The organism is Saccharothrix lopnurensis (assembly GCF_042658445.1).
GTDB lineage: Bacteria > Actinomycetota > Actinomycetes > Mycobacteriales > Pseudonocardiaceae > Actinosynnema > Actinosynnema lopnurensis.
Genome location: NZ_JBHSQO010000001.1, coordinates 56,627 through 287,312, shown reverse-complemented (window position 1 = coordinate 287,312; position 230,686 = coordinate 56,627). Strand labels below are relative to the sequence as shown.

General features: G+C 74.3%; 189 protein-coding genes, 1 tRNA gene, 3 pseudogenes and 1 riboswitch (2 of these 194 cut by a window edge). Of the genes and pseudogenes, 84 read left to right on the top strand and 109 right to left on the bottom strand.

Annotation, left to right across the window (positions count from 1 at the left end; all coding sequences use genetic code 11):
* A protein-coding gene (gene trpA, locus ACFP3R_RS01255) for a tryptophan synthase subunit alpha (protein WP_380631887.1) crosses the window boundary here: on the top strand, positions 1-462 show its 3' portion. Its footprint begins 348 nt before the window's first position; the window shows 462 of its 810 coding nt (coding positions 349-810); the start codon falls outside the window, past its left edge; its stop codon occupies positions 460-462.
* Between the two features lies 1 nt (position 463).
* Positions 464-1,228, top strand: a complete 765-nt coding sequence (locus ACFP3R_RS01250; protein ID WP_380631885.1) for a GntR family transcriptional regulator — start codon at positions 464-466, stop codon at positions 1,226-1,228.
* Between the two features lie 141 nt (positions 1,229-1,369).
* On the opposite strand, the gene ACFP3R_RS01245 is transcribed toward ACFP3R_RS01250, so the two are convergent.
* The 7 genes from ACFP3R_RS01245 to ACFP3R_RS01215 all read right to left on the bottom strand — a co-directional run bounded on the left by ACFP3R_RS01245 (position 1,370) and on the right by ACFP3R_RS01215 (position 14,788).
* On the bottom strand, positions 1,370-1,792 hold the full coding sequence (locus ACFP3R_RS01245; RefSeq protein WP_380631884.1) for an Imm1 family immunity protein: 423 nt from the start codon (positions 1,790-1,792) through the stop codon (positions 1,370-1,372).
* Positions 1,780-2,568 (bottom strand): DddA-like double-stranded DNA deaminase toxin, encoded by a 789-nt coding sequence (locus tag ACFP3R_RS01240; RefSeq protein ID WP_380631882.1) that lies wholly within the window; start codon positions 2,566-2,568, stop codon positions 1,780-1,782. Before ACFP3R_RS01240 ends, ACFP3R_RS01245 begins: the two co-directional genes overlap by 13 nt.
* A gap of 126 nt (positions 2,569-2,694) precedes the next feature.
* Positions 2,695-4,569 (bottom strand): hypothetical protein, encoded by a 1,875-nt coding sequence (locus ACFP3R_RS01235; RefSeq protein WP_380631880.1) that lies wholly within the window; start codon positions 4,567-4,569, stop codon positions 2,695-2,697.
* Positions 4,566-7,979 (bottom strand): DUF5682 family protein, encoded by a 3,414-nt coding sequence (locus tag ACFP3R_RS01230; protein WP_380631878.1) that lies wholly within the window; start codon positions 7,977-7,979, stop codon positions 4,566-4,568. Before ACFP3R_RS01230 ends, ACFP3R_RS01235 begins: the two co-directional genes overlap by 4 nt.
* Positions 7,963-9,132, bottom strand: a complete 1,170-nt coding sequence (locus ACFP3R_RS01225) for an ATP-binding protein (RefSeq protein ID WP_380631876.1) — start codon at positions 9,130-9,132, stop codon at positions 7,963-7,965. Before ACFP3R_RS01225 ends, ACFP3R_RS01230 begins: the two co-directional genes overlap by 17 nt.
* Positions 9,129-13,940 (bottom strand): hypothetical protein, encoded by a 4,812-nt coding sequence (locus tag ACFP3R_RS01220; protein ID WP_380631874.1) that lies wholly within the window; start codon positions 13,938-13,940, stop codon positions 9,129-9,131. The genes ACFP3R_RS01225 and ACFP3R_RS01220 overlap by 4 nt, the downstream gene beginning before the upstream one ends.
* On the bottom strand, positions 13,940-14,788 hold the full coding sequence (locus tag ACFP3R_RS01215) for a DUF4132 domain-containing protein (RefSeq protein ID WP_380631872.1): 849 nt from the start codon (positions 14,786-14,788) through the stop codon (positions 13,940-13,942). The genes ACFP3R_RS01220 and ACFP3R_RS01215 overlap by 1 nt, the downstream gene beginning before the upstream one ends.
* A gap of 207 nt (positions 14,789-14,995) precedes the next feature.
* On the opposite strand from ACFP3R_RS01215, the gene ACFP3R_RS01210 reads away from it, so the two are divergent.
* A complete protein-coding gene (locus tag ACFP3R_RS01210; RefSeq protein WP_380631871.1) occupies positions 14,996-15,154 on the top strand; it encodes a hypothetical protein in 159 nt (52 codons plus the stop codon).
* A gap of 202 nt (positions 15,155-15,356) precedes the next feature.
* Here ACFP3R_RS01210 and ACFP3R_RS01205 read toward each other — a convergent pair whose 3' ends face one another.
* The 3 genes from ACFP3R_RS01205 to ACFP3R_RS01195 form a co-directional block, all read right to left on the bottom strand.
* Positions 15,357-17,621: an ATP-binding protein gene (locus ACFP3R_RS01205; RefSeq protein ID WP_380631869.1), complete on the bottom strand. Its 2,265-nt coding sequence runs from the start codon at positions 17,619-17,621 to the stop codon at positions 15,357-15,359.
* A gap of 92 nt (positions 17,622-17,713) precedes the next feature.
* The gene (locus tag ACFP3R_RS01200; RefSeq protein ID WP_380631867.1) at positions 17,714-18,919 is read right to left on the bottom strand and encodes a putative glycoside hydrolase family 15 protein; all 1,206 of its coding nucleotides are present in this window, start codon (positions 18,917-18,919) and stop codon (positions 17,714-17,716) included.
* A 533-nt stretch (positions 18,920-19,452) separates the two neighbouring features.
* Positions 19,453-19,526: transfer RNA gene (locus ACFP3R_RS01195), tRNA-Arg, on the bottom strand.
* A gap of 783 nt (positions 19,527-20,309) precedes the next feature.
* On the opposite strand from ACFP3R_RS01195, the gene ACFP3R_RS01190 reads away from it, so the two are divergent.
* The 5 genes from ACFP3R_RS01190 (at position 20,310) to ACFP3R_RS01170 (ending at position 25,656) form a co-directional block, all read left to right on the top strand.
* Positions 20,310-21,278, top strand: coding sequence for a thiamine pyrophosphate-dependent dehydrogenase E1 component subunit alpha (locus tag ACFP3R_RS01190; protein WP_380631865.1), 969 nt, complete (start codon positions 20,310-20,312; stop codon positions 21,276-21,278).
* A complete protein-coding gene (locus tag ACFP3R_RS01185; protein ID WP_380631864.1) occupies positions 21,278-22,252 on the top strand; it encodes a transketolase C-terminal domain-containing protein in 975 nt (324 codons plus the stop codon). The genes ACFP3R_RS01190 and ACFP3R_RS01185 overlap by 1 nt, the downstream gene beginning before the upstream one ends.
* The gene (locus ACFP3R_RS01180; RefSeq protein WP_380631862.1) at positions 22,253-23,014 is read left to right on the top strand and encodes a ferritin-like domain-containing protein; all 762 of its coding nucleotides are present in this window, start codon (positions 22,253-22,255) and stop codon (positions 23,012-23,014) included.
* Positions 23,015-23,185: 171 nt separating this feature from the next.
* Positions 23,186-25,027: a RiPP maturation radical SAM C-methyltransferase gene (locus ACFP3R_RS01175; RefSeq protein ID WP_380631860.1), complete on the top strand. Its 1,842-nt coding sequence runs from the start codon at positions 23,186-23,188 to the stop codon at positions 25,025-25,027.
* 5 nt (positions 25,028-25,032) lie between these two features.
* The gene (locus ACFP3R_RS01170) at positions 25,033-25,656 is read left to right on the top strand and encodes a DUF5825 family protein (protein WP_380631859.1); all 624 of its coding nucleotides are present in this window, start codon (positions 25,033-25,035) and stop codon (positions 25,654-25,656) included.
* A gap of 52 nt (positions 25,657-25,708) precedes the next feature.
* Here ACFP3R_RS01170 and ACFP3R_RS01165 read toward each other — a convergent pair whose 3' ends face one another.
* The 5 genes from ACFP3R_RS01165 to ACFP3R_RS01145 all read right to left on the bottom strand — a co-directional run bounded on the left by ACFP3R_RS01165 (position 25,709) and on the right by ACFP3R_RS01145 (position 32,233).
* The gene (locus ACFP3R_RS01165) at positions 25,709-26,929 is read right to left on the bottom strand and encodes an MFS transporter (RefSeq protein ID WP_380631857.1); all 1,221 of its coding nucleotides are present in this window, start codon (positions 26,927-26,929) and stop codon (positions 25,709-25,711) included.
* Positions 26,926-28,239, bottom strand: a complete 1,314-nt coding sequence (locus tag ACFP3R_RS01160) for an aminotransferase class III-fold pyridoxal phosphate-dependent enzyme (RefSeq protein ID WP_380631855.1) — start codon at positions 28,237-28,239, stop codon at positions 26,926-26,928. Before ACFP3R_RS01160 ends, ACFP3R_RS01165 begins: the two co-directional genes overlap by 4 nt.
* A 418-nt stretch (positions 28,240-28,657) precedes the next feature.
* Positions 28,658-30,085: an ATP-binding protein gene (locus ACFP3R_RS01155; protein WP_380631854.1), complete on the bottom strand. Its 1,428-nt coding sequence runs from the start codon at positions 30,083-30,085 to the stop codon at positions 28,658-28,660.
* A complete protein-coding gene (locus tag ACFP3R_RS01150; protein WP_380631852.1) occupies positions 30,082-31,761 on the bottom strand; it encodes an NAD(P)/FAD-dependent oxidoreductase in 1,680 nt (559 codons plus the stop codon). Before ACFP3R_RS01150 ends, ACFP3R_RS01155 begins: the two co-directional genes overlap by 4 nt.
* Before the next feature lie 118 nt (positions 31,762-31,879).
* Entirely contained in the window at positions 31,880-32,233 is a 354-nt protein-coding gene (locus ACFP3R_RS01145) for a PRC-barrel domain-containing protein (RefSeq protein WP_380631851.1), read from the bottom strand.
* A 77-nt stretch (positions 32,234-32,310) separates the two neighbouring features.
* Between ACFP3R_RS01145 and ACFP3R_RS01140 the strand changes: the two genes are divergently transcribed.
* On the top strand, positions 32,311-33,282 hold the full coding sequence (locus ACFP3R_RS01140) for a magnesium transporter CorA family protein (RefSeq protein WP_380631849.1): 972 nt from the start codon (positions 32,311-32,313) through the stop codon (positions 33,280-33,282).
* 10 nt (positions 33,283-33,292) lie between these two features.
* Here ACFP3R_RS01140 and ACFP3R_RS01135 read toward each other — a convergent pair whose 3' ends face one another.
* From ACFP3R_RS01135 to ACFP3R_RS01125, 3 genes are read right to left on the bottom strand one after another with little or no spacing between them, the layout of a single operon-like run.
* On the bottom strand, positions 33,293-34,510 hold the full coding sequence (locus ACFP3R_RS01135; protein ID WP_380631847.1) for an acyl-CoA dehydrogenase family protein: 1,218 nt from the start codon (positions 34,508-34,510) through the stop codon (positions 33,293-33,295).
* Positions 34,507-35,643, bottom strand: a complete 1,137-nt coding sequence (gene sfnG / locus ACFP3R_RS01130; protein ID WP_380631846.1) for a dimethylsulfone monooxygenase SfnG — start codon at positions 35,641-35,643, stop codon at positions 34,507-34,509. The genes ACFP3R_RS01135 and sfnG overlap by 4 nt, the downstream gene beginning before the upstream one ends.
* A gap of 56 nt (positions 35,644-35,699) precedes the next feature.
* On the bottom strand, positions 35,700-35,780 hold the full coding sequence (locus ACFP3R_RS01125) for a putative leader peptide (RefSeq protein ID WP_380632119.1): 81 nt from the start codon (positions 35,778-35,780) through the stop codon (positions 35,700-35,702).
* Positions 35,781-35,949: 169 nt separating this feature from the next.
* On the opposite strand from ACFP3R_RS01125, the gene ACFP3R_RS01120 reads away from it, so the two are divergent.
* Positions 35,950-36,186: a hypothetical protein gene (locus tag ACFP3R_RS01120; protein ID WP_380631844.1), complete on the top strand. Its 237-nt coding sequence runs from the start codon at positions 35,950-35,952 to the stop codon at positions 36,184-36,186.
* 99 nt (positions 36,187-36,285) lie between these two features.
* Here the strand turns inward: ACFP3R_RS01120 and ACFP3R_RS01115 are convergent, their stop codons facing one another.
* The 3 genes from ACFP3R_RS01115 to ACFP3R_RS01105 all read right to left on the bottom strand — a co-directional run bounded on the left by ACFP3R_RS01115 (position 36,286) and on the right by ACFP3R_RS01105 (position 38,921).
* Positions 36,286-36,678: a response regulator transcription factor gene (locus ACFP3R_RS01115; RefSeq protein ID WP_380631842.1), complete on the bottom strand. Its 393-nt coding sequence runs from the start codon at positions 36,676-36,678 to the stop codon at positions 36,286-36,288.
* A gap of 417 nt (positions 36,679-37,095) precedes the next feature.
* A complete protein-coding gene (locus ACFP3R_RS01110) occupies positions 37,096-38,238 on the bottom strand; it encodes a carboxylate-amine ligase (RefSeq protein ID WP_380631840.1) in 1,143 nt (380 codons plus the stop codon).
* Between the two features lie 23 nt (positions 38,239-38,261).
* Complete coding sequence (locus ACFP3R_RS01105; RefSeq protein ID WP_380631839.1) at positions 38,262-38,921, bottom strand: hypothetical protein; 660 nt, start codon at positions 38,919-38,921, stop codon at positions 38,262-38,264.
* Positions 38,922-39,309: 388 nt separating this feature from the next.
* Here ACFP3R_RS01105 and ACFP3R_RS01100 point away from each other — a divergent pair, with 388 nt between their 5' ends.
* The 4 genes from ACFP3R_RS01100 (at position 39,310) to ACFP3R_RS01085 (ending at position 47,111) form a co-directional block, all read left to right on the top strand.
* A complete protein-coding gene (locus ACFP3R_RS01100) occupies positions 39,310-41,052 on the top strand; it encodes a flavin monoamine oxidase family protein (RefSeq protein WP_380631837.1) in 1,743 nt (580 codons plus the stop codon).
* Positions 41,049-42,281 carry a metal-dependent hydrolase family protein gene (locus ACFP3R_RS01095; protein WP_380631836.1) on the top strand — a complete coding sequence of 411 codons (1,233 nt, stop codon included), beginning with the start codon at positions 41,049-41,051 and terminating at the stop codon, positions 42,279-42,281. Before ACFP3R_RS01100 ends, ACFP3R_RS01095 begins: the two co-directional genes overlap by 4 nt.
* Positions 42,282-42,333: 52 nt before the next feature.
* The gene (locus ACFP3R_RS01090) at positions 42,334-45,486 is read left to right on the top strand and encodes a BTAD domain-containing putative transcriptional regulator (RefSeq protein ID WP_380631834.1); all 3,153 of its coding nucleotides are present in this window, start codon (positions 42,334-42,336) and stop codon (positions 45,484-45,486) included.
* 95 nt (positions 45,487-45,581) lie between these two features.
* Entirely contained in the window at positions 45,582-47,111 is a 1,530-nt protein-coding gene (locus ACFP3R_RS01085) for a bifunctional 3-(3-hydroxy-phenyl)propionate/3-hydroxycinnamic acid hydroxylase (protein ID WP_380631832.1), read from the top strand.
* 53 nt (positions 47,112-47,164) lie between these two features.
* On the opposite strand, the gene ACFP3R_RS01080 is transcribed toward ACFP3R_RS01085, so the two are convergent.
* The 3 genes from ACFP3R_RS01080 to ACFP3R_RS01070 are packed head-to-tail and all read right to left on the bottom strand — an operon-like array spanning position 47,165 to position 49,634.
* On the bottom strand, positions 47,165-47,866 hold the full coding sequence (locus ACFP3R_RS01080; RefSeq protein WP_380631830.1) for a response regulator: 702 nt from the start codon (positions 47,864-47,866) through the stop codon (positions 47,165-47,167).
* Positions 47,863-49,062, bottom strand: a complete 1,200-nt coding sequence (locus tag ACFP3R_RS01075; protein ID WP_380631828.1) for a sensor histidine kinase — start codon at positions 49,060-49,062, stop codon at positions 47,863-47,865. Before ACFP3R_RS01075 ends, ACFP3R_RS01080 begins: the two co-directional genes overlap by 4 nt.
* Positions 49,059-49,634 (bottom strand): hypothetical protein, encoded by a 576-nt coding sequence (locus ACFP3R_RS01070; protein ID WP_380631827.1) that lies wholly within the window; start codon positions 49,632-49,634, stop codon positions 49,059-49,061. Before ACFP3R_RS01070 ends, ACFP3R_RS01075 begins: the two co-directional genes overlap by 4 nt.
* Positions 49,635-49,982: 348 nt before the next feature.
* On the opposite strand from ACFP3R_RS01070, the gene ACFP3R_RS01065 reads away from it, so the two are divergent.
* The 4 genes from ACFP3R_RS01065 (at position 49,983) to ACFP3R_RS01050 (ending at position 54,250) form a co-directional block, all read left to right on the top strand.
* Entirely contained in the window at positions 49,983-51,101 is a 1,119-nt protein-coding gene (locus tag ACFP3R_RS01065; protein WP_380631826.1) for a 3-deoxy-7-phosphoheptulonate synthase, read from the top strand.
* 28 nt (positions 51,102-51,129) lie between these two features.
* Positions 51,130-52,134 carry an FkbO/Hyg5 family chorismatase gene (locus ACFP3R_RS01060; RefSeq protein ID WP_380631824.1) on the top strand — a complete coding sequence of 335 codons (1,005 nt, stop codon included), beginning with the start codon at positions 51,130-51,132 and terminating at the stop codon, positions 52,132-52,134.
* Entirely contained in the window at positions 52,131-53,750 is a 1,620-nt protein-coding gene (locus ACFP3R_RS01055) for a hypothetical protein (RefSeq protein WP_380631822.1), read from the top strand. Before ACFP3R_RS01060 ends, ACFP3R_RS01055 begins: the two co-directional genes overlap by 4 nt.
* A 74-nt stretch (positions 53,751-53,824) precedes the next feature.
* Positions 53,825-54,250: a DoxX family membrane protein gene (locus ACFP3R_RS01050; protein WP_380631820.1), complete on the top strand. Its 426-nt coding sequence runs from the start codon at positions 53,825-53,827 to the stop codon at positions 54,248-54,250.
* On the opposite strand, the gene ACFP3R_RS01045 is transcribed toward ACFP3R_RS01050, so the two are convergent.
* Together ACFP3R_RS01045 and ACFP3R_RS01040 are read right to left on the bottom strand one after the other, a co-directional pair.
* Complete coding sequence (locus ACFP3R_RS01045; protein WP_380631818.1) at positions 54,216-55,061, bottom strand: Rossmann-fold NAD(P)-binding domain-containing protein; 846 nt, start codon at positions 55,059-55,061, stop codon at positions 54,216-54,218. The genes ACFP3R_RS01050 and ACFP3R_RS01045 overlap by 35 nt on opposite strands.
* The gene (locus ACFP3R_RS01040; protein WP_380631816.1) at positions 55,058-55,468 is read right to left on the bottom strand and encodes a nuclear transport factor 2 family protein; all 411 of its coding nucleotides are present in this window, start codon (positions 55,466-55,468) and stop codon (positions 55,058-55,060) included. Before ACFP3R_RS01040 ends, ACFP3R_RS01045 begins: the two co-directional genes overlap by 4 nt.
* 87 nt (positions 55,469-55,555) lie before the next feature.
* On the opposite strand from ACFP3R_RS01040, the gene ACFP3R_RS01035 reads away from it, so the two are divergent.
* The 3 genes from ACFP3R_RS01035 (at position 55,556) to ACFP3R_RS01025 (ending at position 58,227) form a co-directional block, all read left to right on the top strand.
* Positions 55,556-56,161: a TetR/AcrR family transcriptional regulator gene (locus ACFP3R_RS01035; RefSeq protein ID WP_380631815.1), complete on the top strand. Its 606-nt coding sequence runs from the start codon at positions 55,556-55,558 to the stop codon at positions 56,159-56,161.
* A 193-nt stretch (positions 56,162-56,354) separates the two neighbouring features.
* A complete protein-coding gene (locus ACFP3R_RS01030; protein WP_380631813.1) occupies positions 56,355-57,071 on the top strand; it encodes an SDR family oxidoreductase in 717 nt (238 codons plus the stop codon).
* A gap of 193 nt (positions 57,072-57,264) precedes the next feature.
* A complete protein-coding gene (locus ACFP3R_RS01025; protein ID WP_380631812.1) occupies positions 57,265-58,227 on the top strand; it encodes an RNA polymerase subunit sigma-70 in 963 nt (320 codons plus the stop codon).
* A 49-nt stretch (positions 58,228-58,276) separates the two neighbouring features.
* On the opposite strand, the gene ACFP3R_RS01020 is transcribed toward ACFP3R_RS01025, so the two are convergent.
* The 4 genes from ACFP3R_RS01020 to ACFP3R_RS01005 all read right to left on the bottom strand — a co-directional run bounded on the left by ACFP3R_RS01020 (position 58,277) and on the right by ACFP3R_RS01005 (position 64,438).
* Positions 58,277-58,645, bottom strand: coding sequence for an MmcQ/YjbR family DNA-binding protein (locus tag ACFP3R_RS01020; RefSeq protein WP_380631810.1), 369 nt, complete (start codon positions 58,643-58,645; stop codon positions 58,277-58,279).
* A 40-nt stretch (positions 58,646-58,685) separates the two neighbouring features.
* Positions 58,686-61,922: a GH92 family glycosyl hydrolase gene (locus ACFP3R_RS01015; protein ID WP_380631809.1), complete on the bottom strand. Its 3,237-nt coding sequence runs from the start codon at positions 61,920-61,922 to the stop codon at positions 58,686-58,688.
* A 275-nt stretch (positions 61,923-62,197) separates the two neighbouring features.
* Complete coding sequence (locus tag ACFP3R_RS01010) at positions 62,198-62,500, bottom strand: DUF1540 domain-containing protein (RefSeq protein ID WP_380631807.1); 303 nt, start codon at positions 62,498-62,500, stop codon at positions 62,198-62,200.
* A gap of 297 nt (positions 62,501-62,797) precedes the next feature.
* Positions 62,798-64,438 (bottom strand): cellulose binding domain-containing protein, encoded by a 1,641-nt coding sequence (locus tag ACFP3R_RS01005; RefSeq protein WP_380631805.1) that lies wholly within the window; start codon positions 64,436-64,438, stop codon positions 62,798-62,800.
* Positions 64,439-64,636: 198 nt separating this feature from the next.
* On the opposite strand from ACFP3R_RS01005, the gene ACFP3R_RS01000 reads away from it, so the two are divergent.
* The 7 genes from ACFP3R_RS01000 to ACFP3R_RS00970 all read left to right on the top strand — a co-directional run bounded on the left by ACFP3R_RS01000 (position 64,637) and on the right by ACFP3R_RS00970 (position 73,018).
* The gene (locus tag ACFP3R_RS01000; RefSeq protein ID WP_380631803.1) at positions 64,637-66,022 is read left to right on the top strand and encodes a glycosyl hydrolase family 18 protein; all 1,386 of its coding nucleotides are present in this window, start codon (positions 64,637-64,639) and stop codon (positions 66,020-66,022) included.
* 165 nt (positions 66,023-66,187) lie between these two features.
* A complete protein-coding gene (locus ACFP3R_RS00995) occupies positions 66,188-66,877 on the top strand; it encodes a Crp/Fnr family transcriptional regulator (protein ID WP_380631801.1) in 690 nt (229 codons plus the stop codon).
* 119 nt (positions 66,878-66,996) lie between these two features.
* On the top strand, positions 66,997-67,677 hold the full coding sequence (locus tag ACFP3R_RS00990) for a Crp/Fnr family transcriptional regulator (RefSeq protein WP_380631799.1): 681 nt from the start codon (positions 66,997-66,999) through the stop codon (positions 67,675-67,677).
* A 194-nt stretch (positions 67,678-67,871) separates the two neighbouring features.
* Complete coding sequence (locus ACFP3R_RS00985; protein ID WP_380631797.1) at positions 67,872-69,380, top strand: hypothetical protein; 1,509 nt, start codon at positions 67,872-67,874, stop codon at positions 69,378-69,380.
* 36 nt (positions 69,381-69,416) lie between these two features.
* Complete coding sequence (locus ACFP3R_RS00980; protein ID WP_380631796.1) at positions 69,417-71,468, top strand: hypothetical protein; 2,052 nt, start codon at positions 69,417-69,419, stop codon at positions 71,466-71,468.
* A gap of 21 nt (positions 71,469-71,489) precedes the next feature.
* Positions 71,490-71,756, top strand: coding sequence for a hypothetical protein (locus ACFP3R_RS00975; RefSeq protein ID WP_380631795.1), 267 nt, complete (start codon positions 71,490-71,492; stop codon positions 71,754-71,756).
* 5 nt (positions 71,757-71,761) lie between these two features.
* Positions 71,762-73,018, top strand: a complete 1,257-nt coding sequence (locus tag ACFP3R_RS00970; protein WP_380631793.1) for a CHAT domain-containing protein — start codon at positions 71,762-71,764, stop codon at positions 73,016-73,018.
* 5 nt (positions 73,019-73,023) lie between these two features.
* On the opposite strand, the gene ACFP3R_RS00965 is transcribed toward ACFP3R_RS00970, so the two are convergent.
* From ACFP3R_RS00965 to ACFP3R_RS00955, 3 genes are all read right to left on the bottom strand, one after another.
* The gene (locus ACFP3R_RS00965) at positions 73,024-74,013 is read right to left on the bottom strand and encodes a hypothetical protein (protein WP_380631791.1); all 990 of its coding nucleotides are present in this window, start codon (positions 74,011-74,013) and stop codon (positions 73,024-73,026) included.
* A 62-nt stretch (positions 74,014-74,075) separates the two neighbouring features.
* Entirely contained in the window at positions 74,076-74,723 is a 648-nt protein-coding gene (locus ACFP3R_RS00960; protein WP_380631789.1) for an SMODS-associated NUDIX domain-containing protein, read from the bottom strand.
* Between the two features lie 72 nt (positions 74,724-74,795).
* Entirely contained in the window at positions 74,796-75,170 is a 375-nt protein-coding gene (locus tag ACFP3R_RS00955) for a hypothetical protein (protein WP_380631787.1), read from the bottom strand.
* A gap of 28 nt (positions 75,171-75,198) precedes the next feature.
* On the opposite strand from ACFP3R_RS00955, the gene ACFP3R_RS00950 reads away from it, so the two are divergent.
* Entirely contained in the window at positions 75,199-79,488 is a 4,290-nt protein-coding gene (locus ACFP3R_RS00950; RefSeq protein WP_380631786.1) for a hypothetical protein, read from the top strand.
* Complete coding sequence (locus ACFP3R_RS00945; RefSeq protein WP_380631784.1) at positions 79,458-80,399, top strand: DNA polymerase domain-containing protein; 942 nt, start codon at positions 79,458-79,460, stop codon at positions 80,397-80,399. The genes ACFP3R_RS00950 and ACFP3R_RS00945 overlap by 31 nt, the downstream gene beginning before the upstream one ends.
* Before the next feature lie 401 nt (positions 80,400-80,800).
* Here ACFP3R_RS00945 and ACFP3R_RS00940 read toward each other — a convergent pair.
* Positions 80,801-81,502, bottom strand: a pseudogene (locus ACFP3R_RS00940) (MFS transporter); the annotation flags it as partial.
* Between the two features lie 454 nt (positions 81,503-81,956).
* Positions 81,957-82,352, bottom strand: a complete 396-nt coding sequence (locus ACFP3R_RS00935; protein WP_380631782.1) for a bacteriophage spanin2 family protein — start codon at positions 82,350-82,352, stop codon at positions 81,957-81,959.
* 137 nt (positions 82,353-82,489) lie between these two features.
* On the opposite strand from ACFP3R_RS00935, the gene ACFP3R_RS00930 reads away from it, so the two are divergent.
* From ACFP3R_RS00930 to ACFP3R_RS00900, 7 genes are all read left to right on the top strand, one after another.
* Positions 82,490-82,912 carry a hypothetical protein gene (locus tag ACFP3R_RS00930; RefSeq protein ID WP_380631781.1) on the top strand — a complete coding sequence of 141 codons (423 nt, stop codon included), beginning with the start codon at positions 82,490-82,492 and terminating at the stop codon, positions 82,910-82,912.
* 151 nt (positions 82,913-83,063) lie between these two features.
* Entirely contained in the window at positions 83,064-84,473 is a 1,410-nt protein-coding gene (locus ACFP3R_RS00925) for a hypothetical protein (protein WP_380631779.1), read from the top strand.
* A complete protein-coding gene (locus ACFP3R_RS00920) occupies positions 84,470-85,618 on the top strand; it encodes an ARPP-2 domain-containing protein (RefSeq protein ID WP_380631777.1) in 1,149 nt (382 codons plus the stop codon). The genes ACFP3R_RS00925 and ACFP3R_RS00920 overlap by 4 nt, the downstream gene beginning before the upstream one ends.
* A 296-nt stretch (positions 85,619-85,914) precedes the next feature.
* The gene (locus tag ACFP3R_RS00915; protein WP_380631776.1) at positions 85,915-87,000 is read left to right on the top strand and encodes an SGNH/GDSL hydrolase family protein; all 1,086 of its coding nucleotides are present in this window, start codon (positions 85,915-85,917) and stop codon (positions 86,998-87,000) included.
* A 104-nt stretch (positions 87,001-87,104) separates the two neighbouring features.
* A complete protein-coding gene (locus ACFP3R_RS00910) occupies positions 87,105-89,249 on the top strand; it encodes an iron-containing redox enzyme family protein (RefSeq protein ID WP_380631774.1) in 2,145 nt (714 codons plus the stop codon).
* Between the two features lie 14 nt (positions 89,250-89,263).
* Positions 89,264-91,090: a carbamoyltransferase family protein gene (locus ACFP3R_RS00905; protein ID WP_380631772.1), complete on the top strand. Its 1,827-nt coding sequence runs from the start codon at positions 89,264-89,266 to the stop codon at positions 91,088-91,090.
* A 25-nt stretch (positions 91,091-91,115) separates the two neighbouring features.
* A complete protein-coding gene (locus tag ACFP3R_RS00900; protein WP_380631771.1) occupies positions 91,116-91,274 on the top strand; it encodes a hypothetical protein in 159 nt (52 codons plus the stop codon).
* On the opposite strand, the gene ACFP3R_RS00895 is transcribed toward ACFP3R_RS00900, so the two are convergent.
* Entirely contained in the window at positions 91,253-91,693 is a 441-nt protein-coding gene (locus ACFP3R_RS00895; RefSeq protein ID WP_380631769.1) for a MauE/DoxX family redox-associated membrane protein, read from the bottom strand. The two genes, ACFP3R_RS00900 and ACFP3R_RS00895, sit on opposite strands and share 22 nt — an antisense overlap.
* A 173-nt stretch (positions 91,694-91,866) precedes the next feature.
* Here ACFP3R_RS00895 and ACFP3R_RS00890 point away from each other — a divergent pair, with 173 nt between their 5' ends.
* The 8 genes from ACFP3R_RS00890 (at position 91,867) to ACFP3R_RS00855 (ending at position 99,058) form a co-directional block, all read left to right on the top strand.
* The gene (locus ACFP3R_RS00890) at positions 91,867-92,502 is read left to right on the top strand and encodes a hypothetical protein (RefSeq protein ID WP_380631767.1); all 636 of its coding nucleotides are present in this window, start codon (positions 91,867-91,869) and stop codon (positions 92,500-92,502) included.
* Entirely contained in the window at positions 92,499-92,966 is a 468-nt protein-coding gene (locus ACFP3R_RS00885) for a hypothetical protein (RefSeq protein WP_380631765.1), read from the top strand. The genes ACFP3R_RS00890 and ACFP3R_RS00885 overlap by 4 nt, the downstream gene beginning before the upstream one ends.
* Complete coding sequence (locus ACFP3R_RS00880) at positions 92,941-93,477, top strand: hypothetical protein (protein ID WP_380631763.1); 537 nt, start codon at positions 92,941-92,943, stop codon at positions 93,475-93,477. Before ACFP3R_RS00885 ends, ACFP3R_RS00880 begins: the two co-directional genes overlap by 26 nt.
* Positions 93,477-93,629: a hypothetical protein gene (locus ACFP3R_RS00875; protein WP_380631762.1), complete on the top strand. Its 153-nt coding sequence runs from the start codon at positions 93,477-93,479 to the stop codon at positions 93,627-93,629. The genes ACFP3R_RS00880 and ACFP3R_RS00875 overlap by 1 nt, the downstream gene beginning before the upstream one ends.
* Positions 93,630-93,647: 18 nt before the next feature.
* Entirely contained in the window at positions 93,648-94,190 is a 543-nt protein-coding gene (locus ACFP3R_RS00870) for a hypothetical protein (protein ID WP_380631760.1), read from the top strand.
* 35 nt (positions 94,191-94,225) lie between these two features.
* On the top strand, positions 94,226-97,345 hold the full coding sequence (locus ACFP3R_RS00865) for a S8 family peptidase (protein WP_380631758.1): 3,120 nt from the start codon (positions 94,226-94,228) through the stop codon (positions 97,343-97,345).
* Positions 97,346-97,793: 448 nt separating this feature from the next.
* Complete coding sequence (locus tag ACFP3R_RS00860) at positions 97,794-98,744, top strand: sensor histidine kinase (protein ID WP_380631756.1); 951 nt, start codon at positions 97,794-97,796, stop codon at positions 98,742-98,744.
* Positions 98,717-99,058 (top strand): VOC family protein, encoded by a 342-nt coding sequence (locus tag ACFP3R_RS00855; RefSeq protein WP_380631754.1) that lies wholly within the window; start codon positions 98,717-98,719, stop codon positions 99,056-99,058. Before ACFP3R_RS00860 ends, ACFP3R_RS00855 begins: the two co-directional genes overlap by 28 nt.
* A gap of 145 nt (positions 99,059-99,203) precedes the next feature.
* Here ACFP3R_RS00855 and ACFP3R_RS00850 read toward each other — a convergent pair whose 3' ends face one another.
* Positions 99,204-99,893: an RICIN domain-containing protein gene (locus ACFP3R_RS00850; protein WP_380631751.1), complete on the bottom strand. Its 690-nt coding sequence runs from the start codon at positions 99,891-99,893 to the stop codon at positions 99,204-99,206.
* A gap of 652 nt (positions 99,894-100,545) precedes the next feature.
* A riboswitch (cobalamin riboswitch) is annotated at positions 100,546-100,624 on the top strand.
* A gap of 89 nt (positions 100,625-100,713) precedes the next feature.
* Here ACFP3R_RS00850 and ACFP3R_RS00845 point away from each other — a divergent pair.
* From ACFP3R_RS00845 to ACFP3R_RS00830, 4 genes are all read left to right on the top strand, one after another.
* Positions 100,714-101,724, top strand: coding sequence for an ABC transporter substrate-binding protein (locus ACFP3R_RS00845; RefSeq protein ID WP_380631745.1), 1,011 nt, complete (start codon positions 100,714-100,716; stop codon positions 101,722-101,724).
* A gap of 17 nt (positions 101,725-101,741) precedes the next feature.
* On the top strand, positions 101,742-102,761 hold the full coding sequence (locus tag ACFP3R_RS00840) for a FecCD family ABC transporter permease (protein ID WP_380631743.1): 1,020 nt from the start codon (positions 101,742-101,744) through the stop codon (positions 102,759-102,761).
* Complete coding sequence (locus ACFP3R_RS00835; protein ID WP_380631741.1) at positions 102,758-103,561, top strand: ABC transporter ATP-binding protein; 804 nt, start codon at positions 102,758-102,760, stop codon at positions 103,559-103,561. Before ACFP3R_RS00840 ends, ACFP3R_RS00835 begins: the two co-directional genes overlap by 4 nt.
* Positions 103,562-103,702: 141 nt before the next feature.
* Complete coding sequence (locus ACFP3R_RS00830) at positions 103,703-104,890, top strand: MFS transporter (RefSeq protein WP_380632117.1); 1,188 nt, start codon at positions 103,703-103,705, stop codon at positions 104,888-104,890.
* Positions 104,891-104,999: 109 nt separating this feature from the next.
* On the opposite strand, the gene ACFP3R_RS00825 is transcribed toward ACFP3R_RS00830, so the two are convergent.
* The gene (locus ACFP3R_RS00825) at positions 105,000-105,401 is read right to left on the bottom strand and encodes an SdpI family protein (RefSeq protein ID WP_380631739.1); all 402 of its coding nucleotides are present in this window, start codon (positions 105,399-105,401) and stop codon (positions 105,000-105,002) included.
* 295 nt (positions 105,402-105,696) lie between these two features.
* Here ACFP3R_RS00825 and ACFP3R_RS00820 point away from each other — a divergent pair, with 295 nt between their 5' ends.
* Positions 105,697-106,716, top strand: coding sequence for a carbohydrate-binding protein (locus ACFP3R_RS00820; protein ID WP_380631737.1), 1,020 nt, complete (start codon positions 105,697-105,699; stop codon positions 106,714-106,716).
* 51 nt (positions 106,717-106,767) lie between these two features.
* Here the strand turns inward: ACFP3R_RS00820 and ACFP3R_RS00815 are convergent, their stop codons facing one another.
* The 10 genes from ACFP3R_RS00815 to ACFP3R_RS00770 all read right to left on the bottom strand — a co-directional run bounded on the left by ACFP3R_RS00815 (position 106,768) and on the right by ACFP3R_RS00770 (position 118,433).
* A complete protein-coding gene (locus ACFP3R_RS00815; protein ID WP_380631735.1) occupies positions 106,768-107,826 on the bottom strand; it encodes an ABC transporter ATP-binding protein in 1,059 nt (352 codons plus the stop codon).
* On the bottom strand, positions 107,826-108,647 hold the full coding sequence (locus tag ACFP3R_RS00810; protein ID WP_380631733.1) for a carbohydrate ABC transporter permease: 822 nt from the start codon (positions 108,645-108,647) through the stop codon (positions 107,826-107,828). Before ACFP3R_RS00810 ends, ACFP3R_RS00815 begins: the two co-directional genes overlap by 1 nt.
* Positions 108,644-109,519, bottom strand: coding sequence for a carbohydrate ABC transporter permease (locus tag ACFP3R_RS00805; RefSeq protein ID WP_380631732.1), 876 nt, complete (start codon positions 109,517-109,519; stop codon positions 108,644-108,646). Before ACFP3R_RS00805 ends, ACFP3R_RS00810 begins: the two co-directional genes overlap by 4 nt.
* The gene (locus tag ACFP3R_RS00800; RefSeq protein WP_380631730.1) at positions 109,512-110,906 is read right to left on the bottom strand and encodes an extracellular solute-binding protein; all 1,395 of its coding nucleotides are present in this window, start codon (positions 110,904-110,906) and stop codon (positions 109,512-109,514) included. Before ACFP3R_RS00800 ends, ACFP3R_RS00805 begins: the two co-directional genes overlap by 8 nt.
* Positions 110,907-111,177: 271 nt before the next feature.
* The gene (locus tag ACFP3R_RS00795; RefSeq protein WP_380631728.1) at positions 111,178-112,224 is read right to left on the bottom strand and encodes a LacI family DNA-binding transcriptional regulator; all 1,047 of its coding nucleotides are present in this window, start codon (positions 112,222-112,224) and stop codon (positions 111,178-111,180) included.
* Positions 112,225-112,322: 98 nt separating this feature from the next.
* Positions 112,323-114,212 carry a glycoside hydrolase family 35 protein gene (locus tag ACFP3R_RS00790; RefSeq protein WP_380631727.1) on the bottom strand — a complete coding sequence of 630 codons (1,890 nt, stop codon included), beginning with the start codon at positions 114,210-114,212 and terminating at the stop codon, positions 112,323-112,325.
* A gap of 71 nt (positions 114,213-114,283) precedes the next feature.
* Positions 114,284-115,627 (bottom strand): ABC transporter substrate-binding protein, encoded by a 1,344-nt coding sequence (locus ACFP3R_RS00785; protein ID WP_380631725.1) that lies wholly within the window; start codon positions 115,625-115,627, stop codon positions 114,284-114,286.
* 31 nt (positions 115,628-115,658) lie between these two features.
* Positions 115,659-116,468 carry a carbohydrate ABC transporter permease gene (locus ACFP3R_RS00780; protein WP_380632116.1) on the bottom strand — a complete coding sequence of 270 codons (810 nt, stop codon included), beginning with the start codon at positions 116,466-116,468 and terminating at the stop codon, positions 115,659-115,661.
* A gap of 63 nt (positions 116,469-116,531) precedes the next feature.
* Positions 116,532-117,458: a carbohydrate ABC transporter permease gene (locus tag ACFP3R_RS00775; protein WP_380631724.1), complete on the bottom strand. Its 927-nt coding sequence runs from the start codon at positions 117,456-117,458 to the stop codon at positions 116,532-116,534.
* 135 nt (positions 117,459-117,593) lie between these two features.
* Positions 117,594-118,433: a PhzF family phenazine biosynthesis protein gene (locus ACFP3R_RS00770; protein WP_380631723.1), complete on the bottom strand. Its 840-nt coding sequence runs from the start codon at positions 118,431-118,433 to the stop codon at positions 117,594-117,596.
* Between the two features lie 60 nt (positions 118,434-118,493).
* On the opposite strand from ACFP3R_RS00770, the gene ACFP3R_RS00765 reads away from it, so the two are divergent.
* From ACFP3R_RS00765 to ACFP3R_RS00750, 4 genes are all read left to right on the top strand, one after another.
* Positions 118,494-119,039, top strand: a complete 546-nt coding sequence (locus ACFP3R_RS00765; RefSeq protein WP_380631721.1) for a PadR family transcriptional regulator — start codon at positions 118,494-118,496, stop codon at positions 119,037-119,039.
* The gene (locus ACFP3R_RS00760) at positions 119,036-121,042 is read left to right on the top strand and encodes an oxidoreductase (RefSeq protein ID WP_380631720.1); all 2,007 of its coding nucleotides are present in this window, start codon (positions 119,036-119,038) and stop codon (positions 121,040-121,042) included. Before ACFP3R_RS00765 ends, ACFP3R_RS00760 begins: the two co-directional genes overlap by 4 nt.
* Positions 121,043-121,292: 250 nt before the next feature.
* The gene (locus ACFP3R_RS00755) at positions 121,293-122,312 is read left to right on the top strand and encodes an NAD(P)/FAD-dependent oxidoreductase (RefSeq protein ID WP_380631719.1); all 1,020 of its coding nucleotides are present in this window, start codon (positions 121,293-121,295) and stop codon (positions 122,310-122,312) included.
* 41 nt (positions 122,313-122,353) lie between these two features.
* Positions 122,354-122,950, top strand: a complete 597-nt coding sequence (locus tag ACFP3R_RS00750; protein ID WP_380631717.1) for an HD domain-containing protein — start codon at positions 122,354-122,356, stop codon at positions 122,948-122,950.
* Between the two features lie 104 nt (positions 122,951-123,054).
* Here the strand turns inward: ACFP3R_RS00750 and ACFP3R_RS00745 are convergent, their stop codons facing one another.
* From ACFP3R_RS00745 to ACFP3R_RS00725, 5 genes and pseudogenes are all read right to left on the bottom strand, one after another.
* A complete protein-coding gene (locus ACFP3R_RS00745) occupies positions 123,055-123,915 on the bottom strand; it encodes an alpha/beta fold hydrolase (protein ID WP_380631715.1) in 861 nt (286 codons plus the stop codon).
* Between the two features lie 686 nt (positions 123,916-124,601).
* The gene (locus tag ACFP3R_RS00740; RefSeq protein ID WP_380631714.1) at positions 124,602-124,829 is read right to left on the bottom strand and encodes a hypothetical protein; all 228 of its coding nucleotides are present in this window, start codon (positions 124,827-124,829) and stop codon (positions 124,602-124,604) included.
* A gap of 17 nt (positions 124,830-124,846) precedes the next feature.
* The gene (locus ACFP3R_RS00735) at positions 124,847-125,215 is read right to left on the bottom strand and encodes a hypothetical protein (protein ID WP_380631712.1); all 369 of its coding nucleotides are present in this window, start codon (positions 125,213-125,215) and stop codon (positions 124,847-124,849) included.
* Between the two features lie 349 nt (positions 125,216-125,564).
* Positions 125,565-126,190, bottom strand: a pseudogene (locus ACFP3R_RS00730) (transposase family protein); the annotation flags it as partial.
* Between the two features lie 176 nt (positions 126,191-126,366).
* A complete protein-coding gene (locus tag ACFP3R_RS00725) occupies positions 126,367-126,729 on the bottom strand; it encodes a hypothetical protein (protein ID WP_380631710.1) in 363 nt (120 codons plus the stop codon).
* 701 nt (positions 126,730-127,430) lie between these two features.
* On the opposite strand from ACFP3R_RS00725, the gene ACFP3R_RS00720 reads away from it, so the two are divergent.
* Positions 127,431-128,057, top strand: a complete 627-nt coding sequence (locus ACFP3R_RS00720) for a transposase (protein ID WP_380631709.1) — start codon at positions 127,431-127,433, stop codon at positions 128,055-128,057.
* Here ACFP3R_RS00720 and ACFP3R_RS00715 read toward each other — a convergent pair.
* The 3 genes and pseudogenes from ACFP3R_RS00715 to ACFP3R_RS00705 all read right to left on the bottom strand — a co-directional run.
* A pseudogene (locus ACFP3R_RS00715) lies at positions 128,013-128,519 on the bottom strand (transposase); the annotation flags it as partial. The gene ACFP3R_RS00720 and the pseudogene ACFP3R_RS00715 sit on opposite strands and share 45 nt — an antisense overlap.
* A gap of 68 nt (positions 128,520-128,587) precedes the next feature.
* Entirely contained in the window at positions 128,588-128,794 is a 207-nt protein-coding gene (locus tag ACFP3R_RS00710) for a hypothetical protein (protein WP_380631707.1), read from the bottom strand.
* A 222-nt stretch (positions 128,795-129,016) separates the two neighbouring features.
* Positions 129,017-132,229 carry a S8 family serine peptidase gene (locus tag ACFP3R_RS00705; protein ID WP_380631705.1) on the bottom strand — a complete coding sequence of 1,071 codons (3,213 nt, stop codon included), beginning with the start codon at positions 132,227-132,229 and terminating at the stop codon, positions 129,017-129,019.
* A gap of 102 nt (positions 132,230-132,331) precedes the next feature.
* Here ACFP3R_RS00705 and ACFP3R_RS00700 point away from each other — a divergent pair, with 102 nt between their 5' ends.
* Positions 132,332-133,459 carry a hypothetical protein gene (locus tag ACFP3R_RS00700; RefSeq protein ID WP_380631704.1) on the top strand — a complete coding sequence of 376 codons (1,128 nt, stop codon included), beginning with the start codon at positions 132,332-132,334 and terminating at the stop codon, positions 133,457-133,459.
* A gap of 63 nt (positions 133,460-133,522) precedes the next feature.
* Positions 133,523-134,302 (top strand): zf-HC2 domain-containing protein, encoded by a 780-nt coding sequence (locus tag ACFP3R_RS00695; RefSeq protein ID WP_380631703.1) that lies wholly within the window; start codon positions 133,523-133,525, stop codon positions 134,300-134,302.
* A 10-nt stretch (positions 134,303-134,312) separates the two neighbouring features.
* Here the strand turns inward: ACFP3R_RS00695 and ACFP3R_RS00690 are convergent, their stop codons facing one another.
* Genes ACFP3R_RS00690 through kdpF form a run of 6 tightly spaced genes read right to left on the bottom strand, consistent with a single transcriptional unit; the run spans position 134,313 to position 141,751 of the window.
* On the bottom strand, positions 134,313-134,984 hold the full coding sequence (locus ACFP3R_RS00690) for a response regulator (RefSeq protein ID WP_380631701.1): 672 nt from the start codon (positions 134,982-134,984) through the stop codon (positions 134,313-134,315).
* Positions 134,981-137,542, bottom strand: coding sequence for a DUF4118 domain-containing protein (locus ACFP3R_RS00685; protein ID WP_380631700.1), 2,562 nt, complete (start codon positions 137,540-137,542; stop codon positions 134,981-134,983). Before ACFP3R_RS00685 ends, ACFP3R_RS00690 begins: the two co-directional genes overlap by 4 nt.
* 4 nt (positions 137,543-137,546) lie before the next feature.
* A complete protein-coding gene (locus tag ACFP3R_RS00680; protein ID WP_380631698.1) occupies positions 137,547-138,077 on the bottom strand; it encodes a potassium-transporting ATPase subunit C in 531 nt (176 codons plus the stop codon).
* A 4-nt stretch (positions 138,078-138,081) separates the two neighbouring features.
* Complete coding sequence (gene kdpB / locus ACFP3R_RS00675; RefSeq protein WP_380631696.1) at positions 138,082-140,037, bottom strand: potassium-transporting ATPase subunit KdpB; 1,956 nt, start codon at positions 140,035-140,037, stop codon at positions 138,082-138,084.
* On the bottom strand, positions 140,034-141,650 hold the full coding sequence (gene kdpA, locus ACFP3R_RS00670) for a potassium-transporting ATPase subunit KdpA (protein WP_380631694.1): 1,617 nt from the start codon (positions 141,648-141,650) through the stop codon (positions 140,034-140,036). The genes kdpB and kdpA overlap by 4 nt, the downstream gene beginning before the upstream one ends.
* Positions 141,650-141,751, bottom strand: a complete 102-nt coding sequence (kdpF, locus tag ACFP3R_RS00665; protein WP_380631693.1) for a K(+)-transporting ATPase subunit F — start codon at positions 141,749-141,751, stop codon at positions 141,650-141,652. The genes kdpA and kdpF overlap by 1 nt, the downstream gene beginning before the upstream one ends.
* 500 nt (positions 141,752-142,251) lie before the next feature.
* On the opposite strand from kdpF, the gene ACFP3R_RS00660 reads away from it, so the two are divergent.
* Positions 142,252-142,701 carry a hypothetical protein gene (locus tag ACFP3R_RS00660; protein WP_380631691.1) on the top strand — a complete coding sequence of 150 codons (450 nt, stop codon included), beginning with the start codon at positions 142,252-142,254 and terminating at the stop codon, positions 142,699-142,701.
* Between the two features lie 4 nt (positions 142,702-142,705).
* On the opposite strand, the gene ACFP3R_RS00655 is transcribed toward ACFP3R_RS00660, so the two are convergent.
* Positions 142,706-143,725, bottom strand: a complete 1,020-nt coding sequence (locus ACFP3R_RS00655; RefSeq protein ID WP_380631690.1) for a hypothetical protein — start codon at positions 143,723-143,725, stop codon at positions 142,706-142,708.
* 185 nt (positions 143,726-143,910) lie between these two features.
* On the bottom strand, positions 143,911-144,744 hold the full coding sequence (locus tag ACFP3R_RS00650; protein ID WP_380631689.1) for an alpha/beta fold hydrolase: 834 nt from the start codon (positions 144,742-144,744) through the stop codon (positions 143,911-143,913).
* 292 nt (positions 144,745-145,036) lie between these two features.
* Here ACFP3R_RS00650 and ACFP3R_RS00645 point away from each other — a divergent pair, with 292 nt between their 5' ends.
* Positions 145,037-145,495: a ricin-type beta-trefoil lectin domain protein gene (locus ACFP3R_RS00645; protein WP_380631688.1), complete on the top strand. Its 459-nt coding sequence runs from the start codon at positions 145,037-145,039 to the stop codon at positions 145,493-145,495.
* A 38-nt stretch (positions 145,496-145,533) separates the two neighbouring features.
* On the opposite strand, the gene ACFP3R_RS00640 is transcribed toward ACFP3R_RS00645, so the two are convergent.
* Together ACFP3R_RS00640 and ACFP3R_RS00635 are read right to left on the bottom strand one after the other, a co-directional pair.
* Positions 145,534-145,869, bottom strand: coding sequence for an STAS domain-containing protein (locus ACFP3R_RS00640; RefSeq protein WP_380631686.1), 336 nt, complete (start codon positions 145,867-145,869; stop codon positions 145,534-145,536).
* Positions 145,869-150,026, bottom strand: a complete 4,158-nt coding sequence (locus tag ACFP3R_RS00635) for a SpoIIE family protein phosphatase (RefSeq protein ID WP_380631684.1) — start codon at positions 150,024-150,026, stop codon at positions 145,869-145,871. Before ACFP3R_RS00635 ends, ACFP3R_RS00640 begins: the two co-directional genes overlap by 1 nt.
* 183 nt (positions 150,027-150,209) lie before the next feature.
* Between ACFP3R_RS00635 and ACFP3R_RS00630 the strand changes: the two genes are divergently transcribed.
* On the top strand, positions 150,210-150,566 hold the full coding sequence (locus ACFP3R_RS00630) for an STAS domain-containing protein (protein WP_380631682.1): 357 nt from the start codon (positions 150,210-150,212) through the stop codon (positions 150,564-150,566).
* 275 nt (positions 150,567-150,841) lie between these two features.
* On the opposite strand, the gene ACFP3R_RS00625 is transcribed toward ACFP3R_RS00630, so the two are convergent.
* Complete coding sequence (locus tag ACFP3R_RS00625) at positions 150,842-153,232, bottom strand: polysaccharide lyase 8 family protein (RefSeq protein ID WP_380631680.1); 2,391 nt, start codon at positions 153,230-153,232, stop codon at positions 150,842-150,844.
* 327 nt (positions 153,233-153,559) lie between these two features.
* Complete coding sequence (locus ACFP3R_RS00620) at positions 153,560-154,990, bottom strand: PepSY-associated TM helix domain-containing protein (protein WP_380631678.1); 1,431 nt, start codon at positions 154,988-154,990, stop codon at positions 153,560-153,562.
* A gap of 349 nt (positions 154,991-155,339) precedes the next feature.
* On the opposite strand from ACFP3R_RS00620, the gene ACFP3R_RS00615 reads away from it, so the two are divergent.
* The 12 genes from ACFP3R_RS00615 to ACFP3R_RS00560 all read left to right on the top strand — a co-directional run bounded on the left by ACFP3R_RS00615 (position 155,340) and on the right by ACFP3R_RS00560 (position 167,254).
* On the top strand, positions 155,340-156,347 hold the full coding sequence (locus ACFP3R_RS00615) for a nuclease-related domain-containing protein (protein ID WP_380631676.1): 1,008 nt from the start codon (positions 155,340-155,342) through the stop codon (positions 156,345-156,347).
* 101 nt (positions 156,348-156,448) lie between these two features.
* A complete protein-coding gene (locus ACFP3R_RS00610) occupies positions 156,449-157,132 on the top strand; it encodes a DUF998 domain-containing protein (protein ID WP_380631674.1) in 684 nt (227 codons plus the stop codon).
* Positions 157,133-157,591: 459 nt separating this feature from the next.
* Entirely contained in the window at positions 157,592-158,458 is an 867-nt protein-coding gene (locus ACFP3R_RS00605) for a transketolase (protein ID WP_380631672.1), read from the top strand.
* Positions 158,455-159,384: a transketolase family protein gene (locus ACFP3R_RS00600; protein ID WP_380631670.1), complete on the top strand. Its 930-nt coding sequence runs from the start codon at positions 158,455-158,457 to the stop codon at positions 159,382-159,384. Before ACFP3R_RS00605 ends, ACFP3R_RS00600 begins: the two co-directional genes overlap by 4 nt.
* Positions 159,385-159,394: 10 nt before the next feature.
* Entirely contained in the window at positions 159,395-160,198 is an 804-nt protein-coding gene (locus ACFP3R_RS00595; RefSeq protein ID WP_380631668.1) for a cupin domain-containing protein, read from the top strand.
* The gene (locus ACFP3R_RS00590; protein ID WP_380631666.1) at positions 160,195-160,833 is read left to right on the top strand and encodes a D-sedoheptulose-7-phosphate isomerase; all 639 of its coding nucleotides are present in this window, start codon (positions 160,195-160,197) and stop codon (positions 160,831-160,833) included. The genes ACFP3R_RS00595 and ACFP3R_RS00590 overlap by 4 nt, the downstream gene beginning before the upstream one ends.
* Before the next feature lie 50 nt (positions 160,834-160,883).
* Positions 160,884-161,966, top strand: a complete 1,083-nt coding sequence (locus ACFP3R_RS00585) for an MFS transporter (protein WP_380631664.1) — start codon at positions 160,884-160,886, stop codon at positions 161,964-161,966.
* A 39-nt stretch (positions 161,967-162,005) separates the two neighbouring features.
* Complete coding sequence (locus tag ACFP3R_RS00580) at positions 162,006-163,367, top strand: glycosyltransferase (protein ID WP_380631662.1); 1,362 nt, start codon at positions 162,006-162,008, stop codon at positions 163,365-163,367.
* Positions 163,364-164,212, top strand: a complete 849-nt coding sequence (locus tag ACFP3R_RS00575) for a phytanoyl-CoA dioxygenase family protein (RefSeq protein WP_380631660.1) — start codon at positions 163,364-163,366, stop codon at positions 164,210-164,212. Before ACFP3R_RS00580 ends, ACFP3R_RS00575 begins: the two co-directional genes overlap by 4 nt.
* A gap of 2 nt (positions 164,213-164,214) precedes the next feature.
* Complete coding sequence (locus ACFP3R_RS00570) at positions 164,215-164,853, top strand: HAD-IA family hydrolase (protein ID WP_380631659.1); 639 nt, start codon at positions 164,215-164,217, stop codon at positions 164,851-164,853.
* Positions 164,853-165,833 carry an aldo/keto reductase gene (locus tag ACFP3R_RS00565; protein ID WP_380631657.1) on the top strand — a complete coding sequence of 327 codons (981 nt, stop codon included), beginning with the start codon at positions 164,853-164,855 and terminating at the stop codon, positions 165,831-165,833. Before ACFP3R_RS00570 ends, ACFP3R_RS00565 begins: the two co-directional genes overlap by 1 nt.
* A gap of 398 nt (positions 165,834-166,231) precedes the next feature.
* On the top strand, positions 166,232-167,254 hold the full coding sequence (locus tag ACFP3R_RS00560; protein ID WP_380631655.1) for a LacI family DNA-binding transcriptional regulator: 1,023 nt from the start codon (positions 166,232-166,234) through the stop codon (positions 167,252-167,254).
* Positions 167,255-167,371: 117 nt separating this feature from the next.
* Here the strand turns inward: ACFP3R_RS00560 and ACFP3R_RS00555 are convergent, their stop codons facing one another.
* The 5 genes from ACFP3R_RS00555 to ACFP3R_RS00535 form a co-directional block, all read right to left on the bottom strand.
* On the bottom strand, positions 167,372-169,375 hold the full coding sequence (locus ACFP3R_RS00555) for a glycoside hydrolase family 127 protein (RefSeq protein WP_380631653.1): 2,004 nt from the start codon (positions 169,373-169,375) through the stop codon (positions 167,372-167,374).
* Positions 169,376-169,378: 3 nt separating this feature from the next.
* Complete coding sequence (locus tag ACFP3R_RS00550; RefSeq protein ID WP_380631651.1) at positions 169,379-170,248, bottom strand: carbohydrate ABC transporter permease; 870 nt, start codon at positions 170,246-170,248, stop codon at positions 169,379-169,381.
* On the bottom strand, positions 170,248-171,198 hold the full coding sequence (locus ACFP3R_RS00545; RefSeq protein WP_380631649.1) for a carbohydrate ABC transporter permease: 951 nt from the start codon (positions 171,196-171,198) through the stop codon (positions 170,248-170,250). Before ACFP3R_RS00545 ends, ACFP3R_RS00550 begins: the two co-directional genes overlap by 1 nt.
* Before the next feature lie 77 nt (positions 171,199-171,275).
* Positions 171,276-172,589: an ABC transporter substrate-binding protein gene (locus ACFP3R_RS00540; RefSeq protein ID WP_380631647.1), complete on the bottom strand. Its 1,314-nt coding sequence runs from the start codon at positions 172,587-172,589 to the stop codon at positions 171,276-171,278.
* A 50-nt stretch (positions 172,590-172,639) separates the two neighbouring features.
* Positions 172,640-172,786, bottom strand: coding sequence for a hypothetical protein (locus ACFP3R_RS00535; protein ID WP_380631645.1), 147 nt, complete (start codon positions 172,784-172,786; stop codon positions 172,640-172,642).
* 498 nt (positions 172,787-173,284) lie between these two features.
* On the opposite strand from ACFP3R_RS00535, the gene ACFP3R_RS00530 reads away from it, so the two are divergent.
* The gene (locus ACFP3R_RS00530) at positions 173,285-174,094 is read left to right on the top strand and encodes an NAD(P)H-dependent oxidoreductase (protein WP_380631643.1); all 810 of its coding nucleotides are present in this window, start codon (positions 173,285-173,287) and stop codon (positions 174,092-174,094) included.
* A 31-nt stretch (positions 174,095-174,125) separates the two neighbouring features.
* Here the strand turns inward: ACFP3R_RS00530 and ACFP3R_RS00525 are convergent, their stop codons facing one another.
* Positions 174,126-174,605, bottom strand: a complete 480-nt coding sequence (locus tag ACFP3R_RS00525) for a CGNR zinc finger domain-containing protein (RefSeq protein WP_380631641.1) — start codon at positions 174,603-174,605, stop codon at positions 174,126-174,128.
* Between the two features lie 100 nt (positions 174,606-174,705).
* Between ACFP3R_RS00525 and ACFP3R_RS00520 the strand changes: the two genes are divergently transcribed.
* The 4 genes from ACFP3R_RS00520 (at position 174,706) to ACFP3R_RS00505 (ending at position 179,874) form a co-directional block, all read left to right on the top strand.
* Entirely contained in the window at positions 174,706-175,572 is an 867-nt protein-coding gene (locus tag ACFP3R_RS00520) for an alpha/beta fold hydrolase (protein WP_380631639.1), read from the top strand.
* Positions 175,573-175,727: 155 nt separating this feature from the next.
* On the top strand, positions 175,728-176,897 hold the full coding sequence (locus tag ACFP3R_RS00515) for a cytochrome P450 (protein ID WP_380631637.1): 1,170 nt from the start codon (positions 175,728-175,730) through the stop codon (positions 176,895-176,897).
* Positions 176,898-177,421: 524 nt separating this feature from the next.
* Positions 177,422-178,651: a GGDEF domain-containing protein gene (locus tag ACFP3R_RS00510; RefSeq protein WP_380631635.1), complete on the top strand. Its 1,230-nt coding sequence runs from the start codon at positions 177,422-177,424 to the stop codon at positions 178,649-178,651.
* Positions 178,652-178,665: 14 nt separating this feature from the next.
* Positions 178,666-179,874, top strand: a complete 1,209-nt coding sequence (locus ACFP3R_RS00505; RefSeq protein ID WP_380631633.1) for an MFS transporter — start codon at positions 178,666-178,668, stop codon at positions 179,872-179,874.
* Positions 179,875-180,107: 233 nt separating this feature from the next.
* Here the strand turns inward: ACFP3R_RS00505 and ACFP3R_RS00500 are convergent, their stop codons facing one another.
* Complete coding sequence (locus ACFP3R_RS00500) at positions 180,108-180,980, bottom strand: helix-turn-helix transcriptional regulator (RefSeq protein WP_380631631.1); 873 nt, start codon at positions 180,978-180,980, stop codon at positions 180,108-180,110.
* A gap of 222 nt (positions 180,981-181,202) precedes the next feature.
* Between ACFP3R_RS00500 and ACFP3R_RS00495 the strand changes: the two genes are divergently transcribed.
* The gene (locus tag ACFP3R_RS00495) at positions 181,203-182,225 is read left to right on the top strand and encodes a zinc-dependent alcohol dehydrogenase family protein (RefSeq protein ID WP_380631629.1); all 1,023 of its coding nucleotides are present in this window, start codon (positions 181,203-181,205) and stop codon (positions 182,223-182,225) included.
* Positions 182,226-182,273: 48 nt separating this feature from the next.
* Here the strand turns inward: ACFP3R_RS00495 and ACFP3R_RS00490 are convergent, their stop codons facing one another.
* Positions 182,274-182,570, bottom strand: a complete 297-nt coding sequence (locus ACFP3R_RS00490) for a hypothetical protein (protein WP_380631627.1) — start codon at positions 182,568-182,570, stop codon at positions 182,274-182,276.
* 214 nt (positions 182,571-182,784) lie between these two features.
* On the opposite strand from ACFP3R_RS00490, the gene ACFP3R_RS00485 reads away from it, so the two are divergent.
* The gene (locus ACFP3R_RS00485) at positions 182,785-184,047 is read left to right on the top strand and encodes a PucR family transcriptional regulator (protein ID WP_465269973.1); all 1,263 of its coding nucleotides are present in this window, start codon (positions 182,785-182,787) and stop codon (positions 184,045-184,047) included.
* Positions 184,048-184,065: 18 nt separating this feature from the next.
* Here ACFP3R_RS00485 and ACFP3R_RS00480 read toward each other — a convergent pair whose 3' ends face one another.
* A complete protein-coding gene (locus tag ACFP3R_RS00480) occupies positions 184,066-184,893 on the bottom strand; it encodes an SGNH/GDSL hydrolase family protein (protein ID WP_380631623.1) in 828 nt (275 codons plus the stop codon).
* Positions 184,894-185,382: 489 nt separating this feature from the next.
* Between ACFP3R_RS00480 and ACFP3R_RS00475 the strand changes: the two genes are divergently transcribed.
* The gene (locus ACFP3R_RS00475; protein ID WP_380631621.1) at positions 185,383-186,837 is read left to right on the top strand and encodes a trypsin-like serine protease; all 1,455 of its coding nucleotides are present in this window, start codon (positions 185,383-185,385) and stop codon (positions 186,835-186,837) included.
* Positions 186,838-186,920: 83 nt separating this feature from the next.
* Here ACFP3R_RS00475 and ACFP3R_RS00470 read toward each other — a convergent pair whose 3' ends face one another.
* Positions 186,921-188,510, bottom strand: coding sequence for a S8 family serine peptidase (locus ACFP3R_RS00470; RefSeq protein ID WP_380631619.1), 1,590 nt, complete (start codon positions 188,508-188,510; stop codon positions 186,921-186,923).
* Positions 188,511-188,852: 342 nt separating this feature from the next.
* On the bottom strand, positions 188,853-190,949 hold the full coding sequence (locus tag ACFP3R_RS00465; protein ID WP_380631617.1) for a hypothetical protein: 2,097 nt from the start codon (positions 190,947-190,949) through the stop codon (positions 188,853-188,855).
* Positions 190,950-190,984: 35 nt separating this feature from the next.
* Here ACFP3R_RS00465 and ACFP3R_RS00460 point away from each other — a divergent pair, with 35 nt between their 5' ends.
* Positions 190,985-191,311 carry a hypothetical protein gene (locus ACFP3R_RS00460; protein WP_380631615.1) on the top strand — a complete coding sequence of 109 codons (327 nt, stop codon included), beginning with the start codon at positions 190,985-190,987 and terminating at the stop codon, positions 191,309-191,311.
* Between the two features lie 263 nt (positions 191,312-191,574).
* Here ACFP3R_RS00460 and ACFP3R_RS00455 read toward each other — a convergent pair whose 3' ends face one another.
* The 19 genes from ACFP3R_RS00455 to ACFP3R_RS00365 all read right to left on the bottom strand — a co-directional run bounded on the left by ACFP3R_RS00455 (position 191,575) and on the right by ACFP3R_RS00365 (position 214,865).
* Complete coding sequence (locus tag ACFP3R_RS00455; RefSeq protein ID WP_380631613.1) at positions 191,575-192,687, bottom strand: sensor histidine kinase; 1,113 nt, start codon at positions 192,685-192,687, stop codon at positions 191,575-191,577.
* A 94-nt stretch (positions 192,688-192,781) separates the two neighbouring features.
* Positions 192,782-193,486 (bottom strand): VanZ family protein, encoded by a 705-nt coding sequence (locus ACFP3R_RS00450; RefSeq protein ID WP_380631611.1) that lies wholly within the window; start codon positions 193,484-193,486, stop codon positions 192,782-192,784.
* A 200-nt stretch (positions 193,487-193,686) separates the two neighbouring features.
* The gene (locus ACFP3R_RS00445; protein WP_380631609.1) at positions 193,687-195,084 is read right to left on the bottom strand and encodes an aspartate aminotransferase family protein; all 1,398 of its coding nucleotides are present in this window, start codon (positions 195,082-195,084) and stop codon (positions 193,687-193,689) included.
* On the bottom strand, positions 195,081-196,439 hold the full coding sequence (locus tag ACFP3R_RS00440) for a methylaspartate mutase (protein WP_380631607.1): 1,359 nt from the start codon (positions 196,437-196,439) through the stop codon (positions 195,081-195,083). The genes ACFP3R_RS00445 and ACFP3R_RS00440 overlap by 4 nt, the downstream gene beginning before the upstream one ends.
* Positions 196,432-196,866: a cobalamin-dependent protein gene (locus tag ACFP3R_RS00435; protein WP_380631605.1), complete on the bottom strand. Its 435-nt coding sequence runs from the start codon at positions 196,864-196,866 to the stop codon at positions 196,432-196,434. Before ACFP3R_RS00435 ends, ACFP3R_RS00440 begins: the two co-directional genes overlap by 8 nt.
* A gap of 98 nt (positions 196,867-196,964) precedes the next feature.
* Complete coding sequence (locus ACFP3R_RS00430; protein WP_380631603.1) at positions 196,965-198,200, bottom strand: fatty acid desaturase; 1,236 nt, start codon at positions 198,198-198,200, stop codon at positions 196,965-196,967.
* On the bottom strand, positions 198,197-199,702 hold the full coding sequence (locus ACFP3R_RS00425; RefSeq protein WP_380631601.1) for a pyridoxal phosphate-dependent decarboxylase family protein: 1,506 nt from the start codon (positions 199,700-199,702) through the stop codon (positions 198,197-198,199). The genes ACFP3R_RS00430 and ACFP3R_RS00425 overlap by 4 nt, the downstream gene beginning before the upstream one ends.
* 19 nt (positions 199,703-199,721) lie before the next feature.
* The gene (locus tag ACFP3R_RS00420) at positions 199,722-200,984 is read right to left on the bottom strand and encodes an MFS transporter (RefSeq protein ID WP_380631599.1); all 1,263 of its coding nucleotides are present in this window, start codon (positions 200,982-200,984) and stop codon (positions 199,722-199,724) included.
* Between the two features lie 8 nt (positions 200,985-200,992).
* Positions 200,993-203,584 (bottom strand): ATP-grasp domain-containing protein, encoded by a 2,592-nt coding sequence (locus tag ACFP3R_RS00415; protein ID WP_380631597.1) that lies wholly within the window; start codon positions 203,582-203,584, stop codon positions 200,993-200,995.
* Complete coding sequence (locus tag ACFP3R_RS00410) at positions 203,581-204,870, bottom strand: ATP-grasp domain-containing protein (RefSeq protein ID WP_380631595.1); 1,290 nt, start codon at positions 204,868-204,870, stop codon at positions 203,581-203,583. The genes ACFP3R_RS00415 and ACFP3R_RS00410 overlap by 4 nt, the downstream gene beginning before the upstream one ends.
* Positions 204,867-207,290, bottom strand: coding sequence for a carbamoyltransferase HypF (gene hypF, locus ACFP3R_RS00405; RefSeq protein ID WP_380631593.1), 2,424 nt, complete (start codon positions 207,288-207,290; stop codon positions 204,867-204,869). Before hypF ends, ACFP3R_RS00410 begins: the two co-directional genes overlap by 4 nt.
* On the bottom strand, positions 207,284-208,303 hold the full coding sequence (hypE, locus tag ACFP3R_RS00400) for a hydrogenase expression/formation protein HypE (RefSeq protein WP_380631591.1): 1,020 nt from the start codon (positions 208,301-208,303) through the stop codon (positions 207,284-207,286). Before hypE ends, hypF begins: the two co-directional genes overlap by 7 nt.
* A gap of 74 nt (positions 208,304-208,377) precedes the next feature.
* Positions 208,378-208,968, bottom strand: coding sequence for a cysteine hydrolase family protein (locus ACFP3R_RS00395; RefSeq protein ID WP_380631589.1), 591 nt, complete (start codon positions 208,966-208,968; stop codon positions 208,378-208,380).
* 509 nt (positions 208,969-209,477) lie between these two features.
* Positions 209,478-209,837: a cytochrome P450 gene (locus tag ACFP3R_RS00390; protein ID WP_380631587.1), complete on the bottom strand. Its 360-nt coding sequence runs from the start codon at positions 209,835-209,837 to the stop codon at positions 209,478-209,480.
* A gap of 202 nt (positions 209,838-210,039) precedes the next feature.
* Positions 210,040-210,984, bottom strand: coding sequence for an SDR family oxidoreductase (locus tag ACFP3R_RS00385; RefSeq protein ID WP_380631585.1), 945 nt, complete (start codon positions 210,982-210,984; stop codon positions 210,040-210,042).
* 123 nt (positions 210,985-211,107) lie between these two features.
* Positions 211,108-212,247, bottom strand: a complete 1,140-nt coding sequence (locus tag ACFP3R_RS00380; protein ID WP_380631583.1) for a geranylgeranyl reductase family protein — start codon at positions 212,245-212,247, stop codon at positions 211,108-211,110.
* The gene (locus tag ACFP3R_RS00375) at positions 212,247-213,290 is read right to left on the bottom strand and encodes an NAD(P)/FAD-dependent oxidoreductase (protein ID WP_380631581.1); all 1,044 of its coding nucleotides are present in this window, start codon (positions 213,288-213,290) and stop codon (positions 212,247-212,249) included. Before ACFP3R_RS00375 ends, ACFP3R_RS00380 begins: the two co-directional genes overlap by 1 nt.
* A complete protein-coding gene (locus ACFP3R_RS00370) occupies positions 213,283-213,801 on the bottom strand; it encodes an isoprenylcysteine carboxyl methyltransferase family protein (protein ID WP_380631579.1) in 519 nt (172 codons plus the stop codon). The genes ACFP3R_RS00375 and ACFP3R_RS00370 overlap by 8 nt, the downstream gene beginning before the upstream one ends.
* Positions 213,798-214,865, bottom strand: coding sequence for a type III polyketide synthase (locus ACFP3R_RS00365; RefSeq protein ID WP_380631577.1), 1,068 nt, complete (start codon positions 214,863-214,865; stop codon positions 213,798-213,800). The genes ACFP3R_RS00370 and ACFP3R_RS00365 overlap by 4 nt, the downstream gene beginning before the upstream one ends.
* A 27-nt stretch (positions 214,866-214,892) precedes the next feature.
* On the opposite strand from ACFP3R_RS00365, the gene ACFP3R_RS00360 reads away from it, so the two are divergent.
* Entirely contained in the window at positions 214,893-215,756 is an 864-nt protein-coding gene (locus ACFP3R_RS00360; RefSeq protein ID WP_380631575.1) for a UbiA family prenyltransferase, read from the top strand.
* A 56-nt stretch (positions 215,757-215,812) separates the two neighbouring features.
* On the opposite strand, the gene ACFP3R_RS00355 is transcribed toward ACFP3R_RS00360, so the two are convergent.
* On the bottom strand, positions 215,813-218,065 hold the full coding sequence (locus tag ACFP3R_RS00355) for an RICIN domain-containing protein (protein WP_380631573.1): 2,253 nt from the start codon (positions 218,063-218,065) through the stop codon (positions 215,813-215,815).
* A 222-nt stretch (positions 218,066-218,287) separates the two neighbouring features.
* On the opposite strand from ACFP3R_RS00355, the gene ACFP3R_RS00350 reads away from it, so the two are divergent.
* Positions 218,288-219,982: a M14 family zinc carboxypeptidase gene (locus ACFP3R_RS00350; RefSeq protein WP_380631571.1), complete on the top strand. Its 1,695-nt coding sequence runs from the start codon at positions 218,288-218,290 to the stop codon at positions 219,980-219,982.
* Between the two features lie 24 nt (positions 219,983-220,006).
* On the opposite strand, the gene ACFP3R_RS00345 is transcribed toward ACFP3R_RS00350, so the two are convergent.
* From ACFP3R_RS00345 to queD, 6 genes are all read right to left on the bottom strand, one after another.
* Positions 220,007-220,366, bottom strand: coding sequence for a hypothetical protein (locus ACFP3R_RS00345; RefSeq protein WP_380631569.1), 360 nt, complete (start codon positions 220,364-220,366; stop codon positions 220,007-220,009).
* A gap of 171 nt (positions 220,367-220,537) precedes the next feature.
* Positions 220,538-220,810 (bottom strand): GlsB/YeaQ/YmgE family stress response membrane protein, encoded by a 273-nt coding sequence (locus tag ACFP3R_RS00340; protein WP_380631567.1) that lies wholly within the window; start codon positions 220,808-220,810, stop codon positions 220,538-220,540.
* 644 nt (positions 220,811-221,454) lie between these two features.
* Positions 221,455-222,621: a glycosyltransferase family 4 protein gene (locus ACFP3R_RS00335; RefSeq protein ID WP_380631565.1), complete on the bottom strand. Its 1,167-nt coding sequence runs from the start codon at positions 222,619-222,621 to the stop codon at positions 221,455-221,457.
* A gap of 126 nt (positions 222,622-222,747) precedes the next feature.
* Complete coding sequence (folE, locus tag ACFP3R_RS00330) at positions 222,748-223,320, bottom strand: GTP cyclohydrolase I (protein ID WP_380631563.1); 573 nt, start codon at positions 223,318-223,320, stop codon at positions 222,748-222,750.
* 2 nt (positions 223,321-223,322) lie between these two features.
* The gene (locus ACFP3R_RS00325; protein WP_380631561.1) at positions 223,323-223,991 is read right to left on the bottom strand and encodes a 7-carboxy-7-deazaguanine synthase QueE; all 669 of its coding nucleotides are present in this window, start codon (positions 223,989-223,991) and stop codon (positions 223,323-223,325) included.
* 90 nt (positions 223,992-224,081) lie between these two features.
* Positions 224,082-224,441, bottom strand: a complete 360-nt coding sequence (gene queD / locus ACFP3R_RS00320; RefSeq protein WP_380631559.1) for a 6-carboxytetrahydropterin synthase QueD — start codon at positions 224,439-224,441, stop codon at positions 224,082-224,084.
* A gap of 243 nt (positions 224,442-224,684) precedes the next feature.
* On the opposite strand from queD, the gene rfbB reads away from it, so the two are divergent.
* Entirely contained in the window at positions 224,685-225,701 is a 1,017-nt protein-coding gene (gene rfbB / locus ACFP3R_RS00315; protein WP_380631557.1) for a dTDP-glucose 4,6-dehydratase, read from the top strand.
* A 73-nt stretch (positions 225,702-225,774) separates the two neighbouring features.
* Here rfbB and ACFP3R_RS00310 read toward each other — a convergent pair whose 3' ends face one another.
* The 4 genes from ACFP3R_RS00310 to ACFP3R_RS00295 all read right to left on the bottom strand — a co-directional run.
* The gene (locus ACFP3R_RS00310) at positions 225,775-227,004 is read right to left on the bottom strand and encodes a glycosyltransferase (RefSeq protein ID WP_380631555.1); all 1,230 of its coding nucleotides are present in this window, start codon (positions 227,002-227,004) and stop codon (positions 225,775-225,777) included.
* A 14-nt stretch (positions 227,005-227,018) separates the two neighbouring features.
* The gene (locus tag ACFP3R_RS00305) at positions 227,019-227,780 is read right to left on the bottom strand and encodes an FkbM family methyltransferase (RefSeq protein WP_380631553.1); all 762 of its coding nucleotides are present in this window, start codon (positions 227,778-227,780) and stop codon (positions 227,019-227,021) included.
* 38 nt (positions 227,781-227,818) lie between these two features.
* Positions 227,819-228,535 (bottom strand): 7-cyano-7-deazaguanine synthase QueC, encoded by a 717-nt coding sequence (gene queC, locus ACFP3R_RS00300; protein ID WP_380631551.1) that lies wholly within the window; start codon positions 228,533-228,535, stop codon positions 227,819-227,821.
* Positions 228,536-228,628: 93 nt separating this feature from the next.
* On the bottom strand, positions 228,629-230,686 hold the 3' portion of the coding sequence (locus ACFP3R_RS00295; RefSeq protein ID WP_380631549.1) for an AAA family ATPase. 837 nt of this gene lie beyond the right edge of the window; the window shows 2,058 of its 2,895 coding nt (coding positions 838-2,895); its start codon lies off the right edge, out of view; its stop codon occupies positions 228,629-228,631.

The following is a 230,686-nucleotide window of genomic DNA, read 5'->3' as shown; positions in this document are numbered from 1 at the left end:
GCGGCGGTGGGCGTGCGGGGCGTGATCGTGCCGGACCTGCCGCTGGAGGAGTCCGCGGAGTACCGGTCGCGGGCGGCGGCGGTCGGGGTCGACGCGGTGCTGCTGGCGGCGCCCTCGTGCGACGACGACCGGTGCCGGGAGATCGCGCGGGCCTCGGCGGGGTTCGTCTACTGCATGAGTTCGATGCGCGTCACCGGCGAGCGGGACGACCTGGCCGCGAGCGCGGTGACCAACGCCCGCCGCCTCAGGGGGATGACCGACCTGCCGGTGATCACCGGGTTCGGCATCTCCACGCCCGCGCAGGCGGTCCGGGCGTGCGAGGACGCGGACGGCGTGGTGGTCGCCTCCGCGCTGGTGCGGCTGCTGGCCGACGGCGGGCCCGCCGGGGCGGTGGTCGAGGCCGTGGCCGGGTTCCGCGCCGCGCTATCCTCGGCGTCCCAGCGGAGTGAGGGAGCGCCCTGAGGTGAACGGCCGGCGGTCGGGCCTGGAGTCGCGGGTGCCCAAGTACCTCGCCATCTACCGGGTGCTGGCCGACCGGATCGCCGGAGGGCACTACCCGGCCGACGCGCCGCTGCCCGCGCAGCGGGAGCTGGTCGAGGAGTTCGACGTCTCGCTGATGACCGTCCGGCAGGCGATCCAGGCGCTGGAGGCCGACGGGCTGCTGGAGACGCGGCACGGGGTGGGCACGTTCGTCCGGGCGCCCGGCTTCTCCTACGGACTGACCGGGTTGCGGAGCCTGGCGCAGGAACTGGTGGAGCAGGGCATCGAACTGGAGACCGAGGTGCTCGGCGCGGACCTGGTCGACCCGCCCGCGGACGTGGGCGCGCGCCTGCGGGTCCCGCCGGGTGGTCGGGTGCTGGCCGTCGAGCGGTTGCGCGGCGCCGGGGGGTCGCCGCTGCTGCTCCAGACCTCGTACCTGGCGCCGGGGGTCGGGGGGCGGGTCGACGTCGAGCGGTTGCGCGAGCGGTCGCTCTACCTGGTGCTGGAGGAGCTGGGCACGCCGGTGCGGGAGGCGAGCGAGACGATCCGGGCGGTCGCGCTGACCCCGTCGCAGGCGGAGGTGCTCGGCCTGCCGGCCGGGTCGCCGGCCCTGCTCAGCTGCCGGCTCAGCCGCGGTGACGGCGGCGTCCCCCTGGTCGACGACCGCGCGCTGCTGGTCGGGGACACCGCGATCACCGCCGAGCGTGCGGCCTCGGGCACCGAGCTGTCCTACGGGCCGCCGTCCTGAACGTGCAACTCGGGGGTCCTGAACGTACGACACGGTGGGCCTGGACGTACGACTCGCGGGAGCGGCGTCACCGGCGCGGGCCGGTGCTCGAAGATGGTCTACGGCCTGTTCCGGGGTGTCTTCCGGTACGTGGTCGGTTGCTCACCACCACTCCGGAGCGGGTTTCCAGGTGGGCGCGGTCGGCCGTTGCCCCCCGGTGGTCATGTACTCGTGAGCGGCTCGGCGCACCACGTCCAGCGGGATTTCACAGTCACCTGGGAATTCGGTGCTGGCGTTCATGTAGTAGTAAAGAAGCCGTTCGACGGGATTTTCGCCCGGTCCCGACTGCCCGGCGCTGAACCACGCGTCCTGACTTTCGGCGTAGTAGAGCGCGCCATGCCCGGAGCGACCGTTGACCCCGACGTTGAGATTCGGCCGCTTCAGGTCACCGGCCACGAACAGGTCCACGATGATCCGGCCGTCCCACTCGGTCACGGCGTCCAAGACGGCGTCCAACTCGGCTGGGGTGCGAATGATCGCGGGGTCGTCGCGGTTCACGTCGTACCACGCCTCTAGGTCCACCACGGTTGCGCTCCTCCTGTGTAGCGGGTGCGAGTCCGCACCCCGGCTTCGGTGATGCCGTGCACCGTCAGTGTGGCCCCCTCTGGGAGGAGGACCGGCACGAGGGTGTCACAGCCCAAAGGACCCTTGCACGGCACATAATTTATCACCACGGTTGCATTTTTAATGCCATTCTCAGCCATGTCGGCCGCCACTTTTATCTCCACGTCTCCGGCTCGGGTTATCCTCCTGTGCAGACCCTTTTTGGCCAACTGCTGTTGCACGAGAGCGGAACGCTCGTCACGCTCGCTCACGACCTTCTGAGCCTGACCGTCCGGGCCGATCCACCACCCGTGCGTCTTCTGCCCGGTGTTGGACACCACGGGTGGTGGCAACTCCCGCCGTAGCTGTTCGATGCGTTCGGGTGGGATGGCGGGCGGGTCGTTGGGTTCAGACTCGTCGGTTGGAGGTGGCTGCGTCGGGGGCGGTGCGGGCCGTTGAGGGGTCGGGGTTGGGTCGGGGATGCCTGTCGCCAGGTGGTTCGCGTATCCCCGGGCGGCTTTCACGGCCTCGTTGAGCAGCGGCCAGTAGTGGCCCTTGCAGGCATCCGCCACCCCGGCCAAGGCTGACAGCACGCGTGCCCCGTCCGCTTCGAAGCGTCGCGCGCCCTCCCACGCGCGAGCGAGCATGTCGTGTGCCTCCTGGGCCAGGTCTTCCGCCTGTTCGAGCGCGGTCCGCGCCTGCTCGCCCTTCGCGCACGCGGCCCTGACCTGTGCCGCCACCTCTCGGGTTAACGCCACCGCCGCCCCCTTCCCCTGCCGCGCGAGCGTGGCACAGGGCACCGACAAGCCACCGACAAGCCGGGACCCGCCAAGGGGCCACGGGTACGGCGCGGTGGGTCTGGACGTACGACTCGCGCCGGGGCGTCAGGGGGTGGTGGCGTCCAGCCAGGCCCGGTGGGCGGCGGCTCGGGTGAACTCGCGGACGTGGAGGCCGGCTCTCAGCCAGGCCAGCGGGAAGGCGTCGCCCGCGTCGCGGACGACGCGGCCGAACGCGTCGCGCTCGCGGTCGCGCGAGGTGGCGGCGAGGTCGGCCAACAGGTCGGCGGTGGTGGTCAGGCCGTTGGCGGTCAGGGTGGTCACCTCGCGGGAGGTCGACGACACCGCGGCCACCGCTCGGCCACCCAGGGCGATGCGGTGCAGCACGTTCGCCAGGGGGCGCAGCGGGGGTGGGGTCCGGCTGGCGGGGGTCAGGGTGGGGTTGGCGTTCGGTGGGGGTGGGGTTGCCGGCTCGTGGGCGTGGCTGCCCAGGTGGGAGTGCTGGAGGCGGTCCAGGCCCAGGTCCACGTGGTGGCGCAGGTCGGTGGGCAGGTCCAGGTCGCCGGACACGGCCAGGGCGGTGGCGGTGCCGGGGCGGTCGGGCAGCAGGCGGGCCACGACCTTGAGGCGCAGGCCGGTCGCGGTCGACAGGACGCGCAGGTTGTCGTGGGCGCGGTCGCCCGCGCCGATCAGGTCCACCCGGGCGTCGCCCACGGCCACGCTCAGGGCCGGGCCCGTCGGACCCAGCACGGTGGCGTCGAGGAACAGCAGGTCGGCGGCTGCCGGGCGGTGGGTGTCGGGGTGGGTGCGGGCGTGGTGGGCGCGGTCCACCTGGTCGGTCAGGGGCCGGGTCCACAGGGTGGCCAGGGGTGGCTCGTCCCAGGCCGCGCCGGTGGCGGCCACCGCGCGGACCGCCTTGCCCGCGCCCAGCCGGTGGTCCGGTGACGCCGTGCCGCCGGACAGCAGGAGGCCCGCGCGGCCCAGCTGCCGGTGGGTCAGGCCGGATTCGCCGACGGCGACCGGTCCGCCGGCGGCGGCCGCGACGCGTTCGGGTCCGCCGGGGGTGATCGCGGGGACCGTCCACAGTCGACCGGTGTCGTCCACCAGGTGCGTGACCACGCCGCCGTAGCCGGAGGTCGCCACCACCGGTTCGGTGCACAGGCCGTGCAGGCGCAGGGCACCGATCGGGTGGTACTCGCGTCGCGCCGTGCCGCGCAGTTCGGCCGGATCGCCGGTGCCGCTGGCGGTGCCGGTGCCGGTGCCGGTGCGCAGGTCGTGGCACAGGAGCATCAGCTCGACCAGGTCGGCGGTGAGCACCTCGCGGTCGAAGGACGAGTCGCCGGTGCGGGCCGCGGCCAGGGACGAGGCGATGCGCAGGCCGGTGGTGGCGGCCCGGTGCAGGCCGGTCACGCGTCCGGTGTGGACGGCCCGCAGCAGTTCGGCCCGGACCACCGCGCCGCTGCCGGTCGCGCCGGAGCGCAGGATCGTGGCGCACGCCTGCCAGAGCGCGGTGGCCGCCTGCCGCTCGGCCTCGGTCACCGGGGAGGGGGACGGTGAGGAAGTGGAGGGCGGTGAGGGAGCGGGGGAAGGCGAGGAAGCAGTAGCGGGATCGGGGGCGGGATCGGGGGCGGTGGAGGTGGCTGGAGGTGTGGGGGCGGCGGGAGCCGGAGCCGGCGGCGGGGTGTCCGGTTCGGCGATGTCGGCCGCGGCCACCGCGATGCCGCGGTGCAGGCACTTCGGCGCGAGCAGGCAGGAGCAGACCAGGTCGGCCGCGGCGGTCAGGACGCCGTCGCGCAGGGTCCAGGTGAGGGTGGTCTCCGGGTCCAGTTCGGCGCGGGCGGTGTCCGGGGAGCCGGTCACCGTCCACGAGGCGGTCCTGTCCAGGGCCGCGTCCACGCGCTTGCGCAGGCGCGGCGGCAGCGCGTCGAGCACGTCCGCCACCACGACGGGCGCCACCGGCGGCAGGGTCGTTCCCGGGGTCATCCGCGCACCTTCTCCCCCACCCAGCGGGCCAGTTCCGCCGGGCTCAGCGCGGCCACCGGCATCCCGGCCGCCACGAGCGCGCCGGCCACGGACGCCGAGTACCGCGCGACGCCCGTGTCGTCCAGGCTCGCACACCCCAGCACGGTCACGCCGGAGGCCACCAGGTCCCGCACCTGCGCGACCAGCGGCGCGACCGGCCCGCCCTCCTCGAAGTCGCTGATCAGCACCACCATCGTCCGCTCCGGCACGGTCACCAGGGTCCGGGCGTGCCGCAGCGCGCCCGCGATGTGCGTGCCGCCGCCCACGCGCACCTCCAGCAGCAGGGACAGCGGGTCGGCCACCCGCTCGCTCAGGTCCACCACCTCGGTGGAGAAGGCCAGGAACCTCGTCGACAGCGCGGGCACCCCGGCGAACACCGACGCGGTCAGCGCCGCCCACACCGTGGACGCCTCCATCGACCCGGACACGTCCACCACGAGCACCAGCCGCCAGTCGGCCGACTTGCGGCCGCGCGTGCGGAACACCGGCCGCTCCGGCACCACCAGCACCCGTCCCGAGGCGTCCCGGCGCGCGGTGGCCAGGTTGGCGCGCACCGTGCGCGGCAGGTCGAGGCCGCCGCCCGGCCGGCGGGTCGGGGTGGGCAGCCGCAGGCCGGTCAACGCGGGCCGCACCCGGTTGGCCAGCTGCGCGGTCAGCTCCCGGACCAGCCGCGCCACCAGGGGCCGCAGCCGGGCCACGGCGCCCTCCGACAGGCCGCCCGCCAACGACAGCACGGTGCGCAGCAGCTCCACCGAGGGGCGCACCGACCCGGGGTCGATCTCCAGGGCCGCCTCCAGGCGACCGCCTTCCGCGGCCGCGGCCAGCACCTCCTCGCGGACGCCCTCGCCGAACAGCTCCCGCAGCTCCTCCGACCACTCCCGGACGTCCGGGAAGGGGGTCGAGCGGTCCGCGCCGAGGTCGCCGCCGAGCGCGCCCTCGCCCCGGTCCGCCCCGTACAGCTCGTCCAGCGCCGCCGCGTAGCGCGCCGCGCCCGCCGGCCGTTCGCCGCGCGCGCCGAGCACCAGCCGCCACCGCACCGCCACCGGCAGGCCGGTGGGATCGGCCACCGCGGCGGGCGGCCCGGCGACCGGTTCGTCCACAGCGGACCGCGGCGACCCCAGGCCGTGCGCCAGCAGGGCCCGCGCCCCGGCGCGCTCGGCCTCCAGCCAGGTCGCGAGCAGTTCGGGGTCGGGCGCGCCGAGCCGGTCGACCGCCGAGCCGGTCCGCTCCTCGACCACCGCGAGCACCCGGGCCCGCGCGGCGGGGCCGATCGAGGTGAACGCGCCGCGCAACGCGGGCAGCCGGTCCAGGAAGTCCTGGTCCGCCAACCGCTCCACCCGTTCCACCAGGCCCTCCAGCGCCTCGGGTGTCTCCAGCAGCGACCCGGCCGCCGCGAGGACGCCGGTCAACGCCCGCCGCAGCACGTCCCGCCGCTGCGGCGTGGTCGCACCGTCCACCCAGGACGCGATCCGCTCGCCCAGCGCGGCCGGCGGCAGCAGGCCCAGCAGGACCCGGGCCGCGCCCGCCGCGCCGGCGATGAGCGGCGCGCCCTCGTCGGCCAGCCGGCGCAGGCCCGCCGCGAGCCGCAGGCCGGCGCCGTGGGCGTCGTGCCGCTGCCCCAGTTCCACCAGCGCCCGCGCGTCCTCGGGGTCCTCGGACCCGGCCAGCCCGTCGAGCAGGCCGACCGCCGTGGTCTCCAGCTCCCGCGCCAGCAGCGGGTGCGCGTCGAGCACGTCGCCCGGGGTGCCGGGCAGGTGGCCCGCGCGCAGCCGGTCGAGCAGGTCCAGGGCCGCCAGCAGCTCCCGCAGGGTCGCCGCCGACGGCAGCGTGGTCGCCACGTCCGCGAGCAGGTCCCCGACCAGGTCGGGCAGGCCGCAGGCGGCCGCGTCGGACAGGTCCGCCAGCACGTCGGCGGGGGTGGGCCCGCCGCGCTGGTCGCGTTCGGCCCGGCGGGCGCGCAGCCGACCGCGCGCGGCCCGCTCCAGGGTCGCGCCCCACAGGCCGGCCACCGGCAGCGTCGCCGCCGTCGCCGGGGTCCACGTCGCCGTCCACCGCGTGGTCAGCGCGTCACCGCCGCCGACGCCGGTGGTCGCGGTCCCGGTCGCGTAGCTCACGCCCAGCACCGCGAGCCGCCGCAGCGCCACCTCGCGCCGGGCGTCCAGCGCCGAGCGCAGCGGGTCCAGCCGCAGCACGGCCGGCTCCCGCGAACCAGGACCGGGCAGCCGCAGGGACGACAGCAGGTCCTCGACCGCGGGCGCCAGGCCGGACCTGGGCGTGCCGGGGGCGAGCAGGCCGGTGCGGTGACCGACCAGCACGTCACCGGCCGCGCGCGCCACCACGCGCCCACGCCCCAGCGGTTCGGCGTGGGTGAGCACGGTCTGCACCGCCTCGACCACCTCGCCGCGACCGGGCGCGGGCAGCCCGCGCAGCCGGGCCAGGTCGGTCGCCAGCCGCAGGGCTTCGCGGGCCTCCCCCGGGCCGGCGGGGTGGCCCAGTTCCCGGGTGCGGGCGCAGATCCGCACGATCACCGCCGCCGCGGCCGCCTCCACCGCGGCCGGGTCGCCGGCCGCCTCCAGCACGGCCTGCTGCCACTCGGGGTCGCGGATGCCCGCCGGGTAGCCGGAGCGCTCGTCGAGCAGCGCGAAACCGTAGGGCACCAGGGAGGTGACCACCTCGGAGACCGGTGGTCCCGGCGTCTCGTCGAGGGGACCGCCCAGCAGGGCCGGGGCGTGGAAGGAGCCGATCACGGCGGCGCAGCGCCGGTCGCCCACCCCCGCCACCTCGCGCCGCATCCACGCCTCGCGGCGCAGGTCGAACGGGTCGACCCCGGTGGCCGCCGCGTCCTCGCGCAGCGCCCAGCCGACCAGCAGCGCGGCCCGCCGCACCGCCTCGGCGGTCTGGCCGGGCGCCGCCGTCTCGACCAGCCGGTCCCACAGGTCGTCGCCGTCGCGGCCGGTGGTGGCCCGGCGCAGCGCCTCGGTCAGCGGCGACGCGCCCCGCTCGCCGCGCCGGTGCCCGTCGCCGCGCAGCGCCAGCGGCAGGTCGCACGGCCGCACCTCGACGCCGTTGCGGAACGCCCACCGGATCGCGGCCAGCTCCGGGGAGAAGTCCGCGAACGGGTAGAACGCGAGGTCGCCGCCGTCGCGCGCGGCGCCGGACAGCGCGACCGGCGCCACCAGGTCGGGCGCAGCCAGGTGCGGCAGCCACTCCCCCAGCTCTGCGGGCAGCTCGACCAGCAGCACCTCCGGCGCGCACGCCTCCAGCAGGGCGGGCACCACCGCCGCCAGCGCGGGCGAGTGGTGCCGCACCCCGATCAGGAACGGCGCGCGGTGACCGGCCAGCCGGTCGACGACCTCAGGAGTCGAGGACATCGCGCAGTTCCCACAGCCGCCGCCAGGCGCGGGCCCCCGACTCGGCCCGCCGCCGCACCGCCCCGTCCCAGTAGCCGAGCAGGCGGGCCGCGTCGCCGGGGTCGTCCTTGCGCACCACGCCCAGCAGGTGCCCCGGCAGCAGCGACAGCGGGTCGCGGTCGCCGGGGAAGTACGCGTCGGCCAGGCCCAGCGAGGTCGCCACCGACACCGCCTCGGCCGTGCTCATCACGGTGGAGGGCCGCTCGACCGCCCAGCCCTCCTCCGACACGCCGTTGCGCAGGTCGCGGAAGGCGGTCACCAGCGCCTCCAGCACCACGTCGTCCACCGCGAACGGCGCGCCGACGCGCTCCAGCGCCGCCCCGGCCTGCCGGCGCACCAGCGCGGTCTCCGCGGCCAGGTCGCCGATGGGCCCGACCGCCTCGAAGTTGAACCGCCGCTTGAGCGCGGCCGACATCTCCGACACGCCCCGGTCCCGCAGGTTCGCGGTGGCGATCACGGTGAAGCCGGGCGCGGCGTCCACGGCCGAGGCGTCGGTGCCGGACAGCTCGGGCACCGCGATCCGCCGGTCGGACAGGATCGACACCAGCGCGTCCTGCACCTCGGGCAGGCAGCGGGTGATCTCCTCGACCCGCACCACGCCGCCGGTGCGCATCGCGGTGAGCACCGGCGAGGGCACCAGCGCCCGCGGGCTGGGCCCCTCGGCCAGCAGCAGCGCGTAGTTCCAGCCGTAGCGGAGCTGGTCCTCGGTGGTGCCCGCGGTGCCCTGCACGACGAGCCCGCTGTTCCCCGACACGGCGGCGGCCAGCAGCTCCGACAGCATCGACTTGGCCGTGCCGGGTTCGCCGACGAGCAGCAGGCCGCGCTCGCCGGCGAGGGTGACCACCGCCCGCTCCACCAGGGCGCGCTCGCCCACGAACTTGGGGCTGATCAGCAGGCGCGCGGGCAGCCCGGCCACCGGTCGCGGCAGCGCCAGCGCGCCGCCGCTGCCCATGACGAAGGTGACCGCGGCCCTGGGGGTGAGCCGCCAGCCCGGCGGTTTCGGGCCGTCGTCGAAGGCCGCCAGGAACGCCAGTTCCTCGCGGTGGGCGTCCTCGGCGGGTTCGACCTGCCTCGGTCCGGTCCTCGGGGACCCGCTCTGCTGGGTGGCGGTCACCGGCGTCCTCCGGTCTTGAGCTCTTCGTAGGCGGGCGCGTCGCCGTCGAGCACCCGGCGCCACGCGCGGGCGAACAGGTCGGCGATCGGTTCGCGGGGCGCGATGACGCCCGGCGGGGTGGCGGTGAAGCCGAACAGCGGGGCCTTCCACGCCTCCAGCGGCAGGTGGGGCGCGCCGAGCGCGAGCCACCCGCCGGGCAGGAACAGCGAGCGCCCGGCGCGGGCGCGCTTCGCGGTCAGCACCAGGTCGGTGGACGCCAGGGCGGCGCGGGCGGCGCGCAGCCGGGCGGGTTTCCACCCGGTCCAGCGGACCACGTTCGCGTCGGTCGGGTCGGGCAGCGCCAGCAGCTGGAGGTACAGCGCGGCGGCGTCCTCGGGCAGGTCGAACCTCGCCGCGACCTCCCCCACCAGCGTCGGCGCGGACACGGTCGGGTCCTGGAAGCAGGCGGCCGGGTCGACGTGGCCGGGCGCGGTCGCGGAGCAGGCCGCGGTGAGGCCGTCGTCGGCGAGCAGGTCCAGCGCCCACAGCACCTCCCGGTCCCCGGTGATCTCCACCAGGGCGGCCAGCACGTCGCGGTCCTGCGGCTGGAGCAGACCCGGGCGCACCACCAGCCGGCAGTGGTAGGAGCTGTGGCCGATCACGTCGAGCCAGTCGCGGTACCGGTGGGCCACCTTGTCCTCCGGCACGTCCATGCCCAGCAGGGCGCGCACGGCGTCGGTGGAGCTCCACGAGCTCAGGTTGACGGCGAAGCCCGGGTGGGCGACGCGCCGCCGGGTCAGCTCCAGGGCCTCGGGCAGCCGGGCGCGCAGCGGCGAGCCGACCGGGAGCCGCTGCGCGAGCCACAGCAGCACCTGCGGCACCGCGACCAGCGCCGGCTGGTGGAACCCGCCGCGGTCGTGGCCGACCAGCTCCCCGCCCTCCAGCCGCAGCTCGGCGTCGGTGGTCAGCCACGGGGTGCGGTCGGGGTTGACCACCCCGGTGACGTACTCGGCCACCTCGCGCACGCCCACCTGCTTGACCGCGTCCACCAGCACGTCGTCCGGCACGGGCGCGCGGTAGCCGTGCTCGTCGGTCCACACCCGCGCGACCGCGTCCACGTCCGGGCCGCGCGTCCACAGCTCGGCCGGGTCCGCGGGCACGGCGGCGGCCACCAGGCGGCGGCGGTAGGTGGTGTCCAGGCGGCCCAGCCGCGCCTTGGCGGCCTTCGCGCCGGCCGCGGACAGCTCCAGCAGCCGCCGGTGCCCGGCGTCCAGGTAGTTGGCCTCCCAGCCGGCGACGCCGGGCATCCCGGCCAGCAGCACGGTGGCCTCGGCGGTGCCCAGGCCGGTGCGCTCGACCAGCGCGGGCACGGCCTCCGGGAGCCACGGCGCGGGGCCGTGCTCGGCCAGCGCGTCGAGGGACCGGCGGAGCCGCTCGCCGCCGAACGGCGCGCGCACCTCGTCGGCGTGTTCGAGCTGCCAGCCGGCGGGCAGCTCGTAGCGGCCGGGGGTGCGGGTGAGCTGGAGGCCGGTGAAGCGGCTGCCCGGCTCGGAGCGCCACTGCGACTCCAGCGGGGCGATGAACCCGTCGCCGACCGGGACGACCCGGCGGTGGACGACCGCGTCGCCGGGCGGCACCACCACGTGGACCACGCGCCAGTGGCCGTCGGCCAGGCCGCTGTCGGCCAGGTGCCGCAGCACCAGCACGAGGGCGTCGCGGTGCTCGTCGGGGGTCAGCGGCGACGCGACGCGGTGGACCAGCGCGCCGAGGTCGGGCAGCGCGTGGAACCAGTCCGGGCTGTGCGCCTCGGGCAGCGAGCCGGCCGCCGGTCGGGCGGCGGCCTCCCCGAGGGCGGCGATCAGGGCGGGCAGCGTGGTCGGCACGGCCCCGCTCGACCGGTGGGAGCGGCGACCGCCGAACCAGTCGAGCGCGGCGTGCAGGTCCTGCTCGGTGACCTCCGGGCCGGTCGGCGCGGCCTCGGGCCGCACCGCGCGGGCGGCGGCGGCGATCTCGCCGTAGCCGCGGTAGGAGTCCAGGAGGTCCGCGGCCCGGCGCACCAGGTCCGCGATGCCCGTGACGAGCCCGGGGTGGGTGAGGCCGGGCAGCGCCTTGACGACCGCCGCGGACAGCTCGTCGCGCTCGCCCCGCACCAGGGCCGTCAACCGCTGGCGGATCGTGCGCTTGCCGGTCCCGCCCTCCACCGCCGCCGCGGCGAGCAGGTCGTCCACCGCCCGCCTGGTCACCGCGCGCAGCGCGGCGGACCCGGCCTCGTCGCGCGGCCTCAGCAGGTGCCACCAGTCCCGGGGCGGGACCAGCGGCGTGCCCGCCGCGAACCTCGGGTGGCAGCCGCCCGCGGACACCGTGCCGAGCACGGCGCCGTCCTCGGCCAGCAGCGAGACCGAGTCGCGGCCCCCGCTCAGCACCACGTCCGCGCCGGGCAGCCGGAGCAGGCCCGTCGGGCGAGTGGTGCCCGCGGGCAGCCGCGCGCGGCGGCCGTCCACGCCCTCGCCGGTCCACGACCGGTCGGCCTCCCGGCGCAGGCGCCAGCCGTGCAGGCCGTCGGCCGCGCCGAGCGGGCTGCCGGCGGTGGCGGGCGTCGCGGGGCGCAGGTCGCAGTCGGCCAGTTGGAGTTCGGCGCCGTCGGCGGCGAAGTCCTCCAGGAACCGGGGCAGGCTGACCCGGCCCAGCTCACCGGTCGCCGGGTCGACCTCGCGCCAGCGCCAGTCCCGGTCGTGGTGCTGGGTCCACACGCCGACGCCGTCGCCGTGGGCCTCCTGCGACGTCGGCAGCTGCGTGTCGCCGGGGCGCACGGCCCGGCGCCCGGCGAAGCGGGCGCCGCCGGCCAGGGCGATCGACGGCAGGGGCAGGTCGCGGCGGTGGTGGTAGTGGTAGCGGCCGTCGTCGTGCTTGATCACCCGGTCCGGCGCGTCGCTCCAGTAGGCCAGCTCGCCGTCGGGGCCCTGCCAGCGCACCAGCAGGACGCCGTCGAACCAGGACGCGGTCGGCTCGAACGACCACCGGTGGCGGGCGTCGGGCGGGATGCGCGCGACGTGCTCGGCCAGCACCCCGTCCGGGCCCACCACCACGAAGGTCTCGCCGGCGCGCAGCACGAGCGCCGGCCACCCCTCGCCGCAGGCGGTGAGCGCCTGGCCCTTCGGCACGGAGGGCTCCAGCCGGGCGACCGCCTCCTCCAGCGCGGGCCAGCCCAGCTCGTCGAACAGGCCGGCGCGCAGGGTCCGGTGCAGGGCGGCGGCGACGTCGGTGGCGGCGATCGACTCGGCCGCCTCGGGCACGTCCGCGAACGCCTCGGGCAGCCGCAGCACGGCCAGCCGGTCCAGGTGCCGTTCGAGGTCGGGCAGGTTGGTGGCGGAGACGGCCGCGGCGCGGGAGGTGAGCAGTTGGCGCAGCGCGGCGCGCAGGCCGGGCACGGCGGTGGCCGACCGCAGCACCTCCGGCCCGACCACGCTGGGCCGGGCGTGGTTGCGGGCGTGCTCGGCCAGGCCCTCGCCGAGGGCGGCGCCGAACCGGTCGGACGCGGCCAGCGCGGTCAGGTCCCGGCGACCGGGCTCCTGGTCGGCCAGCCACCCGGTCACGTCGAACCGCACCTCGTCGCGCTCGCCGTGCGCGACGGGCACGCCGCGGGAGACCAGCAGGTCCAGCAGGTCCAGCTCGCCCTGCCGCCAGTAGCGCAGCACCTTCACCGGCACGGCGTCGGCGACGAGCCGGTCGGCCATCCGCCCGACCAGGTCCAGCAGCCGCTGCGAGCGGCCGACCGCGCGCCAACCGCCCGACCGGACGCCGACCACCGACGACAGCCACCCGGCGGGGTCGGCGGGCACCTCGCCGGCGGGTCCGGTGAGCGCGGCGGTCGCGCCGCAGGCGTCGAGGACGTCGAACCAGGTGTCCAGCGCGGCGGTCGAGTCGGGCACGAACGCCAGCAGCCGGGCGCGCACCTCGGCGTCGCCCTTCGCGACGGCGACCAGGGAGTCCCGGTAGGACTTCCAGAACCCGGCGCCCGCGCGGTTGATCGCGGAGCTGTCCAGGACGGCGCGCAGCAGCCGCTCGTCCTCGGCGCGCGGGGTGCGCTTGGCGGCCTTGGCCAGCCGCCGGAGGTCCTCGGGCATACCGGTGTAGGGCGGGAGGCCGCCGCGCGTGCGCTCCACGCACAGGGTGAGGAACAGCTCGTAGGCGTCGTCGGGGTCGTGCTTGCGGGCCAGGCCCTTCGCGTGCGCGGACAGCGCCTTGGCGGTCAGCGCGCCGGCGAAGGCGAACTCCAGGAACACCTCGCGGATCCGCGCGGGGTCCACCGCGAGGTCGTGCACCTCCTCGGCCTCCCGCGCCTTGCCGAACATGCTCGCCGCGTAGGTGGGGTTGCCGTGCTGGAGGAAGATCCGGCCCGCCTGCTCGTAGAAGGTGGGCAGGAAGTGCGGCGCGGAGCGGCCGAGCATGTCGCCCAGCGCGGTGAAGCCGTCCTTGGCCGCGCCCGCGCGGGACTTCGCGGTGCGGGCCAGGCGCTCCACGTCCTTGACGAGGTTGAGCGCGTGGTGGGCGTTGGCCGGGTCGTGCACCAGGGCCCAGGCGGGGAAGCCGAGCGCGCTGCGCCGCCCGGTGCCCACGCCGGTGACGCGCCCCGGTTCCCCGAAACCGAGGTACTCGCAGGTCAGGTCCTCGGCCCGGCCCAGCACGGCCGGGGTCAGCCGGACCACCACGCGGTCGTCGAGCGCCGGGTGGGTGTAGTGGCGGGCGGTGACGGTGTCGCGGTCGTCGCCCGCGGTGTCGGCGCCGGGCAGCACGGCCCCGGCGTTGATCAGCGCCTTGTCGTCGGACATCACGCCACCGCCGCTTCCTCGACCACTCGCCCGGCGTGGATCGCCGAGGCCATGCGCATCCCCTCGGACCACGCGACCGGTCCGACGTCGGGCAGCGCCAGCGCGGTTCCGTCCTCCAGCGCCCAGCGCAGGTCGCCGGTCCAGGTCTCGCCCTCGGGGTAGTCCGAGCCGAGCCAGTAGCGGGCCTCCACCACGCGGCCGTCCTCGAACGCGGCGTAGACCGCGTCACCGCCGCGCACCGGGTAGCCGAGCGTGCGGCACCGGCCGAGTGCGTGGTTGAGCTGCTCGAACTTCCCGCCCGCGTAGTCGTCCACGGACCGCTTGCCGGCCAGGTCCGCCGGGCGGGCGAAGGTCTGCCGGAACAGCTGCTGCGCCTTCTGCTCCACGCCCAGCTCCGCGCCGAACTCGCGCAGCTCGTCGAGGTCGTCCAGCAGCACCGGGTGCGGGATGCGCACCGCCTCCGGTCGCGTGCGGACGGTGTCGCCGTCGAGGGTGACCAGGCCGAGGCCCCGGTCCGGGTCGGCGTCGCGCAGGAAGCCGACCTCGTCGTCCGCGGTGACCACGAGGTCGCGCAGCGCGCCCGCCCACGCGGTGTCCGCCCAGACCTCGGCGATGAGCGCGGTGGGCACGGGCAGCGACCGGACCATCCAGCCGTCCACAGCGGACAGGCACTCGGCCTCGTGGCGCGCCAGCCACTCGGCGAGCTGCCGCAGCTGGACCACCCGCGGGTCCTCCTTGAGCGAGGCCGGCACGGAGGAGAGCAGCTTGCCCTTGCCGTTGCGGCACTGGACGCGCCCGTTCTCCCCCAGCCTCACCTGGTACCCGGACGCGGCGTCGAGCCAGCCCACGGTGTCCTCCTGCGAAGTCGTCCTCGGTGTGTTGGCGGGGAGGCTAGCGACGGGGTCCGACAAAACGATCAGGAGGACGGGTTCGCAACCTCGTCGTGACCGGTCGGGGGCCGGTGGGGAGTCCGCCGTGTCGCGGGCCGGGTCCTTTACCTCAAGCCTTTCCCAAATCCACTACAGGTGTGACCTGCATCTCCCTATTCTGCTCGCATGAGACTGCTGTTCTGGATCGCGCTGACCAGCGCGTTGGCGGTCGAGGGGGCCATGGTCCTGCCGTTGCTGGGGGGCATGGTGATCGTCGGCTGCGCCGACGCGCGCTTCTGGCGCGGGGTGCGCTCGCTTCGTGCTCGGGATTTCCTCATCGGTTGACCACGGGGCGGGACCACTGTCGAATTGCCTGCCGCACAAGGCAAGAGGTGTGCCCGCGAGTAGCTCCGCGGTGACGCTCCGCGCCCGGTGCGGGTGTTGACCGGACGGTGCGTCGCCGGGGCGTGACGGGGCGGTTGTGTCGCCGGATCGGCGGGGTCCGGTGGCGCGGTGCGGGTCGTCGAATCCCGGCCGGTTCGGGGGATCAGCCCGGCCCGTCGAGGTCGTCGAGTTGGCGCTGTGTCCGGGCGGCGTCGTCGCGGCCCTGCTCTTGGTACAGCCGCAACGCTTCCCGCCACACCGCGCGAGCCCGCTCGTGGTCCCCCAGGGCGACCAGGGGGTGGCCGAGCCGGTCGAGGGTATCGGCGCACCGGTAGGTGTTGCCCAGTTCGCGGCGCAACGCCAAGGACTGCTCGTAGTGGTCGACGGCCCGGTCGTGGTGCCCGTCGCGGTGCTCGACGTAGCCGAGCGTGTCCAGGGTGGCCGCGGCTCCCGCCGGGTTGTCGTGGCGGCGGTGCAGGGCGAGTGCGGCCCGACCGCGGGCGCGGGCCTCTTCGTGCTCGCCGAGGCGGGCCTCGCACCAGGCCACCTGGTTGAGCGCGTTGGCCTCCCACACCGGTTGGCCGAGTGCCCGGAAGAGCTCCAGCGCGCGCAGGGCGTGCTCCAGGCCCCGCCGGTCGTCCCCCTGCCCGACCAGGGCCCACCCGAGTTCCCGGTGGGAGTGGGCTTGCTGGACCGCGTCGCCGTGGCTCTCGGCCACCGCGAGGCCCCGGCCCAGGTGCTCGATCCCCGCGTCGTGGAGCCCGAGGTCCGCGTGGGCGCGTCCCAGGTGCCGGTGGGCGCGCACGAGGGTCGCCGCGGGCAGGTGCCCGGCGACGTCCAGCACGACGCGCCACGCGGCGATGCGCTCGCGGAGGTGCCCCCGGCGGTCGTGGTAGCTCGCCAGCGACCACGCCAGGTCCGCGGCGGTGCGGTACGAGGCGCTGCCGGCGGCGGCGCGCTGGGTCTCCAGCAGGTTGACGTGCTCGACGTCGAACCAGGCCAGGGCCGCGGCGGCGTCGGGCAGGTCGAGGTGGTTCGCGGCCCCGGCGGACGGATCGGGCCGCAGGGGCTGCCGGTGGGGGTTGAGCAGGCGGTCGGCGGCGTGGGCCGTGCGGAGGTAGAAGTCGGACACCCGCCGCAGCGCCGCCCCTCGCGCTCCCGCGTCCACCTCACGGCCGGCCGTGACGGCGGCGTACTCGCGCACGAGGTCGTGCATGTGGTGACGGCCGCCGGGAGCGCGGTCCACCAGCGAAGCGTCGGTCAGCGCCCGCAGCACCGCGTACGTCTCCCCCACCGGCAGGTCGAGGAGGGCGGCGGTGGCGGGCAGCCCGGCGTGCGGTCCGGGGATGGTCCCCAGCAACGCGAACGCCAGGCGTTGCCGGTCGGTGAGCCGGCGCAGGGACCAGGACAGCACCGCGGGCAGGCTCGCGGCGGGGTCGGTGTCGTGGTCGAGCGCCTCAAGGCCCGCGCCGCGCAGTTCGGTGGTGAACTCCGCCAGCGGGGTGGTGGGGTGGGTGGCGGCGCGGCGAGTGGCGATGGTCAGGGCCAGGGGCTGGTGTCCGCACAACCCGATCAGCTCGTCGGCCGCGCCGGGCTCGGCGGCCACGCGTCCCGCGCCGAGGCGCGCGGTCACCACGGCTCGGGCCTCCTCGTGGGAGAGGACGCCCAGGCGCAGGCGGTGAGCGCCGTACCGGTCGATCAGCGAGGACGGCACGGCGCGGCTCGTGACCAGCACGGCGCACGACGCGGTGCCGGGCAGCAGCGGCACGACCTGATCGGCGGTGGCGGCGTTGTCCAGCATGACCAGCACGCGCTTGCCGGTCATCAGGCTGCGGTACAGCGCGGCCTGCGCGTCCAGGTCCGGGGGCAGGCCCTCGGGACCGGCGCCCAGGGCGTTCAGGAACCCGCGCACCGCCTCGCCGGGGTCGGCCGGCCGGCCGGTGGGGCTGAAACCGCGCAGGTCGACGAACAACTGCCCGTCGGGGAACCTGTCGAGGTTGCGGTGGGCCCAGGTCAGGGCGAGGCAGGTCTTGCCGATCCCACCCGCCCCGTCGACCACCGAGATCCCCAGCGCCTCGCCCGCCCGGTCGACGGTGACGCCGTCCGGTGCCGCGGTGCCGGGGCCGTCCGGCGGGGCGGTGGCCAGGACCCGGTCCAGTGCGGCCAGCTCGGCCACCCTGCCGGTGAACACCCGCGGCGCGGCGGGCAGTTGGCGCGGCACGACCCGCCGCACGGGCCCGTGCACCACCTGCCGCACCTCGACCACCGCATCGCGACCGGCCTGGACCGTCACCGCCGAGCCCGATGCGACCACGTGCTGACCGGTCCCGGCCGGCAACCCGCCGCTGCCACCGGCCACCTCGTCCGCCATGCCCACCTCGTCCCGGTCCCACCGGTCGACCACCGGCACGCACACCATCGAGCCCATCGGGCGCCGGCACACCGCAGGTCTGCGGACGAGAGGGGCGGAGCCGGCTCCCTCGCCGTGCCGGTTCCGCCCCGGGCCACCGGAAGCGGCGCTCAGCAGTGCTTGCGCAGGATCGACCCGGTGGTGCCCGGCAGCGACACCGACGTGACGGCCGCGCCGCGCTCGTCGGTGTGCGTGCCGGTGCCCAGCCGGACGGTGACCGGGCCCGAAGCGGTCCGGTTGGCGTTGACGACCACCGTGCCGCAGGCGAAGTCCCGCTGGAACACGTTGCTCGCCACCCGGCGGTACGGACCGGAGGGCTCGCCCAGGTCCCAGTCGTACTCGGCGCGCCACGGCGACGGGTCGTCGTAGCCGTCGGTCTCGTCGACGTCGGCGATCGCGGCCCGCTCGCCGGCGGCCATCAGGTAGCTGGCCAACGCGTAGCGGTAGGGCCGGTCCTGGCCGTGGGTGAAGTGCGGCTGCACCCAGGTGATCTTGCCGCGCGCCTCGTTCGAGGCGATCTGGGCGACCTGCCTGCTCCAGCCCTCGGGGTACTCCGACAGCAGGTTCGTGTCGTCGAAGGTCAGCCACCACTCGTCGAAACCGCCGTCGAGGTGCTCGGTGTAGGCGTCCCACGCGCCGGCGTGCAGGCGGGCGTTGGACAGGTTCGCGACGGTCTTCAAGCCGGCCGCGACGAAATCGTCCCGGGTGCCCGCCAGCATCGACAGGTAGGCGTCCTGCAACGCCGCGTCGGTCGGGTACTTCGCCGGGCACACGCCCTCGTGGTAGGCGTCGCACGGGAACAGCGCGTTGTCCATGAGCACGCCGTCGAACCCGGACGCGGTGCTGCTCTTGATCACGTTGGCCGCCCACGCCCGCTGGTAGGCGGTGTTGCCGACGTCCATCTGCCAGTGACCGGAATAGCCGCTGTACTCGAACCGGCGACCGTTCGGGTCGAGCAGGAACCACTCGGGGTGGTGGCGTTCCGCCTCGCAGTAACCGACACCGGTCGGCAGCTGCGCGTCGTCCACCCCGCTTCGGCACGCGTAGGAGCGGGTGGAGGTCAGGTCCTTGTAGACGAACACCTGGACGTCCGGGTTGGCCGCCTTGAGCTTGGGGACCAGCGCGCCTTCCCAGGCGTTGAGCACGATGTAGGCACGCCTGCGCGCCTCGGTGGCCAGGGTGGCGTCCGAGACCGGCGACCCGTTCCAGTGCAGCCAGAACGACTGGACCCGCCCACCTCCGCCCGTGTCCCCGGCCGCGCCGGCGCCCGCCGACCCGGCCGGTGCGACGAGTGCCGCCGCCGTCGTGATGCCCACCAGGACGAGGAGCAGTATGCGGATCCGGCCGCTTCGCGCACAGCGGTGGCGACCGCGTTCTTGCCGGTCGAGCAGGGACATGCCGAACTCCCGTTGCGGCAGGCGGCACCCACTGCTGATCACGCCGATCAGGTCGGCGGCAACAGGGAACAATGGGCGTGCCCGCCCTCGTATTGGCTGCGCGCCGATCTTCTACTGACTGGTAGGTGAACGCGCAGCGGCAGTAAAACCGTTGCTCGGCGGGGAGGTCAAGTAATCTGCGCCACACTACGCACGAAATTCGCCGTCTCCATTGGGCGCAACTTTTTCGGTCAACTGGCGAAAAGATCATGGCGATTCGGTGGACGATTGTTCGCACATCGTGTAAAGACCCCGGGCCGCGGGCCGGTATTCGTGGCCCACCCGGGCCGCGGCCACGGCCCGGGTGGCGGTCGGGTGCCCGCGAGTCGAACGCGGTGCTCCCTGATCCCAAATCAGGTGGGGTCGCCGTGCCCCTCGCACCCGGTGACCCGCCGACGATCGTCGGCGGGGAGTGCCCCTGCCGGGACTCGAACCCGGGACCTCCGCGTTCGTAGCGCGGCGCTCTGTCCGACTGAGCTACAGGGACTTCGGTGGAGCCGGTGTGCACCGGCTCGTCAAAAACCGCCCGGATCGGTTTCCCGATGGGCGGTTCCCGTACGCCTGATTCCGATCAGGGTGGGGAGACCGCGCGGTTCACCGGAATTTCGGGCCGGGCCGAGGTGACGTCGCGCCGGTTGCGGAACGGGCACGCGGCGAGGATCGCGGCGTGGCGCGGCGAGCGCTGCGGCCCTCGATTTCCCGTGATCGCCACAATCCCGACCTTTCGTTCCCGGTGTGCGCCGAGTATGGATCTCCGCCGCAGCGGGTCGCAACGGGTTTTCCGCCTTTGTCGACGCCCACCACGTCGGCCCGAGCCCGCACGTCACGCGAGATCGGCCACCGCGGCACCGCGCGGGGTGGTCGGCGGACGACCGCGCGGACGACCCGGGTGGGTGACCCGGGGGAAGAGCCGGGCGGCCGCCGACCCCCGCCGCCGGGTCACCGGAATCCCGGAGCGCGCCCACCGGGAACTGTCAACCGTTGAAGAATGACCGGACAATTACCGCGCCATTGCGATCTTCCGTTGCGCGACGACGGACGAAAGTTTTCCCCACCCGACTGCACCGAATATCCGGACACCCACGACCGTTCGGCTGAATACCCTCCCACGAACAGCGCATCGCTGCGTCCGTTCGTGTTCTTCCCCCTGTTTTTCCTGGTCACCGCCCCCGGACGATCTTAGTATCCCCTAGCGTGCAGTGCCGATCGACCCCACCCGACGAAAGCGACCGCGCAATCCACGAATAGTGATCATCGCCATGGGGGCCGCATGACCGAGGCGGAGTTGATCGCCGCGTACCGGGCGATGTGCCTGATCCGGGTCTTCGAGGAAGAGGTCCTGGGGATGACCGCGGCCGGGCTGGTCCCGGGTTTCGTGCACCCCTGCACCGGGCACGAGGCCGTCGCGGTCGGGGTGCTCGCCCACCGGACCCCCGAGGAGTGGGTGGTCAGCTACTACCGCTGCCACGGGCACGCGCTGGCCTGCGGTTCCGACCCGCTCGCCGTGATGCGCGAGATCCTCACCCGCCAGGGCGGCCTGTGCGGCGGCAAGGGCGGGTCGATGCACCTGGCGGACCGCGCCAACCGGTTCCTCGGCGCCAGCTCGATCGTGGCCGCGCAGCTGCCGATCTCGGCGGGCGTCGCCCTGAACGAGCAGCGCGCCGGCGACGGCCGCGCGGTGGTCGTGTTCTGCGGTGACGGCGCGCTGGGGGCCGGCGTCGCCTACGAGACGCTGACCACCGCGCGGCACCTCCGGCTGCCGCTGCTGGTGGTGTGCGAGGACAACGGGTGGCAGGACCACACGCCGAGCCACGAGGTGAGCTCGCTGTCCCCGGCCGAGCTCGTCGGCGGGCTCGGCGTCGGGCACCGCCTGGTCGACGGCAACGACGTCGTCGAGGTCGCCAGCGCGGCGGCGGAGCTGCTCGCCGAGTGCCGGGCCGGCGCCGGTCCCCGCGTCCTGGTGGCGCGGACCTACCTGCGGCACTTCCACGCGCAGTCCGGCCGCGACGTGCCGCCCGAGTACCGGCCGGCGGCCGAGGTCGACCACTGGCGCGGGCGCGACCCGCTGGAGGTGGCGGCCAACGGGCTGCTCGCCCTGGGCGTCGACCCGGCCCCGGTGCGCGCCTCGGCGGCCGAGGAGGTCGCCGGGGTGGTCGCGGACGCCCTGGCCACGCCGGAACCGGAGCCCGCGTCCGCGACGACGGCGGTGGCCGTCGCCGGCTGGGCCGGGCCCGCCTGATGGCCCGCCGCCACCCGGCGTCCGCCGCGCTGCGCGCCGCGCTGGAGGAGCAGCCGGACCTCGCCGTGCTGTGCACCCACCACCCGGCCGCCCACCGCGAGCTGTTCGGCGCCGACCGGATGGTCCAGCTGCCGATCGCCGAGAACGCCATGCTGGGCATGGCGACCGGCATGGCGCTGACCGGGCGGCGCGTGCTGGTGAACGTCGCGCGGGCCGCGTTCCTGTTCAGCGCGTTCGACCCGCTGGTGAACCAGGCGACCAAGTGGCGCTACCTGACCGACGGCCAGTTCCGGGTGCCGCTCGCGATCCGCGCGCTCACCAGGGGCGGCGAGCACCTGGGCGCCCAGCACGAGCACGCGCCGCACGCGATGCTGGCGCAGGTGCCGGGGCTGGTCGTGGCGGTGCCGGGCTCGCCCAACTCGGCCGCGGGGCTGCTCGCCGCCGCGCTGCGCCACCCCGACCCGGTGGTGGTGCTGGAGTCGCCCGCGCTGTTCGCGCCCGGCTGGGAGTCGCTGCCCGAACCGGAGCCGACCCCGGCGGCGCTGCCGTTCGGCGTGCCCAACCGGGTCACCGCGGGGCGGGACGTGACGCTGGTCGGCATCGGCAACACGGTGCGCACGGTGCTGGGCGCGGCGACCTCGCTCGCCGGGCACGGGCGCGCCGCCCAGGTCGTCGACCTGCGGACCGCCGCGCCGCTGGACGTCGCGCTGCTGTCCGAGCTGGTGGCGGCCACCAACGGCGCGGTGCTGGTGGACGAGGCGCCGCCGGCGTGCTCGCTCATGCACTCCCTGGCCTACCAGCTCGTCGCGGCCGGCGCGGTGGCGCCCGACCGGGTGCGGGTGGTCAGCGGCGCGGCCTGCCCGGCGCCCGTCAACCCCGGCTTGCAGGCCGTGCTCGCCCCCGACGTGCCCGCCGTGGTCGACGCCGCGCTGGCCGCGCTGGGGTCGTCGACACTCACGAAGGGATCGGTCTGAATGGGACTGCTGCGCCCCGAGGCCCTCGACGCCGACGAGCTGACCTACCGCATCTTCGGCCTGGGCCTGGACAGCACGCCGTGGCGGGTCGAGGACGTGATCGCGAGCGGTTCGTTCACCCGGGACGCGAAGCGGGCGGAGCTGGCCTGGAAGCTGGCCTCCCGCGGCTACTACGCCGAGCAGGCGGGACTGGTGGCCGCCGCGACCCTCGCCGTGCAGACCGAGGACACGGCGCTGCGGTTCAGCCTCGCCACCGCCGTCTCGGACGAGGCGCGGCACGCCGACGCCTTCTACCACTACGCCAGGGCGGTGGGCGGCGAGCCGGAGGAGTGCCAGGAGATGGTCGAGCCGCTCGACGAGGGCCTGACCGCGCTGCCGTACCTGGGCAAGGCGCTCGTGCACACGATGCTGGAGGGCTTCGCCGCCGACGAGTTCCTGCTGCTGCGCCAGGTGTTCGCGGACGACCCGCTCGGCAGGCTGTACCACCACATCCGGCACGACGAGGTCAGGCACATCGCGATCGGCATGAACTACCTCGTGCGCGAGTCCAGGACGCCCGAGGGGCGCGCGGCGTGGCACGAGCACGGCGAGGGGTGGATCGAGACCGGGCTGGGGCTGACCGGGCTCGCCGGCGTGGCGAGGTGGCTCGGCGGGCTGACCGGTCGCGAGCCCGCCGAGGTCCACGACTGGTTCCTGCACCGGCACCGGATCCGGTTGCGGGCGGTGGGGATCGAGACGGCGGGAGGAGGTGACGTGACATGAAGATCAAGAAGGTGGAGATCAAGACGACCGTGACTGGGGTGTGCAAGTACCTCCAGGGCGGTGACCTGGCGGCCAAGCGGAACACCGCGAAGTAGCAGTTCGGAACCGGGTGGGACCGGCGCGCCGGTCCCACCCGAGTCGGTCCGCCCCAACGCTTCCCCAGGAGGAGCCGTGCCCAGGTCGACGTGCCTCGCCGCCATGCCGTGGCAGGCCATCGAGTCGCCGTCGTTGCCGTTGGGCCTGCTGCGGGCCTGCTGCGCGGCCGAGGGTCTGCCCGTGCCGCGCGCCTACCACGGCGGGCTGCGGCTGACCGAGTTCCTGATGACCGCCACGGACGGCGAGCTCGGCGCCGCCGACTACACCGACGTCGCCGAGAACGGGCTGTTCCACGGCCTGGGCGACTGGGTGTTCACCGGCGTGCTGCACGACGACCCGGACTTCGGCGTCACCGCGCTGGACGACTACCTCACCAGGCACTCGGTCGACGTCGAGCGGGCGCGGAAGATCCGGCCCTACGCGGCGGAGTTCGTCGAGCTGGCCGCGGCCGAGATCCTCGACGGCGCGCCGGACACGGTCGGCTTCAGCACCACGTTCATGCAGAACGTGCCGAGCCTGGCGGTGGCGCGGCGGATCAAGCAGCTCGCGCCCGAGGTCGCGATCGTCTTCGGCGGTGGCAACTGCGACGGTGACATGGGCATCGCGCTGCACCGCAACTACCGGTTCGTGGATTACGTGGTGCGCGGCGAGGGCGAGGTGGCGTTCCCGGCGCTGCTGCGCGCGCTGGAGGGCGAGGTGCCGTTCGCCGACGTGCCCGGCCTGTGCTGGTGGGACGGCGACACCCGGCGGGTCAACGCCACCCAGCGCCACCCCGTGCCGCCCGGCCGGATCCCGGTGCCGGACTTCGACGACTGGTTCGCCCACCTCGACGCCTCGCCGGTGCGCAGCCACGTCGAGCCCAAGCTCGTGGTGGAGACCGCGCGCGGCTGCTGGTGGGGCGAGGCGCACCACTGCACGTTCTGCGGGCTGAACGGGACGCTCATGGAGTTCCGGTCCAAGTCGCCGGACCGGGTGCTCGACGAGCTGGCCCACCTGGTCTCCCGGCACCAGGTGCTGGACGTGATCACCGTGGACAACATCATCGACAACAACTACTTCCGCACCGTGCTGCCCCGGATCGCCGAGCTGGGCTGGGACCTGCGGGTGCACTACGAGCTGAAGTCCAACCTGAAGCCCGCCGAGATCGAGGTCCTGCGCCGGGCGGGCGTCGCCCACGTGCAGCCCGGCATCGAGTCCCTGGTCAGCCCGGTGCTCAAGATGATGGACAAGGGCGTGTCCGGGCTGCGGAACGTCCGCTCGCTGCGCGACTGCGAGTCCAACGGGCTGACCGTGTCGTGGAACTGGCTCTACGGGTTCCCGGGCGAGACCGCGGCCGAGTACGCCGACGTGGTGCGGCAGCTGCCCGCGCTGTGCCACCTGCAACCGCCCTCGGCGGCGGGCCGGATCCTGCTGGAGCGGTTCAGCCCGTACTACGACAACCCGGCGCTCGGCTTCCCGGAGCGCAGCAGCGCGGACCTCTACGCGCACGTCTACCGGCTCCCCGAGGCGGAGAAGGCCGACCTGGTGTACCTGTTCGACACGCCGGACCGGGGGCTGTCCGAGGCGGAGGCGGCCGAGCTGGTCGCGCTCGTGCACGCCTGGCACGACCTCTACCCGGACAGCTACCTGCGGCGGCTCGACGAGGACGGCGCGGTCGTGCTCCAGGACCGCCGGGTCGGCTGGCCGCACGAGGACGTCGTGATCGAGGACCCGGACCTCGTGGCCGCCTACCGGGAGCTGGAGCAGGGCAGGACGCTCCCGGCGCTGCTGCGCCGGCTCGGCGACGCGGGCCGGCACCCGGACCCGGACGACCTGCGGGCCTGGCTGGACGCATTGCTGAGCCGCGGGCTGGTGTTCGCGGAAGCGGACGGCTACCTCGCGCTGGCGACCACCGCCGCGCCGGTGAAGGTGGGGTGACGGGGATGACCCGGACGACGACGGGCGCCGGTCTGGTGACGCGGGAGCCGCGCGGGGAGGGCACCGGGCGCACGCTGGTCCTGGAGCGGTGGGGCACCGCCGCGCCGGCCGAGATCGCCGCGGCGGGCTACGAGCGGGTGCTCGTCGAGGAGCCGGTGATGGCCGGCGCCGACCTCGACGAGGACCTGCGGCTGCTGCGGTTCCTGAGCGGGTGCACCAGCCACACGCTGCGCCTGGACTGGGTGCTCGGCGGGTTACCGCTGGTCGGGCCGCGGGACCTGCACCACCTCGTGCCGCCGGCGCGGGGCGTCGGCGACGCGGTCGGGTGCGTGGCCGCGTGGCGCGACGCCTACCGGTACGGCGCCTACTACTACCGCGTCGGGCCCGGCTTCGTGACGGTGAAGGACGTCCGCCCCGACGGCGAGAGCGTCCACCTGACCATCGACGGCGAGAGCGCCGACCAGTTCCGCGCTCTCGCCGGGGCCACGTCGCCGGCCGACCTGGACGAGGCGGCCACCGAGGCCCTCGCCGACGCGGTGGAGTTCGGCCTGGCCCTGCGCGGCGCCGACACCGTGCTGGTGCTGCCGTTCCGGATGCGCCACTGGCCCGTTCCCTACGTCGCGGCGTAGCGGGGCCCTTCACCGGGCCGGTGTCACCGGGTCGACGTCACCTGACCGGGCGTCACCGCACCGGGTCCGGCGTCGGTTCGGTGCGCCAGCCCGGCAGCCAGTACGGGGTCAGGCTGAGCACGCCCACCACCAGGCCGACCGCGATCGCGCCCGGCGCCCCGAGGGGACCGGCCAGGACCGCGCCGAGGACCGCGCCCACCGGGGCGCCGAACATCGGCCCCAGCAGCACGGTGCTGAACACGCGGCCCTGGAGCACGTCCGGGGTGCGTTCCTGGCGCAGGGTCGCCACGCTCACCCGGAACACCGAGATCGAGAGGCCGAACAGGAACTCGTAGACGGCCAGCACCACCAGGGGTGAGAGCAGCGACGCGGACAGGATGAGGCCGAACGAGGCGACCGCGATCGTGTCGGACAGGGTGGCGGCCCTGGTCAGGCCGAGGCGCCGGACCACGCGGGGCGCCAGCGCGCTGCCGGCGAGCAGGCCGACGTTGCCGACCATGGCCGCGATGCCGAGGGCGATCGGCGAGAGCCCCAGGTCCTGGTAGGCGTACGGGAAGTACAGGCTGCCGATCAGGCCGCCGCTGACGTTGAACACCGTGGTGCCCACCAGGATGCGCCGCAGCAGGGGGTCCGCGAGCACCACCTGGACCCCGAGCCACGCGGCGCGGCGCGGCCGGTCCGACGCCCGGCGGTCCGGCGCGGGGTCGCGCAGGCGCACCAGCAGCAGCGCGGCGAGCAGCTGGCTCACGCCGTCGACCAGCAGCGCGAAGCCGGCGCCGATCCAGCCGACCACGATGCCGCCCGCGCCGGGGCCGACCATGGTGCCCAGCGAGCGGCCGAACGTCAGGCCCGCGTTGGCGGACAGCAGTTGCTGCCCGCCGACCAGTGCGGGGACGAGGGCCTGCGCGGCGACCTGGACGACGGTCGAGGTGACCCCGACGCCGACGGCCACCGCGAACAGCCAGCCGGTCGTCAGCAGGCCGCCGGCCGTCAGCGCGGGCACCGCGAGCACCACCAGCCCGCCCGCCAGCAGGCCGAACACGGCCGCGCGGGCGCGGTCGGCGCGGTCGACCCACACCCCGACCGGCAGGCTCACCAGCGCCTGCGAGGCCAGCGACGTCGCGTACAGCAGGGCGACCGTCGATGCCGAGGCGTCCAGCAGGGTCAGCGCGACCAGCGGCAGGGCGAACTCGGTGACGCTCGCGCCGAACGAGGTCACCCCGTTGGCCACGACCAGGTTCCGCACGGCGCCGAGGCGCCCACCAGGGCTCAAGCCGGCTTCCCGGGTCGGAAGTCGCGCAGCGCCTTGCCCAGCCGCGCCACCAGGTCCGCGACGTCGGGCGGGTCGATGACCAGCGTCGGCATGAGCGGCAGCACCCCGACGGAGAAGCTCGTCAGCAGGCCGTGGTCCCGGCACGCGAGCCGCAGCCGGTTGGTGTCGGTCAGCGACCACGGCGTGCCGTCCCGGTACGCCAGCTCGATGCCGATCATCATGCCCTCGCCGCCGACCGCGCGCACCGCGGGGACGTCGGAGAGCCCGTCGCGCAGCGCGTCGCGCAGGGCCGCGGCCCGGTCGCGCACGTCCTCGAAGAAGCCGGGCGCGGTGATCACGTCCAGCACCGCGGCGCCGGCGGCCATGCCGATCGGGTGACCGTCGGTCGTGGAGCCGTTGAGGAAGCCCACGCGGTGCTCGGTGCCGTGGAGCGCGTCGTAGATCGGGCGGGACACGGCGAGCGCGGCCAGCGGGAAGTAGCCGGCGCTCAGCCCCTTGCCCAGCACCACCATGTCCGGCACGTCGGCCAGCCGCTCGCTGACGGTCATGGCGCCCGCCCGGCCCGCGCCGGTGGTGATCTCGTCGGCGATCACGTGGATGCCGCGGGCGCGGCACTCGGCGATCAGCGCGTCGAGGTAGCGGTGCGGCACCGGTTGGACGAACGTGCCGAGCACCGGCTCCACCATGACGGCGGTGACCCGCTCCGCGCCGATCTCGTCGACCAGGTCGAGCACCGGGCGCACGGGGTCGTCGTCGCCGTCGGTGAAGTCCGGGGTCGGCGCGGTGCGGACGAACCGGTCGAGCGGCGCGGAGAACCGGTGGAACACCTCCTCGCCGGTCAGCGCGGTGGCCAGCGGACCGGTGCCGTGGTAGCTGCCCTTCACGGTGATGACGTGGGTGCGCTCGGGCTCGCCGGTCATCCGCCGGTGGAACCGCGACAGCATGGCGGCGGCCTCGGTCATCTGGCTGCCGGTGTTGCCGAACCTGATGTGGTCCAGCGGGCCGGGCAGCGCGGCGGCGAGCCGGGCCGCGTACTCGGCCGCGACGCGCGTCGGGTGCTCGTAGCGCATCACCGTGCCCGAGGGCAGCACGTCCAGCTGCGCGCGCATGGCGGCCTTCACCGGCTCGCAGGAGTAGCCGAGGGTGACGTTCCACATCGAGGAGCGGGCGTCGAGGTACTCGCGGCCGGCCGCGTCTCGCACCCTGCTGCCCGCGCCGCTGACCAGGAACATGTCCGGATCGGAATCGCGGAAGAAGTCCGCCATCGGCGCGTTGCCGTGCCAGAGGTGGTAGCTGTCCGAGTCGAACATGGTGCTCTTCCCTCCCCCGGCCGATCGGAAATCAACCCGGTAAAGGCGATAAACGCCGAACCCGTCGACCCGAATCGGGTCAGGACATTAGGTGCGCGGCGCGGGCAACATCAACTGCCGCATGAACAATCCACTCATTCGGCCTAACCGGGGTTTGTCGGTTCGACCCGTTCCGGTCGCGGGTCCGGGATGCCCCGGTCGGCTGTTCCGGTGAGCCCGGTGTGGGCCGATGGGCGGATTCCCGCTGCACCCGGCTCTTCCCGGCCGGCCGACGACCCGGATGATCACGACCACCCCGGCTGCCCCGGCGGAACGGAATACCTCGGTTTTCCCGATCCCCACCGGCCCGGAACCGCGATCGCGTGAATTCCGCCGCGGTCGGCCGGCGTATCCCGATCGCGGTGAACCCTTTCCCGCCTCACCCGGCGGTGGTGGCCGGCCCCGCCGACAGCGGCAGGCGGACCAGGAAGCGGGTGTCGCCGGGCCGGGACTCGACGCGGATGTCCCCGCCGTGGCGCTCCACCACGATGCGCCAGGTGATGTCCAGGCCCAGCCCGGTGCCCTCGCCGACGGCCTTGGTGGTGAAGAACGGCTCGAAGATGCGGCCCTCCACCTCCGGCGGGATGCCCGTGCCGGTGTCGCCGATCTCCACCAGCAGGTGGTCGCCGTCGCGGGCGGTGCGCACGGTGAGCGTGCCGTGGCCGCCCATCGCGGAGGCGGCGTTGTCCACCAGGTTGGTCCACACCTGGTTCAGCGCGGCGGCGTAGGCGGGCAGCGGCGGCAGCGCCCGGTCGTAGTCCCGGACCACCCGGACGCCGTCGCCCAGCTTGCCGCCGAGCATGACCAGGGTGGAGTCCAGCAGGTCGTGCACGTCGACCTCCCGGAACGGGGCGCGGTCCACCTGCGAGTACTGCTTGGCCGCCCCGACCAGCGAGGAGATCCGGCCGGCCGCGTCCTCGACCTCGTTCATCAGGGTCTCGGTCTCCACGGTGTAGGCCAGCCAGCGCACGGCCGCCTCGGTGGCCGTGGCGGGGCAGGTGCTCACCGCCCGCTCCAGCCAGTCGACGTCCAGGCCGCCCGCCACCAGCACGGGCGCGAGGTCCCAGCCGCCGTCCACGCCGTGCTCGGCCAGCCAGTCGGCCAGCTCGTCCTCCCGGTCGGCGGCCTCCATGGGCCGCAGCTCGGTCGCCTTGGCGACCTGCTCGACCGCGCTCTCCTGCAACCGCACGAGCGCCGGCAGCGCGGCCGGGTCGAGCGAGCCGCCCGCCAGCAGCGCCAGCTTGTGCCGCATCCCGGCCACCCGCTCCCGCAGCGCCGCCGTCGCCCGCACGGCCGCCGCCGCGGGGTTGTTCAGCTCGTGCGTCAGCCCCGCCGACAGCGCGCCCAGCGCGAGCAGCCGCTCCCGCTCCCCCACCACCCGCTGGGTGTTGCGCATCCCGAAGAACAGGCCCTCCAGCAGGTGCACGGCCATCGGGAACCACTCGCGGAACACCGCGCCGAAGTCGTCGGCGGGCAGCTGGTACAGCCGCACGTCGGTGATCGCGTCCGCGTTCATCTGGTAGCCCTTGGCGGCCAGCACGTCCGCGCCGACGTACGCCTGGGTGGCGCCGAAGTACGCGCCGCGGTGGTCGGTGCGGTTGGTCTCCACGCGGTGGCCGCCGATGGTGCGGCTGAGCGCCACGGTGCCGTCGAGCAGCACGAAGAAGCACGTCGCGGACTCGCCCTCGCGCAGCAGGCGCGTGCCGGCGGCGTGGGTCTCGACCCGGCCGTGGTCGACCAGCCAGGCCAGCTGCTCCTCGGACAGGTGCTCGAACAGGAACAGGCCGCGCAGGTCGTCGGGGTTCACGAGCGCTCCAGGTAGCGGTGGACCAGGGACACGGCCATCGCGCCGTCGCCGACGGCCGAGGCGACCCGCTTGACCGACTCCGCGCGGACGTCGCCCGCCACGAACACGCCGGGCAGGCTGGTCTCCAGGTGGTAGGGCGGCCGGGTCGGCTCCCACCCGGCGGGTGGGCGGCCGTCGACGACCAGGTCGGGCCCGGCGAGCACGAACCCGCGCTCGTCGCGGGCCACGGTGCCGTCGAGCCAGTCGGTGCGCGGCGCGGCCCCGATGAACGCGAACAGCCACGACGCGGGCACGGTGGTGGTCTCGCCGGTCCCGGTGTGCCGCAGGGTCAGCGACTCCAGGTGGTCCCCGCCCTCCCCGCCGACGACCTCGGTGCAGGTGCGGACCTCGATGGCGGGCACCCGCGCCAGCTGCTCGACCAGGTAGTGCGACATCGACCGCGCCAGGGAGTCGCCGCGCACGACGAGCACCACGCGGCGGGCGTGGGCGGCGAAGTACAGCGCCGCCTGGCCCGCCGAGTTCGCCCCGCCGACCAGGTAGACGTCCTGGCCGGCGCAGTGCGGGCCCTCGGTGGTGGCCGCGCCGTAGTACACGCCGCGGCCGGTCAGCCCGCCCAGGCCGGGCGCGTCGAGCATCCGGTAGGACACGCCGGTGGCGAGGATGACGGTGTGCGCGGCCAGCTCGGTGCCGTCGTCCAGCCGCACCACGCGGGCCGCGCCCCGGGCCTCCAGCGAGACCACGTCGCAGGCGGTCAGCACCTCCACGTCGAACTTCAGCGCCTGCCTGCGGGCGCGCTCGGTCAGCTGCTCGCCGGACACGCCGTCGGGGAAGCCCAGGTAGTTCTCGATGCGGCTGCTGGTGCCCGCCTGGCCGCCGGTGGCGCGGCGCTCGACCAGCACCGTGCGCAGGCCCTCCGAGCCGCCGTAGACCGCCGCGCCCAGGCCCGCGGGCCCGCCGCCGATCACGATCAGGTCGTAGAAGTCGGTGGAGGGCCGCGTGCTCAGGCCGACCTCGGTGGCCAGCTCGGCGTCGCCCGGCTCGACCAGGGCCCGGCCGGTGGCGGTGACGACCACGGGCAGCCGCGCGCCGTCCTCCCCGGCCGCGGCCAGCAACCGGGAGGTCTCGGGGTCGCCGTCGTCCACGGCGTGCCAGCGGAACGGCACCGAGTTGCGGGCCAGGAAGTCGCGCACCTCGTAGGACCGGGGCGACCAGCGGTGGCCGACCACGCGCACCTGCCGCACCTCGCGGCGGTCGTCGGCCGCCCACGCCCCGAGCAGGTCGTCCAGCACCGGGTACAGCTTCTCCTCGGGCGGGTCCCACGGTTTGAGCAGGTAGTGGTCGAGGTCCACCACGTTGATCGCGCGGATCGCCGCGTCGGTGTCGGCGTAGGCGGTGAGCAGCACCCGCCGCGCGGCCGGGAACAGGTCCATCGCGGCTTCCAGGAACTCGATGCCGCTCATCCCGGGCATCCGGTAGTCGGCCAGCAGCGCGGCGACCTCCTCGCCGCGCAGCTTGATCTCGCGCAGCGCCTCCAGGGCCTGCGCCCCGGACTCGGCGCGGACGACGCGGTACTCGCCGGCGTACCTGCGCCTCAGGTCGCGCGCCACCGCCCGGGAGACGTTGGGGTCGTCGTCCACGGTCAGGATCGAGGGGCGGGCGACCTGGGGTGTCGTCATGTCCGCAGTGAACCAGGGTCACCCGTCCGGGTCACCGCCGTGGGGGCGGGGTGTGACGGAGGTCCGGTGGCCGGGCCCGCCGCCTCGACCGGGGCGGCGGGACGGCGACGGGGACGGGTCAGCGGCGGGCGAGGCGGCGTTCACCGACCCCGAGGCCGTGCTCCAGGCCGTAGTGGGCGAAGACCTGCGGCTCGTCCTGCGCGTACAGCTCACCGTCGGTCTCGATCGACGGGGCGTCCTTGACCAGGTCCTTGGGGTAGCGCACGCGCACGGCCTTCGGCGTCACCGTGGCCCCGATCGCGGGCACGAACGCCAGCCTCCGGCGGCCCAGGAAGCCGACCTCGACGGTGAGGAAGCTGGGCTGGTCGGTGGCCGTGTCGACGTAGACCGCCTCCAGGTCGCCGATGGTCTTGCCGTCGGGGTCGATCACGGCGTGGCCGACCCAGTCGCGGAGGTTCTCTGCGGGGAACATGGACCCGGGTTACCCGTCCCGGCGGACTCGATGCACCGGGGCTGCCCGGGGTGGCCGGGTCCGACTACGCTCCGCTCGTGCCGCTCACCCGCCTGTACCGCGACGGTGTCCTGGAGGCCGAGGGCTTCGGGGTCGAGGAGGTCGCCGAACGCCTCGCGGAGGACGGCGTGGTGGTGTGGGTGGACCTGTGCGGTCCGTCCCGGTCGGACCTGGAGCTGCTGGCCGAGGAGCTGGGGCTGCACGAACTGGCGGTCGAGGACGCGGTGCAGGAGCACGAGCGCCCCAAGCTGGACCGGTACGACACGCACAGCTTCCTGACCGCCTACGCGGTGCGGCTCGACCACGCGACCGGGCGGCTGGGCACCGTCGAGGTGGACGCCTTCCTGACCTCGAAAGCGCTGGTCACCGTGCGCGCGGACGACCGGTTCGACATCGGTCGGGTGACGACCAGGTGGGACGAGTCGCCGCACCTGGCGGGCTGCGGCGTCGGCTTCCTGGTGCACGGGCTGCTCGACGTGGTCGTGGACAGCCACTTCGAGGCCGTGCAGGCGTTGGACGACCACGTCGAGGGCCTGGAGGACATGGTGTTCGACGAGCGGCCGAGCACCACCGAGGTGCAGCGCCGGTCGTTGGCGATGCGGCGGTCGCTGGTGACGCTGCGCCGGGTGGTGCTGCCGATGCGCGAGGTGGTGAACACCCTCATGCGCCGCGACGTGGGCCTGGTGGACGGGCCGATGACGCCGTACTTCCAGGACGTCTACGACCACGTGCTGCGCGCCTCGGAGTGGACCGAGTCGCTGCGCGACCTGGTGGCGACCATCCGCGACACGCAGCTCAACATCCAGGGCTACCGGCTGAACCTGATCATGAAGAAGGTCACCGGGTGGGCGGCGATCATCGCCCTGCCCACCGCGGTGACCGGTTTCTACGGCCAGAACGTCCCCTACCCGGGTTACGACCAGCCGTGGGGCTTCTGGGTGTCCACGGCGGTGATGGTGCTGCTGTCGCTCGGGCTCTACGCCTCCTTCAAGCGCCGCGACTGGCTGTGACGCCGGGCGGTCACGTGTACCAGGTGGGTTGGGGGATTTCGCCGAGCAACGCGTAGCGGCCGACCTCGGCGCGCTTGTGGGCGGTGGGGTCGTGGAGGCTGTGGGTGCGGATGTTGCGCCAGAAGATGTCCAGGCCGACGGTGTTGGCGGTGGCGCGGGCGCCGGTGACGTCGAAGACCCGGGTGCCGATCTCCAGGCCGGTGTCGATCGCGCGCTGCTTGGCGGCGGCGACGACCACGGCCGCCTCGCCGCGTTCCCGCTCGGTGACGGTGTCGGGGTGGGTGTTGATCGCCTCGATCAGCTCCGCGGCGCGCTCGGCCAGCGCCTCGGCCGCCCACAGCTTGGCTTGGAGGTCGCCGTAGGTCTCCAGGACGGGGAACTCCTCGACCGCGCTGCCCTTGACGTCGAGGGCGTAGGGCCAGGGCCGGGTGCGGTCGCGGGTGTAGGCGGCGGCCGTGGTGAGCGCGCCCTTGGCGATGCCGAGGTAGAGGTTGGCGAACACGAGCTGGATCAGCGGCACGTTGAGCGTGTTGTAGACCCTGGGCAGGAACTTCCCGTCGACGTAGCCGGCGGCCTGCGCCCACGGCACCCGCACGCCCCGGACCTCGACGCCGCCGCTCTCGGTGAGCCGCTGCCCGAGGTTGTCCCAGTCGTCGTCGAACACGATGGCCGTCTGGTGGGACGGGACGATGGCGAAGACGTGGTCGTCGGTGCCCTCCAGCACGCCCTCCAGCACGGTGACGTCGGAGACCTTGCCGCCGGTGGAGAAGGACTTGCGGCCGGTGAAGACGAGGTCGTCGCCCTCCCGGGTGATGACCAGGTCGTGGTCGCGCGGGTTGACCGCGCCACCGTAGAACCACCGCTCGCGGGTGGCCTGCTCCTCCACCGCCGCGATCTGCGCCGGGGTGGCGACCAGGCGCGCGGCCCAGGCCCACAGGTAGTGGTAGCCCAGCAGCTGGCCGATCGAGCCGTCACCCGCGGAGACCTCACGGATCACCCGGTAGGCGGTGGTCCAGTCCTGGCCGCCGCCGCCGTGCCCGACCGGGCCGAGCAGGGTCACCAGACCGGCGTCCTTGAGCAGCGCCACCTCCGCGTACGGCGTGGCGCCCGCCCGGTCGCGGGCCACGGCGTCGACGGCCAGCAGGGCCGCGACCTCGCGGGCGCGGTCGAGCCACTGGCCGGGGGTGGTCGGGGTGGTGGTCCAGGTGTGCTGCGCTGAGGTGGTCACGGGTTGGCTCCGATCGGTTCGGCGGTGGCGGCGGAGGCGTCGAGGGAGGCTTCGAGCTCGCGGACGATCGGCAGCACGTGGCGGCCGAAGTGGGCGACGTCCTCGTGGTAGTGCAGGAAACCGAGCAGCAGCAGGTCCACCCCGCGCTTCCGGTACTCGACGATGCGGTGGGCGACCTGCTCCGGCGTGCCGACCAGGCGGGTGCGGAAGCCGTCGTTGTACTGCACGAGGTCGTCGAAGGACGAGTCGGCCCACATGCCCCTGCCGTCGCCGGTGGAGCTGCCCGCCTGCTGGACGGCGTCGCGGAACCCCTGCACGGCCGGGACGTCGGCCTTGGCCACGATCTCGCGCAGCGTCTCGCGCGCCTCGGCCTCGGTGTCGCGGGCGATGAGGAAGCCGTTGAGCCCGAACCGCACGGTGCGGCCGTGCGAGGCGGCCGCGCGGCCGACCTCCTCGACCTGCTCGGTGACGCCGTCGAAGTCCTTGCCGTTGCTGAAGTACCAGTCGGACACCCGGCCGGCCATGGCGCGGGCGGCGGTGGAGTTGCCGCCCTGGAAGACCTCCGGGTGCGCCCGGCCGGGCACCTCCAGCGGCTTGGGCCTGAGGTCGTAGCCGCGCAGGCGGTAGAAGTCGCCCGCGAACTGCGCCGAGTCCTCGGTCCAGCTCGCCCGCAGCACGCGGATGAACTCCTCGGCGCGCCGGTAGCGCTCGTCGTGCTCCAGCCAGGGCTCGCCGAGGGCGGTGAACTCGCCCTTGAACCAGCCGCTGACCACGTTGACCGCGGCGCGACCGCCGGAGACGTGGTCGACGGTGGCGATGAACTTGGCCAGCACGGCCGGGTGCCACAGGCCGGGGTGGACGGCGGCGATCACCTTCAGCCGCTGGGTGGCCAGCAGCAGGGCGAGGCTGAAGCTGGTGGACTCGTGCTGGTGGGACGCGCCGTAGCCGGCCAGGTAGCGGACCTGGCTGAGGGCGTACTCGAACCCGTTCTCCTCGGCGAGCACGGCCAGCTCGCGGTTGTACTCGTAGGACCAGTCGGTGCGTTGTTCGATCTTGCTCACGACGAGGCCGCCGCTGACGTTGGGCACCCAGTAGGCGAACTTCAGCGGCCCCCGCTCCCGGTTCTCGGGCACGGTGGATCTCCAGTGCTGTTGTTTGTCCGAAGTGGACTGGTGAGGGGAAGTCGGGCCTAGCGACGGGAACAGCCCTGCGCGGCGACGCGGACGAGGTCCACGTGGCGGCGCCGGGTCAACGCGATCCGTTGCTGCACGGCTCCCACTCCAGCAGCGCGCCGCGACCGGGTCAACGCGCGGCGCGACCGGTCCACATGCTGAACGGGACTTGCGCGGTCCGAACCTCAAGCAATGCCCAGGTGACCTGCACCACAGTCCGGGCCTGCCGGAGACTCTCGGCACGGGGTTTCGGAAGGGGTGGTCGACATGCCTCCATGGGCGTGGTTCCTGGTGGTGGTCGGGGCGTTGTCGGCGCTGGGACTGGTGGTGGACCACAGGTCCCGCAGGATCAGGGAGGGGCTCGTGGTGCCCGCCGACCGGGTCGGCCGCGGTGACCGGTCCGACTCGGCGGCCCGGAACGGGCCGCACAGCGCGGGCGGGCTCGGCACGAGCGGGGGGACGCACGGCGGGTTCGGCGGCGGCGATGGCGGGGGCGGTACCTAGCGCCGGGTAGGGGGCAGGGCCGCGAGCCCTGCCGTCCGGGCGCGCGCGGTGGGGTGAAGCCTGGCCGCGCGCGGGTCGGGAGTTCGGGCCGCGCGCACATCAGCCCGGCCGGATGCCCGTGCCGTGGTACGCGGCCGAGCACCTCGGGCACAGCCAGCCGGGCGGGGGGCTGCCGTTCAGCCGCGCGACCGCCTCGCCGCGCGTGGCGACCCCCAACTTGGCGAAGATGCTGTGCAGGTGGGACTTGACGGTGCGCTCGGAGATGTGGAGCTGCCGGGCGATCGACCGGTTCGGCATACCCGTGCCCATCAGGGTGATCACCTGCGTCTCGCGCGGGGTCAGGTCGGCGGGCGGGGTCGTCGGTGTTCGCCGGACCTCGCGCGGTCGCGTGTCGAGGCTGTGGTGCACCTGGCTCCACGCCTCCGAGGCGAGCCGTTGCAGCTCCAGCGCCCTGCTCAGGGCTCGGTGGAAATCATCCTGCGACGGTGGCATCAGGACCGTCCCGTCATCGTGCGCGACTACACACCGTTATTGTAGCGATCGCCCCCGTTCGGTGAAATCCACTGAACGGGTTGTCGCCTGATCACTTCACAACAAAGTTTTTCGACACCGGGACAGGGGCGTCGCGCCGGGCGGTGGAGGAATTCGCCGCCCGACACGTCGAACAGGCCCGGGAGATCAGGCGGGAAATTCGTTCCCACCACCCCGAAGACCGTTTTGCGTGTTTTTCCGACGAGGAAACGGCCGGTTCCCGAGTTCATCGCGGACACGTCCGGCGGAACCACCCCGATCCCGACCGCGGAGGTGGCACGACCCGCGCGGACGGGCACCGCGGGAAATGCGGCACCCCGGTGGCAGGACCATTTCCGCGCGGGTTCCGGCGGTGCGCCGCCGAGCGCCGGACGGGGCTCACCCCGCCACCGCGCGATCCGCCAGCATGTCCACGACGTCCTCCAGCCGACCCCGGCGCCGGTGGGCCAGCCGCTGCCGGTGGGAGCCCGAACCACCCAGGCGCCGCTCGCGCAGGGCGTCGAGCACGAAACCCGTCTCACCGGCGGCGTCCAGCACCGGGCCGATGTGGTCGAGCAGGGCGGACACGCCCGTCGTCGACCACGTGCGGCCGTCGGCGGCCAATGCGGCGGCACCGGCGGCACCGGCGGCACCGGCGGCACCGGCGGCACCGTCGGCACCGTCCTCGGGGAGGCCGTAGCGGGATGCCCGCCAGCACGCCGCCCGCAACACCTGGTCGGCCACGTACGGCGCCCCGCGCCCCGCCCGCACCTCGGCGAGGGCGGTGGTGGCGAGGCCCTTCACCAACGCCGCGAGCAGCACGGCGTCGTCCACCGCCTGCGGCACGTCGGCCACCCTGACCTCGACCGTGGGCTGGTGGTGCGACGGGCGGACGTACCAGTAGAGCATCGCGTCGTCGAGGATCGCGCCGCTGCCCACCAGGTCCGCGACCACCTCCCGGTACTCGGCCGCGCCCGCCAGGCGCGGCGGCGGGCCCGCCGTCGGCCAGCGGCCCCACAGCTGGGTCCGCCAGCTGTGGTAGCCGGTGTCGCGCCCCTCCCAGTACGGCGAGTTGCCGGAGATCGCGAGCAGCACCGGCAGCCACGGGCGCAGGTGGTTGACCACCTGCACCGCCTCGTCGCGGTCGGCGATCCCGACGTGCACGTGGCACGAGCAGACGCACTGCTGGTCCACGAGCGGGCCGAAGCGCTCCACGATCCGGTGGTAGCGCGGCCGGTCGAGCACCGGCGGCGGGCCGGGGCTGCCCAGGACGACGGTGCCGCTGCCCACCAGGCGGCACCCGGCGCCCTCGGCGGCGCGGGCCGCCGCGCGACGCAGCCCCAGCAGCTCCGAGCGGAGTTCGGGGAGGTCGGCGCACACCCGGCTGACCGTCTCGACCTGGGTCTCGGACATCTCGGCGACGATCCCGCCACCGACCCGCGGGACCGTGGCGCGGAGCACGTCGGCCGATCGGCACACCGCCCGCCGGGTCGTCACGTCGGTGAGGAGGAACTCCTCTTCCACTCCTACCGTCAGCGCCAACGCCCACCCCTCCCGAACACCGGTCAGCCGGCCACGATGTAGTGCCAGTAGTCCGACAGCAGGTCGGGGACGTTCTCGGCGCTGCGGGTGACCCACCGCTCGGGCTCGCCCCGGGAGAGGCCGTGCTCGACCACCTCGGGCAGCCGCTGCCGCATCTCCTCGGGTTCGGCCGAGTAGTTCTCCAGGTAGGCGATCACCGGGTCCGGGACGTTGCCCAGCTCGCGCAACGCGGGCACCAGCTCGGCCGCCACCGGGCAGAACAGCTGGAAGTCGGCGTGCAGCTCCATCGCCGCCTCGGCCGGACCGGCGTGCGAGGCGACCCAGGCGACCGCGTGGTTGAGCTGGACGACCGCACCCGGCAGGTCCGCGCCGCGCAGCTCCTCGGGGTCGAGGCCCACGGCGGGGGCGGCGGCGTCGGACAGCAGTCGCCGCTGCGAGATGTAGACCGTGGCCACGTACGCGAAGAAGCCGTCCGGGACCTCGTGGCGGAACCGGTCGAGCATGACCCCGAACCGGGGTATCTCCGCCTGCTGGGTGAGGAACTCGCCCGCGACGAACCGCTGGAGGTGCTGCGGGTGGACCCGGCCCGCCCGCGCCGCCGCGAGCAGTTCGTTGCTCTCGACCTGCTGTTTGACCGGCAGCAGCGCCTGGTAGTTCCGGATGATTTCCGCGGCTTTCGCCATGACCGTCCTCCTGGCCGCGTTCCGGGTAACGCATCGCCTCCACCCTAGGCCGCCTTCTTCCGAAAAGACATGCAACCTATGGCCTAGGCCATCGAGTACGACTCCGAACAGGCCAACGAGCATCTTGAAAGGACGGTCGGACCAGGTTCGGTTACTGCACACGAGCGGTTTGTTTCCACGAATTCCCGGCGGCACTGGACCGGGCGCGGCCACCGCTGTTACTTTGCGGGGAAGGACTTGCGGCACCCGTTCGGGTAATGATCCGCGACCGCCGATCGAATTCCTTCCAGTTCCGCTCACGCACATCCGGTGGAGCGGTTCCCGCACGACACCGGGAACGGCCGGCGTGACCGCACGCGGTCGCCGCCACCCGAGGAGAGGACCGAGCGTGACCGAGCCGCGCGCCGCCGACCTCCAGGTCGACTTCCCGTTCGACTACGCCGAGCACGTGTCGGGGGGCCGGCGGATCGGCCGGCTGCCCGACCACGCGCTGGGCTCGCCGGTGGCCGTGATCGGCGCCGGCGGCAGCGGTCTGACCGCGGCCTACGAACTGCTGCGGATCGGCTGTCGCCCGATCGTCTACGAGGCGGAGACCGAACCCGGCGGGCCGGGCGGGCGCAGGCTCGGCGGGCGCATGTACTCCCGGAAGCTGTCGCCCGCGGACAGCGCCGTGGTCGAGATGGGGTGCATGCGCTTCCCCGACTCGGCCCACCTGCTGCTCCACTACACCGAGGAGTTCGGCCTGCGCAGGCGTCCCTTCCGCGACGAGTACGCCGCCGACGTCACGCCCCGGACCGTGGTCGACCTCAACGGGGAGACCCGCTCGGTCAGCGCCATGACGGACCTGTACGCCGAGCACCCCGGGTTCGGCCGGGCGCACCGGAGGTGGGAGGCGGCGCTGCGGCGCATCGGCGTGTTCGAGCTCCAGGAGGCCCTGGTGGCGCGCGACCGCGTGCGGGCGCGGCGGTTGTGGTCCGACCTGGCGCACCGCTTCGAGGAGTGGACCTTCCACCGGTTCCTGCGCGACCCCGGCGGCGTCGGCCTGAGCCGCTCGGACGCGCACCTGCTGGGGACCGCGGGCGTGGCCACCACGGTGTGGGACACCTTCTACCACCTGTCGTTCCTGGAGACGCTGCGGATGCTGCTGGCCACCGAGGGCTCGACGATGTACCTGCTGGAGGAGGGGATCAGCGCGCTCGCGGACGCGTTCTGGCACCGGCGGACCACCGGGCCGGACGGCACGGCCACCAGCCTCGCCGAGGTCAACCGCGGCGCGCCCCGGCCGGCGGTGACCGTGCTGGAGGTCGGCGCGGAGCCGGCCCAGGGGGTGGTCGTGCACTGCGAGGACGGCACCAGCCAGTGGTACCCGGCCGTGGTGTTCACGCCGCAGCTGCACATCCTGGAGACCGGGGTCGAGGTCCGCCCGCTGAACGGGGTCCAGCCGTTCGGGCCGCGCCTGCGCGAGGCGATCCGCAGGATCAGCTACTGGCAGTCGGCCAAGACGGTCCTGGTGACGCCGTCACCCTTCTGGGAGGGCACGAGCCTGGACGGCGTCACCATCACCGACCGCCTGCCCAGGGCGACCTACACGCTCGACTACGGCGAGCCGCCGGAACCCGGCGGCAGGCGCGGCGTGCTCGTGCTGAGCTTCACCTGGGCCCAGGACTCGATGAAGCTGGCCTCGTCCACCCTCGACGAGAGGGTCCGGGCGCTGGTCCGCGAACTGGCCGAGATCCACCCCGGGGTGGCCGACGAACTGCGCCGGCAGGCCGACACCGCCGAGGCGTGCACGATCTCCTGGGAGAACGAGCGGAACTTCCGCGGTTACTGCCGCTACGGCCGTCCCGGCGACTACACCTACCAGTGGGACCTGTTCGCGAACTTCCTCAAGGACTTCACCGGCTCACCGGCGGTGCCGGGCGAACCGGCGACACCGCTGTTCCTCGCGGGCGACGACGTCGCGTGGTCGCCGGGGTGGCTCGACCACGCGATGGCCTCCGGCCTCAACGCCGCCTGGGGCGTGCTGCGCTGCCTGGGCGGCCGCACCACCCCGGACAACCCCGGCCCCGGCGACCTGTGGGACGACGAGCACCACCGCCCGCTCGTCCTCCCGGACGGGGACGGGCGATGACCGCGGCGTCGGGCACCGACCGGGACGGCGACCTCGTGGTCGTCGCCGACCGGCTGTGGGACGGCGAGCGGTTCCTCCCGGACGGGCACGCCCGGGTCCTGGTGCGTCGCGGGCGCGTCGAGGCGGTGGGTCGGGACGTGGACACGGCGCGGGCGGCCACCACCGTGGCGCTGCCCGGCCACACCCTGCTGCCCGGCCTCATCGACTGCCACGTGCACGTGCTCGACGAGGCCCTGGTGAGCGAGCCCACCGGCATCCAGATCCTGTGGGCGCTGCCCGCGATGCGCGCGTTGCTGGACAACGGCTTCACCACCGTTCGCGACCTGGGCTGCGGCGACTACCCCGGCAACGTCGACCTGCGCCGCGCCCAGACCGAGGGGATCGTCACCGGGCCGCGCCTGGTCGCCGCGCCGAACATGCTGTCCGCGCGCGGCGGCCACGGCGAGAAGCGGCCGAGCCTGGCCACCCGGTACGGCCTCCAGGTCGGCACCCTGGGCGACGGGGTCGACGAGGTCGTCCGCCAGGTGCGCGAGCAGGCGCGGGCGGGCGCGGACTGGATCAAGTTCGCGGCCAGCGGCGGCTTCTCCTCCCCCGCCGACGACCCGGCGGCGGTGACCTACTCCCAGGCGGAGATGGACGCGCTCGTCGGTGCGGCGCACGACCTCGGCCTGCCGTGCGCGGTGCACGCGTTCAACGACGAGGCCGTGCGGCGCGCCGTGCGCGCGGGCGTGGACACGGTCGAGCACGCCAACATGGCGGGTGAGGAGACCTTCGCCCTGCTGGCCGAGCGCGGCGTGCCCCTGGTGCCCACGCTGCACTCCATGGCCCACTTCCTCGGCCACCTGGACGACGACGGGTTCTGGGCGAGCCAACCGCCGGTGGTGCGCGCCCAGTTCCGCACCCACGCCGACCGCATCCGCGCGTCCTCGCGACTGCTCGCCGGCAGCGGCGCCACCCTGGTCTTCGGGACCGACGCCAGCGTGTTCCCCCACGGGGACAACTGGCGCGAGTTCGTCGACATGACCGAGGTGGGCATCCCCCCGCACGTCGTGCTGCGCGCCGCCACCGCCGCAGCCGCCGACCTGCTGCGGCGCCCGGAACTGGGTCGCGTGCGCCCCGGCTGCGTCGCGGACCTGGTCGCGGTGCCCGGGGACCCGCTCACCTCGATGGACGTGATGGGACGGGTCGACTTCGTGGTGCAGGGGGGTGACATCCACACCCGCCCGTGAAGGCGACCGCGCCGAGGTAGGCTCGCCGCCTCTGCTGCCGGGGGGTTCGTGCGTGCGGTTCGGGGTCCTGGGGCCGTTGCGGGTGGAGCGCGACGGCGGGGTCGTCGCGGTCGGCGGGCCGAAGCAGCGGGACCTGCTGGCGCTGCTGGTGCTGCGGGCGAACCGGGTGCTCGGCGTCGACTGGCTGGTGGACGCGCTGTGGGACGGGCGGCCGCCGGGCCGCGCGGCCGTGACGCTGCGCGGTTACGTGGCCGGTCTGCGGCGGGCGCTGGAACCGGGACGCGGGTCGCGCGCGCCCGGTGAGGTGCTGCTCGGGCACACCGGCGGCTACGAGCTGCGCGTCCCGCCGGCCGCCGTGGACGCGGTGCGCTTCACCGACCTCGCGGAGGCGGGGGCGCGGTCCCTGGCGGGCGGCGATCCCGTGGCGGCCGAGCGGCACTGCGCCGAGGCGCTGGCGCTGTGGCGCGGGGACGTGCCGGCACCCGACCTGACGGCGGTGCGGCCCGACGTGGCGCTGCTGGTCGAGGCGCGGCTGACCACCGGGGAGTGCCGGTTCACCGCCGCCGTGGCCTCGGGCGGGCACCACGTGGTGCTGCCGGAGCTGCGCCGGTTCGTGGCCGCCCACCCGGACCGCGAGCACGCCCGCGCGCAGCTGATGCTCGCGCTCTACCGGGCGGGGCAGCAGGCGGAGGCGCTCGCGGTGTTCGACGAGGGCCGGCGGTTGTTGGTCGAGGAGTACGGCGTGGAGCCGGGTGAGCGGCTGCGCCTGCTGCACCGGCAGGTCCTGGACCACGCCGTGCCGCCCGTGGACGCGTGGGACGCGGTGGTGGGGCTGGCGGGGCGCGGGGTTGAGGTGCCGGACGCGCGCGGGTCGGGGCCGGCGGGGCAGGCGGCTGAGCCGGCGGGACGGGCGGCGGGGCCGGCGGGACGGGCGGCGGGGCCGGCAGGGCCGGCAGCCAAGCAGGCGGGACAGGCAGCAGGGCCGGTGGGGTTCGTGGGGCGAGCGAGCGGGCCGGCGGGTCTCGTGGCACGGGCGGGCGAGCAGGCGGGGCCGGCGGCCGAACCGCCGGGGCTCGTGGGGCGGTCGGCCGAGTTGGCGGTGCTGGACAGGGCGCTCGCGGCGGCGGTGCGGGACGGCGGGCGGTTCGTCGCGCTGGTCGGCGAGGCCGGGATCGGGAAGACCAGCCTGGCCCGCGCGCTGACCGGGCGGGCCGGCGTGCCCGTGGTGTGGGGGCGTTGCCCGGACCTCGGGCAGGCGCCGCCGTTCTGGCTGTGGTCGCAGGTGGTGCGGTCGCTGGCCCCGCGCGCGGAGGACCCGGCGCTCGCGGGGTTCGCCGCCGGGACCCCGGCCGGGCCGACCGACCCGGCGGCGCGGTTCCGGGCCTACGAGGCCGTGTCCGAGCTGATCCGCTCGGCCGCCGAGCCCGCCGGGCTGGTGCTGGTGCTGGACGACCTGCACGCGGCGGACGCCGACTCGCTGCTGCTGCTGAGGTACGTCGCGGCGGCGCTGCCCGGGTCGCGGGCGCTCGTGGTGGCCACGCTGCGCCCCTACGAGCACGACCCGGTGCTGGTCGCGGCGTTCGCGGACCTAGCCCGCTCACCCGGCTACCGCCAGGTGCGGCCCGCCGGGCTGGACGCGGGCGCGGTGGCCGAGCTGGTGCTCTCGCGGACCGGGGCCGCGCCCCCGGCCGACGTGGTGGACCGGCTGGTCACCCGGACCGGCGGCAACCCCTTCCTGATCACCGAGCTGCTGGCCTCGCCCGGTGACGAGCCGCCGGTCGGCGTGCGCGACGCGGTCCGCCTGCGGCTGCACGCGCTGGACGCGCCGAGCCGCGACCGCGTGGACCTGCTGGGCGTCGCGGGGCGCGAGCTGGACGTGGCGGTGCTCGGGGCGGACGCGGGGTGGCTCGCCGAGGTCGGGCACCTGGTGGTGGAGACCGGGCCCGGGGTGGTGCGGTTCCGGCACCCGCTGTTCGCCGAGGCCGTGTACGCGGAGCTGGGGCCGGGCCGCCGGGCCGAGCTGCACGCCCGACTGGCCGACGCCGGGCGCGGGTGGCTGTCGCCGGCCGAGTCGGCCCACCACTACGGCCGGGCGCGGGACCGGGGCGCGGACCACCTGCGCTGGACGCTGGCGGCGGCGGAGGACGCCACCCGGCGGCTGGCCTACGAGGACGCGCTGGCGCACCTGGACCGCGCCGCCGTGATGACCACGGGTGCGGCCGAGCTGGCGGTGCAGCTCAAGCGGACGTCGCTGCTCCAGATCGCGGTGGGGGTCGGCAGCGACGCGGTGGACCGGGCGGCGGCGCGGGCGCGGGAGCTGCTGGAGCGGGAACCGCCGGGCGACGGGCACCACCTCGCCCGGTGGACGCTGGGCGAGCTGGCCTGCAACCGCGCGGAGTTCGCCATCGCCCGGGACCTCGCGACCCGGCTCACCGAGGAGGGCGACAGGACCGGCACGGCGGGGTTGACCGGGGTGGCCGGCCGGTACCTGCTGGGCGTGGTCGCCTACTTCACCGGCCGCCTCGCCGACGCCGACGCCCTGCTGACCGGGGCCGTCGACCGGCTCGACGCCCGGCTGCTCGTCGGCCGCACCGGGCAGACGCCCGCGCTCGCCACCCACGACTTCCGCGCCCTGGTCCGCTCGCTGCGCGGCGACGCCGACGCCGCGCGGCGCGACCTGCGGGCCGCGCACGACCTGGCCGAGCGCGCCGACGACCCGTACGGCCGGGCCAACGCCGCGCTGTTCGCCGGGTGGACCGCCCTCCAGGAGCACGACGTGGTCGCCGGGGAGGCCGCGGCCCGCCGCTGCCGGGAGCTCGGCGCGCGGCAGCACATGCCGCACTTCGTGACCGTCGGCGACTTCTTCGCCGAGTGGGCCGCCGTGCGCGGGGGCGACGCGTCGCGCCTGGCCGCCGTGCGGACCGCCGCCGACGGCATCTACCGGCTCGGGCTGCGGTCCACCCGCACGATCACCACCGCCGCCGTGGCCGACGCGCACCTGGCCGTGGGCCGGTTCGACGAGGCCGCCGAGCTGGCGGAGGCGGGACTGGCCGCCGCCGGGGCCGTCGGGGAGCGGGTGCTGGCCGCGGAGCTGCACCGGATTCGGGGGCTGGCCCGCGGCGCGGCGGCGGACCTGGTCACCGGGGCGCGCATCGCGGCCGAGCAGGGCGCGCACCTGGTGGCCGCCCGGTTCCCCCGTCCCTGAAGGGTGCGGCGCGGGTCCGCACAGCACTCCCACACGATTCCCACAGCCCTCCGCTGGGATGGCCCGGCACGGTCGGGAGAACGGGGAGGAACAGGATGTTCGACGTGGTCGTGGTCGGGTGCGGGCCGGTCGGCGCGCTCACCGCCAACCTGCTCGGCGTGCGCGGCGCGCGCACGCTGGTCGTGGAGCGCTCCACCGAGCCGCACGGGCAGCCCCGCGCGTTCTCCTGCGACGACGAGGCGCTGCGGATCTACCAGCAGGCCGGGTTGCGCGACGAGGTGGCCGCGGACATGCACCAGCCCGCGGCGGCGGAGTACGTCAACGCCAGGGGGCGCGCGTTCGCCACCATCGCGCTGGACGAGGTCGACTTCGGGCTGGGCGCCGGGCCGCTGCACTTCTTCGACCAGCCCCGGCTGGAGGCGGCGCTGCGCGCGGGTCTGGGCCGGTTCCCCGACCACGTCACCCTGCGCACGGGGGTGGAGCTGCTGCGGCTCGGGCAGGACGGGGACGGCGTGGCGCTGGTGCTGCGGGACGTGCGCACGGGCGCGGAGAGCGAGGTCCGCGCCCGGTACGTGCTGGGGTGCGACGGCGCGCGCAGCACCACCCGGGTCGCCGCCGGCATCGACCTGACCGGCACGTCGTACGCCGAGCCGTGGCTGGCGGTGTCCGGGGACGTGGCCCCCGGCGGGGTGCGGGTGCCGACGACCCGGTTCGTGTGCGACTGGCGGCGCCCGGCGTTCGTCTCGCCCGGCGCGTTCGGCACCCACCGGCTGGAGTTCGTGCTGCGCGACGGCGAGGACCCGGAGGCGATGACGCGGCCGGGGACCATCGCCGGGCTGGTCTCGCCGTACGTGGACCCGGAGCGGTTCGCGGTGACGCGGGCGGTCGTCTACACCTTCCACCACCTGGTGGCCGAGCGCTGGCGCGCCGGGCGGGTGTTCCTGGTGGGCGACGCGGCGCACCAGATGCCGCCGTTCCTCGGGCAGGGGCTGTGCAGCGGGCTGCGGGACGCGGCGAACCTGACCTGGAAGCTCGCGCTGGTGCTGCGGGGCGAGGCGGACGACGCGCTGCTGGACACCTACGAGCGCGAGCGCCGCCCGCACGCCGAGGAGATGGCCCGCACGAGCGTCCGGCTCGGCCGGGTGTTCCTGGTTCGGGACCGGTTCGCCGCGTTCGCGCGGGACGTGCTGCTGCGGGCCGTGCAGCTGGTGCCCCGGGTGCGGCGGGCCGTGCGCCGGTTCGAGTTCAAGCCGCGGCCCGCGCTGCCCGGTCGGCGCGGCGCGGTCGGCACGATGTTCCCGCAGCCGGAGGTGCTGGTCGACGGCGCGCGGCGGCTGCTCGACGACGTGCTGGGGGCGGAGTTCGCGGTGGTCGGGCCGGGGGTGGATCTGGGCACGGCGACCGGGTGGCGCGGTCCGGCCGCGAGGTTCGTGCGGGTGGTGCCGCCGGGTGGGGCGACCGGTGGCGGGATCACCGAGGTGGTCGACGGGGACGGCGTGCTGACCGCGTGGTTCGCCCGGCACGGCACGGACGTGGTGGTGCTGCGCCCGGACCGGTTCGTCCACGCCACGGGGGTGGACGCGGCCGGGGTGGACGCGGCCGGGGTGGTGCCGGCGGTGCGGTGAGCGGTCGGGGACGGGGGTGGTGAGGGGGCCGGGGTAGTGAGGAGAACGGGGTTTCAGGCGGTCCGACCGGCCGGCGGTGGCGGCCGGCTACCGGGTTGGACCAGTCCGCTGTGGTAGGCGGCGGCGATGGCCTGGGCCCGGTCGCGCAGGCCGAGCTTCATCAGGATGCGGCCCAGGTGCGTCTTGACGGTCGCCTCGCCCACCACCAGGTGGGTGGCGATCTCCGGGTTCGACAGGCCGTGCGCGACGAGCACCAGCACCTCGCGCTCGCGCGTGGTCAGCTCGCCCAGCTCGGCCGAGGTCGGCGCGCTGCCCGCGGGCCGGCTGGCGAACTCGCGGATCAGTCCTTTCGCGACGGTCGGGTCCAGCCACGCCTCGCCGGAGGCGACCGTGCGCACCGCGTCGACCAGCTCGCGCGGCACGGCGTCCTTGAGCAGGAACCCCGACGCGCCGGCCCGCAGCGCCGCGTACACGGCCTCGTCCACGTGGTAGGTCGTCAGGATGATGATCTTGGTGGCGTGGTCCTCGACCTCCGGGTCGGCGTTGACGATCCGCCGGGTCGCCTCGACCCCGTCCACGCCGGGCATCCGCACGTCCATCAGCACCACGTCCGGGTGCAGCTCGGCGGCCAGCGCCACCGCGTCCGCGCCGTCGTCGGCCTCGGCGACCACCTCGATGCCGGGCTCCGCCTCCAGCAGCATGACCAGGCCGGCCCGCACCAGGGGCTGGTCGTCCACCAGCATCACCCGGATCATCCCGCCTCCTCGACGTGCTCGACGTGCTCGGGCGCCCGCTCCGGCTGCGGGGCGGGCGCGGGGAGCACGGCGGTGAGCAGGAACCCGCCCTCGGGGCGCGGGTCGGCGGCCAGCCGCCCGCCGACGATGGCCAGCCGCTCGCGCAGCCCGGTCAGGCCGTGGTGGGTGGACAGCGCGCGGTCGGGCAGCCGGCCCCGGCCGTCGTCGGCGACGGTCACGGTCAGCTCGCTGTCGCCCCAGCTCAACCGCACCTCGACGGTCGCGCCCGGTCCGACGTGCTTGGTCACGTTGGTCAGCGCCTCCTGGGCCACCCGGTAGGCGGCCAGGTCGACGCTGGCGGCCAGGCGGCGGGGACTGCCCTCCACCCGCGTGTGCACGCGCACGCCCGCCGAGGACACCGTGCGCACCAGGTGGTCCAGGTCGGCCAGGCCGGGCTGGGGCCGGCCGGCGAGGCCGTCGGGCGGGTGCCGGTCGTCGTGGTAGCTCAGCCGCAGCGCGGTCAGCATCCGGCGCAGCTCGCCCATGGCCTGCTCACCCGCCTCCTCGATGTGCCCGAGCGCCTGGTCCACCCGGGCCCGGTCGGTGGCGAGCACGCGTCGCGCGCCGGCCGCCTGGAGCACCATGACCGTGACCGCGTGGGCGACGATGTCGTGCAGCTCGCGCGCGATGCGGCTGCGCTCGGCCAGCACCGCCTCCCGCGCGGCGAGCTGCCTGCTGACCCGCGTCCACCGGCCGGCGGCCCAGACGCAGCCGTAGAGCAGCAGGGAGAACACCGTGGTGACCGGCATCGCCACGGCGCGGTCCCCCGGCGGGTTGGCCGCGGCCTCCTGCACCCCGGCCAGCAGCGCGAGCACCGAGCAGGTGACCACCGCGGCGGTCGACACCCGGCCGGGCCGGGTGAGGGCGACGGTGAACAGCGCGACGCCGGACACCGCGGTCAGGCGCACGTCGACACCGCTGACCGGTCCGGCGAGCACACCGGCCACCCACACGAACGCGAACACGGCCACCGGCCGGCGCCGGCGCAGCAGCAGGGCCGCCGCGCCGGCCGCGAGGAACGCGGCGGCCAGCCACCCGCGGGCGTCGCCCTCCCAGCGGTTGACCAGGGCGGAGAACACGTAGGCGTCCACCAGGCAGGCGGCCACCGCCAGGGCCAGGTCGACCGCCGGCTCCCGGGGGACCCGGGGCCGGGTCATCCCTTCTCCTCGCCGAAGCAGCCGCCGACGAGGCAGCACAGCGACGAGCAGGGGTCGGGGACGTCGTCCAGGTGGTGCTGGAACCTGATCCTGCGCTGGGCGTCCTCCACGGCGGGCACGGCGCGCAGCAGCTCGTCGGTGACGGCGTCGCGCAGCCCCTCCTCGACGACGCCGAGGGCCTCCAGGGCGGCCCACACGTCGTGGTCGTGCTCGGCCACGGACCGGTCGAGCGCCTCCCGGGTGACCCGCCGGCGCCGGGGCCGGTAGCGCGAGGCGTTGGCGGCGGAGATCCCGCCCGCCTCTCCCCCGCCGCCGGTGGGCACGAACCGCACCCGCACGCCCGCGAGCCGTTCCAGCCGCCGGTCGGTGTCCAGGCCGCCGGGGTCCGGGGCCAGGGGCAGCACCAGCAGGTCGATGCCCGCCGCGGCCCCGGTGAGCACGGCGGCGCCCGCCGGCACCAGCACCTCGTCCGGCGTGACGAGCACCCCGGTGACGAGGTGGCCCTCCCACGGCGCGGCCTCGAACCCCCGCGCCTGCACGGACACGACCAGTCGCACATCGGATCCGGCCATTGTTCCTCCCCGTTCTCCGCCTCGCCCCTTTGTCGTGGGACCCGGCCGGGCGCGCTCCGCGTCGAACGCGAGTCATTTCCCGGGCCGCTCCGACAATGGGACCACCCCCTGTCGGTCCGTATCGTCCCCCCGGCGGTTGACCTTGACCGTCCCCCCGCGGTCTTACCTCGATCGAGCGACGACGAGGGAGGAAGAGCAGGCCGGGAATCCACCCCAGGACAGATGAAACACCTCCCCCGGATTCGACACCATTGCTCTCGAAATCGAACAGCGAGCATCGCGGGGGAGGCGGCCTCGATGTCGATCGAAACCATTCCGAGTGCTTTCGGGTCGGGATTGTCGGAACGGGTGGGCGCGCGGCCGGCGGCCCAGCAGCCGCCGTGGTCCGAGCACCGGGCCCGGCGGTTCCGGGCCCGGCTGGCGGCGCTGCCCGGCCTGGTCACCTCCGAGGAGGTGGCGGCGCTGGGTTCGGCGCTGGCCGAGGTGGCGGCCGGGAGGCGGCTGGTGCTCCAGGCCGGTGACTGCGCCGAGCCGTTCGCCGAGTGCCGGCCCGAGCACGTGGCCCGCAAGGTGGCGCTGCTGGGCCGGCTGGCGCGGGGTCTGGGCCGGGGGCGCCCGGTGGCGCGGGTGGGCCGGATCGCGGGCCAGTTCGCCAAGCCGCGGTCCAGCCCGACCGAGGTGGTCGACGGCGTGGAGCTGCCGGTGTACCGGGGCGACCTGGTCAACGCGCCGCAGCCGGACGCACGCGCCCGGCGGGCCGACCCGGCTCGGCTGGTCGCGGGCTACCACGCGGCGCGCGCGGCGACGGAGTACCTGCGTGAGCACGGCCCGTGGACGTGGACCAGCCACGAGGCGCTGGTGCTGGACTACGAGCTGCCGCTGGTGCGGCGCGACGAGCGGGGCGCGCGGCTGCTCACCTCGACGCACTGGCCGTGGATCGGGGACCGCACCCGCGACCCGGGCGGCGCGCACGTCGAGCTGCTGGCGTCGGTGGCCAACCCGGTGGCGTGCAAGGTCGGGCCGGGCACGGGCCGGGACGAGCTGCTGGCGCTGTGCGAGCGGCTGGACCCCGACCGCACGCCGGGCAGGCTCACGCTGATCGCCCGGCTGGGCGCGGACCGCGTGTCGGCGCTGCTGCTGCCGCTGGTGACCGCGGTGCGCGCGGCGGGTCACCCGGTGATCTGGCTGTGCGACCCGATGCACGGCAACACCGTCGTCGACGCCGACGGCCACAAGACCCGGTTCGTCGACGCGGTGGTCCGCGAGGTGGCGGACTTCCGGGCGACCGCGCACGTGGCCGGCGCGGTGGCCGGCGGCCTGCACCTGGAGGCCACGCCCGACGAGGTGGCCGAGTGCCGGTGGAACGGCTCGGCGACGCGCTCGGGGCCGCGCCGCAGCCTGTGCGACCCCCGGCTCAACCCGGAGCAGGCGCTCGCCGTGGTCGCGGCGTGGCACGGGATCGACTGAGACAGCGGAAGACCTTGGGGAGGACGAAGTGTTGCGCACCAACGAGACCACACCGTCGCTGTGTTCGTTCCGGACGGCGGCGGAGTTCGAGGGCACGGCGGGCGCGGGCGTGCTGGGGGCGGTCCGCCACGGGGACCGGGCGGGCCCGGTCCGGTGGGAGCACGGCCGTCCGGTGCTGCCGCTGCACATGGTGCGGCCGGGGGTGCCGGAGGTCGTGGAGGTCTGGGAGGCCACCGGGCCGGTGACCACCGGCGAGCACCGGGGCCTGCACTACGCCCACGACGGCGAGGTGCTGTTCGGCGCGGTGGACCTCGGGCCCTCGGCCGGGTGCGGCGGGGCCGCGCGGGCGGCGTACCTGGCGGCGTTCGACCTGGTGGACCGGTTGGGCTACCCGCACCTGTTCCGGATGTGGAACGTGATCGAGGGGATCACCGCCCCGGACGCCGACGGCGCCGAGGTCTACACCGGGTTCTGCGTGGGCCGGGCGCGGGCGTTCGACGAGTCGCCGCGCCCCATGCCCGCCGCCACCGGCATCGGCGCGTTGGGCGGCGGGGCCGGGTTCTACTTCCTGGCGCACCGCTCGCGGCGCGCCGTGCACCTGGAGAACCCGTTGCAGGTGCCCGCGCACGAGTACCCGGAGCGGTACGGGCCGCGGTCGCCGAGCTTCGCCCGCGCGACGTGGCTGGAGCCGGAGCCGGGGCGCGACCGGGGCGTGCTCTACGTGTCCGGCACCGCGAGCATCCTCGACGACGCCACGGTGTGCCCCGGCGACGTGGTGCGGCAGTGCCAGGTGACGCTGGCCAACATCGCCGCGCTGATCGGCCCGGAGAACCTGGCCCGGCACGGGCTGCCGGGCGGGTGGGCCCTGTCGGACCTGCGCCGGGTCAAGGTCTACGTCAAGCGCCCCGGCGACGTGCCGGTGGTGACGCGGCTGTGCCGCGAGGAGTTCTCCCGCCGGGCGGAGGTCGCCGTGTTCGCGGTGGACGTCTGCCGGCCGGACCTGTTGGTGGAAGTGGAAGGGATCGCACCGTGAACGACAACCGAGCGGACACGTCCGTCCTCGCCGAGCCCCGGGTCATCCGGGTGTTGGTGGTGACCGACGGCGAGGCGAGCTTCGACCGGGCCGACTTCGGCCTGGCCACACTGGTGGACGTGCTGGAGGAACCGGTCCTGCCGTGGGCGCGGGTCGAGGTGACCAAGGCGCACCGCGAGCGCAACCTGCCCGCGCTGTCCGCCGAGATCACCCTGTTCCGCTTCGACGGGCACGACCTGTCGCGGTACGACCAGGTCTGGTTGTTCGGCGTGGCCCGGGGCAACCGGCCGTCGCTGGAGGAGGCCGAGCTGCGCGCGCTGGCGGAGTTCATGGACGGCGGTGGCGGCGTGTTCGCCACCGGCGACCACGAGGACCTGGGCGTGTCGCTGTGCGGCGGGGTGCCCCGGGTGCGCTCCATGCGCAAGTGGCACTGGCCGCAGCCGGGCCCGAACGGGGAACCGGTGGCGCCGTCGATCGACGGGCCGGCGCGGCACGACACCCTGTCGGAGGGGCACGACCCGCTGTTCCAGCTCAACGACCAGTCCGACGACGTCCCGCAGGTGGTCACGCCGCGCATGTACGCCACGTCGGACTCGCCGAGGTGGGCGCACCAGTCCTACCCGCACCCGCTGCTGTGCGGGCCGCGCGGGCCGATCCGGGTGCTGCCCGACCACCCGCACGAGGGCGAGTGCTACGTGCCGGAGGACCTGGGCGCGACGTTCTCCTTCGCCGGCTACGAGGTCACCGAGTACCCCGGCGGGATCGCGCCGGAGGTGGTGGCGTGGTCGACGATCCGCTCCCGGCCGGCGGAGCGGGACCCGCGCAAGGGCAGGCTCGACGCGCGGACCTTCGGCGCGGTCGGCGCCTACGACGGGCACCGGGCGGGGGTGGGCCGGGTGGCGGTGGACGCCACGTGGCACCACTTCTTCAACGTCAACCTGGTCGGTGACCCGACCGTGCCCCGGGACCCGGTCAAGAGCGTCGGGTTCGCCGCGTCCGACTCGGGGCGGGCGGCGTACGAGGAGATCAAGTCCTACTACCGCAACCTCGTGGTGTGGCTGGCCGGGCCCGGCGCGCAGGAGGACCTGTGGTGGCGGGCGGTGTGGGCGGCGCGCTGGCACCACCGGGTGTCGATGGACCTGCGGCCGGGCTCGCTCGGCTCGCCGGACCTGGCGGAGCTGCTGCGGATCGGCGCGGAGGTGCGGGAGGTGCTGGCCACCACCGTGACGCGGGCCGACGCGACGCAGTGGGCCGGGCGGTTCGGGGTCGGGGCGGTGGACGCGGCGCTGTGGGAGGCGCTGCGGCCGAGCCTGGACCCGTGGCTGCCGCGCTCGGGCGAGGAGCAGCCGGGGCACCTGCCGAACCTGGTGGCGTCGATGCTGCCGGAACTGGTGCTCGACGCGGTGCTGGGCGCGGTGGTGCACGCGGTGGCGGCCGAGTTCCCGGAGCCGACCGAGCAGGCCCGGGAGCGGGCCGGCGGCGTGGAGTGGCCGGGGGTCGTGGGACCGGCGGTCGCGCGGGCGCTGGAGGCGGTGTCCGGGCAGGTCGCGCGCACGGACGAGGTGCTGCGGTCGGTCGGTGTGACGCTCGCGACCGTGCGCGCGGCCGGCGGCTGACGGTTTTTCCGGGCACCGTGGGTGGTGGAAGTCGTTCCCGAGGGGGGTCTTGGGAACTTTCGTCAGGGGGGAACATGAGTCAGGAACTGTTGAGACCGCCGGAGACCCCGGCGCGGGAGGTCCCCGACCGGGGGTTCACGGCGCTGCGGGTCGCGCTGGGCGTGGTGTTCGTGTGGTTCGGGGCGTTGAAGGTCACCGGCGACTCGCCGGTGCACCAGTTGGTCGCGGACACCGTGCCGTTCCTGCCGGGGTCGTGGTTCGTGCCCGCCGTCGGGGTGTTCGAGGTGCTGGCGGGCGCGGCGCTGGTCCTGGGGGTCGCGGTGCGACCGGTGGCGGCGCTGGTGGCGCTGCACCTGCTGGGGACGTTCCTGGTGCTGCTGGTGCAGCCCGGGGTGGCGTTCGTGGGCGGCAACCCGCTGCTGCTGACGGTGGCGGGCGAGTTCGTGGTGAAGAACCTGGTGCTGGTCACCGCCGCCCTGGTGGTCGCGCGGCGGGGGTGAAGTCGTCGCGGTGAGCCGCGACGACCTCGCCGAAGGTCCGGGCGGGGCGGCCGGTGACGGAGGGCACGGTGTCGGTGACGCGGTCCTCGGCGCCGTGCCGGATCGCCTCGTCCAGGCCGGCGAGCACCCGGGCGAAGTCGAGGGGTACGCCCGAGTCCGCCAACCGGTCGGTCAGCGCTTCCTCGCTGACCGACCGGTGGCGCGCGGGCAGGCCGGCGATCCTGGTGACGACCTCGGCGGCGTCGGCGTAGGACAGGGCCTCGGGGCCGGTGATGACGTGGTCGGTGTCGTGGGGTTCGGGGTCGGTCAGGGCGCGGGCGGCGACCGCGGCGATGTCGCCGGCGTCGACGAACGCGACCCGCCCGTCCCCGGTGGCGGTGACGATCTCGCCGGTGGCGCGCAGGCCGCGGGCCAGCAGGTGGTCCCCGGTGAAGTTCTGCATGAACCAGGACGGGCGCAGCACGGTCCACTCCGGGACGGCGGAGCGCACCAGGCGGGGCAGGGCGCCCAGGCCGGTGTCGGACTCCTCGACGGCGGAGGAGCCGAGCAGCACCACGCGGCGCAGGCCCCCGAGGGCGAGGAACGGCGCCACGAGCGGCACGGGGTCGGTCGTGCCCGGTGGCGGCACCAGGTAGGCGCGGTCCACGCCGCGCAGCGCGGGCGCGTGGGTGGCCGGGTCGTGCCAGTCGAACCGGACGTGCTCGGCGGTGGTGGGGGTGCGGGTGGCCACGCGCAGGTCGGTGGTGCCGCGCAGCAGGTCGACGAGGCGGCGGCCGGTCGTGCCGGTGCCGCCGATGACGAGCGCGGTCACGCGGCCGCGCCTCCCCCGAAGCCGATCTCCCCCGCGGCCGCGGGGCTCCAGTAGTCGCGGTAGCGGGTGATCTCGCCGTCCCGGGCGGTGACCACGGCGATGTAGCCCATCCGGTAGTCCGCGCCGGTCGGGACGAGCCGGCCCGTGATCTCGAACTCCGCCACGACGACCTCGGGGTCGGTGGTCAGGTGCACGGTCAGCGCGGTGACCTCCTCGGGCGCGACGTGGTCGGTGTAGTCGCGCAGGTGGTCGCGGACGGCGTGGCGGCCGACCAGGCGGCGCTGCCGGTCGGGGGTGGCGAACGGGAACTCCAGCACGCCGTCCTCGGCCCACAGGTCGGCGAACCCGGCCATGTCGTGCGCCAGGACCAGCCTCAGCGCCTCGTCGACGATCTCGCGTGCGTTCACGGTGGGACCTCCAGTTGGACGGAACGGTACCGTCCCGTTCAACCTACGCCGGACGGTACCGTTCCGTCCACACCTATGCTGGTCCGCATGAGCCAGCACCCCCGGCGCACCCCGACCGGCGCCGCCGTCCTCCAGCCGCACAAGACCTCGGCCATCACGGAGGCGGTGCTGGACGAGCTGGCCGAGCACGGCTACGGGCGGCTGTCCATGGAGGCGGTGGCCAAGCGGGCGGGGGTGGGCAAGAGCGCGCTGTACCGGCGGTGGCCCGCGAAGCAGGACATGGTGGTCGCGGTGCTGTCGGAGTTCAGCGTGCCCCTGGCGGAGGTGCCCGACACCGGGTCGCTGCGCGGGGACCTGCGCGCGACGCTGCGGGGGCTGCACGGCTGGCTGACGCACCCGCGGTTCGCGCGGATCCTGCCGGACCTGGCGGCGGAGGCGGGGCGCAACCCGGCGTTGGCGCGGGAGGTGGAGCGGGCCGTCGGCGAGCCGCGCCGGGTCCGCGGCGCGCGGGTGCTGGCGCGGGCGGTGGAGCGCGGTGAGCTGCCCGCCGACCTGGACGTGGAACTGGCCCTGGACCTGGTGGCGGCCCCGCTGTACTGGCGGCTGTCGGTGCGCCGCGTCGAGGTCGGCGAGGGCCACCTGGACCGGTTGGCCGAGGTGCTGCTGCGGGCCCTGGGCGCGACGGACCGTTGACCGACTGTGACCGGGATCTCTCCCCCCGGTAGCGCTCGCGGCGACGGTTTTCGCTCCCCCGGGCGGTCTTGATCCGGACCGAACCCGACCACCGCCCCGGAGCACCCCGATGACCGACCCTTCCCGGACCGGATCCGCGCAGGCCGCACCCCCGCAGGCCGGATCCCCGCAACCCCTTCCCTTCCGGACCGCCGTGGTCACGGGCGCCGGCCGCGGCTTCGGGCGCGCGATCGCCGCCGCGCTCGTCGCCGCCGGAGCCGACGTCGTCGGCATCGCCCGCAGCGGGCCGGAGTTGGCCGCCGTGCGCGAGGAGCTCGGCCCGGCCTTCACCCCCGTCACCGCCGACGCCGCGGACGAGGCGTTGGCGCGGGACGTGATCCGCGCGCACCGCCCCGGCCTGCTGGTCCTCAACGCCGGGGCCACGCCGCACCTGGCGCCCCTGCCCGAGCAGACCTGGGAGACCTTCAGCCGCAACTGGCACGTCGACACCCGCCACGTCTTCGGCTGGACCGGGGCCGCGCTGCGGGCGCCGCTGGCGCCGGGCAGTACGGTCGTGGCGATGTCCAGCGGCGCGGCGCTGGGCGGGTCCCCGCTCACCGGCGGGTACGCCGCCGCCAAGGCCGCCGTCCGCCACCTGCGCGCGTACGCGGCCGACGAGTCGGAGCGGGCCGGGCTGGGCATCCGGTTCACCGCGCTGCTGCCCCAGCTCACCCCGACCGGGGGCGTCGGCGCGGCCGGGGTCACGGGGTACGCCGCCCGCCAGGGCCTCGACCGGGACGCCTTCGTCGACCGCCTGCGACCGGTCCTCACCCCGGAGCAGGTCGCCGACGCCGTGCTGGAGCTGGCCCTGCACCCCGACCGCGCGCCCGAGTACCGGGTGGCCGCCACGGGGATGAGCGCCGTCGCCTGAGCCGTGCCGCCCCAGCCCCGACCAGCCCCGACCAGCTCCAGCCCCGACCAGCTCCAGCCCTGACCAGCTCCAGCCCTGACCGCCCCGGCCCCGCCACCCGCCGCCCGAACCACCCCGGCCCCGATCGCCCAACCCGCCGCCCGCCGCCCGCCGCCCGAACCAGCCCACCGTGACACCCAGCGGAGGAACCACCATGCCCTCGGACGCCGAGTTCACCGCCCTGACCGAGCAGTTCCGGCCGGAGCTGCGCGCGCACTGCTACCGGATGCTCGGCTCGATCCACGACGCCGAGGACCTGGTGCAGGAGACCTACCTGCGGGCGTGGCGCGCGTTCGACCGGTTCGAGGGCCGCTCCTCGGTGCGGCGGTGGCTGTACCGGATCGCCACCACGGCCTGCCTGACGGCGCTGGAGACGCGGGCCCGGCGACCGCTGCCGTCGGGGCTGGGCGCGCCCGCGGAGGACCACCGGATCGCCGTGGCGCCCGGTGACCCGTCGGTGGCGTGGCTCCAGCCCGCGCCCGACGCGCTGGTGGGCGTCGACGACCCGGCGGCGATCGTGGCCGGTCGGACCGGGGTCCGGCTCGCGTTCATCGCCGCGCTCCAGTACCTGCCCGCCCGGCAGCGGGCGGTGCTGGCGCTGCGCGACGTGCTGGCGTTCCGGACGGCCGAGGTCGCCGAGATGCTGGACACCACGACCGCGGCCGTCGACAGCGCGCTGCGCCGCGCCCGCGCCCGGCTGGCCGAGGCCGGGCCCGTCGAGGACGACCTGGCCGAGCCGGACGCGGCGGCCCGGCGCGCCCTGCTCGACGACTACGTCGACGCGTTCACCCGCGCCGACCTCGACGCGCTGGTGGGGCTGCTGCGGGCCGACGTGGAGCTGGAGATGCCGCCGATCCCGACCTGGTTCACCGGCCGGTGGGCCGTGGTCGGGTTCCTGGCCGCCCGGGTGCTGAACGAGGGCCGGTGGCGGCTGGTGCCCACCACGGCCAACGGCCAGCCCGCCTTCGTGCTCTACGAACGCGTCGGCGCGGACCGGTACCAGGCGCGCGGCGTCGAGGTCCTGACCCTGGTCGGGACCCGGGTCGCCCGCATCACGGCGTTCCACGACCCGAGCCTGGTCCCGGTGTTCGGCTTCACCCCGGCGCTCGCCGGCTGAACCGGGAGGCGGGCACGGGACGGGCCCCGGCCTCGGCGGGGGTCGGGGCCTACCGGCGGGCGTGGGGCCTGGTCTCGGCCCAGTCGGGGACCCCGGCGACCAGGTCGTCCGGCGCGGACAGCCGCCACGCCTCGAAGACCAGTTCGGACAGCTCGTCGAGCTCGATGCCCGCCAGGTGCACCACCACCCAGCCGAAGCCGCCGGACGTGAACTGCTCCTCGAACACGTCCGGCCGCTCCGACACCAGGGCCCGCTGTTCGGACAGGGTCTGCTTCACCCCGACGGTACCGGTGCGCGGCCAGTGGTAGCCGAACCGCTTGCCCCGCACGCTGAACGAGCTGTACTGGTCGCCCCGCGCGCGTTCCACCTCGGCCAGCCCGTCCAGCAACCGGAAGAACTCGTCGTCGCCCACCGCCACCGCAACCCCCCGGAAGTCGTGGCCGGTGAGTATAGGTGCGTCAGGCGAGGGTGATCGCGTACACCTCCACCCTGGGGTCGTCGGGCAGCGTCACCGAGTGCACGGTCCTGGCCGGGTCGAGCGGCACGGACACGCCGAACAGCCGCACCGGCGGGCCGTCGACGCCCTGGCCCGCCCGGATGCGGTGCGGCATCTCCAGCACGGGCGCGGCGCCCGAACCCGCCCAGTCCGGCACGGTCACCGGCGCCTCGGCGGTGCTGCCGTCGGCGTAGCGCACGACCAGGCCGGTGGTCACCGGCCCGTTGTGGGAGGCCGCCACCAGCCGCAGCGCGCCGTGGGCGCCGGCGGGCAGCAGCAGCGCCTGGCCGCGGGCCTCGACGAAGTTGGCGGTGGTGCCCGACGGGTCCGGCGCGGCGTAGGTGGTGCCGTCGCGCACGACCCGGCCGGTGGGCAGCAGGGCCGCGTCGTAGCTCCAGCCCTGGCCGTCGAAATCGCCTTCCGCCGACCGCGCGACCGTGGCCGTGCCGTCGTGGTTCGCCTCGCGCGCCAGGTCGACGGCGCACTGCCCGCCGGCGGTGACCGCGCAGGTCGCCGGGTCGCGCACCTCGACCACCGCCTCCCGGACCACGGTCTCGGGGCCGCGGACGGTGACGCTCACCGGGTAGGACCCGACCGGGGTCCCGGCGGGCACGGTCACGGTCACCTTCGCGGTGCGCTGCACGGGCAGCCGGTTGGACCTGATCACCAGCACCCGGTCGACGGACGCCGACCACCCGGCGGGCACGGTCGGCGAGAGGCCCACCGGGACCGCGCCGGGCGCCTGGGCCAGCACGTCGAGCGACAGCACCGCGGTCCGGGCGATGTCGGCGGCGGCCACGACCACCGAGGACTCGCGCAGCGCCGCGTCCACGTGCCGGCGGTCGTCGGGCCGCTCGCGGTTCACCGACGGCGGCCGGTCGCCGGGTCGGGTGCCCCAGTCGGAGGGCGCGGTGCCGAGCCGGTGCGCCAGCGTGCCGCCGCGCAGCACGTCGTCCCAGCGCAGCCAGGTGTCGCGCACGTCGCGGCCGTCGAGCGCCACCCGCTGCACGTACCGGTTGGTGTCGCTCGCGCCCGGCGCGGTGATGGCCAGGGTGGTCCCGCGTCCGGTGTGGACGGTGGCGGACGGGAACTGCGGGCTGGACAGGGCGAGGAAGTCCGCGCCGCTCATCGTCGGGTACAGGCCCAGCGAGGAGAACACGTACCAGGCCGACATGGTGCCCAGGTCGTCGTTGCCGGTCATGCCGTCCGGGCCGGTGGTGAACAGGGTCATCGCCGCGCGCACCACGGTCGCGGTCTTCGCCGGCGCGCCGACCGACAGGTAGAAGTACGGCGCGTGCAGGTCGGGTTCGTTGTTGGGGTTGTAGGTGGGCTTGCCGTAGTAGTCGTAGGGCTGGGTGATCCAGTCGGTGCGGACCGTGCCGGCGGGGTCGGCCAGCAGCTTGTCGTGGGCGAAGAAGGCGTCCAGCCGGCGCTCGGTGGCCTGCCTGCCGCCCATCAGCTCCACCAGGCCGTCCGGGTCCTGCGGCACCAGCCACTGGTACTGGAACGCGCCGCCCTCGTGGAACTGGTGGCCCGCGTCGACCGGGTTGTAGGGCGACACCCAGGTGCCCTCGGTGGTGCGGGGCCGGAAGTGGCCCGTGCCGGAGTCCCAGAGGTTGCGGTACCACTGGCCGCGCCGGGCGAACAGGCCGGCGTCCTCCCGGTGGCCCAGGCCGCGCGCCATCAGCGCCAGCGCCGCGTCGGCCGCCGCGTACTCCAGCGTCGCCGAGGCCGGGTGCGCGCAGTCGTTGTCGCCGCCCTTGTGGGGGCAGTCCACGCCCAGCTCCAGGCCGGACGGGAGGTAGCCCCGCTCGGCGTAGTGCTCCACGCCGGAGCGGCCGTTGTAGGGCGAGTCGGCCGGCGGCAGGCTGGTGGCGTTGCGCCGCAGCAGCTCGTACGCCTCCTGCTCGTGCCCGGCGAGCAGGCCCTTGGACCACGCCTCCACCAGGAACGGGGTCACCGGGTCGCCGGTCATGATGTTGGTCTCGCTGTTGGCCAGCGCCCACCGGGGCAGCCACCCGCCGTCGCGGCCGGCGGCCACCACCGACAGCGCCACGTCGCGCGCCACCTCCGGGCGCAGCAGCTCCAGCAGCTGGTTCTGCGGGCGGTAGGTGTCCCACAGGGACAGGTTCTGGTACGGCGTGAAGTCCCGCGCCACGTGGGTCTCGCCGTCGAACCCGGTGTAGCGGCCGTCCACGTCGCCGGCCAGGTTCGGGTGCAGCAGCGAGTGGTACAGCGCGGTGTAGAAGGCGGTGCGCCGCTCGGGGGCGCCGCCGCCGATCTCGACCGAGCGCAGCGCGTCGGTCCACGACCGGTGCAGCGCGTCGCGGGTGGCGTCGAAGTCGTGGGAGTCGCCGGTCTCGGCGGCGAGGTTGCGCCGCGCGCCCTCGACCCCGGTGTAGGACAGGCCGACCTTGAGCACCACGTCCCGGTCGGCGGTGGCGTCGAAGGTCACCCACGCGCCGTTGCCGCCACCGCCCGCCGCGTCGGGCACGCCGGGGGCGGGCGTGGTGCCGCGCCAGGTGCCGAAGCCGGTGAACGGCCGGTCGAAGGTGGCGGTGAAGTAGACGGTGTGCTCGTCCTGGCCCGCGCAGAACCGGCCCGCGCGGACCCGGCCCTCGATGGTGCGGTCGCCGACCACGTGGACCTCGGAGTCGAGCACCTGCTGGTTGGCCTTGCCCGTGTTGAACAGGACGTTCGCCCGGGAGGTGGCCGGGAAGGAGTAGCGCTGCCAGCCGGTGCGCGGGGTCGCGGTCAGCTCGGCGTCGATGCCGTAGCGGGACAGGCCGACCCGGTAGTAGCCGGGGCGCGCCTCCTCGTCGTCGTGCGAGTACGCCGACCGGTAGCCGTTGGTGTCAACGTTGTCCACCGGGCCGGTGGTGGGCATGATCGGCAGCTCGCCGGCGACCGGGCAGCCCACGCCGGACAGGTGCGTCTGGCTGAAGCCGTGGATGTGGCCCTGGAGGTAGTCGTAACCGCCCTGGCCGCCGGTGTCCGGGCTGACCTGGACCATGCCGAACGGCGCGCTGGCGCCGGGAAAGGTGTTGCCGAAGTTCTGCGTGCCGATGAACGGGTTGACCAGCGCGGTGGGGTCCTCGGGTGCCGCGGCGGCGGTGGTCGGCGGGAGGCCGGTGACCAGGCCGGCGGCGAGCAGGGCCGCGAGCACGGGGGCGGCGGCGCGGGGTGACGGCAGAGGCATGGACAGGGGACCTCTCCTTTGACAACGTTGTCAACTCGTGGCGGCGGGGCCACGGCTTCGAACGCTGTCACGGGTCCGGCGCGGGTGTCAACGGCGCGGGTCCGGTACCACAGGACCGGTGCGAGGTCCGGCGCCACAGGACCCGGCGCGGGTGCGGACGCAACAGGACCCGGCACAGGCACACCGGCGCCACGGGTGTCGACACCCGTGGCGTCGACACCGAGCCGGGAGCGCCGCGCCCGTACCGGCGCGGCGCTCCCGGGACCCGGGGCCGCTCAGTCCCTGGTGTAGGTCAGGCAGTTGGCGTCGTGCCCACCCTCGCCGGGCGCGACGCGCACCCCGCCGGGCGCGGTGCACTCCAGCTCCCTGTTGTGGACGCAGTCGCCGCGCGAGCAGGCGCCCACCTGGGCGACGGCGCGCGGCAGGCCGCCCTTGCGCGCCAGGGGGATGAAGGTGGCGCAGTCGGCGGCGCCGTTCTCACCGCTGACGGTGATCGCGAAGGCGTGGCAGCCGTCGTGGTTGTAGGAACAACCGGTGACGGTGCACTCGTTGACGGCAGGCATTTCTGTGGTGGTCATGACCGCTCCTCCGGACCGTGGTGCTCGGTGTTCTCGAACGTTGCCACCGGATACCCATCCCCGCAACACGAAAACAATTAGGAGAGCCTTACCTAAAAGCGCCGAACGATTTTCACGTCTGCCGAGTCGGGCGGAAGCGCCAGGTCAGGACCGTCCGGTGAGGACTCCACCGGGCGGTCCCGACCCGACGCGCAATTCATCCTCCGGGCCACCCGGCATTACCGCCGACAACCCGGGACCGGCCTCTCCGACGACCCGACGGGACGTCGGCGAAGGAAATCGGGGCGGCCGGGAAGATCACGGCGTGACGGGGATGTTGGTCAGTCCGGTCACCGCGCGGGTGACGGTGTTGGAGGCGTGCACCACGTTGGGCAGGCCGGCGCACTTGGACGTCGAGGTGATGCGGATGGCGTAGGCGCCGACGCCGCCGAGGTCGGAGCGGTTGCCGCGCCAGGTGTTGCCGCAGCCGTTGGGGAACGCCGGCGTGGTGACCGGGTTGTGGGTCTCGTAGCCGTTGGCGAACGTGCCGGGCGCGGCGAACGAACCGGTGTTGTCCTCGACGAGGTAGCCGGAGCCCTTGACGTCGATCCAGGAGTCCGCCGAGTTCTGGCCGGAGATGCCGGTGCCGTCGAAGGTGTTGCCGCGCACGACGCCGCCGGCGGTGCCCTCCTTGACGTCGATCGGCTCGGCGGTGACGTGGGGCCCGATGTGGTTGCCCAGCACCAGCACCCGGTCGCTGCGGTCCGCTCCCCCGGTGTTGCCGTGGCAGTCCCAGTTGGAGTGGGCGGAGCCGAGGTAGACGCCCTCGCCGTAGCCGGGCCGCACCAGACCGGTGTGGCTGATGGTGGAGCCGCGCAGCACGCCGTCGGACGAGGAGCGGCGGAAGTGCACGCCCTCCTCGTCCACGTGGTGCACGCGCACCCGGTCGATCACGGTGTGGCGGGAGTCGTCGACCACGATGCCCTTCTTCGACTCGCGCACGGTGAACCCGACCAGGTTCCAGTGCGGCGCGCCGTGCAGCCACAACCCGTAGCCGGGGTCCCAGCCGGCGGTGGGCACGGGACAGGCCGGACCGCTGCCGGAGGGACCGTCGTTGACCAGCACCGCGTCCGCCGGACCGGTCAGGGTGATCGGCGCGGCGGCCGTGCCCGGCGAGGTCGCGGTGAACGAACCCCGGTAGACGCCGGGCGCCAGCCGGATGGTCACCCCCGGCGCGGCGGCCGCCAGCGCCGCCCGCAACTGCGCGGCGGTGGCCACGTCCACGGTGGACGCGGCGGGAGCGGTCGTGGCGGTGACGACCGGGCTGGGCGCGGAGGTGTTGCCCGCCGCGTCCCGCGCCCGGACGGTGAACGCGTGCGCGGTGCCGGGCAGCAGACCGGTCGCGGTCGCGGAGGTCGCGGAGGTCGTGGTGACCACCTCGGCGCCGGAGAGCACCTGGTAGTCGACCACCCCGGTGTCGTCGGCGGCCGCCCGCCAGCTCAGCGACACCGAACCGGCCGTCACCCCGGTCACCCGGGGCTCGGTCGGGGCGGTGGGCGGCGTGGTGTCGCGGGCGGGACCCCGGCACGGCACGCCGTCGACCACGCAGCCGGCCGGCAGGCCGCCGCCGGAGGCGGTGAAGCCGAAACCCACCGCGCCACCGGGCGGGGCGCGGCCGTTGTGGGCGGCGTTGGCGAACCGGTGGCGCTGCCCGTCGCGGGTGAGCACCGAACTCCAGGAGTTGGTCACCGAGGTGCCCGGCGGCAGGTCGAACTCGACCACCCAGCCGGTGCTCTCGGCGTCGCCGGTGTTGGTGAGCGTGATCCGCCCGCCGTAACCGGTGCCCCACACCGACTCCTGGGCGAACTCCGCGGTCACGCGCGCCGCCGCGGCGGAGGCGGGGACCGGGGCCAGGGCGCAGATCACCGCGACGATCAGCGCCGGGACAACTCTTCTCATGCCGTCGCACCTTCCGGTAGCGGGTCGGGCTCGGGGGCGTCGCGGCCCGCCCCTCGTGAACCCGCCCTTCATAGCAAGCCGCGGGGCGTCCGGTCACGGAGCCCACCTCCGCCCCCCACTTTTATCGTGACTTGAATCAAGCTCTCCAGTAAGGTTCCGCTCGGTCGCCGCCAGAACGACCTGGAAAAGGACACGCCCATGCGGTTCTCGGCAACACCCCGGCGGCCACGCCTGCGCGCCGCCCTGCTCGCCCTCGCCACCGCGGCAGCGGGCCTCACCGTCGCCACCACCGCGGCGCCCGCCGCCCACGCGGCCCTGCCCGCCGGCTTCAAGAGCGTCGGCTACCTGCCCTCCTGGGCCGGCAACGTCAACAGCGTCCAGTACACCAAGCTCACCCACATCAACTACTCGTTCGCGCTGCCCAACGCCAACGGCACCCTCCAGGGCATCCCCGACCCCGGCAAGCTCACCTCGCTGGTCAACCTCGCCCACGCCAACGGCGTCCGCGTCTCCCTCGCCATCGGCGGCTGGAACGACGGCAACGACTCCGCCTTCGAAGCCCTCGCCGCGAACGCGAGCTCCCGCACCACCTTCGTCAACAGCGTCGTCAGCGCCGTCAACCAGTACAACCTCGACGGCGTCGACATCGACTGGGAGTACCCCGACCCCGGCGCGTCGGCCACCAACTTCACCAACCTGATGAGCCAGCTCTCCAGCGCCATGCGCAGCCGCGGCAAGCTCCTCACCGCCGCCGTCGTCTCCGGCGGCGGCACCGCCGAAGGCGTCCAGACCGCCGTGTTCGGCCACGTCGACTGGCTCAACATCATGGCCTACGACGGCGGCAGCCCCCACGCCAACTACGACTGGTCCATCGCCAGCGCCAACTACTGGAAGGGCCGCGGCCTGCCCGCCGCCAAGACCGTCCTCGGCGTGCCCTTCTACAGCCGCCCCGGCTACTACACCTACGCCCAGCTCGTCGCCATGGACCCGGCCAACGCCAACCGCGACTGCGCCACCGTCAGCGGCGCCCAGCAGTGCTACAACGGCCTGCCCACCATCCGCCGCAAGACCCAGTGGGCGCTGGCCAACGCCGGCGGCATCATGAACTGGGAGCTCTCCCAGGACACCACCGGCAGCACCTCCCTGCTCAACGCCATCTACGAGACCGCGGGCGGCACCAACCCCAACCCGCCCGTCGGCCGCACCGGCCCCATCACCGGCATCGCCGGCAAGTGCGTCGACGTCGCGAGCGCCAACAGCGCCAACGGCACCGCCGTCCAGCTGTGGACCTGCAACGGCTCCAACGCCCAGACCTGGACCGTCGCCTCCGACAACACCCTGCGCGCCCTCGGCAAGTGCCTCGACATCACCAGCGCCGGCACCGCCAACGGCACCACCGCCCAGCTCTGGGACTGCAACGGCAGCGGCGCCCAGACCTGGCAGGCCCAGTCCAACGGCACCCTGCGCAACCCCGCCTCCGGCCGCTGCCTCGACGCCACCGGCCCCAGCTCCGCCGACGGCACCCGGCTCCAGATCTGGGACTGCTTCGCCGGCACCAACCAGGTCTGGCGCCTCCCCGCCTGACCCGCTCCGCGCCACCTGATCCCTGACCGCGCGGCCCTCATGACGGGGGCCGCGCGGCGTAGGTACGACATAAGGGTGAACCTCGTCCTCGGGCCCCACCCACCACCTGTCGGCGCGGCATGCTGGGACGTTGCGGACATGGTTCCCGGACGACTTGGTGTGCGGATGGGGATGACGGCGTGGCGGCACAACAGCCTGATGGCGGCGCTGCGGCCCGGTGACGCGGCAGCGTTGATCGCGGCCGGGACCCTGAAGCGGTACGCCGCCGGTTCTGTGCTGCTCCACGAGGGCGAGGCGTCGCGATACGTGCTCGTCGTGCTCAGCGGTTACGTCAAGATCACCGCGCACAACGCCGAGGGTGAGGTGTCGCTGCTGGCCATCCGCGGTGCGGGTGACCTGCTCGGCGAACTGGCGGCCCTGGACGGGCAGCCGAGGTCCGCCACCGCCACCGCGGCGGGGGTGGTGCACGCGGTGTGGGTGTCCGCGCAGGCGTTCCGGGCGTTCCGGGCCCGGCACCCCGAGGCCGCCGAGGAGGTGAGCCGCAGTGCCGCGGCGAAGCTGCGCTCGGCCACCGCTCGCCGGATCGACCTGACCGGGGTGTCGGTCAAGGTGCGGGTGGCGCGGGTGCTGGTGGAACTGGCCGCCTCCCACGGCCGGACCACCCGCCGTGGCACGTCGTTGGCGTTCCCGTTGGCGCAACCCGAACTGGCCGCCTTGGTGGGCGCGGCGGAGCGGAGCGCGCACAAGGCGCTGACAGAGTTGCGCGCGGTGGGGTGGGTCGCCACCGGGTACCGATCGGTGACGATCCTGGACTACATCTCGCTGAGCGAACTGGCGGGTTGGCAAGCCGGGTAGCGGCGAACCCGCAATCCTTCGGGGTGTTCCCCCGTCGCGTGCACCAGCATCCCGTACCGCCACAGTCGGTGGGAGGGAGCGGCGATGCAGGTGCACGGTCCCGGCTGTCGCGGTGACGAGTGCTGATCGGTGATCCGTGGCCGCGGAGCAGCCTGCTGGGCAAGATGCGCCGGCGTGACCGGGAGGCGCTGCTGAGCCTGGGCACCGAGGTCACTTACCGCGCGCGGCAGGTGATGATCAGGCAGGGCGAGGAGCACCGGCACGCGTTGCTGGTGCTCAGCGGCAGCGTCAAGGTCGTGGTCAACTCCGAGTACGGGCGGGACCTGCTCATGGCGGTGCGCGGTCCCGGCGACATGCTCGGGGAGATGGCGGCGCTGGAAGCCGAGCGGCGCTCGGCCAACGTGGTCGCCTGGGTGCCGACCACGGCCCGGGTCTTCCGCGGGCGGGAGTTCGCGGACTTCATGGAGCGCAACCCCGAGGCGTGCCTGGCCCTGGCGCGGATGTTGAGCGAACGGCTCCGGCGCGTGCACGTGCGGTGCGTGGACATGGTCGTGTGCCCCGCGCCCACCCGGGTGGTGAAGGTCCTGGTGGAGATCGCCCTGACCCACGGCAGGCGAACCGCCGATGGGTGGCGTCTCGGGGTGCCGCTGACCCAACCCGACCTCGCGTCGCTGGCGGGGGTGGCGCTGAGCACGGTGGAGAAGTCGCTGCGCGACCTGCGCTGCCAAAGGCTGCTGCACCCCGGCGGGCGACACATCGTCATCACCGACCTCGACGAGCTACGCCGGATCAGTGGGTGATCGGCTGAATCCCGTACTGGTACGGGGTCGGTGGTCGCGATGTGTCACAGAGTGATGCCCATTCACTCGACATCACCGAACGCACCGCCGTCAGGCCGAACTTCTCCCGGTTCCCGAACGCCGATCGGCCCAACGACGCGAACCCGAACACCGCTCACAACAGCTCGCGGACAACCGCGAGGAAAGGGTCTTCCATGCCGATTCCCCGCAGGATCGAGCAGGCGCGCGACGCCGGTGGCGCCAAGCTGCGTCAGGTGTTCAGCACCCGCCGCGGCGGCGGAGCACCTGGTGGAGCCGCTTTCGCCCGCGCTTCGGCCGACGAGGTCACGTTGACCGAGGAGTACCGCTACCACCAGGAGATTTCGAGCAACGACCGGAGGGAAACCGGTGACGTGCCGCCCTCGGGCACCATCCGGGTCACCGTTCCGTACGACGGCCACAAGTATTTCACCAGGGCCGCGGTGGCCGACGTGAGCGGCCACGACCCGCGACCGGCCGCAGCCGTGATCGGCCACCTGTCGTTCGCCGACCACCACAAGACCGACCTGTCCGAGGTGCTGGACCTGTCCGAGGGGTACGGGTCGATGGCCGTCGAGGTGCCGATCGCCGAGTTCGACGAGGCCGGCATGGTGACCGATGGCCGAACCTGCGTGATCGAGCACGAGTACCGCCCCGCGGAGAACGCGGTGCGCGTGCTCCCCGTGTCGGTCCTGGTCGACCTCGTCGACCCCGACGGTGCCAACCTGCACGAGGCCCTGAGGACGGCCCTCGACCCGGGCACCCAGGTCGAGCAGGTGGCCGACGAGTTGACCAAGTACGTGTCGTTCCGGTCCTACCTGCTGCTGAGCGTCCAGGTCGTGCTGCACCTGCCGAACCGCCGGTACATCCGCGGCCTGCACCCCAAGGTGTCGCTGGTGTCGCTGCGGTGGCCGACCATCACGTCGCTGAGCGAGGTGACCCTCCAAAACGGCAGGGGCGACCAGCTCACCCTCAAGTACAACCCTTCCTCGCGGAGCCTGGAGTGGTCGAACGTGCCGATGGCGCTCGTCGACGGGCACGGTGTCGGTGACACCGCCGAGTTCCGGAGCGAGAAGCGCTACCTGCTGATCCGCCAGCCAGGCGAGCTGTACCAGCAGGACGCGATCGACGGGACGGTGTGCGTCGAGGTCAACGGGTACCTGCTGTCGGGGTTGCGCGCTCGCCGGTTCGACGCCCTCGGGACGCAGGCCGAACAGCCCAAGTTGGTCAGCCGGATCACCACTGACCTGCACCTGGTCCTGGACGACGCGTTCGCCCGCCGGGAGATGCTGCCCTGTCAGCACCTGCACTTCGACGAGGTGATCCCCGACAACATGCGGATCGCCGACATCCGCGCGGTGCTGGAGACCAGGGGGTTCCAGGTCGAGGAGTGGCCTTCGCGTCAGGACGGCGGTGGGTGGCACCGACGCCTGCTCAGGGCCAGCCGACAGGCGGGGCCGGACACAATGTGGTTGTGGTTGCTGGTGGACGGGCGCCGGTTCGAGACGACGAGGGAGAAGCAGCAGCCGGGCGGGCAGACGTTCACCAGCACCTTCGAGAGCGGCGAGCTGAAGGTGTTCATGTGCGGCGCGCTGCCGGGCACGAGCCGCGACTTGACGCTGGTGATGAACGCGTTGCACCTGACCCTGCGCGAGCGCTTCGAGCGGCTCAAGGCACGACGTTGACGGCCGCGCACCGCAGCACGACACGAGGAAGAAGACATGACCACTCGCGTTGAACCTCGCGCGTCCACGGCACGCTGCTACAAGTGCGGCTCGCCGGAGATCGCCACCACCTGCCACCACTGCGGAAGGCTGATCTGCCGGGAGGACGGTCGGCCGACCGGGCCGGACGAGGCACCGGCCAAGATCAGCCAGGAGTTCGCCGGCCTGGGGATGGACACCCCGCAGGCCCACCACTGCGAGACCTGCGACCACGTGGTGCCGCGCCGCCTGGGCCGGGAGCAGGTGATCGCGGGCGCGGTCGCCGCACTCGGCGCGCTGCTGCTCCCGGTCCACGCGAGCACCGGTGTCGTGGTGCTGCTGATCGGCCTCGCCGGGCTCGCGACCTGCTATCTGGTGGACCGGCGCCGGGTCGCGGAGGCACAGCGCCACAAGCCGCGGCTACCGTTGCTGCCGAAGATCGACTCGGCGTCGGTGCGGGAAACAGTGCGGGGAAAGCTCGTGCTGGACGCCGGGGGCCACTACCGCATGTCGATCGAGCCGCCGCTGGGTGAACTGGGCATCTCGACGACGTTCGCGCGCACGGACCTGGACCGGCTCACGCTCTACCGCACGCGGTACCGCCTGCCCGCGGACTCCGCCGTCGACTACTGCGCGGGGTTCGCGGTGCTGAAAGGCAAGGCGGGGATGACGCTCACCAACTCGTCGTTGTCCGTGCCGGTGATCCCGCTGAGCGGTCGCACCGACGAGCACCAGTTCTTCTCCCCGGGTGCCGACGGGCGGTCCCCGGCCAAGTGGGAGTTGAAGTCCACCTACTCGGTGTCGCCCGACCGCGTGCCGGAGGAGTTGCCGTTGTGGCTGACGCCGTCGGTGATGCCGCGATCGGACCAACGGACGCTGGAGCTGACCGTGCAGTGGGAGCAGACCGGTCCCGCGGACAACCTGAAGATCGACAAGGTGGAGCCGGTGGTCCTGCACGTGCCCGTGGAGTGGGGCAAGGTCGAGCGCACCACCCACAGCCCGGTCGTCGGTCGGGTACCGGACCCCCGCGGCGGTGAGGGTGTGGTGCAACGCATCGAGTGGAACCGGGTCGCGCTCACGGAACAGGACCGCGAGGCGGGCCAGGTGAAGCTGATCGTGCGGTTCGAGGACAAGATCCAGATGAACGAGACGATCCACGGCAGCGTGCGGGCGTCCTTTCGCGGCACGCTGTCCGGCCTCACCGGGCTGCGGGTGCTGTCCCCGCTCGGCGAGGCCCGCAGCGGCGACACCGGGCGCAGCAGCGCGCGCACCGACGTGCAAGCCGAGTTCGAGCTGAGCCTGGCGGGGATCCGCTACCAGGACGTACGGGTCGTGCCCGACAACAACGAGTCGGACCGGCCCGAGGCGGTGGAGTTCGCCGGCGTGATCCCCGACCACGAGACGGTGTCGCGGCTGACCGGCGAGTTGAGCGAGGAGGGCTACTACATCAAGCGCGTCATCGAGCACCCGCCGCACGCGAGCGGCAAGGCGAACGTGATGAACCGGTACTGGGACATCGCCGGGCGGAGGTACGACGGGGTCTACCCGTTGGACTTCTCCCTCAGCCTGACCGGGGAGGAGTTGCACACCGGTGACATCCGGGCGCAGTCGGGCAGCAGCCGGATCCGGCTGTCGGTGCAGGCGGTGTTCGCCAACGAGCAGATGAAGAGAGCTGTCGAGGCGGAGTGGGACCGGCTCGACGACACGATCCGGCGCGTGCTCGGCTCGGCCTCGGACGTACCCCGGGCCTACAGCGGTGACCCGCGTGCGGCAGTCCCGAACGGTCACGGCGGACAGAACGGTCACGGCGGTTCGCACGGCGACGGCGTCCACCACCATGAGAGCGATGCCCGCCACGACCGGGGACCCGGTGTCCCGGGCGGTGGCACGACAGCCGGGTACCGCCACGGGGGATCGCTTCGGCGCGCGCCCGAGGAGGTCTCGCCGCGCCTGGCCGAGCTGCACCGGCAGCGGAACGACCTGATCCGGCGGTTCTCCCAGGGGAAGATCTCCGACGAGGGCTTCCGGCTGGCGATGGCGGCGATCGACGACCAACTCGACAACGACTGAGGAAGCAGCGGAGGGACGACGATGGCCTGGGAATGCGCCGAGTGCCAGTTGGGCGAGGGCACGCCGGTCCCCGGAGGCGCGCCGGGGGTAACTGTCGAGATCGACGTGGTGTGCCACCACTGCGGCAAACCGCTGTGCCGGAACGACCGCTTCGTGCTCGTCGACGACGCGTTCGACGCTTCGGCGGGCGAGGACGCGCCGCGCGCGGCGCACTGCAAGGAGTGCCGGCAGCGGTACCACCCGCGGGTGACCGTCCTGGAGCCGCTGTTCGACGGCAGGTCGCGATGATCGGCGTGCGGCTGAGTCCCGACCGGTTGGAGGTCGGGCGGGTGGCCGAGCTGACCGTGGAGCTGACCAATGACGGCGACGGACCGTGCTCGCACATCGTGGTCAAGCTGGCGCTGCCCCAGGGGGTGGTCCTGCTCGGCGGTGGCGTCCGGGTCGAGGTGCTCCGGCTGCTGCCGGGCGAAGGCGTCACCCGGGTGCTGAAGGTCCGGCCCACCGCGGAGGGGCTCCTGGAGGTCGGCAGCTCCAACTTCTCCTACCGGGACCGCTGGGGGACGCCGCACCGGGTCAGGGAGTTCCGCGCGTCCCTGGAGGTGGTCGCGGCCCGGACCGCCGGGCCGCCGCCGGAACCCCGGTTCGCGGTGTCCCTGCTGGACCACGAGCTGCCCGTCGGGCAGTGGTCGCAGTTGCGGGGACGGGTCACCAACACCGGGATCCCGGTGCTGGTCGGCACCTCGGTGCAGGTCTCGGGGGCGATGGAGGTGGACCCGCGCAGCGCACACCAGTCGCTGGGCACGCTGCCCCCGGCCGAGACCGCGGAGTTCGTCGTGCACGTGCGGCCGACCAGCTCCGGCAGCCACGTACCCGTGCACGTGGTGATCACCGTCGGCACCGACGGCGGCGCCGTCCGCCGAGAGCCGCACACGCTCGCGGTCCGGGTGACCGACGCGCCCGCGCGCGACGAGGTCGGCCAGGAGGTGGTGCGGATCCTGCACCTGTCGGCGGGCCCGGCGGACCTCGGGAGGATGCGGCTGGACGACAACGTGCGCGCGATCCGGGAGACCCTGCGGTTGGCCCTGGACCGCGATCGCTACCGGCTGGAGGCCCGGGGCGGGGTCCGCGCCCGAGACCTCACCCAGGCGCTGCTGGACGTCCGGCCGCACGTCGTGCACTTCTCCGGGCACGGCTTGGAGACCGGCGGCCTGGTGGTGCAGAACGAGGTCGGCATGTCGCGGCCGCTGACCGTGGCCGGGGTGGCCGCGTTGTTCAAGGAGGTGAACGACACGGTGCGCTGCGTCGTGCTGGACGCCTGCCACAGCGCGGTGCTCGCCGAGGCGGTCGTCGAGCACGTCGACTTCGTCGTGACCATGCGCCGAGAGGTGAGCGATCCGGCCGCGATCGCCTTCGGCATCGGCTTCTACCAGGCACTGGCCACGAACGCCCCGGTGGAGAAGGCGTTCAACCTGGGCTGTGTCGGGGTGCGGCTGGACGAGTTGACCAGCGGAGAGGCCGACACCCCGTTGCTGCTCAAGCGGAAGGGGTGAGCCGCTCACCCCTCTGGCAGGTACAGCCAGGCCGTCTCGGCGAACCGCTTCGCGGGCACCTCCGCGGTCACGGAGGCGAAGCGGTCCGGATCGAGGTTCGGATAGCCGTCGACGATCACGTCCCGGTACAGCACGTCGGACACCACCAGGGCGAAGTCCGCGGTGGGTGTTTCCCGCAACGCCCGCCGCAACACCTCCGAGTCCAGCAGGCGGTGCACGGTGGTGACGGCGCTGCCGATCCAGCCGTTGGCGGCGAGGGCGACGTGCCCGCGGTGCATCGCCACCCGCAGCCGCAGCCGGGCCCGCTCGCCGAGGCCGCGGTTGATCCGGACGAGGCCGGAGCGCAGCCCGTCCACCACACCGGGGATCACCACCGACTCGTCCACCCCGGGAGGCAGCACCGTGAACAGCCCGTCACCGCTCGGCTGAAGCCCGGTCTCGTCGTCGTCGACGCCGACGACGCGGCGGACATCGGTGAGCAGGTCGGCGAACCTCCGCTGGGCGCGCTCCGCCTCGGGCGCGCTGAACCTGCTGTACGCCTCGGTGTCGACGGCCAGGCACAGGCGCACCGCCGGCCGCCGTCCCGCCACCGGGTCCACCCGCCCGGCGGCGAACCGCACCTCGCGGTCGCCGCAGGCGTGCGCGGGGCGACCGCCCGCCAATCCCGGGCGCAGCGCCGAGCCGTGCACGCGCAGCGAGCCGGTCAGCTCGGCCGGCGGCGCGACGAGGATTTCGAACGCACCACTGCGAGGTATCGGTGACCGCCCCAGAGGAGTTCCGACCAAACACACCAGCGCGCCGTCCCGAGTGGTCCACACACCCGTGCGGACCACCGTCCCCGCCGCTGCGACCCGCGCATCACGCACCTCCACCGCCGGGTCGCGGAACCGCACGACCAGTGACAGGGCGGTCAGGTCCGGTCCCTCCTGGACGTAGTCGAACCGCACGACCGCACCGCCGGGATCCGGCAGCACGGCCGGTTCCCGCACACGCACCACACCGAGTCGACGCGGGGGTCCCGCCGTCCACAACTCGACCGAATCGGTCACCGGCAGCCTCACCTCACCGGCGGCAGGTCCGGCGCCAACCGGGTACCGCCCATCAGGAACGCGCTCTGCGGCGCGATGAGCATCCGCCCCTGCCTGCCGTGCCTGATGTCGTCCTGGCCGACGGAGATGACGTTGGGCTGATCGGGGTCGCGACCCGCGTCGACCAGATCGCGGGTGACGCGCAGCCCCGCCTTGTTGCCGGTCACCAGGTCGTAGACCTCGAACCGGCGCAGTTGCCGGAACGGCTTACCGGGCACCGGTGCCGGGCCCTCGACCACGGTGCGCACGTGGGCGAAGGACAGCTCGTCCGGGTACGCACCGAGGGAGCCCAAGCCGACCTCGCCGACCTCCTCCAGCAGTTCGCGGCGCAGGCAGTCGTCGGCGTGCTCGCGGAACGCGCCCGTGGCGAACCAGGCCAGGAAGCGGCGCACGGAACCCGGCGGAAGCACACCTCGCAGGTCCATGCCAGCCACCTCCACCTCCGGCGGCGTGCGCTCCCGCTGGAAGCCGAACTCGTCCAGCAGCTGCGTCGCGGGCGGGAGGTACTTGATGACACCACCGGGCGGCCCGCACACCCCGGGCCGGGTGCGGGAGTGGAACAGCACGTACCGGTCGTCGTCCTGCACCCGCAGCAAGGCGCTGAACGAGATCCTCACCGGCCTGCGAACCATGCCTGCCCTTCCGGGACGAGGTGTCGGCGCTCCGGGGCGGCCGCCCCGGAGGCCAGGTCAACCGAGCGGGTCGGTCATCGGGCGGTCGAGCAGCGCGCAGCGGGGCGCCGGGGCGCCGGGTGGCGCAACCGAACGGCGCCGGCACAGCCGCGTGGGACAGGCATGGGCGTCGTGGGCGGCGTCACGGGCCGAGGTCACCGGCCACTCACCGTCACGGCCGCCGAAGTCCAGCAGGTGACCGCGCAGCTCCGCCAGGTCCGCCAGCAGCGCGCGGGCATCGCGCACGTCGGCCGAGCCCCGCCTCGACGAGGCGACCACCCGGTCCCACCACGCGTCCCGGCCGTACCGACGGGCCTCCTGGGCCAGCGTCGCGAACCGCTCGCACATGCCGCTCCACAGCAGCGACTCGTCCCCTGCTCCGCGAAACTCCATCAGCGCTCCCGACAGCGAGGTCAACCGAGTGCCCGTCCCTGAGATTATCTTCACCGACCACCCCTCCGACGACCGCAAACGTGCGGAGATCAGGGCAGCGCTGCGGCGGGTGCCCGATCTCGGGCCAGGCGCGTGGCCCATCCCGGTCGACCTCGTCGAGGTCGGCCGCGTCCTGTCCGGCGGGGCCAGCGGCGCGCTGGTCGTGCAGGTGCGGTTGCACCGGGGCGACCACGACGTGGTGCACGTGGCCAAGTTCGACGCCCCCGCCACCCTGCGCCGCGAGTGGCACGCCTACGCCGAGCTGATCGCCCCGCTGCGCAGCGCCCTGTTCGCCCCTGTGCTCGCGGCCTCCCCGGAGGTCGTCGACCTCGCCGCGGACCACGGCACGCCCCTCGGGCTCGTGGTGTACGACCATGTCGGCCAGTACGCCGGCGCGCCCAATGCCGACCTGCGCACCCTCGAGGACGTCGCCCGCGCCGCGGTGGGCGGCGGCTCTGCCCTCGACGAGGCGGTGACGCTGATCGACACCCTGTTCACCGGCATGGGCCAGGTGCTGCACCGCCGCAGCACCGTCGTCCCCACACCCAGTTCGCTGCGCCCCCTCAACCCGGCCCTCGGCCCCAACCTCGAAGTGCGCGCGCACAGCACCGACCCCCGACCCGCTCGGGACCTCCTGTGGCCACCTGACGAGGTGCTCCGGACCAGCCTGACCGGAGATTCCGGCCTGCGGCCGGGCGACGCCATCGCACTGGCCGGCCTGCGCCGCCGGTCCTCCGACGACCACCGCAGCCTGGTGGGCGACGACGTGCTGATCCGCCTCGCCCCCGGCTCCGTCGACGTGCCCGACACCCCGGGCACCACCGTCGTCGGCACCGTCACCGCCGTCCGCGGACCGACCCACCGCGACCGGTTGCCTCGCCTGTCGGGCACCCCCGTCGACCCGTTCACCGCACTGCCCCGCGTGCTGCTCGACGCCGTGCCGGGCCGCGCGCGGGCCGTCTCGCACGGCGACCTCAACCCGCGCAACGTCGTCGTCGTCGGTGGACGCCCCCACCTGATCGACTACGCCCGGACCGCCGCGCACCGCCCGCAGCAGGAGGACCACTGCTGGCTGGAGATCGGGCTGGTCCGCGACGTGCTCGCCGAGGCGGGCGAACACGACCTGCTGGAGCTGCACCGCGTGCTCGCCCTGACCTCCCAGGCCCTCGACCGGGGAGTGGCGCCGCAGGTCGCCGCCGGCACCGCCCGCGCCATCCTGGCCGAACACCTCCACCCCGCCCACGACCTGCTGTGGGCCGTGCGCGTCCAAGCCCACCGCCACTACCCGCCCAGGGCAGACGAACCCTGGTGGCAGGCGTACAACCACCAACTGCTGCTCGCCGCGCACCGGACCTTCAAGTGGTCACCGCACCCCGACACCGCCGCCAAGCTCCTCGCCTCCACCGTCCTCTCCGCCGTCGCCACCGAGTGGATCACCGAACCCGACCCCTTCCGGCACTGGCCCCGGTCCCTCATCACCCGAACCGCGCACCGCGCCGCCGACCTGATGCCCGTCACCTCCGACCGCATGGTCGAGCTGTTCACCCGGCTCACCCGCTCCGCCCACCACACCGACCCGATCGTGACCGGCTACCGCGTCGTCCTCGTCCGCGAGCGGTGCGCCGCCGTCGCCGCCAAGCTCGCCACCGACCACGACGGTTACCTCGACCTCACCGGTGTGCTCGACCGCATCACCGACGCGCACGACGTCGAACTGCTGGGCGAACCCGGCACCGGCAAGACCGCCACCCTGCGTGAACTGGCCCGCCGCACCGCCGCCTCGGCCCGGGACGGCGGCGACCGCATGCCCCTGCTGCTCGACACCGAGGTCGACGACCCCATCGCCGAGGTTGCCGCGCTCGGCTTCGGGACCTGCGCCGAACAGGCCCTGGAACTGGGCGCGGTCCGCGTCCTGCTCGACCACCCGAGCGGCCACCGAACCGCCGCGTTGCGCGCCCGCTACCCCCGCGTACCCGTGACCACCCTGCGCCGCGGAACCGACGTCGCCGCCGTCACCGCCCGGCTCGACGAACTCGACGCGGCGAACGTGCGGGCCTTCCTGCACGCCCGTCTCACCGTCCTCGGGCACCACTCCTTCCGCGTCGACCGACTCACCGAAGCCGTCCTCGACGACCCCGCGTGGGCCCGTGTCGGCGGACACCGCCCCGCCCTGCTGACGCGTCTCGTGCACCACGTGCGCGACGACCTCGACCGGCTGCCCGCACCCCAGGAGATCGCCCTTGCCGACCTGCCCCACGACGACACCACCCTGCTGCACTGCGAACGCCTTGCCGTGCACCTCATCGAGGGCACACCCCGTCCCACCCACCCCCTCCCGACCGACCTCCTGGCCGGCGACCGATTCCGCGATCCCGTGCACCAGGACCACTTCGCCGCTCGGGCCCTGCTGCGCGAACCGGCGCTCACCGCGCACCGCCTGCGCCACGCCCGCTGGCGCTCCGCGGGCCTGTTCCTGGTCACCCTGCCCGAGGTCGACGAACACCACGTGCGCACGCTCGTGGACCAGCTCGCCCCGCACGACCCCTGCTACGCCGCCCAACTGCTCGCCACCGCGCGCTGCGACACCACGCACTTCGCCACCACGTGGCGCAACACCCTCCACGACCCCGAACGGGCCGTCGACTGGGCCGACGCCGCCGACGCGCTCACCGAGATCAACGCCGTCGCCGCGCTGCGCGACACCGTCACCCACGCCTCCCCCGACGCCGCCCTGCACGCCCTGCACGCCCTGGACCGCGCGCACCGACTCCCGCAGCCCCGCACCGCCGAACGCGCCGCAGGCCGTGAACTGCGCACCGCCCTGCTCTCCGCACTCCACTCCCCCTCCGACACCCTTCGAGCCGAAGCCCTCGACATCGTCGCCGACACCCGCCTACCAGGCTTCGAGCTGGTCATCGCCGATCTCACCCATCCCGAACACCTCTGGCTCGTGACGTCACGAGCCCAGCGCGCGCTGCGCTCGCTCGGCACCCACCTACCGGCCGAACACCTCGCCCGCCACCACCACGCCCGCTACCGCAGGCTCACCGACATCGAGGCGCGACTCCCCACCACCACGATCACCGCCACCGCGGCCGAACTGGAAGGCGAACGCGCCGAACACCTCCGCGAACTCGCACCCGGACAACCCACCGACTGGCTGCTGGACCGACGCTTCGCCCCCGGACTCGACGACCTCGTCGCCACCCTCCTTCCCCCCGCGGAACACCGCGCCGACCCCGAAGACCTGCTCCGACAGGCCACCAGCACCCAACCGCCCCGGGCCAACGCCGCCGCCCACGCCATCCTCACCACCTACCCCGAGCGGGCACGCGACCTCCTCGACCGCGTCAAGCACAGCCCTGCCGAACACCACCTGCTCATCGCCGCCGCCGCCGTCAAAACCACCCGTGCCACCGACGTGGCCGAAGAACTCGTCCACCACCTGCTGCGTCGACCGCCCCGACACCGCCACGCCCTCGCCGCCCTCGTACGCGCCGCCCACTCCGTCGACCCGCACACCGGCACGCGCCTCGCCTGGGCCACCGCCACCACCCTGGCCGACCACGACCGACCAGAACGGCTCACCTGGCCCTGGACCACAGCACTGGCCCACTGCCGCGGTGGACCCCGCGAACTCGACGCACTCCTGCTCGACCCCGCCACCACCAGCCACGCCGTCGAAGCCCTCGCCGCCCACGACTTCCACCGGGCTGCGGGACCCAGACCCGATTGGACCTTCAGCGAACCGGCACGCCGCGCCCTGCTGGCCCACCGCACCACCACCGCCGCCGACGCCGCCCGCTGGGTGCGCGCCGTCGCCACCGCCGGCCTCACCGACGCCTTGCCCGACGTCCTCCACGTCCTCACCACCCACGGCACGGCGATCGTGGCACGCGCCGGACGAACCCACCCCGTCCAGGCCGACGCCCTGCCCGCCATCGGCCTGCTCGCCAAGGACACCGACCAGGCCCACCACGTCCACCTGATCCTGTCTCGCTCCTCTTCCCCCCACCGCCTCGCCGGCCTGGCCTACCTGGGCGACTGGCCACCCGTCGTCACCGCCGCCCTCCGGGACCCCGCTCACCTCCGCACCGCCCACAACGCCCTGACCCGCTGGACACCCGGACCCCACTCACCCCCCACCGAACCCCAGGACTGGGCCGCCGACCTCGACACCCCACTGCCCCGCTCCCTCAGGCCCGCCTTCGGCTTGCCCACCCCGCCCCGACCGACCAGAGTTGGGGAATGGGTGACGAACGCGACGGCGTCGCGCTGACCAACCTCGACCAACCGCTGTTCGACGGCGCCGAGGCCACCAAGGGCGACCTCGTCGACTACCTCGACGCGGTCCACGACAAGATGATCCCCGTCCTCGCCGGCCGCCCCCTGTCCGTGGTGCGCGTGCGCCCCGGCCAGGAACCCTTCATGCAGAAGAACCTCCCCAAGTACACCCCCGCCTGGGTCGACAGCACCACGCTGTGGGCCGAGTCCTCCCGGCGCGAGATCCGCTACGCCCTCTGCGACGACCGCCGCACCCTGCTGTGGTTCGCCAACCAGCGCGCGGTCGAGTACCACGTCCCCCTGGGCACCGCCGCCGCCCCCGACCGGCCCGACCACCTGGTGCTCGACCTCGACCCGCCGGAGGGCGCCGGCTTCGGCGAGGTCGTCGCCGCCGCCCGGCTCGTCCACCGCGCCCTGACCGACTGCGGGCTGACCGGCCTGGTCAAGACCAGCGGCTCCAAGGGCGTCCACGTCTTCGTGCCCGTCGACGCCTCCGACGAGGACGCCGCCGCCGCCACCCGCGCCCTGGCCGTCCGCGCCGAGCGCCTGGACCCGGCGATCGCCACCACCGCGTTCATCAAGGACGACCGGGGCGGGCGCGTGTTCCTCGACTCCACCCGCGCCTTCGGCTCCACCGTGGCCGCCGCCTACAGCCCCCGCATCCGCCCCAACGCCACCGTGTCCTTCCCGCTGGAGTGGGACGACCTGGACTCCGTCACCCCGGCCGACTTCACCATCCGCACCGCGCCGGCCCTGCTCGACAAGGGCGACCCGTGGCACGAGCGGATGCCCGCGCCGCAGCGGCTGCCCGACGACCTGGTGGCCGAGGGCCACACGATCCCGGTGGCGCGCGTCCAGGCGATGCACGAGGGCAAGCGCCGGGCTCGGGCCCAGCGCGGCGGGTAGCCGGTCGTCGTCCCGGGTTGGCCGGGGCGCACGCCGGAAAAACGTTGCTTTCGAGCAACACTGAAGTTATCGAGACCACTGGTCCAGGAGGTGGCAACGTCGAAGAGGGCTCCCGAGCCGAGCGGTCCCGCCACCCTGGCCGCGGCCGCGGTGGACTGGGCCTGCCCCAGGCGCTCGCCGCGCGCCGCGGCCGGCCCGGCGCCGGCCACCGGGCTCGTCACCCCGGCGGTCAGGAACCCGTTGCCCGCCGACAGCACCAGCACCGCCGCGACGAACCCGACCGTGCCCGCGAACGGGCCGCGGCCGGCCCGGCGGCGGTGAGGAGCGCCCCGGCGACGGCCACGCGCGGTTCTCCCCACCAACGCACGGCGGGCCCGACCGGCGCGCCCCTGCACCACCACCAGGCACAGCCCCGCGCCGCACAGCAACCACCCGACGAACGCGGGTCCGGCGTCGAAGCGCCGCTGGGCGAGGAAGGCCGCGGTGGTCTCCATCCCCACGAACGCGGCCATGCCCGCGAACCCGGCGACGAGCAGGGGCCACGGCACGAGCAGCCGGCGCGCGCGGGCGCCGGACCGCGGCGGGGCGTCCCGCGGCTGGTCGGCGGGCAGCACGAGGTGGGCGGGCACCAGGTTGGCGGCGGCCAGGCCCGCGGCGGTCCACGCGACCGCGGCGAACCCCAGGGGCGCGGCGAGCGCGCCCAGCGCGGACCCGACGGTGAACGCGAGGCCCACCGAGGCGCCCACCAGGCCGACCGCCCGGGTCGGCCCGGCCGGTCCCGCCGCGTCGACGGCGAACGCCTGGGCCACCCCGATGCCGCCGCCGCGGGCCCCCGCGACCAGGCGCGCCAGGGCCGGCGACCACAGCGCGCCCGCCGCGCCCATGAGCGCGCGGGTGGCGACGGAGCCCAGCAGGCCCAGCAGGAGCAGCCGCCGTCGGCCGTACCGGTCGGCGAGCCGGCCCGGCACCGGGGCGGCGACGGCCTGCGCGAGCGAGTACGCGGTGAGCACCGCGCCGAGCCAGGCGCCCGTGCCGCCGAGCGCGCCGACGTGGAAGGGCCGCGACGGCAGGACGGCGGTGAAGCCGAGCAGGTCGACGAACACGGTGGCGCACAGCGCCAGGAGGACCCGCCTCGGCCGCTCGCTCCCCCGCCGGGCGGTTCGTCACGGGGCGTGCCCCTACCGCCCCCGGTGGCCGGACGCCCGGTGCTCCGGCTCCGCGCCGGGGTCGCGCGTCCCGGAGCGGCCGTCAGGCGCAGCACGCCCACCCGCGCGTGACGAGACCCGGCGGTCAGCGGCCGACCGCGCCCCGGCTCGGACACCTGAGCTGGCTCGGCTCGGCCACCCGCGCGACCCGGCCCCGCTGCCGCCGCACGTCCTGCCGGTGCGAGAGCCCCTCCGACACAGCGCCCTCCCCTGGCCCGCCACCGGGTAGATCACCCCGGTACCCCACCGGGCGGCGGCCCGTGCGCGCGTGGCACTCCGGTCCGATGTGGACGGTGCGCCGGCAGGAGCGGCCGCCCGGAACGCGGAGGTGTCCCGGGCGACCGGTCGCGCGTCAGCCGGCGCAGGCGGTCGTCAGGTTGGCCACCTGCGTGGCCCTGGTCTCCAGCCACTGGGCGGGACCGCTGACGAGGTCGTTCAGGGTCACCGCGGTCAGCGTGTCGGCCAGCGCGGTGATGGCCTGGCTGAGCGTGGTGTTGGCCGCGTCGGCCGCGAGGTCCGACAGCGTGGCCCCGGCCTCGTGCGCCCGGTCGAGCGCCTCCTCCGGGGCGGCGATGTCGACGTTGACCGCCGCCTGGGACAGGGCGTCCGTGCAGAGCTGGACCGTGTTGGCCGTGTTGGCGACCGCCGCCGCCGTGTCGGACGCCTCCTGGAGCGTCCCGCAGGCGCTCAGCGCCGCGACGGCGAACAGGCCGGTGATGGTGGTGGCGAGTCGGGTTGCGGTGCGCATGGGCTCGTCCTTCCCGGTCGGGAGCCGTCACTTGTCAAGACGCGCGGACCCCGTCGAGGTTGTTCCGCCGGGGTGGGCGGCGGGCACTTGTCCCGGGTACCGCCGCACTGGGATGGTTGGCGCGGGAGGTGCCCTTCATGTCGATCGGCGCGTTGACGGGGATCTGCATCGCTCTTTTCGTGGCCGCGGCGGCGTTCTTCCGGCTGCGCGGCCGCCCGACCACCGGGACGCCCGTCGGGCGGGTGCTGCGGTGGCTGGCCTTCGCGGGCACGGTCGGCACCACCGTCGCCGCGCTGCCCCTGGCGCTGTCCGACAGCGCGGTGGTCCTCCTCCTGCTGGCGGTGCCCCTGGTGCCGGCCGCGCTGGTGGTGGTCTCGGACGCGACCGGCAGGCTGGTCGGCACGACGACCGCCGCGGCGGCGCTGCTGATGCTGCTCTGGGGCGTGTTCCTGGCCTCCTTCCTCACCCCGTACTTCGTGTTCCCCGCGCTGCTGCTCGGCGCGGCGGCGCTCGCCTCGATCCGCCCGCGCGCCGCCGGCAGGCCGGCCGGGGCGGCGTAAACCCGGTCGCCCGCTCCCCTCGCCTTGTTACCCTCTGCGGACGCCGGGCGCGGGACTCCGGTGCGACTTCCGGAACCCGCCTTGGAAGCGATGCTTCGCAGTTCGCGCCCCCACTCCCCGCCCGGCGCCCACGACCAGGAACGGGTGCCGGATGGACCGCCTCGCCGCCGAGGACATGCTGCTGTTCGTCAACGCGGCGATCACCGCCACCGGGCAGCGCGAGTTCCGGGGCGACGCGGCCGGGCAGCGCCTGTCGCTGGACTTCCTGCACGAGTACATGGCGGTCAACTACCGCGACCTGTACGCCGCCGCGCTCGCCCTCGACGTCAACGACCACAACGCGGCGCTGATCGCGCTGCGCCTGCTGACCACCGCCGGCGACGCCTCCGACGGGCAGCGGCGCGTGGAGGGGCGGCTGATCGCGGCACGGTTGCGCGCGCTGCCCCCGCAGCGCGTCTACCGCCTGTTCCGCGACCTGCGCCGGGCCCGGGTGAACAACCGGCGCACGCGCGCCCTGATCCGGGACTGGCTCGCCGCGCGGCCCGACTCGGCGCTCGACGCGGTCAAGTACCGCGCCGGCGTGAAGGTGGCGCTGCGCCACGCCCACCTCGCGCCCGCGCGCGACGAGCTGGGGCCGTTCCTGTTCGCGCCGTTCAGCCGCCCGCGCTACGCGACGCCGCTGCTGGAGACCTGGCGGCGGGCGCACTACGAGAAGGCCGCCGTGTACGAGCTGCCCTACACCGTCGCCGAGGGGTTCGCGGCCCGGCACCGCATCGGCCGGACGGCGTTCCTGGAGCGGATCGCGCCTCGGCTGACGCGGCTGGAGCGGTTGCGGTTGCAGGGCGCGGCCCGGCGCGACGGGGTCGACGCGGTGGTCGCGGACCTGGGGGGAATGCCGCTGACCAGGCTGGCCGGGTACGTGCTGTCGCTGCCGGTCGCCGACCGCGCGGCACGGCGGGCGGAGCTGACCTCCGCCCTGCGCGCCGCCGCCCGCCGGGCCTGCGGACCGGACGCCGGCCGGTGGGGGCGCGTCGCCGCGGTGCTGGACGACAGCTTCTCGGCCTCGGGCTCGGCCCAGAAGCGCCGCCGCCCGCTGGCCGTCGCGCTGGCCTGCCACCACCTGCTGGAGGCGCTCGCCGGCGAGTACGTCGCGCTGTGGACCTCCGGGCGCACCGACGCCCTGCTGGTCCGCCCGTACGGGATGACGCCGCTGGGGGACCGCGTGCTCGACGCGCTGGAGCACGAGCCGCAGCGCCTGGTCGTCGTCTCCGACGGGTGGGACAACGCGCCGCCCGGCCTGGCCGCCGAGGTGCTGCGGGTGTGGCGGACCCGGCTGGACCCGGACCGGCGGGTCAGCGCGGTGCACCTCAACCCGGTGTACGACGCGGACGCCTTCACCGCCCGCCGCCTCGCACCCGAGGTGCCCACCGTCGGCGTGCGCCGGGCGGAGGACGTGCCCGCCCTGGTGCGCTTCGCCCGGCTCGCCGAGGGCACCACCGGGCTGGCCGAGCTGCGCGCTCACCTCGCCGGCCGCGTGGACCGGCTGCTGGAGGAGCGGTGAGCGCGCGCCTGGACCTGACCGGCCTGACCGCCGCACCCGGGCAGGTCCGGGGCGGCGTGCGGCTCGTGCCGCTGGTCCGCGACGAGCCCATCACCGACCTGCGGCTGCACGCCGAGCTGTACGACGACGGACCCGGGGTGGTGGAGGTGGACCGCCGGACCCGGTACTGGTCCTACATCCCCCACGGGTTCGTGGCCACGTGGTCCGGCGACACCGCGCCGACCGCCGCCTACGGCACCTCCCTGGGACGGGCGGGCGAGCACGGCGCGCCCACCCGCGCGCCGGTCCGCCCGCACCGCCGGATGGCCCGCCGCGTGGACGGCCGCCGGCTCCGCTTCCTGCCGCTGCACCTGGCCCTGGAGGGGTACCTGGCGCTGCACTTCGGCGGCCCGACCGTGGTCTGGGAGCAGTGGTCGCAGCGCGCCGTCCGGCACGGCCTGTCGCCGCGCGAGGAGCAGGCGTACGCGGGCGCCGAGGTGCGCGACCTGGCGGACGCGCTCAAGGTCTTCGAGATCCACCCCGGCCAGTGCGGCGTGGTGGTGCACGTCGCCGACGCGCTCGCCGCGGTGTTCGTCGTGCCGCACCCGGACGACTACCGCGCCCTGCACCCCACCCTCGTGGCGGACCTGTACGGCGAGCTGGTCCACCACTACGCCACCTACGCGGCCCCGGTGCCGGAGTTCCGCGCGCGCCTGTCCGACGAGCACGTGCGGTCGTTGGCCGACCTGCGCGCCGCGGCCCGGCGGCAGCGGGCGGACTGGGCCCGGTTCCACGACGGCACGATGGCGGCCGGCCTGCTCGACGCCTCGTACTCCGTGCGCCGCGTGCACCGCGTGGGCGACTACACGCTGTCCCGCTTCCTGCCCGGGTTCGGGCTCAAGCGGGAGAACCACATCGGCGAGCTGATCACCGACCACCGCGGCCGCACCGCCTACCTCAAGACGTTCCGGCTGTCCGAGGCGCAGTCGCGCCGGGGCCACCTCCTCGACCGCCTCGCCGGCCACGACTGGCACCTGCCCGGCGCCGCCGCGTCGCTGGGCCTGACCGAGGCGCAGCTCGGGCTGCGCCTGGACTCGGCCGGCCTGGGGCTCCTGCTGCGCGAGGACGTACTGGCCCGTTACCGCGCTTCGGCCGCCGGGGGGTGAGACCGGCACCGTCCACTACGGATGCGGCTGCGGTATGCCGAAGTTCCCGGTGGCGCGGCGGGCCGCCCGCCGGGTGAGCGGCGCTCACCCCGTCACCGGGTCCGGGGCAGGTCACGCGGGAGTTCGGGGCGTCCGACCGCCGCCCGGGGCACGCCCGGTCGCGGCGGCGCCGGGACCGTAGCGGGCTGCGGGCGAACCGGACACCCACCCCGAGCGGCGCGGTTAGTCTCCTGGCGGTCCGCACCGCGGCAGGGACGCGGCGCGGACGACGACCGACACCGTCGAAGGGGGACGCGGTGGACCAGCAGGCTGATCTCGCCCCGCAGATGAAGCAGTACGAGGACTTCGCGGGCGGCGACGTGCGGTGGCTGCCCTACCTGGTGTTCTTCAACCGCACCGACTACCGCTCGCCGGTGCTCAACACCGACGCGGGCGGGTTCCGGCTCGGCTCCGGCCCCGACGGGCCGTGCTCGCTGCTGGAGAACCACCCCGGCGGCGAGGTGAGCGTGCTGCTCGGCGGTTCGCCCGCGTTCGGCTTCGGCGCGTCCGCCGACGAGCGCACCATCACCTCGGTGCTGTCCCGGGGCGAGGGCGCCGCGACGTGGTTCAACCTCGGGGCGCCCGCGTACAACTCGACCCAGGAGCTGGTGCTGTTCCTGCTGCACCGGCACCAGCTGCCGAGGGTGCGCGACATCATCGTGTTCTCCGGGCTGAACGACCTCGTGGTCGCCGGCCTGCCCGACGCCCGCGCCGACTACGGCCAGTTCTTCTTCTCCGGCGAGTTCTTCACCCAGCTCGGCGTGCCCGAGGCGGGTGACCAGCTGCGCCAGCCGAAGTGGGCGCTGGGTCGGCTGGCCCAGCGGATCGGCCTGTCGGGCGGGGCCGCGAAGGACGACGAGCCGCGCGTGCCCGCGCCCGAGGAGCGGGTGGACACCGCGGTGGCCCAGTGCGCCCGCGACCTGGACCGCCTGCTCGAACTGGCCGCGCCCACCGGCGCCCGGGTGCACTTCGTGCTCCAGCCCACCGCGCTGTGGACGGGCAAGCGGCGCACGGCGGAGGAGCGGGCCCTGATCGACGACGCCGACCGGGAGCGGGCGGCGGTGTGGAACCTGTTCCGGCCGATCCTCGACCGGCAGGTGCACGAGCGGTACCGCGACCGGCTGGCGGCCGTGTGCGCCGAGCGGTCGGTGTCCTTCTTCGACGCCAACCCGGCGCTGTCGGGCGACGAGTGGTTGTTCGTCGACCTGGTCCACCTCAACGACGAGGGCAACCGGGTGGTCGCGGAGGCGATGCGGGACGCGCTCGGGCTCGACGGCGAACGACCCGGTGACCGGCGACCCGGTGGCGAACGACCCGACGGCGAGCTGGAGGAGGTCGGCTGATGTTCCGCAGGATCGTGCAGTTCTTCCGGCGGCGCAAGCGCAAGCGCCGCAACGACAACTCGATCTACCCGATGTTCTGACCGGTCCGGACCTGGGGGGCAGCCGTGTCGGACGCGGAGTACCGCACCACGTACCTGAGGGCGCTCGACCCCGAGTGCCCGACACCCCGGACCGACGAGCTGCCCCGACTCCGGGCGGCGCTCGCCGCGGTCGGGGAGCACGACGGGACGACGCCGGACCTCGCGGTCCTGGTGGAGGGGGCCCGGGGGTGGGCGGCCGAGGAGGGCCGCCGGTTCCGCGACGTCCTCGCCGGGGCGGGTGGCAGCTCGGCGCGCGCCCGCGTGCTGAACAACTGCGCGCCGCTGGCGCTGTCGGCGGGCGCGTGGCTCCAGTGGCTGTCCAGCGCGGGCAACGCGGAGACCGAGCGGGCGCTGCGCGTCCTGTCGCTCTACGCCCAGGACGTCGGCGTCGGCTACCCGCACGCCGACCGCGGCAGCGACTACCGCGCGGTCCTGCGCGCGCACCGGCTGCTCGACGAGGCGCCCGGCGTGCGGCTCGCGGGCAGCGACCAGGTCGAGAGCTCCAGCTTCCGGCTCCCCGGCCTGCTGCTGGCCATGAGCCGCCTGCCGGACCTGTTCCTGCCCGAGCTGGTGGGCGCGGACCTGCACCTGCGCGCGGTCGGCCTGCTGCCGCCGCTCGCCGGGCTCGACCCGGACGACCTGGGCGTGCCCGCGGCGACCCTGGACCTCGGCGCGCGACGGCGCGACGACCCGCGCACGGCCCTGGAGCTGTCCCGGTCCGCCGCCGAGGCGGTGCTGGAGGAGGGCGGGGGCGACCGCCTGCGGCACGGCTTCCGGTGGGCCGGCGAGGAGTTGCGGACCTGGTGCGCGGCGCTGCTGCGGGAAACCGGGCTGGCCACCCACGCCGACTACGACGTGTGGCGGCTGATCTGGGCCAGGGCCAGGCAGGCGGCCGTCTACCACGCCGACTTCCCGCTGGAGGGCAGACCGCTCGCGGAGTGGTTCGCCGACGTCGACGCCGGGCCCGGCGCGTTCCTGGACGCGCTGGCGCGCAGCACCCTGGTCCGACCGGGCAACCCCGACCGCAGCCCGCTGCTGCGCACCCTCATCGGCGAGAAGGGCCGGATGTTCCGCATCTTCACCGACGACGAGGTCGCGGTGCTGCGGCGGTGGATCGCCGGCCTGTCACCCGACGGGTCGACGCCGGGCGCCGCCGGGCACGAGCGGCTGCACCGCGCGCAGCGGTCGTGGCACCGCCCGGACACCCCGCTCCCGAACCCCGGCCCCGCCCTCCCCGACACCCCTCCCCCGGCCACCCGTCGGACGAGCGCAGGCGACGACTTCGGCCGGCCCTCCGCCCGCGAGGCGTACCGCGCGCTGCTCAGCCGCGACGACTCCCCCGGCCTGCGCCGGTACGCGCACGACTACGTGACCCGCTGGCTGACCCGCTCCGCCTACGGCCTCGACCGCGCCCCGCGACGGCTGCCGCCGCGCTGGGACCCGGAGACCGGGTTGCGCGGCTGGCTGGCCGCCGAGCACGACCGGCACGCCGCCGAGCACGACGCGGGCGCGCCCCGCCTGCCCACCCGGGAGCAGCTGGTCGACTCGACCCTCCAGCTGGCCCCGCTGATCATGATCGACGGCGGCTGGTTGCAGGGGTTCACCGACCACCAGCTGGCCTCCTCCCCCGCCGGCCGGTTCCTGTTCCAGACCTACTGGGACGAGCTGGGCAACGGCGTGCGGGAGCTGAACCACCCCGGGATCTACCGCGACCTGCTCCGCCAGATGGGCATCGACCTGCCGCCGACCGACTCGCCGGGGTTCAGCGCCTTCGCCGGCTTCCACGACGAGTCGTTCGAGCTGCCGGTCTACTGGCTGGCCGTCTCCCGGTTCCCGCGCACGTTCCAGCCCGAGATCCTGGGCCTGAACCTGGCCATGGAGCTGTCCGGGGTGGGCGGCAGCTACCGGGACGCCCGGGTGGGCCTGCTGCACCACGGGTTCAGCACCCAGTTCGTGGACCTGCACAACACCATCGACAACGTCTCCACCGGGCACTCCGCCTGGGCCGTCGACGCCATCGACAGCTACCTGGCCGACCAGCCCCGTGACGACGGCGAGGTGTGGCGGCGCGTCCGGGTGGGCTACCGCTCGCTCAACCCGCCCGAGGGCCTCGCGGCCTCCCTCTACAGCACCCTGACCTCCCGTACCGCACGGTACGCCCGGCGATGAAGGAGCCGATCCGCGTGGCCACCGCAGCACTCGGTATCTCCGCCTTCTACCACGACAGCGCGGCGGCGCTGGTCGACGCGGGCGGCGTCGTGGCCGCCGCGCAGCAGGAGCGGTTCAGCAGGCGCAGGCACGACCCCGCGTTCCCGGACCTGGCCGTCCGGTACTGCCTGGAGGAGGCGGGCGCGAAGCTGGACGACCTGGACGTGGTCGCCTACTACGAGGACCCGCGGCTGAAGTTCCGCCGCGTCCTGTCCACCTTCGTCGCCACCGCGCCCTCGGCGTGGCGGGCCTTCCGCGACGTCGTGCCGGGCTGGCTGGCGTGGAAGGCGCGGGCCGGGACCGAGGTCCGCGAGCGGCTGCGGGAGCTGGACCTCGGCGCGCCGCCGCCGGTCCGGTACTACCGCCACCACGAGTCGCACGCCGCGTCCGCGTTCCTGCCCAGCCCCTACGCGTCGGCGGCCGTGCTGTGCGTGGACGGGGTCGGCGAGTGGGCCACCACCACGATCTGGCACGGTCGCGGCAACCGCGTCGAGCCGGTGGCCGAGCTGCGCTTCCCGCACTCGCTGGGCCTGTTGTACTCGGCGTTCACCTACTTCTGCGGGTTCAAGGTGGATTCCGGCGAGTACAAGCTGATGGGACTGGCCCCCTACGGCCGACCCGTCTACGCGCCGCTGATCCGGGAGCGGTTGGTCGACGTCAAGGCCGACGGCTCGTTCCGGCTGGACACCGCGATGTTCGAGTTCCTGCGCGGTCGGGTGATGACCGGGCGGGCGTTCGAGGAGCTGTTCGGCGGGCCGCGCCGGGAGCCGGAGGGGCCGCTCACCGAGCGCGAGTTCGACCTCGCCGCCTCGGTGCAGCAGGTGACCGAGGAGATCATGCTCGGCCTGGCGCGGACCGCGCGGGAGCGCACCGGCGAGGCGACCCTGTGCCTGGCCGGCGGGGTCGCGCTGAACTGCGTCGCCAACGGCAGGATCGTCGAGCGGGAGCTGTTCGACGACGTCTGGGTGCAGCCCGCGGCGGGTGACGCGGGGGGCGCGCTGGGCGCGGCGCTGCTGGCCGTCGACCCGCCCCGCGAGCACGTCCGCGCGGGCCGGGACGCCATGCGCGGCGCCCGGCTGGGTCCCGCCTACGGCGACGAGGAGATCCGGTCCTACCTGGACGCGCACGGCCTGCCGCACCGGCGGCTGACCGGGACCGAGCTGTCCGACGAGGTCGCCGGGCTGCTCGCGGACGGCAAGGTGGTCGGCTGGTTCCAGGGCCGCATGGAGTTCGGGCCGCGCGCGCTGGGCTCGCGCTCGATCCTGGGCGACGCCCGCGACCCGCGGATGCAGTCGACGATGAACCTGAAGATCAAGTTCCGCGAGTCGTTCCGGCCGTTCGCGCCGGTCGTGCTCGCCGAGGACGTCACCGACTACTTCCGGCTGCGCGGGTCGAGCCCCTACATGCTGGTCGTCGCGCAGGTCGCCGAGGCCCAGCGGCTGCCGGTCCCGGACGACGCCGGGGCCGACGGGCTGGACCTGCTGCGCGTGGCGCGGTCGACGATCCCCGCGGTGACCCACGTCGACCACTCCGCGCGGGTGCAGACCGTCACCGCGGACACCGACCCGGCCCTGCACCGGCTGCTGACCGGCTTCAAGGCCAGGACCGGCTGCCCGGTGCTGGTGAACACCTCGTTCAACGTGCGCGGCGAGCCCATCGTGGCCACGCCGGAGGACGCCTACCGGTGCTTCATGCGCACCGACGTCGACGCGCTGGCCCTGGGCAACTCCCTGCTGCTCAAGTCCGAGCAGCCGGAGTGGCGCGAAGAGGGCGACTGGCGCCGCGACATCCCGCTGGACTGAAAAGAACCGAGCGCAGGAGGAGAACGTGGTGGTCGTGGTGCGCCGAGTCGTCGTCCCGGCGGTGCTGCTGGTGGTGTACCTGTTCGTGGTCACGCCGATCGCCGCGGTCGCCCGCCTGCTGGGCGACCCGCTGCGGCGGCGACCCGACCGCGCGGCCGACAGCTACTGGACCGACCTGCGGTAACGCCGGTTCGGTGTGCCGAACGGCCCGGGTTTACCGTCAGTAGAGCTCCCGGTCCCGACCGGTCGCAGGAGTTCCGGCAGCAGGTACCCGGCCATCGCCAGGACGAAGCCGCCGGACAGGGCGATCAGCGGTGGTACGGCGGGTTCCGCCGCCGCGCCCACCGCGAACACCACCGCCCGGCCGACCACCACCCGGGTCACCGGGCCCTCGCCGCGGAAGCACCCGCAGGGGGCGCCGGGGCGCTTCTTCCTCAGCCGTACCAGGTAGACCGTGAAAGCCGCGTACAGGGCGGCCACCGCGTACGGCGTCACCACCACCGATACCGCGACCGCCACCTCCAGCGCGGCCAGCGCCCGCCGGCCGCGCCGGTGGCCGAGCGCGGCGAACACCAGCAGCAGGGCACCCCCGACGGCGAACACGGGTTCAAACCTACTTGCGCCACACGGCTTCGGGGAGCCCACCAGGCGGACCAACCTGCTGGTGAGCGCCCTCCCGGTGTTCTAGCGTGCCCGCCGTGACCGCCGAACAACGCCTTGACCTCGTGGCCCCCGGAGGGGACCGCGTCGTCGTCACACTGCCCGGGACCGCCCCCGTGTCGAGCGTCGCGACCGCCGTGCGGTTCGCCGGCGGCTCGTACGGCACCGGCTTCCAGATCGGGCCGCGCGGCTACCACGACTTCGCGCGCACGCACGTCGCACCCGCCACCACCACCGACCGCTTCCTGGTGCACGGCCGCGAGGTCGTCGTGGCCGAGGCGCACGACGGGGAGTCCTCGTGGGCCACCCTGGTCGGCGCCTACCACGAGCTGATGACCGTGTACGCGGGTCCCGCGCCGCGCCGCGACCGCGTCTTCGCGCTGTTCAACTCGCTGCGCGTGGACGACCGCGTGGGCGGCATGGTGGTGCGGCCGCGGTCGGCGACGCTGTTGGAGAGCATGAGCGAGCACGTCGTGGTCGTGGTGCGCGACTTCGGGTCGGTGTCCGTGCCCGGCCCCCGGCAGGCCCGCGACCACGTCCCCGCGCACGCGGGCGCGCCCACCCGCCACGGCGAGGTGTGGAAGGTCGCCCTGCCCGGCGCGCGGGGCTCGACCGCCCTGTCCGACCACACGTTCGTGGTGGGCTGCGCGGCGGGCGTGGCCGAGGTGCACCTGTCCGGCACGCCGCACCGCACCGACCGGGAGCGGCTGGACTGGCTGGCGGGCATCGGCGTGGCCTGGGAGCCGGCGTGAACCCCGGCACCGCGTTCCTGGTCATCACCTGGGCGGCGATCGTCGTGCTGTTCCTGGGGCTGGCGGCGGTGCTGCGCGAGGTGCGGCTGCTGCGGGCCGCCGTGGCGCGCGACCCACAGGGCTTCTCCGCGGCGCAGCCGGACATCGTGCTGGGCGAGCGGTTCGCGGGCCGGGTCGTGCTGGCCGCCGACTCGGGGTGCCCGCTGTGCGTGGCGGTGGCGCGGCGGCTGACCGACGCCGTGCTGCTCACCCACGAGCCCCCGGGCGCGTGGGACACGCCGCTGGACGTGGTCAGCGACCGCGAGGCGTGGCGGTCGGTGTCGCACCTCGCGCCGCCGGTGCTGATGCGGGTCGACGCGACCGGGCGGGTGGCGCGGCTGGCGCTGCCGGTGCGCGAGGAGCAGGTGGACGAGGTGCTCGACGAGTGGGGGGTGCGCGGTGCTGGCGTTCGACTCGATTCCTGACCACGACCGGGGTGAGGGGCGCAGCGGCGCCCTGCGCGACCTGCGGGTGGGCCGCCGCCGGACCGTGCTCAAGGCCGCGGTGCTGGGCGCGCTGACCATCGGCGCGGCCGCGCTGACGCCGCCGCGCCGGGCCCGCGCCGAGACCGGCCCGAACGCGCTGACCGGGTGGGACCGCAACGACTGCCGCGACGCCTACCCCACCGGCTACGCCGAGGACGCCGACACCGGCGGCGAGTTCGTCAACACCTACGCGGCCTGCTGGGCGGGCGGGTGGCGCAGCAGCGAGTTCTGCGAGGCCGGCTGGCACAAGTTCGGCACGGTGGTCGTCGGGGACGTGCACGTCGACCACGCGCCCATCGCCACCATGTGCGGCACCACCACGACCAAGAACGCCTGGCGCTGGACCACCCCGGACGGGAAGGTGTACCGCTGCTCGGACGGGTTCAGCACCTACTGGGGCGGCGGGCAGAACGGGCTGACCTACCTGACCATCTGCCGGGCGCGGGTGTGATGCGCCGGCACCCGCTCCTGCTGGCCGCGGTGCTCGCGGCGGTGGCGTCGGTCGGCGCGGCCGGCGCGGCCGGCGGCCTGGCCGGAGCGGCGCTCGCGCCGTGGCTGCTGATCGGGGTGACGGCCGGGTTCGCCACGTCCGGCTCCACTTGAAGCCGGAACTCGGCCCACGTGCTGAGCTCGCCGGTCTGGCGAGGTCCACCCGCGCTGGCGTTCCGCGCCGGCCTGCTCCTCGGGGGCGCGCTGAGCGCCGCCGTGCTCCTGGTCGTCGGCTCGCTGCTGCGCGTGCCGCTGCCCTGGTGGGCGCGGTGGGCGCTGGTGGCGCTCGCCCTGCTCGCCGTGCTGCTGCGGGAGCTGCGCGTGCTGCGGTTCACGCTGCCGGAGAACCGGCGGCTGGTGCCGGAGAGCGTGTTCCGGCTGGGGCGCCTGCTCGGCCCGCTCCAGTTCGGCCTGGAGATGGGCACCGGGGCGCGGACGTACCTGCCCAGCGGCCTGCCCTACGCGGCGGCGGTGGCGGTGCTGCTGACCGCGTCGACCTCGGGCGCGCTGGCGGCGGGCGTCGGGTTCGGGCTGGGACGGGCGCTGATGACGACGGCCGCGCTGCGCCACCCGGGCGACTGGCACGCGCTGTGGGGGCGCTGGTCGGCGCGGCTGGCCGTGGTGCTCGGCTGCGCGTTCACCGTGTCGCTGGCGGGCGCGTTCCTCGCCGGCTGACCGTGTCTTGAGGTTTTCGCGAAGGGAGGGCGGACGTGCGTTCGCCGAAGCTGGTTCTGGTGGTCCTCTTGGCGGCCGGGGTGACGACCGCGCCCGCGGCGGTCGCGGTGGGCGCGCCCGCCGACGAAGCCGGGCAGGTGGTCACCCTCGTCACCGGTGACCGGCTGCGGGTCTCGCGCGGTGCGGGCGGGACGGCCGTGGAGGTGCGGCCGGTGGCCGGGCGGGAGCACGTCGGGTTCCTGCGCGACGGCGACCGCGTGGTGCCCTCGGACGCCCTGCCGCTGATCGACGCCGGGCGGCTGGACCCGCGCCTGTTCGACCTGGCGCGGCTGCCGCGCGACCGGCCGCCGGCGCTGATCGTCACCGACGCCGGCGGCGAGGTGCCCGCGACCGGCGTGCGGGCCCTGCCGAGCGTGCGCGGCGCGGCGCTGCGGCCCGCCGACGGCTTCTGGGACTGGTTCACCCGCTCCCGCGCCTCGGTGTGGCTGGACGGGGTGTCCAGGCCGACCCTGGACACGACCGCGCCGCTGATCGGCGCGCCCACCGCGTGGGACAGCGGGTTCACCGGGGCCGGCGTCGCGGTCGGCGTGCTGGACACCGGGGTGGACGCCGAGCACCCCGACCTGGCGGGCCGGGTCGTCGAGCAGGCCGACTTCACCGGCTCCGGCCCGGCCGACGAGGTCGGCCACGGCACGCACGTCGCCGGGATCATCGCGGGTGACGGCACGGCCTCGGGCGGCCGGTACCGGGGTGTCGCCCCGGACGCCACCCTGATCAGCGGCAAGGTGTGCACGACGTTCGGCTGCCCGGACTCCGCGGTGATCGCGGGCATGGAGTGGATCGCGCCCCGCGCGGCCGTGGTGAACATGAGCCTCGGCGGCGCGTCCAGCGACGGCAAGGACCCCGTCTCGCGCGCGCTCAACGACCTCACCGCCCGCCACGGCACCCTGTTCGTGGTGGCCGCGGGCAACGACCGCAGCCTGGACCAGATCGACCCGCTGGCCTCGGTCACCTCCCCCGCCGCGGCCGACGCCGCGCTGGCCGTGGGCAGCACCGACCGCGGCGGCGCCACCAGCCCGTTCTCCCCGCGCCAGCCGCGTCCGGGCGACCACGCCGTGAAGCCCGACATCGCCGCGCCCGGCGCGGACGTCGTCTCCGCCCGCGCCCCCGGCACCCCGGCGGGCGACACCGCGCCCGTGGACGAGCACTACGCGACCCTGTCCGGCACGTCCATGGCCGCCCCGCACGTGGCCGGCACCGCCGCCCTGCTGCGGCAGCGGCACCCCGGCTGGACCGCCGACCGGCTCAAGCCGCTGCTGGTCAGCACCGCCCACCCGACCGCCGACGTGTTCGAGCAGGGCGCGGGCCGGGTCGACGCGGCCCGCGCCGTCGCCCAGGACGTGAGCGCCTCCGGCGGCCTCGGGTTCGGCTTCCTGCGCTGGCCGCACGACGCCCCGCTGGACCGCACCGTGACCTACCGCAACGACGGCGCCGCGCCCGTGGCGCTGACCCTGTCCACCGACTCCCCGCGGTTCACCGCCTCCGCGCCGAGCGTCGTCGTCCCCGCGCACGGCACCGCGTCGGTGACCGTGCGCCTGGACCCGGCCGGGGCGTCGGGTCGGCTGGGCGCGCGGCTGACCGGGCAGGCGCCGGGCGTGGTCGTGCGGACCGCGCTGACCGCCGTGCTCGAACCGGAGTCCCACGAGGTGCGGGTGACGCTGCGCGGGCGCACCGGCACGTCCGCGTCGACCGTGGTGAAGGCCGTGGACAACGCGACCGGCGCGGCCTACGGCGTGCGCGTGGTGAACGGCGTCGGCACGGCCCGGCTGCCCGTGGGCCGCTACGACGTCACCGCCATCGAGGTGTCCGACGCCAACGACGTGACCCTGCTGGCCAGGACCGGCGTGACCGTGGACCGGGCGACGACCGTGGCCCTCGACGCGACCACCGGCACCCCGGTGACCACCACCGTCGACCGCGCCGGGGCACGGCTCGTGGTCGGCGAGCTGCTGCTGGTCTCCGGCACGGCCGAGCGGAACTCCAGCCTGGGCTGGTTCGCCCGGCCCGGCCAGCGCGTGCACCTGGTCGCCACCCCCGGAACCGTCACCGACCACGTGTTCTCGCTGTCCTACCGGGCGACGTTGACCGCCCCGGGCGCCGCCTACCACCTGGCGTTCCTGTCCCGGGGCGCCGTCCCGGGCGGGCGGTTCGCCGTGCGCGACCGCGACCTGGCCCGGGTGGACTCCCACTACCACGCCCAGGGCGCGCCGACCGAGGGCCTGCGCTCGGACTACGCGTTCCTCGACGACCCCGGCGCGAACAGCGGCATCTACGAGGCTTACCCGCACCCGATCCCGAGCCGCCGCACCGAGTTCTACACCGCGTCGCCCGGGGTCCGGTGGCAGCACCTGGCCGCCATGTTCCCGCCCGGCGCGGAGGACGTGGAGAACACGGTGTCCTACCGGACCTACCGGCCGGGCCGCCAGGAGACGCACTGGAACAGCGCGCCCCTGGGGCCGGCGTTCGGCGACGAGGGGCTGGGCTTCGGCATCCGGCGCGACGGCGGGCAGCTGTCCGTGGGCGTGACCCTGCTGTCCGGCGGCGCCCCCGACCACTTCACGCTGCCGCCCTACAGCGCGACCGGCACCACCGAGCTGTTCCGCGACGGCCGCTCGCTGGGCGTGAGCGACCTGCCCGGCACCGGCGTGTTCGAGGTGCCGGAGGAGCCCGGGACCTACGCGCTGCGGTCGACCGTGACGAGGTCCGTGCCGTGGTCGGTGATCGGCACGTCGGCGGACGTGACGTGGACCTTCCGCGACTCCGGCGGTCCGGCGCCGGTGCTGCTGGTGCGCGCCTCGGGGGACGTCGACGAGCAGGGCCGCGCCCCAGCCGGGCGGCTGTTCCCGCTGCGGCTGGTGGCGCGGCACCAGCCGGGGGCGACCGCGTCCCGGATCGTGTCGCTGCGGGTCGAGGCGTCCTCCGACGACGGGGCCACGTGGCGCGCCGCGCCGACCACGTTCACCTCGTCGGGCGTCGGCCTGGCGCTGGTGTCGCACCCGGCCGCGCCGGGCTTCACCTCGCTGCGGATCACCGCCCGTGACGCGGCCGGGAACTCGGTGGTGCAGGAGGTGGTCCGGGCCTACCAGACGCGGTGAGCGCGCCGGTGCCCCGGTTGGTCCACTGTGGACCGACCGGGGCGGAGGGGGAACGGGCACCGAGGGGGAAGCGCCGCACCCGCCGTCCCGGTCGGCACGAGGGGCATGGTCGACGAGGCGGTCACCCCGGAACCCACCCGCACCCGCATCGGGGCGTCCTCGCCGTCCGGTTGGCGTGGAGCCCCTGGTGACCGCGCCGGTTCGACTGTGGCCCCCTGGAGTGGGTCTGGCGCACGGTGACCTACTGGCGGTCGAGCCCGATCCGGGGGGCGGGTCACCGCGGTCGCACGAGCCTGAGGGGGCGCGGTGGCGGGGCGGTGGGGGCGCTGGCGCGGCTGGGCGGGGACACCCCGGCCGGCCGTGACGCGGTCGTGGCCGCGGTGCCCGTCGTGCTGGGCCTGCTGCGGCTGGCGCTGCTGGTCAACGGGGGCGCGTTCCCGCACCCCGGTTGGGTGATGGGCTGGGCGTCGGCGGCCTCCACCGCGGACCTGGCGACCCTGGCCCTGCGCCGCCGCGCACCGCGCTCGCCCTGGCCACCGCCGTGGTGCCGGCCGCGACCGCGTTGCCCGCCGTGCTCCTGCCCACCGGGGTCGGGGTGCTCGTCTGCGCCTTCTCCGCGGCCACCCTGCTGCCGCCGCGGTCGGCCGCGCTCGTGCACGCGGTGGGCGGCGTGCTGTCCGCCCGGCGGGGCGGCAACGTCCAGGCGGTGATCACCAACGACGGCACCGGCGTGGTGGACCTGGTGACGGCCTCCGCCGGCACGTTCGCCCTCCCCGGGCTGATCGGCCTGTACGCGCGGGTCAACCGCGCCTACGCGACCGAGCTGGCGGCCCGGGTCGACGACCTGGTGGCCTCCGCCCGGAACACCGGCATGGACGTCGCGCTGACCGTGCGCGGCGACGAACGGCCCCTGGAGCCGGTCGTCGACGTGGCCGCCTACCGCCTCGTGCAGGAGGCGCTGACCAACGCCCGGCAGCACGCCGGGGCCACCCCGGTCGCGGTGGAGGTCGAGTTCCGGGCCTCGGGGCTGCGGGTGGCGGTGCGCAACGCCGCCGGCCGGACCGGCTTCGGGCCGCGCGGCGGGCACGGCCTGGCCGGGATGGGCGAGCGGGTCCGGCCGCGGGCGGCAGGCTGGTGGTCGGGCCCACCGGGAACGGCGACTGGCTGGTGGAGGCGCGCTTCCCGGGGACGGGGACGCCGTGACGGGTCCGGGAGGCGGCGGCCGTCGCGCGTCGGGCGCGCCCCGACGTGGTGCTGGAGGTGGGCCGCGACCGGGTGCGGGCGGTGGTGCTCGCCTACGAACGCGGGGTGGTGCCGCCGGGTTCGCGACCCGGTGCGGGCGGGGGCCGGACGGGTCCGTAGCTTCTCGCCATGGATGTCGAACGCGTGGCGAGCGTGATCCCCGTGGAGGACCTGGCGACCGCGGTCGAGGTGTGGGCCCGGCTGCTCGGTGTGCCGCCCACGTTCGTCGACGGCGACCGGTGGGCGCAGTTCGACGTGGCCGGCGGGCGGATCGCCCTGGCCGGGGCCGACCGCGCGCACGACTCCCCCGGCCTGCTGGTGAAGGTCGCGGACGTGGACCGCGCGCGGGCCGACGCGCTCGCCGCCGGGCTCTACGTGGGTGAGGTGACCGACGGGCCGCACGAGCGCCGGTGCGTGGTGACCGCGCCGGACCGGTGCCCGGTCGTCTTCTACACGCCCACCGCGGGCTGAGCCGAAAACCCGCGACGGCGCGGAACCCTCAACGGCACGGCCCCACCGCGGCACGGCCCCACCACGGCGCGGAACCCCACCTCAACGCGGGAGGCCCCCGGCGATCGCCGGGGGCCTCCACCTCGCTCGACCGCGCCGAACCGGGTCAGATGATCCAGGCGTTGAAGCGCTGGGCGCCGACCACGTCGGAGTTGTCGTCGCGGGTCGTGGCGCACGCCCACTGCTGGATCTTCGCGCCGTTGGCCGACGAGCCGTCGCGGACGTCGAGGCACTTCGGGCGCAGCAGGTTGGTGTCCCAGCTGCGCCGCGGCACGAAGGCCGCGGAGTTGTCGCTCTGCTCGACCAGCATGAACTGCTGCGACGGCAGGTCCGCCGGGTTGCCGGTGCAGTCCCACTGCTGGAGCTGGGCGCCGTTGGCCAGGCTGCCGCCGCGCACGTCCAGGCACTTGCCGGAGTGCACGAACTGGAACTGCGACCACGCGTCGTCCGGGTTCAGCACGCGCAGGTGCTGCTGGCCGACCCCGACGCAGTTGTACTGCTGGACGTCGGCACCGTTGGCGGTGGAGCCGTTGACCACGTCGAAGCACTTGAGGCTGTTGACGTTCTCGATCCTGATGACGATCTCCTCGGCGTTGGCCGAGACGTCGCCCGAGCGCCGCTGCGCCGCGCCCGGCTCGGCCTTGCCGACCTCCGCCAGGACCTCCCTCACGGTGGTGCCCTTCGCGTCGGTCGTCGGCTCCGGCGCGCCGGCGGTGGCCGACGAGGAGAGCAGACCGGTGACGGCCGCGAAACCCACGGCGGCCACGAGGACCGAACGGGTGAATACCTTCTTCAACGAATATCCTTTCCCCCACTGACGAACGCCCGGCTACCGAACCGGGCTGAAGAACTTTCGCAGAAATCGAACCGGTCGTCAAGCAGAATTAAGCCGGTAACGGATCGACCGCCTCGGGCGATAGAAGCCTTCCACCCCAGGACGATCTTGGACACTATCCGGCGCAGCCCGTCCGAAGATCCCGGATGGCCAGCTCCGGGCACGTGCGGAGAAATAGAGTCGTGGTTGACGGGCAGGGTGGAATACATTGCACCGGCGGCTTTGGCCGAGCATTCCGGCGAGCGCCCCGACAAAGCGCCGAGGAATGCCGCTACGGCAGCACGGCATGTCCCGCCGGGCGGGACACCGCCACGCGGTTCGAACTGGCCCGAACACCCCGAGGACGGTGCACCACCCCCTGTGGTCGCCTCTCGCGCACAAGCTCACCCCGACCTCGAACACGCGTTCGACCTGGCCCGATCGGGGTCGGTGCCCCGAGGTGGTCCCGCGTGCTTCGGGGTCCGGTGAACCTTCGCCCGTGCCGGGCGGGGCCCGGGGGCGCTTCGCCCGACTTCACCCGAACGCCGCAGCGCGGCCTCGACGTCCCGACCCGGCCGCGCGCTGTGTTAGCTTTCCCCGGCCAGCCGAGCCCGCGTCCGCGCGGGTCCGGACGGGGGAATCCGGTGGAAAACCGGAACTGACGCGCAGCGGTGAGGAGCGCCCGGGAGGGCCTGCTCCGAGTCCGAACACCCACTGGCACCCCGCCGGGGCGTGACCGGGCGGGGCCACCGTACGAACGGGCTCCGCGTTCGGGCCCTCGACGCTTGAGGATGTGCGCTCCGTGCCACCCGCCCGTCTCCCCCTGCTGGTCATCGCCACCACCCTCACCCTCTCCGCCTGCGGCGGGCCGCCCGCCGGGGCGCCGGCCGAGCCCGGGACGGCGGTGGAGAACTGCGGTCGCACCGTGCGGGTGACCGAGCCGCTGCGGCGCGCGGTGGCGCTGAACCAGGGCAGCGCGGAGGTCATGCTGGCCCTGGGCCTGGCCGACCGGATGGTCGGCACCGCCACCTGGACCGACCCGGTGCTGCCGGAGTTGGCCGAGGCCAACGCGAAGGTCCCGCGCCTGGCGGAGAACAGGCCGTCGCTGGAGCGGGTGCTGGAGGCCGAGCCCGACTTCGTGGCCGCCTCCTTCGAATCGGTCCTGGGCACCGGCGGCGTCGCCACCCGCGACCGGTTCGAGGAGCTGGGCGTGGCCACCTACCTGTCCCCCACCGACTGCGGCGCCAAGGACAACAGCGGCGACGGCGACGGCGTCCGCACCACCGCGCTGAGCGTGGACGACGTCTACCGGGAGATCCGGGACCTGGCGCGGCTGTTCGCCGTGGAGGCCCGCGGCGAGGAGGTCGTGGCGGGACTGCAACGCCGCCTCGCCGCCGCCACCGAGGGGCTGGACGCGTCCGGGGCCACCGTCCTGTACTGGTTCGCCAACTCCGAGTCGCCCTACCTGGCCGGGTGCTGCGGCGCGCCCGGCGTGATCACGCGGGCGCTGGGCGCGCGCAACGTCTTCGACGACACCGGCGAGGAGTGGCCGCAGGTCAACTGGGAGACGGTGGTCGAGCGCGACCCCGCCGTGCTGGTGATCGGCGACCTCACCCGCCGCTCGCAGACCGCGGAGAGCGCGGCGGCGAAGATCGGGTTCCTGGAGTCCAACCCGGTGACCTCACGGATGCGGGCGGTGCGGGAGAAGCGGTACGTGCCCCTGAGCGGGCAGGCGCTGAACCCGACGATGCGCACCGTCGAGGGCGTCGAGCGCGTCGCCGAGGCGCTGCGGCGGTTCGGGCCGCTCGGGTGACGACCGCGGTGACACCGGTGGCGGCACCGGTCCGGACCGCGCCCTGGTACGCCGCCGGGTTCGGGCTGCTGGTGGTCTCGGTCGCGGTGGCCATCACCATCGGGCCCGCCTCGATCGGGGTCGGCGAGGTGTGGCGCACGGTCTGGGCGCACCTGCGCGGCGCCGAGCCGGTGCTGACGCCCATCCGCGACGGCATCATCTGGCACCTGCGGCTGCCGCGCACGCTGCTGGCGGCGGTCTGCGGGGCGGGGCTCGCGGTGTGCGGCGTGGTGCTCCAGTCGTTGCTGCGCAACCCGTTGGCCGACCCGTTCGTGCTCGGGGTGTCCTCCGGCGCGTCCACCGGCGCGGTCCTCGTGGTGGTGCTCGGCGTGGGCGGCGGGGCGCTGTCGCTGTCCGCGGGCGCGTTCGCCGGCGCGGTGGTGTCCTTCGCGCTGGTGCTGGCGCTGAGCCACCTGCTGGGCGGCCAGCTGGACCGGGTGGTGCTGTGCGGGGTGGCGGCGATGCAGCTGTTCTCCGCGCTGACCTCGTTCGTGGTCCTCACCGCCGCCGACGCGGAGACCACCAGAGGCGTGCTGTTCTGGCTGCTCGGCTCGCTGTCGAGCGCGTCGTGGGTGGAGGTCGCCTCCTGCGGGGCGGTGCTCGCGGCGACGCTGGCGGTGTGCCTGGGGCACAGCCGCACCCTCGACGCCTTCGCCTTCGGCGAGGACGCCGCCGCCGCGCTGGGCGTGCGGGTGGCCCGCACCCGGGTGGTGCTGCTGTGCGCGACCGCGCTGCTCACCGCCGTGCTGGTCAGCTCGACCGGCGCGATCGGCTTCGTCGGTCTGGTGCTGCCCCACGCCGCCCGCGCGCTGGTCGGGTCCGGGCACGTGCGGCTGCTGCCCGCCTCCGCGCTGGCGGGCGCGGTGTTCCTGGTCTGGGTCGACACCCTGGCCCGGACCGTGCTCGACCCGCAGGAGGTGCCGGTGGGGGTGCTCACCTCGCTGATCGGCGTGCCCGCGTTCGTGCTCGTCCTCTACCGCACCAGGAGGTCCCGGTGACGCTGGCCGCCGACCGCGTCAGCCGCACCGCGGGCGGCCACCTCGTGCTCGACGGCGTGGCGGTCGAGTGCGCGCCCGGCGCCACGCTGGGGTTGCTGGGGCCCAACGGCGCGGGCAAGTCCACGCTGCTGCGCGTGCTGGCGGGCGTCCTCGCGCCCACCACGGGCGTGGTCACCCTCGACGGCACGCCGCTGCGGGAGCTGTCGCGCCGCGCCGTCGCCCGCCGCGTCGCCGTGGTGGAGCAGCAGGCCGACACGCAGGTGGAGCTGACCGTGCTCGACGTGGTCCGCCTGGGCCGCATCCCGCACCGCCGCGCGTGGTCGGCGGGGACCGCGGAGGACGCGGAGGCGGTGCGGGAGGCGCTGGCGGCCACCGGGCTCACCGCGCGGGCCGGCCAGTCGTGGCACACCCTGTCGGGCGGGGAGCGCCAGCGGGTGCACCTGGCCCGCGCGCTCGCCCAGCGCCCCCGCGAACTGCTGCTCGACGAGCCGACCAACCACCTCGACATCGCCCACCAGCTCGACCTGCTCGGTCTCGTCGCGGCCCTGCCGGTGACCGGTGTCGTCGCCCTGCACGACCTGAACCTGGCGGCGATGTTCTGCGACCGCGTGGTGGTGCTGCGGGCCGGTCGGGTGGTCGCCGCCGGGTCGCCGGGCGAGGTGCTGACCGAGGAGCTGATCGCCGACGTGTACGGGGTGCGGGCCGAGGTCGCGGCCGACGCGGACGGGCGGCCGCACGTGAGGTTCCTCGGGGTGCTGCGGGGAGCCCGGGAGCGGTCGACGGGCGCCGAAGTCGGGTGACCCCGACCACCGGTCCCGCCCACCCCGGGCCGGTTACAGTTCGTGCCGACCGCCCGGTCTCACGACCACCACGTCCACGGTCCGGTGGAAGGGAGTCGCGTGGCGCACGACGTGGCAGGCGCGGGGCGGCGGCCGACGTCGGTGTTCCGCAGCGCGGCCTTCCTCCGCCTCTGGGCCGGCAGCACCGCCTCCGGCACCGCCACGTGGGCGCTGCCGTTCATCCTCGGCCTCGCCGTGCTCGAACGCTCCATCAGCGCGGTGGAGCTGGGCGTCGTGCTGGCCGCGCGCACCGCGGGCTTCCTCGCCGCCGTGCCGGTCGCCGGGGTCCTGGCCGACCGGTACCCGCGCCGCCGGGTCGTGCTGTGGGCCGGGCTGGTGGCGGGCTGCGCGTCCCCGGTGATCGCCCTGGGCGCCGGGCGCTCGGTGGTGCTGACGGCGGTCGCCGCCGCGGTGGTGGGGGCGGGGCAGGGCGCGTGCAGGCCGGCGTTCCAGGCGCTGACCGCCGAGGTCGTCACCGCCGAGCACCAGCGGCAGCAGGCGAACGCCGCGATGACGCTCTCGGTGCGGGTCACCACGCTGGTGGCCCCCGGTCTCACCGCGCTGCTCGCCGTGGTCGTCGACACCCCCGCCCTGCTGATCGCCACCGGCGTGCTGTGGCTGGTCGCGGCCCTGCTGCCGCCCGCCGGCGGCGCGGCGCCCGTCGCACCGGTCGGGAGGACCCGCTTCACCGCCGACTTCCTGGACGGGGTCCGGGAGGCGCGCCGGCACCCGTGGTTCCTCGCCGGCCTCGGCGCGCTCACCGCGGTGATCGCCACCGGCTACTCCGCCACGGGCGTGGTGCTGCCCCTGGTGAGCCGGGACCGGTACGGCACCGAGGCCGTGCTCGCCGCCGCCCTGACCGCCTACACGGTCGGCGCGCTCATCGGCGCGGTCCTGGTCTCCCGGTGGCGACCCCGCGCGCGGGGGTGGGCCGCGCTCGCGGGCCTGGGCTGCTACGGCTTCGCGCCGCTGGCCCTGCTGCTGCCCGTGCCCGCGGTGGTCGTGGTGGCCGCCTACGCGGTGGCGGGGCTGGGGATCGAGCTGTTCAACGTGCCGTGGTTCACCGCCGCGCAGCGGGAGGTGGAACCGCGGCTGCTGGCCAGGGTTTCCTCGCTGGACTTCCTGCTGTCCTACGGCCTCGCCCCGGTCGGCCTGGCGCTGATCGCGCCGGCGATCGGCCACTTCGGGGCGGGACCGGTGCTGGTCGGCTGCGCGGTGGCGTGCTTCGCCGCGCCGGCCGCCGCGGCGCTCGTGCCGTCCTCGCGCGGGTTCCGGGTGGAGCAGCGGTGAGCGGCAGGTCCAGCGGTGAGCGGTGAGCGGCGGGTCCAGCGGAGCGCGGTCGACCAGGCAGGAGTGCCCGACGGGCGGCCTCGGCCGCCCGGTGCTCCCCCGGGCCCGGTCAGCCCATGGGCAGGTCCCGGTGCCCGCGCGTCATCGCGAGCCCCACGAACACCACCACGACCACGTCGGTGATCAGCAGGGTCGCCAGGAACAGCGCCGCCCGGTCGGTGTTCAGCGTCAGCGCGCCCAGCCCGGCGACCCCCGCCGCCGCGGCGGCGTACGCGAACGGCGCGGCCGCGCGGTGCACGTGCCGCCAGGTCTCGTCGTCGGCGCGGGACCGGCCGGTGCGCAGGCCGAAGAAGGCGTTGCGGGGCAGCTTCTCGTTGGCCCCGAGGTAGGCCATCAGGAACAGGCACAGCGCGGCCGCGCCCTGACAGGCGAACAGCACGCCGACCGCCAACGCGGGCACCGGCTCCGGCTGCTGCTGCGCGGCGGTGCCGAGGACCTGGACGAGGCTCATGCCCACGACCCCCTCTCCCCCGGTGTTCCTCCCGACACCCATGGTAACCGAGCGCTCGGCCGGGAGGTGGGGGTTCCGGCAACCACCCCGCCCCGGGTGCCTTCGGGGGTCGAGGGCCCCGGGTGCGGGGAACCGCAGCCCCGGCGCACAGCAACCGATCGTCCCCTGGCTGATCTCCCCGACCACCCGGCAGGCTTCGGTTACCGCAGTGTCCTGGGGGGACACTCGAACGTGTCGCTGCGTCCTTCTTCCCCTGCGGTGCGCCAGTTCTCCGGTCGAGAGGAACACCGAGGCAATGCCGTTACCGAGTTCTCCGTCCCGCCCCCGCCGTTCACCGGCGCGGCTGCTCGCCGTCGCGCTGCTGGCCGGCGGCGCCCTGCTGGCACCCACCGCGCCCCTGTCCACCGCGTCCCCCGCGGGGGCGACACCGGACAAACCGGTCGAGGTGGCCGCCCCGACCCCGGATTCGCCGGTGAGCAACCGGCTCGTGCCCGCGGTGCGCGGCGAAGCGGCTCGTGCCGCCGCCGGCCCGGTGGTCAGCGAGGGGGTCCGCAAGCCCGGTGAGTCCCGCCCCACCGCCGGCAGCACCACCGCCGCCCGCTCGGCGGACACCACGACCATCACGCCGTGGAGCGGTTCCCTGCACGTCGTCTGGGGCGCGTTCCCGACCGTCTCGTCCATCGGGGCGCAGGCCACCCACACGGTCAACCCGGGCATCAGCATCCCGTCGGGCAACCCCGACGTGGTCTACGCCCCGACGCTGGTCCCGAGCGGCAAGACCTGCATCGAGGTGACCACGTTCTACTGGCAGGGCGGCAACGGCGTCGGCGCGTGGGACTGGTGCGCGGCCTCGCCCGGGTTCGCCGCGGTGGCCTGGATCGACTCCAGCTTCCTGAGCACCTACACCACCTCGTTCCAGGGGCTGCCCGCCTACGAGGTGCTGGACGTGCAGACCAACGCGGTGACCAACTCCTGGACCGCCTACCTGTACAACTACACCACCTCGACCTGGGACGCGCTGTTCACCAGCGCCGACACGGCCAAGCTCAGCGAGACGCACGGCGGCTGGAGCATGTTCGAGGTCTACACCGAGTACAACTCCGCCACCGGCGAGGGCTACTACTGCACCGAGACCTACGGCACGCAGTACCACGCCGCCAACCTCAAGATCAAGGTCGGCAGCACCTGGAGCTCGCTGACCACGAGCAACTCGACGGTGACGCCGCCCGGCAGCCTGAACAGCACCGACTTCGGGTGCTACGGCCTGTCGTTCACCCTGCAAACGGCGAACAGCCACTGGCAGGTCACGCACTGAGGCCCGACCGCGTCCGGTGCGGCGCCCGCGACAGCGGGCGCCGCACCACCCTCACCGCGTCCCGAGCAGGCGACCGTCCCCGGCGCCGTAGAACAGCAGCCGACCCGGCACGGCCCGCACGCTCAGGGACGCGCCGGCCGCCGGTTCGTCCTGCTCGGGCACGGTGAGGCCGACCAGCACGCCGTCCGCGCACTCCAGGGTCACCAGCGAGGTCACGCCCAGGTTCTCCACCGTCGACACGCGCCCGGTCAGGCCGTCCTCGGCGACCTCCAGGTACTCCGGCCGCACGCCGACCACCACGGGCGTGCCGGCCGGCAGACCGGGCGGGCCCGGCAGCCGCGCCCCCGCGCACTCGACACCGCCGTCCCTGGCCGTCCCGTCGAGCAGGTTCATCGGGGTCGAGCCGATGAAGTTGGCCACGAACGTGTCGGCGGGCCGCTGGAAGACCTCGCGCGGCGTGCCGAGCTGCCGCACCCGCCCCGCCTCCATGACCGCGATCCGGTCGGCCAGCGCCAGCGCCTCGGCCTGGTCGTGGGTGACGAACACGGTGGTCAGCGCCAGCTCGCGCTGCCAGCGCTTGAGGAAGGTCCGGGCCTCCAGCCGCAGCCGGGCGTCGAGGTTCGACAGCGGCTCGTCGAGCAGCAGCACGTCGGCCTCCACCGCGATCGCCCTGGCCAGCGCGGTGCGCTGCTGCTGGCCGCCGGACAGCTGGCCCGGCCGGCGGTCGAGCAGCCCGGACAGGCTCAGGCCGGCCGCGACCCGCTCGGCCTCCGCGCGCTGCCGCGCCTTGGGCGCGCGGCGCACCCGCAGCGGGTAGGCGATGTTCTCGGCCACGGTCATGTGCGGGAACAGGGCGTAGTCCTGGAACACCATCGCCACCCCGCGCGCGCCCGGCGGGACCCCGGTCAGCTCGCGCGAGCCGATCGCGACCGCGCCCGCGGCGACCGGCTCCAGGCCCGCGATGGCGCGCAGCAGCGTGGTCTTGCCGCAGCCGGACGGGCCGAGCAGCGCGAACAGCTCGCCGTCGGCCACGCGCAGGTCGAGCCCGTCCACGGCGCGCACCCCGTTCGGGTACTCCACGGCCAGCCCGGTGATGTCGATGCCCGCCATCAGCTCTTGATCCCCCCGTGGAACCGGAACCCGTAGCGCTTGTTCACCAGCAGGTACAGCACGACCACCGGGATCGAGTACAGCAGCGAGAACACCGGGATCACGGTCAGGTTGGCCGTGCCGCCCTCGTCCTGGAGGGTGCGCAGCAGCACCGCCGCCGGCTGCCGCCCCACGTCGCGCAGCAGCAGGAACGGCAGCAGGAAGTTGCCCCACGCGTTCACGAACGACCACACCACCACCGCGGCGACGCCCGGTCGGGCGATGGGCAGCACCACGTGCCCCAGCACCTGCGCCGGCGAGGCGCCGAACACCCGCGCGGACTCCTCGTAGGAGCGCGGCACCGAGTCCATGAAGTCCTTGAGGATGAAGATCGCGGCGGGCAGCATCCCGCCCGCGATCACCAGCGCGGTGCCGAACCGCGAGTCGATCAGGCCCAGCTGGAGCACCAGCACGAACACCGGCACCATCGCCGCGGTGCCGGTGACCACGCTGGAGAGCAGCAGCAACAGGTAGAGCAGCACGTCGCGGCCGGGGAGGCGGACCCGGGACAGCGAGTACGCGGCCAGCGCCGCCAGGGCCGCGGTCACCGCGGTCGCCACCACGCACAGCACCAGCGAGTTGAGCAGCGAGGTCAGCGCGTACGGGTGGGCCAGGGTGGCGCGCACGTTCGACAGCGTCCAGTCCGGCCACCGCACGCCCAGCCCCGGCCGCGCGTCGAACGGGGCGGAGGCCAGCCACAGCACCGGCACCGCGAAGAACGCCAGCACCACCGCGATCACCAGGTGGAAGCCAAGCCGGCGCACCACCTGCGCCGGGCTCACGCCCGCCTCCGCAGCAGCCGCAGGTACCCGAGCGCGACCAGCAGGTTGCCCACCAGCAGCAGCAGGGACAGGGCCGAGGCGTACCCGAGCCGACCGCCCTCCAGGGCCTGGCGGTAGATCAGCACGGGCAGCACCTCCGACTCGTGGTTCGGGCCGCCCGCGGTGAGCAGGAACGGCGTGAAGTCGTTGGCCGTCCACAGGCTGATGAGCAGCGTGTTGGTCAGCACGTGCCCCCTGATGTGCGGGAACACCACGTCGCGCACCACCCGGGGGCCGCTCGCGCCCAGCAGGCGCGCGGTCTCCAGGTGCGAGGGCGGCACGACGGCCAGCGCGGAGCTGTAGAGCAGCATGGAGAACGCCGTCCCGCGCCAGGTGTTGAACACGATCAGGCTCGCCATCGGGTACTCCACCAGCCACGCGGTGGCGGGCCGGTCCAGCAGCAGGCCCAGCGTGCCGCCGTCGCGGCTGAGCACGGCGAACCACAGGAGGGCGACCACCGGGCCGGGCAGGATCCAGGCCAGCAGCACGAACGCCTCGACCACGCGGCGGAGGCGCGGTCGCACCCCGCGCAGCAGCCAGGCCAGCCCGAAGCCGAGCACGTTCTGCCCGATCACGGCCGAGCCGAGCACGAACAGCGCGGTCAGCCCCAGCGAGTTGGCGAACAGCGGGTCGGCCAGCGCCCTGGTGAAGTTCTCCGCGCCCACCACGCTCGGCCGGGCCGCGGCGGGCCCGGTCAGCTGGTAGTCGGTGATCCCGATGTAGAGCGTCCACAGCGCCGGGAACACCAGGAACACCGCGATCAGCAGCAGGGCGGGCGCGACGAAGGCGATCGCCCGCGCCGCGCCCAGACCGGCGACGTCGCGGTCAACCACCCGCAACGGACGCCTCGCCGACCGCCCGGACCAGCGCGTCCCGGTAGTTCCCCGCGGCCTCACCCGGGCTCCGGCCGGCCACCACGTCGGCGGTCGCCTGCTGGAGCGCGGCCGACACCCTCGGGTAGTCGGCCAGACCGGGGCGGTAGCGCGTGATCGGCAGCACCCGCTCGGCGACGAAGGAGAGCACCGGGTCACCCGCCAGCACCTCGTCGTTCACGTCGGTGCGCTGGGTGAGCTGCGCGCCGCCGTCCAGGGAGGTCTTGACCGCCTCGAAGGAGTTGAGGAACCGCAGGAGCTCCCACGCCTGGCGCGGGAACTCCGTGTTCGGGTTGACCACCCGCACACCGCCCCCGGACATGCTCACGAAGTCCTGCCCGCCCACGCCGGCCCCGGGTTGCCGGGCGGGCACCAGGGCCCAGCCCACGGCGGTGTCGCGGTCGGCCATCCCGGCCGCGCCGTTGCGGGGCTCCACCACCGAGCGCCAGAAGTAGTCGCTCTCCAGCAGGATGCCGATCCGGTTCTCCGCGAACAGCGCGAACGACCGGTCGCGGCCGTTGGCCTCCTGCTGGAGCACCGGGTCGCCGAGCCCGCCGCCGTAGACGCGCCGGTACAGGTCGAGGGTCGCCTCCACGCCGTCGGTGGCGCCCTGCCACCTGCCGTTCTCGTACACCTGCTCGCCCGCGCCGGCCAGCACGGGCAGCACGCCCTGCATGGAGGTGGCCTCCCCCATGGCGGTGCCCGCGTTGAGCTGGATCGGCACCACGCCGGGCAGGGCCCGCAGCCTCTCCCCCGCCGCCAGGAGGTCGTCCCAGCTGCGCGGCTGCCAGTCGTCGGGCAGGCCGACCCGCGCGAAGAGCTTCCTGTTGAAGAACAGCACCCGGCCGTCGGTGCCCATCGGCACGCCGTAGCGCCTGCCGTCGAACTCCCCGAGGGCCCGCACGGCGGCGGGGATCTGCTCCCAGCCGTCCCACGCGTCCACCTCGGGGCCGCCGATCACCTCGTCGAGCGGTCGGACCTGGCCGGCCTGGGCGAACTCGCCCAGCCAGATCCCGTCGAGCTCGACGATGTCGCCACCGCCGCCGGTCTTGAAGTCCAGCGCCACCTTGGTCTTGAAGTCCTCGTCGCCCGCGCCGTTCTGCTCGAAGCGGACGGTCACGTCGACGCCCTTGGCCCGCTGCCGCTCGGTGAACCGGGGTATCACCCAGTCGTTGATCCAGGCCGCGCCGCGGGCGTTCTTCCCGCCCACCGCGGCGTTGGCCACGATCGTCAGCGTGACCTCCTTGGCGTCGGCGTTGCGCCCCGGGTCGGTCCCCTCGCTCCGGCCGAGGCACCCGGCCAGCAACCCGCCCACCGCCGCCAGGACGAACACCGTTGTCCGCCGCATGTGCGCCCTCCCGGTCCCGGGCCACGTCGGTCCGGGTTCCAACATGGCACCCGACCGGCCCCCACGGCAGCGCCCTAACGGGCGACCGAGGGGCCCGGGTCGGGTGGCAGTTCGTCGATCCGCCGCTGGACGCCCCCGCGCTCGCGGTGCCGGGCCGGGTACGGCGCGCGGTGCGGGACATCGCGGGCGGTTCGCCCGATCGGCCCGGCGGTCGCGGCAGGTGGGCAGGGTCGGGTGAGCGGGTCAGGCGGTCGCGGTCGGGTGAACCGGGTCAGGCGGTCGGGGGCGCGGTGCTCCCGCGCACGACCAGCCGGGTCGGGACGAGCGTGGTGCCCGGCTCGGTCCGCTTGTGCTGGACCTGGTGCAGGACGCTCTCCACGCAGCGCCGCCCGACCTCGGTGAAGTCCTGGTGCACGGTGGTCAGGGGCGGGATGAAGGAGGTGGCGTCGGGGATGTCGTCGAAGCCGACCACGCTGACGTCGCGCGGCACGACCCGGCCCCGCTCGTGGAAGGCGCGCAGCAGCCCCAGCGCCATCTGGTCGTTGGCGGCGAACACGGCCGTGCAGCCGGGCTCGCCGGCCAGCTCCAGGCCCGCCCGGTAGCCGGAGTCGGCCGACCAGTCGCCGCGCGCCATGGGCGGCACGGGCACGCCCGCCCCCTCCAGCGCGGCCCGCCACGCCGAGGCCCGGCCCTCGGCGGCGTAGGAGTCCTCGGGGCCGGCGACGTGCCAGACGGTGCGGTGACCCAGGTCGAGCAGGTGGCCCACGGCCCGCCGCGCGCCGTCGGCCTGGTCGGTGTCCACGACGGTGTAGCGGTCGCCGCCGTTGGAGTCGACCACCACGACCGGCACTCCGATGGGCAGGCTGACCGTCGCGGCGTCGAGGAGGTGGACCTCCATGATGACGATGACCGCGTCCACCGCCAGTTCGCCCAGTCGGGTGAACGCGCCGAGCACGCCGTCCTGGGTCGGCACCGCCACCGGGATGAGGGTGATGGCGTAGCCCTCGTGGGCGGCGTGGTCGACGATGGCCTCCAGGGTGCGGCTGTTGCCGACCGTGGAGAGGGTGAACAGGATGACGCCGATGGTGCGGAACTCGCCGTACTTCAGCGCCCGCGCCGCGCTGTTGGGGCGGTAGCCCAGCTGCCGCATGGCCTCCAGCACCTGCTCACGCGTGGTGCCCACGACGCTGGGGTGGCCGTTGGACACCCGGGACACCGTCTGGGCCGACACCCCGGCCAGGCGGGCGACGTCGGCCATCGACACGCGGCGCGCGGGCGGCCGCCCCGGGGTGCCCGGACCGGACCTGGTCGGACTCACGCTGCTGGGCTCCTTCCGCGCCGGGCCCGGCGACGCCGCGGTGCCGGATCACTATAAACCGGTGTTGTTTGCGCAAACATCCCGGTCCGCGCCGCGGGTCACGCCTCGGTGTGACCCAGCAGCGGTCCCGGCACGAACCGCGCGACGGGCTCGGTCAGCACGTCGAGTTCGAGCACGACCAGCTCGTTGTCGCCGGACCGCAGCGCCGGGCCGGGGACGTAGAGGGTGCGCTGCGGGCCCCGCGACCAGTAGCGGCCGAGCGGGAAGCCGTTGACCCACGCCACGCCCTTGCCCCAGCCGCGCGTGTCCAGGTGCAGGTCGACCGGGTGGTCCAGGGTGAAGCGGGCGCGGGCCAGGGCGGGTCCGGCCAGCGCGGCGCCGACCGGGGTGGGGTGGTCGGGCCGCACGTCGGGCGGTGCGGCGAGGTCGATCGGCACGACGTCCCAGCCGGTGAGCGGGTGGCCGTCGAGGGCCGCGCCGCCGATGAGGCCCTTGGGCTCACCGAGGCGGGGGCCGTAGTTGACCCGGCCCTGGTCCTCCACCAGGACGGCCAGCTCGCCGGCCGCGCGGCGCAGGCCCAGGGCCCGCTGGTGGTGCTCGCGCAGGAGCGTGCCGACCGGTTGGCCGTCCAGGAAGACCGCGGCGCGGTCGCGGACCTCGCCGAAGCTCAGGACCGCCGGGCCGGGCGCGTCGACCCGCGTGGTCAGCAGCGCGAGGCGGGGCGCGCCGATTGGTTCGCCGGGGCCGGGCTGGTCTGGGCCGGGCTGGTCTGGGCCGGGCTGGTCTGGGCCGGGCTGGTCTGGGCCGGGCTGGTCTGGGCCGGACTCGCCGGAGCCGGACTCACCAGGGCCGAACTGATCGGGTGCGAGCTCGTCGAGGGTCGGCAACCGGTCGTGGCGCCGCCGCCGACCCCACCGCTCCGGGGCGTCGAGGAGGTGCACCGGGTCGCACAGCGGCACCTCGAACCCGGGCGCGGGGACCGCGGCGGGCGGCGGCTCGTCCGGCACGTCGTGGTAGCGGGCGATCACCTCGCGCAGCGCGTGGTACTTGGCGGTGGGGTTGCCGGCCTCGTCCAGGGGCGCGTCGTAGTCGTAGGAGGTGATCGTGGGCTGGTAGACGCCCTTGTCGTTGGCCCCGCTGGTGAGCCCGAAGTTGGTGCCGCCGTGGAACATGTAGACGTTGACCGAGGCGCCCGCCGCGAGCAGGGCGTCCAGCTCGGCCGCGCTCTCGGCGGGCGAGGTGGTGTGGTGGTGGCCGCCCCAGTGGTCGAACCAGCCGTCCCAGAACTCGGCGCACATCAGCGGTCCGGTCGGCTGGTGGCGGCGCAGCACGGCCAGCCGGTCGGCGGCGCGCGAGCCGAACGACGCCGTCCGGTGCAGCCCGTCCAGGCCGCCCGCCGCCAGCATCTCGTCGGTGGCCTGGTCGACGGTGGTCAGCGGGACGGTGATCCCGGCGGCGCGGGCGTGCTCGGCCAGGGTCGCCAGGTAGGTCCGGTCCGAGCCGAACGCGCCGTACTCGTTCTCGACCTGCACCAGGATCACCGGTCCGCCGTGGCGCACCTGGAGCGGGACGACCACCTCGTAGACGCGGTCGAGGTAGTCGGTGACGGCGGCCAGGTAGCGGGGCTCCGCCCGGCGCACGCCCGTGGCCGGGTCGCGGAACAGCCACGCCGGCAGCCCGCCGTTGTCCCACTCCGCGCAGATGTAGGGGCCGGGCCGCACGACGGCGCGCATCCCCGCGTCGGCCACCAGCCGCAGGAACCGACCCAGGTCCAACCCGCCGGTCAGGTCGAAGACGCCCGGCGCCGGGGCGTGCGCGTTCCAGGCGACGTAGGTCTCCACGGTGTTCAGCCCCATGCGCCGGGCCTTGTCGATGCGGTCGGCCCACTGGTCGGGGTGCACGCGGAAGTAGTGCAGCGCGCCGGACAGGACCCGGAACGGGCGTCCGTCGAGCAGGAAGTCGTGCTCGCCGATGCTGAACTCTGGCACGGGGACGGGAATTCCTTCCTGGGGTTCCTCCCGGGTGGCGGGGCGACCGGTCCGGCCGCCCCGCCGCCGGGTCAGCCGGTGGTGACGGTGAAGCCCTGCTGGGTGCCGTAGTCGGCCAGCGCCCGCTGCCACGCGGCCAACCCGCCGTCCAGGCCGGAGCGGTCGGTGTAGGACCTGCCCGCGGTGTCGCCGAAGATGGTGTTGGCGTAGAGCTGGTAGGGCAGGTAGCTCCAGCCCGGCACGACCTGGCCGGCGGCCTCGGTGAGCACCTGGTTGACCTTCTGCCCGCCGAAGTAGGGCGATTCCGCGTCCTTGAACGCCGAGGACCCCAGGTCGGCGGTGGTGGCCGGGAACCCGCCGCTCTCCAGGAACGGCTTGATGCCGTTGCCGTTGTTGAGCCACCGGACGAACGCCGCCGCCAACGCCGGGTTGGCGCTCTGCTCCAGCACCGACTGCGTGCTGCCGCCGTTCTCCGCGGTGACCGGCGTGCCGTCGTAGGTGGGCACCGGCGCGACGGCCCACTTGCCCGCGCCGGCGGGCACCGACGCCTCCAGCACGCCCGGCATCCACGCGCCGACGACCAGCGACGCGATGGTGCCGTCACCCAGTCCCCGGTACCAGTCGTCCGTCCAGCCCCGGATGCCCGACACCAGCTCCTGCTCGACCAGCTCGTCCCACACCGAGGTCCACTTCCTGGCGCCCTCGTCCTGGAGGTCGATCGTCACCGACTGGCCCTCGGTGCGGAACGGCTTCCCGCCCGCCTGCCAGATCATGCTGGTGGCGAAGCCCGCGTCACCGGAGTCGGAGGTGATGTACTTGGTCGGGTCGGCGGCGTGGAGCGCCTTGGCCGCCTCCACGTACTCGGCCCAGGTCTTGGGCACGGCGATGCCGTGCTGGTCGAACAGCTGCTTGTTGTAGAACAGGGCCATGGGGCCGGAGTCCTGGGGCAGGCCGAACAGCCCGCCGCCGACCTTCACCGAGTTCCACGTGGACGGCGTGTAGTCGGACTCGAAATCGGCGAAGCCGTACCGGCCGAGGTCGACCAGCGAGCCGGTGAGCGCGAACTGCGGCAGCGCCTGGTACTCGACCTGGGCGACGTCCGGCGCGCCGGAGCCGGCCTTGACGGCGTTCTGGAGCCTGGTGTAGTGGTCGTTGCCGGTGCCCGCGTTGACGTACTCGACCTTGACGTTGGGGAACTCCCGCTGGAACGCCTCCACCTGGGCCTCGGCCGAGGGGGTCCAGCTCCAGTAGGTGATGGTGCCGCCCTCGCGCAGCGCCGCGTCGACCGCGTCCTGGGTGCCGGTGGCGCCGCCCGGCGCGGCGCCCTCGGGGCCCGACGAGCAGCCCGCCAGGGCGGTGACCAACGCGGCGGCCAGGGCGACGGCCGCCTTCCGGCGTCGTCCGGTGGGGAACATGGCACGGTCCTCTCGCGACGGTGGGTGGGGACTACTGCTTGACGCCGCCCGCGCTCAGGCCCGACTGCCAGAAGCGCTGGAGCAGCAGGAACGCCACGACGAGCGGGACGATGGTGATGACCGAGCCGGTGATCACCAGGTGGTAGATCGGCTGCGCGCCCACGCCGAACGCCTGCGCGCTCCACTGGTTGAGCCCCACGGTCAGCGGGTACCAGTCCGGGTCGCTGAGCATGATCAGCGGCAGGAAGTAGTTGTTCCAGGTGGACACCACCGCGAACAGGGCGACCGTGACGATGCCGGGCGCCAGCAGCCGCAGCGCGACGGTGAGGAAGATCCGCACCTCCCCCGCGCCGTCGAGGCGGGCGGCCTCCAGCAGCTCGTCCGGCACCGCCTCGGCGGCGTAGACCCACACCAGGTACAGGCCGAACGGGCTGACCAGCGACGGGATGATGATCGCCCACGGCGTGTTGGTCAGCCCGAGGTCGCTGAACAGCAGGAAGGTGGGCACGGCCAGCGCGGTGCCCGGGATGGCGATCGCGCCGAGCACCACCGCGAACACCGCGTTGCGGCCCCGGAACCGGTACTTGGCCAGGCCGTAGCCCGCCGCGGTGGCCAGGGCCGTCGCGCCGCCCGCGCCCAGCACGACGTAGAGCAGCGTGTTGCCCAGCCAGCGCAGGAAGATGCCGTTGTCGTGGGTGAAGGTCTGGACGATGTTGTCGAACAGCGCGAACGGGCCGCCGAAGGACAGCCCGGGGGTGGAGAGGAGCGCCTGCTGGGTCTTGGTCGCGCTGATCAGCAGCCAGGCCAGCGGGACCAGGGTGTAGGCCAGGTAGACCGCCATGACGGCGGTGAGCACCGGGGACTTGCGGGGGCGGAGCGGGGATCGGGTCGTGGCCACGGTGCCTCACGCACCCTTCCGCGTGCCGCGCAGCTGCACGACGTAGGCGATGATGGCGGTGATGACGCCCATGACGATCGCGACGGTGGCCGAGTAGTTGTACTGCTGGCCGCCGAAGGACAGGTTGTAGGCGTACATGTTGGGCGTGTAGTAGGTGCTGATCGCGTTGGGCACCAGCGTCCGGAGGATGTTGGGCTCGTTGAACAGCTGGAAGCTGCCGATGATCGAGAAGATCGTGGCGATCACCAGCGCGCCCCGGATCGCGGGCAGCTTGATGCCCAGGACCGTCCGGAACGCGCCCGCGCCGTCGATGGCCGCCGCCTCGTACAGCTCGCCCGGCACCACCTTCAGCGCCGAGTAGAGGATCAGCATGTTGTAGCCGACGAACTCCCAGGTGACGATGTTGCCGATGGACAGCAGGACCCAGTCGCCCGACAGCGGCCGGACGGCGTCGCGCCCGAGCAGGCCGTTGAGGTCGGCGGCCAGGCCGAAGGTGTCGCCGTAGACGAAGCCCCACATCAGCGTCGCCACCACGGCGGGCACCGCGTACGGCAGGAAGATCACGATCCGGAAGAAGCCGGCCGCGTGCAGCCGGGCGCTGTCGATGGCCAGCGCGGCGACCAGGGCCAGCAGGAGCATCACCGGCACCTGGACCACCAGGAACAGCGCCACCCTGCCGAAGGACTCCCAGAACCTCGGGTCGGTGAGCGCCAGGCGGTAGTTGTCCAGGCCGACGAAGGTCGTGCCGCCGAAGAACACCTGCTCGCGGAACAGGCTCAGCCCGATGGCGTAGGCGACCGGCACCAGGAAGACCAGGGCGAACACGACCAGGAACGGTGCGACGAACAGCCAACCCCGGCGGTCGACGCGCCGGCGGCGCACGCGTGGTCGCCTCGGGGTCGGGGGCGCGACCGGGACGGGGGTGGACGTCATCGTCTCTCCCTGCTGGCGCTCGGCGAAGCCGATGTTTACGCAAACATCGGCGGGGACGCTATCCCTTAGCCCACGACATGTCCAGGGTCGACCGGAGGGTGCCGCGGCACTGTCCCGCGCGGCCGGCGGCCGGGCTCAGAGCTCGACCGCGCCGGTGATCCCCTCCCGCACCGCGCCGCCCACCCACAGCCCCTCGTCGTCGAGGTCCACGTGCAGGCGGGCGGCCCGGCCGATCGCGGTCCCCTGGGCGGCCACGTAGGCGCGCGGCGCGACCCCGTCCTCGATCAGCCACCGCGCGAAGCCCGCGTTGAGGCTGCCCGTCGCCGGGTCCTCGACCAGCGACCCCTCGGTGCCGATGAGGGCCCGGACCTCGAAGTCGGCGTCCCCGCCGGCCGGGTGCGCCCCGATCACGCCCACGTCGAGCCCCGCCAGCCCGGCCGGGTCCGGGGTCAGCGCCAGCACCCGCGCCGCGTCGGCCAGCCGCACGCCGAGCCACTCCGGCCCGTTGACCAGCCACGAGCACCCGAGGACCTCCGCGCGCGCCACGCCCAGCGCCGCCGCGACCCTGGCCACCAGGGGCTCGGCCACCGGCTCGAACCGGGTCAGCGGCGGCGCGGCGAAGGCGAACCGGCCGTCGCGCACGCGGACCCGCACGAGGCCGGCGCCGCACTCCTGCACGACCACGCCGTCCCGCGCGGGCTCGCCGCCCCCGGCCAGCCACGCGTGCGCGGACCCCAGCGTGGGGTGGCCGGCGAACGGCAGCTCGACCCCCGGGGTGAAGATGCGCACCCGGTAGTCGGCGTCGGCGGTGGTGGGCCGGAGCAGGAACGTGGTCTCCGACAGGTTCGTCCAGCGCGCGAAGCGCCGCATGTCCTCGTCGCCCACGTCGTCGGCCGCCGCCACGACCGCGAGCGGGTTGCCGGCGTAGGCCGCCGAGCCGAAGACGTCGACCTGCCGGAACGGGTGCGGGACCATGCCCACACCGTACTATGCAACTAGTTGCACCGCACCCGGTTGCACAGTACGGTCGCCGCCATGGCGTTGGAGCACGCGATCCTGGTGTCGCTCGACGAGCGCGCGGGCACCGGCTACGAGCTGGCCCGCCGGTTCGACCGGTCCATCGGGTTCTTCTGGGCGGCCACCCACCAGCAGATCTACCGCACCCTCAAGCGGATGGTCGACCTCGGCTGGGTGACCTGCCACGAGGAGGCCGGGACCGGCCGACCGGACCGGAAGGTCTACGAACCGGCCGACGCGGGCCGCGCGGAGCTGACCCGGTGGCTGGCCGAACCCGGCGAGCCGGAGACGATCCGCCACGAGCTGGCCGTCAAGGTGCGCGGCGCCTCGCTGGGCGACGTGGCCGCGGTGGTCGCCGAGGTGGCCCGGCACCGCGGGCTGCACGCCGAACGGCTCGACGCGTACCGCGCCCTGGGGGCCAGGGACTTCCCCGACCCGTCCGGGCTCACCGGCCGGCGGCTGCACCAGCACCTCGTGCTGCGCGGCGGCGTGCGCGCCGAGCAGGCCCTGGTCGAGTGGTGCGACGAGGTGCTGGCCGCACTGCGGGAGGACACCCGGCGATGACCGCGTACCCGAACCTGTTCCAGCCCCTGGACCTGGGCTTCACCACCCTGCCCAACCGCGTCCTGATGGGCTCCATGCACACCGGCGACGAGGACCGCGCCGGGAACTTCGACCGGCTCGCCGCCTACTTCGCCGAACGCGCCCGCGGCGGGGTCGGGCTCATGGTCACCGGCGGCTTCTCCCCCAACCTCGTCGGGTCGCTCTACCCGTTCGCCTCCAAGCTCACCACGCGCCGCGAGGCGCGCGCGCACACCGGGATCACCCGGGCCGTGCACGACAACGGCGGCCGCATCGCCCTGCAACTGCTGCACGCCGGCCGCTACGCCCACCACCCGCTGAGCGTGTCCGCGTCCGGGCTCAAGGCGCCGATCGGCAGGTTCAGGCCGCGCGCGCTGTCCGACCGGGGCGTCCTCGCCCAGGTCGACGCCTTCGCCCGCGCCACCGCCCTGGCCCGGGAGGCCGGCTACGACGGTGTCGAGGTCATGGGGTCCGAGGGCTACCTCATCAACCAGTTCCTCGCGCCGCGCACCAACCGGCGCACCGACCGCTGGGGCGGCACCCCGGGAAACCGCCGCCGCCTGGCCACCGAGGTCGTCCGCCGCTGCCGCGAGGCCGCCGGGCCCGACTTCATCATCATCTACCGGCTCTCGCTGCTCGACCTGGTCGAGGACGGGCAGACCTGGGAGGAGGTCGTGCGGCTGGGCCAGGAGGTCGAGCAGGCCGGCGCGACCATCCTCACCACCGGGATCGGCTGGCACGAGGCGCGCGTGCCCACGATCGCCACCTCGGTGCCGCGCGCGGCGTTCGCCGGGGTCACCGCGCGGCTGCGCCCGCACGTGGGCGTGCCGGTGGTCGCCTCCAACCGCATCAACATGCCGCAGGTCGCCGAGGAGGTGCTGGCCCGCGGCGACGCCGACCTGGTGTCCCTGGCGCGGCCGTTCCTGGCCGACCCGGACTGGGTGCTCAAGGCCCGGACCGGCCGCGCGGACGAGATCAACACCTGCATCGCGTGCAACCAGGCGTGCCTGGACCACACGTTCTCGCTGAAGAAGGCCACCTGCGTGGTCAACCCGCGGGCGGGCAACGAGACCACGCTGGTCCTGCTCCCCACCCGCCGAGCCAAGCGGGTCGCGGTGGTCGGCGCCGGTCCGGCGGGGCTCGCGGCGGCGACCGCGCTGGCCGAGCGCGGGCACGCGGTCGAGCTGTTCGAGGCCGAGGACGACATCGGCGGCCAGTTCGCCATCGCCCGGCGCATCCCCGGCAAGGAGGAGTTCGCCGAGACGATCCGCTACTACCGGCGGCGGATCGAGGTGACCGGCGTGCGGCTGCACCTCGGCCGGCGGGCGGGCGTCGACGACCTGGCCGGGTTCGACGAGGTGGTCATCGCCACCGGCGTGGTCCCGCGCGTGCCCGCGATCCCCGGCGTCGAACGCGCGCTGTCCTACGTGGACGTCGTGCGGCACGGCGCGCCGGTGGGCGAGCGGGTCGCCGTGATCGGCGCGGGAGGCATCGGCGTCGACGTCAGCGAGTTCCTCACCCACCGGCCGCTCGACCTCGACGGGTGGCGCGCCGAGTGGGGCGTCACCGATCCCGCGCGGGTGCGCGGCGGCGTCACCGCGCCCACCCCGGCCGCGCCCGCGCGGCAGGTGTACCTGTTGCAGCGCAAGACCTCCCGCATCGGCCGCGACCTGGGCAAGACCACCGGGTGGGTGCACCGGGCGGCGCTGAGGGCCAAGGGCGTCGAGCAGCTGACCGGGGTCAACTACGAGCGCATCGACGAGGCGGGCGTGCACATCACCTTCGGCCCCCGGCACGAGCACCCGCGCCTGCTGGAGGTCGACGCGGTCGTGGTGTGCGCGGGTCAGGAGCCGGTGCGGGACCTGGTGGACGCGCTGGCCGGGCGCGGTGTCGTCGCCCACGTGATCGGCGGCGCGGACGTGGCGGCGGAGCTGGACGCCAAGCGCGCGATCGACCAGGGCACGCGCCTGGCCGCAGCGATCTGACCGCCCGCCGGCAACCCGCGCCACCGACCCGCGCCACCGACCCCCCGCCGCCACCGACCCGCCTGTCCCCCACGACCGACCCGAACCGCCACCAACCCCGCCCTCCGAAGTCCGACCGTCGCGGTCCCCCCGCGCCCCGCGCGTCCCACTGCCGAACCCGGGTGCCCGACGGCCACCTTGTTGCCGAATCGGCAAAACACTTTGCCGTATCCGCCGGTCCGGGCGCAGGGTTGTCGTGGAGGTGGTCACGATGACCGGGAACAAGAACGACAGCTGCGACGTGGTCGTGGTCGGCGGTGGCGCCGCCGGGTTGAACGGGGCGCTCGTGCTGGCCCGATCGCGGCGCTCCGTGGTGGTGGTCGACGCGGGTGAACCGCGCAACGCCCCCGCCGACGGCGTGCACGGGCTGCTGGCCCGCGAGGGCATCCCGCCGCGCGAGCTGCTGGAGCGCGGACGGGCCGAGGTGCGCGGCTACGGCGGTCGCGTGGAGACCGGGGAGGTCACCGCCGTGCGCCGCGACGGCGAGGGGTTCGCCGTGGCGCTCGCCGACGACCGGGTGATCCGCGCCCGCCGGGTGCTGGTCACCACCGGCCTGGTGGACCGGCTGCCGGACATCCCCGGGCTGCGCGAGCGGTGGGGCCGGGACGTGCTGCACTGCCCGTACTGCCACGGCTGGGAGGTGCGCGACCAGGCCGTCGGCGTGCTGCTCACCGGCCCGATGTCGGTGCACCAGGCGCTGATGTTCCGGCAGCTCAGCCCGGATGTCGCGCTGCTGACGCACACCGCGCCGCCGCCGGTCGGCGAGCAGGCCGAGCAGCTGGCCGCGCCCGGCATCCGCGTGGTGCCCGGCGAGATGGTGGCGCTGGAGGTCGCCGACGACCGCCTGGTGGGGGTGCGGCTGGCCGACGGCTCGGTGTTCGCCCGCCAGGCGCTGGTGGTCGGCCCCAGGATGGTGGCGCGCGCCGGCTTCCTGTCGGCGCTCGGGCTGCGGGCCGTGGAGCACCCGATGGGGATCGGCGAGCACGTCCCCGCCGACCCGACCGGCCGCACCGAGGTGCCCGGCGTGTGGGTCGCGGGCAACGTCACCGATCCCGTCGCCCAGGTCGGCGCGGCCGCGGCGGCGGGCGCGGCGGCCGGGGCCCAGATCAACGGCGACCTGGTCGCGGAGGAGACCCGCCTGGCCGTCGCCGCCCTGCGCGACCCGTTCTCGCACCGGTCCGAGGCGCGGCTGGCCGAACTGGTGACGGGCGACCGCCGCCACGGCCTGTGAAAACGGGCCCACCGGCGGTGACCTGATCTACGCTGCGGGGCGTGGACCTCTTTCCCGCACCCGATTCCCGGGCGGCCGCCGCGGCCCTGGAGGTGTGCCAGGAGTACGCCGAGCCCTGGCTGCTGAACCACTCGCTGCGCGCCCACGCCTGGGCGAAGGCGTACGCGGCGAAGGTGGACATCGCCCACGACGGCGAGCTGCTCTACGTCGCGGCCCTGCTGCACGACCTCGCGCTGACCCCACCGTTCGACAGCCACCGGCTGCCGTTCGAGGAGGCCGGCGGGCACCTGGCGCGGGTGTTCGCCGCGGGCGCCGGGTGGGGTCGGGCGCGGCGCGATCGGCTGTGCGACGTCATCGTGCTGCACATGCGCGCCGACGTGCCCGCCGACGAGGACCCGGAGAGCCACCTGTTGCAGGTCGCGGTGAGCGCGGACGTGTCCGGGACCCGGCTGGCGGAGTTCCCGCCGGAGCTGCGGACCCGGGTGGTGGACCGCTACCCGAGGCTGGGGTTCGTCGACGCGTTCCTGGACGGGTTCGCCGACCAGGCCGAGCGCAAACCCGGCTGCGCGGCGGCGGAGCTGGTGGGGTCGGACTGGCCGGACCGCGTGCGCGCCAACCCGCTGGACCTGCTCGGCTGACGCGCCGGTCAGGTCCGGCGGGACCCCGGTCGCTCACCCTCGCCGAGCACGGAGGACGTTTCCGACGGGCTGTCCGAGCTGACCGCCGCGTCAATCCGGTCCGTTCACCCTCCCGGAGCGCGGTGGGCGTTCTCCACGACCGCGTCGACGATCGTCGGCCACGCGCCGGGCGGGAGGTCGTGCCCCAGGCCCGGGACGAGCAGGAGCCGCGCACCGCCGATCGCGGCCGCCGTCGCCTCGCCGCCGGAGTGGTGGCACATGCGGTCCGCGGTCCCGTGGACGACGACCGCCGGAACCGTGATCCGCGCGAGCTGGTCGGTTCGATCACCCGCCGCGCGCACCGCCCGGTACTGCCGGCGACGCACCCCGCGGTGGTCGGGGTCGCGGCGGAACGACAGCGCGGTGACCCGCCTGATCTCGGCAACGTCCTGCTCGAAGCCGGGGGACCCGATGGCGCCGAACAGCCGCACGCGCCGCTCCACGGCCTGCTCCTCGGTGCGGGCGGGCCGGGCGAACAGGTGGCGGAGCAGCCAAGGGGACGTGCGCCCCCTGCCGCGTCGGCCGGTGGTGGACATGAGCGAGGCGAGGCTCAGCACCCGCGACGGGTGGAGCGCGGCCATGACCTGGGCGACCATCCCACCCATGGACGCCCCGACCACGTGGGCGCGTTCGACGCCGAGCGCGTCGAGCAACCCCACGGCGTCGGCCGCCAGGTCGGTCAACGCGTAGTCGGTCCCGGGCAGGTGCGTGGAGCGGCCGGCGTCGCGGTTGTCGAACCGGACGACGAAGAAGCCGCGTTCGGAGAGCCCCCGGCAGAACTCGTCGGGCCAGTGCACGAGTTGGAAGCCCAGACCCATGATCAGCAGCAGGGCGGGCCGGCTCGGGTCGCCGAAGGTGGTGAAGCACAGCCGGATGCCGTTGGCCGGCGCGATCCGCTCCGCGGTCCCGGTCGTGTGGTCTGGCACGGGTCTCTCCGCCGTTTCGGGGTGGGCGCGACAGCGGTGCCGGACAGCCGTCGACGAACCCGCCGGACACTATCCGGCCCGCTCCCGGGCCGACCACCGGATTTCTCCCCCCGGACCCGCGTCGGGTGCACGGCGGATCGCATTGAGCTTCCCCCGTAGCCCGGAGTCTTTCCGGGCATGGTCCGACAGGGCTTGGAGGGAGTCGTCCGGGGCACCGCCGAAGAAGTACCCCGACGAGTTGAGGTCCCCTGTGGCCAGGTCGTACCGGGAGTCGGAGCCCAAACCGGTGATCCGGCGCCTGCCCGAGCAGCTGGGCGTGCACCCGAAGACGTTGCGGAACTAGATCCGACAGGACGAGGCCGATCGCGGCGAGCGGGACGACAGGACCACCGCGGCCGAGTTGGAGGAGCTGTGCCGGCTGAGGCGGGAGAACAGAGTACCGCCTCGTCCACCTGCCACGGCCGGGTGGCTCGCCGAACCGTCCGCCGCGAGCACGAGAACCTCGACGCCTTCGCCCAGCTCGACGACCGCCACATCAACGCCGTGTACGTCCTGACGCACCCGTACGGGGTATGGAACAGGGCGGTGGCTGGTGAGACCCGGCAGGTGCCGCACCACAGCTCTTCACCCCGCTTGGAAGCTGTTCAGCCAGGCGGGCGTACGTGGTCAACGGGGGCGGGAAGTGGTCAGGGTTCCCAGATTTCGTAATCGATGACCAGTTCTCCGGTATCGGTCACCGAGTTGACGTGGACAGCCGCGATGTTGTTCTTGTCGGTCGACACGCAGAGCTGTGCTCCATCGCGCAGGTCCTCCAGGAGCACCGTGCCAATGCCGTCAGTCCGGCCACGGCACGATGCGTACGTGGCCAGGCCGTCCACCAGGGTGAGCGCGGGGTGGTCATCGGGCGTGTGCACCCCGTAAGTCTCGACGATCAGGTCGGCGAGTTCCCCGCACCGCTTGCGCCCCAGCGGGAGGGAGGTCGTTCCCACCCAGGGCAGCCGGTGTCGAGGTCGATCTTGTCGGTGTCGTTGGTCCGCACGTCCGAGGACGGTGTGAGCCGGTACCCCTTCTTCCTCAGGAGCGGCTCGGGCTCGCCGCCGGACATGTCCGGCGCGGGTTCCAGCGTCCCGGTGGACGAGTTGGCCCGGGACGGGGAGGGCTTGGCCACGAAGGCGCTCGTGCTCGCCGATGGTTGCGAGTCGGGCGGGGCGGCGTCGAGGACGCGGAACCAGCCTGTGATGGCGACGACTGTTCCTGCGGCGATCACGACCGCCGTGACCACTGCGACCACTGCGACCACGACCAATCGGGTCGACCGCGTCTTCGGCGTGCCGGGATGCACGTGGTGGGAGACCGTGTAGGACACGTCCCGGCCCGCCTGCAGGACCGTTCCGTCTTCGGACGCGCGCGCGTGTTGCCCGCCTGCCCGGCCATCGCCACGGGGACGCGGCGTCCCATCGGCGTCGGCCGGGTCTCCGTGCCCGGGATCATGAGGTGAGGCACCGTCCTTCACATCACAATACTGCCCGATTCTGGGGTGAATGCCGCGCGCGGCGTGCGGTGAAACCAGACGGAGACGCTTTGACCCCACATGAATTCCGCACAACTGCGGACAGTTCCACTGGTCTACCGAGTGGGGGACCGGCGAAGGCGGTGTCGCGCAGGGTGTGGGCGGCGCGGCGGTAGTCGCGCAGGATGGTCCGGTTCTTCATACGCGCCAGTGTGTGTTCGGCTCAGGCTCGGATCGAGGGGTGGATGGTGTTGAGGTCTTGCTGCCAGTCGGTGAGTTGGCTGCCGTCGCGGGGTTTGCGGCAGGGCATGATCACCTCCGGTTGCCCTGGTAGCCTCCGTCGGCCATGACGGGTCGACCGTCGAGTACGTGGGTGTCGGCGTCGATGGCGACCTGTGGGTTGGTCGAGTACCGGTAGTTCTTCGACCGTGCCGCGAGCCGGTGGTCGCGGGTGGGCACCAGGGTGCCGTCCACGATCGCGACCTGGTCGATCCGGCGGCGCCTCACCGGAGCCGGGGCGAGCAGCGGGCCGACGGTGTCGATGACCCGGTGCGACACGGCGTGCGACACGCCGAACAGCGGTCCGAGCTGCCGCATGGTCCGGTTGGTGCGCCAGTAGGTGGCCACCAGCAGCACCCGGTCGGCCAGGTCCAGGCGCCACTGCCTGCCGGGACGCCCGTCCGCGATCGCGTCTCCGCCTTGCTCGGCCACCACCCGCACCAGCTTGCGGAACTGCCCAGGCCGCAAACTGGTGAACGGTGCGATCCACTCCTACCGGGACGCCGAGATCACCTGCACCCGATCATGACCCCCGATTCGTCCGGACGACCCACCATCGAGTTACGTGACAGCCTTTAGTGCAGCAGGATGACCATGACACCGTTGATGTGCTGGCGGTGCCTCGGCCGGAGGCCGGCCGAGGCACCCGTGTCCGATCCCAATCAGGCCGCGTACCACCCGCTGTACACCCAACCACCCGCCGCCTTCCAGACGACGCGGAAGGCCGTGATCGGGTTGGACGACGTGCCCGGGTAGATGCCGCTGCACCCGGATGAGCTGCCGTTGGCGTCGTCCACGTAGCCGGTGGCACCGGAACGCAGTCGATACTCGGCACGGAAGCCCGCGTTGTCGGCGAACGTGTCACACGAGTACAACCGCGTGTGCGAGTTGGTCACCCCACCGTACCCGCAGCGCTGCTCGTTGTTGCTGCCGCAGACGTTGATCGACGCCGAGGTGTCGTGCGCCACGGCCACCTGCGCGGTGAGCAGCGGGACGCCTACGAGCGTGCCGATGCCGACTGCCACCGCAGCGAGCGTTCTCCTGATCCTCACAGTACCGCCTCCACTCAATACACTGTTCGGGCGACCTCCATGACCGCCCTTCTTCCACTCTCCGGCGGACTCCCCGCGAACCGCCGGAAAAGACACCGCCGGGAATCGCATCACAAAGCGACGAACCGGCCCGCACAGCCCCTGATCTCGGATCACGGTGACAACTTCGAGCAGGCCGAGAACCGGCCAGCACAAGACATGATTTCAACGCCCGGTTCGGGAATAAATTAACGAACCGAGCCCATCATCTCCGAACGCTCATCGACAGTGTCATGGTACTCCCGTTCGGACTTCCGGCATCTCGAATCCAGTGGCCCTGTCGACGAGTAAAGAAGATCCAGAACGGTCAGATCTACCACTCATGACAGATTCCATGCAATCCGGAAGTAGGAACTCTTACGCTGCCCACCCCCTGCCGAGGTCCGCATCCTTTCCACCGTGTGCAGACAAGAGTGAAACTCAAAAATATCAATCGAAGGGACCTGCCAGACCAGCATGAACGAGGACGAAACATCGAGAGGCAAAAACGCAGAGGGTTCACCCGGAAAGACTATCCGGAGCAGATTAGGTACTGAGCCAGTCGTTAAATCGCTCTTGTCAAGGCATCTCAATGGGCCGAACCGGTGACGCGACAACACTGTTGGACTATCGCTACACCTTCCTCCACCTGGAAGGTGTCCACCGACCCTGACTTCCTGGCGAAGATGCATCGCATCCTGAACCTTTACGATCACCCGCCCGACGACGAGCGGGCGATCTGCGTCGATCAGTTCAGACCGCTCAACTTCCAGCCCCACAACGACGAAGCCTGGCGACCCGCCAGATCACCGCGTCGATTACGGGCGACCTACAAGCGCCAGTACAGCGTGATGCACATGCTCGCCGCACTCCACCTGAGCGACGGAAAGATCCACTACCACATCCGGTGCCGCAAGCACTACGACGAGTTCCTCAAGCTGATCAAGAGCCTGCGTGCTCGCCGGCCGGGCCAGAAGCTCTACATCGTGGCCGACAACTTCTCGCTGCACCGGCACCCCTATGTCCAGGACCGGGCCGAGAGCAACGCCGTCGACCTGGTGTTCCTGCAGACCTACTCCAACTGGCCGAACTGGATCGAAGCCGAGCTCACCGTTCTGCGCTACTTCGCACGCAACGGCACCGACCACTACAGCCACACCGAGCAGAACGCCGCGATCGCGGCCTACATCCGCTGGCATAACGCCCGAGCCCAACCCAAAACCGGCTTCGTTACGGACTCACCCATCCGCACCTGGACCCAGTACCCAGCCGAGGTTGTCTGACGCAGCACTATCCGACCTGTCATGCCCGATAGCCCTCTGATGGCATTTAAGGCTGTTAAAATTGCCGGTCAGGCACTCTTCAAATCTTGAGCCTTTTAATCGTTGCTGGCGGTGAGTTTGGATGTGGTGCAGGACGAGGATGGCCGTGATGCTCGCGGTGGTCCGGTGTGGGCAGCAGCGCGGCTCAGCCAGGACTTTCCAGCTCTTGAGCAGTGACACGGTGCGTTCGCCGAGTCCGCGGATGCGCGCGTGTCCGGTTGACCGCCTTCTGCCCGCGTGACAGCCGAGGCCGGGTGGCGTGACGCTTGAACGGGGTGTGCACCGTGCCGCCCGCATCTTGATACGCCCTGTCGGCGAAGGTGGTGACATCGTGGACGGTGGCATGTCAGCCAGACCGTGGGTGCAGGCCGCACTCTGGTCGTGGACGGCGCCGGGCAGTGCCGCCGAGGTCCACACCAGCCAACCTACCGGGTCGGCGGGAACCTGGACGTTGACGCCGTGGCGATGGTACTCACCCGAGTGGTACGACTTTAGTTAATGACGCGGTGGATCGGGACCAGGGTGCCGTCGAGGATCGCGCAGGCCAGTCGGGCGGCGCGTTTACCGGCGGCGCGGAGGTCGTCGGCCAGGGCGGCGAGCAGGTCCACCGCTTCACGGGCCCGCTCCGCACGGATCATGTCACCCAGGCGGATGGGAGTGCGGTTGAACAGCGTAATCGCGGCAGGGTAAGTCAACATGACGAGGCTCCCGGTCGGAGCATTGGATCTTGGTCGACTGCTGTCTTACCGAGGGCGTCGCCCACCACGCTTCAGCCACTCAGCCCATGCCGTGACCTGCACCATTACGATGAAAAGGCTCAATATCAGCCGCTCGCCTTCTAAGGGAGCGGGGAATTTCCCAAATTCATTTTCGACCAACCTCCCCACCCTGCTCCCCGTCTCGTCTCGGGTCCGCCGGCCTCACCCCAGCGCGTAGGCCCGGATGATCGTCTGGTCGACCGAGTTGCCGGCCCCGTCGCGGGCCTGCGCCCGGAGCGAGGCGAACCGGGCCCCGGCCGGGTGCACGACCACCGCGACCCAGCGCCCGCCCAGCCCGATCAGCGGCACGGGCCGCCAGGTCCGCCCGTCGTCGTAGGAGACCTGCACGGCGGTGCGCACCCCGGACGTCCGGGTCGTGCCGTTGACCTGCACGTACACCGGGAACGTGAACGGTCGCCCGGCCCGCGCGCGGTTCCGGTCGTCCAGCGACGGGGCGAACCGCACCGCCGGCAGCGGCAGGGCCCGCCCCTCCCGGCCCTCGACGTGCCCCGTGGTGAACGTCCAGTCGGCCGAGATCCGGGTGGACAGCTCCGACAGGCCGGTCCGGTCGGCCGAGGTGTGCAGGCGGTAGGTGCCCTCCTCGGCTGGTAACTCGGCGCTGAGGTTGCCCTCGACCGCCTGCTCCGCGATCAGCTCGCCGTCCCGGTGCAGCCTGGTCCACCCCTCGTGGACCCGGGCGTAGCCGAAGTGGTCCGGGGCCTGGTCGGTGAACAGCGGCACGTCCACGGTGAGCCGGTCGCCGAACCGGCGGGCCCACTGGCCCGGGTCCGCCGTCCTCGGGAACGCCGGGCCGAACACGGCGGCGTTCCACTCCTCGGTGACCGGCCGCCCCCGCTGGAACCGGCGGGGCGAGGCGGTCAGCTGGTACGCCTCGAACGGGTACAGGTCGGGGTTCTCCCCCTGGATGAAGTTGCCCGACCAGTCGATGCCGGGCGAGTAGCGCTCGGTGACGCGCATCGGCAGCGGTCCGCCCGCCACCTGGTGGACGAACCCGGAGCCGCCCGCGACCGCCGCCGGGGCCTTCGAGGTGACCTCCACCAGGTCGCGGTCGGCGAAGGCGCGCTCCAGCCGCGCGGGCACGCCGCCGTCGTGCGCCCAGCCCACGTTGTACTGGTAGGGGCTGCCGGCGAAGTAGCCGGTGCCGTCGGGTTCGGCCAGCCGCGCCCACACCGCGAAGCCGGCCTGACCTGGTGCGGACGTCCTCGACGGGGCGTACCGGATCGCCTCGAAGTCCCTCGCGATCGTGCCGAAGGCGATCGGTCCGGCGGCGGTCTCGCGGTGGTAGGCCGTCTCGGCGAAGCCGACCCGCGCGCCGGGCCGGGCGACCCGCATCCCGATCCGCCTGCCCTCGCGCGCGTCGAGCACCAGCCTCACCGGGCCGGTCACCTCGACGTCGGGTTCCAGGAACTGCGTCAGCCCGAGGTCCGGGGAGTCCGGGACGTAGGCGTCGAAGTGGTAGGCGCCCCGGGGCAGCCGGACGGTGACCGTGCCGGACGGGTCGTGGCCGGAGTACGACTCGGGTCGGGCCACGTCGGCGAAGCGGAAGTCGTGGTCCCCGGTGGGCTCGCCGTCGCGGCCGAGGAAGGTCAGCGTGACGTCGTGGCTCTCGACCTCCTTGGTCAGGGCGATCGGCGTGCGCGCGGACGCGCCGCCGCCGGTGGCCACCACCGCTCCCCCGTACCGGCCGTCCGGGGAGTCCAGCGAGGTCGTCGTGGTGACGGTGACCGGGGCGGAACCACCCGGTGGGACGGTGACCGAGGAGGGCGAGGCGGTGACCAGGCCCGCCGGGGCGGGGTTGCCCGCCGGGTCGCGCACGTCGGTGGTCAGCTCCAGGGTCAGCGGGGTCGTGCCGCCGTTGTGGTAGGTCAGCCGCCGCTGGAGCGGGGCGTCGTCGTGGTGCGGCCACGACGCGGTGCCCAGGCTCAGCGACGCGGGCGTGACCGACAGCGACTGGGCGACGGCGCGCGCCACGTCCAGCCGGCCGGCGCCCTGCTCGTGGACCGACAGCGCCTCGTGGGGCCGGGCGCTGCCCGTGAGCGCGCCCTTGAGCTGCTCGGCCGTCCAGTCCGGGTGCCGCGCGGCGAGGATCGCCGCCGCGCCCGCCACGTGCGGCGCGGCCATCGACGTGCCCGACAGCGCCACGTGCGACTCCCCGACCGGCGTGCCGATGTAGCCGCCGCGCGCCCGCGCCGCCACGATCTCCACGCCCGGCGCGGTGATGTCGGGTTTGATCGCGCCGTCGCCCGCGCGCGGACCGCGCGAGGAGAACCGCGCGAGGCCGTCCTCGCGGTCCACCGCGCCGACGGTGAGCGCCGCGTCGGCGGCGGCCGGGCTGCCGATGGTGCCCGCCACGGGCCCGGTGTTGCCCGCCGCCACGACGAACAGCGCGCCGCTCCGCTCGGTGAGCCGCTCGACCGCGAGCGACATCGGGTCCGTGCCGTCGGTGGGCCAGGAGGTGCCCAGGCTCATGTTCACCACGTCGGCGCGCGCGGACGCGGCCCACTCCATGCCGGCGATGATGTCCGACTCGCGGCCCCCGCCGCCGTCGCCGAGCACCTTGCCGACCAGCAGCCGGGCGTCCGGGGCGACCCCCTGGTGGGTGCCCGAGCCGGTGATGGTGGCGGCGACGTGCGTGCCGTGGCCGTTGCGGTCGTCGGTGGTGTCGCTGCGGCTGAAGTTGCGCGCCTCGACCACCGCGCCGGCGAGGTCGGGGTGCCCGGCGTCGATCCCGGTGTCCAGCACCGCGACCGTCGCGCCCCGGCCGGTGTGCCCGGCCCGCCACGCCTCGGGCGCGCCGACCCGGGGCACGCTGCGGTCCAGCGAGGACCGCACCGGCCCGTCCAGCCACACCCGCGTCACCCCGGCCGCCCGCACCGCCGACCAGTGGGAGCCGTCCTTGGGCGCGTCCACGGCGTACCCGCCGATGCTCGGCAGCGGCTCCCCCGCGACGGCCGGGCCGTCGGTGGCGACGATCGGCGGCGTCACCCCGCCGGCCCGGTCGTCGTAGCCCTCCCGCAGGAGGCCGGCCACGTCGAACAGCCGCTCGTCCAGGACCCCGGACCGCACGCCGGCCGCCGCGTCGAGGGGCACCACGCTCAGGTCGCCGGGCCGGTCGCGGCGCTGGAGGAACGTCATCCGCTCGCGGCCCCGGCCCGGCCGCACCTCGACGCGCCCGGCCCGCACGGTGACCCGGTCACCGGTCAGCAGGGTCACCACGCCGCCGGGTAAGCCCGCCGCCGGGTTCCGCGCGGGCGATCCGGGGACCGGTGGTCCGGGCTCGGCGGCCGTGGCCCCGGTCGTCAGCAGCGCCGCCGCCACCCCCACCACCAGCACCGCCGCAGTCCTGCGGGACATGTGACCTCCCCCTCGATTCCGCTGTCCGGACGACGCCGTCCCGGTCGAACCGGGACTAGCGTGCGAATCGGTTCAGATGGACATCTCGCAACGGAGCGAACCATGCCCAGATCCCTCCTGGTACCCCTCGCCCTGGCCGTCGCCCTGCCGCTGGTGACCGCACCGGCCGCCGGGGCCGACGTGCTGATCACCGAACTGCCGGGCCTGCCCGGCTACCCCACCCACCGCACGGTCGGCGTCAACGACCTCGGCCAGGTGATCGGCGCCGCCTACGGCAACGGCCCGCCGCGCGGCGTGCACTGGACGCCCGGCGGCGCGGCCGTCGACCTCGGCACCGGCAACCCGCGGGCGATCAACCAGCGCGGCCAGGTGCTCGTCGTCGAGGCCAAGAGCAGTGTCGGCCCCTACGTCAACCAGCCGCGGATCTGGCAGGCGGGCGCGGTCGTCGACATCACCCCGCGCGGCTCGGGCTGGGTGGTCGCGGAGGCGATCAACGCCGCCGGCGAGGTGCCGATGACCTACTCCACCTCGTCCTCCGGCTACCACCAGGAGCGGGCCGCGGTGTGGCGCGGCGGGAGGCACGAGGCGCTGCCGCTGTCCGAGCCGCACCTGTTCGTCGACGCGGTCAACGACGCGGGCGTGGTGGTCGGGTCGAAGGTGCCGATGTTCGCCGGCGACCGCTACGCGTTCCGCTGCGCGGGCACCACGTGCACGCGGCTGGCCACGACGCCGGGCACGGACGCCTACCAGCTGTCGGCGATCAACGAGGCCGGGGTGGTCGTGGGCAACAAGGACGGCCAGGCCCTGCGCTGGGAGGGCGACGCGGTGACCGTGCTGTCGCCCGACGGCCGGGTGGCGAACGGGCCGCAGGCGCTCAACGAGCGCGGTGACGTGGTCGGCGTGACGACGGACGCGAGCGGGGTGCGGCGGGCGACGCTGTGGCCGGGCGGCGGCAAGCCGGTCCTGCTGGACGTGCCCGGACCGGCCGAGGCGGTGGCCGTCAACGACCGGGGCGACGTGCTGGGCTGGTCGTCGGCGGACGACCCGGACGCGCCGCGCGCGTTCCTGTGGCGGAACGGCAAGCGCACCTGGCTCGGGTCGCTGGGCGGCGCGCACAGCCTGCCGGTGGCGCTGAACAACCGGGGGGTGGCGGTCGGTGAGAGCACCACGGCCGGTGGCGTGCTCAAGGCCGTGAAGTGGACGGTGGCCGACGAGCGCCCCCTGCGCTGACGGGGTCCCGCGCTGATCCGCTCCTGCGCTGACCGGGTCGTCCCCCGGGACTACCGGCGCCGGGTGGCCGACAATGTCGGGGTGGACTGCGACACCTGCCGCGAGGCCCTGTCCGCCCGCCTGGACGGCGAGGGGGAACCGGTGCCCGCCGCCGAGACGGACGCGCATCTGGCCGGGTGCGCGGCGTGCCGGGCCTGGGAAGGGGGCGCGGCGGCCGTGACCAGGTCGCTGCGGCTGCGCCCGGCGACGCCGACGCCGGACCTGGCGACCGCCGTGCTGGACGCCGCGCCGCCGCCCGTGCGCACCGAGGGCTGGTACGCGCGCGGCGGGCTGGCGGCCGTGGCGGTCGCGCAGCTGACCCTGGGGTTGTCCCAGCTGCTGGGGGCGGGTGCGGCCGCGGCGCGGGCGGCCGGGCACGGCGCCCACGGACCCGGCCCGGACCACCTGTTCAACGAGGGCACGGCGTGGAACCTGGCGCTGGGGGTGGGCCTGCTGTGGGCGGCGCTGAAGCCGCGGGCGGCGGGCGGGCTGCTGCCGGTGGTGGCGGCGTTCGTGGTGGTGCTGGGCGCGTTCTCGGCGTGGGACCTGGTGACCGGGCAGGCGACGGTGACGCGCGTGACCTCCCACGCGATCCTGGTGCTGGCCCTGGTGGCGCTGGTGGTGGTCCGGCGCGGTCACCGCGGTCCCGGGGGTGGTGTGCGGGCGGACACCGGGTCCGGGGCCGGCCTCGACCCGGCCGACGAGCAGGCCGACGACCCGGAGCAGGCCGACGAGCGGGCCGACGGGACCCGCCCGGCGCGGCGCACGCGCCTGAGGCCGGTGAGCCGGCGCCGCGCGGCCTGACCGGCGCGGCTCACACCTGGAACCGGTAGCCCCGGCCGGGCCCGGTGAGCAGGTGGCGCGGCCGGGACGGCTCCGGTTCCAGCTTGCGCCGCAGCTGCGCCAGGTAGACGCGCAGGTAGTGGGTGGCCGAGGTGTAGGCGGGCCCCCAGACCCGCGCCATCAGGCTCTCCGGGTCGACCACCTCGCCGCCCGCCCGGACCAGGGTCTCCAGCAGGCCCCACTCGATCGGGGTCAGGCGCACCTCGCGGCCGTCGCGGACGATCTTCTTCGCGGTCAGGTCGACGGTGAACGACGCGGTGCGCACCGGCGGCTCCCCGGACGGCCGCCGGCCGGCGCGGCGCACCGCGGCCCGCAGCCTGGCCAGCAGCTCGTCCATGCCGAACGGCTTGGTGACGTAGTCGTCGGCGCCCGCGTCCAGCGCCCGCACCTTGTCCGCCGACCCCGGCCGCGCGGACAGCACGACGACCGGCACGGTGCTCGACCGGCGCAGCCGGGTGATCACCTCGACGCCGTCCACGTCGGGCAGCCCCAGGTCGAGCAGCACCAGGTCCACCCCGTCGGCCTCCCGCAGCGCCGAGGCCCCGTCGGCGGCGGTGCGCACCGCGTAGCCGCGGGCGGTCAGGTTGATCCGCAGCACCCTCAGGACCTGCGGGTCGTCGTCCACCACCAGGACCGTGGTCACGCCACCACCGCCCGCGCGACCGGCAGGGAGATCACCACGGTCAGGCCGCCGCCCGGGGTGTCCTCGGCGGTGATCGTGCCGCCCATGGCGTCCACGAAGCCCTTGGCCACGCTCAGCCCGAGGCCGACGCCGGGGGTGGCGTCGCGGTCGCCGAGCCGCTGGAACGGCTCGAACACCGCCTCGGCCGTGTTCTTGGGCAGGCCCTGCCCGTGGTCGACCACGCGCAGCTCCACCCGGTCGCCGTAGGCGCTGGCCCGCACCGCGACCTCCGGTTCGTCCACCGCGATGGTGCCGTCGCCGTCCACGTCGACCACGCGGCGCGGGCTCAGCCTGCCGTGGCGCAGGGCGTTGTCCACCACGTTGGCCACCACGCGCTCCAGCAGGCCCAGGTCGGCCAGCACGGGCGGCAGGTGCTCGGCGACGTCCAGGGACACCGCGGCGCGCTCGTCGACGCCCGCCAGCGCCCGCGCCACGGCCTCGTCGTAGGTCACCGCCCGCAGCCGGGGCGCGACCGCCCCGGTGGCCAGCCGGGAGGAGTCCAGCAGGTTGTCGATGAGCCCGGTGAGCCGGTCGGCCGACACCTCCACGGTCTCCAGCAGGTCCGCGGTGTCCTGCGCGGACAGCCGCAGGTCGGGATCGCGCAGGCTGCCGATCGCGGCCTTGATGGACGTCAGCGGCGTGCGCAGGTCGTGGCCGACGGCCGAGAGCAGGGCGGTGCGCAGCTCGGTGGTCTCGGCCCGCCGCTGCGCCTGCGCGGTCACGGCGGCCATCCGCTGCTGCCGCAGCGCCAGCAGCGCCTGACCCGCCGCGGCCTCCAGGGCGCGCTGGTCGCTCGCGGGCAGCGCCCGCCCGCGCAGCGCCAGGTGCACGTCCGCGGTCACCGGCACGTCCACGTCCGCCTCGTCGGGTTCGTCGCACGGCCCCGGCCCCACGCACGCCACCCGTGCCCACGTCCCGCCGCGCCGCTCCAGCAGCGCCACCGACTCCAGCCCGAAGTTCTCCCGCACCTGCTCCAGCAGCCGCACCACCGGGAACGGGCTGGTCAGCACGGTGCGCGCGTAGGAGGCGAGCAGGGCGGCCTCGGTGCGGGCCCGCGCGCCCTGCTCGACCAGCCGGGCGGCCCGGTCCACCACCAGCGCGACCAGCACCGCGACCACCAGCATGGCCGCCAGCGTGACCAGGTTCTCCGTCGTGGCCACGGCCAGGCTGTGGTACGGCGGGGTGAAGAAGAAGTTCAGCAGGCCCGCGCCGAACAGCGCCGCGACCACCGCCGGACCGAGCCCGCCGATCAGCGCGACCAGCACCGTGGCCAGGAAGAACCCGACCAGGTCGGTGGCGAAGGTCAGCGCGCGCCCGCCCAGCAGGCCCACGCCGGTCACCGTGAGCGGCAGCAGCACCGACAGCGCCCACCCCGCCAGCTGCCGGCGTCGGGACAGCGCCTTGCGGCCGGGCCGCCACCGCGGGCCGCGGCGCGCCTCCTCGTGGGTGACCATGTGCACGTCGATGGGCCCGGACTCCTGGATCACCGCCGAGCCGATGCCCTCCTCGAACACCCGCGCCAGCCGGGGCCGCCGGGACGTGCCCAGCACCAGCTGGGTCGCGTTGACGCCGCGCGCGAACTCCAGCAGGGCGGTCGGCACGTCGTCGCCGACCACGGTGTGGAAGGTCGCGCCCAGGTCCTCGGTGACCCGCCGGAACCCGGCCACCTGCCGCGGTGACGCGCCGGTCAGCCCGTCGCCGCGCAGGACGTGCACGACCAGCAGCTCCGCGCCGGCGCGCAGCGCGACGCGGCGGGCCCGGCGGATCAGCGTCTCGCTCTCCGGGCCGCCGCTGATCGCCGCCACGACCCGCTCGCGGGTCTCCCAGGTGTCGGTGATGCGCTGCTCCGAGCGGTACCGCTGGAGCGCCACGTCCACCTGGTCGGCCACCCACAGCAGGGCCAGCTCGCGCAGCGCGGTGAGGTTGGCCACCCGGAAGTAGTTGCCCAGCGCCGCGTCGATCCTGTGCGCGGCGTAGACGTTGCCGTGGGCGAGCCTGCGCCGCAGCGCCTCGGGGGTGAGGTCGACCAGCTCCACCTGCTCGGCGCGCCGCACCACCTCGTCGGGCACGGTCTCGCGCTGCGCCACGCCGGTGATGCGCTCGACCACGTCGTTGAGCGACTCCAGGTGCTGCACGTTGACCGTGGACAGCACGTCGATCCCGGCGTCGAGCAGCTCCTCGACGTCCTGCCAGCGCTTGGCGTTGCGCGAGCCCGGCGCGTTGGTGTGCGCGAGCTCGTCCACCACCGCGACCTCGGGCGCGCGGGCCAGCAGGGCGTCGAGGTCCAGCTCCGCCAGCTCCACGCCGCGGTGGCGCACGTGCGCGCGGGGCAGCTGCTCCAGGCCGTCGAGCAGCGCGGCGGTCCGCTCCCGGCCGTGCGTCTCGACCAGGCCGACGACCACGTCGGTGCCCCGGTCGCGGCGCCGGTGGGCCTCGCCGAGCACGGCGAAGGTCTTGCCCACACCGGGCGCCGCGCCGAGGTAGATCCGCAGCTCCCCGCGCTTGCGTTTGCCGTCCACCGGTTCAGTGTGCGCGTGCCCGTTCCACGGCGCGGTCGAGGGCCGGCACGTCCACCACGACCTCGGTGACCACCCCGCCCGCCGTGTGCTCGGCGACCAGGGCGCGCAGCCGGTCCTCGGCCAGGCCGGTCTCCCGGGCCACCCTCGGCACCTGGAGCTCGGCGTAGGCGGGGCTGATGTGCGGGTCCAGGCCGGAGGCCGACGCGGTGACCGCGTCCGGCGGCACCCGGTCCCCGGACACGCCCTCCCGGGCGGCGACCTCGGCGCGGCGCGCGACCACCACCGCGTCCTGCTCGGGGTTCAGCTCTCCCTTGTTCGAGCCGCCCGAGGCCGGGAGGGTCGCCGCGGACGGCCGGGTGCGGAACCAGCGGCCGCCCGTCCCGACCAGGGTGGTGTCGACGGCCTCGGCGTTGGCGCGCAGGCCGGGCACCCGGCTGACGCCCCACACCGCGGCCGGGTAGAGCACCCCGGCGAGCACCGTGAGCAGGAGCAGCACGCGCAGTCCCGCGAGCAGCTGTTTGGCGAACGCGTGCACGAGGTCACCCGATCCCGGGGATGTGTCGGACGAGGAGGTCGATCAGCCAGATCCCGGCGAACGGCGTGACGACGCCGCCGAGGCCGTAGACCAGCAGGTTGCGCCGCAGCAGCGCGGCGGCGCCGGCCGGGCGGTAGCGCACGCCGCGCAGGGCGAGCGGCACCAGCGCCACGATCACCAGGGCGTTGAACACCACCGCCGACAGGATCGCCGACTGGGGCGAGGCCAGGCGCATGACGTTGAGCGCGTCGAGCTGGGGGTGGACGGCGGCGAACATGGCGGGCAGCACGGCGAAGTACTTCGCCAGGTCGTTGGCCACGCTGAAGGTGGTCAGCGCGCCCCTGGTGATCAGCAGCTGCTTGCCGATCCCGACGATCTCGATCAGCTTGGTCGGGTCGGAGTCCAGGTCCACCAGGTTCCCGGCCTCCTTGGCCGCGGAGGTGCCGCTGTTCATCGCCACCCCGACGTCGGCCTGGGCCAGGGCGGGCGCGTCGTTGGTGCCGTCACCGGTCATCGCGACCAGCCGACCGCCCTCCTGCTCCCGCCGGACCAGTGCCAGCTTGTCCTCGGGCGTGGCCTCGGCCAGGAAGTCGTCCACCCCGGCCTCGGTCGCGATGGCCCTCGCGGTCAGCGGGTTGTCGCCGGTCACCATGACCGTGCGGATGCCCATGGCGCGCAGCTCGGCGAACCGCTCGCCCATGCCCGGCTTGACCACGTCGGTCAGCCGGACCACGCCCAGCACCCGGTCGTCCTCGGCCACCACCAGCGGGGTGCCGCCCAGCGCGCTGATCTCGTCGACCACGGCGCGCGTGGGCCCGTCGACCGCGAACGCGCTCGCCGCGCCCTTGCGCAGCCGGCGGCCGTCGAGGTCGACGCCGCTGGTGCGGGTCCGCGCGGAGAACGGCACGGGCTCGCCCGCCCGCTCCCGCTCGGTCGGCTCCCCGGCCAGGCCGTAGCGCTCGGCGCACAGCTCGACGACGCTGCGGCCCTCGGGCGTGCCGTCCGCCAGGCTGGCCAGGCGCGCCACCCGGGCCAGCTCGGTCCCGGCGACGCCGGCCGCCGGGAGCAGGTCGGTGGCGCGCCGGTTGCCCAGGGTGATGGTGCCGGTCTTGTCCAGCAGCAGGGTGTCCACGTCCCCGGCCGCCTCGACCGCACGCCCCGACGTGGCCAGCACGTTGCGCCGCACCAGCCGGTCCACGCCCGCGATGCCGATGGCCGACAGGAGCGCCCCGATCGTGGTCGGGATCAGGCACACCAGCAGCGCGGTCAGCACGACCACCGACTGCTCACCGCCGGAGTGCACCGCGAACGGCTGCAACGCCACCACCGCGAGCAGGAACACCACCGTCAACGCCGACAGCAGGGTGGACAGCGCGATCTCGTTGGGCGTCTTCTGCCGCCGGGCGCCCTCGACCAGCGCGATCACCCGGTCCACGAACGTCGCGCCGGGCTCGGTGGTGACGCGCACGACGATCCGGTCGGACAGCACGGTGGTGCCGCCGGTCACCGCCGACCGGTCGCCGCCGGACTCGCGCACCACCGGCGCGGACTCCCCGGTGACGGCCGACTCGTCGACCGAGGCGATGCCCTCGACCACGTCGCCGTCGCCGGGGACCACCTCGCCCGGCCCGACCACGACCAGGTCGCCGGGCCGCAGCTCGGAGCCGGGCACGGTGCGGCCGTCGAGCAGGCGCGCCGCGGTGTCCCGGCGCGTCCTGCGCAGCGCCTCGGCCCGCGCCTTGCCGCGTCCCTCGGCCACCGCCTCCGCGCCGTTGGCGAACAGGACCGTGAGCCACAGCCACACCGCCACCGAGGCGGTGAACACGTCCGGATCGGCCACCGCGAACACCGTGACCAGCGCGGAGCCGACCCACACCACGAACATGACGGGGTTGCGCGCCTGCCGGCGCGGGTGGAGCTTGCGCACCGCGTCGGGCAGCGCGCTCATCAGGGCGGTCATCGAAGGGCCTCCGCGACGGGACCGAGGGCGAGGGCGGGCACGAAGGTCAGCGCGGCGACCAGCACGACCGAGCCGCCGAGCAGGGTGGCGAACAGCGGGCCGGTGGTGGGCAGGGTGCCCGCCGTGACCGGGGTCCTGGGCTGCGCGGCCAGGGAGCCGGCCAGGGCCAGCACCGCGACGATCGGCGCGAACCGGCCGATCCCCATGCACACGCCCAGCGAAGCCTGGAACCAGTCGCCGGTCGCGGTGAGCCCGGCGAACGCGCTGCCGTTGTTGTTGGACGCCGAGGCGTAGGCGTAGAGGATCTCGGTCAGGCCGTGCTCGCCCGGGTTGCCCAACGCCGCCCTGGTGGAGGGCAGCACCGCGGCGACGCCCGCGCCGACCAGCAGCACCGAGGGCACCGCCAGCACCGACACCACCGCGGCGGCCACCTCCCGCCGGCCGAGCTTCTTGCCCAGGTACTCCGGCGTGCGGCCGACCATCAGGCCCGCCAGGAACAGGGCGATCACCGCCATCACCAGGATGCCGTAGAGCCCGGTGCCCACCCCGCCCGGCGTCATCTCGCCGAACAGCACGTTGAGCAGCAGCGCGCCGCCGCCGAGCCCGGTGAAGCTGTCGTGCATGGCGTTGACCGCGCCGGTGGACGTGGCGGTGGTGGTGTTGGCGAACAGGGCGCTGCCCGGGATGCCGAACCGGAGTTCCTTGCCCTCCAGCGGGCGCAGGCCGTGCGCCTCCGCGGCCCAGACCACGGCGAGCATCACCGTCCACAGCGCACCCATGACACCCAGCAGCACCCGGCCCTGCCGGCGGTCACCGACCAGCGTGCCGAAGGTGCGGGTCAGGGAAACGGGGATGAGCAGGATCAGGAAGACCTGCACCAGGTTCGACACCCAGGTCGGGTTCTCGAACGGGTGGGCGGAGTTGGCGTTGAGCACCCCGCCCCCGTTGGTGCCCAACAACTTGATCGCCTCCTGGCTCGCGACCGGCGCGGTGGCCACGTCCTGACCGTCCACCACGACCCCGGCCCGGAAGCTCATCACCACGCCCGTGGCGACGAGCACGACCGCGAACACGGACGCCACCGGCAGCAGGACCCGCACCACGCCCCGGGTCAGGTCCACCCAGAAGTTGCCCAACCGGTCGGAGCGGCTGCGGGTGAAGCCGCGCACCAGCGCGATCGCGACGGCCATCCCCGTCGCGGCGGACACGAAGTTCTGCACGGTCAGCCCGACCACCTGGACGGCGTGCCCCATGACCTGCTCCGGGACGTACGACTGCCAGTTGGTGTTGGTCACGAAGCTGATCGCGGTGTTGAACGCCGTGCCCGGCGGGACCGCGCCGCGGCCGAAGTCCCAGGGCAGGAGTTCCTGGGCGCGTTGCAGCACGTAGAGCAGGAGGGCGCCCGCGAACGAGAACCCGAGCACGGACAGCGCGTAGGTGCCCCAGCGCTGCTCGGAGGCGGGGTCGACCCGGGCGAGCCGGTAGACCACCCGCTCCGCTCCCAGGTGCTCGTCGCTCGTGTAGACCCGGGCCAGGTAGTCGCCGAACGGCCGGTGGACCGCCGCCAGCGCCACGACGAGGATGCCGACCTGGATCAGCCCGGCGGTGGGCATCAGAACCGCTCCGGGCGGACGAGCGCGACGAACAGGTAGACCAGCAGCCCCAGCGCGAGCACGCCCGCCACGGCGTTCGCGACCACCCCGGTCCCGTTCACAGCCGCTCCAGCGCGCGCACGCCCAGCACCAGGAGCGCGAAGACCCCCACCAGCAACAGCACGTAGGCCAGGTCGGCCATCGACGTCCCTTTCCTCCCCGACCGCCCGGTTGGTGGTCGTGACGGGGAGGAGCGTGCACGGGGACGAAGTGGACTTGAGGGTGCCTGACGGGTCCCTTACGTCCCCGAACGCGTCCTTTACGCGGTACTGACGCCGGGAGTGATCCCGCTGACGGCCCACCACCGCGGGCTCGTGCGGTCAGGGGCTCGTGCGGCCAGGGGGTCGTCGTCGCTCGCGCGGCGGTGAGGTGAGGCGCCGGGGGTCGGGGGGCGTGCCCCCGGCGCTGATCTCCTTATCGACGCACGCACCCGGCTTGAAACAAGCTCACGTCTCGTTCACCCGAACGAGTGAAGCCAGGCACGCGCACCCACCCCTTGCCCCTGAGGGAACTTGGAGATACCTTAAAGCTATCTGATGACCGAGCAGCGCCAGGAGCTGAGATGACCGTGAACTGGGTACCTTTCACCGCTACGGTGCCGGACTGGAGCATCCCGATGATGGCGAAGCACGCGGCCCACTACGCGGCCCGAGCCACCGCCGAGCGGGCTGGGGAGCCCACGTCCCCCGAAGCCGTCGTCGAGGCGTACAACGCGGGGAGCAGCGAGGACTGGCGGACGTTCCTGAGGGTGCTCGCCCACGAGTCGCTCGCCGCCAAGGGCGGCTGGGTGGGGTGGAAGCCGCTCTGCGACGCGATCGGCATCGACCGCAGGAAGGGCGCGGGCATGCTCGGCGCGGCGCAGAAGCGGCTCAACGGCCGGATGCCGTTCGAGCGCGAGCAGCTGGGCGACAACTACCGCTTCCGCATGTCCGGCGACGTGGCCGACACGATCATCGCGCTGGCGACCGGAAACAGCGGTGGCGGGTCGTCGGACAGCACCGAGCAGCCGTAGCCCCTCACTGCTGGTAGGGCAAATCCTCCAGCACGTTCCCCACGACGTCGAACGTCACCACGCGTTCGGTCACCGGTCCCCGTCGAAGTCGACCACGAAGGGCTCCTGCCCGGTCAGGTGCCACAGCAGCAGGTCGCGGTAGCGGCCCAGTTGGACGGACTCGGCGTCGTTTGAGCACGGCGTGCGCGCCGGGTGCCCAGCACTCCGGATCGACCACCGGACGCACGTCCACCCGAGCGAGCGCCGACGCCAGGCGACGCCCCGCCGGTGACTCCCGGTCCCCCGCCACCCCGGGGCGGTCGACCACCCCTCCGGCACGGACCGGCACGGGCACGACCGCGTTCTCCCCGTCGACGCGCAGCAGCACGCCCCGCTCGTCAACGGCGAAGGCGTTGGGCACGGTGAAGACCTCCTCGGACAGGATCGCCCCCTCCCGGGCGTACCGGCCGGACAACCGCTCCACCGACACGGACGTCGTCTTCGGCGGCACCACCCCGGCCAGCGTTCCGGTCACGGTGTGGAAGGCCGGCGCGGGCGCCTCGACGGCCACCGGCGGGGACAGCGTCGTGGTCGTGGGCGTCAGCTCGGCGAACACCGGACCGCGAGGGGTGGCGAACACGACCACGCGCACCCCCGCGTGCTGCCCGGTGAGCACGGGCCGCCAGGTCCGCGCGGGCGGGTGCGCGGCGGTCGCGACGCGCACGCACCGCGCCACGTCGTCGTCCTCGGCCCACCCGCGGTGCACGCGGTAGCGGTTGTCGACGGTCAGCGTGCCCTTGTCGGGCTCGGCGGCGAGGTCGTCCAGGTGCCGGCGCAGTCGCGGCCAGCTGGGAAAACCGTGGTGCCGGGCGACCGCCAGCTGGGCGGAGGCCAGGGTGAAGCCCTCGACGGGCGTGCCCGGGGCGTGCTCGGCCACCAGGGCCAACGCCCGGGGCTCACCCTCGCGGACCTGGCGCAGGAGGTCCTTGGCGCGCTTGCGCACCTGGTCGACATCCGGGTGCGCGGGCAGGGGGACGACAGGCATTCCAGCCTCCAGGCACCTGCGGTCCGCTGCCCAGGGCACGAGAGGAGGATGGCTTCGAGGTCGTGCACAGGCGAAAGCCGTGAGGTGGGCTCAGCCCTTCCCGCGGACCCGGAGGCGCTCCCCGGCACCCACCGGCCAGGGTACACCCGCCTCCGGGAACCTCCCGCGGTCCCGACGCCCCCTCCTCACCCCGTCCGGTTCACGACGAGCCACTCCATCGCCTCCCCGCACGCGCGGAGCACGGAGACGTGCCCGTCGTCGGGCCGGGACCACAGCTCCGCCCGAGGCAGCCGCCGGTGCAGCCAGTCCGCGTGCGAGGGCGGCACGACCCGGTCCTGCCCGCCCTGCACGAGCAGCACGGGCGCGGCGACCGAGGCCGGCTCGAACCCCCAGGGCGAGGTGAACGCCACGTCGTCGTCGACCAGCCCGCCACTCCCGGCCTGACCGGCCCGCTGGGCGTCCGCGCCCAGGCTTTCCCACTCCCCGCCCAGCGCGTCCCAGTCGGCGGGGGTGAAAGCGGCCGGGTCGAACTCGTCGACCTCCGCGAACCGCTCCCTCGCCGCACGCCCGTCCAGCGCCGCCCTCAACCCGCCGGGCGACACCATCCCCGCGAACCAGTCGAACTCGTCGGTCAACGGCGCGATCCCGGCCAGGCAGACCACCGAGTCGACCCGCTCGGGCAACACCGCGGCGCAGGCGATGGCGTGCGGCCCGCCCCCGGACGCCCCCATCACCGCGAACCGCTCGACCCCGAACGCGTCGGCGACCCGCCCGACGTCCACCCCCGCCGACGCCACGTCCCGCCCGGGAACCCGATCGGAACCGCCGTAACCGGGCCGCCCGTAGGACAACAACCGGATCCCCCGCTCGGCCGCCGCCACGAGCAACGGCTCCAGCAGCGCCCCGGTCTGCGGCGACCCGTGGTGCCAGACCACGGTCCCGACCGCGTCGCCGAGCCCGCTGTCGTAGGCCCGGAGCACCCGACCGTCGCCCGAGGACACGTCCTGACAGGAGATCATCCGCTCACGCTACCGCCGCGCAACGACAACCCGGTCCCGACGCCGGTGGCGGCGCACGCACATCCGCGCGCTCCCCGCGGCAGGCAGCACGCGGGCCACTTGTTCGGACGCAGTTGATCGGCACCCTGCGTGTTCTCCCGCTCCTCCGGTAGTGCAACGGGCTTCTCCCGTTCCGCACACGTGTCACGACCGTTGGCCGTCCCGGTTCTACCGGTTCTACTGGACGTGCCGAAGGATTCGGCGATCCGGGCCGGCGGGTCCGCCGCCCGGACGGGCGCGAGAGGTGAGGTCCATGGCACTGCGCAAGACGCTGGTCGCCCTGGTGGTGGCGGGTTCGACGGCGGTCTGGGCGCCCCCTGCCGGCGCGGACGAGACCACGACGGTGATCGAGAGCGCGAACGGGTCGGAGGACGTCTGGCTCCAGACGCTCTGGGACACCAAACCCGTCATCGCCGCGGACCACACCGGCAACAACCGGCAGCTCTGGACCCTCGGCAGCGGCGACAACCTGATCGTGAACGTCGGGACCGGCCTGTGCGCCGCCGCCATCGGCGGCCGGCTCAAGGGGCGCGAATGCGACCCCGACGACCCGGGACAGCTGTGGTGGCGCGAGGGCAGCGGCAGCTCACGGGCGATCGTGAACGACGAGTTCGGCACCTGTGTCACCTACGACGGGCACGAGGTCAGCCCGAACCTGGAGGAGTGCGACTTCAGCCGGAGCGACCAGCGCTGGTACATCAACGAGCAGTGAGGACGACGCGACGACCTCGTCCCCGGTGCCCGCCGGCGCTACGGGTGCGGCCCGCGCCCGACCGCGTCGCCCTCCAGCCCGCGGACCGTGATCACGGCGGTGAGCCCCGAGAAGGTCATGACCGGCGCCAGCAACGGCGAGGCGACCAGTTCGATGCGGCCGGCGTGGGCGAACAGGACGTTGATGCCGGCGCTGTCGAGGTACTCGCACCCGGTGAGGTCCACCACGAGCCGCCCGGGGACGTCGTCGAGGGCGGCGGACAGCGCGGCGGAGAAGGCGTCGGTGTTGCTCATGTCGATCTCGCCGACGGCCTTGAGGACCGCGGTGCCGTCGGGGTCCCGGCCTGGCGTGAGGGTGAGCGGGGTGGGAGTCATCAGGGAATCCTCAGGTGCATGTCGACGGTGGTGCCGACCGGGCCGGGGGTGATGGTGACCTGCTGCATCATCGCGCGCATCAGGGCGACCCCGCGCCCGCGGTGCGCGTTGAGCTCGGGCTGGGGCGTTTTCCAGTGGCCGGTGTCGATCACCGTCAGGTACAGGTCGCCGACCAGTGCGCGGGCCCGCAGCCGGACCACGTCGGGGACCGTGCCGCGGTACCCGTGCTCGATGGCGTTGGCGCAGGCTTCCCCGGCGGCCACCAGGACGCTCTGCATGGCCTGCGGGGGCAGCCCGCACTGCTCCAGCCAGCCGCGCAGGGTCTTGCGGACCGGTGCGAGCTGGGCGGATTCGGCGGGGAAGGTCAGCTCCAGCGGGGCGGGGTGGCGGTAGAGCAGCAGGGCCACGTCGTCGTCGTAGCCGCCCGTCGGGGCCAACCGGTCCATCACCCTGGTGGCGAGGTCGTCGAGGGCGGTGTCGCGGCCGTCCTGGACGGCTTCGCCCGCCTGGCCGATGCCCTCGGTCAGCGGGCGACGGCGGCGCTCGACGAGGCCGTCGGTGTACATCAGCAGCGTGGCGCGGGGCGGCAGGGTGCACTGCGCCTCGGGGCGCTGCGCGCCGGGCCGCACGGCGAGGGGGGTCGAGCCGGCCTGGTCCAGCAGGCGGGTGCTGCCGTCGGGGTGGGCCAGGATGGCGGGCGGGTGCCCGGCGCTGGAGTAGGTCAGGTGGCCGGTCTCCGGGTCGAGGACGCCGCAGAACACGGTGGTGCACAGCGCGCCGGGGAGGCTCGCGGCGAAGTGGTCCAGGGCCATGAGGGCCCGGGCCGGACTCGTCTGCTGGAGGAGCAGGGCGCGGCAGGCGCTGCGCAGCTGCCCCATGACGGCGGCGGCCTTCAGGCCGCGGCCGACGCAGTCGCCGACGACGATGCCGATGCGGCCGTCGGGCAGGGCGACGGTGTCGTACCAGTCGCCGCCGATCTCCAGCGGTCGCGCCGCGGGTTCGTAGCGGACGGCGAAGCCGTCGGGCAGCCGGGAGGGGCCGAGGACGGCGCGCTGGAGCGCCAGGGCGGTCTCGCGCTGCTGGTCGATCTGGTGCGCGCGGGTGAGGCCCTGGGCGAGGTGCCCGGCCAACAGCGACAGCAGCAGCTCGTCCTGGTCGGTGAAGGGGCGGCGCTCGTCGAGGTCCAGCCAGAGCACCATGAGGCCCTCGGGGTGCTCCAGGGTGACGCCGGTGCCCGCGATGCCGTGGGCGGTCGGGCTCAGCGCGGGGCGCTCGCGCAGCGCGGTGAGGTCCGCGCGCTCCCGGTCGGACAGGTCGTCCCAGGACAGGGCGGGGTCGGTGGTGGTCAACACCGGTTTGTCCCGGTCGGCGAAGACGGCGGCCATGACGCACCGGGCGCGCCACAGGTCCTTGAGCTCCAGCAGGGCCCCGGACAGGGCCTCCGGCAGGCTGGACGCCGCGGACAGGCGCATGCTCAGCACCGCCAGGGCGGTGTCGCGCTGGATGGCGTAGTGCTCCGCGGTGACGTCGCGGAAGGTGCCCACGACCACGGTGCGCCCGGTGTCGGGGTCCTGCGCCGGGTTGAACATGACGCTGACCCACAGCAGGTGACCGTCCCGGTGGGTCACGGGGATGGTGTAGCCGCCCCGGGTGTGGCCGAGCAGGCCGGAGAAGGCGTCGGCGACCTGCCGGTGGCCCTCGGGGTCGGCCTCGGCGTCGGGCCACCAGGGGTGGACGGGCCGGTAGGGCAGGCCGTCGGGGCCGTAGCCGAGGATGTCGGTGAACGCGGAGTTGATCTCCACGACGGCGCCGTCCTCGTCGCAGACGAAGAACGCCTCCTGGAGGGAGTCGATCAGCGCGGTGCGCCAGCGGGCGTGGTGGTTGCGCAGCCGGGACAGCTCCACGTTCGCCCGCACCCTGGCCAGCAGCTCGGCCGCCGCGAAGGGCTTGACCAGGTAGTCGTCGGCGCCGGCCTGGAGGCCCTCGATGGACGCCTCCTGCCCGGCGCGGGCGGACAGCAGCAGCACCGGCACCGCCGCGGTGCGCGGGTCGGTGCGCAGGGAGGCCACCAGCGCCAGGCCGTCCAGGCGGGGCATCATCACGTCGCTGACGACCATGTCCGGTGTCCGGGCGCGGGCCGCTTCCAGGGCTTCCACGCCGTCGGTGACGGTGTGGACCTCGTAGCCGGCGCCCCTCAGCAGCCGGGCGAGGTACTCGCGCATGTCGGCGTTGTCGTCGGCGACCAGCACCGTCGCGGGCACCGCGGGGCCGGTCGCGGCGTCCGGGTCCGAGGACTTGACGTCCGTGACCGCCGCGCCACCCCGGTCGGCGGGCAGCCAGCGCAGGGCCTCCTGCACGTAGGGGTCGGCCGTGACCGACACCGCGGTGGCGTTCGCGGCGGGCGCGACGGCGTCGGCGGGCAGGTGGGCGGAGCCGAACGGCAGGCTGATGGTGAAGCGGGTGCCCTCGCCCTCGGTGCTGTCGGCGGTGATGGTGCCGCCGTGCAGGCCCACCAGTTCCCGCACCAGCGCGAGACCGATGCCGCTGCCCTCGTTGGAGCGGGAGCGGGCGTTGTCGATGCGGTGGAAGCGCTCGAACAGCCGCGGCATCTCCTCGGCCGGCACGCCGATGCCGGTGTCGGCGACGGTGACGACCGCCTCGCCGTCGCCGGCCAGCACGGAGATCCGGATCGAGCCCTCGAAGGTGAACTTCAGGGCGTTGCTGAGCAGGTTGAGGACGACCTTCTCCCACATGCCCCGGTCGAGGAACACCGGTTCGGGCAGCGGCGGGCAGTCGACCTCGAAGACCAGGCCCGCCTTGTCGATCGCCGAGCGGAACACGCTGGCCAGCTCGGCGGTGGCGGCGGCCAGGTCGACGGGTTCGTAGCCGGCCCGCATCCGGCCGGCCTCGATGCGGGAGAAGTCCAGCAGGGTGTTGACCAGCTTGCCCAGCCGCAGCCCGTTGCGGTGCACGATCTCCAGTTCCCCGCTCGCACCCGGGTCGGTGCGCGCCAGCCGGTCCCGCAGCTCCGCCACCGGCCCCATGATGAGGGTGAGCGGGGTGCGGAACTCGTGGCTGATGTTGGAGAAGAACGCGGTCTTGGCGCGGTCCAGCTCGGCCAGCTCCTCGGCCCGCCGCTGCTGGGCCTGGTAGCTGCGCGCGCTCGCGATGCCCGCCGCGACGTGCCCGGCGGCCAGGTCGACGAACCCGCGGTAGCCCTCGTCCAGCGGCCGGTAGCGGTTCAGCCCGGCCACCACGAACCCGTAGGGCGCGCCGCCCTGCTGTTGCAGGGGCACCGCCAGCGCGCGGGTGGGCGCTTCCGGCCAGTCGCCGGTGGGCAGCCCCGCGAACGCGGGTCCGTCCAGCTCGACCAGCACGGACTCCCCGCAGGCCAGGGCCGCCACGGGCCACACCGCGCCCAGGTCCTCGGTGGACAGCGTCGCGGGGGCGGCCGGGGACGCCAGGTCGACGCCGGTCGCGCCCGCCGGCTCGGCGGAGCCGTCGTCGGCGAACAGGTAGGTCAGCGTGAAGGGCAGGTCGCGCCGGTTGCGGTCGAGCTGGCGGCGGGCGAAGGCGAGCGTCTCCTGCTCGGTGCGCACCACGCTGGGGTCCGAGCCGAGGTCGCGCAGCGTCGCCATCCGGCGCTCGCCGATGACCCGCTCGGTGTCCTCGCTGACCACGCACAACATGCCGACCACGGTGCCGGCCTCGTCGCGCAGCGGGCTGTAGGAGAACGTGTGGTAGCTCTCCTCCGGGTACCCGGAGCGCTCCAGGAACAGCAGCAGCGCCTCGTCCCAGGTCGCCCGCCCGGTGGCCAGCACCGTGTCGATGCGCGGGCCGATGTCGCCCCAGATCTCCGCCCAGACCTCACCGGCCGGGCGGCCCAGCGCCCACGGGTACTTGCGCCCCAGCGTGTCGCGCCGGTAGGCGTCGTTGCAGAAGAACGTCAGCTCGGGGCCCCACGCCATCCACATGGAGAACCGGGAGGACAGCAGGATGCTCACCGCCGTGCGCAGGCTCTGCGGCCAGCCCTCCGGCGGGCCCAGCGGGGTCCTCGTCCAGTCCACCGCGGCGAGGTCCGGCCCGACCTCGGCGTCGACGGCGAACACGTCGGCCACCGCCGTCGGCTCGCGCCGGGCGTCGTCGGAACGCGTCACCGCACACCCCTTCGTCCACGCCGACCACACCCGGAGCCGATGCCCTGGCACTCGTGGCCGCACAACTCCCACCACCACCGCAGCCCGGTGAGGTGGTCCGTAGGATAGGTCAGCCTCCCCTGGCCCGCGCACGCCCGTGCCGGACCGCGGGGCGCAGCCCGACCCCGCCGCACAGGAGCCCCGGTGACCGACCAGACCCTTACCGTCACCCTCGACCCCCGCCCGACGGCGCCCACCGTCCTGCGGATCGCCGGCGAACTCGACCACCACACCACCCCCCGGGTGCGCGAGGTGCTCGACACGGTCCCCCTCGCCCCCGACGCCGGTCTGGTCATCGACCTGACCGACCTCGCCTACTGCGACTCCACCGGCATCACCGTGCTCATCACCGCCTACCAGCGCGCCCAGGCCGCCGGCAGCCCCTTCGGCCTCGCCGGGCTCAGCCGCGAGCTGACGCGCGTCTTCCAGATCATCGGGTTGGACAAGGTCTTCCCGTTCCACCCCACCGTCGACGAGGCGATCGACGCCCAGCGGCCGTAACGCCCCGCCCGGGGTGCCGAAGACCGGCGGCGCGGGCGCCGGCCCCGGTGCCCATCGACCGCGTCACCGTCCAGGTCTGCCACACCGCCGTCACCCCGATCCCCGAACCAGGCCCCTCATCTGCGGCGACATCTCCACCTAACCTGATCTGAACCCACCACCGGAACGGGCGTGCGGGGGCCGGTGGTCCTCCTCGGGTCTCCCGCACGACCCGTTCTCCCGGTCGGCGCGCGCGGTCCTCGGCGTCCACCGGCCCGCCGAGCCGTCCCGGGTGTTCACAGGCGGACCCGGATGGTCTGGGTGGCGCCGGCGGTGCCGGTCAGGTCGCCGAAGTCGACCGCGAGGGTCTGGCCGGTGCGGGTCGCGGTGACCGTCGGCGGGGTGGACAGGACGGCGGTGACGGGGCGCTGCCAGGTGACGGTGAGGGAGCGGACGTCGCCGGTCGGGGCGGCGACGCAGAGGGTGGCGGTGCCGTCGGCGTGGGTGCGCGCGAGCACCGAGCAGGGGGCGGTGGTGGCCAGCGGCGCGGTGGTGCCGGCCGTCCAGAAGTTCACCGCGGTCACGCCGATCGCGGGCAGCGCGACGCCCTGGGCCTGCGGGGTGTTGGCCAGGACGGTCAGCCAGTCGGCCAGGGTCGCGGAGCGGGTGGTGGTGTGCGCGGCGGTGGCGCCGGGGAGCAGGACGTAGCGGTAGGCGCCCGCGGTCGGTGCGGTGCCGTGGTCGTACCAGAGGGTCTGGTAGCGGCGGGTCACCGGTTCGGTGGAGCCGCCGGTGTTGATGTCGCGCCAGCGGCCCGTGCGCTGCTCCCGCTGGGCGCGCACGGTCGGGAGGTCGGGGAACAGGTAGCCGGCGTGGCCGTCCAGGTGGATCCAGCGCGCGTCGGTCAGGCTCGCCGTCCACGGGAACCCGGCGGGTTGGGCGACGCCGTCGACGGTGAGGAGGGCGGCGCCCGACTGACCGAGGTTGCGGTTGTCGACCACGGTCCGCACGGTCGCGCCGTCCTGGCAGGCGATGCCCGCGCCGAGGCAGACGACCGCGTCGTCCGCGAAGAACCAGGACTTGCGGGCGGTCAGGGTGGAGGCCAGGCCACGCAGGTGCTGACCGACCGCGGCGAAGGTGCCGTCGGTGGTGCCGCCCACCCAGTCCGCGTCCGGGACCGGCAGACCGAAGTCGCCGCCCTCGCCGTCGGCCAGCGGTGTGGCGGAGGTGGTGGTGCCGGGCAGGCGGTAGGGGTCGACGGTGGGCCAGAACCCGTCGGAGTACTGGCCGCGGTCGCCCCACCAGGACAGCATCCCGGAGCCGGTGTGCCAGCCGCGGGGGTTCTCGCCGTTGCCGTACTCGTAGTGCGCGATCCCGCGCGAGGCCGTGCTCACCACCGCCGCCCACCCCGGGCGGCGGTGCACGGCCCGGTCGGTCCGCGGGAACAGCCGGTGCCCGACCGGTTCGGGCAGCGCGGTGACGAGCGGGTCGCCGGCGATGGCGTTGAGCCGGGTCAGGCTCGCGAAGTCCACGGCCCGGTCGGTCAGCACCGGCCGGCGGGTGTCGCGCTCGACCCAACCCTTCACCAGGCGGTGCCAGCGCTCGCGCTCGGCCTGGGGCGCCCCCTTCGCCAGCAGGGCGATCCCGGCGATCAGGGCGTGCCCGCGGGCGTGGTCGTCGTCCTGGGTGCCGCCCGGTCCCGCCCCCGCCCGCAGACCGCGGCTGATCGCGCGTCCCGACACGGCGTCGAACACCAGGCCGTCGTAGATCAGCGGCGCCCAGGTGCGCTCCACCGAGTCGAGCACCACCTGCCGGTTCGGGTGGGTGACCTGCCAGGTCGAGTCGGCCAGCAACGCGAACAGCATCCCCAGGCCGGTCAGGTAGTCCACGCCGTACGCGCCGGCGTAGGGCAGCCTCTCGTGCTGGATGAACGACCCGTCGCGGTAGATGCCGTCCCCGTTGGTCACGTACGCCATCGCCGCGGTGAGCGCGTCCCTGGCCAGCGCGACCTCGTCAGCCCTCTCGCCGAGCACCCCGCGCAGGGCCAGCACCCGGCAGTGGTTGACCCGGTTGGAGCCCAGGCTCGCCCCCGGGCGGTCCTCGACGACGCGGTCCGGCACGAAGTGGTCGACCGCGGCCAGGTAGCGCGCCAGGTCCGCGGCCGGGATGTGCCCGTGCAGCAGCACGCAGGTGTCCAGCAACGCCTGCGGGGCGCCGATCTGCCAGTGGAACCAGTTGCCGTAGGGCTCCTGGCCCTCGTGGTAGACCTCCTTCCCCAGGTGCACGAGCCCTTCGAGGGTGGCCTTCAGCAGGACGGGGTCGTGGGTGTGGCCGGTGTTGGGCTGGTTGTAGGCGAAGGCCATGGTGCGCAACCGCTCGTAGCTGTCGCGGACCTTCCCGGAGAACCCGATCGACCCGGGGTCGTCGTCCGGCTCCGGATCGGCGAACACCAGGTCCGGCCACAGCGACCCCGGCGCCGCCTCGATGTCCCCCAGGTACCGCTCGACGGTGCTCCCCAACCCCTCCAGCCGCGACCGGAACGGCTCCACCGTCGGGTTGAACCCCGTGCCCAGCAGCAGGTCCCGCCACCGCACCCGCAGACCCGCGAACCCACTGGCCGCCGCGGTCCCCGCCCCCGCGAGCAACCCCCCACCCACCGCCGCGGCCAGGAACAACCGCCTCGACACCGGACTCACCAGGACCCCGACCTTCGTTGGAGTGACGAGCGTGCACCGACCGTAACCGCTGGGAGCGGTTCGGAACACGCCGCGGTGCGGTCCGCCGCGGCCGGCGTCGGTGGACACCTCCACCCGCGCCCCCGGCTCGGCCGACGACGTGCCGGTCACCATCACCGTCGTACCGGCCGCGACGAGCAGTTGTGCGTCGGGGTCCGGATACCGCCACGGGATCGGCGGTCGACATCGGCGCCCGCGACACCGGACGCGGCGGCGGCGCCGGGCCCGGCGGGTGACCACTCGACGCGGTCACCCGCGACCTGTGCCGCCCTCCTCCGATCAGGCCGCGGCGCCGGCCCGGTCACGGGCACGGCGGCGGGCCAGGCCGATCAGCCCGTCGAGGACGAGGAACGCGAGCAGGCTCAGGCCCAGCAGCGGGACGGCCCAGCCGACGGCGATGAGCACGAGCGGGGCCGGGATGACGAACCACAGCGGGAGCTGCTGCCACGTGCCCCGTTTGGGCGCGGCGCCCAGGCGGGCCCGGCGGTCGGCGCGCGTGGGGCGGCGCTGCCACCACATGCGGTAGCCCAGCACGACCAACGTCAGGATGCCCGCGGCGAGCAGGAACAGCGCGAGCTGGTTGACCAGGCCGAACAGCACGCCCATGTGCGCCTGGATGCCCAACGTCGACAGCTTCGCCAACAACGGCCGGTCGGCGAAGTCCGCGCGGGCGGTCACCGTCGCGGTCCGGGGGTCGACCGCGACCTTGTCCAGGCGGACCGGCCAGGTGTTGTCGGTCTGCGCGGCCGTCCACGCGGTGCCGGGCGCGGCCGGCACCGCCAGCTCCAGCGGCCCGTCCAGCCCCGCGCCGCGGGCGGCGACGAGCACCCGGTCGAACGTCGCCGGGTCCACCTCGGCTCGCGGTGACCCGGTCCGGTGCTCGCCGTGCCCGTCGGAGCTCGTCGCGCCCTCGCCGCCGCCCAGGCCGGTGTCCAGGGCGGGCGCTTCCGCGTTCAACGCCGTCAAGGCCGCGCCGAAGTTCGCGCCGGCGTGGTTGGACCAGGTCAGGCCGGTGACCGACAGGAACAGCGCGCCGAGCAGGACCCAGACCCCGGTGCTCGCGTGCCACGACCGGGTCTTGCGCACGCCCTTGGCGCCCCTCTCCGGCGCGACGAGCGCCCGGACGCGGCGGCGGGCCGTGCGCTGCCTGGCGAGCCACAGCACCAGGCCGCCGAGCGCGACCACCCACAGCCAGCTCGCCGCCAGCTCCGAGTACAGCGCGCCCGTCTCACCGAGGTGCAGGTTCGCGTGCAGGTTGTCCAGCCACGCCGTGACCGGGGTGGACCCGAACCAGGTGGTCAGCTGCCCGTTGACCCGCGCGGTGTACGGGTCGACGTACACCGTCCAGGCGTGGTCCACCGCCAGGTCCGGCGACGAGAGCACCACGCGCGTCGTGGCGTCCAGGTCGCCCGAGAGCTGCACGCTCGTCACCACGCCGTCCGGCAGGGCGGCCCGCGCCGCCGCGACCTGCTCGGCCAGCGGGCGCGGCGCACCCGGAGCCGACGACACCTCCAGCAGGTCGCCGTAGAAGACGCGGTCGAACTGCGGCGCGAACGCGTAGAGCATGCCGGAGAGCGCCGCCACCAGCAGGAACGGCCCCACCAGCACACCGGCGTAGAAGTGCAACCGGCGGAGCAGCGGCACCACGGACACCCGGACCGGACCGGGGGCCTCCTCGGTTCGGACGGTGTCGACAGGGGGAGCGGACACGAAGCACCTCTGGTGGGGACGAAGGGAACACCTCCCCAGCAGTCGTGCGCGAGGGCCGTTCGGTTCCCGGCGAACCCGCACGAGGGCGAATTCGGGGTGCGGGAGGACCGCCGGCTCATCGCGGGAACCGGCGCCGGGTCCGGGACGACCACCTGTGCACGGGCCTTCCACGTTGAGCCCACGGCAGGACGGCGGCGGGGCCCGGCGGCGAGGAACCCGGTCCCCGCCGCTCCGCCCGGCAGCACCCGATCGCCGAAGTCGTCCCCGCCTCGATGTCGTACCCCCCTCGTAAGGTGTCACTCATCGTGGGTTCCCGTCACGCAGCGTGGGAACCGGGGAGGGGACGAGTGTGCTGGTCCGGGTGCAGAACGAGGCCGGGTTATCGGGTGCGGAGCGCCGGCTGGTCGAGTGGCTGGGTTCGTGGGTGGACCGCTACGCCCTGCCCGGGGTGGCGATGGTCAACTGCAACGTGCCGGGTCCCAACGGCGCGGCGCGGCAGGTCGACGCGGTGATCTGGTCCCCGCACGGCTGCGTGGTGGTGGAGGTCAAGGGCTTCACCCGCCGCCAGGACGGCGTGCTGCGCGTCCCGCTCAACGGCGAGTGGACCGTCGACGGCCAGCCGGCGGCCCTGCACACCTCGGGCGAGGCCAACCCGGTCGAGCAGTTGCGCACCAACCTCTACGCGGTCAAGAACGGCCTGGAGACCGCCGGGGTGGACCCCGGTTTCGTCTCCGGCCTGGTCGTGGTCCTGCCCGCCCGCGGCGCCCGCCTCGACCTGGCCGGCGCCGTGCTGCCCACCGGCATCGAGGTCGTGCTGGCGGATGGCCAGAAAACACTGCGCCGCTACTTCCACCAGCTGGCCAAGCACCGCGCGTTCTGGGCCGCCGACGACGTCGCCGCCGCGTTCACCGCCCTGGACCTGGGCGGGTTCCTGCCCGAGCGCGCCGAACTGCTCGCCCACGGCATCCCCGACCGGATCACCCGCGACCCGCAGCCCCGCGCCGCGGCCCCGGACGACCCGGGTGGGAAGAGGTTCCGGCGAACCTCCCCGACGCCGGTCACCCCACCGGGGTCCGCGCCGCCGAAGCCGCCGAAGACTCCGAAGCCGCCACAATCGCCGAGGTCGCCGAAGCTTTCTCGGAGCGCCACCGCGCGGCCCAGGTCCGGACGCGCGCGCCGCTCGCGTGCGACACCGCCGCGTCACCAGGGCACTCCCGCGTGGTCCGCCCGGCTGAAGTCCGATGCCGCGCGCACGGCGCTGATCACGCTGCTGGCCCTGGTCGCGCTCGCCGGGGCCGTGTGGCTGCTGCTGACCGTCCGCGCTACCTTCCACCCCGGTGCCCTGAACGCCTGGTGACACGCTCGGTGCCACCGAGCGAGGGGGTGGTCCACCGTGCGGACCGCCGAAGCCCTCCACCGCGACGGCGCCGCGAGCGATCGACACGGGAGGGAACCGGGATGGCGCTTCCCGACGTGCCGCGACGAGAGCCGCTGATCGCCGCCGCGGTGCTGTGGGCGCTGGGAGGTGCCTGGTACCTGACCTCGGAGGCGGTCGCGGCGTCCGCCTTCCCCGGCTACAGCTACGCGTACGACTACATCAGCGACCTCGGCGCGGTGGGGGACGAACCACCCGGCTCGCCCCTGGCCGCCGTCATGAACCTGGGCTTCCTGCACCAGGGGCTGCTGTTCCTGCTCGGCTCGATCTTCGCGGTCCGGGCCCTGCCGGCGAGCCGGGGGCGGTCCGCCTTCCTCGCCCTGGCGGTCGGGTACGCGGTCGGCACCGGCCTGGTGGGCGTCTTCCACAGCGGCCAGCACGGCACCCCCACCCTCCACGGCGTCGGAGCGGTCATGGCGATCCTCGGCGGCAACCTCGCCGTGGTCGCCGTGGGCCTCCGGTTCCGCGAGCACGCCACGACCCGCCCCACGGGGACGGCCGGCGTCGTGCTGGGGATCGCCGGCATCGCCTCGCTGCTCCTGCTCGGCCTCAACATCGTGCTCGGCACGCCGGTGCTGTTCGACGACGGCACCTGGGAACGCGGCTCGGTCTACACCATCACCGCCTGGCAGTTCGTCGCCGCGACCGCCCTCCTCCCCGCCCGGCGCTCCCCCACCGGGAACGAACCCGCTCGCGGGACCGCCTGAGCCGGCTCCCCCGCGACACCGCTCCGGAGGGCATCAGTCCCCCGAACTCGTGTCGCCGATCGGCATTCCCAACGGCGTGACCGACCTGCTCCCGCTCTGACCACAAGACGTGGAATACCAATACCCCTGACCACTGTCGGATAAGTTAAACACCACCTCGGTTAAAACTTCCAAAAAACTCATCAGTGCAGTTCACAGCCCCGCACAGGTCACACATGATGGTCCTTTTGGGTTGTTCGGTCCACTCGAGTTGATTCCGGCACCCGCCAGCCGGCACTGTCGTAACCAGTGGGGCCACGAGATGGATCAAATCCAACACTGGATCACGGTCGAGCCGTGGAACACGCTGCCGGGGCGACATCGACGGCGCCCTTCGCATTTACGACCGACAACCGGTAAAGCAATACGACAAATCGCGCAGACCGCACGCCGATCCCCCGTCGACGAGGAGTTGATTCGATGAAAGTTTCGCCGGATTCGTCCGTCCTCACCCGCGAGCGGCCGCGGGTCTCCGGCAACGCAGACCGCGAGCGGTTGCACACCCTCTCCCGAAAAATCCGGGCAACCGCACTGGAAATGATCCACATCGCCGGCTCCGGGCACATCGGTTCGTCGCTGTCCAGCGTGGACATCATGACGGTGCTCCGGTTCGGCCAGATGAGGTGGCGGTCGGCCGTCGACCGCGACGTCTTCGTGCTGTCCAAGGGCCACGCCGTGCCCGCGTGGTACGCCACGCTCATGGTCGCGGGCGATCTCGACCCGGCTCTGATCGGGACGTTGCGCACGCTCGACAGCCCGTTGCAGGGGCACCCGGACCGCACGCGTTGCGAGTACGTGGACGTCAGCACGGGCGCGCTGGGTCAGGGGTTGTCCGTCGCCCTCGGTCGCGCCGAGGCCAAAACCCTCAAGGGCGCGAGCGGCCACGTGTACTGCCTCGTCGGCGACGGCGAGTGCCAGGAGGGCCAGATCTGGGAAGCCGCGATGTACGCGGGGGCGCGCGGCGTCCCGAACCTCACGCTCATCGTGGACGGCAACGGCAGGCAGAGCGACGGCACCGTCCGGGCCACCATGGACCTGATGCCGCTGTCCGACAAGCTGCGCTCGTTCCGCTGGAGCGTGCGGGAGGTCGACGGGCACGCGCACCAGGCGCTCGAAAAGGCCCTCACACTGGCGCGCACGGACACCACCGGTCCGTCCGCGATCATCGCGCACACCCACAAGGGACACCTCGGGCCCGGTCGCACAGCGCTCGACGGGGCGCACAGCGGTCTGTTCGACGAGGTCGGGCTGCGCGACGCGCTGCGCTACCTGGAGTCGGGCCGGTGAAGGCCACCCGGGACTGGTTCGGCGAGACGCTCGTCGACATCGCGGGTGAGCACGACGAGGTGGTGGTGGTCAACTGCGACCTCGGGTCGGCCACGAAGGCACTGCGCTTCCGCCAGGAGTTCCCCGAGCGCTTCTTCGAGTGCGGCATCGCCGAGGCGAACTCCATCGGCCTGGCCAGCGGCCTCGCCCAGGAGGGCCTGCGGCCGTTCGTGTCGAGCTTCGGGCACTTCCTGACCGGCAAGTTCCTGGAGATCTTCCAGTCGGTCGGCCTCAACGACGCGGGCGTGGTCCTCGTCGGCACGCACGCGGGCCTGGCCATCGGCAAGGACGGCCCGACCCAGATGGGCCTGCGCGACCTGGCCCTCATGCGCACGCTGCCCAACGTCGAGATCATCCACCCGGCCGACGGGGTCGAGACGAGGCGGGCGCTGGAGCACATCGCGGCCCACCGCCGCCCCACGTACCTGAGGCTGTGCCGTCAGCCGCAGCGCGAGGTCCACGACGAGTCGCACCGCTTCGAGTTCGGCATGCCGGACGTGCTGTGCGAGGGCGAGGACCTGGCCGTGTTCACCATGGGCGGCATGGTCGAGGTGGTGCTCGACAGCCTGGAACCGCTCGCCGAGCACGGCGTGCGCCCCACCGTGGTCAACCAGTCGTCGCTGCCCGCGGACCGGGAGGCGGTGCGCGCGCTCGGCCGACGGCACGCCTCGGTGTTCGTGCTGGAGGACCACTTCGTGACCGGCGGCGTCGCCGACGAGATCGGTCGCATCCTGCTGGAGCTCGATCGACCGCCCCGCTTCGGCGTGTGGGGTGTGCCGGACTACGGCCAGGCCGCCGCACCCGCCGACCTCTACGCCCGCTACCGGCTCGACGTGCCGTCCGTCGTCGAGCACCTGCGGGCCTTCACCCACCGCACCCCCGCGTGAGAGGAGTTCCGTGTCCGCACCGACGACCCACCGCAGCAAGGACCTGGTCGGCGACGCCCCCGACCACCCGTACCTGTTCACCGAGCACGTCCTGCCCCCGGGCAGCGCGACCCCGTACCGCCGCCACGCCGAGGACCTGCGCAGCTTCGTCGTGACCGGGGGCGCGATCGACCTGGAGGAGCACGTCCCGGACGGGACCGCACCGGGCGTGCGCCACGACCGGCTCACCGGCTGGCACGCCCCCGCCGGCAGCGTGTACCGCCTCGTCAACCGCACCGACGCGGACGCGCTCGTCGTCGAGGCCGGCACGCGGGCGGGCGAGGTGGTGGAAGCCGAGGACGCCTCGGCGCTCGTCCCACCCGGGACGATCCCGACCGCCTGCGCCCCGACTTCCGGCTACACGGTGGACAAGCCGTGGGGCCACGAGATCTGGTACACGCAGAACATCGCCGACGCCCCCTACGCGCTCAAGCAGATCCACATGACGGCGGGGCACCAGTCGTCCCTCCAGTCGCACCGGCGCAAGTCCGAGACCAACTTCGTGGTCGACGGCGAGGCGACCGTCCTCAACGGGCTCGAAGCGCCGGAGGACCTGTCGGCCGTGATCGACGTCGGCCGCATCCCGGTCTCGGTGCACGGGCCGCGCACCGGCTGGTCGTCCGCACCGAACGTGCTGCACCGCGTGATCGCGCACAGCACCTACACCTCCGTCGAGGTGTCCACGAACGAACTGGACGACGTCATCCGCTGGCAGGACGACAGCGGACGCGGCAACGGTCGCATCGACACGGAGCACGAAAGGGGGGTGCGGTGAGTTCCGCCGAGCTGATCCGGCTCTACCTGGAGGAGCAGCGGGAGGTGATGGCGCGCTTCCCGGTGGACGACCTGGACCGGGCGGCGGAACTGCTGTTCGAGACGCACCGGGCCGGCGGCACCGTGTACGGCATGGCCAACGGCGGCAACGCCGGCACCGTCGACCACTTCCTGTGCGATTTCAAGCACCACCCGTTCGTCAGCGAGGACAAGACCCGGCCGCTGCCCGCGTCCGTGCCCAGGCTGAGGTTCGTCAACCTGTGCGGCTCGCCCGCCGAGCTGACCGGGCTGTCCAACGACCTCGGCCCGGAGGAGGTGTTCGCGGGCGCGCTCGCGCCGTTCGTCGGCCCGGACGACCTGGTCCTCGCGTTCTCCGGCAGCGGCAACTCTGCCAACGTGGTGCGAGCGCTCGAAGTCGCCCGCGCGGCCGGCGCGCGGACCGTGGCCATGACGAAGGGCGACGGCGGCAAGTGCCGGGCCCTGGCCGACGTGTGCGTCGTCGTGCCCGGCACGTCGACGTTCCCCGGGCAGACCGGCGGCAACGACAACAACTTCCACTTCGAGGACATGGTGCTGTCGATCAACCACATCCTCGTGGGCCTGCTCAAGGCACGCGTCGCGGGCTCGCTCGCCTGAGCCGAGTGGAACCGGCCCCGGGTGGGGCCGCGCCACCGAGAGGAGAACGGGTGGGAAGCACCGTCGCGGCACCGCCGAGCCGCCGACCGACCGGTCGGGCAGCAGCGTACTTCCTGTGCTTCGTGCTGGTCGGTGTGCTGTCGACGATGCTCGGGCCGTCACTGCTCACGCTGTCCGAGATGACCGGCAGCCCGTTGCGCAGCCTGGGACTGCTGTTCACCGTCGACTCGTTCGGCTCGGTGTGCGGCTCGCTGCTCGCCGGGTGGCTGCTCAACCGGTTCGCCACGCACCTCCAGGCCGTCGCCGGGCTCGTGGGCATCACCGCGCTGCTGGTGGTGCTGCCGCTGTTGACCGAGCCGGTGCTGCTGCTGCCCGCGTGGTGGGCGCTCGGCCTGTGCAAGACGTTCCTGATCGTCACCGTGAACACGCTGCTGATCTGGGAGCGGGCCGGGCGGGTGGGGCCGTCGATGAACGTCGCGGACTTCTTCCTCGGCTTCGGCTCACTGGTCATGCCCGTGCTGATCGCGCAGTCGCTCCAGGGCACCGGGCAACTGCGGTGGGCCTACTGGTCGGCGGCCGTGCTCTCGGTGACGCTGATCACCTGGATGCTGCGGATGCTGCCCGGCCCCACCGGCAGCAAGGAGGAGAAGCCGCGCGGCGGGAGCGGCGGCAAGCGGGTCGTGGCGGCCGTGGCGGCGATGCTCTTCCTGTACGTGGGCGCGGAACTCAGCTTCTCCGGTTGGCTGCCCGCCTACGTGCACGACCAGGGCGTGGCGGGGTCGGCGGCCGAGGCGGCGTACTTCGCGTCGCTGTTCTGGATCGCGGTCACGATCGGTCGGCTGTTGTGGCTGCCGCTCGCCGCCCGGTACCCGCCGCAGCGGCTGCTGCTGGCCGCGTTCGGCGGGTGCGTGCTGTCGCTGGCGCTCGTGCTGGCGGCCGGCGCGTCCACGCCCCTGGTGGTGGCGGGCACGGTCGGCTTCGGCCTGGCCATGGCGCCGGTCTTCCCGTCCGCGTTCACGCTGCTCGACCGCAAGGTGACGGTGACCGGCCGGGTCAGCGCGGTGTGCCTGTGCGCGGCCAGCGTCGGCGCCATGTTCTTCCCGCCCGTGATCGGCCAGTTCGTCGTCGGCTGATCCGTCCCGACACCGCCCAGTGAGGAGGGGTGCGCCACCATGCGCGTCATCGATCCCGTGCCGCTGCGCTCCGACGTGCTCGCCGCGTTCTTCGACCTGATCGGCCCGGACCGCGCCGCCGAGGTGCGCGCCGCCGCCGCGCGCATCGTCGAACGGCTCGACGGGGGCACGCTGTGGCACGTCAACTCGACCGCGCGCGGTGGTGGCGTCGCCGAGATGCTGCACCTGCTGGTGCCGCTGTACCGGGCGCTGGGCGTGTCCTGCCGCTGGGCGGTGGTGGACGGCGACGACCGGTTCTTCGACGTCACCAAGAAACTGGGCAACTCCGCCTACGGCAGCACGGACCCCGGGGACCGGCTCGACGCGGGCGCGGTGGACGGCTACCTGGCGCACCTGGACGACGAGGCCGGGTGGTTCGCCGAGCTCCTCGGGGCGAACGACGTCCTGCTGCCGCACGACCACCAGACTGCGGGACTGGTCCCTCCTCTGGCCGCGAAGGTTTCCGCGGTTCACTGGCGGTGCCACGTCGGCGTGGACGCGTCCACCGAGGGCTCCGAGGCGGCGTGGGCCGTGATGGCGCCGCTGCTGGACGACGCCGACGGCGTGGTGTTCTCCGTGGCGCACCACGTGCCGGCCGAACTGGCGGACCACCACTTCGCGGTGATCCCGCCGGTGATCTGGCCGTACGCGCCGAAGAACCGCCCGCTGGCCGACGACGCCGTGCGCGACCTGCTCGACCGCTGCGGCCTGGGGCCGGGCCCCGTGCCGCCGTACGTGGTGGCCGACGGCCCCCGCGACCCGGGCGTGCCGCTGGTGGCCCAGGTGTCCCGCTGGGACCGCCTCAAGGACATGCACGGCGTGCTGATGGGCATCGCCGGGTCCGCGTCCGACGCACATCTCGCGCTGGTGGGCCCGGACCCGGCCGCCATCCCGGACGACGTGGACCAGGCCCGCTGGTTCGCCACGTGCCTGGAGGCCCGGCGCGCGCTGCCCGCACCCGTGCGCCGGCGGATCAGCCTGGTGTGCCTGCCGATGGACGACCTGGACGACAACGCCCACCTGGTCAACGCGGTGCAGCGGACCGCGGACGTCGTCGTGCAGAAGAGCCTCGCCGAGGGGTTCGGCCTGACCGTGACCGAGGCGATGTGGAAGGCACGCCCCGTCGTGGGCAGCGCCGTGGGCGGGATCTCGGCGCAGATCGACCACGGCCGCAACGGCCTGCTCCTGTCCGACCCGCACGACCTGGCGGGCTTCGCCGACCTCGTCACCGGACTGACCGGTGACGCCGTCGACGGGGTCGCGTTGGGGACCCGGGCGCACGAGGACGTGCGCCGCCGATACCTGCCCGACGGTGACGTGTTGGCCATCGCCGGGCTGCTGGCCGAGGAGGACCGCACATGACCATCGCCACCAGCAGGAACCTGTCAGGGGAAGACCTGTCGTTCTACCGCGACAACGGGTACCTGACGCTGCCGGAGCTGTTGCCCCCGGCGAAGTACGACGCGCTGCGGGAGCACTTCGAGCACAAGCTCGCCGGGCTTCCCGGCGGGATGCGCCCGGAGGACATGGACGTCCCGCACTTCACCGACCCCGCGCTGTTCGAGTGGCTCATGGACCCCGGCGTGCTCGACCTGGTCGAGCAGCTCGTCGGCCCCGACATCGCGGTGTTCTCCGCGCACTTCTTCTGCAAGCCCGCCGGTGACGGCAAGAGCGTGCCGTGGCACGACGACGCCTACTACTGGCGGGAGACGATCATCCCGTCCACCGGGGCCGTCACGGTGTGGCTGGCGCTCGACGAGGTGGACGAGGGGAACGGCTGCATGAAGGTGATCCCGGGCAGCCACGTCCCGGGAGCGCGGCGGTACCGGCCCACGCGGGGCACGGACAGCGTGTTCGACGAGGAACTGGACCCGGAGGGCGTGGACGAGTCGCGCGCCGTGCCGATCCGGCTGCGGCACAACGAGTGCAGCATCCACAGCGCGACGCTCGTGCACGGCAGCGAGGCCAACCTCAGCGACCGCAGGCGCGCCGGTTTCACCATGCGCTACATCAGCACCGCGGTGCGCTTCAACCACGAGGAGGTCGGCGACCGCCACCAGATCTTCCTGGCGCGCGGCCGGGACCGGGCGGGCAACGTCTACGCCGACCCGACCGTGCCGCACCCCGAGCTGGTCGCCAACCGCGGCGCCGGGCAGAACTACGTCGGGAAGCGCCGTCCGGGCGGCGCGCGTCCGGGCAGCGGCTGACCGTGCCGGTCCTGGCGACACCGGCGTGGCGGCTGGAGTGCGCGGCCGTGCTGTTCGACATGGACGGCACGCTCGTGGACTCCAGCCGCTGCGTGGACCGCACCTGGCGGGCGTGGTGCGCGCGGCACGGGCTCGACGCCGAGGCGCTGTTCCGCGTCTCGCACGGCAGGCGCAACCACGAGACCGTCGCGCTGGTCGCGCCGCACCTCGACGTGGCCCGTGAAGTCGCGGACCTGGTGCGCGCCGAGGAGGCGTGCCTGGACGGCATCGTGCCCGTCCCCGGCGCGCCGGAGCTGCTGGCCGCCCTGCCGCGCGACCGCTGGGCCGTGGTCACCTCCGCGTGGCGACGGCTGGCCGGGCTGCGGCTGCGCGCCGCCGGGCTGCCAGAACCGGGCGTGCTGGTGACCGCCGACGACGTGGCCGCCGGCAAACCCGATCCCGAGGGCTACTTGAAGGCGGCGGCCGACCTGGGGGTGGAACCGGAGCGGTGCGTGGTCCTGGAGGACGCCCCGGCGGGCTTGGCCGCCGCCCGTGCCGCCGGGATGCGGGCCGTGGCGGTGCGCACCACGATGGGTGACGGGCGGCTTGCCGCGAGGTGGTCCGTCGACGACCTGGAGGCGCTGCGGTACGAGGAGGACTGATGGAATACGCCAAGCTCGGCCCCACCGGGCTGGACGTGTCGAGCCTGTGCCTGGGCTGCATGGGTTTCGGCGAGCCCGACCGCGGCGCCGACTCGTGGACGCTGGGCGAGGAGGACAGCCGCGAGGTGATCCGCGCCGCCGTGGAGGCGGGCATCAACTTCTTCGACACGGCCAACGTCTACTCCGACGGCGGCAGCGAGGAGATCGTGGGTCGGGCGCTGCGCGAGTACGCCAACCGCGACGAGGTGGTGATCGCGACCAAGGTGTTCGGCCCGCTGCGTCCCGGGCCCAACTCCGGCGGCCTGTCGCGCAAGACCATCCTCACCGAGGTCGAGCACAGCCTGCGGCGACTCGGCCTGGACCACGTGGACCTCTACCAGATCCACCGGTGGGACCCGGCCACGCCGATCGAGGAGACGCTCGCGGCCCTGGACTCCCTGGTGACGTCCGGGAAGGTGCGCTACCTCGGTGCGTCGTCCATGTACGCGTGGCAGTTCGCGAAGGCGCTGTCCACCGCCGACGCCCACGGCCTGACGCGGTTCGTCTCGATGCAGGACCACTACAACCTGCTCAACCGCGAGGAGGAGCGGGAGATGCTCCCCCTGTGCGCCGACCAGGGCATCGGGGTGATCCCGTGGAGCCCGCTGGCCAGGGGCCGTCTGGCACGCCCCGGCGACGCCACCACTTCCCGCTCGGGTGACGACGTGTTCGGCGACAGCCTGTACGAAGGCACCGAAGAAGCCGACCGGCGTGTGGTGGCGGCCGTGCGCGAGGTGGCCGAGGAGGTGGGCGTGCCGATGTCCGCCGTGTCACTGGCGTGGCTGCTGCGCAACCCGGTCGTGGTGGCGCCGATCGTGGGGGTGACGAAGCCCGGACACCTGCGGGACGCGCTCACCGCGCTGGACGTGCGGCTGACCGATGAGCAGGTGGAGCGGTTGGAGGCGCCGTACGTGCCGCACCGCGTGGCCGGCTTCGAGTAACTCCGGGCCCATCGGCCACCGCGTCCGGGTGGGTGTGGGGTCGACCGGCCGGACCGGGAACCCGGACCTGGTCCAGCACGGACCCGAACCGCGGGCCGTCCGCGGCCTGGTCGGGGGTGAGCACGAACGCCGGCGGCCCGGCGGTGTCGACCGCGGCGTGGACCTCGCTGCTCAGCCCACCTCGGGACCGGCCGAGCCCGGCCGCCCCAGCCCGCGCCCCGCGACGCCGCCGGAGGGCGGCACGGTCCCGACCGGCGCGACCTCGACCACCCCTCGGACCACAACAGTCGAAAACCTTTTCGGCAACGATGTGGACCGATCGAACGACGCACGTGCAAAGCAGCGTTGATCTGCGACTACAGTGGAGTTCCGGTTCAAGGGGCTTCGAAAGGGTTTCGATGGGCAGGCAGCGGTCGACCTCGCCGACCCTCAACGACGTGGCCAAGCTGGCCGGTGTGTCGATCTCCACCGCCTCGAAGGCGCTCAACGGCCGCGACGAGGTGGCACCCGCCACGCGGGCCCGCGTCCTCAACGCCGCCACCCGGCTGTCGTTCCAGCCGAACGCCCTGGCGCGCGGCCTGATCTCGGGCCGCACCCGCACCATCGGCCTGCTCACCGACGAACTCGGCGGCCGGTTCTCCATCCCGGTCCTGCTCGGCGTGGAGAACGCGTTGGCCAACGAGCAGATGTCGGTGCTGCTGTGCGACGCGCGCGGTGACGCCATCCGCCGCCGCCACTACATCGGCACCCTGCTCTCCCGCCAGGTGGACGGGTTCATCGTGCTGGGCGACGACAACGACCTGCGCCCCTCGCTCACCCGGGACATCCCGGTGCCCGTGGTCTACGTCTACGGCGAGTCCGAGGCCCCCGAGGACCTGTCGGTGCTGGCCGACGACGAGGGCGGCGCCCGGCTGGCCGTGGAGCACCTGGTGTCGCTGGGCCGGCGGCACATCGGCCACATCACCGGCCCGCAGACCTACCGGGCCGCCCGCGACCGCGTCACCGGGACGCGCCGGGTGCTGACCGAGCACGACCTGACCATGGCCGGCGGCGGGCCGCTGCACGGGCAGTGGACGCAGCGGTGGGGCCGGCACGCCGCCCGCGTGCTGCTGGCCACCGCGCCCGAGGTCGACGCCGTCTTCTGCGGCAACGACCAGATCGCGGTGGGCGTCGCCGACGCGCTGCACGACCTGCGCAAGCGCGTCCCCGAGGACGTGGCGATCGTCGGCTACGACAACTGGGAGGAGTTCGCCACCGACTGCCGACCGCCGCTGACCACGGTGGACCTCGACCTGGAGGATCTGGGCGCCGCGGCGGCCCGCCTGCTGCTCGAAGCCCTGGACGGGCCGCAGCCGAGCGGTGTGGTCCGGCACCCGTGCCGGCTGGTGGTGCGCGAGTCCACCTCGCCGGCCACCACGTGACGACGGTGGCGGGGCACCGGTCCACGCGCCTCCGGCCCACCGACGGCCGACCAGCCCGACCGCGGGGGCGCCGCCGCCGTCCGGGACGACGCTCGACACCGGCTCCCCCGCGACCGCTCAGACCGCGGGCAACCAGACGCGCATGGTCGACGGCCCCCGGTTCGCCCACGCGTGGTAGGGCACCAGCGGCACGTCCTCGAACCCGGGTGCCCCGACCGGCGCCGGGTCGTGCCGGTACGGCCAGCCGGGCTCCGGGAGGGCCACCCGCGCGCAGCGCACGACGACCCGCCCGCCGACCTCCCTCGGCGGCACCGCCGGGTCGACGCGCAGGTGGTCGACGGCGTCGAGGCCGGGCACGTCCACCGACTCCACCGCGAGCACCAGCGGCCCCCGCTCCACCGCCACGCACCCGCGCACCGCGTCGATCCTCGGGTCCGGGTGGGTGAACCGGGGCGCCATCGGCAGGCGCAGCACCACCTCGTCGCCGCGCCGCCACGACCGCCGCTCGGCGACCACGCCGGGACCGACCGGCCTGGTCGTCCCGCCGACGGTCAGCGTCGCGCCGTCGCGCGCCCAGCCGGGCACCCGCAGCGACAGGGTCCAGGGGCGCTCGTCGTCGCCGTCGACGCGCACCCGGACCTCGCCGTCCACGGGGTACCGCGTGGTCACGACCAGGCGGACGCCCCGGCCGCCGGGCAGTCCACCCTCGACGGTGCCCGCGGCGTACTGGTGCAGCTGGACGCCCTCGTCGTCCGACGTGGCCACGTAAGCGGCCAGCGAGGCCAGGGTGCGGGCGAGGTTGGTCGGGCAGCAGGACACCTCGAACCACGGGGCCCGCAGCGAGGACGAGGCCCGCGGGCTGGGCTCGTCCGCGGCGGGGACCGCGCCCAGCTCGCGGCGGTGCAGGGTGTTGGCGTAGAAGAACGCCCGCCCGTCGGCGGACGGCGAGGTCGAGACCACGTTGAACAGCGTCCGCTCGATGAGGTCGGCGTAGGCCGGGTCGCCCTCGGCCAGCAGCAGCCGCCACGCGAGCATCACCGAGCCGACGCCCGCGCACGTCTCGGAGTAGGCGCGGTCCGGCGGCAGCGCGAAGTCCTCGGCGAACGCCTCGTCCTGGTGCCGCGCCCCCATGCCGCCGGTGAGGTACGTGCGCGCGGCCACCGTCTGCCGCCACTGCCGGGCGACCGCGGCGAGCAGCGCCTCGTCACCGGTCTCGGCGGCCAGGTCCACCTGACCCGCGGCCAGGTAGACCGCCCGCACGGCGTGCCCGCGGAACACGCGCGCCTCGCGGGCCGGGACGTCGTCCTGGAAGTACTCGCGGCCGAACTCGACCTCGTCGAGCACGTGGTGGCCGCGACGCTCGACGAAGAGCCGGGCCTGCTCCAGGTACCGCCGCTCGCCGGTGACCCGGTACAGCTCCACCAGCGCGGGCTCGATCTCCGGGTGCCCGTCGACGGTGGCCCGCCCGTCCGGCCCGAACACCGCGCACACCAGGTCGGCGGCCCGGCGCGCGACCCGCACCAGCAGGTCGTCGGGGTGGCCGGTGCGGGCCCGCGCGACCGCGGCCTGGACCAGGTGCCCGACGCAGTACAGCTCGTGGCCCGTCTCCGGGTCCGACCACCGCGGCGCCTGGCCGGGCCTGCCGAACCTCGTGTTGAGGTAGCCGTCGGGTTCCTGGGCGGCGGCGACCCGGACCACGATCGCGTGGAACCGGTCCTCCAGCCCCTGGTCGGGCTCCCGGTCCAGCTCCCAGGCCATCGCCTCCAGGAGCTTGTAGACCTCGCTGTCGGAGAACTCCCGGCCGCGCCGGTCCGCGGGCAGCCGGCCCGTGCGGGCGGCGTCGAAGTTGCCCAGCCACCCGGTCCGCTCCACCCAGTGCTCGACGTGCGGCAGGACCGCCCGCCGGTTGCGCTCCTGGAACTCCCCCCAGTGCCCGCCGGTGAGCCGCACGTCCCGGGTGCCGAGCGGCCGCAGCCGCGCGCGGCTCGGTACCACCGGGCGACCCCCGGTCGGGGTGTCGTGCGCCTGGACCTCGTGCGCCGGGGCGCCGGGCGCCGAAGCCCCGTGCGCCGGGGTGCCGGGCGTGTGCGCCTCGTCGAGGCCGGCGGTTTCAGGAGTCATCATTCAGCCTTTGAGCGCGCCGGACATGAACCCGCGGACGTACTGCCGCTGGAGGACGAGGAAGAGGAAGACGCAGGGCACGGCCAGCACGACCACGCCCGCCTCGGTGGCGCCGTAGTCGATGACCCCCATGACCTGCTGGCGGAGGTTGGCGACCGCCAGCGGCAGCGGCACCTTGTCCGAGTCGCTGATCAGCACCAGCGGGGTGATGAAGTCGTTCCACGCCGCCAGGAAGGCGAACAGCCCGACCGTCACCAGTCCCGGTCGGACGGCGGGCAGCAGCACGCGGCGCAGGGCCGCGAAGGTGCCGCAGCCGTCGACGAACGCGGCCTCCTCCAGCTCCTTGGGCAGCGCCTCGAACGAGACGCGCATCATGAACGTGGCGAACGGCAGCTGGAACATCGTCAGCACCAGCGCCAGGCCGACCAGCGAGTTCTGCAGGCCCAGCTCGTTGAGCAGCACGTAGAGCGGGATGAGCAGGGTCGCGTAGGGGACCATGAGGATCGCCAGCGTCACCAGGAACAGCAGGTCCTTGCCGGGGAAGTCGAACCGGGCGAACGCGAAGCCGCCCAGCAGCGCGATCGTGAGCGTGAAGACCACCGTGAGCCCGGAGACGACCGCGCTGTTGAGCAGGTACCGCCAGATCCCCGCCTGGTGGTCCACGAGCGTGCCGTAGTTGGCGAAGCCCCAGCCCTCGGCCTGCGCCGTGCCCGCCTGCGGGGAGACCGACGCGACCGCCGCCCACACCATCGGGAACAGGAACAGCAGCGCCAGGCCGCCGGTCAGGACGTAGTAGGGCGTGCGCACGACGAAACCCGGCAGCGAGGTGCCCCGGCCGTCGCGCGCGGGCCGGGTGTCGGGCGTGGTGCCCATCAGGCGTCCTTCCCGCGCAGCCAGCGGAACTGCCCGAGGTTGAGGACCAGCAGCGCCACCAGCACGATGATCGACAGGGCGGCGGCCAGGCCGAGGTCGTTGCCGCCCTGGAACGCGGCGTTGTAGATGAGCTGGACGATGGTCATCGTGCCGTTGTCCGGTCCGCCCTTGGTGAGGATGTAGAACTGGTCGAACGCCAGCAGCGACCCGGTGACGCAGAGGATCGAGCACATCGCCAGCGAGGACCGCAGCAGCGGCAGCGTGATCCTGGTGAACCGCTGCCACCGGTTGCAGCCGTCCAGCTCGGCGGCCTCGTAGACGTCGGCGGAGATGCCCTGGAGCGCCACGAGCAGCAGGAGCGTGTAGAAACCCGCGAAGCGCCAGACGATCAGGCCGACCGTCGACCACAGCGCGGCGTCGGGGGTGCCCAGGAACGACACCGGGCCGTCGGCCAGCCCGACGTCGCGCAGCACCTCGCCGAACGGGCCGCTCTGCGGCGAGTAGAGCGCGTAGAACAGCAGCGACGCCGAGGCCAGGCCCAGCGCGCCGGGCACCAGCACGGCCGTGCGCAGGAACCCCGTCCACCGGGTGGACTCCTGCACCAGCAGCGCCAGGACCAGGGACAGGACGATCAGGATGGCGGTCGTGATCACCGTGTACTTCACGGTGAACCGGACCGCGGGCCAGAACAGCCGCAGGTCGACGGCGTCGGTGAAGTTGTCCGGGAAGTCGACCCCCCGGTTGCCCGCGAACAGGCCCCAGTCCGAGATCGACATCCGGCCGACGAGCAGGACGGGCACGACGAAGAACAGGGTGACGAACAGCGCGGTCGGCGCGGCGTAGGCCCAGCCGGTCAGGCTCCGGCGGGACCTGGCGGAACGGCGGCGCGGCGGCGCGGGAACGGCCTGCCCCGGTGGACGGGCGGGGGCGCGCTTGAGGGAGGTGGGCATGGCGTCCTCGACTCTGGAGACGGCCTCTGGGGGACGGCGGGAGGGGCGCCCGCCGGGTCGGGCGCCACGGGCGCGGCCTACGGGCTCAGGGCCTCCGAGACCGCGGCGTTGTCCGCCGCCAGGCTGTCCCCGCCCCCGAACACCTGGTTGCGCAGCAACGTCACCCAGGGGCTCCCGGCGGCGTTGAACGCCTGCTGGAAGTTCACCGCCACCGGCGTCCGGCTGTCCGGGGCCGCGGCGACCTCGTTGATCACCCGCAGGCGGGGGTCGTCGCGGACGTGCTCGTTGTCCGCGAGGTCGGCGCGGGCGACCGAGCTGTTGTTGGCCGCCAGGACGCCGACCTGCGCCTCCTCCGACATCAGCCAGGCCAGGAAGTTCCACGCCTGCGCGGCCTTCCTCGAGTCCTTCGAGATGCCGATCCCGTCACCGCCGACGAAGGTCGAGCCGCCGCCGTCGACGCCGGGGATGGGGGCCACGCCCACGTCGACCGTCTTGTCCGCCGTGGCCAGCAGGGTCGCCGGGTACGGCATGACGCCGATCTTGCCCCGCTGGAACGCCGCCACCCAGCTGGCGCCCGTCTCGTCCCGGCTGGCCGGGTCGACCGCGCCCGAGGTCCACAGGTCGCGCCAGGTGCCGTAGAGCTGCTTGGCCGAGGGGCTGTCCAGGCCGCTCTCGGCGCCGCCGGCGGGCAGCGGGTCGTCACCGGAGGCCCACATCGTGGGGAACCAGGTGAAGACGTTGCAGCCGCCGCAGTTGCCGCCGAAGGAGGTGCCGTAGACGCCCTCCCGGTCCAGCCCCTGCACGGCCTTGGCGTGCTCGGCGAACTCCGCGAGCGTCGAGGGTCCCTTCTCCGGGTCGAGCCCGGCCTCCCGGTAGAGCGCCTTGTTCCAGAACATCACCGACAGGTCGAGCACGAACGGCAGGACGTGCCGCCGGTCCGCGCGGGTGCCCGCGTCGAGGTGCCCCCGGTTGATCTCGTCGGCGTGCGGCAGCCGCTCGACCTGCTCGCCGATGTCGGTGAACAGCCCGGCCTCCGTCCAGTTCGGGACGTAGACGATGTCGGCCGCGAACAGGTCGGGGAGGTCCCCGCTGCCCGCGGCGGCGCCGACCCGGGAGACGTAGTCGTCGTTGGGGGTGATGGTCAGCTCGACCTCGTTCTCGTGCGTCCTGTTGTACGCCTCGACCAGCATGTTGGCCTGGAGCTCCAGCGGGGCCCGGGTCCACAGGGTCAGCGTGGTGCCGTCGTCGACCCCCTCGGCGCCGCCCGCCGCGACGTCGGTGGAGGAGCCGCCGCCCGAACCGCCGCAGGCGGTGAGCGCGGCCGTGGTGACGACGGCCGCCGCGACGGCGACGAGACGCCGGTGTCGGCCGCGCGTTCGCGTTCTGGTCATGGGTTGTTCTCCCGGTGTGTGGACTGTCCTCGGTGCTCCCGAAAGCGCTCTCACCCGACGGGGTCCCGGCCGTAGGCCGCCGTGTGCTCCCCCGTCACCGCCTGGCCGTCGACGACGCCCGTGGCGGTGGCGGTGCCGAGCACGGAGGCGTGGAGGAACAGGCGTCGGCTGAGCGGAACCCCGGCGGGCTCGGCCATCGGAAGCGTCCCTTCTCGCGGAGCGGGTGGTCCTTGCCCTGCGGCCGACCGCGCTGCTCAGCCGGCGGCTGCGGCTGCGGCTGCGACGCCGACTGCGACCGGGACTACGGCTGCGGCTGCGGTCACGGCACCGGCCGCGACCGCGGTGCCGGGTCGGGCCTGACGCGGCGGTGGACTGCGGAGCACCCGGCTGGCCAAGCGGCACCGCCCTTCAGGCGGAAGGCGTTCGAAATCCTTTTCGGGATCGTGGCAACATGTTCCACCGATGTCAATGATCCATTTTCGCCGGTGGTGGGGCTACGGCCGCACGTACGACCCCTCACCGGCACGCTCACCGGGCCGAAAAGTTTTCGACCCGGACGCGACCCGGCAGCACGACCCGCCCCGTTCCCGGACGCGCGAGTATCGATATGAGGGCTTCGACCATTCCTCGTCTCGTCGTTCGTTGCTTGACTCCAGGTGTGGCCGCACCGACCACCAACCCGGAGAGGTGACCGCATGACCATCGCTCATCCGCCGAAGCCCGGCACCGCGCTGTGGGTGTACGCGCACCCGCGCCGCGAATCGCTGAACGGCCGCCTGCTCCAGGCCGGGACCAAGGCGCTGTCCCAGCGCTGCGAGGTGACGGTCTCGGACCTCTACGGCCAGGGCTTCGACCCCGTGTTGTCGGAGCGCGACCTCGGGGAACCGCCGGGGCGCCCGGGGAACATCGCCGAGCTGGCCGGGGAAGCCCACGCCCGCGGGCAGCTGCCCGCCGAGGTCCGGGAGGAGCAGGCCAGGCTCGCGGCGGCGGAGCTGCTCGTCCTCCAGTTCCCGCTGTGGTGGTACGGGCCGCCGGCGATCCTCAAGGGGTGGTTCGACCGGGTGCTGACCAACGGTTTCGCCTACGGCGACCTCGACCCCGAACTGGGCGTGCCCCGCCGGTACGGCGATGGCGGGCTGGTCGGGCGCAGGGCGCTGGTCGTGGTCACCGCCGGCGAGGACGAGCGCTCCATCGGGCGGCGCGGGATCAGCGGCGACCTCGACTCCCTGCTGTTCCCGCTCACCCACGGCGTCCTGTGGTACGTCGGGATCGAGGTGCTGGATTTGCACGTGGTCCACGACGCCGACGGGCTCGGCCGCGAGGCCGTCGAACAGCAGGTCGAGCGCCTGGTCACCAGGCTCGACGGCCTCGCGACCGAACCCGCCCGGCGGTTCCGGCGCCTGCGCGACGGCGACTACCGGGGCACGCGCGCGCTGCGGGAGGACCTGGCACCGGGACGCACCGACCTGGGGATTCACCTGGCCGAGGACGACCGACCCCGGTGAGCCCACCCCGCCCGCGACGGTGCTCCACGGGTCAGCGGGTGCGTTCGTAGTGGCGGCGTGCTTTTTCGCGGTTGCCGCAGACCGCCATCGAGCACCAGCGGGCGCGGTTGGCGCGGCTGCGGTCGAGCAGGAACAGCCGGCACTCGTCGTTGGCGCAGGCGCGCAACCGGCCGGGGAACCGCTCCTCGGCGGCGGCCCAGGCAAGGACCGCCTCGACGGCCAGCCGGGCGCGCGGCGGGGTTTCGAGCGTCCACCGGAGACCGCCCGAGGTGAACCCCGGCACCCGGCGGACCCCTTCGAGCAGGGGACCCAGCGCCGCGGGCGGGCTCTCCCCGCGCACCACGTCCCCCAGGACGTCGCGCGCCCGGCGCAGCAGCGCCAGTTCCCCGGGGCTGCCGTCGCCACCGCGCTCCCGCGCCCAGCGCCCGCCCCCGGCCGGGTCACCGAGCGCGTCCCGCTCCTCGCCGTCGACCAGCGGCCTGCTGTTGAGCAGGTCCAGCAGCAGGTCCATCGGACCCTCCTCTAACCGGTTCGCCTCCTTTGACAGGTTAGCCCACCCCGTGCTTGCATGGCGACGGACTAACCGGACCAAGTGTTCGAAGGGGTTAGAAATGAACTCGGTGCACCACCGGACCGCGACCATCGACGGCCACGAGATCTTCTACCGCGAAGCCGGCCCCGCCGACGCCCCCGCGATCGTCCTGCTGCACGGCTACCCGACCAGCTCGTTCATGTTCCGCCACCTCATCCCGCTGCTGGCCGGCGATCACCACGTCATCGCGCCCGACCACCTCGGCTTCGGCCACTCCGACGCTCCCCCCGCCGGGGAGTTCGCCTACACCTTCGACGCCCTCGCCCGCCTCGTCTCCGGGTTGCTCGACCACCTGGGCCTGGACCGCTACGCCCTCTACGTCCAGGACTACGGCGCCCCCGTCGGGTGGCGCCTCGCCCTGGACCACCCCGAACGGATCTCCGCCGTCGTCACCCAGAACGGCAACGGCTACGAGGACGGCTTCGTCGAGTCGTTCTGGACCGACGTCTGGGCGTACGGGGCGAACCCCGGTCCCGACACCGAACCCGCCGTGCGGGCCGCGCTGGGCCTCGACGCCATCCGTTGGCAGTACCTGCACGGCGTGCCCGACCCGAGCCTGGTCAGCCCGGACACCTGGGAGCACGACTTCGCCCTCGTCTCGCGCGAGGGCAACGACGAGGTCCAGCTCGCGCTGTTCCGCGACTACCGGAACAACCGCCCGCTCTACCCGCGGCTGCACGAGTTCCTGCGCACCGGCGACGTCCCGGTGCTCGCCGTGTGGGGCCGCAACGACGAGATCTTCGGCCCGGAGGGCGCGCGGGCCTTCGCCCGCGACGCCGAGGACGCGGAGGTCCACCTGGTCGACGGCGGCCACTTCCTGCTGGAGAGCCACCTGGACGTCGTCGCGGGTCACCTGCGCACATTTTTGGGGCGGGTGTCCGGGTAGGTCGTGTGGCGCGCGGTAACGCCTCTCCGGTGTGCGCCACTCACAAGTGGACAGTCGTTGTGCCGACAGGTGAACGCGGTCGCGGATCGGTTGTCCCGCTCGTGCGGCTGTGCTGTGTTGGGAGGTGTTCGCCCGTCGAGCAGCGGGAGGTTTCGGTGATCGAGGCACCGGTCCGCGATCCGATCACGCGCCTGCTCACCCCGGAGGCGTTGCGGCACCCGGCCCTGGCGTGGGAGCCGTTCCACCGCCGCGAGGGCCTGTGGTGGAGCGACGTGCTCGACTCCTGGGTGGCGGCCTCGCTGGCGGACTGCTCGACCGTGCTCACCGACGTGGACCGGTTCTGCTCGGACTGGCGCCGGCTCGGGGAGGACACCCCCGTCGCCTCGCTCTCCGTCCAGGCCCTCGACCCGCCCGAGCACACCGCCGTGCGGGCGCTGCTGGTCCACGCGTTCCGCGCGCTGGACCGGGACGGCCTGCGCCGCGCTGTCGCCGACAACGTCGAGCGCCGGGTCGAGGAGCTGGCCGACCGCCCGTCGTTCGACTTCGTGACCGGGTTCGCCGCACCACTGGCCCTGGACACCATCACCGAGGTCCTGGGCGTCGACCCGCCCGACGGCCACCGGTTCCCCGCGATCTCGGCGGACATCGTGGACTCCATGGACCACGCGCTGCGCCCGGAGACGGTCGAGCCGGGACGTGCCGCGCGCGCCGCCCTCGCCGACCTGGCCGGCCGGTGGCTCGACGGGCCCGCGCGCGACCGCGGCGTGGTCGCCTACCTGGCCGCTCACCGCGTCCCCGACCGGGTGACCGACACGGTCCTGCGCAACTCGCTGCGCGTGGTCCTGCACTCGGGTTACGAGTCGACCGCCAGGCTGCTCGGCAACGCCCTGCTGGCCTGCCTGGACTCCCCCGGTTCGCTGGACGCCCTGGCCGGTGGCGTGACCGACACCGCGCTGCACGAACTCGTGCGGTGCGCCGGACCGGTCCAGGCCGAAGCCCGCGGGTGCGTCGAGGACACCGAGGTCAACGGGCACCCGGTCCGGCGCGGCGAGGTCGTCACCGTCCTGATCGCGGCGGCCGACCGGGACCCGCGCGCCTTCACCGACCCGGACGCCCTGCGCCTGGACCGCCACCCGAACCCGCACCTGGCCTTCGGGCGCGGCCCGCACGCCTGCCTGGGCGCTCCCCTCGCCCTGCTGGTGACCCGCCTGGCGCTCGGCGCCCTGGCCCGCCACCACCGGCGGCCCCGGCCGGTCGGCGAACCCGTGTTCCGCCGCAACGCCACACTGCGCGGCCTCGACCGGCTCGACCTGGCCTGGGGCTGACACGCGAGCCCGCGGTTCGGCGGAGGGAGGAGGACGTCATGCGTCACCTGCACTGAACCGACGCCGTACGGCGGTGCCCGTCGCGCAGTTCGGCAACGGGCACCGCGCCGTGCCCGGCGGCCGGTCCGCCGGTCGCGTCGCCGGACCCCCGTCGAACAGCCGGGCGTCGTCCGGTGGTCCCCCGGTGGCCGGCGCCGCACGTCCGGACCCCCACCGGCGGAGGACGCCTCGCCACCCGGTGCGGGGGCGGCGAGGCGTCCCGGTCCGGTCTCAGCCCCGCCACTCGCTGGGGCGACCGGTCCTTCGGGTCCACTCGCTGGGGCGGCCGGTGCGGGGGGACTTGAGGTTGTCGATCACGGTGATCTCCCTGGTGGGTGACGGATGTTCCCTGGTCGTGTCCCCCGACCAGCCCCTGACACTGCGTTACCGGTCAGTTACAGTCGACTGTCCTGTGGAGGGATCGGGGGTAGAGCGTGAGTCGGCTGGACCCACGCCGTTGGGCTCTATGGTCGCTGCCCGGCGGCGTGCTCGCGTACGTGGTCGCCGTTCAGGTGATCGCGTACGCCGTCCTGCTCGCCACCGCTGTGACTACCCCGGTCTCGACGCGGTCGTGGACGTGGTTGGGCGTGCTGGTGGTGGCCTCGGTCATCCACCTGGAGGCGGCCCAGGGCATCGAGCGGGTCCGGGAGCTCGCCGCGGAGGGCACCCCGTACACCCACCTGCAATCGGTGTGGTTCTTCGCCGGGGTGCTGCTGCTGCCCGTGCCGTTGCAGGCGGTGCTGATCGGCGCGTCGTTCGCCCACGAGTGGCTGCGGGTCTTCCGGCGCCGGGCGGTGCCCCACCGCAAGGTGTTCTCCGCGTGCACCGTGCTGCTGGCCACCGCGGGCGCGACCCTGGCGCTGGCCGCGTTCTACCCCGGCGTCGACCCCGGTCAACCGCTGGTCACGGCGCTGGACGGGCCGCGCGGTGTGGTCGCCCTGGTGCTGGCGGGGCTGATCTACCGGCTGGTGAACTACGCGCTGGTGGTCGGCGCGATCATCGCCACCAACCCCGACGAGCCCGCGCACCGGGCGCTCGGCCCGGCCTCGGACCAGCTGCTCATCGCCGCGGCCGTCGGGTTGGGCTACGCCGTGACGGTGGTCATGGTGCACCAGCCCTGGACCGCGCCGCTGCTGCTGGTCACCGTCCTCGCGCTGCACCTGGGCCTGCTGCTGCCGCAGTTCCGGGCGGCGGCCCGCACGGACGGCAAGACCGGGCTGGTCTCCGCGCAGTGGTGGCACGACCAGGCCGCCGCCGAGCTCGAACGCGCCCGCCGGCTGGGCGACCCGGTCGGCGTGCTGATGCTGGACCTCGACCGCTTCAAGCGCATCAACGACCGCTTCGGGCACCTGGCCGGGGACGAGGTGCTGCGCGCGGTGGCCGAGGCCGTCCGCCGCGAGGTGCGGGGCACCGACCTGGTCGGCCGCTGGGGCGGTGAGGAGTTCGCGGTGCTGCTGCCCGGCGTGGACGCCACGGGCGCGACGAGGACCGCCGAACGCATCCGGGCCGCCGTCTCCGTGCTCCACGTGACCGCCCGCGACCACACCGGCCAGGACGTCGTCATCACCGGGTTGAGCCTCTCGGTGGGCGCCGGGGCGTTCCCCACCACCGCCACGACGGTGACCGACCTGCTGCTGGCCGTCGACGCCGCCCTCTACGAGGCCAAGGACCACGGCCGCGACCAGGTCCGCGTCGCCGGCGCCGGCACGGCCTGAAGGACGCGCGCCACGTGACCGGGGAACGGCACGGCACGGCCGGGTACCGGGAGGTCTTCGCCCTGCGCGCGTTCCGGGCGCTGTTCACCGCCCACGTGGTCTCGGTGGTCGGCGACCAGCTCGCCCGCGTCGCGCTGGTCGTGCTCGTCTACGACCGCACCGGCTCGGCCGCCCTCTCCGCCCTGGCCTACGCGCTGACGTTCCTGCCCGCGCTGGTCGGCGGCCCGCTGCTCGCCGGGCTGGCCGACCGCTACCCGCGGCGCACCGTGATGATCACCGCCGACCTCGTCCGCGCCGCCGTCGTCGCGGCCATGGCCTGGCCCGGCCTGCCCTGGCAGGCGGTGTGCGCGCTGCTGGTCGTGGTGCAACTCGCGGGTGCTCCGGCCGTGCCCGCGCGCTCGGCGCTGCTGCCCGCGCTGATCCCCGACTCGGCCGTGATGCGCACCGGCATCGCCGCCCTGTCCACCGTCACCCAGCTCGGCCAGGTCCTGGGCTTCGCCGTCGGCGGCGTCCTGGTCGCCGCCCTCGGCCCCGGCGGCGCGCTGCTGCTCGACGCCGCCACCTTCGGCGTCTCCGCGCTGCTGGTCGCGGCGTTCGTGCCGCCGGTCGCCGTCACCGGCCCGCACGCCCTCGGGTGGTGGGAGCGGGTGCGGGCCGGAGCGGGCGTGGTGTGGCACGACCGGCGCCTGCTGGTCCTCGTCGGCTACGCCGCCCTCTCCGGCACCTACATCGTCGGCGAAGCCCTCGCCGCCCCCTACGCGGCCCACCTCGGCGGCGGCCCGGCCGTCGTCGGCGTCCTGTTCGCCGCCTACTCCGCCGGCTGCGCCGCGGCCTCGCTCGCCGTCGCCGCCCTGCCCGAGTCCGTCCAGCTCCGGCTGATGCCGCTGCTGGCCGTCGGCACCGGCGTGCCCCTGCTGGGTTGCCTGGCCGATCCCCCGCTCCCCGTGGTCGTGGGCCTGTTCGCGCTGTCCGGTGCCGCCTCCGGCTACCACGTCGTGGCGCAGCCCACCTTCGTGCTGCGCACACCCGACGCCCACCGGGGCCAGGCCGTCGGCTTCGCCATCACCGCCATGCAGACCGCCCAGGGCATCGGCATCACCCTCGGCGGCCTGGCCGCCGAACGCACCGCACCGCACCTCGTCACCGGTGCGGCCGGGGGCGTCGGCGTCGTGGCGGCCCTGGTCCTGGCGGCGCGGTGGCGTGCGGTTCAGCGCCGGGCGTGATCCCCGGGAACGGGTCCCGGCCCGTCAGCCCGGAGGGCCGGCACCCTGGTCGAGCTGCGGAACAGGAGCGGGTACCGCTGGGCAGCATCGGCCGATCCGACCGACGGGGCCTTCGCCGGGGGGGGTGAGGAGCCGCCGTGCCGCACCCACCTTCGCCGCCGCGGCGGAACGACCGCACCGGCGTCCCGACCCGTGATCCGGCGCCCGCTGCCCGACCACCGGCCGGGGTCGGGTCATCGCCGTTCGGACGTGTCGCCGGCGGGAGCGTTGGTGGCGGTCCAGCCGGCCAGGAGGCGGAGCTTGTCCTCGGCGTCGCTGCCGGGTTCGGTGCCGTAGGCGATGAGGGTGAGGCCGTCGGCCGACAGGTCCAGGGACTCGTAGGTGAGGTCCAGGGTGCCGATCAGGGGGTGCAGGAAGGGTTTGGCGCCCTGGTGGTGCTGACGGACGTCGTGGCGGGCCCAGCGGGTGCGGAAGTCCTCGCTGCGGGTGGACACCTCGCCGATGAGGTCGGTCAGGTTCTTGTCGAAGGGGTCCCGGCCGGCCTGGGCCTGGAGGAGGGCGACGGTCTCGTCCGCGGCGCGCTCCCAGTCGCCCCAGAAGTGGCGGGAGCGGGGGTCGAGGAAGATGAACCGGGCGTGGTTGGGGACCTCGCCGCGGGCGGCCTCGATCATCGGTGCGTAGAGGGCGCGGCCCAGCGCGTTGGTGGCCAGGACGTCACCGCGGGCGTTCATGACCAGGGCGGGGGCGTCCACGATGGAGTCCAGCAGCCGCCGCACCGAGGGACGGACCGCCGTGGGGGCGGGGCGGCGTCGGCGGCGCGGCGCGGGGCCGGCGGCGCGGGCGAGGTCCTCCAGGTGGGTGCGGTCGTCGTCGCCCAGCCGCAGGGCGCGGGCCAGGGAGTCCAGGACCTGGTCGGACACGCCGGACAGGTCGCCGCGTTCCAGGCGGGAGTAGTACTCCACGCTCATCCCGGCGAGCTGGGCGACCTCGGAGCGGCGCAGCCCGGGGACCCGGCGGGTGCCGTGGGAGGGCAGCCCGGCCTGCTGCGGGGTGATCCGGGCCCGGCGGGAGGTCAGGAACTCGCGGATCTGGCTGCGCTGGTCCACCTCCCCAGGCTAGGTGCTCCCGCCCGCGGCAGGGGTGCCCTGCCGGTACACCTCTCAGCAGGAACTCCCTCGTCGCGGACGCCGGTGGTGTGCTGGGCACCGGGGTGATCGGCCGTTCGTCGCCGCTCACCCCATCGGGGCAATTCCCGACGTGGGACGCCCCGACCCCGGTTCCGGCCGCACCAGGCGGGCACCCGAACGGAAAGAGTCGAGGAGAACCACATGCTCGGTGCTGTCCTGCACGCCCCCGGCGACGTCCGGGTCGAACAGCGCGAGGACCCGAGGATCGTCGACCCGACCGACGCGGTCATCCGGCTGTCCGCCACCTGCGTCTGCGGTTCCGACCTGTGGCCCTACCGCGGGATCGAGCGGGTCGACGGGCCGAGCCCGATGGGCCACGAGTACGTCGGCGTCGTGGAGGAGGTCGGCGACGAGGTGCGCGACGTCAGGCCCGGCCAGTTCGTGGTCGGCTCGTTCTTCGCCTCCGACAACACCTGCGAGGTCTGCCGCGCCGGCTACCAGTCCTCCTGCGTGCACCGGGTGCCGATGGGCGGTATCGGCGCGCAGGCGGAGCTGCTGCGCGTGCCGCTGGCGGACGGCACCCTGGTGGCCACCCCGGAGATGCCCTCCGACGACCTGGTCCCGTCCCTGCTGGCCGCCTCCGACGTGCTGGGCACCGGCTGGTTCGCCGCCGTGGCCGCCGAGGTCGGCCCCGGCAAGACCGTCGCGGTGGTCGGTGACGGCGCGGTCGGGCTGCTGGGCGTGCTCGCGGCCCGGGAACTCGGCGCGGAGCGCGTCATCGCGATGAGCCGCCACGAGTCGCGGCAGGAGCTCGCCCTGGACTTCGGCGCCACCGACGTCGTCACCGAGCGCGGCGACGAGGGCGTGGCGCGGGTCAGGGACCTGACCGACGGCCTGGGCGCGCACTCGGTCATCGAGGCCGTGGGCACCCAGGAGTCGATGATGCAGGCCATCCGCTCCACCCGCCCCGGCGGGCACGTCGGCTACGTCGGCGTCACCCACGACGTCGCGCTGCCCGGCATGGAGCTGTTCTTCTCCCACGTCCACCTGCACGGCGGCCCCGCCCCCGTGCGCCGCTTCCTGCCGGAGCTGATCGACCTCGTCCTGGAGCGGCGCATCGACCCCGGCAAGGTCTTCGACCTCACCCTCACCCTCGACCAGGCCGCCGAGGGCTACCGGGCGATGGACGAACGCCGCGCCGTCAAGACCCTGCTGCGCCCGTGACCCCCGGTGGTCCGCCGTCCGGCTCCGCGGAGCCGGACGGCGCGCGGGTCAGTGCTCGTCGTAGTGCTCGCCGTGCACGGCGTGGCGGTGGCCGTCGTGCAGGTAGTCGACGTGGTCGCCGTGCGGGACCGCGACGTGGCCGCAGCCCTCGCCGTGCCCGTGGTCGTGCTGGTCGTGGGCGCCGTGGCCGGCGGGCTCGCACTCGTCGAAGTGCCCGTCGTGCGCGCGGTGCAGGTGGCCGTCGTGCACGTAGTCGACGTGGTCCTCGTGCGGGAAGGCCACGTGGCCGCAGCCCTCGCCGTGGCCGTGGTCGTGGCCGGTGTGCTCCAGGTGCGCGGTGGTCATGGGCGATCCGCCTTTCGCTGTCACCGGGCCGCCGCGTGCACCCGGTTGCCTCAACGCTGTTGACCGAACGCAGCAACACATTAGGCCATGCGCATGCATGTCGCAGATCCCGACACGCCCGGAAGGCGTTGCCGGGGTGCCGGCCGGTCGGGACACGGCTCGCCTCACCCGTTGACGCCACGCGAACCCGCCACCGGTCGCGGATCATGGGTGCGTGGAGTCGACGACGGGAGCGCGGGAGCCGGCCACCGAGGTGACCCGACCACCGGTACTGGGCGGTCACCCGGTACACGAACGGCTGACATCCGAACTGCCGTCACTCGTCGAACGGGTGTTGGTCGAGCTCGTCACCCGCATACCGGACTACGACCGGCTCCCGCGCGAGGAGTTGACCGGCGACATCGCCCGCGTGGTCGAGCGGGCGCTGCGGTCGTTCACCACCTTCCTGCGCAGCGGCACCGCGCCCGGCCGGGCGGAGTTGGCGTTCCTGCGCGAGTCCGCGGCCCGCAGGGCCGAGGAAGGGGTACCCGCCGAGGTCGTGCTGACCGCCTACCACGTCGGCGTGCAGGTGGTCTGGGACTCGTTGGCCCCCGACGTCCGCCCCGGGGACATCGGGGCGGTCATGGCGGTCAACTCCCTGGCCCTGCGCTACCTGGGGCTGGTCACCCCGGCGGTGGCCGCCGGGTACGTGGACGAGCGGCAGGCGATCGCCGAGGACGAGCGGTCCGCCCAGCACACCGTGCTGTCCGCGCTGCTCTCCGGCGAGGGGGTCGACGCCGCGGTGGCGCAGTCCGGAACGCCCCTGCCGCCGTGCTACCTGGTGCTGGCGCTGGGGGTGGGGCCGCACCGGGACGAGGCGGTCGAGGGCGTGGACGCGGTGGTGGCGGGGCGGCGCAAGCTGCGGAGGCTCCGGGCGCGGCTGGACCGGCGCGGGCCGGTGCTGTCCGCGCTGACACCCGAGGGCGGGACGGCGCTGCTGCCCCGCAGGGTCGGGCCGGGGGTGCTGCCCGAGCGGACGTGGGCCGAGGTGGACGAGCTGGTGGGTGAGCTGGGTCGGGCGGCGGGGGCGGTGGTGACCGCGGGGGTGGTGGCGGCCGAGCCGGCCGAGGTGCCGGAGGCGGCGGTGACGGCCCGCGAGGTGCTGGACGTGGCGCTGCGGTTCGGCCGCTCCCCCGGCGCCTACCGGCTGGACGACGTGCTGCTGGAGTACCAGATGTCGCGCCCCAGCCGGGCGCTGGGCCGGCTGGCCACCCTCCTGTCCTCGTTGGAGGAGAACGACGAGCTGCTGCGCACGCTGGAGGTGTTCCTGCGCGCGGGCGGGCGGCGGCAGGCGGCGTCCGAGCTGCACGTCCACCCCAACACCGTGGACTACCGGCTGCGGCGGGTCCGGGAGCTGACCGGCTTGAACCCGGCCGAGCCCGGTGGTGCCGCCCTGGTCAGGGCCGCGCTCGTCGCACGGGCGGCGAGGCGGACCTGACCCGGGGGCGATGTGGCCTCAGCGGCGGGCCGCCGCCGCGACGGCCTCACCGAAGGCGGCCATCCCGGCGGCGTTGGGGTGCAGCGGGGCCGCGGGCCGCGTCGGGATCAGCCCTTCCAGGTAGCGGGCGGCCGGTGCGGCGCAGATGTCGTGGCCGACCGAGACCGCGGCCAGGTCCACGAACGCCGCGCCGTGCCGCCGCGCCTGGTCCCGCGCCGCCGCGTTGATCGCGTCCAGCAGCCCCTGGAGGTGGTCGGCGTCGCGCGCCCACACCGGCTGGGTCGGGAAGCACCCGCCGGGCCGGATGTAGGTGGCGTAGCCGGTGACCAGCACCCGCGCCCGCGGCGCGCGGCGGCGGATCTCCGCCAGCGCCGTGCCGAACTCCGCCTCCCAGGCCGTGACCGCTCCGCGCAGGTCGGGGCCGTGGTCGGCGCAGGAGCGCCCGTAGGGGTCGGGCAGGAGGTTGACGCAGCCCAGCGCCGCCTGGAACATGCCGACGTCGTTGGCGCCGATGGTGATCGACACCAGGTCGGTGTCCGGCCCGAGCGCCGTGAACTGCGGCGGCAGGAAGCCGAACCGCCGGCCGGCCAGGTCGTCGGTCGTGGCGCCCGAGCACGTGACGTCGACCAACCGCGCCCGCAACGCGCGGGCCGCGACCGCCGGGTAGTTCCGCTCGGACCTCAGGCACAGCAGGTTGACGTCCTGGACCGGCACCAGCGGACCGGCCGCCGCGGAATCGCCCAGGGCGACGTACTCCAGGGGCTCGGCCGCCTGACCGGTGGGCGCCACCAGCAGGCAGGACAGGAGTACCGCGGCGCCCGCCGCCCATCGTTCGCGTAGCCGCACCACTACCTCCGAATTCGCCGGACCACCGGCAGGTGGGGATCTCCCCCACATCCTGTCGGCGTTCCCGCCGGGAGGCAGTAGGGCCCCCGCCAGAAATACCCCGGCTGATTTGTGACACGTCACAAAGGCCGGACCTCAACCGGAGGAGCGCACCACGTTCCCGGACCCGGTTCCCCCGGGCCGGCCCCCGCGTGGTCCTGCGACGAGGCCGGGCGGGCGGTGGACGCCGATCACGCGATTAAATTGAGGGTCCCCAGCCAATTCGCCACGTCTGGCCAGGGGCCGGGCGCACCGGGATGGTGACCGCAGGCGGCCGCCGCCCGATCACCCTGTCCGCGGCCGCTCCGCTCCGCGGCGGTGCCCGCGGGGTGTGGTGAACGGAGCACACCGATGCGTTCGAGAGATCCAGGGCGCCTGCCCACCACCCGCGTCACGAGCGGACGACCCGCGCGGAGGGGAACACCCCCGCGGTCCAGGAGGATCACGACCGTGGCGCTGGGGGTGGTGCTCGGCGTGGTGCCGATGACCGCGGTGGCCACGGCCGCCGCGCCCGCCGCGGTGCCCGCCGCCGCGCCCGCCCACGACCCCGGCAACTCCTACGCGGACGACTCCGTGTCCACCTGGGACGGGGTCACCAGCCAGATCTACCGGGGACAGGACGCCACCGTGTCCGAGTTCCCCGCCGTCATCGCCAACCTGCGCGCGGGTGGCAGCCGACCCAAGGGCCAGTCCTGCACCGGCGCCGTCATCGGCCCGCGCCACGTCCTGACCGCCGCGCACTGCCACGACCTGGCCGGCGCCAAGACGTTCCTGCACGGCCTCGACGACCTCGCGGTGGGCACCGGCACGACCCTGACCACCAGGTCCTACGTCAAGCACCCCCGCTACACCAACTGGGACCAGGGCTACGACGTCGCGGTGGTCACGACGAACGAGGACATCCCGCTGCCGCCGGAGAAGTGGGCCCGCTACGCCACCTCCGCCGACGCCGGGATCTGGCAGGTCGGCGACACCGGCCGCAGCTACGGCTACGGGAAGAAGACCCACGACGACGTCCCGGCCGACGTCTCGCTGGACAAGCAGGACTTCCCGATCGTGGACGGGGCGAGCCGGTGCCAGGGCGTCGCCGCGGGCTTCAAGGCGGCCACCATGATCTGCGCCGGCCACCCCGACGGCCGCACCACCATCCTCCAGGGCGACAGCGGCGGACCGTTCGTGGTCGACGGGAAGATCGTCGGCCTGGCCTCGTGGAGCCGGTCCGACTTCCGCTGGTACGGCGTCTTCGCCCGGCTCGACAACGAGATGGGCGACTGGGTCCGGGAGCAGGTCGGTGACCCGCAGCCGGTGGAGTTCGGCGTGGCCGTCGACCCGTCGTCGTTGGGCGTGGCGGCCGGTGAGAGCGCGTCCGGGGCCGTCAGGACCACCGCGGGCGCGGCGCCCGAGGAGCTCTCCCTGTCGGCGGCGGACCTGCCGCCCGGGGCACAGGCGGTGTTCCAGCCCGCGTCGATCACCTCCGGCGGCGCCGCGAAGCTGACCGTCACCACCTCGTCGAGCACCCCCGCGGGGACCTACCCGGTCCGGGTCATCGGGACCTCGGGGTCGGTCAGCCGCGAGGCGACCCTCACCCTGACCGTCCGGGGCACCCAGCAGCCCGGCGGTCTGACCGTCGCGCTGTCGCCGTCGTCGGCGAGCACGTTCCGGGGTGGCTCGGCGTTCCCGTCGGTGGTGGTCACCGGCGCGTCGGGCCCCGTCGCGCTCGCCGCCGCCGACCTCCCGCCGGGTGTCTCGGTCCGGTTCCTGCCCGCGACGGTGAACCCCGGCGAGACGGCCCGCGCCCACGTCATGACGTCGTTCGCGACGCCGGCGGGGACCTACCGGATCAGGGTGACGGCCACCGGCGGCGGGAAGTCGGGCAGCGCGGACTTCACGCTCACGGTCACCTGACGGGTCCCGCGCGACCTCGTCGGTGAATGGCACTCGGGCCGCCCCGCGATCGCGGGGCGGCCCGAAGTGTCACCCGACCGGGGTCAGGTCGTCAGGCTCCAGCTCTCCAGCGTGCCGACGTCGAAGCGGTGGACGTCCCGCATGCGCAGCCTCCAGTCGCCGTTCCTCGGCTCGGCCGACAGGTCCACCGGGTACGCGGTGCGCACGTCGTCGGCGTGGTCGCCCGGAGCGGCCTCCTTGAGCCGGTAGGAGGTGCCGTCCGGGGCCACCAGCTCGATCACCAGGTCACCTCGGTACGGGTGGGCGATCGCCACCTCGACCCGCGCCGTCGACGAGCCGTTGCCGGTGCAGCCGGAGACGGGAATCGTGCTGGTCACGGCACTGCCCGCGTCCGGGACGGGCACGTCGGCGTCGTTGGTCCGCCGGGCGCAGGTCGGGTCGGGGTCGGGGCCGGGGCCGGGGCCGCCGGTGAGGCTCTTGGCGTTGAGCAGGCGGTTGGGCGTGCCCGAGCCGGCGTTGCCGACCTTGCCGGGGGTGGCCGAGTCGACGACGGCCCGGTTGACCTCCGCCTGGTCCGCGCCGGGGTGGCCCTGGAGGTACAGCGCCACCGCGCCGGTCACGTGCGGGGTGGCCATCGACGTGCCGGACATGCCCGCGGTGCCGGTGTTGCTCGCGTGCGACAGCGAGGTGATGTTGCCGCCGGGGGCGAACAGGTCCACGCAGGTGCCGGTGTTGGAGAAACCGGAGCGGCTGTCGTTGGACTCGGTCGACGCGACGGTGAGCACCTCGGGGACGCGAGCCGGGCTGTAGCCGCAGGCACTGGCGCCGTTGTTGTTGCCCGCGGCCACGACGTAGACGTAGCCGGCGCGGACGGACGCCTGGACCTGCTCGTCACCGAGGCCGGTCTCGTACTGGCCCAGGCTCATGTTGACCACCGAGGGCTTGACGCCGTTGGCGGTCACCCACTCGACCGCGTCCACGGTCACCGAGTCGGGCCCGGCGTTGGAGCAGTCGAACACCCGCAGGGACACCACCTTCGCCTTCTTGGCGACGCCGTAGGTCCTGCTCACGGCGGTGCCGGCGGTGTGGGTGCCGTGGCCGTGGCAGTCGGAGGCGTCGCCGTCCTGGTCGAGGAAGTCGTAGCCGTGGCTCGCCCGGCCCTCGAAGTCGGTGTGGGTGACGCGGACGCCGCTGTCGATGTTGTAGACGGTGACGCCCTCACCGGTGGCGTCGTACTCGTACCTGCGGTCCAGCGGCAGGTTCGCCTGGTCGACCCGGTCCAGGCCCCAGGTCGGGTTGTCCTGGACGGCGGCGCCGCGCCGCTTGCCGTCCTCGTGGACGCCGCGCACCCGGGGGTCGGCGGCCAGCCGCTTCGCGCCCCGCTCGCTCAACCCGCGCACCGAGAAGCCGTGCAGGGACACCTTGTAGGTCGAGCGCACGGTGCCGCCGTGCTCCCGGGTCAGCGACGCCGCCGCCGACTCGATGGCGGCCCCGTCGGCGGTCGCGGCCGTGCCGTCGCGCAGGACGACGATGTACTGGCCCTCGTAGTGCTCGCGCGCCTGCACGACCACGCCTTCCGGTGGCGCGGCCACGGCCTGCGGCGGCAGCAGGGCCGCCGATGTCGAGGCCACGGCCAGGGCCGCGAGCAGGGTGCGCGTTCTCGTTCGTCGCATGGGTTCGACTCCTCGTCCGGGCGGCGAGAGGGCAGGGTGGCGATCGGCTCGCCGCTCGTCCCACCTTGCGTCCACGGCGGAGTCGCGCGCATCGGCGCGGGCGATTGTCGGGAATACCCAATCATTGCGGGGGCCCGCCGGGTCACCTGCCGGGCGGGCGGCCCGACGGCAGCGGTTCCGCTTCGGGCGCCGACCCCCGGACCACCGGGGCCCTGAGCGAGGTCGGCTACGTCGGCGACCACCCCGACGACCGGGGTGCGCGTCCGCTGATCCGCACGCCGCGAGCGCGAAGCCGTGGTGGCCGGTCCGGAACACCGGATCGGCCACCACGGCTGAACGGGCTTACCTGCGCAAGGTCACGCGGGCCAGGGCCGCGTTGTTGCGGTAATCGGAGTCGAGCACCCTGGTGGACGCGCCGGCGGCGGCGATGTCCCGCGTGCCGGTGAGGGTGCGGTCCGAGGTGACGGTGAGGGTGTGGGTGATCTGCCCGCCGGAGTCGAGCGAGGACAGGCGGAAGGCGACGGCGCGGCCGTTGTCGGTGACGAGGCCGCCACCCGCATTGGTCACGCGCATCCCCTTGGGCAGGGTCAGGGCCGAGTAGATCGAGGTCGCGGTGGACGGCCCGTTGTTGCGGACGGTCAGGGTCGCGGTGAACGGCGAGCCGCTCCTGGCGCCGGTGGGCGCGGAGATGCTCACGGACACGTCGGCCCTGGCCGCGCCCTGGGGTGCGGTGACGGTCCCGGTGAAGGTGGCCGGGGTCGTCACGCCGCCGGCGGTGGCGGTGACGGTGACCGGGCCGGTGGTGGTGCCCGCGGTGAGGGTGGGCGCGGTCGCCCGCCCGTCGGCGTCGGTCCCCACCGTCGCGGTGGTGGCGCCGCCGGGGAAGGTGGCCGTGCCGCCGGTGACCGCGAAGGCCACCTCCGCGTCCGCCGAGGGGGTGTTCGCCGTGGAGGTGACGGTGGCGACCAGCGGTGCGGCGAAGGCCGTGCCCGGGGTGGCGGACTGGCCGCCGCCGGAGGTGGCCGCGATGGACGCCGGGACGGGGGCGGTGACGGTCGCGGTGAAGGTGGCCGGGGTCCGCACCCCGGCGGCGGTGGCGGTGACGGTGACCGCGCCGGTCGTCGTCCCGGCGGTCAGGGTGGGCGCGGTGGCCAGTCCGTCGGCACCGGTGCTCGCCGTGGCGCTCGTGGCGCCGCCGGGGAAGGCCGCCGGGCCCTCGACGGTGAAGGTGACCGGGGTGTCGGTCGAGGGCCGCGCGTCGGAACCGGTGACGGTCGCGGTCAGCGCGGTCGGGAAGGGGGTGCCCGCCGGGGTCGACTGGCCGTCGCCCGTCGTGGCGGCGATCGTCGTGGGGCCGTCCGGCGGCGTCGGGTCGGCGATCTCGGCGAAGATCTCCGCGAGCGCCGCGGCGAAGTCCGCCTCGCCGCCGTACGGGAGGTAGAAGTACTTCCCGCCCGTCTCCTCGGCGATGCGCTTGAGCACCACCTGGCTGGACACCTGCTCCGCCGCGGCCGCCAGGGCCGTGCCCCGGCTCGGTTGGCCCGCCACCGCGACCGCCGCGCCCTCGCCGCAGTCACCGGTCAGCAGGACGTTGACCTTCGCGCCCGTGGCGCGCGCGGAGGCGATGATCCCGTCCACGTCACCCGAGTGGGCGGACGCGTCGGTGGCCACGATCATCTGCCGGTCGATCTCCGGGTCGTCGCCCAGCGACGCCAGGCCCGAGGAGATGCCGCCGAGGGCGTCCTCCGGGCAGTCGTCACCACCGTCGGCGCTCAGCGCGTTGACCCAGCCCAGCGCCTGGGCACGGTCGTCGGTGGTGCCGACGTCGGAGGGGCTGTCCTTGAACGTGGTCAGGCTCCACCGGGTGTACTCGTCCTCGGGACGGGCGGAGATGTAGTTGGCGAGCGCGCTGGAGACGCTGCCGATCACCCCGCTCATGGACCCGGTGTCGTCGATGACCATCGACACCCGCTTCGGTTGGCAGTCGATCTCCCGAGGCGGCGAGTAGATCGGGCCGCCGAGCACGAAGCCGACCCCTCCGGTCACCTGGGCGGAGCGCTCCAGCCTGCCCCGGTAGACGCCGGGGACGCACGGCATGACCGCGAACAGCTCACCGCGCCGCCAGGTCTGCGGGGTGCCCTGGATGCTCTTGGTGATCGGCGCGCCCGCGGCGACCGTCTGCCAGATGCCCAGGAAACCCTGCCGCTCCAGCGTCATCGTGGCGGTGACGAAGATCGGGTCGGAGGAGGGCCGGCAGCTGCCCTGCGTGCTCGCCTTGATGTCGATCGCGTTGTTGTTCTTCAGGTTGTACGATGAGATGTGCGGGTATTCCGGCGTCAGCCACGTGCAGGTGACGAGGTCGATGGCCGACGCGGGCGGCGCGGTGACGACGCCGGCCAGCATCGTCAGCCCTAAGAGCGGTATCAGTCTCTTCCTCAAGACGACGTCTCCTGGTGACTTGGTGGAGGGAGCGGGTGAGCGTGGACCGGGACGAGATGGGACGGCGGCTGGTGGACAGCGCCGCCGCGTTGCGCGACGCCGGTGCGGCGATCGACGCCGTGCTGCGTGATGAGCAGCGGCTCGCCCACTTGGTCGACAACCAGGACTCCTCACCGGAGGCGGCGGCGACCGTCTCCGCGTTCGGGCGTTCCGTCGAGACCGCCCTCGCGGCCCTGGTCGACCTGGCCGCGCACGACAGTCCGGATCGGGACCACCCCGACCTGACGTGGTTCGAATTCCGTTGTGCGAACGCGGTTTTCGGCAAGCACACCGATGTGATCGGTGAAGAACCCGGGCGCTGATGGGTCAGTCGTGAGGTTGGTCGCGGGTGTTACACCCGCCGGCGGTCCAGCGCCGGGTGACCGCGACCCCGACGCGGACGCGCGAGCCGGGTACGAGTCGAGGCCGCCGTCATCGCCGTGCCCACCGTGGTGGCCGGCGTGTACGGCATGACCTTCGACCACATCCCCGGACTGCGTTGGAAGTACGGCTACCCGGTGGTGTTCGCGACGACGCGGGGGCCCGCCGGGTGGCGCGGCGGGTGCTGGGAACAACCGGCGGGGTCCTACGGCGTGCCGGGGAGCCGGACCGTGACGACCAGACCGCCGGTGGGGCCGGGGACCAGGTCGAGGGTCCCCTCGTGGGCGCGGACGACGCTGTGCACGATGGCCAGGCCGAGGCCGACGCCGGCGTGTTCGTCGGTGCGCACGCGTTCCGTTCCGCGCTGGAAGGGTTCGGTGAGGGTCGGCACCAGGTCCGGGGGGAGCCGGTGCCCCGTGTTCTCGACCTGCAACGTGCTGGTGCAGCCGTGCACCCCGGTGCGTACGGTGACGGTGCCGCCGGTGGGCAGGTTGTGGACGATGGCGTTCTGGACGAGGTTCGTCACCACCCGCGACAGCAGCTCGGTGGAGCCGCTGGTCCGGGCCTCCCCGCCGATGACGTCCAGGGTGGTCCGGCGCTGCTCGGCCAGCGGCAGCAGGGTTTCGGCGGCTTCTTCGGCGAGCAGGGAGAGGTCGACGTCCTCGCGGGTGAAGTTCCCGCGGTCGCCGCGGCTGAGCAGCAGCAGGGCCTCGGTGAGGTGGACGGCCCGCTCGTTGACGGCGTGCAGGCGTTCGACGAGTTCGCCGGGGTCGTGGGTCGGGTCGTTGCGGGCGACGTCGAGGAGGGTCCGCGAGATCGCCAGCGGGGTGCGCAGCTCGTGGGACGCGTTGGCGGCGAACCTCTGCTGCTCGGCGACGTTCGCTTCGAGCTGGGCCAGCATCGAGTCGAACGCGTCGGAGAGTTCGCGGAACTCGTCCTGGCCGCCCTCCAGGCGGATGCGGTGGGACAGGGACCCGCCCGCGGCCACGCGGGTGGCGTGGGTGACGCGGGTCAGCGGCGCGAGCATCCGGCCGGCCAGGACCCACCCGCCCAGCAGGCCGAACACCAGCAGGAGCGCCAGCACGACGGCGGCTCTCGGGGCGAAGGCGCGGAGCAGGTCGGAGCGGTTCGGCACGAAGCTCACGGGGATGCGGGAGCGGCCGGGTGCGGGCGGCTGGGGGTTGTTGATCACCTCGGGCACGTAGCGCAGCAGGAACACCCACACCGTGACGAAGAGCAGGCCACCCGCCACCACCGCGAACCCGGCGTAGCCGAGGGTCAGTTTGAGGCGGACGCTCAACCCTGGCTCCCTGTTCACGGTCCCCTCCCCCGCGCCCGGCGGTCGGGCGCTGTGCCGATGCGCGGGTGAGCCTCGTCCTCCACGATCGGCACCCGCGACCCGGGGCCGCGATTCACCCCGCCGGGGTCGGCGCCGGGCGGTGCGGGTCCGCCGGCTCCTCCGCCCCGGTGCGCCACCAGCGGCGCGACGCCAGCGCGGCCAGCACGGCGCCGGTGGCGTTGACCAGCACGTCGTCCACGGAGGACACCCGGTCCAGCCGCAGGACGTACTGCGCGACCTCGACCAGGGCCGAGCAGCCCGCCCCGAGCGCCAGGACCCGCGGCACGGACGCCAGGGCCGCGAACCTCATCGGGGCGAAGAACCCCAGCGCCGCGAAGATCACCAGGTTGCCGCCGATGCCGAGCGGTCCCATGGTGACCAGGTCCCGCAGCGGGACCAGGCTGAACCGGCCGGGGACGGTGCCGGCGCCCGGTCCCGGCATCATGGTCAGCCACACGAACGGGACCGTCCCGTAGACCACGCCCACCTCGGCCAGCGACAGCCGCCACGCCGAGGTGACGCCGGCGGCCCGGCGGCGGCGCGCCAGCGCCCACACCACCAGACCGGCCAGCGGCACCCCGACCAGCGCCATGAGCACCACACCGTTCTCGGTGTCGTAGCAGCCGCGCCACCGCCCGGCCAGGCACCTCGGGGCGGCCATCAGCAGCATTCGCCGCAGGGCGAACAGCACGCCCGCCAGACCGAGGACCACCAGGATGACGAGCACGATCCGGTGCGTGCGGTGGGGCGGTGCCGGCGGGGGCGGGCTCTGGGTCACGCCTCCATTGGAGACGGCGGGCCGTTGCGGTGGCGTATGCGGTTTTGGATACGCCCGCGATACGCGAACCCGGCGCCGTCCTCGGGCGCGTACCGGGCGCTGCCCCCGGGCTCCTCCCGGAAGCGGTGCCCCTCCCGGGTCCGCAGAGGCACGAAGGACGGGGGAGGCCGGCGAACGCGCCGGCCCCACCCGCCCTCGCGTCACACCACGTGCTTGTCCGCGTGGTTCAGCGCCTCGTCGAGGATCGCCAGGCCCTCCAGGGCCTCCTCCTCCGTGGTGTTGCACGGCGGGACCACGTGGATGCGGTTGTAGTTGTAGACGGGCCACATGCCGGCCGCCTTGCAGGCCGCGACCACCTCGTTGACCGGCTGGTTCTCGGCGCCCGAACCGGCGTAGGGCACCAGCATCTCCCGGGTGCCCCGGTCGCGGACCAGGTCCAGCGCCCAGAAGACGCCCAGGCCGCGGACCTCGCCCACGGACGGGTGGTGGGCGGCGATCTCGCGCAGGCGGGGGCCAATGACCGACTCGCCCAGCCACGCCGCGTGCTCGATCATGCGCTCGTCGCGCATCGCCTCGATGGTGGCGACGGCGGCGGCGCAGGCCAGGGGGTGGCCGGAGTAGGTGAGCCCGCCCTGGTAGACGCGGTCGCGGAAGGTGTCGTGGACGGCGTCGGAGATGAGGACGCCGCCCAGCGGGACGTAGCCGGAGTTGACGCCCTTGGCGAAGGTGATGAGGTCGGGCGCCACGTCCCAGTGGTCGACGGCGAACCAGGCGCCGGTGCGGCCGAAGCCGGACATCACCTCGTCCGCGATGTAGACGATGCCGTGGCGGTCGCACAGTTCGCGGACGCCGGCGAGGTAGCCGGGCGGGGGCACCAGGACGCCGGCGGTGCCCACGACGGACTCCAGGACGACGGCGGCGATGGTGCCGGGACCCTCGAACCGGATCACCTGGTCGAGGTGCGCCAGGGCGCGCTCGCACTCCTCGGCCTCGGTGGTGGCGTGGAAGTGCGAGCGGTAGAGGTAGGGGCCGAAGAAGTGGACGATGTTGGGTCCGCTGTGGGCGGCGGCGTCGTTGTCCCAGCGGCGGTGGTCGCCGGTCAGGCCGATCGCGGTGGCCGTGGCGCCGTGGTAGGAGCGGTAGGCCGACAGGACCTTGGGGCGGCCGGTGTGCAGGCGGGCCATGCGGACGGCGTGCTCGTTGGCCTCCGCGCCGCCGCTGGTGAAGAACACCCGGTCGAGGCCGGGGGGCGCCAGCCCGGCGATCAGCCGCGCCGCCTCGCCGCGCACGTCGTTGGCGAAGGTGGAGGCGATCATGCAGATGCGGTCGGCCTGCTCCTTGATCGCCGCGACCACCTTCGGGTGACCGTGGCCGATGTTGGAGTTGATGAACTGGGAGGCGAAGTCCAGGTAGCGCTTGCCGTCGTAGTCCCAGAAGTGGCGGCCCCGCGCCGCGGCCACCGGGATGGGCGACACCGCGTCCTGGGCCGCCCACGAGTGGAACAGGTGTGCCCGGTCCAGTTCCCGGACCCGGGCGCCCTCGTCGGGGTCCGGGGTGAACCCGTCCGGCAGCGCGGTGTTCGCCTCGCCGATGATCATCGTGGCACCATCCCTCGGTCTTGTTGGAAGTAGTGGATGTCGGCGCTGGTCGCGGCGAACACGCTGCGGTCGTCCCCGGGGCCCAGGAGCGCCGCGTTGCGGCGGCGGACGGGGTCGGAGAACGGGAGGCGGGCGCTGTCGCCGTAGCGGATGGCACCACTCGGGTCGCGGCGCGGCACCACCTCGGCGCGCGCGTGCCTGCTGGCGCTGAACGGCACGTCCAGCCGGCCCGCGGCGAACGCCGCCTCGATGCCCCGCGCCAGGTCCGGTCCCTGGAGCACGGGGTCGACCAGGTCGGCCACCTCGCGCTCGATCCAGTGCTGCTCCTCGGCCACGCGGTCCTCGTCCAGGCGGGCGAAGCCGAACAGGTCGGCCGCGCCGAGGGCGGCCAGCGCCAGGCCGTCGGCGTTGGCGCGCGCGTCGGGGATGCCCTCGGCCTCCTGCTCGGTCTTGGTGACGACCTTCGCCGCGCCGCCGAGCCGGGCGACGAGCCCGCCCTGCACGATGAGCGCCGAGGCCGCCGGGCGGCTCCTCGGGAAGGGCCCCATGTACTGGTGCAGCACCGCGTGGACCTCGACGCCGAGGTAGCGCCGCGCCAGCGAGCGGATGGCGCGCAGCGCCGCGACGTCCTGGTGGGTCTCGCCGCCCTGCGGGTAGGAGACGGACAGGCACCGCACGCCCGCCTCGACCGCGCCCACCGCCTCCAGCAGGGTCATCGCGATGCTGGTGGACGGCGGGACCAGGACCGCGGTGAGCGTGCCGAACAGCTCGCGGTCGACCACCACGCCGTGCTCGGCCAGCAGGCCGCACACCTGGTCCACCTCCCGCCACGCGCGCAGCGAGACCGCGAGCGGCACGTCCTTGGCGTAGGGCAGGTTGTAGCCGATCGGGCCGCCCTCGAAGGAGGTGATGCCGGCCGCGAGGGCGACGGCGAACAGGTCCCGGGGGTCGGGCGAGCCGTGCCGCACCTGGAGCGGGACGCCGACGGACGCCACCAGCTCCCGGCCGCGCCGCCACCCGTGGGCGACGAGCGGGTAGCCGTTGAGGTCGGCGGGGCTCCCGGCCGCCAGCCGGGCGGCGGTGGCGAAGTCGCGCAGGCGGGTGTGCGAGTCGATGGTGATGGTGAGGATGCCGGGGCCCGCGCGCTCCAGGGTGCGCAGGAGGTCGACCATGCCGTCGTGCGCGCCGATCCCGCAGCGCGGCTGGGTCACCGGGACGCCCGCGGCGCCGGCGTCGGCGAGCACGTCGGCGACGCGCCGCCGCCCCGGGGCGGCCAGCCGCTCCAGCACCTCCGACCACGGCGGCAGCGCCGCGGCGACCTCGTGAGCGAGCGACAGGCCGGGCACCTCAGCCATCGACGGCGCCCACCGGGGTCGCGGCGCGCAGCACGTCCAGCAGCAGGACCAGCTCGGTGGCGTCGGTGAGCACGTGGTCGACGCCGAGTTCGCGCAGCCGCTCCGCGGCGCGGCCGTCCTTGCGGCTGCCCACCGACAGGTTGCCGCCGACGACCACCGGCCGGTCGAGCAGGCCGGCGGCGCGCAGCCGCGGCAGGTCGGCCAGGTCGGTCACCGCGTGGCCGTTGACGCTGCCGATCAGCACCGCCTCGGCCTCCGGGTGCTCCAGCAGGGCGGCGGCGAACTCGGTCAGCGGCGTGCACACGCCGAGGTTGACCACGGTGAAGCCGTGCCCGGTCAGCTGCATGGCGATCAACCGGTTGGCGACGGCGTGCGCGTCGCTCGCGGCCACGCCGAGGATCACCGTCCGTCCGGTGGGTTCGTTCACGGGGGCTCCTTTGCCGTGCTGCGGGATTCCGTCCTGCGACATCATGTCCTGGGGATTCCGCGCCGCGGATCGCGTGCTGCGGGATCCCGTGCCGCGGGTCAGTCGTCGAACGCGGCGAACAGCTCGCGGCTGGAGACGTCGGCCAGCCGGTCCGGGTCGTACTCGGCCGGGTCGGCGACGCGCAGCGAGTCGAAGACCGCGTCGATGGCGGGGACCAGGCCCCAGACGTGCCGGTAGGGCGGCCAGCCCGGCGTGCCCGCCGCGGCGTCGGCCTCGCGGGCGAAGATGTAGTCCGCCCACTGCCGGCTCATCGGGAAGCGGTGGTGGAAGTCGTGGCAGACGGTGTCCCCGGTGAGCACGAGGTAGCGCGCCGGGAAGTGCACCACCAGCAGCCGCGCCCACCACCGGGTCCACGCCGCGGCGGCGCGCGGCCCGCGCAGCGCGCGGTCCGGGGCGCGCTCCCCGATGAAGATCGCGTTGGTCAGGCTCGCGAAGTACGCCCGGCCGCGCCGGTCGCGCTGCTCGGCGGTCGGGAAGGTGTGCTTGACGCACAACCGCAGGGTGTTGCTGACCTGGAAGAACACCGTGAGCGGCAGCAGCCAGCAGACCAGCAGGAACACCGCGGCGTCGGCGGCCACGGCGGTCGCCGCGACCGAGCCGTGCAGGGCGGCGGCCCCGATCCTGGCGCGGGTGGACGAGCCGTGCGCGTAGGAGCGGACGCGGGCGATCAGGAACGTGGTGTGGAACCGCGGGGAGACCAGCAGCCCGAGCACCCGCCGCCACATGTCCCGCCGGGACATGCCCGGCCGCAGCCGCAGCGTCAGCAGGAACGCCTGCACCGTCGGGTCGCGCAGCGTCATGTGGTTCACCGCGTGGTGGTCCACGACGTGCTCGCGGCTGTAGGCGGTGAAGCCCTGGATGACCAGCAGCGCCGCGATGAACCGCCCCAGCGCCGAGTCGGCCCGGCGCCGGTTCCACATGTTCCGGTGCGCGCACTGGTGGAACATCATCATGCGCAGGTTGCGGATGCCGTGCAGCACCATCGACCAGCAGGGGACGAGCAGCAGCAGCGCCCAGCCCGACCAGCGCAGCGCGAACCACCCCGCCACGAGCCCGCAGCCCACCGAGAGCAGCGCGTTGACCAGGTGCGCGGTCGGGGTGAAGCGGAACGGCCGCTGCCCGGCGGTCGGCTTGCCGGTGAGCAGGGTCAGCGGCAGCGCCAGCACCCCCGGGCGCGGCATGGAGTCGCGGACGGACACCCCGTCCCGGTGCTCCCCCATCGGGACGTCGTGCACCGGGGGCAGCGGCGCGCCTCCCCCCGCCGAGCCGATCACCGCTCCCCCGCCGCTCTGGTGTCGAGCTCCTCCGCCAGCGCCAGCAGGTCCGCGATGACGGCGTCCACCTGGGCGGGGGTGGTGTCCGGGTTGAGCATGATCAGCTTGAGGTAGACCCGGCCGCCGTTCAGGTGGGTGCGGGCGATCAGCGCGCGGCCCTGCTCCATCACCCGGCGGCGCAGCGCGCCGTTGAACGCGTCGGGGTCCTGCGGCCCGGCGGGCAGGTAGCGGAACAGCAGCGCCGTCATGGGCGGGTCCACGGGCACCTCCACCCGCGGGTGCTCGGCCAGCCGGGCGGCGGCGTGCCGGGCCAGGTCGTGGCAGGTGTCGACCAGCTCGGCCAGTCGGCGCGCGCCCAGGGTCCGCAGCGTGACGGCGATCTTGAGCGCGTCCACCCGGCGCGTGGTCTGGAGCGAGGTGTTCTGCGAGCCGATGTAGCCCGCCAGCGTGTCGTCGTCGGCGCTCAGGCAGGTCGTGGGGTCGAGCCCGAAGGACGCGAGGGTGTCCGCGGCGCGCACCAGCATGATCGCGGCCGACGCGGGCACCCAGCCGAACTTGTGCAGGTCGAGGGTGACCGAGTCGGCGCGCTCGATGCCCTTGAGCAGGCCGCGCAGGCGCGGGGAGAACAGCGCGCCACCGCCGTAGGCAGCGTCGGCGTGCAGCCACACGCCGTGCCGCTCGGTGACCTCGGCGATCTCGTCCAGCGGGTCGACCACGCCCAGGTCGGTGGAGCCCGCGCAGGCGATGACCGCCACGGGGACCTCGTTCTCCGGCAGCCCGGCCAGCACGCGCTCCAGGGCGTCGCCGCGCATCCGCCCGTCGGCGTCGGTGGGGACCGTCCGCAGCGCGTCCTCGCCGATGCCGATGATCCGGGCGCCGCGCTGGATGGAGAAGTGGATGCCCTCGGGGCACACGACCACCGGCTGCACGCCCAGGGCGGGCAGGCCCTCCTTGGCCGCGAACCGGACGGTGCGCAGCCCGAGGGTGGTGTCCCGGGCGGCGATGAGCGCCATCAGGTTGGACACGCTGCCGCCCGCGGTGAGGGTGCCGCCGCAGGTGGCGGGGTCGTAGCCGACCAGCGCGCCGAACTCGGCGATGACCCAGCGGTCCAGGGCGAGCCCGAACGGGCCGCTCTCCCACGCGTGCAGCGACTGGTTGAGGGTGGCGGCGACCACCTCGGCGGCGACGGCCGCGGCGGTGGGCGGGCACTGCATCCGGGCCAGCGCGGCGGGGTGGGTGACGTCGACCGACCAGTCCGCGAACGGGCCCGCGAGCGCGGTGAGCGCGTCGGCCGGGTCGCAGCCCTCCTCGGGGAGCAGCGGCCCGGACAGGACGGCGTCGGCGGCGGCGCGGGCGCCGGCGGGTCCGCCCGCCCGGACCGGGCCGGGGCGGTCGACGGCGGCCTTGGCGACCAGGTCCAGTGCCGTGTCGAGCAGGGTGCGCAACTCGGCGAGCCCGGCCGGGGTGCCCGCGGGGCTGTACGACGTCTCGGATCGTGTCATGGTGATCTTCCTCGGTGCGTTACGCGGCGGGTGCCTTGCTGGGGGCGCTGTCGGGGTGGTCGGGGAATTCGGTCAGCCGCGGGACGGGCGAGAACACGACCCACAGCAGGGCCAGCACGAAGGAGCAGGCGGCGGCGAAGAGGGCCGGTCGCAGCCCGATGGACTCGCCGAGCACGCCGCCGACGAACGCGCCCAGCGGCAGCGGGCCCCAGGCCAGGAACCGGCAGCCGGAGTTGACCCGGCCCAGCAGCCGCGCCGGGGTGATGGCCTGGCGCAGGCTCACCACGTGGATGGTGGCCGTCGTGGCGCCCAACTGGCCGAGGAACAGGCCCAGCGCCATCATCGCGATGCCCGCCGCGCCCCCCGGCGCCAGCGGCAGCAGCAGCGGCGCCAGGCAGCACAGCAGCACCTCGGCGACGATCGCCCGGCCCAGGCCCAGCCGGCGCTTCACCGCGCCCGCGGTGATCGCACCCAGCAGGGAGCCCAGCGCGCCCAGGGCGAACAGGAGGCCGATGGTCGACGACGACAGGCCGAGCTGGCGCGCGGCGTAGACCACGAACACCGTCTGGAGGGCCATCCAGCAGAAGTTGTAGGTGCCCGCCTGGAGCGCGCACGCGCGCACGTAGGCGTTGCCGAACACCAGGCGCAGCCCCTCGCCGATGCTGCGCACGACGGACGTCCGCTGCTCCGGCCGCTCCGGTTCGGGTTCGGGGCGGCGGATCGCGGTCAGGCCGAGCACGGAGACCACGTAGGAGGCGCCGTTGACCAGCAGCGCGATCGGCGCGGTGAGCCACCCGACGAGCACGCCCGCCAGCGCGGGCCCGCCGACCTGGGCGACGGAGCCGCTGGCCTGGAGCTTGCTGTTGCCCTCCACCAGGTGCTCGCGCGCGATGAGGGAGGGCAGGTAGGACTGGTAGGACACGTCGAAGATCGCGGTGAAGGTGCCGATGGCGAAGGCGACGGCGTAGAGGTAGCCGATGTGCAGCACGTCCAGCACCGCGCACAACGGGATGCTGGTCACCAGCACGGCGCGGGCCACGTTGCTCCACACCATCAGCGGTTTGCGCGCCCGCCGGTCGACCCACACCCCGATCAGCAGGCTCAGCCCCAGGAACGGGGCGTAGGACGCCGCGTTGAGCAGGCCGAGCTCCGCGGGGCCGGCGTCGAGCTGGTAGACCGCCGCCAGCGGCAGCGCCAGCTGCGTCACCTGGGCCCCGAACTGCGAGACGGTCTCACCGCCCCACAGGCACAGGAAGTCCCGGTCGCCCCACAGGGCGCCCATGCGCCTCTTCACGCGCCGCCGTCCGGGTCGTCGACGTGGAAGGCGCAGCCGATCTGGGCGCCGTTGGACATGCTGACGATGCCGGTGTGCACGTCCGGGATGCCGCGCACGAGCATCCCGGCGTAGCGGGAGCCGACCATGAGCACCCCGTAGGCCACCACCATGTCGCGCAGGCCGGGCCCGTCGTCGGCCACGAACCGCTCGGTCAGCGGGTAGACGCGGCGCTGCACCACGAAGGGGCCGTCGACCGCCCCGGTGACGACGCGGTGCCACTCGTCGGCGGGGGTGGTCCACCCGGTGACGACGCCGACGCCGCCGTAGAGCAGGGTCGGCTTCAGCACCAGGTGCTCCTGGTTGGCCAGCGCGTAGGGCAGCAGGTCGACGGTGTCGCCGTCCACGTGGACCTTCTCGTCGCGCACGAACCGCGTCCACGGCAGCACGCGGTCCACCAGCGCCCGCTCGGCCTCGTCGAACGCGCCCGCGTTGCGCTCGTCGCTGAGCATGGCGAGGCTGCCCTTGTTGCCGTACAGCTCGCAGTCGAGCCCGGCGAACATGAACGTGTGCCCGGCCTCGTGGGCGGCGAGCAGCGGCGCGACGAGGTCGTGCCCGCGCTGGTCGTCGGTGATCTCGCCGGGCAGGAAGATGCGGTAGACGATGTCGACCTTGCGCCCGTGGACGTACGGGACGCCGTCGCGGTACTCCAACTGCCCCAGGTGGCACACCACCGGGTCGAAGCCCAGGCGCATCCACACCGGGACGGTGAAGTCCAGCCACGGCTTGCTCTTGTCGAACCCGTCGGGCCACTCGGTGATCGCCAGCAGGGGCCGCGACGGCATGTCCCGGTCGGCGCACTCGGCGCGCAGCAGGTCGGCGATGGCCTCCAGCGGGCGGGCGGCGACCAGGTCCTCCTCCGCCATGAACCGCCGGAAGGGCAGGTCGTGGCGCATGGCGTCGGTGAACTCGGTCATCTGCCACCCGCCGAGCGCGCTGCCGGTGTTCAGCTCCATCAGGCGGAACCCGTCGGGCTCGCGGTACATGTCGGCGCGCGACATCGGCGCGGGCGGGCGGTCGGCGCCGCGCAGCACCAGGTCGGTCTGGGTGCGGGACATGCCGACGGCGGTGGCGAACGCGCGGCGGTCGCCGCCGAACAACCGCTCGGGCAGCGCCGCCAACAGGTCGAACACGCCGTTGAGGTCGTCCTCCACCCGCTGCCGCTCGGTGGTGGACAGGAACACCGGCCGGTTCAGCGCCTCCCCGCCGCCCGCGCCGTAGCGGAACCACTCGACCCCGCGCACGCCGGAGACCACCATCCGCTCCCGGCCCCGCTCGGCGGCCAGGAACCGGCGGGTCACCGCGTTCTCGGCCCGCGCGCCCAGCGCGGCGGACGGGCCGCCCGACTGCACCACGCGCACGGCGTCCTCGGCCAGGTCCAGCGCCACCGAGCAGTTCCGCGCGGTGTCGGCCACCGCGATCAGGGCGGCCGTGCGCGGGGTGAGGGACTTCGGCGGCAGGGCCAGGGCCGTGCCGGGCGCGGCGAGGGCGACGGCCTCGGCGATGCCGGGGACGGCCTGGGCGGCGGCGAGGTCCACCGACTCCACCACGCCGTCGCGCAGCGGGTACAGGAACCGCACCTCCGCCCACCCGGTGACGCGGGGGGTGAGGTCCGGCGTCGCGCCCATGGCCAGGTCGGCGGCCGCCAGGGCCAGGTCGATCCCGGTGGCGAGCCTGCCGACGTGCGGGATCAGGTCGCCGCCGAGCCGACCGTTCAGCTCCACCACGCGCGGCCCGGCCGCGGTCAGGCGCAGCTCGGTGTGGGTGACGCCGAGGGTGACGCCGAGCGCGGCGTGCGCGGCCCGCACCTGCTCGGTGACGGCCGCCGCCCAGGGCTCGTCCCGCCACGGGCCGACCAGGTGGCCGACCTCCTCGAAGTAGGGCGGGAACCCCAGGCGCTTGCGCGCGACGAACACCGGGTGGACGACGCCGTCGACCACGCAGCAGTCGACGCTGATCTCCGGGCCCGCCAGGAACTCCTCGACCAGCACCCCGGGTTCGACGCGCAGGCCCGCGAACCCGGTGCCGGCCGCGGTGGCGTACGCGGCGTCGAGGCCGTCGGCGTCCTCGGCGACCACGACGCCCAGGCTGCCCGCCAGGGAACGCGGCTTGAGCACGACCGGGTAGCCGATCTCGGCCGCGGCGGCGCGGGCCTCCTCCACGCCGTGCGCCAGGCGGTGGCGGACCGCGGGCAGGCCGGCGTCCCGCAGCGCGGTCCTGGCCCGGTACTTGTCGCGGCAGGCCGCGGCGGCCGACGGCGACAGGTGCGGCAGCCCGAGCCGGTGCGCGACCTCGGCGGTGGCGGCCAGGGACACCTCGTCCCAGGTGTAGACGCCCTCGACGCCCAGTTCGGCGACGGCGGGCGCCAGCGCCTCCGGGTCGGTGGTGTCGGCGGTGCGCGAGTCCACCAGGTACGGGGCCTCCCAGGTCACCGGCTGCCCGGTCACCAGCGCCACGTCGTAGCGGGCCGCGATGGCCGCCAAGGCGTACTCGCGGTACTCGCGCAGCCTGCTGCCCACCACGGCGATCCTGCGGCGCCCGACGCTCATCCGGCCATCCCCTCCTCCTGGCCCGGAACGCGTTCCAGGACCTGTTCCACTACGTGCTGCCACCCCGGCTCCGGCACCGGCTCCGGCACCGGCGCGCACCGCAGGCGCAGGGCGGCGAGGGTACGGCCCACGGCGGCCTCCACCTCGGCGCTGGTCGGGCCGCTGAACCGGAAGCGGGCCCCGACGTGCTCGTAGCCGCCGACCCTCGGGATGACGCTGCCCTCGGCCGGGACGACGGCGGCGTACGGGCCGTCGGCGAGGTCCAGGCCCGACTCGACGACCACGCAGGGCGCGGGCACCGGGACGGGGACCAGCAGCCAGCCGCCGATCCCGCCCAGCCCGGGGTCCGCGCACACCGGGGCGCGCCCCAGCTGGATGTCGACGGCCGCCGCCATGAGGTCGACGCCGTGCACCTCCCGCCACAGGAACGGGATCTCCGCGCCGCCCACCCGGGCGCCCGCCTCCAGGAAGGTCAGCAGCACCCCCTCGGGGGTGCGCTCGGCGAACGCCTCCAGGTGGAACACCCACGGCCCGTCGCCGAGGGCGGCCCCGACCCGCGCGGCGAGGCTCCCGGCCGCGGCGCGCACCGCGTCGTCGTCGGACTCGACCGAGCCGAGCGCGACGCCCTCGGTGAACTCGCGGCAGGTGTTGACGTAGCGCGAGACCCGCCACGGCCCCAGCGCCTCGCCCGTCCACAGCCCGTCGACGTGCAGCACCTCGTGCGGGACGTGCGCCTGCACCAGGTGCGGCTCGGCGGCCAGGTCGGCGGTGAGGTCTGCGCCGGCCAGGTCGGCGGGCCCGCGCAGCACCCGCACGCCCCGGCTCGCGGTGCCCCGGCGCGGTTTGACCACCACGGGCCAGCCCTCGTCGTCGGCGAAGGCGAGCACGGCGGCGGTGTCCGGCGCGGCGGCGGTGGGCGGGACCGGCACCCCGGCGGCGGCCACGGCGGTGACCATCGTGAGCTTGTCCCGGAACGGCGCCAGCGCGTCCGGGCCCTGACCGGGGCAGCCGAGCTCGTCGCGCAGCGCGGCGGCGGCGTCGAGGTCGCCCTCGTTGAGCGCGACGACCCGGTCCGGCCTGCCCAGCCGGTCGACGGCGGCGCGCAGCTGGGCCAGGTCGTCGGTGGCGGCCACGACCACGACGTCGGCCGCGGTCGGGGGCACCGACTCCGCGCCCAGCGCCGTCGTCACGTACGACACGCGGTGGGCCGCGTGGTCGAGGTAGTCCGCGTACCGGGCGTGGTGGTCGCGCCAGCGGTGGACCACGAGGATGTGCTCACGGGTCATGGTGCCGTCCCGCCTGTAGCGCTCCGGTCCTGCGTGCTCCGGTCTTCGGCGCTCCGGTCCTGCGCGCCCCCGGCCTGCGCGCCCCCGGCCTGCGTGCTCCGGGCGTGGGCGACGAGGACCTGTCCCAGCGCGATGCCGCCGTCGTTGGTGGGCACCTGCCGCTGGCAGTGCGCCGCCAGCCCGGCCCGCCGCACCTCGACCAGGCAGTTGAGCAGGAGGAACTCGTTGAGGAACACGCCGCCGGAGAGCACGACGTCGCGCGGGGCGCGCGGGGCGGCCGCGATCAGCGCGCACTCCTCGGCCACCACCCGCACCACGGCGCTGTGGAAGCGCCTGCTCAGCTCCGGGGTGCCGACGCCCGCCGCGAGGTCGTCCGCCAGCGCCCGCACCACCGGGGCGGGGTCGAGCTCCACCAGGTCGTCCACCGGGGTCCGGTCGAAGCGGTACCTCGGGTCCGGGGCCGCCAGGGTGTGGTCGCGGTCGAGCAGGCCCTCCAGCTCGATGGGGCCCTGCGCCTCGTACTCGGCCAGCGAGCACACGCCCAGCAGCGCCGCCACGGCGTCGAACAGCCTGCCCATGCTGGAGGCCGGCGGGGCGTTGACGCCCCGCCGGGCCATGGTGGCGAAGACGTGCCTGCGCTGCTCGTCCAGCTCGGCGAGCGCGGGGAAGGCGGCCACGGCCGCGCCCGGCTCGCCGAACACGTCGAGGGCCAGGGCGTAGCCGGTGCGGATCGGCTCGCGCACGGCCTGGTCGCCGCCGAGCAGCGGCAGCCTGCGCAGCCGGGCCACGCGCACCGCGTCCGCGTAGCCGCCCACCAGGAACTCGCCGCCCCAGGTGGTCTCGTCGGGGCCGTAGCCCGCGCCGTCGAAGACCACGCCGATGGCCGGGCCCGCCACGCGGTTCTCCGCCATGCAGGAGGCCATGTGCGCGTGGTGGTGCTGCACCCGGTGCACCTCGTCCACCGGCTGCTCGCCGACGGCGAAGCGGGTCGCGCGGAACTGCGGGTGCAGGTCGGTCGCCGCCACCCGGGGCGCCAGCTCGTGCAGGTCGGCGAGGTGGCGGGCGGTGCGCCGGTGGGACTCGAAGGTCTCGTCGTTCTTGAGGTCGCCGATGTGCTGGCTGAGGTAGACGCGGGTGCCGTGCGACAGCGCGACGGTCGTCTTCAGCTCGGCCCCGTAGGCCACGACCGGGGTCAGCGGCACGCCGGTGTCCACCGGGTAGGGGGCGTAGCCGCGCGAGCGGCGCAGGAAGCTCACGACCGGCTCGTCCAGCTCCGGGTGGCTGGACCAGCGGACCACCGAGTCGTCCACGCGGACCTCGATGTCGCGGTCGTGGTGCAGGACCAGGTCCGCCACGGCGAACAGCCGGGCGAGGGCGTCGGCGTTGCGGTACTCGATGGGGAAGCCGGAGATGTTGCCGCTGGTCATCACCAGCACGTCGAGGCCGGGCCGGTCGACGAGCAGGTGGTGGTGCGGCGCGGACGGCAGCATCACGCCCAGGTTGGGGTTGCGCGGGGCGATGGTCCCCGGCAGCGCGCCCGGCCGCTTGCGCGCCAGCACGACGGGGCGCGCGGGCGAGTCGATGAGCTGGACCTCGCCCGGGGTGGGCGCGGTGACCTCGGCCGCGGTGGCGAGGTCGCGGACCATGATGGCGAACGGCTTGGCGTCGCGGCGCTTGCGGGACCGCAGGCGGGCGACGGCGGCCCCGTTGCGGGCGTCGACGGCGAGGTGGAACCCGCCGACGCTCTTGATCGCCACCACCTCGCCGCGCGCCAGCGCCGCCGCGGCGGCGTCGAGCGCGGCCGGTCCGTCCACCGCCGACCCGTCGGCGGCGGTCGCGGTGAGGCGCGGCCCGCAGTCGGCGCAGGCGTTGGGCTGGGCGTGGTAGCGGCGGTCCAGCGGGTCCTCGTACTCGGCCCGGCACGGGTCGCACATGGTGAACGCGGCCATCGTGGTCTGCGCCCGGTCGTAGGGCAGCGCGCGCACGATCGAGTAGCGCGGCCCGCAGTTGGTGCAGTTGATGAACGGGTAGCCGTGGCGGCGGTCCGCCGGGTCGCGCAGCTCGGCCAGGCAGTCCGCGCAGACGTAGGAGTCCGCCGGGACGATGGCGGACCTGTCCCCGCCCAGCCCGCTGGCCCGGATGGCGAAGGCGTCCTCGTCGGGGACGGGGACGACGTCGCGGGTCACCGCGACCCGCTCGACCCTGGCCTGGGGCGGGGCGAGCGCGGTGAGGCCGTCGGTGAAGGCGTCGAGCGCGTGGTCCGGGCCCTGCACCTCGATCAGCACGCCCTGCGGGTCGTTGAGCACCCAGCCGGTGACGCCGAGGTCGACGGCCAGCTTGTAGACGAACGGCCGGTAGCCCACGCCCTGCACCACGCCCGCGACCCGCACCCGCCGGCGGGCGGCGGTCCCGGTCAGCACAGGCGCGGCAGCTCGGCGCCGAGCAGCTCGTCCACGCGGGCCGCGGTGCCGTCCTCGGCGCGGGAGAAGACGCCCGCCCCCTCGTCGGTCCCGACCTCGCCGATCGTCACCGCGTGACCGCCGTAGCGGTGGGCGCGCAGCGCGGCCAGCACGTCGGCCTCGGCCGCCGGGTCGACGAACAGCGCCAGGCAGCCCTCGTTGGCCGTGTGGATCGGGTCGATCCCCAGCATGTCGGTCGCCATCCTGGTCTCGAACTGCACCGGCAGCGCCGCCTGGTCGAAGCGCACCGGGCGGCCGACCGCCGCCGCGTACTCGTGCAGGACCGCGGCCAGCCCGCCCCGGGTCACGTCCCGCATGGAGCGCACCGCGCCCGCGGGCACGGCGGCCAGCAGCTCGTCGACCATGCCGTTGAGGGGCGCGCAGTCGCTGAGCACGCGGGTCTCGAAGCCCAAGCCCTCGCGGATGGACAGCAGGTGCACGGTGTGGTTGCCGATCGGCCCGGACAGGACGACCCGGTCACCGGGCCGCACGTGCCGCATCCGCAGCGGCTCGCGCTCGAACACCCCGACGCCCGCGGTGTTGAGGAAGATCTTGTCGGCCTCGCCGCGCCCGACCACCTTGGTGTCGCCGCACACCACGTGGACACCGGCCTCCAGCGCGGTGTCCCGCACCGAGGTGACGACCTGGCGCAGCCGCTCCATCGGCAGCCCGGCCTCGATGATCATGCCGAGGGTGAGGTAGAGCGGGCGGGCGCCGACCACGGCCAGGTCGTTCACCGTGCCGCAGACGGCGATCTTGCCGATGTCGCCGTTGCCGAAGAACGGCGGGTCGACGACGAAGGAGTCCGTCGTCATGGCGATGCGCCCGCCGGGCAGCGGCAGGGTGGCGCTGTCCTCCATCTCGCCGAGGTACGCCTCGCCGAGCAGGTCGACGATCTCGCCGATGAGTTCCTGGCTGAGCTTGGCGCCGGTTCCGTGGTCGAGCACGACCTCGGCGGAGGTGGCCAGCGTCATGGGAGTGGTCCCCTTGTCCTCGGTCTGTCCTGGTCTGCGTGCCGGCCGGGGGCCGGGCTCTTCGGGGGGCCGGGCTACGGGTAGATGCTGACCTTCTTGCGCGGCAGCTCACCGGACTCGTCGAGGATGCGCAGGATGTCGGAGGACTCGGCGATGGTGGCGCAGTAGCCGTCCAGCCACGCCAGCGACCGCTCCTTGGCCTCCGGGTCGCCGGAGACCACGCAGTCGGAGGGGACCCACACGTTGTAGCCGCGGAAGAAGGCGTCCGCCGCGGTGGTCTGCACGCAGATCTGCGTCTGGAGGCCGGTGACCAGCACAGTGTCCACGCCCGCCGCCTGGAGCCGGTCGTGCAGCTCGGTCTCGTAGAAGCCGCTGTCCTTGTGCTTGACCACGACGTCGTCGGCCGGGTCGAGGAAGTCGGCCAGGATCGCCGCGCCCGGGGTGCCCAGCTGCACCGGCAGGTGGCCGTTGGCGTCCCACTCCGCGTTGGGGTCCTCCGGCAGGTTGATCAGCTGGAGGTGGAACACGCGGTGCCCCCGGCTCCTCATGCCGTCGAGGAACGCGACGAAGTCCGCCTTGGCCTCGGCGATCCCGGCGGCGCGCTGCGGCGTCTTGTCCACGATGTCGGACTGGAGGTCGTTGGTGAGCACGGCGACTTTACCCACGGCAATTCCTCGATCTGGACAGGGCGGCAGACCCGTACCGGCAGTACGGGTAGCGGCCATTCGGATCAGCGGGACCGGCATTCGGACAGGGACCAGCCCCCGCCGCCCGAAATGGACGGCAGCGAGAACATACCTAGCCGATCAGCCGCTTACAACGAGGCAATATAAATTGCTTCGAGTGATCAGCATCACATGAAAATCCAGCCACTCGACCGCTTGACAGGGTTGTTTTGTTGCCTCTTTTCCAAGTCGCGAACATTCCCGCAATCCGCTGGTCACACCGGCTTCGGTGCGAGTCCTGACCAGCCAGGAGGGCGGTGCGGGATGCACCCCGGGCGGTCGCGAACGGTTCACCGGGACTTCTCAGGACTGTGTGGTGCGCCATCCAGTGATGTTCGTCGCCACGTGCGCCGCCGCAGCGGAGGGTGAGCGGTTGATGACCGGAAGGGGCGGGAATAGAACACCACAAGCACCTGGGTGATGCGCGGACAATGACCCGGGAGGGTGATTTAACGGTTACCCGTCGCGAGTGCCGGGGCGGGCGGGACCGGGTCACCGGCGGGGAGTGCGCGCCGAAGACCGGCGCCGGGCCGCGTCCCCACGCACACCCGCGGCCCCGCGCCGAAGGGCACGTACGAGTGCTTGTGCGGCGCCCTCCTGGGGTCCAGCCGGCGGTCCGGATCGAGCACGTCCGCGGCCGGCCACCACCGCGGGTCGCGGTGCGGGAGGTAGGGGCTGAACATCACCTGGCCCTCCGGCCCCGGCTCCCACTCCCCCGGCGTGGTCGGCCGGACCGCGGCGCGGCCCATCAGCCACGTCGGCGGCCACAGCCGCAGCACCTCCCGCACCACCGCCTCGGTGTGCGGCAACGCCGTCGGCGGCGGCTCCCGGGCAGAAGTCCGCCGCCGCCTGCCCCGGCGAGCGCCTCGGTCGACCGGATTCCGGCTGTGACCGCGTACAACCAGCGGGGTTCACCCAACCATCCGTCCGAAGAGGACGGACGACGTGGAGCAGGAGCGGACCGGCCGGTCCACGGCACCGCGGCGGCGGCGGCCGAGCGGGTGGTGGGAACTACGAGGACGGCCGCGTCGTGCGGCCGGTCGGGTCGAGGGCGGGATCGGGGCCGGGATCGAGGTCTGGTCCGGGGTCACCGCCGTCGCCTTGCCCCGCGCCTCGGGCTCGCCCGACCAGCGTGTCCTGGTAGCGGAGCGCCCACCGCGCGATCAGCGGCGCGACCGCCGGCAGGACGAGGTCGAGGACGTTGCTCAGCGGCGGCACGCCGGCCAACCGCGCGGGCCCGAGCCAGCGCGGCACGGTGACGGTGCGGTGCCCGTACCCGGTGAGGCACCGGTGCACCTCGTCGGCGACGTGCTCGGGCCGGGTGCCGAACGTGCGCCCCCGCCGCCCCTCGTCGTCGTCCGGTCGGAGGCCGGCCGCGCGGAGGAGCCACTCCGTGCGCACCGGACCGGGGTTGACGCTGTGGACGCGCACGCCGGGCGGCGACTCCCGCCGCAGGGCGTGGACGAGCCCGTCGACCGCCGCCTTGGTGGCCGAGTACAGCGACAGGGGCGGGATCGGCACCCACCCGGCGACGGAGGCGACCATCACCACGTCGCCGCGCCGCCGCGCGAGGTGCGGCAGGGCCAACCGGGTCAGGTCGGCGACCGCGATCACGTTCAGCGCCACCACCTCGTGGACGGCGTCCGCGTCCAGGTCGGTGAGCAGTCCCGCCCGGCCCTGGCCAGCGTTGTTGACCAGCGCGTCGAGCCGGCCGTGGCGTTCGACGACGTGCTCGACCAGCTCACGGCGCTGCCGGGGGTCGGTGAGGTCGCAGGCGACCGGGTGGACGGTGCCGGGCAGGTCGCGGGCCGCCGCCCGCAGCCGCGCCTCGTCACGGGCGCACGTCACGACGGTGGCGCCGGAGGCCGCGAGGCGCGCCGCGGTCGAGCGCCCGATGCCGGCGGAGCCGCCCGTCACCAGCACGACGCGACCTTCGACCGGCCGTTGGGGGAACATGGGGGTGGCGTACCCGTTCGACGCCGGTCGACACCGGGATGCCCGGGTCGGGTCAACCCGCCACGGCGGGGTACCGCGCCGCGTTGCCCGGATCGGGGTACCCCGTCACGGCGAGGTACCCCGTCACGACGGGAGCCCGCGCCGCGCCGCGGCGGTGATCACCGCCGCGGCCAGCGGGACGTCGAGCGTGCCCGCCCCGAGGCCGATCTCGACGAGGCGGTCGAAGGCGCGCCGGTCGTCGCGGGCCGCGGCGGTGGCGAGGTCGACCAGCCAGGGCCGCCGGGTGAGCCGGGCCAGCACGTCGGTGTGCCGGAGGTGCCTGCCGAGCCGGTGCCGCAGGGACCGGCGGTAGGAGCCCGCCGGGTCCGGTGTCGTGGCGGCCGCGCCCGCCAGCGCGCCGGAGAGGACCGCGTAGTAGATGCCCTCGCCGGTCAGCGGGTTGATCAGCGACGCGGCGTCGCCGGCCAGCAGCACCCGGCCGTGCGCGACGCGGGGTCGCCCGGGTGACAGCGGCAGGCGGTGCCCGCGCAGGGGAACCGGCGGGAGGTCGGGGAGCAGGTCGTGCAGCCGGGCGGTCAGCTCCGCGCGGGTCGGCGGCGTACCGCGGACGAGTTCGCCGTAGCCGACGTTCGCGGTGCCGTCGCCGACCGGGAACACCCAGGCGTAGGCGGGCCAGTGCGCGGTGGCCATGACGAGCCGCTGTTCGCCGGCCGGCCACGGCTCGGCAGCGGTGTACCCGCGCAGCGCGATCGCGATCGTGCCCGCCCGCGCCCCGCCGGCGCCGCACCTCCGCCGCACGACCGACTCCGCCCCGTCCGCGCCGATGACGGTCCGGGCCCGGACGGCGCCGTCGACGAGGACCACCCCGTCCTGCTGGACGAGCGTGCGGACGCGGTGCCGCCGGAGCACCGCGCCCGCGTCCCGGGCGGCCCGCACCAGCCTCGCGTCGAGGAGCACGCGGGGGATGACGGCGGCCGGCCGGGCGAAGTCCCGCCCCGCCCGCGCGCCCCTCGGCGACACCAGGCGCAGCGCGGTGACCGGCCGGGTGCCCGCCGCGAGTTCGTCGACCGGCACGCCGAGACCGGCGAGCACGTCCAGGGCGTGCGGCGCGACGCCGTCACCGCAGACCTTGTCCCGGGGGAAGTCGGCGGCGTCCAGCAGGAGCACGCGGGCGGACGGGTCGGCGCGCAGCGCGGCGATCGCCGCCGTCGACCCGGCGGGTCCGGCTCCGACGACCACCAGGTCCCAGTCGGTCCCGCCCATCAGCGCGCGAGCTGGTCGACGACGGCGGCGAACAACCGCGGGGCCAGGACGGTGGCCGGCACGATCCGCCGGGCGAGCGCGGGGCGCCCGCGCGCCCACAGCAGGGTCTCGGTCAGCCAGCGCGACCGCCGCGACGTCCGCTTCCAGGCGCGGTCGTAGTCGGCGGGCCGGTCCGCGCGCAGGCAGCGGACGAGTTCGGCCGCGGTGCTCAGGGACAGCGCGAGCCCCTCCCCGGTGAGGGCGTCGACGTAGCCGGCGGCGTCCCCGACGAGCAGGACGCGCCCCGCGACCCGGCCGGAGGCGCGCTGCCGGAGCGGGCCCGCGCCCCGGACCGACGAGACCGGTTCCGCACCGGAGATCCGCGCCGCGAGGTCGGGGAAGGCGGCGAGCTGCTCGGTGAACCCGCCGCGCACCGAGGACAGGACCGCGACGCCGATCGCGTCCGGTCCGACCGGCGTCACGTACGCCTCGGACCGCGCCGCCCACGTCACCTCGACCGCGTCGGTGGTCGGCGCGAGGGCGTAGTGGCGGCGCAGCCCCCAGCGCGGCGGGCACGTCGACCCGGCGGTCCCGTCCCCGGAGAGACCGACGAGGTCGCGGACCGCGGAGTGCAGCCCGTCGGCCGCGACCAGGTAGCGCGCCCGCAGGCCGCCGGCCCGCACGTGGTCGCCGTGCTGCGAGAGGTCCGTGACCGCGATCGGCAGGACCGGCACGCCGTGCCGGATCACCTCGGTGCGCAACGCGTCGTGGAGCACGGTGCGCCGCACTCCCCTACCGGGGCCCCCGCGGAACGCGGCGTGCGCGGACAGCGCGCCCTGCCGGTAGGTGATGCCCCCGATGGGGTACCCCGGTGGGTCGACCCCGAGCGCGGTCAGGGCACGCACGGCACCCGGCATCAGCCCCTCCCCGCACGCCTTGTCGACCACCCCGGCGCGCTTCTCGCACACCACCGCGTCCAGGCCCGCACGCGCGCACCCCAGTGCGACGGCGAGCCCGGCCGGACCGCCGCCCACCACGACCACGTCGTGCAGGCGCTCAGGCATCCACCGACCTCAGCGCCCGGTCCTCCGCCCGGATCCGCACCGCCAGCAGCCCGGCGTTCACCGCGGTGAACACCGCGGCCGTCAGCCAGGCGCCGTGCACGAGCGGCAGGGCGAAACCCTCGACGACGACGGCGACGTAGTTGGGGTGCCGGAACAGGCGGTACGGGCCGCCGGTGACGAGCGGGAGCCCGGGGACGACCACGATGCGGGTGTTCCACTGGCGGCCGAGCACGCGGATGCACCACCACCGCAGCGCCTGCGCCGCGACCACCAGGGCCAGCATCGGCCAGCCGAGCAGGGCGGTGAAGGGCCGGTCGGCGACCCACACCTCGACCAGGCAACCGGCGAGGAGCCCGGTGTGCAGCACCACCATGAAGGGGTAGTGCCCGAACCCCGTCTCACGCCCTCCCCGGGCCAGGCTCCACGCCAGGTTGCGCTTCGCGACGACGAGTTCGCCCAACCGCTCCACCGCGACCAACCCGACCAGCACGGCGTACCACACCTGGCTCACCACCGCAGCAGCACCAGTTCGGCGCAGAACCCGGGCCCCATGGCCACCACCACTCCCCAGTCACCGGCGGACGCGGGCCGGCCGGTGAGCGTGTCGGCGAACACGTGCAGCACCGAGGCCGACGACAGGTTGCCGATCCGGTGCAGGGAACCCCACGTCAGGGCTAATTCGTCCTGGTCGAGGTCCAGCACCGACTGGATCGCCTCGATGACCTTCGGCCCGCCGGGGTGGCAGATCCAGCGGGCGACGTCGCCGACCTCCAGCCCGTGCGGCGACAGCAGCCGCTCGACGTCCCGCGCGAGGTGGGTGCGCACGAGGTCCGGGACCCCCGCGCCCAGCACCACCTTCAGGCCCGTGCTGCCGATGTCCCAGCCCATCGCGCGTTCGGAGTTCTCGTACAGGTGGCTGACCGAGTCCACGACCCGCGGCCCCGACGCCGCGGCCGGGTGCCGGTCGCCCACCGCGACCACCGCGGCGGCGCCGTCGCCGAAGAGGCCGGAGGCGATCATGTTGGCGGTGCTGGAGTCCCCGCGCTGGAGGGTGAGGGAGCACAGCTCGACCGACACCAGCATCGCCACCGACGTCGGCCAGCCGCGCAGGAAGTCGTGCAGCCGCGCGATGCCCGCCGCGCCGGCCACGCAGCCCAGCCCGAAGATCGGCAGCCGCTTCACGTCCGGACGCAGACCGATCCGCGACGCGATGCGCGCGTCGAGGGAGGGCGCCGCGATGCCGGTCACGGTCGTGGAGACCACGAGGTCCACATCGGCGGGGGTGAGCCCCGCCCCTTCGAGGGCGGCGAGCGCGGCCTCGCAGCCGAGGTCCACCGCGACCGACAGGAACGCGTCGTTCGCCGCGGTGAACCCGTCGAGCTCGGCGTAGCGCTCGATGGGCAGCGCCAGGTGACGGGAGGCGACCTTCGCACTGGTGTGGAACCGGCTCGCCACGGCCCGCGCGGTCTGGTCCGCCAGGCACAGCCGGCCGAACACCTCGGTCAGCTGCGCCTGCGGGTATCGATGCGGCGGGAGCACGCCGCGGACCGCGGAAATCGTCGTCACCCGTTTCACGGTACGGCTTGTGCGTACACTCGGCAGATGATCGGCTCGCCGGCAGGTGCTCCGCGCCGGGCGCGGACCGGACGGGGGTTGGCGCGGGGTCTCGTCGAAGCCTGCCACCCGGTGCCGGGACTGGCGGTGACGCTGGTGGCCGTGGCGCTGGCCGTCGGCACCGGGCTCACCCCGGGGCGGGTCGCGCTGCTCGGCGCCGCCGTGTTCACCGGCCAGCTGTCGATCGGCTGGTCCAACGACTGGGTCGACGCCGCGCGGGACCGCGCCGTCGGGCGAACGGACAAGCCGGTCGCGACCGGGGCCGTACCCCCGGCGGTGATCGCCACCGCCGCGTCCACCGCGCTGGTGACCACGATCGTGATGTCCTCGCTGCTCGGGGTGATCGCCGCCGCGGCCCTGCTGATCGGTGTCGCCGCCGGGTGGGCGTACAACCTCGGGCTCAAGGCCACGGTCTGGTCCGGCGCGACCTACCTGATCGCCTTCGGCGCCCTGCCCGTCGCGCCGTACGTCGCCTCGCCCGGACAGCCGTGGCCGCCGTGGTGGGTGCCGGTCGTCGGCGCGCTGCTCGGGTTCGGCGCCCACTTCGCGAACGTCCTGCCCGACCTGCGGGCGGACGCGGAGACCGGGGTGCGCGGGCTCCCCCACCGGCTCGGCCCCCGGACCGGGGTCATCGTCATGGCCGGGGCGCTGGCCGCCGCCTCGGTCGTGCTCGGCGTCGCACCCGCGACCACGTCGACGGCGTTCGCGCTGACCGTGTCGGCGACCGGGATCGCGCTGGCCGCCGCCACCACCGCGGCGGCGGTCCGCGCGCCGCGCGGTCCCCTGGCGTTCCGGCTGACGATCGGCATCGCGGTCCTGGACGTGGCGCTGCTGATCACGAACGCGATGTGAGCCCGGCCCGGTCGGCGCCGGGGTCCGAGACCTCCTCGCCGACCGGGTGCCGGGTGTCAGGCGATCGTGAACACCTGGCGGCCGCCGTCGTCGAGGGGCCGCTGCTCCAGCTGCCCGCCCTGGGCCGGTGGCGCGGTCAGGTACAGGCCGCTGAAGCGGTTGGCCAGCCGGTACCGGCCGTTGCCCGCGTCCTCGATCAGCCACTCGTCGTTGGTGTTCGCGCCCGGCTCGTAGGAGTACTGGACCGCCTTGCCGCCCGCGTCCCGCGACGCGCCGTGGACGACGACGTCCTTGCCGCTGTGCTGGTTCACCAGGCGCACGTAGCCGTCGCCCACCGGGGTCAGGGTGAAGCGCTGGTTCGCGCCGCCGTTGCCCGGCCAGCCGATCACCGGCACCTCGTCGGCCACGCCCGCGTCGTACACGTCGACCGCGAGCCCGGTGCCGGGGTTGGTCAGCACCCGCGCGCCCGCCGGCGCGGTGACCGCCCGGGTGAGCTTCACGACGTGACCGCCGTTGGCGACCTGGGCCACGCTCAGCGCCTCGCCCGCCTGGACCACCCTGCTGGTGCGGACCAGTCCGGCCGGGCCGTCGGTGGTGATCTCGGCGTGCCACGCGCCCGGGGGCAGGAACGCGGTGGGGTAGGTGACCGTGCCCGCCGCGCCCTTGCGCACCGCGCCGACGAACCACCGGTCGCCGTCGCGGCGCGCCAGGACCGCTCCCGAGGCCGGATCACCGGACACGAACCGGGTCTCGTCCCACGTGGTCGGCAGCAGCCGCATCCAGCGCTGCGCCTCGGGCCGGGCCTGGTAGTCGGACACGCGACCGCCGGGCAGCATGATGCCGCTCTCGTACAGCACGCCCAACGCGAGTTCCGCGGCGTCGCTGTTCGGGTTGCCCTGCTGGAAGCTCATCGGCGAGTAGTCCGCCGGGCCCAGCGCGCCGCGCGTGAACGGGATCGCGGTCACGTGGTCGATCGTGCGCCCGCCGGGGTACTCCTCGCCGCGCACGTCCTCCGTGGTCAGCACGTGCGGCCACGTCCGGTGCACGCCGACCGGCAGCCGCGAGCCGTGCAGGTCGACCATCAGCCGGTACCGCGCGGTGCTCGCCAGCGCCGCGTCGTACCACTGATGCCGGGCGCGGGTCTCGGAGTCCATGAAGTCCATCTTCACGCCCACCACGCCCCACCCGGTGATGCGGCTGAACTCCGCGTCGCGCTCGGCCTCGGTGTCCAGGTCCTGCCAGTGGTACCAGAGCATGATCCGCACGCCGCGCGCCCGCGCGTGCTCGACCAGCTCGGGCATCCAGGTGACGCCCTTCCACCCGTCGTCCACCAGCAGGTACGGCCACCCCTGCGCCGAGGCGTAGTCGGCCCACTGCTTGAGCCTGGGCAGGTTGCGCTGCGTGTCGTGGAAGCCGTCGAGCCACGGCCACGCCGCGATGCCCGGCCTGATCCACGACGTGTCGGCGACCTTCGACGCGGGCGCCACGTCGTCCACGAGCGTGGACTCCACGACCGTCGCCGTGGTGCCGATCGCGGCCGTCCGCCACGCCGTCGCGAACGCGCCGGTCCGCGCCACCTGCGCGTCGGCCAGCCTCAGCGCGAACCGCCCGGTGCCGCGCGCGTGGGTGAACCGCCCGCCGGACCAGCCACCGTCCACACCGGACTCGGCGAGCAGCACCCGTGAGCCGTTCGGGTTCTGGGCGAACACGCTCATGTCGTACTCGCCGTCGGCGACCGCCGACGCGGCGGAGGTGACGTGGTTGTTCTCGTGGTTGGCGACGAACGGGGCCAACGACACCAGGGCGTCCCCGGGCACCTCGAACGACGTGGCCTCCCGCAGCACGGTCGCGCTGCCGGGCAGCTCGTACCGCAGGGCGACCCCGTCCCGCGAGGTGCGCACGACGACCGTGATCCGGGCGGTGTCCCTGGCGAACACCAGCCGGGTCTCGGTGGCCGTCCGCGAGCGGTTCCCGGACTTCCCGGCGACCACGGAGTAGTCGTAGGACACCGGGGTGTCGGTGCGCCCGACGAACGCCAACCCGGACGTGAAGTCGGCGGCCGCGGTGACCAGGCCGATCGGCGCGGGCAGCAGCGCGGCCCGGCACTCCCAGGTGGCGCCCAGCGTGAGGCTGCCCCCGGCGTCCAGCGCCACCGTGGCCCGCACCCCGTCGCACCCGCCGGCGCCGACCCCGGGCTGGAGCGACGTCCAGCTCCCGGGCGCGGCCCGCGCGACCCCGACCAGGCTCCCGACCACGGACAACGCGATGACGCCCGCACCGAGTGCCCGGCGCTTGCGCTTCCCCGACATGGCTCACCGTCCCTACTGCGGAGGGTGGCGGCCCGTTACTCACGGTACAACCGATCAACCCCATCCGTACAGGGGCGCCACCGGCCCGACCGGCACGGGATCGCGCCGTCGCGACACCCTTTCGGGCAGACTTCGCCTTCCTGTCGTGATCGACAGCTCCGGCGCCGGTGGGCGCTGGGAGGGTGGTCGGAGCCGCCGCTCCCCCTGCCCGGGAAGGAACCGATGAAGCGAAACCGATCACGGCTCGCCCTGCTGTGCGCCGCCGCCGCGCTCGTGGCGACCGGCCCGGCGACGGCGACCCCGGACGACCGGCCCCACCTCTACCAGGTGCACGCCCCGCTCGGCACCGAGCAGGCCCTGCTCAGCGGGGGCTTCGACGTGGTGGAGCACCGCGAGGGCGACGACCTCTTCGTGCTGGGCGACCCGACCACCGGCGCCGCGCTCGAACGGGCCGGGTTCACCGCAACGGTGGACCAGGTGCTGCCCGAACCGCGCGGCGCGGCCACCGCCGACACCTTCTACGGCGGGTACCGCACCGTCGACGCCCACCGGCGGCACCTGGACCAGGTCGCCCGCGAGCACCCCGACCTCGCCACCGTCGTCGACTACGGCGACTCCTGGCTGAAGACCCGGGGCCGGGGCGGGCACGACCTGCGCGCCATCTGCATCACCCGCAAGCGCCCCGGCGACTGCGCCCTGTCCCCCGACGCGCCCAAACCCCGCTTCTTCGTGATGGGCCAGCTCCACTCCCGCGAGCTGACCACCGGCGAGATCGCCTGGCGCTGGATCGACCACCTGGTGGGCGGCACCGACCCGGAGGTCTCCGGTCTGCTGGACACCACGGAGTTCTGGGTGGTGCCCATCGCCAACCCCGACGGCGTGGACAACGTCCAGCGGGGTGGCGAGTCCCCGTTCTCCCACCGCAAGAACGGCAACGACACCGACCACCAGGGCACCACCTGCGGCACGGCGTCCCACACGCACCACGGGGTCGACCTGAACCGCAACACCGACTCGAACCAGGGCCTCCAGAACGCCTCCGACCGGCAGTGCGACCAGAACTACCGGGGCACCGCGCCCGACTCGGAGCCGGAGACCCGGGCGCTGGAGGCGCTGTGGCGCTCGCTGTACCGCGACCGACGCCCGGCCGAGCCCGCCCAGCCCGCGCCCACCGACACCGCGGGCCTGGTGCTGTCCCTGCACAGCTACGGCAACTACGTGCTGTTCCCCTGGAGCGGCGGCGCGCCCGACCGGCGCACCGGCAACGACGCGGCGCTGCGGGACCTCGCCCAGGAGCTGGCCGAGCTGGCGGGCCCGGGGTGGCAGTACGGGCAGTCCGGCCAGGTGCTCTACTCCGCGTCCGGCACCACGGACGACTGGGTCTACGACGACCTCGGCGTGGCCTCGTTCGTGTGGGAGCTGGGCTCCTCGCCGGAGGAGACGTGCGGCGGGTTCTTCCCCGCCCACCCGTGCCAGGACGGGTTCTTCTGGCCCAAGGCGCTGCCCATGCTGCGGCACGCGGCGCGCCACACCGCGGCCCCTTACGCGCCGGTGCCCGAACCGCCGACCGGGTGCGCCACGCGGACCGACGACACCGACACCCCGGTGGTCACCCGCACCCCGCCGGTGATCGTGAGGATGACCGTCAGCGGCTGCGAGGGCGACGCCCGGTCCGCCTCGCGCGTCGAGGTGCGCTTCAAGAACCTGACGGGTTCCCTCATCAGCCTGGACCTGATCGCCCCGGACGGCACGGCCTACCGCCTCCAGCACCAGTTGGTGAGCACCCTGCCGGACCCCGGCGGCTCCTTCACCGTCGACCTGTCCCGCGAGACCCGCGACGGCACCTGGCAGCTCCGGGTGCACAACGTCATCTGGGTCGGCACGGGTGACCTCGACCGGTGGAGCCTGACGCTGTAGCCGGATTCGCCCCGGGATCGCCGTTCACCCCGCGGTGAACTCCACCCCGGCGGCCCGCAGGTCCACCTGGAGGGCCGCCAGGGTGATCCCGAAGTCCGACGCGCCCTCGACCGGCACGTGGCTCAGGTCGTGGAACAGGTCCGCGTCGTCCGGGTGGTGGTCGAGCCGGGTGACCCGCAGGTCCGTCACCCCGGAGAACGCCAGCCGGCAGCCCCGGCCGCCTTCCAGCGAGAACACCAGCTCCACGGTCAGACCGGACGGGGCCGGTCCGATCCGGACACCGGTCACCCCGGCGTCGTTGTGCAGGTCCACCAAGCCGAGCGCGGTGCTCTCGCACTCGATGATCCCGGCGTCCGACCCCCACGGCTCCAAGCCCCGGAACACCGCACCCGACACCTCACGCCTCCAGCCGGTCCCGTTGACCGCCGGTGACGACCGTCACCGGCTCGTGGAGTCCATAGTGTCCCCCGATCGAGATTCTGGACAGTTCGAGATCCCGGACAGCACTCGGGCCCGCCGGTGAAGACCGGCGGGCCCGAGGGCGGTGGTGCGGTGTCAGTGGTGGGCGCGACGGCCCCGGCTGGTCACCAGGTGGTAGATGCCCAGCACCACGAGCGACCCGAGGATGGCCAGCAGCCAGGTGCTCAGGTCGAAGAAGCTGCCGATGTCGGAGCCGAAGATGGCGCGGCCGATGAAGCCACCCAGGATGGCGCCGACGATGCCCAGCAGCATGGTGATGATGATGCCGCCGGGGTCCTTGCCGGGCATGATGGCCTTGGCGATGGCGCCGGCGATGAGACCCAGAACGATCCAACCCAGGATGCCCACAGTGGTTCCTTGTCCTCGTGCCACGCCTGCTCCTGCAACGCGGCGTGATCGCTACCGACACCGGGTTGCCCAGCTCGCACGGATTTCACACCTACGAATTTTCGACGTGCCGCGCGCTCCGGGCGCCGAACCGGGCCGCACCCCGGCTGACCTGCGATCAAAGGTGGGAGGAGGTGCCAGGGACGGCTGGGAACGCTACCGGATCGTTGTCCAAGTCGCGTTGTTCAGCCGGTGGAGGTGAGGTGCGCGACCCCGGCTCCCCGGACGACGGCGCCGTGCGGTGCCCGCGGAACGTGGTCGCGGCGACGAGGGCGGCGGGCACGAGGAGGACGGGGGCTTCGAGCCTCGGACCAACCCGCCGCACGACGAGCCGGACCACGTCGACCCGGTGGCCGAGCGGGCCCACATCAGGGTCGTCCTGCGCGCGCCACCCTGCGCGACGACCTGCCGCGGATCGTCACCAACGGCACCCCGGGCGTGGTCTGCGCCCCAGGACCGCTGCGCGGTGGGCAACGCGCTGAGCCGGACCGGAGGCGTCACCGCCGATTCCCTCGTCGGTCGCGCCCCGTTCGGAGGAAATCGCGGGAGTGGTCCTCACCGCGCCGGGGACCCGTCACCGGGGCGACGGGTCCCCGGACGTCCGGTCAGTCGCCCACGACCATGCGCAGGAACTCGCGCGCGACCGCGACGGGGGTGTGGCCGGCCACCTGGTGCGGCGCCTGCCGGGAGGCTTCCCGGTAGGCGCCCGGATCGGCCAGCAGCTCCGCGGTCGCCCGCCACAGCCGGGCCGGCGCGTCGTCGAGGTCGATCGCCTTCAGGGTCGACCCGGTCAGCGCGGGCAGGTGGCCGAACCCGCTGACCACGTTCAGCTCGACCATCCTGCCCGCCTTGCCGGTGAGCACGGGCAGGTGGCCGAAGTCGTAGCCGACCACGGGCGTCCCCACCGACAGCGCCTCCGCGGCGACGTTGCAGAACGTCTCCGGGCTGGTCGAGGGCACGAGCACGACCGACGCGCCCGCGAGGAAGGGCTGGGCCTCGGTCCACGGGATCGCCGGCAGGATCTCCACGTCCGGCAGCCCGGCGGCCAACTGCCGGCACTCGGTGATCATGTCCTCCTGCATCCCGGGCCACAGCTCGAACACCGCCTCGGCCAGGACGACCTGCACCGGCCGGTCGAAGCCCTCGGGGTAGGCGCGCAGCAGGTCCGCCACGCCCTTGGAGGGGTCGGCACGGGCCAGGACGCGCACCGGGCCGGTCTGCCTCAGCCGCTCGCGCTCCTCCTCGTCGGGCGGCACGCCGGGGCACAGCAGGGCGTTGGGCAGCGAGTGCCACCGGCTGGAGTCGAGCCCGGCGCGCGCGGCCTCGTCGGTCAGGAAGTCGCTGATGGAGATCACCGCGTCGGGTGCGTGGGCGAGGCTCCTCGCCATGGGCTCGTCGACCCGCAGGAAGTACACCATCAGCGCGGTGCGCACGCCGGCCGGGGCCGCGCCCAGGTAACCCAGGCCCACCCCGGCGTCGGTCCAGCAGGCCACGTCGATCCGGTGGTCCTCCATCAGGCGCAGGACCTCCTGCCGGACCGGTTCGGGGTCGGCGGGCATCACGTTCAGGTCGTCGAACAGCACCGTCGGGGGCAGGGTCACCGTGCTCAGGCGGACCAGGTCCGGCCCGTCGTCGGGGGTGGCGGGACCGGCGGCGACGATGACGGCGCGGTGGCCGAGTTCGCGCAGCCCGTCGGCCAGGGAGGCGACCCCCCGTTCGACGCCCGCCGGTTCGTCGGGGTTGTGGGTCAGCAGGACCAGAGCGATGTTCACGGGTGCTCCACGGTAGGCAGTGGTGGTGGGAAGCGGCTGCCGACAGCCCGGCTGCCGGAGCCCGGCTGCCGGAGCCCGGCCGTCGGGCGCCCGGCCGTCGGGCGCCAGGCCGTCGGTACTCGGCCGTCAGCGCCCGGCGAAGACCGTGGCGACGAGTTCCTGGCGGGCCGGGCCGTAGTCCTCGAAGGCGCCCCGGAAGACCGACGACGTCATCAGCGCCGGGGTCCGGACCCCCCTCATGCTCATGCACAGGTGCTCGCCCCGACCGATGACGGCCACGTCGGCGGACCCGGTCGCCGCCACCACCTCGTCGGCGATGTCGCAGACCAGCCGCTCCTGCACCTGGAGGCGGTGGGCGTGGCGGTGGGCGATCCGGGCGAACTTGGACAGCCCCAGCACGTCGCCGTCCGGCTTGTACGCGATGGTCAGGGTGCAGGAGAACGGCAGGAGGTGGTGCTCGCACAGCGACCACACCGCGAGGTCCGAGACCATGACGATCTGGCCCTGCGAGACGATCGGGAACCGGGTCTCCGCGCCGCCCGCGTCGTAACCGCTGAACTCGCGCCACCACCGGGCGAACCGCGCCGGCGTCTCCTTCAGCCCGTCCCGGTCCGGGTCCTCCCCGATCTCCACCAGGAGCCTGCGGGCCACCTCCTCCAGGGGGTCCCGCACCTCCGGACCCTCCACAGGACTGGTCATGGTCACTTCCCCCTCCGGTCGCCCCACACCGAGACGTGCAGTCTGGTGGTCAGATTCCACCCCCTGGCGATCACGGCGTCGCCGAGTTCGCCGAGGGTGCGGTGCACCTCGTCCCCGGTCCGGCCCTCCGGCATGATCCACACCGGCTCGGTGCCGTACCCGTCCACCACGGCCGCCACCTCGTCCAGGTCCGCGGGGGTCCGGCAGACGAACTTGAACGCCGTCCCCGGCACCGCCGCGAACGCGGCGAGCGCGGCCGGGACGAGCCGGCGCGACCGGCGGTCGCCGGAGTGCGCCAGCTTGGGCGAGACGGTGAACCGCGCCAGCCCGGTCAGCTCCGGGATCGGCGCCACGGTCCCGTTGGTCTCGAACTCCACGCCGTGGCCGGAGTCGACCAGCGCGCGCACCAGCGGCACCAGCCGGTCCTGCTGGGTGAGCGGTTCGCCACCCGAGATCACCACCAGCCCCACCCGGTACGCCACCAACCGGTGCAGGACGTCGCGCCAGGGCATCGCGTGGAGCTCCACCTTCGGGTCGTACGCGACCCCGGTGTCCCCCACTCCCCGCCAGTCCCACGTGTACGGCGTGTCGCACCACCGGCAGGACAGGTTGCACCCGCCCAGGCGCACGAACGCGCAGCGCCGGCCCAGCGACGGTCCCTCTCCCTGCACCGCTTCACGTAGGGCCGAAGATCTCGTTCACGACGAGCTTCGGACCTGCTGCGGCACCACCCCCTCCCGGACGCGCCGCCGACCCCGCGGTCACGGCCGGTACTCCGCCCACGTCTTGGGCGTCTCGGAGACGTGGACCGCGCTCAGCTCCGGGTAGTGCGCCGCCCAGCGCTCGTAGATCCAGCAGGCCAGGTTCTCCGCGGTGGGGTTGCGGTCCACCAGCACCTCGTTCAGGTGGCGGTGGTCGACCTCGTCGTCCAGCCACCGCTTGAGCGCCGACAGCTCGCCGTAGTCCCGGACGAAGCCCACCGCGTCCAGACCGCCCGCGCTCAGCTCCACTGTGACGACGTAGTTGTGGCCGTGCAGCCGACCGCACTGGTGCCCGTCCGGCAGCCCGTCCAGCCGGTGGCTGGCGGAGAACCGGAACTCCTTGGTGATGCGAAAACTCATGCCGAACCTCCTGGTCCCGATGCTGCCCGCGCCGCGCCGGGCGGCGCATCACGGCGTCGACCGAGAGGCGGCCGGACGACCTCCGCAGGTGGCCCGGTCTCGGTCGGACCGGTGCGGCACTTCGGGTGCCGCCGTGATGTGCGGCGGAACGGGCGGGGTCGAGAATCCGGGTGTTCATGCGATCACCGGCGGACGGCGACGTCGAGCTGTCGGCGGGCACCCGCTTCGGGGAGGGGCAAGGCCGTGAGGGAAGTTCTGGTCACCGGTGGCGCGGGGTTCATCGGTTCGCACTTCGTCAAGCGCCTGCTCCGGGGCGGAGGGCCCGCCCGGGTGACGGTGCTCGACGCGCTGACCTACGCCGGGAACACCGACAACCTGCGGGAGGTGTGGGACCGCCCCGACTTCGCCTTCGTCAAGGGCGACATCCTCGACGAGGCCCTGGTGTCCGACCTCGTGGCGGCCCACGACGCCGTCGTGCACTTCGCCGCCGAGTCCCACGTGGACCGGTCGTTCGCGGCGGCGGGGAGGTTCGTGTCCACCAACGTCCAGGGCACCCAGACGCTGCTGGAGGCGGCGATGCGCCTCGGGGTGCGGAAGTTCGTGCACGTGTCCACCGACGAGGTGTACGGGCCGCTGCCGTCCGGCACCGCGCGGGAAGGCGACCCGTTGCGGCCGACGACCCCGTACGCCGCGTCGAAGGCGGCCGGCGACATGGTGGCCGTGTCGTACTTCCACACCTACGGCGTGCCGGTGTGCATCACCCGGTCCTCGAACAACTACGGCCCCGGCCAGCACATCGAGAAGGTCATCCCCTCCTTCGTGTCCAGGCTGCTCGGCGGTGGGCGCATCGGCCTGCACGGCAACGGCGAGCACGTCCGGAACTGGTTGCACGTGGAGGACCACTGCCGGGGCGTCGAGTTGGTGCTCCGCCACGGCGTGCCCGGGGAGGTCTACAACATCGGCGGCGGCACCGACCTGACCAACAACGAGCTGACCGCGCTCGTCCTGCGTGCGTGCGGGGCCGACTGGGACTCGGTCGACTACGTGGCCGACCGCCGGTCCAACGACATCCGGTACTCCCTGAGCTGGGAGAAGATCGCGAACGACCTGGCCTACCTGCCCGTCACCTCGTTCGCCGACGGCCTGGTGGAGACGGTGGACTGGTTCCGCGCGAACCCGGACCGGTGGGCGCCCACCCGGCCGAGGGCGGACGCGGACCGGCTCCCGGCGATGCGCGGGCCGGGGCCGGACGCGGGGTGAGGGGACCGGTCGACGCCTGGCCGACCGCGCCCGGGGCCCTGCCGGCGCGGTCACGGCAGGGCCCCGGACGCGGTCAGCCGAGGATCGTGACCTCCGTGCCGATCCGGTGGGCCTCGCGCAGGACGGCGTCCCCCCAACGCCCCCACAGCTCCCCCAGCCTCGGGGTGATGACGACGAGGTCGACGGAGTCGTCCGGCAGCGGGGTGCGAATCCCGATCGCGTGGCGCACTCCGCACCCGGCCGCGGCGACCACCTCCGGGTCGAAGTCGAACAGCACCGCCGACGCCGGCCACGCCCGGACGTCGCGACCGCAGCCGAAGACCGCGACCTTCCGGCCGGCGGGCGCGGGGAGCAGGTCGGCCGCCCCGTCGACGTCGGCCGAGCGAGACCTGTCGAGCGCGTCGAGGAAGAGCAGGTGCTCGTCCTCCACGTTCCACTCGTGGTCGACCACCAGCCCGGCCCGGGGCCGGGTGAACCAGGCCCACAGCAGCTCGACCACCGGTTCGGGGTGCAGGCGCAGGAACAGCAGCACGTTCGCGGCGTTGCTCTCCGGGTTCGACGAGCTGTCCTTGGGGTGGGGGGCCTCGACCGCCCAGGCGTCCCGGCTCACCGCGAAGCCCACCCCGTGGCGGAAGAGGCGGAAGGCCAGCTCCAGGTCCTCGCCGCCCCAGCTGCGGAACCCCTCGTCGAAGCCGCCGACCGCGTGGAAGTCCTCCGCGCGCACCGAGCAGTTCACCGACCAGAACCACTGCCACGGCACGGTGCAGCGGCCCAGGTCGAAGCCGAAGCGCTCGAACGCGAGGTGGCGGGCGTCCCGGAAGTCGGGCGCGTCGCGGTGGTGGCGGACCAGCTCCTCGGGGGACGTCGGCCCCGCGCCGGTGGCCGGCGCCGGTTCGTCGGGCCGGTAGCCGAAGGTGTAGCCGATCACGGCCGCGGGCCTGCCGGGGTCGGACTCGTGGACGGCCAGGTGCGCGGCCAGGAAGTCCGGTCCGGGCACCACCCCGGCGTCGACGAAGACCAGCACCGGCGCGGTCGTGAGCCCGACCCCGGCGTTGCGGGCGGCGGCGGCCCGGAAACCGAGGTCCTCCTGGAAGGAGTACCGGACCCGCAACCGGTCGGCGAACCCCTCGACCACGCCGCGCGTGCCGTCCGACGAGCCGTCGTCGGACACGACCACCTCGAACTCGCTCGCGGGCACCCCCTGCCGCGTCAGGGCTTCGAGGGTGGCGCGCACCAGGGCCTCGCGGTCGTAGGTCGGGACCACCACCGCGACGCGCGGCCCGTTCGCGCTCTGCGACGACATCGTTCCCCCGGTCCTCACCCTCGACGCGCGCGGTCGGGCCGCGTCGCGTGCACGACGAACGTCCGGATCTCCTCCGGGATCAGCGGCGACGGCCGCGCGGCGACCTCGAAGCCCCGCGCGCGCAGCAGCGCGTCCACCTCGGCCAGCCGCCCGTCCAGGTCCTGCACCTCCAGCACGAGCCGGTCGATCGACGCCCACTGGCCGGGGTCGACCCCGCGCAGCACGTCCAGCTCCGCGCCCTCCACGTCGACCTTCACCAGGTCGACGCGCTCGCCGGCGGGAAGGAACGAGGACAGCCGCCGGACGGGCACGCGCACCGGTTCGCCGACGTAGTGCGAGCGCACGTGCTCCTCGGTGCCCAGCCGGGACAGCACCGCGATCTGGAGCTCCTTGTCCGCCGGGTAGCGGGTGGAGTTGCCGGGCGCGAGCGGGTAGTAGTGGAACAGCACCTCGTCCTGGTCCTCGCCGCCCAGGGCGCACTCCTCGACCACCACGTCCCGCAGGCCGTGGCGCGCCACGTTGCGGCGCAGCGCCCGCGCGGGCGCCGGCATGGGTTCGAAGGCCCGGACGCGGGCCGCCGGGTGGTCGCGCTTGAGGAAGTAGGTGAACAGCCCGATGTTGGCCCCCACGTCGAGCACCAGCGCGTCGGGGCGCAGCCGGATGCCGTCGTAGCAGCCCTGGTCGAAGATCTCCTCGTACTGCCAGCGCGCCTCCTCCGCGTGCGGCGTCCAGAAGTCCAGGCCCTCGTCGAGGGGGATGTCCAGCAGGTCCGTCATGCGTGTCCTCCCGGGTGCGGCGGTCGGGTCCGCCGGGTTCACGGCGCGGCGAAGGTGGTGGTGGCGTCGAGGTAGCCGGTGGGGTCGGCGATCCCGGCGTCCCGGAACGCCTCGCGCCGCTCGTAGCAGGTGCCGCAGAGCCCGCAGTGCACCTCGCCGCCCTTGTAGCAGGACCAGCTCAGCTCCAGCGGCGCGCCCAGCGCGGCCCCGTGCGCGGCGATCTCGGCCTTCGTCCAGGTCATGAAGGGTGCCTGCACCTCCGGCGCGGGGAAGCCCTCGTTGGCCACCGCGACCAGCCCGCGCAGCGCCTCGACGAACGCGGGGCGGCAGTCCGGGTAGATGAAGTGGTCGCCGGAGTGCATCCCGAGCGCCACCACGCCCGCGCGGCGCGCGACCGCGATCGACACCGCCACGTTGGCCAGCACCGCGTTGCGGTTGGGCACCACCGTGGCGCGCATCGACTGCTCCGCGTAGTGGCCCTCGGGCACCTCCACCGCGCTGTCGGTGAGCGCGGAACCGCCCAGCAGCGCCCCGAACCCGCTCAGGTCCACCACCTGGTGGACCGCGCCGTAGTGCGCCGCGACCCGGCGGGCCGAGTCGATCTCGCGCCGGTGCCGCTGCCCGTAGTCCACCGTCACCGCGACGATGTCCTTGCGGAGCGCGGCGTAGTGCGCCATGAGGGCGGTGGAGTCCATGCCGCCGGACAGGACGACCACCGCGACGAACGGGTCCGACCGGCTCTCGTCGTGTTCCATCTGACCTCCTGGTGCGGGTGGGCCGGTGCGCCCCCGGCGCCGGTGCGGCGGGGCCCGGCACCCGAGTGTGGTTCGCGGGCGGGGTCCGGCACATCACGGACGGGGCCGAGAGACCCGGACCGCGACGCCGAGATCCGCGACGCCGAGGTCCACGCCACCGGAGTTCAGGCCACCGAGAGCCACGCCACCGGCCGCCGCGCCGTCGGTGAGCAGCTCCCACACACCGGGGTGGCCCAGCACGTCCGGGAGGTCGTCGCGGCCGGTGATGTCGAGCTTGCGGTAGGCGCTGGACAGGTGCAGCTCCACGGTGCGGCGGGTGATCCGGCGGGCCGCCGCGATCGCCTTGTTGGTCAGGCCGCGCACCGCGTCGAGCAGGATCTCGCGCTCCCGGCGGGTCAGCGCCACCACCCCGCGCAGCGGCACGTGCTGCACCGCGTGCCCGCCCGCGGCGCGCAGGTGCCGCCGCGCCTGCTCGCCCAGCGCGACCGCGCCGCAGTGCTCCGCCCGCCGCACCGCCTCGGTCAGCGCGGTCACCGCGTCCTGGTGCCTGCCGGCCCGCGTGAGCAGCCGCCCCAGGTCGCAGTACGCCCGAGCCGGTTCCCAGCCGCCGGGGGCCTGCTGGAGCAGCGCGATGCCCTCGCGCAGGAGCCGCTCGCCCTCCGCGCCGCCGCGCACCCAGCCCCACACCCGCAACGCGCGCCCGCGCTCCTGCGGCGAGCCGGCGTCCTCGGCGTGGCGGACCTGCTCGGCCGCCGCCCGCGCGGCCTCCTCCGCCGAGCCCAGCGCGTCCAGCAGGGCGACCCCGTGCAGCCGCCACAGCAGCGAGCCGACCCGGGGCAGCTCCAGGGCCTTGTTGAGCGCGTGCAGCTCGGCCAGGTCCCGGCGGGCGCGGGGCGGGTCGCCCTCGGCGATGCGCAGCCGAGCGCGGACCAGCAGCACCTCCCGGTGGTACCAGGCGGGGCGCAGGGCACCCGCGTACCCGTGGTGCTCCAGCACCGCCGCGGCCCGCTCCCGGTCACCGCGGCTCAGCCACACGTCCGCGGCCAGCGCCACCAGGTTCGCCCGGACCGGGGCCAGCGCACCGGCCGTGCGGACCGGCAGCGCGTCGAGCCCGTCGGCCAGCCGCCGCCGCGCGGTGTCCAGGTCGCCGTCGGACACGGCGATCCTCCCGGCCACCAGCGCCAGGCCGGCGCGCAGGGCGGTGGACGGGCGCGGCACGAGCTGCCGGAGCCGCCGCACGCACGCCCTGGCCTCCTCGCGCTGCCCGCCTTCGACCAGCACGGCCAGGACCGCGATCAAGGCCACCGGGTGCGGGGTCAGCTCGTCGAGTTCGCGGTCGAGCACCCGGTGCGCCCGCCGCAGCGCCTCGTCGGGGTCGCGGTCGAGCAGGTGCAGGCACAGCACGCTGACCGCGACGACCGCCGGGTGCGGCTCCACCCCCGGGTCGGCGTCGGCCAGGAAGCGCTCGGCCAGCTCCACCGCCGTCGCGGGCGGGCTGTCCAGGACCGCCGACAGGAGGCGGTGCAGGTCGGACCAGCCCTGCGACTCGGTGCCGGTCACGGCCACCGCCACCCGGCGCAGCACGTCCTCCTCGGTGTCGCCGACCTGGAGGGTGCCGGCGATGCGGGCCAGCAGCCCGCGCCGGGTCGGCTCGTCCGGGGCCTGCCCGAGCGCGGCCACGGCCAGGTCCAGGCCCGCCGCCCGGTCGAGGCGCAGCCGGGTGTCGACCAGTTCCAGGCAGGCGTGGCCGCGCTCGTCGCCCGACGCGGCGCGCACGGCCGCCTCCAGGTAGCGCACGGCGTCCTCGTCCCGGTCGGCGGCGCGGGCCGCCCGCAGCAGGACCCCGGCCGACCAGTTCCCGGTCGGGGGCACCGTGGAGGCCACCAGGTGGTCCGCGACCCGGTCCGCGGGCGCGCCGCGCTCGTGCAGGTGGGCGGCCGCGGCGAGGTGCACGGCGTTGCGCGCCACGAGGGTCGTGGCGGCGGCGACGGTGTTGCGCAGCAGCGGGTGGCGCAGCACCACCGCGTCGTCGTCGGTCACGATCCCCATGCGGGCCAGGACGTCCAGCGCGTCCAGCGCGCGGTGCTGGTCGAGCCCGCTCAGGCGCACCAGCACCGAGGTGTCGGTGCCGCGGTGGCGGTCGACGAGGGC

Excerpts from the sequence above, each read along its gene's own strand:
- ACFP3R_RS01235 (WP_380631880.1), bottom strand. The coding sequence starts at position 4,569 with ATGACCCCGGGAACGACCCTGCCGCCGGTGGCGCCCGTCGTGGTGGCG.
- ACFP3R_RS01230 (WP_380631878.1), bottom strand. The coding sequence starts at position 7,979 with ATGTCCTCGACTCCTGAGGTCGTCGACCGGCTGGCCGGTCACCGCGCG.
- ACFP3R_RS01220 (WP_380631874.1), bottom strand. The coding sequence starts at position 13,940 with ATGTCCGACGACAAGGCGCTGATCAACGCCGGGGCCGTGCTGCCCGGC.
- ACFP3R_RS01210 (WP_380631871.1), top strand. The coding sequence starts at position 14,996 with ATGAGACTGCTGTTCTGGATCGCGCTGACCAGCGCGTTGGCGGTCGAG.
- ACFP3R_RS01205 (WP_380631869.1), bottom strand. The coding sequence starts at position 17,621 with ATGGGCTCGATGGTGTGCGTGCCGGTGGTCGACCGGTGGGACCGGGAC.
- ACFP3R_RS01190 (WP_380631865.1), top strand. The coding sequence starts at position 20,310 with ATGACCGAGGCGGAGTTGATCGCCGCGTACCGGGCGATGTGCCTGATC.
- ACFP3R_RS01185 (WP_380631864.1), top strand. The coding sequence starts at position 21,278 with ATGGCCCGCCGCCACCCGGCGTCCGCCGCGCTGCGCGCCGCGCTGGAG.
- ACFP3R_RS01180 (WP_380631862.1), top strand. The coding sequence starts at position 22,253 with ATGGGACTGCTGCGCCCCGAGGCCCTCGACGCCGACGAGCTGACCTAC.
- ACFP3R_RS01170 (WP_380631859.1), top strand. The coding sequence starts at position 25,033 with ATGACCCGGACGACGACGGGCGCCGGTCTGGTGACGCGGGAGCCGCGC.
- ACFP3R_RS01160 (WP_380631855.1), bottom strand. The coding sequence starts at position 28,239 with ATGTTCGACTCGGACAGCTACCACCTCTGGCACGGCAACGCGCCGATG.
- ACFP3R_RS01150 (WP_380631852.1), bottom strand. The coding sequence starts at position 31,761 with ATGACGACACCCCAGGTCGCCCGCCCCTCGATCCTGACCGTGGACGAC.
- ACFP3R_RS01145 (WP_380631851.1), bottom strand. The coding sequence starts at position 32,233 with ATGTTCCCCGCAGAGAACCTCCGCGACTGGGTCGGCCACGCCGTGATC.
- ACFP3R_RS01120 (WP_380631844.1), top strand. The coding sequence starts at position 35,950 with ATGCCTCCATGGGCGTGGTTCCTGGTGGTGGTCGGGGCGTTGTCGGCG.
- ACFP3R_RS01115 (WP_380631842.1), bottom strand. The coding sequence starts at position 36,678 with ATGCCACCGTCGCAGGATGATTTCCACCGAGCCCTGAGCAGGGCGCTG.
- ACFP3R_RS01105 (WP_380631839.1), bottom strand. The coding sequence starts at position 38,921 with ATGGCGAAAGCCGCGGAAATCATCCGGAACTACCAGGCGCTGCTGCCG.
- ACFP3R_RS01095 (WP_380631836.1), top strand. The coding sequence starts at position 41,049 with ATGACCGCGGCGTCGGGCACCGACCGGGACGGCGACCTCGTGGTCGTC.
- ACFP3R_RS01085 (WP_380631832.1), top strand. The coding sequence starts at position 45,582 with ATGTTCGACGTGGTCGTGGTCGGGTGCGGGCCGGTCGGCGCGCTCACC.
- ACFP3R_RS01080 (WP_380631830.1), bottom strand. The coding sequence starts at position 47,866 with ATGATCCGGGTGATGCTGGTGGACGACCAGCCCCTGGTGCGGGCCGGC.
- ACFP3R_RS01075 (WP_380631828.1), bottom strand. The coding sequence starts at position 49,062 with ATGACCCGGCCCCGGGTCCCCCGGGAGCCGGCGGTCGACCTGGCCCTG.
- ACFP3R_RS01070 (WP_380631827.1), bottom strand. The coding sequence starts at position 49,634 with ATGGCCGGATCCGATGTGCGACTGGTCGTGTCCGTGCAGGCGCGGGGG.
- ACFP3R_RS01050 (WP_380631820.1), top strand. The coding sequence starts at position 53,825 with ATGAGTCAGGAACTGTTGAGACCGCCGGAGACCCCGGCGCGGGAGGTC.
- ACFP3R_RS01035 (WP_380631815.1), top strand. The coding sequence starts at position 55,556 with ATGAGCCAGCACCCCCGGCGCACCCCGACCGGCGCCGCCGTCCTCCAG.
- ACFP3R_RS01025 (WP_380631812.1), top strand. The coding sequence starts at position 57,265 with ATGCCCTCGGACGCCGAGTTCACCGCCCTGACCGAGCAGTTCCGGCCG.
- ACFP3R_RS01015 (WP_380631809.1), bottom strand. The coding sequence starts at position 61,922 with ATGCCTCTGCCGTCACCCCGCGCCGCCGCCCCCGTGCTCGCGGCCCTG.
- ACFP3R_RS01010 (WP_380631807.1), bottom strand. The coding sequence starts at position 62,500 with ATGACCACCACAGAAATGCCTGCCGTCAACGAGTGCACCGTCACCGGT.
- ACFP3R_RS01005 (WP_380631805.1), bottom strand. The coding sequence starts at position 64,438 with ATGAGAAGAGTTGTCCCGGCGCTGATCGTCGCGGTGATCTGCGCCCTG.
- ACFP3R_RS01000 (WP_380631803.1), top strand. The coding sequence starts at position 64,637 with ATGCGGTTCTCGGCAACACCCCGGCGGCCACGCCTGCGCGCCGCCCTG.
- ACFP3R_RS00995 (WP_380631801.1), top strand. The coding sequence starts at position 66,188 with ATGGGGATGACGGCGTGGCGGCACAACAGCCTGATGGCGGCGCTGCGG.
- ACFP3R_RS00985 (WP_380631797.1), top strand. The coding sequence starts at position 67,872 with ATGCCGATTCCCCGCAGGATCGAGCAGGCGCGCGACGCCGGTGGCGCC.
- ACFP3R_RS00980 (WP_380631796.1), top strand. The coding sequence starts at position 69,417 with ATGACCACTCGCGTTGAACCTCGCGCGTCCACGGCACGCTGCTACAAG.
- ACFP3R_RS00975 (WP_380631795.1), top strand. The coding sequence starts at position 71,490 with ATGGCCTGGGAATGCGCCGAGTGCCAGTTGGGCGAGGGCACGCCGGTC.
- ACFP3R_RS00955 (WP_380631787.1), bottom strand. The coding sequence starts at position 75,170 with ATGGAGTTTCGCGGAGCAGGGGACGAGTCGCTGCTGTGGAGCGGCATG.
- ACFP3R_RS00945 (WP_380631784.1), top strand. The coding sequence starts at position 79,458 with ATGGGTGACGAACGCGACGGCGTCGCGCTGACCAACCTCGACCAACCG.
- ACFP3R_RS00935 (WP_380631782.1), bottom strand. The coding sequence starts at position 82,352 with ATGCGCACCGCAACCCGACTCGCCACCACCATCACCGGCCTGTTCGCC.
- ACFP3R_RS00930 (WP_380631781.1), top strand. The coding sequence starts at position 82,490 with ATGTCGATCGGCGCGTTGACGGGGATCTGCATCGCTCTTTTCGTGGCC.
- ACFP3R_RS00925 (WP_380631779.1), top strand. The coding sequence starts at position 83,064 with ATGGACCGCCTCGCCGCCGAGGACATGCTGCTGTTCGTCAACGCGGCG.
- ACFP3R_RS00875 (WP_380631762.1), top strand. The coding sequence starts at position 93,477 with ATGCGCCGGCACCCGCTCCTGCTGGCCGCGGTGCTCGCGGCGGTGGCG.
- ACFP3R_RS00855 (WP_380631754.1), top strand. The coding sequence starts at position 98,717 with ATGGATGTCGAACGCGTGGCGAGCGTGATCCCCGTGGAGGACCTGGCG.
- ACFP3R_RS00825 (WP_380631739.1), bottom strand. The coding sequence starts at position 105,401 with ATGAGCCTCGTCCAGGTCCTCGGCACCGCCGCGCAGCAGCAGCCGGAG.
- ACFP3R_RS00820 (WP_380631737.1), top strand. The coding sequence starts at position 105,697 with ATGCCGTTACCGAGTTCTCCGTCCCGCCCCCGCCGTTCACCGGCGCGG.
- ACFP3R_RS00815 (WP_380631735.1), bottom strand. The coding sequence starts at position 107,826 with ATGGCGGGCATCGACATCACCGGGCTGGCCGTGGAGTACCCGAACGGG.
- ACFP3R_RS00800 (WP_380631730.1), bottom strand. The coding sequence starts at position 110,906 with ATGCGGCGGACAACGGTGTTCGTCCTGGCGGCGGTGGGCGGGTTGCTG.
- ACFP3R_RS00785 (WP_380631725.1), bottom strand. The coding sequence starts at position 115,627 with ATGTTCCCCACCGGACGACGCCGGAAGGCGGCCGTCGCCCTGGCCGCC.
- ACFP3R_RS00780 (WP_380632116.1), bottom strand. The coding sequence starts at position 116,468 with ATGGCGGTCTACCTGGCCTACACCCTGGTCCCGCTGGCCTGGCTGCTG.
- ACFP3R_RS00775 (WP_380631724.1), bottom strand. The coding sequence starts at position 117,458 with ATGACGTCCACCCCCGTCCCGGTCGCGCCCCCGACCCCGAGGCGACCA.
- ACFP3R_RS00770 (WP_380631723.1), bottom strand. The coding sequence starts at position 118,433 with ATGGTCCCGCACCCGTTCCGGCAGGTCGACGTCTTCGGCTCGGCGGCC.
- ACFP3R_RS00765 (WP_380631721.1), top strand. The coding sequence starts at position 118,494 with ATGGCGTTGGAGCACGCGATCCTGGTGTCGCTCGACGAGCGCGCGGGC.
- ACFP3R_RS00760 (WP_380631720.1), top strand. The coding sequence starts at position 119,036 with ATGACCGCGTACCCGAACCTGTTCCAGCCCCTGGACCTGGGCTTCACC.
- ACFP3R_RS00755 (WP_380631719.1), top strand. The coding sequence starts at position 121,293 with ATGACCGGGAACAAGAACGACAGCTGCGACGTGGTCGTGGTCGGCGGT.
- ACFP3R_RS00710 (WP_380631707.1), bottom strand. The coding sequence starts at position 128,794 with ATGTTGACTTACCCTGCCGCGATTACGCTGTTCAACCGCACTCCCATC.
- ACFP3R_RS00705 (WP_380631705.1), bottom strand. The coding sequence starts at position 132,229 with ATGTCCCGCAGGACTGCGGCGGTGCTGGTGGTGGGGGTGGCGGCGGCG.
- ACFP3R_RS00700 (WP_380631704.1), top strand. The coding sequence starts at position 132,332 with ATGCCCAGATCCCTCCTGGTACCCCTCGCCCTGGCCGTCGCCCTGCCG.
- kdpB (WP_380631696.1), bottom strand. The coding sequence starts at position 140,037 with ATGACCGCCCTGATGAGCGCGCTGCCCGACGCGGTGCGCAAGCTCCAC.
- kdpA (WP_380631694.1), bottom strand. The coding sequence starts at position 141,650 with ATGCCCACCGCCGGGCTGATCCAGGTCGGCATCCTCGTCGTGGCGCTG.
- ACFP3R_RS00660 (WP_380631691.1), top strand. The coding sequence starts at position 142,252 with ATGACCGTGAACTGGGTACCTTTCACCGCTACGGTGCCGGACTGGAGC.
- ACFP3R_RS00655 (WP_380631690.1), bottom strand. The coding sequence starts at position 143,725 with ATGCCTGTCGTCCCCCTGCCCGCGCACCCGGATGTCGACCAGGTGCGC.
- ACFP3R_RS00650 (WP_380631689.1), bottom strand. The coding sequence starts at position 144,744 with ATGATCTCCTGTCAGGACGTGTCCTCGGGCGACGGTCGGGTGCTCCGG.
- ACFP3R_RS00645 (WP_380631688.1), top strand. The coding sequence starts at position 145,037 with ATGGCACTGCGCAAGACGCTGGTCGCCCTGGTGGTGGCGGGTTCGACG.
- ACFP3R_RS00640 (WP_380631686.1), bottom strand. The coding sequence starts at position 145,869 with ATGACTCCCACCCCGCTCACCCTCACGCCAGGCCGGGACCCCGACGGC.
- ACFP3R_RS00610 (WP_380631674.1), top strand. The coding sequence starts at position 156,449 with ATGGCGCTTCCCGACGTGCCGCGACGAGAGCCGCTGATCGCCGCCGCG.
- ACFP3R_RS00605 (WP_380631672.1), top strand. The coding sequence starts at position 157,592 with ATGAAAGTTTCGCCGGATTCGTCCGTCCTCACCCGCGAGCGGCCGCGG.
- ACFP3R_RS00580 (WP_380631662.1), top strand. The coding sequence starts at position 162,006 with ATGCGCGTCATCGATCCCGTGCCGCTGCGCTCCGACGTGCTCGCCGCG.
- ACFP3R_RS00575 (WP_380631660.1), top strand. The coding sequence starts at position 163,364 with ATGACCATCGCCACCAGCAGGAACCTGTCAGGGGAAGACCTGTCGTTC.
- ACFP3R_RS00565 (WP_380631657.1), top strand. The coding sequence starts at position 164,853 with ATGGAATACGCCAAGCTCGGCCCCACCGGGCTGGACGTGTCGAGCCTG.
- ACFP3R_RS00560 (WP_380631655.1), top strand. The coding sequence starts at position 166,232 with ATGGGCAGGCAGCGGTCGACCTCGCCGACCCTCAACGACGTGGCCAAG.
- ACFP3R_RS00555 (WP_380631653.1), bottom strand. The coding sequence starts at position 169,375 with ATGACTCCTGAAACCGCCGGCCTCGACGAGGCGCACACGCCCGGCACC.
- ACFP3R_RS00550 (WP_380631651.1), bottom strand. The coding sequence starts at position 170,248 with ATGGGCACCACGCCCGACACCCGGCCCGCGCGCGACGGCCGGGGCACC.
- ACFP3R_RS00545 (WP_380631649.1), bottom strand. The coding sequence starts at position 171,198 with ATGCCCACCTCCCTCAAGCGCGCCCCCGCCCGTCCACCGGGGCAGGCC.
- ACFP3R_RS00540 (WP_380631647.1), bottom strand. The coding sequence starts at position 172,589 with ATGACCAGAACGCGAACGCGCGGCCGACACCGGCGTCTCGTCGCCGTC.
- ACFP3R_RS00535 (WP_380631645.1), bottom strand. The coding sequence starts at position 172,786 with ATGGCCGAGCCCGCCGGGGTTCCGCTCAGCCGACGCCTGTTCCTCCAC.
- ACFP3R_RS00530 (WP_380631643.1), top strand. The coding sequence starts at position 173,285 with ATGACCATCGCTCATCCGCCGAAGCCCGGCACCGCGCTGTGGGTGTAC.
- ACFP3R_RS00525 (WP_380631641.1), bottom strand. The coding sequence starts at position 174,605 with ATGGACCTGCTGCTGGACCTGCTCAACAGCAGGCCGCTGGTCGACGGC.
- ACFP3R_RS00520 (WP_380631639.1), top strand. The coding sequence starts at position 174,706 with ATGAACTCGGTGCACCACCGGACCGCGACCATCGACGGCCACGAGATC.
- ACFP3R_RS00495 (WP_380631629.1), top strand. The coding sequence starts at position 181,203 with ATGCTCGGTGCTGTCCTGCACGCCCCCGGCGACGTCCGGGTCGAACAG.
- ACFP3R_RS00490 (WP_380631627.1), bottom strand. The coding sequence starts at position 182,570 with ATGACCACCGCGCACCTGGAGCACACCGGCCACGACCACGGCCACGGC.
- ACFP3R_RS00470 (WP_380631619.1), bottom strand. The coding sequence starts at position 188,510 with ATGCGACGAACGAGAACGCGCACCCTGCTCGCGGCCCTGGCCGTGGCC.
- ACFP3R_RS00445 (WP_380631609.1), bottom strand. The coding sequence starts at position 195,084 with ATGATCATCGGCGAGGCGAACACCGCGCTGCCGGACGGGTTCACCCCG.
- ACFP3R_RS00440 (WP_380631607.1), bottom strand. The coding sequence starts at position 196,439 with ATGGCTGAGGTGCCCGGCCTGTCGCTCGCTCACGAGGTCGCCGCGGCG.
- ACFP3R_RS00425 (WP_380631601.1), bottom strand. The coding sequence starts at position 199,702 with ATGACACGATCCGAGACGTCGTACAGCCCCGCGGGCACCCCGGCCGGG.
- ACFP3R_RS00420 (WP_380631599.1), bottom strand. The coding sequence starts at position 200,984 with ATGGGCGCCCTGTGGGGCGACCGGGACTTCCTGTGCCTGTGGGGCGGT.
- ACFP3R_RS00415 (WP_380631597.1), bottom strand. The coding sequence starts at position 203,584 with ATGAGCGTCGGGCGCCGCAGGATCGCCGTGGTGGGCAGCAGGCTGCGC.
- ACFP3R_RS00410 (WP_380631595.1), bottom strand. The coding sequence starts at position 204,870 with ATGACCCGTGAGCACATCCTCGTGGTCCACCGCTGGCGCGACCACCAC.
- hypE (WP_380631591.1), bottom strand. The coding sequence starts at position 208,303 with ATGACGCTGGCCACCTCCGCCGAGGTCGTGCTCGACCACGGAACCGGC.
- ACFP3R_RS00385 (WP_380631585.1), bottom strand. The coding sequence starts at position 210,984 with ATGTTCCCCCAACGGCCGGTCGAAGGTCGCGTCGTGCTGGTGACGGGC.
- ACFP3R_RS00380 (WP_380631583.1), bottom strand. The coding sequence starts at position 212,247 with ATGGGCGGGACCGACTGGGACCTGGTGGTCGTCGGAGCCGGACCCGCC.
- ACFP3R_RS00375 (WP_380631581.1), bottom strand. The coding sequence starts at position 213,290 with ATGCCTGAGCGCCTGCACGACGTGGTCGTGGTGGGCGGCGGTCCGGCC.
- ACFP3R_RS00360 (WP_380631575.1), top strand. The coding sequence starts at position 214,893 with ATGATCGGCTCGCCGGCAGGTGCTCCGCGCCGGGCGCGGACCGGACGG.
- ACFP3R_RS00355 (WP_380631573.1), bottom strand. The coding sequence starts at position 218,065 with ATGTCGGGGAAGCGCAAGCGCCGGGCACTCGGTGCGGGCGTCATCGCG.
- ACFP3R_RS00350 (WP_380631571.1), top strand. The coding sequence starts at position 218,288 with ATGAAGCGAAACCGATCACGGCTCGCCCTGCTGTGCGCCGCCGCCGCG.
- folE (WP_380631563.1), bottom strand. The coding sequence starts at position 223,320 with ATGACCAGTCCTGTGGAGGGTCCGGAGGTGCGGGACCCCCTGGAGGAG.
- queD (WP_380631559.1), bottom strand. The coding sequence starts at position 224,441 with ATGAGTTTTCGCATCACCAAGGAGTTCCGGTTCTCCGCCAGCCACCGG.
- ACFP3R_RS00310 (WP_380631555.1), bottom strand. The coding sequence starts at position 227,004 with ATGTCGTCGCAGAGCGCGAACGGGCCGCGCGTCGCGGTGGTGGTCCCG.
- ACFP3R_RS00305 (WP_380631553.1), bottom strand. The coding sequence starts at position 227,780 with ATGACGGACCTGCTGGACATCCCCCTCGACGAGGGCCTGGACTTCTGG.
- queC (WP_380631551.1), bottom strand. The coding sequence starts at position 228,535 with ATGGAACACGACGAGAGCCGGTCGGACCCGTTCGTCGCGGTGGTCGTC.